Origin of the sequence: [Flexibacter] sp. ATCC 35208, from assembly GCF_001975825.1 — a bacterium.
GTDB lineage: Bacteria > Bacteroidota > Bacteroidia > Chitinophagales > Chitinophagaceae > Chitinophaga.
In genome coordinates, this window is record NZ_MTKN01000002.1 from 1 (window position 1) to 230,686 (window position 230,686).

Annotated in this window: 169 protein-coding genes and 1 other RNA gene (1 of these 170 cut by a window edge); 59 read left to right on the forward strand and 111 right to left on the reverse strand. The window is 44.5% G+C overall.

What is annotated here, in order from left to right:
• Positions 1 to 56: 56 nt before the first annotated feature.
• From murC to BW716_RS01575, 4 genes are all read left to right on the forward strand, one after another.
• Complete coding sequence (gene murC / locus BW716_RS01560) at positions 57 to 1,409, forward strand: UDP-N-acetylmuramate--L-alanine ligase (protein WP_083720350.1); 1,353 nt, start codon at positions 57 to 59, stop codon at positions 1,407 to 1,409.
• A 9-nt stretch (positions 1,410 to 1,418) separates the two neighbouring features.
• Positions 1,419 to 2,192, forward strand: coding sequence for a 3'-5' exonuclease (locus tag BW716_RS01565; protein ID WP_083720351.1), 774 nt, complete (start codon positions 1,419 to 1,421; stop codon positions 2,190 to 2,192).
• 69 nt (positions 2,193 to 2,261) lie between these two features.
• Positions 2,262 to 3,026 (forward strand): polyprenol monophosphomannose synthase, encoded by a 765-nt coding sequence (locus BW716_RS01570; protein ID WP_083720352.1) that lies wholly within the window; start codon positions 2,262 to 2,264, stop codon positions 3,024 to 3,026.
• Positions 3,027 to 3,076: 50 nt separating this feature from the next.
• Complete coding sequence (locus BW716_RS01575) at positions 3,077 to 3,940, forward strand: DMT family transporter (RefSeq protein ID WP_083720353.1); 864 nt, start codon at positions 3,077 to 3,079, stop codon at positions 3,938 to 3,940.
• Between the two features lie 34 nt (positions 3,941 to 3,974).
• On the opposite strand, the gene BW716_RS01580 is transcribed toward BW716_RS01575, so the two are convergent.
• From BW716_RS01580 to BW716_RS01590, 3 genes are read right to left on the reverse strand one after another with little or no spacing between them, the layout of a single operon-like run.
• The gene (locus BW716_RS01580; RefSeq protein ID WP_179090962.1) at positions 3,975 to 4,736 is read right to left on the reverse strand and encodes a DUF4397 domain-containing protein; all 762 of its coding nucleotides are present in this window, start codon (positions 4,734 to 4,736) and stop codon (positions 3,975 to 3,977) included.
• A gap of 11 nt (positions 4,737 to 4,747) precedes the next feature.
• Entirely contained in the window at positions 4,748 to 6,376 is a 1,629-nt protein-coding gene (locus BW716_RS01585) for a SusD/RagB family nutrient-binding outer membrane lipoprotein (RefSeq protein ID WP_083720355.1), read from the reverse strand.
• Positions 6,377 to 6,392: 16 nt separating this feature from the next.
• Positions 6,393 to 9,479 (reverse strand): SusC/RagA family TonB-linked outer membrane protein, encoded by a 3,087-nt coding sequence (locus BW716_RS01590; RefSeq protein WP_179090963.1) that lies wholly within the window; start codon positions 9,477 to 9,479, stop codon positions 6,393 to 6,395.
• A 426-nt stretch (positions 9,480 to 9,905) separates the two neighbouring features.
• Here BW716_RS01590 and BW716_RS01595 point away from each other — a divergent pair, with 426 nt between their 5' ends.
• The 4 genes from BW716_RS01595 (at position 9,906) to BW716_RS01610 (ending at position 15,119) form a co-directional block, all read left to right on the forward strand.
• On the forward strand, positions 9,906 to 12,656 hold the full coding sequence (locus BW716_RS01595) for a S9 family peptidase (protein ID WP_143708684.1): 2,751 nt from the start codon (positions 9,906 to 9,908) through the stop codon (positions 12,654 to 12,656).
• A 243-nt stretch (positions 12,657 to 12,899) separates the two neighbouring features.
• Complete coding sequence (locus BW716_RS01600) at positions 12,900 to 13,706, forward strand: DUF6597 domain-containing transcriptional factor (protein ID WP_083720357.1); 807 nt, start codon at positions 12,900 to 12,902, stop codon at positions 13,704 to 13,706.
• 128 nt (positions 13,707 to 13,834) lie between these two features.
• On the forward strand, positions 13,835 to 14,350 hold the full coding sequence (locus tag BW716_RS01605) for a cupin domain-containing protein (protein ID WP_083720358.1): 516 nt from the start codon (positions 13,835 to 13,837) through the stop codon (positions 14,348 to 14,350).
• A 154-nt stretch (positions 14,351 to 14,504) separates the two neighbouring features.
• Positions 14,505 to 15,119, forward strand: coding sequence for a DUF4230 domain-containing protein (locus BW716_RS01610; protein ID WP_083720794.1), 615 nt, complete (start codon positions 14,505 to 14,507; stop codon positions 15,117 to 15,119).
• A gap of 98 nt (positions 15,120 to 15,217) precedes the next feature.
• Here BW716_RS01610 and BW716_RS01615 read toward each other — a convergent pair whose 3' ends face one another.
• Positions 15,218 to 15,937 carry a hypothetical protein gene (locus BW716_RS01615; RefSeq protein ID WP_083720359.1) on the reverse strand — a complete coding sequence of 240 codons (720 nt, stop codon included), beginning with the start codon at positions 15,935 to 15,937 and terminating at the stop codon, positions 15,218 to 15,220.
• A gap of 206 nt (positions 15,938 to 16,143) precedes the next feature.
• Here BW716_RS01615 and BW716_RS01620 point away from each other — a divergent pair, with 206 nt between their 5' ends.
• Positions 16,144 to 16,473 carry an RNA-binding protein gene (locus tag BW716_RS01620; RefSeq protein WP_072361796.1) on the forward strand — a complete coding sequence of 110 codons (330 nt, stop codon included), beginning with the start codon at positions 16,144 to 16,146 and terminating at the stop codon, positions 16,471 to 16,473.
• A gap of 478 nt (positions 16,474 to 16,951) precedes the next feature.
• Here BW716_RS01620 and BW716_RS01625 read toward each other — a convergent pair whose 3' ends face one another.
• From BW716_RS01625 to BW716_RS01640, 4 genes are all read right to left on the reverse strand, one after another.
• On the reverse strand, positions 16,952 to 18,361 hold the full coding sequence (locus BW716_RS01625) for a dihydrolipoamide acetyltransferase family protein (RefSeq protein ID WP_083720360.1): 1,410 nt from the start codon (positions 18,359 to 18,361) through the stop codon (positions 16,952 to 16,954).
• A 213-nt stretch (positions 18,362 to 18,574) separates the two neighbouring features.
• Positions 18,575 to 19,825, reverse strand: coding sequence for a CinA family nicotinamide mononucleotide deamidase-related protein (locus BW716_RS01630; RefSeq protein ID WP_083720361.1), 1,251 nt, complete (start codon positions 19,823 to 19,825; stop codon positions 18,575 to 18,577).
• Positions 19,826 to 19,847: 22 nt separating this feature from the next.
• On the reverse strand, positions 19,848 to 20,258 hold the full coding sequence (locus tag BW716_RS01635; protein ID WP_083720362.1) for a thioesterase family protein: 411 nt from the start codon (positions 20,256 to 20,258) through the stop codon (positions 19,848 to 19,850).
• Positions 20,259 to 20,289: 31 nt separating this feature from the next.
• Positions 20,290 to 20,700, reverse strand: a complete 411-nt coding sequence (locus BW716_RS01640; protein ID WP_083720363.1) for a DoxX family protein — start codon at positions 20,698 to 20,700, stop codon at positions 20,290 to 20,292.
• Positions 20,701 to 21,168: 468 nt separating this feature from the next.
• Here BW716_RS01640 and BW716_RS01645 point away from each other — a divergent pair, with 468 nt between their 5' ends.
• From BW716_RS01645 to BW716_RS01655, 3 genes are all read left to right on the forward strand, one after another.
• Entirely contained in the window at positions 21,169 to 24,240 is a 3,072-nt protein-coding gene (locus BW716_RS01645) for a tetratricopeptide repeat protein (RefSeq protein ID WP_083720364.1), read from the forward strand.
• 20 nt (positions 24,241 to 24,260) lie between these two features.
• The gene (locus BW716_RS01650) at positions 24,261 to 25,895 is read left to right on the forward strand and encodes a hypothetical protein (protein ID WP_083720365.1); all 1,635 of its coding nucleotides are present in this window, start codon (positions 24,261 to 24,263) and stop codon (positions 25,893 to 25,895) included.
• A gap of 111 nt (positions 25,896 to 26,006) precedes the next feature.
• The gene (locus tag BW716_RS01655) at positions 26,007 to 27,008 is read left to right on the forward strand and encodes a hypothetical protein (RefSeq protein ID WP_083720366.1); all 1,002 of its coding nucleotides are present in this window, start codon (positions 26,007 to 26,009) and stop codon (positions 27,006 to 27,008) included.
• A 4-nt stretch (positions 27,009 to 27,012) separates the two neighbouring features.
• On the opposite strand, the gene BW716_RS01660 is transcribed toward BW716_RS01655, so the two are convergent.
• Both BW716_RS01660 and BW716_RS01665 read right to left on the reverse strand, forming a co-directional pair.
• The gene (locus BW716_RS01660; protein ID WP_083720796.1) at positions 27,013 to 27,906 is read right to left on the reverse strand and encodes an SDR family oxidoreductase; all 894 of its coding nucleotides are present in this window, start codon (positions 27,904 to 27,906) and stop codon (positions 27,013 to 27,015) included.
• Positions 27,907 to 28,008: 102 nt separating this feature from the next.
• On the reverse strand, positions 28,009 to 30,093 hold the full coding sequence (locus BW716_RS01665) for a prolyl oligopeptidase family protein (RefSeq protein WP_220388700.1): 2,085 nt from the start codon (positions 30,091 to 30,093) through the stop codon (positions 28,009 to 28,011).
• A 386-nt stretch (positions 30,094 to 30,479) separates the two neighbouring features.
• On the opposite strand from BW716_RS01665, the gene pfkA reads away from it, so the two are divergent.
• Positions 30,480 to 31,460: a 6-phosphofructokinase gene (gene pfkA / locus BW716_RS01670; RefSeq protein WP_083720367.1), complete on the forward strand. Its 981-nt coding sequence runs from the start codon at positions 30,480 to 30,482 to the stop codon at positions 31,458 to 31,460.
• Between the two features lie 10 nt (positions 31,461 to 31,470).
• Complete coding sequence (pyk, locus tag BW716_RS01675) at positions 31,471 to 32,910, forward strand: pyruvate kinase (protein WP_083720368.1); 1,440 nt, start codon at positions 31,471 to 31,473, stop codon at positions 32,908 to 32,910.
• Positions 32,911 to 33,035: 125 nt separating this feature from the next.
• Here pyk and BW716_RS01680 read toward each other — a convergent pair whose 3' ends face one another.
• Positions 33,036 to 35,810: a TonB-dependent receptor gene (locus tag BW716_RS01680; RefSeq protein WP_083720369.1), complete on the reverse strand. Its 2,775-nt coding sequence runs from the start codon at positions 35,808 to 35,810 to the stop codon at positions 33,036 to 33,038.
• 118 nt (positions 35,811 to 35,928) lie between these two features.
• Between BW716_RS01680 and BW716_RS01685 the strand changes: the two genes are divergently transcribed.
• The 4 genes from BW716_RS01685 to BW716_RS01700 all read left to right on the forward strand — a co-directional run bounded on the left by BW716_RS01685 (position 35,929) and on the right by BW716_RS01700 (position 39,977).
• Positions 35,929 to 36,915 carry an AraC family transcriptional regulator gene (locus tag BW716_RS01685; protein ID WP_083720370.1) on the forward strand — a complete coding sequence of 329 codons (987 nt, stop codon included), beginning with the start codon at positions 35,929 to 35,931 and terminating at the stop codon, positions 36,913 to 36,915.
• A 28-nt stretch (positions 36,916 to 36,943) separates the two neighbouring features.
• Positions 36,944 to 38,302, forward strand: a complete 1,359-nt coding sequence (locus BW716_RS01690; protein ID WP_083720371.1) for an NAD-dependent succinate-semialdehyde dehydrogenase — start codon at positions 36,944 to 36,946, stop codon at positions 38,300 to 38,302.
• 47 nt (positions 38,303 to 38,349) lie between these two features.
• On the forward strand, positions 38,350 to 39,294 hold the full coding sequence (gene coaA, locus BW716_RS01695; protein WP_083720372.1) for a type I pantothenate kinase: 945 nt from the start codon (positions 38,350 to 38,352) through the stop codon (positions 39,292 to 39,294).
• Positions 39,295 to 39,446: 152 nt separating this feature from the next.
• Entirely contained in the window at positions 39,447 to 39,977 is a 531-nt protein-coding gene (locus tag BW716_RS01700) for a YceI family protein (RefSeq protein ID WP_083720373.1), read from the forward strand.
• A gap of 285 nt (positions 39,978 to 40,262) precedes the next feature.
• On the opposite strand, the gene BW716_RS01705 is transcribed toward BW716_RS01700, so the two are convergent.
• Positions 40,263 to 41,534: a hypothetical protein gene (locus tag BW716_RS01705; RefSeq protein WP_083720374.1), complete on the reverse strand. Its 1,272-nt coding sequence runs from the start codon at positions 41,532 to 41,534 to the stop codon at positions 40,263 to 40,265.
• 41 nt (positions 41,535 to 41,575) lie between these two features.
• On the opposite strand from BW716_RS01705, the gene BW716_RS01710 reads away from it, so the two are divergent.
• The gene (locus BW716_RS01710; RefSeq protein ID WP_083720375.1) at positions 41,576 to 42,310 is read left to right on the forward strand and encodes a GntR family transcriptional regulator; all 735 of its coding nucleotides are present in this window, start codon (positions 41,576 to 41,578) and stop codon (positions 42,308 to 42,310) included.
• 169 nt (positions 42,311 to 42,479) lie between these two features.
• Here BW716_RS01710 and tssD (BW716_RS01715) read toward each other — a convergent pair whose 3' ends face one another.
• The 5 genes from tssD (BW716_RS01715) to BW716_RS01735 all read right to left on the reverse strand — a co-directional run bounded on the left by tssD (BW716_RS01715) (position 42,480) and on the right by BW716_RS01735 (position 46,725).
• On the reverse strand, positions 42,480 to 42,869 hold the full coding sequence (gene tssD / locus BW716_RS01715; RefSeq protein WP_083720376.1) for a type VI secretion system tube protein TssD: 390 nt from the start codon (positions 42,867 to 42,869) through the stop codon (positions 42,480 to 42,482).
• Positions 42,870 to 43,051: 182 nt separating this feature from the next.
• Entirely contained in the window at positions 43,052 to 43,564 is a 513-nt protein-coding gene (tssO, locus tag BW716_RS01720) for a type VI secretion system TssO (protein WP_083720377.1), read from the reverse strand.
• A gap of 29 nt (positions 43,565 to 43,593) precedes the next feature.
• Entirely contained in the window at positions 43,594 to 44,769 is a 1,176-nt protein-coding gene (locus BW716_RS01725; protein WP_083720378.1) for a hypothetical protein, read from the reverse strand.
• A gap of 25 nt (positions 44,770 to 44,794) precedes the next feature.
• Entirely contained in the window at positions 44,795 to 45,649 is an 855-nt protein-coding gene (locus tag BW716_RS01730) for a TssN family type VI secretion system protein (RefSeq protein ID WP_083720379.1), read from the reverse strand.
• 119 nt (positions 45,650 to 45,768) lie between these two features.
• On the reverse strand, positions 45,769 to 46,725 hold the full coding sequence (locus BW716_RS01735; RefSeq protein WP_083720380.1) for a type VI secretion system baseplate subunit TssG: 957 nt from the start codon (positions 46,723 to 46,725) through the stop codon (positions 45,769 to 45,771).
• Between the two features lie 245 nt (positions 46,726 to 46,970).
• Between BW716_RS01735 and BW716_RS01740 the strand changes: the two genes are divergently transcribed.
• The 3 genes from BW716_RS01740 (at position 46,971) to BW716_RS01750 (ending at position 50,321) form a co-directional block, all read left to right on the forward strand.
• The gene (locus BW716_RS01740) at positions 46,971 to 47,954 is read left to right on the forward strand and encodes a PKD domain-containing protein (RefSeq protein ID WP_179090964.1); all 984 of its coding nucleotides are present in this window, start codon (positions 46,971 to 46,973) and stop codon (positions 47,952 to 47,954) included.
• A gap of 29 nt (positions 47,955 to 47,983) precedes the next feature.
• A complete protein-coding gene (locus BW716_RS01745; RefSeq protein ID WP_083720382.1) occupies positions 47,984 to 48,415 on the forward strand; it encodes a GPW/gp25 family protein in 432 nt (143 codons plus the stop codon).
• A 73-nt stretch (positions 48,416 to 48,488) separates the two neighbouring features.
• Positions 48,489 to 50,321 (forward strand): type VI secretion system baseplate subunit TssF, encoded by a 1,833-nt coding sequence (locus tag BW716_RS01750; RefSeq protein ID WP_083720383.1) that lies wholly within the window; start codon positions 48,489 to 48,491, stop codon positions 50,319 to 50,321.
• A 22-nt stretch (positions 50,322 to 50,343) separates the two neighbouring features.
• On the opposite strand, the gene BW716_RS01755 is transcribed toward BW716_RS01750, so the two are convergent.
• The 6 genes from BW716_RS01755 to BW716_RS01780 all read right to left on the reverse strand — a co-directional run bounded on the left by BW716_RS01755 (position 50,344) and on the right by BW716_RS01780 (position 58,733).
• Positions 50,344 to 52,116: an RDD family protein gene (locus BW716_RS01755; protein ID WP_143708686.1), complete on the reverse strand. Its 1,773-nt coding sequence runs from the start codon at positions 52,114 to 52,116 to the stop codon at positions 50,344 to 50,346.
• A gap of 249 nt (positions 52,117 to 52,365) precedes the next feature.
• Positions 52,366 to 53,352 carry a lytic transglycosylase domain-containing protein gene (locus tag BW716_RS01760; RefSeq protein ID WP_179090965.1) on the reverse strand — a complete coding sequence of 329 codons (987 nt, stop codon included), beginning with the start codon at positions 53,350 to 53,352 and terminating at the stop codon, positions 52,366 to 52,368.
• Between the two features lie 41 nt (positions 53,353 to 53,393).
• A complete protein-coding gene (locus tag BW716_RS01765; protein WP_143708687.1) occupies positions 53,394 to 54,263 on the reverse strand; it encodes a hypothetical protein in 870 nt (289 codons plus the stop codon).
• Positions 54,264 to 54,392: 129 nt separating this feature from the next.
• A complete protein-coding gene (locus BW716_RS01770) occupies positions 54,393 to 55,775 on the reverse strand; it encodes a DUF5458 family protein (RefSeq protein WP_083720387.1) in 1,383 nt (460 codons plus the stop codon).
• A gap of 23 nt (positions 55,776 to 55,798) precedes the next feature.
• Complete coding sequence (locus BW716_RS01775; protein ID WP_083720388.1) at positions 55,799 to 56,242, reverse strand: hypothetical protein; 444 nt, start codon at positions 56,240 to 56,242, stop codon at positions 55,799 to 55,801.
• Positions 56,243 to 56,291: 49 nt separating this feature from the next.
• Positions 56,292 to 58,733, reverse strand: a complete 2,442-nt coding sequence (locus tag BW716_RS01780) for an AAA family ATPase (protein WP_083720389.1) — start codon at positions 58,731 to 58,733, stop codon at positions 56,292 to 56,294.
• Between the two features lie 588 nt (positions 58,734 to 59,321).
• Between BW716_RS01780 and tssD (BW716_RS01790) the strand changes: the two genes are divergently transcribed.
• From tssD (BW716_RS01790) to BW716_RS01810, 5 genes are all read left to right on the forward strand, one after another.
• Complete coding sequence (tssD, locus tag BW716_RS01790) at positions 59,322 to 59,714, forward strand: type VI secretion system tube protein TssD (protein ID WP_083720391.1); 393 nt, start codon at positions 59,322 to 59,324, stop codon at positions 59,712 to 59,714.
• Between the two features lie 669 nt (positions 59,715 to 60,383).
• Entirely contained in the window at positions 60,384 to 60,635 is a 252-nt protein-coding gene (locus BW716_RS01795) for a hypothetical protein (protein WP_083720392.1), read from the forward strand.
• 29 nt (positions 60,636 to 60,664) lie between these two features.
• Positions 60,665 to 61,132: a hypothetical protein gene (locus BW716_RS01800; RefSeq protein WP_083720393.1), complete on the forward strand. Its 468-nt coding sequence runs from the start codon at positions 60,665 to 60,667 to the stop codon at positions 61,130 to 61,132.
• Positions 61,133 to 61,386: 254 nt separating this feature from the next.
• A complete protein-coding gene (locus BW716_RS01805; protein WP_179090966.1) occupies positions 61,387 to 62,034 on the forward strand; it encodes a redoxin domain-containing protein in 648 nt (215 codons plus the stop codon).
• Positions 62,035 to 62,181: 147 nt separating this feature from the next.
• Positions 62,182 to 62,454, forward strand: a complete 273-nt coding sequence (locus tag BW716_RS01810) for a hypothetical protein (protein WP_143708689.1) — start codon at positions 62,182 to 62,184, stop codon at positions 62,452 to 62,454.
• Here the strand turns inward: BW716_RS01810 and BW716_RS01815 are convergent.
• The 3 genes from BW716_RS01815 to dnaK form a co-directional block, all read right to left on the reverse strand.
• Entirely contained in the window at positions 62,423 to 63,655 is a 1,233-nt protein-coding gene (locus BW716_RS01815; protein ID WP_083720396.1) for a PmoA family protein, read from the reverse strand. The genes BW716_RS01810 and BW716_RS01815 overlap by 32 nt on opposite strands.
• Positions 63,656 to 63,661: 6 nt before the next feature.
• Positions 63,662 to 64,672, reverse strand: coding sequence for a dipeptide epimerase (locus BW716_RS01820; RefSeq protein ID WP_083720397.1), 1,011 nt, complete (start codon positions 64,670 to 64,672; stop codon positions 63,662 to 63,664).
• 123 nt (positions 64,673 to 64,795) lie between these two features.
• The gene (gene dnaK, locus BW716_RS01825) at positions 64,796 to 66,697 is read right to left on the reverse strand and encodes a molecular chaperone DnaK (protein WP_083720398.1); all 1,902 of its coding nucleotides are present in this window, start codon (positions 66,695 to 66,697) and stop codon (positions 64,796 to 64,798) included.
• A 185-nt stretch (positions 66,698 to 66,882) separates the two neighbouring features.
• On the opposite strand from dnaK, the gene BW716_RS01830 reads away from it, so the two are divergent.
• Positions 66,883 to 67,467 carry a porin family protein gene (locus BW716_RS01830; RefSeq protein ID WP_083720399.1) on the forward strand — a complete coding sequence of 195 codons (585 nt, stop codon included), beginning with the start codon at positions 66,883 to 66,885 and terminating at the stop codon, positions 67,465 to 67,467.
• Positions 67,468 to 67,648: 181 nt separating this feature from the next.
• Positions 67,649 to 69,577, forward strand: a complete 1,929-nt coding sequence (gene argS / locus BW716_RS01835; protein ID WP_083720400.1) for an arginine--tRNA ligase — start codon at positions 67,649 to 67,651, stop codon at positions 69,575 to 69,577.
• Between the two features lie 135 nt (positions 69,578 to 69,712).
• Here the strand turns inward: argS and BW716_RS01840 are convergent, their stop codons facing one another.
• The 6 genes from BW716_RS01840 to BW716_RS01865 form a co-directional block, all read right to left on the reverse strand.
• A complete protein-coding gene (locus BW716_RS01840) occupies positions 69,713 to 70,327 on the reverse strand; it encodes a tetratricopeptide repeat protein (protein ID WP_083720401.1) in 615 nt (204 codons plus the stop codon).
• A gap of 36 nt (positions 70,328 to 70,363) precedes the next feature.
• The gene (gene cdd, locus BW716_RS01845) at positions 70,364 to 70,852 is read right to left on the reverse strand and encodes a cytidine deaminase (RefSeq protein ID WP_083720402.1); all 489 of its coding nucleotides are present in this window, start codon (positions 70,850 to 70,852) and stop codon (positions 70,364 to 70,366) included.
• Positions 70,853 to 70,894: 42 nt separating this feature from the next.
• Positions 70,895 to 71,380 (reverse strand): nuclear transport factor 2 family protein, encoded by a 486-nt coding sequence (locus BW716_RS01850; protein WP_083720403.1) that lies wholly within the window; start codon positions 71,378 to 71,380, stop codon positions 70,895 to 70,897.
• A gap of 242 nt (positions 71,381 to 71,622) precedes the next feature.
• Positions 71,623 to 72,804, reverse strand: a complete 1,182-nt coding sequence (lepB, locus tag BW716_RS01855) for a signal peptidase I (protein ID WP_083720404.1) — start codon at positions 72,802 to 72,804, stop codon at positions 71,623 to 71,625.
• Positions 72,805 to 72,906: 102 nt separating this feature from the next.
• Complete coding sequence (locus BW716_RS01860) at positions 72,907 to 73,569, reverse strand: alpha/beta hydrolase (protein ID WP_083720405.1); 663 nt, start codon at positions 73,567 to 73,569, stop codon at positions 72,907 to 72,909.
• Between the two features lie 57 nt (positions 73,570 to 73,626).
• The gene (locus tag BW716_RS01865) at positions 73,627 to 74,811 is read right to left on the reverse strand and encodes a sigma-54 dependent transcriptional regulator (RefSeq protein ID WP_083720406.1); all 1,185 of its coding nucleotides are present in this window, start codon (positions 74,809 to 74,811) and stop codon (positions 73,627 to 73,629) included.
• 160 nt (positions 74,812 to 74,971) lie between these two features.
• Here BW716_RS01865 and BW716_RS01870 point away from each other — a divergent pair, with 160 nt between their 5' ends.
• Both BW716_RS01870 and cysM read left to right on the forward strand, forming a co-directional pair.
• Complete coding sequence (locus BW716_RS01870; RefSeq protein ID WP_083720407.1) at positions 74,972 to 75,781, forward strand: serine O-acetyltransferase; 810 nt, start codon at positions 74,972 to 74,974, stop codon at positions 75,779 to 75,781.
• A 16-nt stretch (positions 75,782 to 75,797) separates the two neighbouring features.
• Complete coding sequence (cysM, locus tag BW716_RS01875) at positions 75,798 to 76,685, forward strand: cysteine synthase CysM (RefSeq protein WP_083720408.1); 888 nt, start codon at positions 75,798 to 75,800, stop codon at positions 76,683 to 76,685.
• A gap of 118 nt (positions 76,686 to 76,803) precedes the next feature.
• Here the strand turns inward: cysM and BW716_RS01880 are convergent, their stop codons facing one another.
• Positions 76,804 to 77,787: a pyruvate dehydrogenase complex E1 component subunit beta gene (locus BW716_RS01880; protein WP_083720800.1), complete on the reverse strand. Its 984-nt coding sequence runs from the start codon at positions 77,785 to 77,787 to the stop codon at positions 76,804 to 76,806.
• Positions 77,788 to 77,971: 184 nt separating this feature from the next.
• Here BW716_RS01880 and BW716_RS01885 point away from each other — a divergent pair, with 184 nt between their 5' ends.
• Positions 77,972 to 78,610, forward strand: coding sequence for a hypothetical protein (locus tag BW716_RS01885; RefSeq protein WP_083720409.1), 639 nt, complete (start codon positions 77,972 to 77,974; stop codon positions 78,608 to 78,610).
• Between the two features lie 32 nt (positions 78,611 to 78,642).
• On the opposite strand, the gene BW716_RS01890 is transcribed toward BW716_RS01885, so the two are convergent.
• From BW716_RS01890 to BW716_RS01925, 8 genes are all read right to left on the reverse strand, one after another.
• Positions 78,643 to 79,815, reverse strand: a complete 1,173-nt coding sequence (locus BW716_RS01890; protein WP_083720410.1) for an acetyl-CoA C-acyltransferase — start codon at positions 79,813 to 79,815, stop codon at positions 78,643 to 78,645.
• A gap of 222 nt (positions 79,816 to 80,037) precedes the next feature.
• Positions 80,038 to 80,679, reverse strand: a complete 642-nt coding sequence (locus BW716_RS01895) for a DUF3575 domain-containing protein (RefSeq protein ID WP_083720411.1) — start codon at positions 80,677 to 80,679, stop codon at positions 80,038 to 80,040.
• Positions 80,680 to 80,686: 7 nt separating this feature from the next.
• Positions 80,687 to 81,430 (reverse strand): hypothetical protein, encoded by a 744-nt coding sequence (locus tag BW716_RS01900; protein ID WP_083720412.1) that lies wholly within the window; start codon positions 81,428 to 81,430, stop codon positions 80,687 to 80,689.
• Positions 81,430 to 81,966 carry a hypothetical protein gene (locus tag BW716_RS01905; RefSeq protein ID WP_083720413.1) on the reverse strand — a complete coding sequence of 179 codons (537 nt, stop codon included), beginning with the start codon at positions 81,964 to 81,966 and terminating at the stop codon, positions 81,430 to 81,432. The genes BW716_RS01900 and BW716_RS01905 overlap by 1 nt, the downstream gene beginning before the upstream one ends.
• Before the next feature lie 221 nt (positions 81,967 to 82,187).
• Positions 82,188 to 83,762 carry a RagB/SusD family nutrient uptake outer membrane protein gene (locus BW716_RS01910; RefSeq protein WP_083720414.1) on the reverse strand — a complete coding sequence of 525 codons (1,575 nt, stop codon included), beginning with the start codon at positions 83,760 to 83,762 and terminating at the stop codon, positions 82,188 to 82,190.
• Between the two features lie 12 nt (positions 83,763 to 83,774).
• Positions 83,775 to 87,188 (reverse strand): TonB-dependent receptor, encoded by a 3,414-nt coding sequence (locus BW716_RS01915; protein ID WP_083720415.1) that lies wholly within the window; start codon positions 87,186 to 87,188, stop codon positions 83,775 to 83,777.
• A gap of 161 nt (positions 87,189 to 87,349) precedes the next feature.
• Positions 87,350 to 88,312 (reverse strand): FecR family protein, encoded by a 963-nt coding sequence (locus tag BW716_RS01920; RefSeq protein ID WP_083720416.1) that lies wholly within the window; start codon positions 88,310 to 88,312, stop codon positions 87,350 to 87,352.
• A gap of 34 nt (positions 88,313 to 88,346) precedes the next feature.
• Positions 88,347 to 88,940, reverse strand: a complete 594-nt coding sequence (locus tag BW716_RS01925; protein WP_083720417.1) for an RNA polymerase sigma factor — start codon at positions 88,938 to 88,940, stop codon at positions 88,347 to 88,349.
• A gap of 267 nt (positions 88,941 to 89,207) precedes the next feature.
• On the opposite strand from BW716_RS01925, the gene dnaG reads away from it, so the two are divergent.
• Positions 89,208 to 91,187: a DNA primase gene (gene dnaG / locus BW716_RS01930; protein WP_083720418.1), complete on the forward strand. Its 1,980-nt coding sequence runs from the start codon at positions 89,208 to 89,210 to the stop codon at positions 91,185 to 91,187.
• A 95-nt stretch (positions 91,188 to 91,282) separates the two neighbouring features.
• Here dnaG and BW716_RS01935 read toward each other — a convergent pair whose 3' ends face one another.
• From BW716_RS01935 to BW716_RS01950, 4 genes are all read right to left on the reverse strand, one after another.
• Positions 91,283 to 91,774 (reverse strand): dihydrofolate reductase, encoded by a 492-nt coding sequence (locus BW716_RS01935; protein WP_083720419.1) that lies wholly within the window; start codon positions 91,772 to 91,774, stop codon positions 91,283 to 91,285.
• 29 nt (positions 91,775 to 91,803) lie between these two features.
• Positions 91,804 to 92,598, reverse strand: a complete 795-nt coding sequence (locus BW716_RS01940) for a thymidylate synthase (protein ID WP_083720420.1) — start codon at positions 92,596 to 92,598, stop codon at positions 91,804 to 91,806.
• Between the two features lie 295 nt (positions 92,599 to 92,893).
• On the reverse strand, positions 92,894 to 93,148 hold the full coding sequence (locus BW716_RS01945) for a hypothetical protein (protein ID WP_083720421.1): 255 nt from the start codon (positions 93,146 to 93,148) through the stop codon (positions 92,894 to 92,896).
• A gap of 11 nt (positions 93,149 to 93,159) precedes the next feature.
• The gene (locus BW716_RS01950; RefSeq protein WP_083720422.1) at positions 93,160 to 94,338 is read right to left on the reverse strand and encodes a proline dehydrogenase family protein; all 1,179 of its coding nucleotides are present in this window, start codon (positions 94,336 to 94,338) and stop codon (positions 93,160 to 93,162) included.
• A 201-nt stretch (positions 94,339 to 94,539) separates the two neighbouring features.
• Between BW716_RS01950 and BW716_RS01955 the strand changes: the two genes are divergently transcribed.
• On the forward strand, positions 94,540 to 95,319 hold the full coding sequence (locus BW716_RS01955; RefSeq protein ID WP_143708690.1) for a FecR family protein: 780 nt from the start codon (positions 94,540 to 94,542) through the stop codon (positions 95,317 to 95,319).
• A 27-nt stretch (positions 95,320 to 95,346) separates the two neighbouring features.
• The gene (locus BW716_RS01960) at positions 95,347 to 96,624 is read left to right on the forward strand and encodes a DUF4010 domain-containing protein (RefSeq protein WP_083720424.1); all 1,278 of its coding nucleotides are present in this window, start codon (positions 95,347 to 95,349) and stop codon (positions 96,622 to 96,624) included.
• Position 96,625: 1 nt separating this feature from the next.
• On the opposite strand, the gene BW716_RS01965 is transcribed toward BW716_RS01960, so the two are convergent.
• From BW716_RS01965 to BW716_RS02025, 13 genes are all read right to left on the reverse strand, one after another.
• Positions 96,626 to 97,123: a hypothetical protein gene (locus BW716_RS01965; RefSeq protein WP_083720425.1), complete on the reverse strand. Its 498-nt coding sequence runs from the start codon at positions 97,121 to 97,123 to the stop codon at positions 96,626 to 96,628.
• A gap of 161 nt (positions 97,124 to 97,284) precedes the next feature.
• Positions 97,285 to 98,322, reverse strand: coding sequence for a sugar phosphate isomerase/epimerase (locus BW716_RS01970; protein WP_083720426.1), 1,038 nt, complete (start codon positions 98,320 to 98,322; stop codon positions 97,285 to 97,287).
• Positions 98,323 to 98,594: 272 nt separating this feature from the next.
• A complete protein-coding gene (locus BW716_RS01975) occupies positions 98,595 to 99,590 on the reverse strand; it encodes a bile acid:sodium symporter family protein (RefSeq protein WP_083720427.1) in 996 nt (331 codons plus the stop codon).
• A 16-nt stretch (positions 99,591 to 99,606) separates the two neighbouring features.
• Positions 99,607 to 100,521 (reverse strand): RraA family protein, encoded by a 915-nt coding sequence (locus BW716_RS01980; RefSeq protein ID WP_083720428.1) that lies wholly within the window; start codon positions 100,519 to 100,521, stop codon positions 99,607 to 99,609.
• 3 nt (positions 100,522 to 100,524) lie between these two features.
• Positions 100,525 to 101,760 carry an amidohydrolase/deacetylase family metallohydrolase gene (locus tag BW716_RS01985; protein WP_083720429.1) on the reverse strand — a complete coding sequence of 412 codons (1,236 nt, stop codon included), beginning with the start codon at positions 101,758 to 101,760 and terminating at the stop codon, positions 100,525 to 100,527.
• An 89-nt stretch (positions 101,761 to 101,849) separates the two neighbouring features.
• The gene (locus tag BW716_RS01990) at positions 101,850 to 103,088 is read right to left on the reverse strand and encodes an aminotransferase class V-fold PLP-dependent enzyme (RefSeq protein WP_083720430.1); all 1,239 of its coding nucleotides are present in this window, start codon (positions 103,086 to 103,088) and stop codon (positions 101,850 to 101,852) included.
• Positions 103,089 to 103,165: 77 nt separating this feature from the next.
• Positions 103,166 to 103,627 carry a RidA family protein gene (locus tag BW716_RS01995; RefSeq protein ID WP_083720431.1) on the reverse strand — a complete coding sequence of 154 codons (462 nt, stop codon included), beginning with the start codon at positions 103,625 to 103,627 and terminating at the stop codon, positions 103,166 to 103,168.
• Between the two features lie 20 nt (positions 103,628 to 103,647).
• Entirely contained in the window at positions 103,648 to 105,168 is a 1,521-nt protein-coding gene (locus tag BW716_RS02000; RefSeq protein ID WP_083720432.1) for a SusD/RagB family nutrient-binding outer membrane lipoprotein, read from the reverse strand.
• Positions 105,169 to 105,192: 24 nt separating this feature from the next.
• The gene (locus BW716_RS02005; RefSeq protein WP_083720433.1) at positions 105,193 to 108,639 is read right to left on the reverse strand and encodes a SusC/RagA family TonB-linked outer membrane protein; all 3,447 of its coding nucleotides are present in this window, start codon (positions 108,637 to 108,639) and stop codon (positions 105,193 to 105,195) included.
• Between the two features lie 52 nt (positions 108,640 to 108,691).
• On the reverse strand, positions 108,692 to 109,720 hold the full coding sequence (locus tag BW716_RS02010; protein ID WP_083720434.1) for a FecR family protein: 1,029 nt from the start codon (positions 109,718 to 109,720) through the stop codon (positions 108,692 to 108,694).
• Between the two features lie 45 nt (positions 109,721 to 109,765).
• Positions 109,766 to 110,380, reverse strand: coding sequence for an RNA polymerase sigma factor (locus tag BW716_RS02015; RefSeq protein WP_083720435.1), 615 nt, complete (start codon positions 110,378 to 110,380; stop codon positions 109,766 to 109,768).
• Between the two features lie 43 nt (positions 110,381 to 110,423).
• Positions 110,424 to 111,488 carry an acyltransferase family protein gene (locus BW716_RS02020; RefSeq protein ID WP_083720436.1) on the reverse strand — a complete coding sequence of 355 codons (1,065 nt, stop codon included), beginning with the start codon at positions 111,486 to 111,488 and terminating at the stop codon, positions 110,424 to 110,426.
• Positions 111,489 to 111,541: 53 nt separating this feature from the next.
• Positions 111,542 to 111,979, reverse strand: a complete 438-nt coding sequence (locus BW716_RS02025; protein WP_083720437.1) for a hypothetical protein — start codon at positions 111,977 to 111,979, stop codon at positions 111,542 to 111,544.
• 264 nt (positions 111,980 to 112,243) lie between these two features.
• Between BW716_RS02025 and BW716_RS02030 the strand changes: the two genes are divergently transcribed.
• Positions 112,244 to 112,816, forward strand: coding sequence for an RNA polymerase sigma-70 factor (locus BW716_RS02030; RefSeq protein ID WP_179090967.1), 573 nt, complete (start codon positions 112,244 to 112,246; stop codon positions 112,814 to 112,816).
• A 2-nt stretch (positions 112,817 to 112,818) separates the two neighbouring features.
• Positions 112,819 to 113,697 (forward strand): FecR family protein, encoded by an 879-nt coding sequence (locus tag BW716_RS02035; RefSeq protein ID WP_083720439.1) that lies wholly within the window; start codon positions 112,819 to 112,821, stop codon positions 113,695 to 113,697.
• Positions 113,698 to 113,885: 188 nt separating this feature from the next.
• On the opposite strand, the gene BW716_RS02040 is transcribed toward BW716_RS02035, so the two are convergent.
• The 3 genes from BW716_RS02040 to BW716_RS02050 all read right to left on the reverse strand — a co-directional run bounded on the left by BW716_RS02040 (position 113,886) and on the right by BW716_RS02050 (position 120,306).
• Entirely contained in the window at positions 113,886 to 115,352 is a 1,467-nt protein-coding gene (locus tag BW716_RS02040) for a RagB/SusD family nutrient uptake outer membrane protein (RefSeq protein ID WP_083720802.1), read from the reverse strand.
• Between the two features lie 16 nt (positions 115,353 to 115,368).
• Positions 115,369 to 118,587: a TonB-dependent receptor gene (locus BW716_RS02045; RefSeq protein WP_143708692.1), complete on the reverse strand. Its 3,219-nt coding sequence runs from the start codon at positions 118,585 to 118,587 to the stop codon at positions 115,369 to 115,371.
• 327 nt (positions 118,588 to 118,914) lie between these two features.
• Positions 118,915 to 120,306: an alpha-L-fucosidase gene (locus BW716_RS02050; protein WP_083720441.1), complete on the reverse strand. Its 1,392-nt coding sequence runs from the start codon at positions 120,304 to 120,306 to the stop codon at positions 118,915 to 118,917.
• A 225-nt stretch (positions 120,307 to 120,531) separates the two neighbouring features.
• On the opposite strand from BW716_RS02050, the gene BW716_RS02055 reads away from it, so the two are divergent.
• Entirely contained in the window at positions 120,532 to 121,389 is an 858-nt protein-coding gene (locus tag BW716_RS02055) for an OmpA family protein (protein WP_083720443.1), read from the forward strand.
• 302 nt (positions 121,390 to 121,691) lie between these two features.
• Complete coding sequence (locus BW716_RS02060; protein ID WP_220388701.1) at positions 121,692 to 123,770, forward strand: tetratricopeptide repeat-containing sensor histidine kinase; 2,079 nt, start codon at positions 121,692 to 121,694, stop codon at positions 123,768 to 123,770.
• Between the two features lie 6 nt (positions 123,771 to 123,776).
• Here BW716_RS02060 and BW716_RS02065 read toward each other — a convergent pair whose 3' ends face one another.
• The 21 genes from BW716_RS02065 to BW716_RS02165 all read right to left on the reverse strand — a co-directional run bounded on the left by BW716_RS02065 (position 123,777) and on the right by BW716_RS02165 (position 168,786).
• The gene (locus BW716_RS02065) at positions 123,777 to 124,364 is read right to left on the reverse strand and encodes a sigma-70 family RNA polymerase sigma factor (RefSeq protein WP_083720448.1); all 588 of its coding nucleotides are present in this window, start codon (positions 124,362 to 124,364) and stop codon (positions 123,777 to 123,779) included.
• Positions 124,365 to 124,453: 89 nt separating this feature from the next.
• Positions 124,454 to 124,987, reverse strand: a complete 534-nt coding sequence (locus BW716_RS02070; RefSeq protein ID WP_083720450.1) for a collagen-like protein — start codon at positions 124,985 to 124,987, stop codon at positions 124,454 to 124,456.
• Between the two features lie 102 nt (positions 124,988 to 125,089).
• On the reverse strand, positions 125,090 to 126,115 hold the full coding sequence (locus BW716_RS02075) for a type IX secretion system membrane protein PorP/SprF (RefSeq protein ID WP_083720452.1): 1,026 nt from the start codon (positions 126,113 to 126,115) through the stop codon (positions 125,090 to 125,092).
• A 6-nt stretch (positions 126,116 to 126,121) separates the two neighbouring features.
• A complete protein-coding gene (locus BW716_RS02080) occupies positions 126,122 to 127,888 on the reverse strand; it encodes an OmpA family protein (RefSeq protein ID WP_083720455.1) in 1,767 nt (588 codons plus the stop codon).
• 16 nt (positions 127,889 to 127,904) lie between these two features.
• Entirely contained in the window at positions 127,905 to 128,912 is a 1,008-nt protein-coding gene (locus tag BW716_RS02085; RefSeq protein ID WP_083720457.1) for a PorP/SprF family type IX secretion system membrane protein, read from the reverse strand.
• A 17-nt stretch (positions 128,913 to 128,929) separates the two neighbouring features.
• Complete coding sequence (locus BW716_RS02090; protein WP_083720459.1) at positions 128,930 to 133,087, reverse strand: PKD domain-containing protein; 4,158 nt, start codon at positions 133,085 to 133,087, stop codon at positions 128,930 to 128,932.
• A 21-nt stretch (positions 133,088 to 133,108) separates the two neighbouring features.
• Entirely contained in the window at positions 133,109 to 142,033 is an 8,925-nt protein-coding gene (locus BW716_RS02095) for a gliding motility-associated C-terminal domain-containing protein (RefSeq protein ID WP_083720460.1), read from the reverse strand.
• 37 nt (positions 142,034 to 142,070) lie between these two features.
• Positions 142,071 to 143,351 (reverse strand): DUF4302 domain-containing protein, encoded by a 1,281-nt coding sequence (locus tag BW716_RS02100; protein ID WP_083720462.1) that lies wholly within the window; start codon positions 143,349 to 143,351, stop codon positions 142,071 to 142,073.
• Positions 143,352 to 143,357: 6 nt separating this feature from the next.
• Positions 143,358 to 144,269, reverse strand: coding sequence for a putative zinc-binding metallopeptidase (locus BW716_RS02105; protein WP_083720464.1), 912 nt, complete (start codon positions 144,267 to 144,269; stop codon positions 143,358 to 143,360).
• 22 nt (positions 144,270 to 144,291) lie between these two features.
• Positions 144,292 to 145,743 carry a RagB/SusD family nutrient uptake outer membrane protein gene (locus BW716_RS02110; protein ID WP_083720465.1) on the reverse strand — a complete coding sequence of 484 codons (1,452 nt, stop codon included), beginning with the start codon at positions 145,741 to 145,743 and terminating at the stop codon, positions 144,292 to 144,294.
• 16 nt (positions 145,744 to 145,759) lie between these two features.
• On the reverse strand, positions 145,760 to 149,395 hold the full coding sequence (locus BW716_RS02115; RefSeq protein ID WP_083720467.1) for a SusC/RagA family TonB-linked outer membrane protein: 3,636 nt from the start codon (positions 149,393 to 149,395) through the stop codon (positions 145,760 to 145,762).
• A 413-nt stretch (positions 149,396 to 149,808) separates the two neighbouring features.
• On the reverse strand, positions 149,809 to 150,807 hold the full coding sequence (locus BW716_RS02120) for a FecR family protein (protein WP_083720469.1): 999 nt from the start codon (positions 150,805 to 150,807) through the stop codon (positions 149,809 to 149,811).
• Positions 150,808 to 151,033: 226 nt separating this feature from the next.
• The gene (locus tag BW716_RS02125; protein WP_083720471.1) at positions 151,034 to 151,624 is read right to left on the reverse strand and encodes an RNA polymerase sigma factor; all 591 of its coding nucleotides are present in this window, start codon (positions 151,622 to 151,624) and stop codon (positions 151,034 to 151,036) included.
• 331 nt (positions 151,625 to 151,955) lie between these two features.
• Positions 151,956 to 154,037 (reverse strand): T9SS type A sorting domain-containing protein, encoded by a 2,082-nt coding sequence (locus BW716_RS02130; RefSeq protein WP_083720473.1) that lies wholly within the window; start codon positions 154,035 to 154,037, stop codon positions 151,956 to 151,958.
• A 36-nt stretch (positions 154,038 to 154,073) separates the two neighbouring features.
• Positions 154,074 to 155,231, reverse strand: coding sequence for a carbohydrate-binding protein (locus tag BW716_RS02135; protein WP_083720475.1), 1,158 nt, complete (start codon positions 155,229 to 155,231; stop codon positions 154,074 to 154,076).
• A 58-nt stretch (positions 155,232 to 155,289) separates the two neighbouring features.
• Positions 155,290 to 156,891 carry a glycosyl hydrolase family 18 protein gene (locus BW716_RS02140; RefSeq protein ID WP_083720476.1) on the reverse strand — a complete coding sequence of 534 codons (1,602 nt, stop codon included), beginning with the start codon at positions 156,889 to 156,891 and terminating at the stop codon, positions 155,290 to 155,292.
• Positions 156,892 to 156,919: 28 nt separating this feature from the next.
• A complete protein-coding gene (locus BW716_RS02145; protein ID WP_083720478.1) occupies positions 156,920 to 158,716 on the reverse strand; it encodes a carbohydrate-binding protein in 1,797 nt (598 codons plus the stop codon).
• Between the two features lie 276 nt (positions 158,717 to 158,992).
• Entirely contained in the window at positions 158,993 to 163,102 is a 4,110-nt protein-coding gene (locus tag BW716_RS02150) for a glycosyl hydrolase family 18 protein (RefSeq protein ID WP_083720479.1), read from the reverse strand.
• Between the two features lie 565 nt (positions 163,103 to 163,667).
• Entirely contained in the window at positions 163,668 to 165,995 is a 2,328-nt protein-coding gene (locus BW716_RS02155) for an OmpA family protein (RefSeq protein WP_083720481.1), read from the reverse strand.
• A 21-nt stretch (positions 165,996 to 166,016) separates the two neighbouring features.
• The gene (locus tag BW716_RS02160) at positions 166,017 to 167,027 is read right to left on the reverse strand and encodes a type IX secretion system membrane protein PorP/SprF (RefSeq protein WP_179090968.1); all 1,011 of its coding nucleotides are present in this window, start codon (positions 167,025 to 167,027) and stop codon (positions 166,017 to 166,019) included.
• Positions 167,028 to 167,058: 31 nt separating this feature from the next.
• Positions 167,059 to 168,786: a gliding motility-associated C-terminal domain-containing protein gene (locus tag BW716_RS02165; protein WP_179090969.1), complete on the reverse strand. Its 1,728-nt coding sequence runs from the start codon at positions 168,784 to 168,786 to the stop codon at positions 167,059 to 167,061.
• Between the two features lie 1,350 nt (positions 168,787 to 170,136).
• On the opposite strand from BW716_RS02165, the gene BW716_RS02170 reads away from it, so the two are divergent.
• Positions 170,137 to 170,802 carry a response regulator transcription factor gene (locus tag BW716_RS02170; RefSeq protein WP_083720487.1) on the forward strand — a complete coding sequence of 222 codons (666 nt, stop codon included), beginning with the start codon at positions 170,137 to 170,139 and terminating at the stop codon, positions 170,800 to 170,802.
• A gap of 153 nt (positions 170,803 to 170,955) precedes the next feature.
• On the forward strand, positions 170,956 to 173,046 hold the full coding sequence (locus BW716_RS02175) for a prolyl oligopeptidase family serine peptidase (protein ID WP_083720489.1): 2,091 nt from the start codon (positions 170,956 to 170,958) through the stop codon (positions 173,044 to 173,046).
• A 13-nt stretch (positions 173,047 to 173,059) separates the two neighbouring features.
• Here the strand turns inward: BW716_RS02175 and BW716_RS02180 are convergent, their stop codons facing one another.
• The 6 genes from BW716_RS02180 to BW716_RS02210 all read right to left on the reverse strand — a co-directional run bounded on the left by BW716_RS02180 (position 173,060) and on the right by BW716_RS02210 (position 180,385).
• The gene (locus tag BW716_RS02180) at positions 173,060 to 173,422 is read right to left on the reverse strand and encodes a DUF4260 domain-containing protein (protein ID WP_083720492.1); all 363 of its coding nucleotides are present in this window, start codon (positions 173,420 to 173,422) and stop codon (positions 173,060 to 173,062) included.
• Between the two features lie 53 nt (positions 173,423 to 173,475).
• On the reverse strand, positions 173,476 to 173,913 hold the full coding sequence (locus tag BW716_RS02185; protein ID WP_083720495.1) for a carboxymuconolactone decarboxylase family protein: 438 nt from the start codon (positions 173,911 to 173,913) through the stop codon (positions 173,476 to 173,478).
• Positions 173,914 to 173,978: 65 nt separating this feature from the next.
• Complete coding sequence (locus BW716_RS02190; protein ID WP_083720497.1) at positions 173,979 to 174,548, reverse strand: Crp/Fnr family transcriptional regulator; 570 nt, start codon at positions 174,546 to 174,548, stop codon at positions 173,979 to 173,981.
• A gap of 102 nt (positions 174,549 to 174,650) precedes the next feature.
• Positions 174,651 to 176,171 (reverse strand): S10 family peptidase, encoded by a 1,521-nt coding sequence (locus BW716_RS02195; protein ID WP_083720499.1) that lies wholly within the window; start codon positions 176,169 to 176,171, stop codon positions 174,651 to 174,653.
• A 240-nt stretch (positions 176,172 to 176,411) separates the two neighbouring features.
• Positions 176,412 to 177,899: an alpha-amylase gene (locus tag BW716_RS02205; protein WP_235643415.1), complete on the reverse strand. Its 1,488-nt coding sequence runs from the start codon at positions 177,897 to 177,899 to the stop codon at positions 176,412 to 176,414.
• A 233-nt stretch (positions 177,900 to 178,132) separates the two neighbouring features.
• Positions 178,133 to 180,385 carry a DUF5703 domain-containing protein gene (locus tag BW716_RS02210; protein WP_235643417.1) on the reverse strand — a complete coding sequence of 751 codons (2,253 nt, stop codon included), beginning with the start codon at positions 180,383 to 180,385 and terminating at the stop codon, positions 178,133 to 178,135.
• A gap of 348 nt (positions 180,386 to 180,733) precedes the next feature.
• On the opposite strand from BW716_RS02210, the gene BW716_RS02215 reads away from it, so the two are divergent.
• Complete coding sequence (locus BW716_RS02215; protein ID WP_083720503.1) at positions 180,734 to 181,165, forward strand: Rrf2 family transcriptional regulator; 432 nt, start codon at positions 180,734 to 180,736, stop codon at positions 181,163 to 181,165.
• Between the two features lie 41 nt (positions 181,166 to 181,206).
• Positions 181,207 to 181,569: a group III truncated hemoglobin gene (locus BW716_RS02220; protein WP_083720505.1), complete on the forward strand. Its 363-nt coding sequence runs from the start codon at positions 181,207 to 181,209 to the stop codon at positions 181,567 to 181,569.
• Between the two features lie 233 nt (positions 181,570 to 181,802).
• On the opposite strand, the gene BW716_RS02225 is transcribed toward BW716_RS02220, so the two are convergent.
• Positions 181,803 to 182,564 (reverse strand): class I SAM-dependent methyltransferase, encoded by a 762-nt coding sequence (locus BW716_RS02225; RefSeq protein ID WP_083720507.1) that lies wholly within the window; start codon positions 182,562 to 182,564, stop codon positions 181,803 to 181,805.
• Positions 182,552 to 183,508: an ABC transporter ATP-binding protein gene (locus BW716_RS02230; RefSeq protein WP_083720509.1), complete on the reverse strand. Its 957-nt coding sequence runs from the start codon at positions 183,506 to 183,508 to the stop codon at positions 182,552 to 182,554. The genes BW716_RS02225 and BW716_RS02230 overlap by 13 nt, the downstream gene beginning before the upstream one ends.
• Positions 183,509 to 183,607: 99 nt before the next feature.
• Here BW716_RS02230 and BW716_RS02235 point away from each other — a divergent pair, with 99 nt between their 5' ends.
• Positions 183,608 to 184,555, forward strand: a complete 948-nt coding sequence (locus BW716_RS02235; protein WP_083720511.1) for an aldo/keto reductase — start codon at positions 183,608 to 183,610, stop codon at positions 184,553 to 184,555.
• A gap of 193 nt (positions 184,556 to 184,748) precedes the next feature.
• Positions 184,749 to 185,450, forward strand: a complete 702-nt coding sequence (locus BW716_RS02240; RefSeq protein ID WP_179090970.1) for a DUF1361 domain-containing protein — start codon at positions 184,749 to 184,751, stop codon at positions 185,448 to 185,450.
• Here BW716_RS02240 and BW716_RS02245 read toward each other — a convergent pair.
• Positions 185,439 to 186,848, reverse strand: coding sequence for a sugar MFS transporter (locus BW716_RS02245; RefSeq protein WP_083720515.1), 1,410 nt, complete (start codon positions 186,846 to 186,848; stop codon positions 185,439 to 185,441). The two genes, BW716_RS02240 and BW716_RS02245, sit on opposite strands and share 12 nt — an antisense overlap.
• Positions 186,849 to 187,033: 185 nt before the next feature.
• On the opposite strand from BW716_RS02245, the gene BW716_RS02250 reads away from it, so the two are divergent.
• The gene (locus tag BW716_RS02250) at positions 187,034 to 187,747 is read left to right on the forward strand and encodes an NUDIX domain-containing protein (protein WP_083720517.1); all 714 of its coding nucleotides are present in this window, start codon (positions 187,034 to 187,036) and stop codon (positions 187,745 to 187,747) included.
• A 303-nt stretch (positions 187,748 to 188,050) separates the two neighbouring features.
• Positions 188,051 to 189,421, forward strand: a complete 1,371-nt coding sequence (gene malQ / locus BW716_RS02255; protein WP_083720519.1) for a 4-alpha-glucanotransferase — start codon at positions 188,051 to 188,053, stop codon at positions 189,419 to 189,421.
• A gap of 131 nt (positions 189,422 to 189,552) precedes the next feature.
• Here malQ and BW716_RS02260 read toward each other — a convergent pair whose 3' ends face one another.
• Complete coding sequence (locus BW716_RS02260) at positions 189,553 to 191,019, reverse strand: RICIN domain-containing protein (protein ID WP_083720521.1); 1,467 nt, start codon at positions 191,017 to 191,019, stop codon at positions 189,553 to 189,555.
• A 304-nt stretch (positions 191,020 to 191,323) separates the two neighbouring features.
• On the opposite strand from BW716_RS02260, the gene BW716_RS02265 reads away from it, so the two are divergent.
• Positions 191,324 to 191,656 (forward strand): MGMT family protein, encoded by a 333-nt coding sequence (locus BW716_RS02265; RefSeq protein ID WP_083720523.1) that lies wholly within the window; start codon positions 191,324 to 191,326, stop codon positions 191,654 to 191,656.
• Positions 191,657 to 192,109: 453 nt separating this feature from the next.
• Here BW716_RS02265 and BW716_RS02270 read toward each other — a convergent pair whose 3' ends face one another.
• From BW716_RS02270 to BW716_RS02280, 3 genes are all read right to left on the reverse strand, one after another.
• Positions 192,110 to 195,478, reverse strand: a complete 3,369-nt coding sequence (locus tag BW716_RS02270) for a gliding motility-associated C-terminal domain-containing protein (protein WP_083720525.1) — start codon at positions 195,476 to 195,478, stop codon at positions 192,110 to 192,112.
• Between the two features lie 393 nt (positions 195,479 to 195,871).
• Positions 195,872 to 197,329, reverse strand: coding sequence for a serine hydrolase (locus tag BW716_RS02275; RefSeq protein WP_083720527.1), 1,458 nt, complete (start codon positions 197,327 to 197,329; stop codon positions 195,872 to 195,874).
• A gap of 25 nt (positions 197,330 to 197,354) precedes the next feature.
• Positions 197,355 to 198,158: an AraC family transcriptional regulator gene (locus BW716_RS02280; RefSeq protein ID WP_083720529.1), complete on the reverse strand. Its 804-nt coding sequence runs from the start codon at positions 198,156 to 198,158 to the stop codon at positions 197,355 to 197,357.
• A gap of 244 nt (positions 198,159 to 198,402) precedes the next feature.
• Between BW716_RS02280 and BW716_RS02285 the strand changes: the two genes are divergently transcribed.
• Positions 198,403 to 198,948 (forward strand): hypothetical protein, encoded by a 546-nt coding sequence (locus BW716_RS02285; RefSeq protein WP_083720531.1) that lies wholly within the window; start codon positions 198,403 to 198,405, stop codon positions 198,946 to 198,948.
• A 123-nt stretch (positions 198,949 to 199,071) separates the two neighbouring features.
• On the opposite strand, the gene BW716_RS02290 is transcribed toward BW716_RS02285, so the two are convergent.
• The 4 genes from BW716_RS02290 to BW716_RS02305 form a co-directional block, all read right to left on the reverse strand.
• A complete protein-coding gene (locus tag BW716_RS02290; protein ID WP_083720533.1) occupies positions 199,072 to 200,505 on the reverse strand; it encodes a TolC family protein in 1,434 nt (477 codons plus the stop codon).
• Positions 200,498 to 203,665: an efflux RND transporter permease subunit gene (locus tag BW716_RS02295; protein ID WP_083720536.1), complete on the reverse strand. Its 3,168-nt coding sequence runs from the start codon at positions 203,663 to 203,665 to the stop codon at positions 200,498 to 200,500. Before BW716_RS02295 ends, BW716_RS02290 begins: the two co-directional genes overlap by 8 nt.
• 24 nt (positions 203,666 to 203,689) lie before the next feature.
• A complete protein-coding gene (locus tag BW716_RS02300; protein ID WP_083720538.1) occupies positions 203,690 to 204,784 on the reverse strand; it encodes an efflux RND transporter periplasmic adaptor subunit in 1,095 nt (364 codons plus the stop codon).
• Positions 204,785 to 204,901: 117 nt separating this feature from the next.
• Positions 204,902 to 205,291: a hypothetical protein gene (locus tag BW716_RS02305; RefSeq protein WP_083720541.1), complete on the reverse strand. Its 390-nt coding sequence runs from the start codon at positions 205,289 to 205,291 to the stop codon at positions 204,902 to 204,904.
• A gap of 283 nt (positions 205,292 to 205,574) precedes the next feature.
• On the opposite strand from BW716_RS02305, the gene BW716_RS02310 reads away from it, so the two are divergent.
• Positions 205,575 to 208,007 (forward strand): TonB-dependent receptor, encoded by a 2,433-nt coding sequence (locus BW716_RS02310; RefSeq protein ID WP_083720543.1) that lies wholly within the window; start codon positions 205,575 to 205,577, stop codon positions 208,005 to 208,007.
• Positions 208,008 to 208,219: 212 nt separating this feature from the next.
• On the opposite strand, the gene BW716_RS02315 is transcribed toward BW716_RS02310, so the two are convergent.
• The 5 genes from BW716_RS02315 to BW716_RS02335 form a co-directional block, all read right to left on the reverse strand.
• Positions 208,220 to 208,600, reverse strand: coding sequence for a YidH family protein (locus BW716_RS02315; RefSeq protein WP_083720545.1), 381 nt, complete (start codon positions 208,598 to 208,600; stop codon positions 208,220 to 208,222).
• Between the two features lie 74 nt (positions 208,601 to 208,674).
• Positions 208,675 to 209,067, reverse strand: a complete 393-nt coding sequence (locus BW716_RS02320) for a hypothetical protein (RefSeq protein ID WP_083720547.1) — start codon at positions 209,065 to 209,067, stop codon at positions 208,675 to 208,677.
• Between the two features lie 76 nt (positions 209,068 to 209,143).
• Positions 209,144 to 211,279, reverse strand: coding sequence for a S9 family peptidase (locus tag BW716_RS02325; protein ID WP_083720549.1), 2,136 nt, complete (start codon positions 211,277 to 211,279; stop codon positions 209,144 to 209,146).
• 156 nt (positions 211,280 to 211,435) lie between these two features.
• On the reverse strand, positions 211,436 to 211,933 hold the full coding sequence (locus BW716_RS02330) for a hypothetical protein (protein ID WP_143708693.1): 498 nt from the start codon (positions 211,931 to 211,933) through the stop codon (positions 211,436 to 211,438).
• Between the two features lies 1 nt (position 211,934).
• Positions 211,935 to 212,915, reverse strand: coding sequence for a DUF3761 domain-containing protein (locus tag BW716_RS02335; protein WP_083720553.1), 981 nt, complete (start codon positions 212,913 to 212,915; stop codon positions 211,935 to 211,937).
• Positions 212,916 to 213,071: 156 nt separating this feature from the next.
• Between BW716_RS02335 and BW716_RS38415 the strand changes: the two genes are divergently transcribed.
• Positions 213,072 to 213,203 carry a hypothetical protein gene (locus BW716_RS38415; protein ID WP_255373853.1) on the forward strand — a complete coding sequence of 44 codons (132 nt, stop codon included), beginning with the start codon at positions 213,072 to 213,074 and terminating at the stop codon, positions 213,201 to 213,203.
• 136 nt (positions 213,204 to 213,339) lie between these two features.
• Here BW716_RS38415 and BW716_RS02340 read toward each other — a convergent pair whose 3' ends face one another.
• On the reverse strand, positions 213,340 to 216,438 hold the full coding sequence (locus BW716_RS02340; RefSeq protein ID WP_083720555.1) for a glycoside hydrolase family 2 TIM barrel-domain containing protein: 3,099 nt from the start codon (positions 216,436 to 216,438) through the stop codon (positions 213,340 to 213,342).
• A 137-nt stretch (positions 216,439 to 216,575) separates the two neighbouring features.
• On the opposite strand from BW716_RS02340, the gene BW716_RS02345 reads away from it, so the two are divergent.
• Positions 216,576 to 216,908, forward strand: coding sequence for a HopJ type III effector protein (locus tag BW716_RS02345; protein WP_083720557.1), 333 nt, complete (start codon positions 216,576 to 216,578; stop codon positions 216,906 to 216,908).
• A 33-nt stretch (positions 216,909 to 216,941) separates the two neighbouring features.
• Here BW716_RS02345 and BW716_RS02350 read toward each other — a convergent pair whose 3' ends face one another.
• The 5 genes from BW716_RS02350 to BW716_RS02370 form a co-directional block, all read right to left on the reverse strand.
• Positions 216,942 to 217,427, reverse strand: coding sequence for a DUF2004 domain-containing protein (locus BW716_RS02350; RefSeq protein ID WP_083720559.1), 486 nt, complete (start codon positions 217,425 to 217,427; stop codon positions 216,942 to 216,944).
• 126 nt (positions 217,428 to 217,553) lie between these two features.
• The gene (locus BW716_RS02355) at positions 217,554 to 220,109 is read right to left on the reverse strand and encodes a glycoside hydrolase family 31 protein (protein ID WP_179090971.1); all 2,556 of its coding nucleotides are present in this window, start codon (positions 220,107 to 220,109) and stop codon (positions 217,554 to 217,556) included.
• Positions 220,110 to 220,227: 118 nt separating this feature from the next.
• Positions 220,228 to 222,351, reverse strand: a complete 2,124-nt coding sequence (locus BW716_RS02360) for a DEAD/DEAH box helicase (protein ID WP_220388702.1) — start codon at positions 222,349 to 222,351, stop codon at positions 220,228 to 220,230.
• A 2-nt stretch (positions 222,352 to 222,353) separates the two neighbouring features.
• On the reverse strand, positions 222,354 to 223,667 hold the full coding sequence (locus BW716_RS02365; RefSeq protein ID WP_083720566.1) for an ATP-binding protein: 1,314 nt from the start codon (positions 223,665 to 223,667) through the stop codon (positions 222,354 to 222,356).
• Positions 223,668 to 225,044 (reverse strand): tellurite resistance TerB C-terminal domain-containing protein, encoded by a 1,377-nt coding sequence (locus tag BW716_RS02370; protein ID WP_083720568.1) that lies wholly within the window; start codon positions 225,042 to 225,044, stop codon positions 223,668 to 223,670.
• Between the two features lie 179 nt (positions 225,045 to 225,223).
• Here BW716_RS02370 and BW716_RS02375 point away from each other — a divergent pair, with 179 nt between their 5' ends.
• From BW716_RS02375 to BW716_RS02405, 7 genes are all read left to right on the forward strand, one after another.
• The gene (locus BW716_RS02375; protein ID WP_083720570.1) at positions 225,224 to 225,703 is read left to right on the forward strand and encodes a hypothetical protein; all 480 of its coding nucleotides are present in this window, start codon (positions 225,224 to 225,226) and stop codon (positions 225,701 to 225,703) included.
• Between the two features lie 773 nt (positions 225,704 to 226,476).
• A complete protein-coding gene (locus BW716_RS02380; RefSeq protein ID WP_179090972.1) occupies positions 226,477 to 227,016 on the forward strand; it encodes an RNA polymerase sigma factor in 540 nt (179 codons plus the stop codon).
• 28 nt (positions 227,017 to 227,044) lie between these two features.
• Positions 227,045 to 227,320, forward strand: coding sequence for a hypothetical protein (locus BW716_RS36615; RefSeq protein WP_083720574.1), 276 nt, complete (start codon positions 227,045 to 227,047; stop codon positions 227,318 to 227,320).
• Positions 227,313 to 227,795 carry a periplasmic heavy metal sensor gene (locus BW716_RS02390; RefSeq protein WP_083720576.1) on the forward strand — a complete coding sequence of 161 codons (483 nt, stop codon included), beginning with the start codon at positions 227,313 to 227,315 and terminating at the stop codon, positions 227,793 to 227,795. The genes BW716_RS36615 and BW716_RS02390 overlap by 8 nt, the downstream gene beginning before the upstream one ends.
• 157 nt (positions 227,796 to 227,952) lie before the next feature.
• Entirely contained in the window at positions 227,953 to 228,600 is a 648-nt protein-coding gene (locus BW716_RS02395; RefSeq protein WP_220388703.1) for a YHYH protein, read from the forward strand.
• On the forward strand, positions 228,572 to 229,165 hold the full coding sequence (locus BW716_RS02400; RefSeq protein WP_220388704.1) for a toxin-antitoxin system YwqK family antitoxin: 594 nt from the start codon (positions 228,572 to 228,574) through the stop codon (positions 229,163 to 229,165). The genes BW716_RS02395 and BW716_RS02400 overlap by 29 nt, the downstream gene beginning before the upstream one ends.
• On the forward strand, positions 229,137 to 229,802 hold the full coding sequence (locus BW716_RS02405; protein ID WP_083720581.1) for an SCO family protein: 666 nt from the start codon (positions 229,137 to 229,139) through the stop codon (positions 229,800 to 229,802). Before BW716_RS02400 ends, BW716_RS02405 begins: the two co-directional genes overlap by 29 nt.
• Positions 229,803 to 230,435: 633 nt before the next feature.
• On the opposite strand, the gene ssrA is transcribed toward BW716_RS02405, so the two are convergent.
• Positions 230,436 to 230,686: a transfer-messenger RNA gene (gene ssrA / locus BW716_RS02410) on the reverse strand (it continues 123 nt past the right edge of the window).

Below are 230,686 nucleotides of genomic sequence, written 5' to 3' on the forward strand. Positions count from 1 at the left end.
TAAAGACTAAACAACTTCAAATATAACGCAAAATACCGGCAACTGTTTTATTGCATATGACAAAAGTACATTTTATTGCGATAGGTGGTAGCGTGATGCACCAGCTGGCAATAGCACTGAAGATAAAGGGTTACCAGGTGACCGGGAGCGACGACGAAATATTCGAGCCTGCTCTCAGCAACCTGCGCCAAGCAGGTATTCTGCCTGCTACCATGGGATGGGATGATTCCCGCATTACCCATGACCTGGATGCTGTCATTCTTGGTATGCACGCCCGTGGCGACAACCCTGAACTCCTGAAAGCCAAAGAGCTGAACCTCAGGATCTACTCGTTCCCCGAATATATCTACCAGGAAAGTCTGCAAAAGAAACGTGTGGCAGTCGGTGGCAGTCATGGTAAAACGACCACTACTGCTATGATTATGCATGTGTTACAACAGGCAGGCAAGGACTTCGATTACCTTGTAGGTGCCCGTCTGGCCGGTTTTGCACAATCCGTGAACATCACCAGTGCACCCACCATCGTGATGGAAGCAGATGAATACCCTGCCTCTGTAATCGAAAAGCGCCCGAAGTTCCATTTCCTCCACCCGCATATCGCTGTTTTGACCGGTATTGCCTGGGACCACATCAATGTGTTCCCTACATATGAGATCTACCTGGAGCAGTTCTCCATTTTTATCAAAACCATGGAAGAGGGTGCCACCCTGATCTATAACGATACTGATCCTGAGCTGGTGAAGCTCGTGAATGCCGAAGGCGGTCATTTGAAACTGGTCCCTTATGGCGTACCTCCTCACCAGATCAACAATGGCGTGACCAGCGTTACCTTTGGTGGTCAAACCAAAGAAATGGAGGTATTCGGCGACCATAACCTGCTGAATATGCACGCTGCCAGACTGGTTTGCAACGAACTGGGCGTAGATGATACTACGTTTCTATCCGCCATCGCTACCTTCAAAGGGGCAGCGAAGCGACTGGAACTGGTAGGCAAAAATGATCATTGCGCTATTTACCGCGACTTTGCCCATGCACCGTCCAAAGTGAAGGCCACGATCGAAGCGCTAAAGGAACAATACCCATCCCGTCAGCTGATCGCTGTACTGGAATTACATACTTATAGCAGCCTGAATGCTGCCTTTATGGTGCAGTACCAGGGTGCTATGGACAAGGCAGATGTGCCTGCCGTATTTTATAGCCGTCATGCCCTGGAAATCAAGCGTATGCCAGATCTGCAGCCGGAAGGCATTGCACAGGGATTTGGCAGAAACGACCTCCAGGTATTCAATAACCGAGAGCATCTGCAGGCGTTTCTGGACGCACAAAATTATCAGAATGCAAACCTCCTGCTGATGAGTTCAGGAGATTATGAAGGAATGAACGTACCTTCGCTCACAAAGTATTTATAAAAATCAGTCATGCCATCACTGCAACTTACAAGGCCCCTGGCCGTTATTGACCTTGAGACAACCGGTACCAATGTGGCCACAGACCGTATCATCGAGATTGCGATCGTTAAAGTAATGCCCGACAAGAGCATTCAGAAAAAAACCAGACGCATCAACCCAGGCATGCCGATCCCTCCAGCTACCACTGCCATTCATGGAATCAGTGATGAAGATGTGAAGGATTGTCCTACATTTAAACAGGCTGCGAATGAACTGAGACAGTTCATGGACAATTGCGATATAGCCGGATATAACTCAAACCGTTTTGACATACCGCTGCTGGTAGAAGAATTCCTCCGTACCGGACTGGAATTCGATGTGAAAGGACGTAAATTCATCGATGTACAGAAGATCTTCCATCTGATGGAAAAGCGTACCCTCAGCGCGGCCTACAAATTCTACTGCGATAAGAATCTAGAGAATGCACATAGCGCGGAAGCCGATGCACTCGCTACTTACGAGATCCTGGAAGCCCAGCTCGACCGTTACGAACAGTTACAATCAGAGGTGGACCCCCTGGCTGAATTTACCAAAGAAGAAGAATATGTTGACTTTGCCCGCCGCATGATCATGCAGAACGGCACAGAAGTTTTCAACTTCGGAAAGTACAAAGGCCGGGCGGTAAGAGATGTGTTGAAGATTGAGCCTCAATATTATGACTGGATGATGAAGGCCGATTTCCCTTTGAATACCAAGCAAAAACTCACAGACATCTACCACAGTATGATGTTAAAAAAGATTTAATGTTTATAAAATAGGGAACATATTTCCCGATTATTATAATTTCGCAGTCCTAAAACAACACTTAGCTGATTGGAAAAGCTTGTCATCATTCCGACCTACAACGAGAAGGATAATATCAGGAAGATCATTGATGCAGTATTCTCACTGCAGGAAGACTTTCACATTCTGATCGTTGACGATGGGTCGCCGGATGGAACCGGGAATATAGTAAAGTCCTTACAGCAGCAACATCCGGGGGAACTCTTCCTTTCGGAAAGAAGCGGCAAACAAGGTTTGGGTACTGCTTATATTCATGGGTTCAAGTGGGCGCTGGCCAAGGGATACCAGTACATCTTCGAGATGGACGCGGACTTCTCCCATAACCCGAAAGACCTGCCAAGGCTTTATAATGCATGTGCAGTTGAAGGTGGGGATGTAGCCGTTGGCTCCCGCTATGTAAAAGGTGGCAGAACAGAAAACTGGCCATGGGATAGGGCTGTGCTCTCCTACGGCGCTTCTGTATATGTACGGTTCGTGACCTGGATGCGTGTAAAAGATGCGACCGCCGGATTCGTATGTTACAAGAGACAGGTACTGGAATCAATCAACCTGGATGCTATCCGGTTCGTTGGATATGCATTCCAGATCGAAATGAAGTTTACTGCCTGGAAACTGGGCTTTAAGGTGAAGGAAGTGCCTATCACCTTTATAGATCGTAAGGAAGGATATTCCAAGATGAGCAAGGGGATTGTGAAAGAAGGAATATTGGGGGTGCTCAAGATTCAATGGGAGAGCCTGTTTAGGAAGTATGAGAGAAGAGTGCGGAATGAACAGTTACAGGAGCAGGAACAATAGAGAATGCTGATATTGCTGCCTCAGCCTATTGGCAGCGGACTGATACAAAAATGAAAAAACCTTTGCTGCAATTACACCTGTCAGTCTTCCTGGCAGGTTTTACGGGCATCCTTGGGAAGCTGATTTCCCTGAATGAAGGATTGCTTGTTTGGTACCGACTATTATTCACTGTCATTTCTCTGTTTATTATATTTCGCTGGAAGGGAATGTTGTCGCGACTGTCGTGGAGACAATTAGTTCCTATTGGATTGAATGGGGTGGTGATTGCTATGCACTGGCTGTTCTTTTATGGGAGTATTAAGTACTCGAATGTAAGTATCGGCGTCGTTTGTTTTTCATTGACAAGTTTGTTTACGGCGGTGTTAGATCCGATTATCAGCCGGCGAAGATTTGATGTGAGAGAGTTGATGTTGAGTGGGATTACGCTGGCGGGTATTGTGATGATTTTCCATTTTGATTCGCAGTATCATACAGGGATTATAATGGGGATCGTGTCATCTGTTTTTGCTGCGCTGTTTACGATTGTGAATAAGAAGTTGCTTACACATTATGATTCACCTTCGATTACGTTTTATGAGTTGTTAGTAGGGTTTGTGGTGTTGTCGTTATTTATGCCGATGTATTTAGGTGTGGTGAATCAACATTTCTTACTGCCGTCTACGACGGATCTGATCTATTTGCTGATATTGAGCTGGGCGTGTACGGTGTGTATGTATATGTTGCTGATGGCGGCGTTGAAGAAGGTGAGTTCGTTTACGACTAATCTGACTTTTAATTTAGAACCTGTTTATAGTATTATTATAGCGTTTGTATTGTTTCAGGAGAATAAGCAGTTGAGTTGGGCGTTTTATGCGGGGTTGGGGTGTATTATTCTTTCGGTGTTTTTGCAGATGCGAAGAGTGATAGCAAAATAAAAGAAGCCGCCTTTATAAGGCGGCTTCTTTTATTTTAATAATGTACATACCCGATCAAACCACGGGCTTTAGTACCAGATGTCACAGATATGCTTCCTTTGAAAATAACGGTGTAACTGCGTTGTACAGTAAGGTTCGCGATATTCCCTGTCGTCAATGCCATGGTAGCAAATACAGCCCTTCCTGACAACGGTGTTGCTGACGAAGCAGAACGGGTCACATAGAGCGTATCCTTTATGTTTACATTGTAAGCAACGGGGATGTAATCACTCAATTCACCGGGACTGAGTCCGGCCGCTACCACACCATGTTTGGCGGAGTAGAGATCAACGGTTTTACCGGTGGTATCATTTAAGACCGTGTGAATAAAACGGATATCGATCATGCCGGTATCAGGTGTAGGGAATGCATCCTGTGTAAAGATCTGCCCTGCACTGGTGAGAATAAAAGTATAGTATTTACCAGCTTCGAAAGTGTCACTGAAGCTTTGTAAACTGATGCTATCACCAACTAAGGTACCGGGTTTAAACAGCTCTACTGTTTGTGTACCCGGGTCAATGGTGAGATAAGAATTGACACCGGATACAGGATAGATACCATTGTAAGTGATGGCCGCACCATTCACTTTTGTACCTCCCACATAGATATTGAATGTATCCAGGTTTGTTGATGCATGTACTACTTTCAAATACGCTTTCCCGCTTGTTCCTTCTTCCGTAGCATGAATCGTGAATTCCTTTTTACAGGCTGTGATCCCCATCAATAAGGCCATACCTGCTAATATGAATCTACGCATATCGAATATTTTTATTGTTGTGAAAACCAGCATTCCTTCGTATGATAATCCAGTTCCAAAGCACCCAATGCTGTCAGTGCAGGAATGTTGTACAGGTATTCTGAGTTGTACCTTGGACGACAACGGTAAACCAGTTTCTGGTTGTTATTGATATACAGATCAGCAGCGCTGAGTGGCGTCCATCCTGCATATACCTGCGCACCTGTAACAGGGTCGAGGTCTGTGTAGTGGAAACGACGCATATCTACCCATACTTCATTTACACCAAAGCAATACATAGCAATGTACTTTTGCAGCATGATATGTGTGAGGGTCAGGTTCGCTGCACTTGTAGGTACCACACTGGCATTGGCCATGTAAGTGGCTTTTGCAGTAGCCGTCATTTCCTTGCCCGCCGGAATGTTTGTAGGATAATCCAACATCATATCCATGCTGAGAGAGATTGCGTTTGTATAGGCAGTCAAAGCAGTGGCTTTATCACCTTTGCGATAAGCCGCTTCTGCTTTCATGAATTGCATTTCTGTAGCTGTCATTACCGGCCATGGAGAATCATCTGCATAGAGGTAGCGTGGATTCAGAGATTTGGAAGAACTATACTGACCACCCCAATAGTTGCGTGGCAGGTCGGCAGTATCTAAACCTGTGCTACCAGTAGCGCCATAGTTAGGGCGGATACCTTTGAAGGTGCCATTGAAGTTTTCACGAATCAGGTAGTAAGCACGGGGATCAGCTACCGGGAAGACGGTGTTGTTGCCACTTTCAAGGTTGGCGATATACTCGCCCTGTACGAGAGAACCGATGTTTGCACGGAAAGGACCAAAGTAGTTTTTAGTCGCGCTGGTTGATGCATTCGCTACTCTGTAAATGGCATTGTCTTCATTGCTGCTCATGGCCAGATCTGCATACTTGATCACAGAATCCGGCTGGTAAGTAGATTTATTGGAGAGATGGTTGTAAGAACGGGCAAGCACACCATATACAAACTTCTTCCACTTATTCACATCACCATTGTAGAGGTAAGCATCGCCTTTGGCAAGGTTGGTAGCGCTTACACTATCACCAGTCATGTTCAGGTAAGTCAGTGCACGAAAAGCAACAGCTCTGGCAGTATCATATACATCGGCCTGTGAGTCGTAGTCAAACTGATCCTGGCTGGTGTTGAACGCTTCTTTCAACACTACTTCACCATATTGATCCGTGAGACTGAGCCATCCCCAGGCACGCAGTGCATAGGCTACACCTACGTAATCCCATTTTTTTTGTTCAATCCCCCACTCTACTACCTTGTTCAGGTTTTGTCCCATGCCATAATAGTGGGCAGCCCACAGGTTCCCCATAATATCGCTGGAACCCGTAGCGCCTCCCATTTTGTCGTATTGATTGCCATTGGCATTTGCACACCAATATTGTATATAACGCCCGGTGTAATAGTTATCTACTACGGTTCCATAGTTCGTACCATTGGCCGTATAACTGTTAACCAGGTTAGAGATCAGGTTGGGCAATAATGTTTCGATCGGTTGTTCCACATCCGCATTGGGATTGGTGTAGGCATCATCAATCAGCTTCTTACACCCCGTACCCAGCATACCTATGATAGCGCCCAAGCAGGCATATTTCAACAATTTATTCTTAGTCATACCTGTAGTTTTTTAATTAAAATGAAACCCTTAAACCAAAGTTGGCACTCACCGGAGCAGGCAGGTTGCCATAGTCAAATCCGAATCCACCTACGCCTCTGTTGGCAGAAGTATTTCCATTGCTCACCGGGTCTGCACCTTTGTAGTTGGTGATCAGCACCAGGTCATTGAAGGTGGCAAATGCACCGATGTTGCTGATACCTTTCCACTTGCCAAAGTTGTAGCTGATGGTCAGATCGCGGAGGCGGAACCAGTTCACATCTTTCTGGATGAATTCTTCTTCAGGCATATTGGTGTAGTAAGCCTGCTGGCGATAAGGGAGTACTACGATATTGTTTTCTGTAGGTTTGTCTGTGTTCTGCAATCCATCGTTCAGCACACCTTTGATGATACGGGAAGTTTCTCTGTCGGCAGTCTTGATGCCTTTACCTTGTACGGTCAGGTACATGTCGGTGGCGTCAAATATATCGCCGCCTACTTTCAGGTCCCAGAGGAAACTCAATGTCCATTTTTTATAACGGAGGGTATTGTTGATACCCAGGGTGAAGTCTGGATTACGATCACCGATCACGCCGAAGGTAGCATCGATAACAGGGAGGCCTGTCAAAGGATTGATGAGGATATCACCTTTGTTGCTGCGGGAATAGTGATAACCTGTGATAGTAGTCGTTGCGCCGCCTTTCTTGAGGCCACCTCTGGCATTGCCGTACACCCAGGTATCAGCGATATAATATTCAGTGAGGGTGCTTGGGATGGCAAGTACCTTGTTGTACATCTTGTTAAAGTTCAGGGTCAGGTCCCATCCAAAATCCTTTTTGCGCACGGGTGTAGCAGAGATCATGGCTTCGATACCTTTATTGCGGGTAGAGGCCGCGTTCATGGTATTCAGGATAAAACCGGTAGCATAGCTGGCGCGGAAATTTTCAGCGATCTGGTCCTTCACCAGTGTATTGTAGTAAGAAACTTCTGCATTGATTCTACCATCGAACATTCTGAACTCTGTACCTATTTCAAAGGTCTTTTGTCTTTCCGGTTTCAGGTTAGGATTCGCATTTGTATACCCATATGAATAACCACCACCACTAGCCAGGTTATTCACAAATACAGACTGGTTGGCATAGGGTGAAGAGAGACGTGCGGTACTCGCCATGGAAGCGCGGACTTTCCAGTAGCTCAGTACCTTGCTGGTTTTCATACCTGGAATCACTTCACTTGGAATGAAGCTGGCGCTGATGCCAGGGTAGTTATAATTGCGGGAGGCAACTGGCATGATGCTCGTTGTTTCGAAACGCTGTGTGAAGCTCACGAATGCGAGATCGCTGTAGCCGATGGCTGCTTCGCCGAAGTAAGCGATATTCCTGTTGATGCTCATGTTGTACAGGCCTTTTGCATTTCTGAGCAGGCGGGTACGGGTGGTGGGATCTGTATTGCTGCTGTCTGTACCCATAGGGTCAGTGAGGTTGGTACCTCTTACGGCATACATACCTGTTTCATTATCCTGCCACATGGTACCGATCATTACGCGACCATTGAACTTCTTGTAACTCTTGGTAGCAGTTGCAGTGATGGTGTGGTTATAACTCCAATATTTCAGGTAGTAATTTTCCAGTGCACCATTCTGTGCGGCAGTAACATTGTAGGAATCAGGGTTGTATAACATATAGCCGTCGGTGTGATAGGCATCGTAACCGAAGCGACCTGCTACTGCCAGCCATGGGAATGGATTGATGTTGATACCCAAAGTAGCGATGTAACGGTTATTTTTATCCTGGCTCAGGTTACGTTCTACACTGAATACGGGATTGTCTACTTCTGCATTCGGAGAGTTGCCCGCTACGAGTGTAGCTTTGCCCCCTGTAGAATCCTGCCAGTCATGGATATCATGATCGGTAGGCCAGAGGTATAAATCCAGCAGGTAACCGCCGGCACCTCTCAGGGGTTTGTTGTTCACACTGTTGATAACAGAGAAGCTGGGTGTGATTTCAACATGCTTACCGATTTTGGTAGTATTGCTTAAGCGCAGGTTGAGTTTCTTGTAATTATTGTTAGGGATCACACCATCCTGGTTGATGTAAGATGCAGAGAAACGGAAGCCGGAATTCTTCACACCAAAGTCAACACCGAGGTTATGGCTTTGGGTAAAACCGGTTCTGAAAAAGTTGTGTACGTTATCATACAGTTTGGTGGTATCGCTGTATTTAGGACCAAAGAAAGTACCGCTGCCTGACTGGAAGATGGAGCTGTACACACCGTCTGTACCAGTGTTGTAAGCATTGGTCACTTTATTGAAGCGGGTGATCTTTTGTGTACGGAAGCTATTGTCATAGCTCATGTGAATGCCTTTTCCTTTGCTTCTTTTGGTAGTGATCACGATGGCGCCGGAGCTGGCCTGGCTACCGTACAATGCAGTGGCTTCTGGGCCTTTTAGTACGGTGATGCTGGCGATATCAGCGGGGTTGATGTCGGCAGCGCGGTTGGTGTAATCACTGTTTTTGTTTGCCATGTCGGATACGAGACCGATACCTGCACCGCCATTGGAGCTTTGGTTCAGGGTCTGGTTGTCCACGATGATACCATCTACGACGAATAGTGGTTGATTGCTCAGGGAGAGGGAGTTAAAACCTCTGAGTACGATAGAGGAACCGGAGCCTGCCTGTCCGGTGGTAGGTGTGATGGTCACACCGGCTACCCTGCCTTGTAAAGCATTGACAAAGTTTTCACGTTGTGTGGCGGCGATTTCATCACCACTTACACGCTGTACGGAGTAACCGAGTTCACGGGCATTACGCTTGATGTCCATGGCAGTGACTACAACTTCGCCGAGTTCACCATTGCTGGGTTTCATCACGACTTTGGCGGCATCGCTGGCATTGATTCTTACTATGCCATAGCCGATGTACGAAAAGATGAGTTGTTGTCCTTTTTCAGCGGGGATGGTATAGTGGCCGCTGGCATCGGTTTGGGTCCCTTTTTTGGTTGTAGTGTTGACTACAGTTACACCAATCAAAGGGGTTTTCCCGTCTTCTGCCAATACGGTACCTGTTACCGGCGCCGTCTGACCAAATGAATGTAATAATGAGGATAGTAGAAGGACTATCATCATTCCGGCAAATTTTCGCATAGCATTGATTTTATGAATAAATAGGCAAAAGTATCCCTGCTGCGCAGATTGCGCAGTTTCAACAAACCAGAATAAACTGAGTGGTAACTGGTGTACCTCAGTAAATGAATACCCTGTAGCTACATAGTGCTATTGTTTACGATCAAATGTGACTACGGCTCAGATGAATGAAAAAGTTCAATAGTTAAAGCTGGTTGATAAAAATTCTTACATACTGGTATACTTACCCTTCACCATAAAACAAATAAAAAAACCGCATATTCCCGCATTTATTTGGCCAATTTATGCAAATATGTTTGTTGATTCATGCATAAAGCGGCATTGGGGAGAAAATACTATTATTTTTATTTAACCTTTCATACTTTTTACGGGATTTGCGAAGTGTATTTTTTTTAATTTGGTAGTCATATGAAAAAAATGATGGTTACAGCCGTTCTATCCGGCATATCTCTTCTCACCTATGCGCAACAACCAGCAAAAAAACCACTCGATCAAAGTGTGTATGACAGCTGGCAAAGCATTGGCACCAAAGTCATCAGCAACAATGGACAATTGGTTGTTTACACCATTACACCACAGGAAGGTGATGCTTCTCTGGTGATCTACGACACAAAATCAAAGAAACAAATTTCGGTGCCCCGTGGTAGTACACCGGTTATTACGGAAGATAACCGATATGTGGTGTTTGCCATTAAACCCACTTTTGCGGCTGTAAGACAGGCAAAAATTAAAAAGAAAAAAACGGCAGAAATGCCGAAAGACTCACTGGGGATCTTATATCCGGGTGCAGATACTGTATACAAAACTGGTACCATCCGCAGTTTCAAAACGCCTGAAAAAGGCAGCGGTGTACTCGCTTACCTGCTGGAAAAAACACAGGTGGATACGAGTAGCGGCAACCTGGTGATTGTATCGCTCAATAAACAACAACAGGATACCATAAAAAACGTACAGGATTATGTGATCAGTAAAACTGGTAACTACCTGCTCGTAGAACTGGTAGCAGATAAAAAAGATTCTACTACGCATGATGCCCTGCTTCGCTGGGATGTAAGCGCGAGAAAAGCAGATACACTGAGCAGAGGTTTTGGTAACAGAACACAACTTTCATTTGATGATGCAGGTAAACAAGCAGCCTGGGTAAATACCCGCGATAGCGTAAAAGCACTACAACAGTTCTATGAATTGTATTACTATACTGCTGGTCAGGATACTGGTGCAATTGTGGCAGACAGGAACACCAAAGCGTTTCCGGCAGGTTGGTCTGTGAGTCAAAATGGTAAAGTATGGTTCAGCAAAAACGGTGAAAGATTATTCTTTGGTTCTGCACCTGTTCCGGCGGCGAAGGATACGAATATCGTAGACTTTGAAGTGGCGAAAGTAGATATCTGGAATTACCTGGATGATTACCTGCAACCGATGCAGTTGAAAAACCTGGAAAAAGATCAGCAGAAGAATTTCCTCGCTCTTTATTTTCCTAATAATAAAAAAGTATTGCAACTCGCAGATAAAGATGTGGATAATGTGACGGTTGCTGATGAAGGGAATAGTGATTATGCAATTGCCTATACAGATAAAGGTCAGAGAGTGGCAGTACAGTGGACAGGCGGTACGTTGAAAACATCTTACCTGCTGCGTATTACAGATGCTTCACGTAAACTCATCATCAAAGATCTGGATAGTGCATCTTATATTTCTCCTGATGGAAAATATGTGATCTGGTATGACCTGAATCAAAAACATTATTTCACATACGAAACTGCTACAGGTACTACGCGTAATATCACCTCCAACATTCCTGTTCAGGTATATGATGAAGAAGATGATCAGCCGGAAACACCGGGTAGCTATGGTATCGCAGCATGGCTGGAAAAGGATGCAGCTGTGTATATCTATGACAGGTATGACATCTGGAAAGTAGATCCTTCCGGAAAGCAGGCGCCAGTAATGATTACAGGTGGTACGGGCAGACAACAGCAGCTGGTGTTCCGCTATGTGAAACTGACTAAAGATGAACGCTTCCTGAAAGCAGGTCAGCAGCTGGTGTTAGTCACTTACAATGATATCACAAAAGAAAACGGTTATTACACGACAGAAAGTACAAAGAGTAATTTGAAACCAGTAGTAATGGGGCCTTACAACTATACAAAACTGGTGAAGGCAGATAATGCGAATTACTATTTGTATTCCAGAGAAAATTATCAGCAATCGCCAGATGTATATGGTGGTAGCGATATTGCACATGCTGTACAACTGAGTCATCTCAATCCACAGCAGGCGGAATACAACTGGGGTACAGCTTCTCTCTTTAAATGGACGGCTTATAATGGTCAGCCGGCTGAAGGTATTTTGTACAAACCGGAAGACTTTGATAGTACGAAGTCTTATCCGGTGCTAATGTATTTTTATGAGAAATTGTCTGAGCAATTATACTGGTATATTCCACCAGCACCAACACCTTCCAGACTGAATATTTCTTTCTTTGTGAGCAGAGGTTACCTGGTACTGGTGCCTGATATACATTATGAAAAAGGGCATCCGGGCAAGAGTGCGTATGACTATGTAGTGAGTGGAGCACGTGCATTGGCAGCACATTCATGGGCAGATAGTACCAGGATGGGTATACAGGGGCAGAGTTGGGGTGGTTATCAGGTGGCATACCTGATCACAGCTACTAAGTTGTTCAGTGCAGCATGGGCGGGTGCGCCAGTGGCAAATATGACAAGTGCTTATGGTGGTATCAGGTGGGAAAGTGGCATGAACAGGCAGTTCCAGTATGAGCGGTCTCAGAGCCGTATTGGTGCTACGCTGTGGGAGAAACCGGAGTTGTATATTGAGAATTCTCCCCTCTTCTACCTGCCAAATGTATCTACTCCATTGGCTATCATGGCAAATGATGCGGACGGTGCAGTGCCCTGGTATCAGGGGATAGAGCTGTTTACAGGTATGCGCAGACTGGGAAAACCGGTGTGGATGCTGAATTACAACAATGAAGCACATAATTTGATACAGCGGCAGAATAGGAAGGATATTTCCCGTAGGGAGCAACAGTTCTTTGATCATTTTCTGAAGGGGGCACCTGCGCCTGAGTGGATTTCGAAAGGGGTTCCTGCGTTGGATAAGGGGAGAAACTGGGGTTGGGATGTAGAGAAAAACTAATGTCCGATGCCGGGCAAAACTGCTGATAACTAACTGATTTCAGGGATATAAATCAAAAGCACTAAGGGCCGCAAATTGCGGCCCTTAGTGCTTTTAGCCCGATTTATCCGTTATAAATTATTGTGTCTCAGTCCAATCAAATTAATTTTTTTTATATACAATCTAAGTTCTATGTTTGTATGAGAAATGAGACCCTGATTGGATTGTGATTTTAACCGACTAACCACCTAACGTGCTGATCCTATGAACTTCCGTATCTACTCCCCGGCAGCATCGCTTGCCCCTTATGTAAAGCATTACTATCATTTACACAATGACAATGATGGCTTGCTACATCTTCCTCAGAACCTGTTTTCTTTGGGTGATCTGTATATGGTTTTCTTACAGGAAGGTGAAGTAACTTTTCAGCCTGAACAACATCCTTCTTTTACACTACCTAAAGCAGCTGTGGTAGGACATTTTACCTGTCATCATACGATCAGGGTACAAGGACCGGTGAAGATGACGGTTGTACAGCTGAATGCGTATGGTTGTTATAAACTGGCCGGACTGAACATGTCTGCTTTCAACAATTATTATCGTGATTTGCTGAAGCAGGATAGTGGGCAGTGGCAGCAATTGGTAGAAGCGATACAGCAAACCACTGATTTTATGCAGTTGGATGTTGTGCTGGATAAGGTGTTTATTGATATGATGGCCACACAGGAGCATTCACTGAAGCAGATGGATGAAGTGGCTGATTATATGTTGCGTCATCAGGGGCATGTGAATATAGAAAGGTTGGTGAGGAAGTTTAAGATTTCCCGTCCTACATTGGAGAGGAAGTTTATGGAGGTGATTGGAATTACGCCACAGTTGTATGCCAGGATGTTGCGATTCAGAGATGCGATGAGGCATATGCAGCAGATGAATGTAGAGCAGTGGCAGTCATTTATTACGAAGAGTGAGTCTTATGATCAGGATTTGTTTAATCAGGATTTTCAGTTTTTTAAGGGTTCTGAGAGTACGATAGCGAGGATGCCGGTATCACAGACGATGGCGGTAGCATAACGATAGGAATAATACTTCTATTTCCCTGCCTGAATTTTTGCATGCGCAGATAATTTTTACTATACAATGAAAAAGGTGTCTTGTTCGAGGCACCTTTTTTGCTTTCTTTGTAGCTCATACTGATCTCTATGATGCTCAACCATAACCACAACGCCGAGTACTGGCGTGAACATTTGCAATTGGAATCTCATGTGGAAGGCGGGTCTTTCCGGGAAACTTACCGGGCGGCTTTGAAAGTACCGACGTCGGTATTGCCGTCTACCTTTAAGGGGGAGCGGAATGCATCGACGGGGATTTATTTTTTGCTGGAATTTGGAGATTTTTCTGCTTTTCATAGAATAGCGGCGGATGAGATGTGGCATTTTTATGATGGGTATACACTCACGATATATGAGATTAAGCCGGAGGGGGCACTCGTGGTGCATCAGCTGGGGAAGCATGTGCATTTGGGAGAAATGCCACAGTTGGTGATATCGGCGGGTAGTTGGTTTGCTTCGAGGGTAGAGGTGGAAGATGGATATACATTGGTAGGGTGTACAGTGGCGCCGGGGTTTGATTTTGCGGATTTTGAGTTGGGGGATCGGGCGGAATTGCAGAAGGCGTACCCGGCCCATGCGGGGATTGTGGAGGAATTAACGAGGTAGCTGAAGCTTTAGGGCTGAGTCAATCAGATAGCTGATAGTGATGACTGAATTTATCAAATAACTGTTAGCTGGTGGATGAGCTAACCTGATAGTGATGACTGAATTTATCAGCTCAATGATGGTTAAATTAACCAGATAATTTATGATTGCCAATATGAAAAAGTTTTTACGGTTTTTGATAATTGTAGGGTTTGCATTATTACTCTTTTGGCAGGGAAAACAGTTTGGGAGTAAGAATGTGAACCAGGAGATATTATCAAACAGCATGATTGTGAGGGAGATTGCGGAGCTGGCAAGTTTGGAAGTGCAGGGGAATGCGACGATCAAGAGGAGCAATGTGGCGAATGATGGGAGTTGGATGAGTAATATGAAAAAAGCATTTGTAGAGAATACAATTTGGGTGACGGTGCCTTATGTGGCGAAGTATGGAGTGGATGTGGATTCCCTGAATTTTAAGGTGGAGATTACTGATAAAAAGATTGTGGTGAAGTTGCCAGAGCCGAAGTTGTTGAGTTATGAGTTAAGGGTAGACAGGATGGAGACGGCGAATAGGAAAGGTTGGTTGTTGTTTTCGGATGACGAGACGTATACGGATGTGCAGAAGAAATTATATACTGAATCGAGGGGGCAAATGGAGGGGAATAAGTTGTATGTGAATCAGAGTAAGGAGAAGGTGGTGAAGATTATCAAAGAATATTATAAACCGTGGTTAAAGGATCACGAGTTAATAGTGGAATTTGATGGCGAAAAGGCCCCCACCCTCAATTAGCGAAAATTTCAGGTTGGGCTTCACCCGACCTGAAATTTTTGTGTACGTGCGATTGAAGGAGCTGCCTGAGGCAGCTCCTTCAATCGCACGTAATGTTTTTAGGCGGCATTATTGGCTATGTATTTTACGAGACTTCGTTTTGCGATCGGTAACAATGTTTCATTTACAGGAAAGGTCAGCTTCGTTTCCACGCGGTACACCGCAGGATTCGGGAGTTTCTTCCGTTTCTTAATAAGCGTAGTTTTGATATGTTCGCAGGAATGAACAAGATCTTTAGCAAATGACTCAAGGTACTCTGTATGAATCCCCCTATACTTCTCATCATGCCGCTCAAAAATGCTTAGCCTGTACTCATATACCAAAGTCTCCTGTTGCCGGCCATCACACAAAAAGAAATACCCCTCCTGAGAATCCAGGGGAATCAGCCCTACGGGGGAAATCCGCAGACTGTCCTCTACAAATTCATAGATTTCAGTACCATCTTTGATGGCAGTATTCATCCGGAACATAGCGAACTGAATAATATTCTCCAGCTCCTTCATCAGCTCATCATCCGCGATGATCTGTTCATACAATAACTGTAGACGTTCAATATTCACAGCAGTCAGTCTCTTGGGAAATTGTTGTTGGAGGTACTGTTTGTTGTCCCTGAAAGATACCAGATTGTTAAAGTGAAAAATGAGGTCTCCCAGCTGCGGATACAGCTTGTTTTCATTAAAATAACGGTTGATTTGTTGAAGATAAGCCAGTAAAGAGTACTTTTTTGACTCAAAATCAATATAACCGTCTGCAAACCAAGTTTCGCTCAGACTCTTCATATTAAAGATAAATTAATGGATTATCACACTTAATTTACAAAAAAAAACGCATATTCCACCCCCCATTTTGGTGGTATCCATGGGGATTTCAGGGTCAAAATGACCCCCAAAAATTCCTATCAGGAAATAATTTTGAGGGCTGATGCATTTATTGAACTTATTTCTTTAACTTCAGTATTATTTTTCATTTTTTTAATTTTTTAGTCATGAACATTTACGTAGCCAACCTGCACTACAGGTTGAACGATGCGGACCTTCACCAGATATTCAGCGAATTTGGCGAGGTAACTTCTGCAAAAATTATCAAGGACCATGAGACTGGCCGTTCACGCGGTTTTGGTTTTGTGGAAATGCCAAACCAGGAAGAAGGTAGCAAGGCTATGGATAGTTTGAACGGTACTGAAATCGAAGGCAAACAACTAATGGTAAACGAAGCAAGACCTAAACAACCGAATAATAATTCAAGAGGTGGTGGATTTGGTGGAAACCGCGGTGGCGGCGGATATGGTGGCGGCGGTGGCCGTGGCCGTTACTAATTATTCTGTTGGCCCAAAGCTTATTTCGGTCAAGAAATTAAAGGCTCCCAATTCCGATTGGGAGCTTTTTTTATGCCCTGATGGCAACAAAATGACCCTTCAATTCCTAGTGAATTTCCTGGATGCTATTCGGGAAAAAACAAAATAGCACTCCTAATCATTGAAGGCTTTTTATATCCTGAACCCTGAAAGAAAAGGCTTACTCCCTCTCCCCAAAAGGTCTTCCTCCCTCCTTCTTATTTCCTACCTCTTCCAATAAAAAAAGTACTCCTACCACAAGTAAAAAGTGGTCTACTTACAAGTAAAAAAATGCGCTTACCACTAGTCCAGCGTAGCATCACCACAAGTAAAAAAAGCACTTACCATTAGTCTAAAGTGCCCTCATTACAAGTAAAAAAGCGCTCCCACCACAAGGTGAAAGCGCTCTTCGCTAAAAAGGTTCGCCATCAGCGGGCAATTGAAGCCGAGGCAAAGCCCATTAATATTCCCGATGTGTATCGAAGTTCTCTAACTCATGTACTACCGCACTTAAGAAGGTAGAACCCAATGCCCCATCAATAATTCTATGATCATAAGACATTGACAGATACATCATATGTCGGATCGCAATCGTATCCCCATGTTCTGTCTCTATCACCACCGGACGCTTCTTTATTGTACCCACTGCCAATATCGCTACCTGCGGCTGGTTAATAATAGGCGTACCCGCCAGGCTACCAAAATTACCCACATTCGTGAGGGTGATGGTACCATTCTGGGTATCATCCGGCTTTAATTTATTATTACGTGCAGCGTTCGCCAGCAGGTTTACCTGCCGGGTCAATCCCACCAGGTTTAGTTGATCTGCATTGCGGATCACCGGTACAATCAGGTTACCGGTAGGCAGTGCTGCCGCCATACCCACATTGATATCTTTCTTGATGATGATCTTATCACCTTCCAGAGAGCTATTTAATAATGGGAAGCGTTTGATACATTTTACCAATGCTTCTATGAAAAGCGGTGTGAAAGTGATCTTCTCTCCTTCTCTCTTTTCAAAGTTCTTCTTCTCCTGCTCTCTCCACCTAACAATATTTGTTACATCTGCTTCTGCGAAGCTGGTCACGTGCGGGCTTGTCTGCACGCTTCTCACCATGTGATCAGCGATCAGTTTGCGCATACGATCCATTTCGATGATCTCTGCAGTACCATTGTAAGATACGGAGTGACCATTGGAATTAGCTTGTGATTGTGGTTGTACCTGCACCTGCTGTACCTGAGGTACCTGTGATTGTGGTTGAGGCTCTGATTGTTTTTGTGTCTGTGGTTGAGCCTGAGCTTGTTCCTGTGCTGGCGCTTCTGCGGCCCTGGCCGGCATTGGCGTAGCGGTAGGCACAAAACCTTTCGCCTTGGATTCAACGTAGTTGAGTATATCTTTCTTAGTCACACGACCCTCAGTGCCTGTACCCGGAATCTTCTCCAGTTCGGCAAAACCGATACCCTCCTGCTGTGCGATCGTCAGCACCAGCGGAGAATAAAAACGAGGGCCAGCAGCAGTTGTAAACTGAGGCTCATGTACTTCCTCCTGTGGCGTTACCACCTCCACTTCGGCCTGTTGCTGTACAGGCGCTTCAGGAGTGGTCGCAGGCGCAGTGGCTGCGGCTTCCACATTCGTGTTGATACGTGCTATCACAGCACCTACCGGAACGACATCATTTTCTGCGTAGAGTATCTCGGTAATTTCGCCATCGGCGATAGAAGGTACTTCGCTGTCTACCTTATCAGTGGCAATTTCCAGGATAGTCTCATCAGCTTTTACCTGATCTCCCGGTTTTTTGTGCCAGCGTAATATGGTGGCTTCCATTATACTTTCTCCCATCTTGGGCATTACCAGTTCTACAATGGCCATAAGATTGCGTTTAACTATTTGATAGAAAACAAAAGTATGAATTAAATACTAATAATCAGGAATGGGGAAGATGCATGCAGCCTTTCTGATGAACATCATTTTATAGAATGATCTTCCGCAGCTCATTCTATAAATAGGCTGCTGACATCTGAATCATTTACTGAAAGATCTTCCATGGCTCACTCATTGCATACGCCGCTGCCAAATACATATTTACTGTATGATCTTCCGCAGCTCATTCATTGCATAAGCCGCTGTCATCTGAATATTCAAATACCGATCATATCTTAACTGAAACTTCGCAGCTACTGTTTCATGCGCACTACCTACTCCTACCCATACCGTACCCACAGGCTTCTCCGGTGTTCCACCATCAGGCCCCATGATGCCGGATACGGCTATCACATAGTCAGTTTGTAAATGAGCCAGTGCTCCACGTACCATCTCCTTTACCACCGCTTCACTCACCGCTCCATTTGCCGCCAGTGTTTCAGGTTTTACTCCCAGAATACGGGTTTTGATTTCATTCGCATAGCTGATCACACTGCCTTTGTACCATGCGGAACTACCCGGCACCAGTGTCATACTATGTGCTATAAAGCCACCAGTACAGCTTTCAGCCGTACCTACGGTTTTACCTTTTTCCTTGAGCAACTGACCAACCACCTCTGCCATCGGTTGATCCTGATCTGCCACCACGATGTCTGACAAAATATCTTTCAGCTGGTGAAACTGCATTGACAATGAAGCAGCTGTCGATAATTTATCTTGTCCATGGGCCGTGAGGCGCAGTTTGATGGTACCATACGAAGGCAGATACGCCAGTTTGATATTGGCTGGCAGCTGTGCTTCGAAATCCACCAAACGCTCTGCTACAAAGGACTCTCCCATTCCAGCAATGATCAATGTCTGGTGCACGACCACCGGTGTCTGAAAATATTCCTTTAATCGTGGCAACACATGATCTTCCATCAGACCTTTCATCTCAAATGGAACACCCGGCATGGATACGAACACTTTACCATCCTTCTCAAACCACATACCCGGTGCGGTTCCCCGCTTATTATGCAATACGGTACATACATCCGGCACCAGTGCCTGATCCATATTACGTTGTAATGGAGGCAGTCCACGGCTTTCGAAGAACTCCATCACCTGTTTATAAGTGGCTTCATCCCTCACCATTGTGCCGCCAAAATATTCTGCCAGCGTAGGTTTGGTGATATCATCTGCAGTAGGCCCCAGGCCTCCTGTGATCAATATGATGGGCGACAGCGCGCTCTCATCGTCCAATGCCTTTACGATGGCTTCCTTCACATCGCCAATCGCCACCCGGCGATGCACCCATATACCCATGGCATTGAGTTGCTGCGCCATCCACGCCGAATTCGTATCTATCGTCTGTCCGATCAGTAATTCATCGCCAATTGTGATGATACTGGCTACTACCTTTTGCCCTTCCATAGTATTGTTATTATATTACAGGCTATTCAAAAAAAGGCGCTAAAGCTTCCCGCATTACCGGAGGCAGGCCATATTTCGTTTTGGTATCTGCATGTAAAAATACGAGTGTGGTCACCCCTACATTCAGCAACTCGCCCTTTTCGTTGTACAATTCTGAATGGAACCGGATCTTGTGATCTACTGGCATCTCCTTCAGTATAGTCTTCACGGTTATCAGGTCATCATAGTATGCCGGCCGTATGTACTTTACATTCAGCTCTGCCACTGGCATGATTACGCCTTCTTTTTCCAGCTGGGCGTATGTAAAGCCCAGTTTACGGATGGCTTCTGCACGTCCTACTTCATAATATAAGCCATAATTCCCGTAATAAAGGTACCCCATCTGGTCTGTCTCTCCATATCGTACCCTGATTTGTGTCGTCTCTATAAACATATCTTTGCTTTAACTTTCTCATTTACAGCACTTATTTACCGATTGCATTGTCCAGGCTGAACTTTCCAGGACCACTGAACAGGATCACAAGGAAAGGAACAAGGTACAATATAGCTGGTTCCTGATCTTTCAGTGACTGATGACCATGGATCATAAACAATGCCACACCCATCGTAACTATCACAGGCACAGTGGCTAAGCGGGTCAGAAGACCTATTACTACCAGTCCTGCACAGAACACCTCTGCAAATACTGCTAAGCCCAGGGAAACAGCGTGACCTATATGCAATGGATCAGGAAAGGTATCCTTCATCCCCGAAAATCCTTTTAATTTAGAGAGACCATGGTTCCACAGCAACAGGGCGCCAAAGCCCACGCGCAGTAACAAAAGAGAGAAATTGATTGCACCGTTGGATGCTTTAGAGGAAAACAGTTTGCTCATATGTCAAAAATGGTTTGATCTTTGCACAAATATAAATCTTTGATTTTTTGATAGTGTATGAAATTGGTGAAGTTGCATCTGCCTCCGGCAGAAGATGTTGAATAGAGGGAGGGATAGAAAGCGGGATTTGCATTCCACTTCGGCAAAAGATATTGCATGCAACGACAGATCGGGAAGATCCAATTTGCATTCCCCTTTGTCAGAAGGTATTGAATGTAAGAGGGAATAACGCAATTCAAATTGTAATTCCTTTTCTAACACCCTATCAAATAAGGGCTTTGAATCTGACAGCACATCATTCCATGTTGTAATCTGCAAAGCTTGCGCAGTTTATTAATTAAAAGCAATAACTATATTTGTCCCTGTTTTAGTTTCCCTGAAAGCATTATTTATTGATCCTTAACAGAAAATAATAACTGTAAGGGATTCGTTTAAAACGCATATTAAAGTTTATAACAGGTTAAAAGCATGCAATTCATAAAAAAGTTTCTTGTTCCCGGACATTTGTTTCTCTATCTGGCTACCTGCTGTATCCTGGCTACTTCGGTCGCCAACGCCCAGCAAACCCGCATCTACACGGAGCCGGATAAAGTCTTCAAAGACGCCCAACAACTTTTCCAACAGGAAAAATATGCGGTGGCCATGCAATTGTTCAAGCAAACACTTGATAATATCGGTTATTTCCAGGAGACCAGCCGTAGCCTGGTAAAAACTGACGCCCAATATTATTATACCGTCTGCGCCCTTAAACTGGGCAACGCCAACGCTGAAAAAGCAGCCCTGGAATACATTGCCACCTACAATAACAATGCAAGGGAACAACTCGTCAGCTATCAGCTGGCTAAATACTACTTCCACCAGAACAAACTGAAGGAAGCCATTCCCCTCTACGAAAAAGCAAACATCGAGAACCTCTCCAACAACGAAATAGCTGAAGCAAAGTTCGAACTCGCCTATTGCTACTTCAATGTGAAAGACTTCAAAAAGGCACAGCCACTGTTCCAGTCGATTAAAGAGCTTCCTGGTAAATACTATATTCCGGCTAACTACTACTACGGTTTCATTGCCTACTACAATCACCAGTATGCTGAAGCCCTTACCAGCTTCCAACGTGTAGTGAAAGAACCTAAATACAGCACTGTCGTACCTTACTATATTGCCGAAATTTATTACTTCCAGCGTAAACCTGACCAGGTGATCGCTTATGCTGAACCACTCGTAAATGCAGGCGGTCAGTACTACGAAGCGGAACTGAAACAGTTACTGGGACAGACTTACTTCGAAAAAGGTAACTATGCAAAAGCACTGCCTTACCTGCAGGAATACCAGGACAATGCAGAAGAAGTACGTAAAGAAGATATCTACCAGCTGTCTTTCAGCTACTACCAGACTGGTAACTACGCAAAAGCTATCAATGGTTTCAAACAACTGAGCAGCGAAAAAGACTCACTGGGTCAGAACTCTATGTACCTGCTGGGTGACTGTTACCTGAAAACAGGTCAGAAAGCCAACGCACGTAATGCCTTCGCCTTCTGTGCGCGCAACAGCGCTAACCCTGGCCAGCAGGAGATCTCCCGTTTCAACTACGGTAAACTCTCTTACGAACTGGGTTATGGCGACGTAGCTATCTCTGAACTCACCAGTTTCCTGAGCACGTATCCCAATTCTGCTTACAAAAACGAAGCAAGAGAAGTACTGGTCAGCGCATTCCTCAACACCAATAACTACAAGGATGCGATGGCGGTCATTGACCAGATCCCTGACAAGAACCCTACTGTGCTGAAAGCGTATCAGAAAATCGCTTACGGCCGTGCAGTAGAACTGATCAACGACCAGCAATTGCAGGATGCTGACAAACTGCTGGACATTGCCATCAAGAATTCTTACGATAATAATGTCGTTCAACTGGCTCACTTCTGGAAAGCAGAAATTGCCATGCGTCAAAACAATACAGATGGCGCTATCACTCACCTGAATGCTTATCTGACCAGCAACGCACCTTCATCTGGTGAAGCGAATCCTCAGACTGCAAGCTACAACATGGGTTATGCGCTCCTGAAAAAAGAAGATTATACCCGTGCCCTTCAACACTTCGAAGCTGCGCAACGTACTACCGGCCCTAATGCGGCCCGTATCACCAACGATGCTGCGCTGCGTGCTGCTGACTGTTACTACATGCTGAAAGATTATTCCAAAGCACTGACGCTGTATGATCGTATCATTTCAGGCAACCAGCCTGGTTCTGACTACGCTACTTATCAGAAAAGTATCATCCTCGGTATTCAGGGTAAATCAAATGAAAAAGTGGCCCTGCTGAAGCAATTGGGTGATAAATATCCTACCTCAGGTTTTGGTAACGATGCTGATCTGGAAATCGCCAATACTTATCTGGCAGATGAGAAATATACTGAAGCTATTCCTTACCTGGAGAATGTGCTGAACAAGCAGCCAAACGGCCCGAATGCACCAAGAGCATTGCTGAAACTGGGTCTCTGCTACTTCAACAGGGATGATGAGACCAAGGCACTCTCCTATTACCGTCAGGTGGTAGAGAAGTACCCTAACTCTCCTGAAGCAAACACCGCACTGGCCAGCATCAAAGACATCTATGTAGGTCAGGGTAAAACAGATGCTTACGTAGCGTTGCTGAAATCTACCGGTCACTCCGTATCTACCAGTGTTGAAGACTCCCTGTCTTATGCTGCTGCTGAAGCTAAGTTCAGCACCGGCGATTGCACAGGTGCTACAGCAGCTTTCACCAGTTACATCCAGCGATTCCCTGACGGTCAGTTCATACTGCCTGCTCAGTTCTACAAATCAGAATGCGCTTATAATAATAAAGATTACACCGGTGCATTGCCTGGTTATGAGTTTGTATTGTCTAAAAACGCCAGCCTCTATGCAGAACGTGCTGCATTGCAAGCTGCCAATATCAACTATTACCAGAATAAAAATTATGAGAAAGCACGTACTTACTACCTGCAGTTACAAGACCTCTCTACCAGCAAGGAAAATACCTTCACTGCTACAAGAGGCCTGATCCGCACCAACTACCAGCTGAAACACTGGGATGAAGTAGGTAACTATAGCGAATTACTATTGTCCAGCTCCAATATCAGTACTGACGACCAGATCATTGGTCACTTCTACCTGGGTAGATCTCAGCAGGAACAAGGTCAGTACGACGAAGCGATGAAGGAACTGAAAATAGCTGCTGGTCTGACAAAATCAGAAACCGGTGCTGAAGCAAGATATAATATTGCGGTTTGCCTGTTGGCTAAAAACGACCTGCCTGCTGCTGAAAAAGCAGGCTTTGATGTGATAAAAAATACGCCGGGTTATGAGATGTGGGTTGCAAAATCCTACATCCTGCTTGGCGATATCTACGCCCGTCAGAAAGACTATTTCAATGCCAAGGCGACTTACCAGAGTATTGCTGAAAATAGCTCTATCGCTGAGCTGAAAGCGGAAGCAAAAGATAAACTGGCGAAGACAGAGGCTGAAGAAAAAGCCGCATCAAAGATCAAATCCAATAAATAATTACGAACTACGACCATAGCATGAACTCATATATCAAACATATTCAACGGGTTTTAACAGTTGCAGGCGCAGTAATGCTGGCACAGCAGGGTACTGCCCAGGACAAAAACCTGAAACAGGAAACGATTGATATCATCTCAAATTACCGCCCGAAACTGCGGGATGCGGCTAAACTGAACCTGACAGCTTCCCTGCCGGCTTCTGATACCACGCGTCCTAAATATCAGTACCAGGTACCTGCGCTGAACCTTTCCTTCCTTTATCAGCCAGTACCCCTGAAACCACTGGCTTTGGGTAAGGATACACTGGCCAACCTGCAGAACAACTTTATCAAAGCCGGTTATGGTAACCTGAGCACACCGCTCATCCAGGCTGGTTTTGGTAGTGGCAGACAGGATAAGTACAACTTCGGGATCTATGGTAACTATACGTCTTCCAAAGGGAGTATCAAGAACCAGGATTATAGTACACTCAATGTACTGGCATCCGGTACTTACTTCTCCCCTCTACTCGAGATCAATGGTAGTGTAGGTTATGATCGCAACCAGTTACATTATTATGGATATGACCATGCGGCATACGACTATAGCAAGAGCGATGTAAAGCAGGCCTTCAACCAGTTCACCGCACAGGTGGGTGTGAAGAACAGGCCACAGAATGACTGGGCATTTATGTTCCAGCCTTCTGCAAAGTTCATTTACTATAGCGATGCTTACAACCGCAAGGAGCCAACTGTAATACTGAAAGCACCTGTGAGCAAACAATTGTTCGAAGATATCTTCCTGCGTGTGGAAGGTGTGTTTGACCTGTCTTCTTTCAAAGCAAAAGACAGTGCACAGTTTAATAACAATGTTGTAGCGATTCATCCTGCACTGGAAATCATCAAACCAAGGTTTGTATTGCATGCAGGTGTGAACCCTACCTGGACGAACAGTAAGTTTTACCTGTTGCCAGACATCGTGAACGAGTCACACATCATTTACAAGAAAGTGATCCTGAGCAGTGGCTGGATTTCTTATATCAATAAGAACAGCTTCCGCAACATGACCAATACGAATCCGTTCTTCACCAGCTATGGCAGCGGTATCCTGAATACCCGTGTGGAAGAGAAGTACACAGGTATCAAAGGTACCCTGGGTAGCCACTTCAACTACAACACCAAGTTTGCAGCAGTGACCTGGTACAACATGCCGCTGTTTGTAAATGACAGCCTGGATGGTAAGACTTTCTACACCAGGAACGAAGCTGAACTGCGTGCATTCAACCTGCATGGTGAAGTAGGTTATATCCAGGAAGAGAAGTTCCAGCTGCGTTTTACTGTAGACTGGTTCAATTATACCAAACAGAAGACAGAGGTGAAACCATGGGGACTGGTGCCATTCCAGACCGAAGCGTTTGCACAATATACTTTTGCCAGAAAACTGCACCTGAATGCAAATGCATTCTTCCTGGGCAGCAGTTACTACCTGGCAAACGGCGATTTCCAGAAGACCAAAAGCGGTTGGGACCTGAATGCAGGTGCCAGCTATGACATAGGCAAGAACTTCAACCTGTGGGTGAACGCTAATAACGTGTTCAATACCCGCTACCAGCGCTGGTATGGTTACAACACCTACGGTTTCAACATAGTAGGTGGTGTAATGGTTAAATTTTAAAATCGTACCATTGCAGTCTGTGAGGCTATCTTTCTCTCACGGGAAGGATAGCAAACACAGGCATATTTATTGATAGAGAGTTATTTTACAAAGGAATATCTTTTATAAAAATTGGTACTACAGCAATACATACAGGACACTTTGTTCCGGAAGGAACCTTGTATTCTCCCCAAAACAGGCATCTTTTCGGTGCAACATATTCCAGCACGTTATAATGTGACAACCAAGACACTGGAACCACCGCAAGAGGTGATCCGGTTCGAGGATACCTGGGGAGATGAAGAGCAACTGGTGAAATGGATTTCCCAGAGAGAGCATCTGGTCGATAATATTGCCCGGATGAAAATGGAGAAATATGTGGAAGAGGTACAGACCATGCTCAAATCGGGTCAGACCTTCGCTATTCCGGGCGTAGGACAGTTGAAAGCCGATATGGCGGGGCAGGTGATCTTTATTGCAGAGTACCTGCCGATAGAGCTGGAAACCCTGATGGTACAACCCGTGATCAGGACAGACGTGAGTCATCGTGTAACGATCGGTGACAAGGAGTTTGTAAACAACCAGGTAGTGAACCACTTATCTGCTTCTTCAGAAAATGCAAAACCTAATCCGGGATATACCACAAATTCAGATTATCCTCCTTATCCGGAGCCGGCGCAATCTTCTTTCCGCTGGTGGTGGGTGGCTGTACCTGTAGCCGTTGTACTGGCCGCAGGCCTGGTATGGTGGCTCATAGCAAAGCAACCCCTGGAAAGTCAGGAGCCCGTGATCTCTGCAGACAGGAGTACTCCTGCTACAGTAGATACCACACTTGTGCAGGATTCTACTACCCGTACAGACAGCAGTCAGCAACAGGCAGCGTCATCTGCTACGGCTACCAATAAAACCTATTATGTGGTGGTGGAAGAATTTCACGACCTCAAGAAGGCCACCAAAAAGCTAAATTTTCATCATAAAAACGACCGGGGTTACGTAACGCTGCAAGCTGATTCCAATGATACCAGTTTTTACAGACTGTTAGTTCCTTTCAACACCCCATTGGCTGATACAACGAAGTCAAAAGATTCTATCCAGAAATTCTTTGGGGTACCTAAACGTCCTATTGTTTACTAGGACTTTAAATCTCTTTTGCTACTATCTGTAATCCCTCTTCAAAACTGTGTGGCTGATAGCCCAGTTCCTGTACGGCCTTATCAATCACGAAACCTGTCCTGGCAGGGCGTTTAGCTGGTTGTGTAAAGGTTTTTGCATCTACTTTTTCCAACAATTGTGAGTTTAACTGGAAGTAACCAGCTGTTTGCACAGCCATCTGGTAAGGAGTGAGTGTTTCACCACCAGAGATGTGGAAGATACCACCCGCCTTTTTATCGGCTACCAGTTTACAACCAGCTGCGAGATCCTGTACCAGCGTAGGTGTACGCCATTGATCATCTACCACTTTCAATTTTTTCCCCTGTTCCAGATTCGTTTTTACCCAGGTAATAATGTTACTACGCTTAGGATCTGCGGCTACACCGTATACCAGTACTGTACGCACGATAGACCATGCCAGATGACTATTATGGACAAGCCTTTCTGCGGCTACTTTGGTAGCGCCATAGTAACTGAGGGGGTTTACAGCATCTTCTTCTGCATAAGGGCCTTGTAAGCCATCGAATACAAAGTCAGTGGAGAGAAAGATAAAAAAGCTTTTGGTTTTTTCTGCGGCCTGGATGAGGTAGCGGGTCGCATTGACATTACAGTCCCAACAGGCATCTTTGTTTCTTTCGCAATCGTCTACCTGGGTCATGGCAGCCGCGTGGATAACGATATCTGGCTGATGCTTCTGTAGTAACTGATTAACACTGGAGGACTCTCTCAGGTTAACCGGCTCGTAAAGGTAACCTGCCTGTTTAGGGAGACGATTAGCGCCCCTACCGGTGGCGATGACTTCGTAGCGGGAGTCCTGTAAAAAGAGGGGGATGAGGTGCTGGCCCAATAATCCGTTACTGCCTGTGATTAATACCTTCATATTTATGCCTTTTGCTAAAATTACGAAGAAAAGAGTTTGGTTAAAAAAAAACGCTGATGTCTGGGACATCAGCGTTTTTTTGAAAGAGGCGCAGGCCTTCATTTAATTTTTAAAATGCATTCCCAAATTATACATTATAAAAGCCCATATATCCGCAGATTCCTCTATCAGCTTGCCCGTTGGCTTACCAGCTCCATGGCCGGCCTGCGTGTCTATACGTATAAGCGTTGGGTTAGGCCCTGCATTGTCCGCCTGCAGCGTAGCTGCGAATTTGAATGAGTGTGCAGGCACCACCCTGTCGTCATGATCCCCTGTAGTAACCATGGTAGCAGGGTAAGACGTACCTGGTTTCAGGTTGTGCAGTGGTGAGTATTTGATCAGGTATTTAAACTGGTCTTCCTTATCACTGGTGCCATACTCTACACCCCATGCCCATCCGATGGTAAAGTGCTGGTAACGCAACATATCCAGCACTCCTACTGTAGGTATCGCTACCTTGAACAGATCCGGGCGTTGTGTCATCACCGCACCAATCAGCAAACCGCCATTAGAACGGCCATGTACCGCCAGTTTGGAGGTATTGGTATATTTTTCTTTGATCAGGAACTCTGCAGCCCCGATAAAATCGTCAAATACATTCTGTTTCTTTTCGAGCATACCTGCTTTGTGCCATTCTTCGCCGTACTCCGCACCACCACGCAGGGTTACCTGTGCATAGATACCGCCCTGCTCCATAAAGAACAGATTAGATACACTGAAGCCTGGGGTGATCGGGATATTGAAACCACCATAACCATACAGCAATACAGGATTGTTGCCATCCAGTTTGATCCCCTTCTTATAAGAAAGGAACATAGGGATACGGGTACCATCTTTACTATTAAAGAATACCTGTTTGGTTTCGTACTGGGAAGGATCGAATTTCAGTTCAGGTTTAAAATAAGTAGTAGACTTACCGGAAGCTATATCATACTTATATACCAGGGCCGGTGTCACATATGAATTAAAGGTGTAATAGAATTCCTTGTCTTCTTTTTTACCACCGAATCCACCTGCGGTACCGATACCCGGGAGTTTGATCTCCCTTTCCAGGTGACCGGCATAGTTTAACTGGTATACACGGTTGGCAGCATCCTGCAGGTAGGTAGCAAAGAGTTTTCCACCACCGGTACCCACATGCATGAGGGTTTCCTTGCGTTCAGGAATGATTAGTGTACGGGGACCCTCTGGATTTTTGGTATCGATCAGCTCTACCTTATAATTAGGAGCGCCTTCGTTAGTGATCACAAATAGCTTATCGCCGTCATTGTCTATTACATTTGGCTCATGATCGAAGCCTTTGATCAATAATTTGAACGTCTTTTGGTCAGGATTTTTCATGTCCCAGAACCATATCTCATTGCCGGAAGTCCCTTCTGACGCGTTTAGGAGCACGAATCGCTCATCCTCGGTAACGGTTGCCTGAAAATTGCGAAGTGGGTGATCTGAATCAGCGTGGATCAGTACATCCTTATCCTGAGAAGTGCCTACCTTGTGATAGTAAACTTTATGGAATTCGTTCTTTTTGGAGAGTTTGCTGGCTTCGGTAGGTTCGTCATAGCGGCTATAGTAAAAACCATCTCCTCTCCATGAAAGACCACTGAACTTGAGCCAGTTCAGGCTATCCGGGAGCAAAGTTTTGCTAGCTACGTCCATAATACGGGCCTGCTGCCAGTCAGAACCAGCCTTTGCAATTAAATAGGCGGCATATTTTCCATCTTTGGAAAACTGTACGGAGCCTAAAGCTGTTGTACCATCGGCAGAGAGTTTATTAGGGTCGATGAAGACTTCGGGAGTAGCGCCCGGGGTGGTAGACTGCCTGTAAAGTACTGACTGGTTCTGCAAACCATCATTTTTATAGAAGTACAAATAATTGCCTCTATGATCTGGTGCACCAGTTTTTGGATAATTCCATAACACTTCCAGACGATTTTTTATCGAGTCGCGGAACGGTATCTTTGCAAGATAATTCTGGGTGACAGCGTTTTGTTCTTTCACCCATGCTTTGGTTTCCGGGCTGTTATCGTCCTCGAGCCAGCGGTATGGGTCGGCAATAGTGGTACCATGGTAGTTATCTGTCACTTCGGTCTTCCGGGTTTGCGGATAAACGAGGCCGGGCTGTTGAGATTGGGCTTGAGCTGTTGTCATAGTCGTAAGCAGCAATGAGGAATTAATAAAAGTGAAAATAAAAGCATGAAGACGTTGCATTATTGCATTTAAATTATACATATGTATATTTTTTTAAAAAAATACTCTATTGGTTAACTGAAATTGAAAATTTTCTTTAATTCATCAGAATACTATTAGAAAGAATATCCAAAATGTTATTTTTGTGCGCCAATTAAATATTTTTCCGGCAATTTAACCATAAGGAATGTGATAATCAGGAAAAGAAGAGGACTTGCGGAAAGAGATTGTTAGAATATTCGGGATATACCACTATGACACATTTGGGGTATAAACTGGGTGAGAACAGGTTCAACGTCGGGGAATTCCCACATAAAACAACGTAGAGAGGGAAATATAACATAACTATGAAAAAAGTTAACAACATTGCGGTCCTTACATCAGGCGGAGACGCGCCGGGCATGAATGCTGCCGTTCGTGCGGTTGTAAGAACGGGAATTTACAATCAGCTGAATGTTTTTGGTGTCATGTATGGTTACAGGGGAATGTTGAAGAACGAAATCTTTCCTTTGGAGTCTAAATCTGTTGCCAACATTATACAGCGCGGTGGTACAATCCTAAAAACGGCCCGTTGTAAAGAGTTTTACGAGGCCGAAGGCCGTAAAAAAGCATACGAAAATTTAAAGAAGCACAACATCGACGGTATAGTAGTGATCGGTGGCGATGGTTCTTTCAATGGTGCGTACAAGTTGAGCCAGGAATTTGACATTCCATGCATTGGCCTGCCAGGCACAATTGACAAAGACATTGCCGGTTCTGATTTTACCATCGGATTTGATACTGCGGTGAATACTGCGGTAGATGCGATTGATAAGATCCGTGATACAGCAGATGCGCACGACCGTTTATTTATTATAGAAGTGATGGGGCGTGATGCTGGTTATATTGCCCTTCACAGTGGTATTTCCACTGGTGCTGAGCACATTATGACTCCTGAGCACATTATTGATGTACAGGACATTATCTTAGAACTGCAGGCTAACGAACGCCGCAAGAAATTAGTTAACATCATCGTAGTAGCAGAAGGTTCTGCTGCTGGTGGTGCAGAAGCGGTAGCACGCCAGATTAAGGAGCAATGTCCTCAACTGGATACCCGCGTAACCATCCTCGGACATATACAACGTGGTGGTAGCCCAACCTGTCAGGATCGTATCCTGGCCAGCCGTATGGGTTATGCAGCTGTTGAGGCGCTGTTGAATGGCACTTCCAATGTTATGGTAGGAATTGTAAACAACAAAATCCAATATACACCTCTGGAACAGGCCATCAAAGCCAAAGAGCATATCGATCCGGAATGGTTTAAAATTGTAAAAATACTTGCGAGTTAAAATAAGAGCTATGAGTACACAAGATATATCTAAACACAAAACGAAGATAGTTGCCACAGTAGGACCGGCATGCGACACTTACGAAAAATTACTGGCACTGGTAAAGGCTGGCGTAAACGTGTTCCGTCTGAACTTTTCACATGGCTCTCACGAGGACAAGCTGCGCATCATTGGTTACATTCGCCAGATTAACGAAGTTGAATCTTACAATGTAGCCATCCTGGCAGACTTGCAAGGTCCTAAACTGCGTGTAGGTGAAATCGCTAACAATGCACTGCCACTGACTCCGGGTATGATCCTGACTTTCGTAAACGAGAAGGTAGTTGGTACCGCTGAAAGAATATACGTATCTTATGCAGACCTGCATAAAGATGTAAAACCAGGCCAGAAAATCCTGCTGGATGACGGTAAGATCGAAACTGTAGTAAAAGAAATCACTGCTGCAGGTGAAATCAAAGCTGAAGTGACCCTGCCAGGCGTTCTGTCTTCCAAAAAAGGTTTCAACCTGCCAGATACCAAAGTATCTCTGCCAGCGCTGACGCCAAAAGATGTGGAAGATCTGGAATTCATCATCGACCACGACTGTGACTGGGTTGCCCTGTCATTTGTAAGAGATGCTGCTGACCTGCAACTGATCCGCAAACGTCTGAAAGAACGTAACTCTAAGATCAAGGTTATCTCTAAGATCGAAAAGCCTGAGGCTATCGAAAATCTGAAAGAGATCATCTGGGAAAGCGACGGCGTAATGATCGCTCGTGGTGACCTGGGTGTGGAACTGCCTGTTGAGCAGATCCCGATGATCCAGAAAGATATTATCCGTAAATGTATTCACCGTGCTAAGCCGGTAATCGTGGCTACCCAGATGATGGAATCCATGATCGACCGTACCCGCCCTAACCGTAGCGAAATCACTGACGTAGCTAACGCGGTACTGGAAGGTGCTGATGCCGTAATGCTGAGTGGTGAAACTGCAACTGGTCAGTTCCCGGAACTGGTAATCCAGACTATGCGTAAGATTATCGGTGAAGTAGAGAAAGAAGAAATCATCTACAACCGTAACCTGATCCCTCACCGTCACTCTCCTACCTTCATCAGCGATGCACTGTGCTACAATGCATGTAAAATGGCTGAAGACCTGGAAGCAAATGCACTGGTTGGTATGACCCAGAGTGGTTACACCGGCTTTATGCTCAGCAGCTACCGTCCACGCTCTCCACTGTTCGTATTTACTAAAGAGAAATCTTTGGTGAATCAGCTGAGCCTGAGCTGGGGTGTACGCGCGTTCTATTATAAGGAAGAAATCGGTCTGGATAACATTATCAATGATCAGATCAGCATCCTAAAAAATAAAGGGTATCTGAAAACTGATGATATTGTGGTAAATACCGGTTCTACTCCAGTAGCAGAACATTTGCCTACAAATACGATTAAGGTATCTAAAGTACAATAAGCTATTTTGTATAATAAACAGGAACGGCTCCCTTCCGGAGCCGTTCCTGTTTTAGGGAAAAGGCATCGGAAACCGATGTATTTTCTGGTTTAGATATCATTCCTCGTTTAGATGCCTTTTACATTTTAAAAGTCCAATACTATTCTCGTAAATAACCGCATTCCATTCACCCCCATCTGCACCGGATCCCAGGCACCACCTGCTTCGCCATCAAAAGCTGACAGCTTCGCGCCTTTCACATAGCCTAAATCAGGATGTACATTAAATACGTTATCCACACCTACAAACCAGTTGATATGCCTGTTGAATTTATAACCCGCATATACATCTGTCACTACCTTTCCTCTGTACACAAATAACTCTGGCACTGTCTTTCCACCTTCATCCAGTTCTACGATCGGGTTGATACCTGTACCAGCCAGGTCGCCGGAATAACCGTAACCATACAATTCTACCTTACCATAATAAGTGAGGTGTGAACCAAAGCTGATCTTATTAACACCATATTCCAGGTTCAGGCCCATTTTTACCGGTGGTGCAGAAGCTTTTACAAAGCGTTGCTCACGGTCGCTGAAGAAGGATTGACGGTGTACATACGTGTCATTTAATTTAGCAGGTACATTGATCTTGTCGATTGTCATGTGCTGGATATTGCCTGTGAATAATCCACGGAAATGGTGATTGCTCCAGCGTTTGTTATAATCAACGACGAGGTCTACCCCATAGTTGGAAGTGTTTACAGCATTCGCAAAGAACTGTGCGTTGTCGATGTGTAACTCATTTAAAGTATTGTATACTTCTGCATCCAGCGTGGTATCGCTGGCGCTGAACTGACCGGAGAGTACGATACGGTCTTTTACTTTTACATAGTATCCATCCAGGGTTAAAGTTAGTATTGGCAATGGTTTCCAGGTAAAACCAAGACTGGCATTGATTGACTTTTCCTGTTTCAGATCAGGGATGCCTGCAGCTCTTGTAATCGCGTTGTAGTTAGGCGCAATCTTCACTTCGGTGATCGTGCCACCCTGTACGTTGGTGTATTGGGAACTGTAGTTGATTTGCTGTAAGGAAGGCGCTCTGAAACCAGTACTTACTGATGCACGGATGTTGAAATCGTTTGTGATTTTGTAACGGGTAGCCAGTTTGTAATTGGTGGTGAAGCCGAAGTCAGAGTAATTTTCTGCCCTGACAGCAGCACCTACCAGCCATTTACTGGTCACATCCAGTTCTGCATCTACATAGGCTGCGATATTGCCACGATTGGCCACGACCTCATCGCTGGGGCGATAGCCAGGGAAACCCTGGGAACCGGTGGCTTTATAAAAAGTGGGATCGTAATTGGTGTAAGAGGCTTCTTCGCCTGCGTAGATGCTATACCTTTCGTAACGGTATTCTGCACCAAAAGCGAGGTTCAAATTTGAGATTGCTTTGGTGAAAGTTACATTCGCCGTGTTTTGTAAAAAGGAGAACCCGCCATCGTCGAAGTGGGTAGGAGAGTTTGCACCCAAAGAGGCATTGAAAGTCTTATCTCCATAAAAGTGGAAATTGTTTCTGCCCAGGGTATTGCTCACATCCCAGGTCCAGCCTTCTCCAAATTCACCTTTTACCCCTACAGCAGCAGAGATGTCACTGACATGGGTCTGGATGTGTGGATCAAAAATGGTGTCGCCTGGTACAGCGTACATAATGTCTTTGTGGAAGATCAGGTTTCCGTTATCATCAGTAGGAAAACGATCCGGATGCCCGCTGAATGAACGGGAATAGGCAAAGGCATCGGAGCTCTTATAGTTATATCCACCAAAAGCATAGAGGGTGGTGCTGCCTGTACCAAAAGGCACTTCCAGGTTGATCATGCCACCTCCATTTACACGGGAGCCATCGCCGGCACCTCTTCTCACACTGTTCACAGGCAGTCCATCTTTATGACTCAGGTTTGTATCGAGGTTTTGTCTGTAGGTTTTACCCTGGATGAGGAAGTTGCCCGAAAAGTTGAGGAACCCGCCATTTTTACCCAAAGGAAGGCCATAGCTGAGGCCCAGGGTACCGGTATTTCCATCGATAGGTACACCGTACTGGTATTGGGATTGTTTACGCCCAAACCAGGTATTGTACTTATGGTCATAATAACCGGCATAACCTGCGGTCACATTGAGGTGGTTCACGTCTTTTTTGAGGATGAGGTTGATTACTCCTGCAATGGCATCGGAGCCATATTGGGCAGAGGCACCGTCGCGAAGGATTTCGACCCTGTCGATGGCAGCTTCGGGGATGGCATTGAGATCAGTGCCTGAATTACCACGGCCACGGGTACCGTATACGGCTACGAAGGCTGTCTGGTGGCGTCTTTTACCATTTACAAGCACTAAGGTCTGATCAGGTCCAAGGCCCCTGAGGGTGGCGAGGTCGATCATATCTGCACCATCACTTCCACTTTGTTTGTTGTAGTTCAGGGAGGGAGCGGCCATGTTCAGGACGGCAGTGAGATCAGTTTTGGCAGTAGACTGGGATGCCTGGGCAATGGGTATGACATCGACGGGAACGGGCGTTTCCGTTCTGGCACGACCCGTACCCCGGCTACCTACGAGTACGATCTGGTTGAGTTCCGAGACGGCGGAGACCAGTTTTACATCGACCACAGAGCGGCCATTGACGGAAAGGGCCTGTGGGGTGAAGCCGATGGCACTTACTTCCAGTACATCATTGGCTTTGGCCTCGATGGTGTATTCACCGGACTTGTTGGTTAAACTGCCGGAGCTACTGAGTCTGACCCTTACGGTAATTCCTTCTAATGGCACGCCGGTTGTGGCATCTGTTACTTTTCCGGTTATTTTCTGTTGGGCACTTGCTACAGTCAGGCAGAGGCATAGTATTGCCATACAGTACACGATCTTGGTTGACATATTTACAGGTTTGGGTGATTAAACTAAATATACCCAATTTGTTGCATACTATTACTACTCACATAATTATGAGTACTTTTGAGTACCAATCGCTTTAGTCAATCGACTTATATCTGATATGAATTTAATCAGACAGGCAGAACAACAAATTTTCGCCGACTTCGTCCAGGTAGAGAATGTCCCCGAAATTATGCATTCCTATATCGTTCCCCATGCAAGAAGAACGGTATACGGCAATGCCCGCGTATTTGTATTTAAGCAATTGCTGGAAGCAACACCTTTTCGGGTCTGGCAACACCACGTGATCACTTCACAGGTTATAGATATTCATCCTCATGTAGATCATCCGGGTTTGCATCTGGCTGTTACGCTTTCTTCGCTCAATGTACATTCTGGCATGCGTGGCGGAATACCAGAGCATGTACGACAGGGAGATCTGAATTTATTTTATGTAACGTATGAAGAAAAAGCAGTGTCTATACATCCGGGTACGCATTGTTTTTTAAACATTGAATTCGGTGAAGCACAACTACCATTATTTGCGGAGCGTGCATTTATTGAACAAGCCATCCTACCTGCTAAAGCTGCGAATCCACTTGGTGGTGTAATTAATGCAGCACCTGTAGCGCTGGATGCATATGCTTCGATGCTCCTTGAACAGATACGCAATCCACTGGGGTGTAATGAATATGCACGTAGCAGGTATATCAGCAAACAATGTGAATTATTGTTAGTGCATTTCTTTGCACAGTTACAATATCCTCCATTGGAATATCAGCCATTGACGAATGAAGATATCAATAGTATTGATAGTGCGAAAGCATATATCAAAGCGAATACAATTGGTGTGCAAATTTCAGAATTGTGTGAGTTGTTTGATATCTCTGCGGAGAAATTACAATATGGATTCAAACATTTATATGGCACCAGTGTAGATGCATTCGTCATCTTATGGCGACTGGAAAAAGCAGCGGTATTATTAACATTGCCGGAGATCGATTTGCAGCTGGTAGCAGATGAAACAGGGTATAGTCATGTAGCTGCATTTGTGAATAGTTTTACACGGTATTATAATTGCGCTCCTGATCAGTTCAAGCAATTATAATCCTTACTTTTATCAAAACTTCATTCACATGAGTACCTTTAAGAGTATTAACCCATATACACAGGAAACCATTGCTGAATATACAGCGCACACACCATCAGAACTGGAAGAAAAACTTGTTAAAGGTCATCAGGCATACCAGGCTATGAAGCAGACTTCGCTGGAGCAGCGTTGTGCATGGATGCAAAAGCTCGCGGATCTGTTGAAAGAGAAAGCCGATGAACACGCTGCGATCATCACCCGGGAAATGGGGAAAACACTAAAAGAAGCAAAAGCTGAAGTATTGAAATGCGCTACATCTGCTGAATATTATGTGCAAAATATTGGTAGCATGCTGGCCTCAAAAATCATCAAATCTGATGGGCAGCAGAGCTATGTGGCATATGAGCCGAAAGGAATAATTCTCGCTATTATGCCGTGGAATTTCCCTTACTGGCAGGTGTTCCGCTTTGCCATTCCTAATATTCTTGCCGGCAATGCAGGTATACTCAAGCATGCCAGCAATGTAAGCGGTTGTGCACTGGCCATGGAGCAGGTATTTTTAGAAGCTGGCTTCCGGGAAGGCGTATTTCAAACCGTGCTGGTGAATTCTAAACATATAGAACCGCTGATTGCCGATGATCGTGTACAGGGTGTGACCCTCACCGGTAGTACTGCTGCTGGTCAGAGCGTAGCAGGGCTGGCAGGAAAATATATTAAAAAGACGGTGTTGGAACTGGGGGGCAGCGATCCCTTCATCGTGTTGAAAGATGCGAATCTGGAAGAGGCAGCACGTACAGCTGTAAAAGCCCGTTTTCAGAACGCTGGTCAGTCCTGCATCGCGGCAAAGCGCTGGATTGTAGACCAGGCAATAGTTGAGGCATTTACAGAACAGGTGACCACACTCATACAGCAAATGAGCCAGGGAGATCCTACCTTGCAGAAAATTGACATGGGGCCAATGGCCCGTCCGGATCTGGCAACGGAGTTAGGACATCAGTTACATCAGAGCATAGAACAGGGTGCGAAACTGATTACAGGTGGGCAGCGTTCGGGTGCGAACTTCGCTCCTACCCTGCTCAGCGGTGTAAAACCAGGCATGACAGCTTTTGACGAAGAAACATTCGGCCCACTGGCTGTTATTATTCAGGCTGATAATGAGCAACATGCTGTTGCGCTGGCGAACCAGACGCCCTATGGGCTGGGGTCTTCTCTCTGGACCAGCGATCTTGATAAAGCGAGAAAACTGGCTGTACAGATCGATAGCGGCAATGTATTTATTAATGCCATGGTGCGTTCAGATGCCCGTCTGCCCTTTGGGGGCGTAAAACAGTCGGGATATGGCAGGGAACTTTCCCTGGAAGGCACACATGAATTTTTGAATGTTAAAACGGTTTACATAGCTTAGCACCCTGAAACAACGGAATCGATAAACAGGCAACAGATCTAAACTAAATGACACGGAATAACTACGCTCCCTATATCACGATTGCCCGTGAAGAATGGGCAAATAAAAGTGATGAACTCATGGAACACCTGATCAAAGATCTGGATAAGCTACATGGGTTAAATGAGCCGCTGACAAAGGAAGAGGTTACACAAATCTACGTGCCGCTGTCACGATTGTTAAATCTGTTCGTAACAGCTGCGCAGGAACTGCATGCAACAACGAATACCTTTTTGGGAAGGAAGGTGACTAAAGTGCCTTATATTATTGGGATTGCAGGAAGTGTGGCGGTTGGAAAGAGTACGACAGCGCGTGTATTGCAATGGTTGTTGGCTGCGTTTCCCAATCATCCGAGAGTAGCGTTGGTAACGACAGATGGGTTTCTATATCCGAACAGGGTATTGGAACAGAGAGGAATTATGAATAGAAAGGGGTTTCCGGAGAGTTATGATATAAGGAGGCTTGTACAGTTTCTGGCGAATCTGAAATCGGGGAAAGAGAAGGTGGCTGCGCCGCTGTATAGTCATTTGGAGTATGATGTGCTGGCGAATGAAATGCAGTGGGTAGAATCGCCGGATATTGTGATTGTAGAGGGAGTGAATGTGTTGCAGGTGAGGCCGAGGCCATTGGGGTCACCGGAGCCGAGTATATTCGTATCGGACTTTTTTGACTTTTCTATTTTTGTAGATGCGGAGGATAAGGATTTGGAGCAGTGGTATATAGAGCGGTTTAAGTCATTGAGGACGACGGCGTTTGCGAATCCTGAGTCTTATTTTCACAGATATGCACATTTGACAGATGCGGAGTCAGAGGAGATAGCGAGGAAGATATGGAATGAGATCAATAAGCCGAATCTGGTGCAGAATATATTACCGACAAGGTTTAGGGCGAGTTTGATATTGGAGAAGGGAAATCATCATTTTGTGCAGTCGTTGAAGTTAAGAAAGACTTAAAATTTGCAGGCTGTTTTTTAATTGTTGGGGATGCTTTTCGCAGCAGTATTGAAAATTGTCTTAAAAGAATATTTTGAACGGCTTTGCCTGATGGCAAAGCCATTTTTGTTGGAGCCTTTTTTGCATACTTTTAGGGTAAATATTCAAGCACAATGAAAAAAATCCTCCTTCCTGTTACTGCCCTGATTATTTTGGTAGCATCAGCGTTTACGGTTCTCTCCGGACCAGATTATAAGATCGCTGCTGGTTATGCTGTAAAGTTTTCTGCTGCTGGCGCCAATGGTATTTTTAAAGATTTGAAAGGAAAGGTTGTATTTGACGAGCAACATCTGAATACTTCTAAATTTGATGTGACTATTGATGTGTCTAGTATCAATACCGGTAATGGTTTGAAGAATACACATGCGAAGGGTGATAAGTGGTTGGATGCGAAAAAATATCCGACCATTACATTCACTTCTACAGAGATTACGAAATCAGGTAGTGGGTATGTAGCGAAAGGTGAGTTGACCATGCATGGTGTAAAGAAGCCGTTTTCTATTCCATTTACTTTTGTGAAAGCGGGTAGTGGTGGAACTTTCGCAGGGAAGTTTGATGTGAACAGGAGTGATTTTGGAGTGGGTACACCGGGTGGTAAGGTGGATGACATTATTAAGATGGAGGTGAATGTTCCGGTGAATTAATTTTTTTCAAAACAGCTGGGGCGCTTTAGTGATTTCTCCAGTTGGTAATGGTAGTTCGAAAAAAGAGATACCGGCCGTATAAGGGTGGTATCTCTTTTTTGATTGAATTAGTATATCGAGGTGAATTCTTTTTTCTGAGCAGGTAGATTGCTACAAGCCAGCAGCGAGGAGGAAAAATCCGATATGCATAAAGCCTCGTCAATATGTATAAACATATAGACATATAAACAAGAAAGCAAATTATTTTTGATGGTTGGGCAGGCCTTTAGCAGCGTAGCCACCAGATTACTTTTGCTGCTTTGCCCAATTCTTAAGGATAGTAATTGCATCATATAATACCCCTGCCTCTCCCCTGAAATCCCCCGAACCTTTTGGCTCGCCAGTCTGTACATCATACCATTCATAGAAGCCATGGTGGCTAAGGGCACGGTCCAGCATCGGGCTGAGTTCATCGTAAGCTTCCTTGGCAAAACCATGCTCAATGAGGGCTTGTACCATTCTACCACCAAACCAGGTCCAGTCGCCAGCATTCTGATACACATAAGGTTTCATATTTGGAAACTCCTTTTCAGGATAAGGCGGGTAGACGGTGATGCCAATGGTGGCATATTTCTCTTTAGTAGCAGCCACGAGCATTTGCTCATTAATGCCGGCGATCTCTTTCGGAGAGTGGAAACCAGCGAGGATTGCGCAGGCAGAACCACCCGTATAGATGATTTCATCTTCTTTGAAATCAGGAGAGAAAGGGCTACCATTGAGGTAGAGATGTGGCAGATACTTACCAGCACCAGATTGCCAGAGGTATTTGCGAACGTTGGTTTTGAGTTGGTTGTATTGGGTGAGGTAGGATCTGTTTTTTGATAACTCCGCGTATTCTTTGAGTGCAATAGCGTACATCGCATTGTCATAGATATCAATAGACCACTTTGTATGGTCATTGATCACCACACCCCATCCTTTTTCAGGTTGTACATCTCCCCAGTCAATAGTAGTAGCACCGGTGACAAGGTTATATTTAGCTGACCAGCGGGCTTTGTGTACATATTGCAATGCCGCATCCAGGCGCTGTAGCACGGTTTGGTGATCGATGACGATGTGCAGGATGCTTGTATCATTGGTATGTTTGATGTATTTGTATACTGCCTGTACCAAAGACGATTCCTGATCTGTTTCCACGGTATTTTTGTGGGCGGCCCATTCCGGGGCGAGGTCAGAATAGATATAATCATAGCCTGCCTGTGCTTTTTGTTTGGAGATCATGCCGTCTACGATATTGCCATCTTTGCCCTGCATGCTGAAGAAGAGGAGGAGCATTTCTTTCACCTTTTCTTTGCCATGAACGGCGAGAGAGCCGTTGATAAAGGTGTTGAAATCCCTGATCCAGACTTCGCCATAGGAGGTGCCGGCGGTGAAACCTGTGAGTAGTCGTAAAGCCCGTGCCTGAATAGTATCGAGGCGGTGATCTGCCAGTATTTTAGTGGCCAGTTGTTTGTTTTGAGCGCCGGATGATAGCACGGCAAGCATGATAAGAGCGAAGAAGAAGACCTTTTTTCTCATAGTATGTATATACATACAAACATAATGATTAATTTTGGCAGATGGAAATAAGTATTGATCATCAGAATCCAGTTCCTTTACACTTACAGGCGGAGCAGTTATTGCGCAATATGATCAGGGACCCGAAGTATGCGGGCGGGCAGTTTTTGCCGAATGAGGTAGAGTTGGCGAAGCAATTGGCGATATCGAGGTCTACGTTGCGGCAGGCGTTAAATAAACTGGTGTACGAGGGATTGCTGGTGAGAAAGAAAGGTGTAGGTACTAAAGTGGCGGATTTGGAGAAGATCAGCTCTAAGGCGAAGAACTGGATCAGCTTTACGCAGGAGATGCAGGCAAGGGGCTTAAAGGTGCGGAATTTTGAATTGCATGTAACGTGGGTGTTGCCAGATAATGATGCGGTGGCATTTTTTGGTATTCCTGCTAATCAGAAGATCCTGAAATTAGAGCGATTGAGAGGAACGCCGGAGGGGCCGTTTGTTTATTTTATTTCATGGTTTCATCCAGGGATAGGGTTGACAGGAGAAGAGGATTTTAAGAGGCAGTTGTATGATATCCTGGATAAGGATTATGGCGTAGTGGCAACATTGTCAAAAGAGGAAGTGAGTGCAAGAGCAGCGGATAAATTTGTGGCAGCGAAATTAGAGATTGATGCGGGAAGTCCGGTTTTGTTTAGAAGGAGATTTGTGTATGATAAGGATGATTTACCGATTGAATATAATGTAGGTTATTATAGACCGGATAGTTTTGTATATACTGTTGAAAGCCGGCGGGAGTAGGTTGGACTGCGGCAGCAAGGGAAATAGCATTTTTTACTGATGGAAAGTTCTTTTTTGTTGAAGAGGAAATTGTTTAAGCTAACTGCAATTTCAATAAAAATATAAAGCCCCTCTGCTGGCGCAGGGGGGCTCATTAAAAGGCATAATTTTCATTTAGCAAATCATACCACTACTTTACCCATTCATTAATATGGGATGCGTTACCCATGGCAATTTCACGGGCTGAGATAGTGAATGCAACCGTCATCGGGTTTTGATTATCTGAATCAAAAGTTTCTTCAAACTTTACCAGATAACCTTCCTTGAAGTTTAGCGATTTCAACTTTGCATCTGAATCTCTCTTGTAGAAAGTGATAGTACCATCCTTCCTTTCGAAGTTGTTCACCATCCACTCGAACAGATCAGTGTCGCCATTAGATTCAACGATTAAACGGATGCGGCCACCACGGGTAATTGCTGAAGGGCGACCAGTTGCATCTACTTCTTGGGTGAGGTCGTAGCTACAGTGTTTAACAACCAACTGTTTTCCTGCTACTTCAAACACGGATTTGAATGACATGGGTTAAATGTTTAAGGTTTACAATAAAGAATTAACAATTAAGGGCTATTTATTTATTTATATAATTATGATGCTTAAAATTAAAAATAATTCCCCGTATAGCCAAGCCAAACAGTCCCTAAAACACCACTTTAACAAATTATATTTTTAATCATTTATCAGTAATGATATGTATAAAACCATTACCTGCTTCTCATTAACTGCCTATTGTAATCCAGCTCGCTTCTTGCATTTTCCAACTCTTTGTTCAGATCATTGATCTTCTCTTTCAGCTCCGCAATACTCTGTTGTGCATTCGATAATCCACGCAATTGCTGCTTACTTTGTTGCAACAAAAGACAGTTCTGTATGATGTTTGCATACAAGCCATAATGCGTTACCGCATCCTTAGGTATAGAGTTACGCATGCTTACCAGATCCTGTGCAATGACCTGATCCATATAATTTGCATTCTGGTTTGGCAGATTGATGGAGTCTAAATTGTTCCTTACTCTCTCGAGCTTACCCAGAAATTCTCCCTGAAATGCCTGCTCCTGGCGGAATGTAGCCAGCTCTTTGCGCAGCTCTGCATTCTCACGGCTTGGCACCTGGAAGTTGAAAAATATGGCCAGGACAAACAGACCTACTGTAACGATAAAAAATAACAGGAACCATAAAAAAGCGGATAATCTTTCCTGCTTGTTCAGTACACGCATGTGATATTAAATTGAGTTGAAAATTATGATCAATCTGTAAAAAACCATTTCCTGGTTTTATGCTTACGTAAATATTCTGCATCCTCTGCTGACTCTTCTTTTACGAAGATGCCACTGTCCATCTTACGACCAATGTAATCCAGTCTGCTCAGGCTCTCGAACAACTTATTGATCGCACGTACAAAAGGGATCATAGGTTGCAGACATTCTCTTACATCTATGTGTTTGTAACGAATGTTTGCACAATTTACCATCAGCGTTTCCAACTCACCCTGCTTCAGTTCACACCATTCTGAAAAGTAATTCAGCAATTCTTCTTTACCTGCACTTGCACGCTGATCGATCGCATTCTTCATGGTACGTGCCAGTCCAGCTATCACTTCCAGCATTGCTGCAGGTGTTTGATAAATACCTAACCAACGGAACTGTGAGATACGTGTGCCCAGGTATTGTACTAATCTTTCAGTGATGTACAATACTACCTGCGCCAGATCATTGTTCTGATTACGTGCATATACTTTCTGTACGATGTGCACACCATATAGTTCCAGCTGACCGAGGAACTGATCCAGCTCCTGGTGCAGGTCTGCCAGTGCAGGATGCGCATACACCATAGTACATGGTGGTATATAATCATCATCTATCTGCGGCCGTCCATCTACGATGTTGATACGACCCAGTACCATCTGATAACTGCCTAACTGTCCTTGTGGTAACTGAGATGCAGGTGTTACATACAAATGATATTCTGGTGTGGCATACGGTAACCGTGGTGGGTCTTCGTGCAGCAAGGGCTCTCCGCTTGGCTGACGATTGAAGGGGTTTACCTGAATGAGAATATAGTAAGCATTTTCTGTATGCTGTGGATCCCAGTTAAATGTAGCTTCAGGAAAAGTAGTAGCGTATTTCAGCGAGTGTACAGTGTGTTCAGGAATTTCAATTCTCGCGCCACCTGGGGTAACGGCACGACATTCGGTGAGTTTCACTCTCCATTGTTGTTGGTTATCGGTTACAAACCAGCAACGTAATGATTCTTTACTTTCTGCTTTTGCAGGCAGCAATCCGTAGTTCTGCGCATGCAAGCCGCTGGAAATAGCATCCCTTATCTGATCCAGCATTGCGTTTTCTGTTTCAACGAAATGCTGCTTCTTTATCTTCATACCATCAACCCAGTTGACGGGAAAATATTTAAGCGGTTCTGCCATGGATGAATAATTTAAAATGCAGGGATTAATTGATAATAATTCTGTTACAAATAATGACACTGTTTTCACGCATGCCATTCATGAATACAGCTTTGTCAGGATCGAGGGTTTTAGCTGTACCCAGCCAACCTGATTTGAGGTGAAATACCCAGCCATATGGTTGTCCGTTTGCATCCACTACGTCAATCGGCGTATTGGGATAACGGTCATTATAGTCATTGATGAAATGATAGAAGAGATCGCCCAGGTCCATTTTGATAGGTGTACGTGCACGGAAGTAGGTGCGGTCATGATCTGTTACTTTCTTCTCCAGTTCGAAACCAATTACGATCAGGTCGCGCATATCATCTTCATTTACTTCGGGCAATTCCTGGTAAGCAGGATATTGCCACCACTTGAAAATTTTGGCAGGAATGGCCATCATCTTTTCGAATGTCTTGTACACAAATGTAGGCAGTGCGAATGCGAACATACAGGTAAGCAGCGGGTAGAAAGAAAACTCTCCTTTCGCAAAAAGATGCTGAATGAGAATGAACCCGATCCCACCAAATAACCAGATAGCCACGATGAATGCCAGCTCTGAACCAAACGCATCTTCACTACCCCAGAAACGGGTATACATGAGGTTACAATGTACTACGCCTAAACCCAGGAACCATACTTCGTAGAAGACATACTGGCTCATAGAATTCTGGTGTGTAAAGAGGAACGGAATAGAGCTGATGACAGCAAATACCAATACCATGATAGCCAGGTACCAGAGTGCCTTTTTCTTATATAGGGAAAAGTTTTTAATATAACGGCTTAGCAGGCCCACTATCAGGGAGCCGATAGCCATGAATGCCGCCAGTACAATGTAGATCTTAGCTTTTAGTATCATAGTCTTATTTCCTCGGAAAGGGTTAAACCTGTTGGATGAATCTGGGGCTGGAATACTCCGCTGGGCCCGGAATCAAACCATAAGGGTATATTACATGCAAAAATAGTTCCATTTAATGCCTACAGGTAAAAATTGTATCCTCCCAAACCCTCTTTTTCCTGAGTATCAGCCATAAAGACTTTCTTCTCATCGGGGTGAGGTTCCAGGATGGTCTCAACATCTACATCAGCTGGCACCAGGAAACTAAAACAGGTCTCCAGCAGACGGCCATAAGGCTGCCACGGGAGGAAGTCGTGTACCCTGTGCTGTTGAAGGGGGCCAATGGTAATTTTCCATACAGGCATATCTGTATAAAAGAGATCGCCTGTCATCGCATCCAATCCTAATCTTGAATCACCTAATGGTACCTGACTACCTGTCTCTACAGCAGTTGGCGTATCTTCCTGTATAATTTTTACAGGCTCATCCAGAATGGCCTGCAAGTACAATTGTACCAAAGGCAGATTACCTGCTATGCGGTAGATATATGGCAACAATTTTACCAATTTTTTCAGGGCCGGTTTTGGCAAATCAGACCGTATGCCCCAAAAGGAAAGAAACAGTTCATCTGCATCTTTTCCAAACGCATCGAAGAGTAAATGCTTTTCTTTCTGTTCAAGAAAAACTCTTTGCAGGAAGAATTCATTTTCAAGGGGACGAAAAAACTTTCTGGCTTCCTGTTGTTCTTTTTGCTGACGCTTGTAGTTAAGCACCATTTCTCTCACAGAGCGCTGTTGCTGCTGCGGCGTGAACTGGTGGAAGATACCCTCTGGCAAACGATCGTACAGTCCATCACGGGAGAGGGTAAGCGAAATGAATGGATGATAAGGTTGCGAATCATCCAGTTGAGCATTTAAGATATCTTTATTGAAAGACCGTACAAAAACGTTTTGATTCTGTACAGCAATTTCTTCGGCACGCACATGATTATCCAGTAACTCTCCCACTATTACTTCGGCACGTACATCATAATGCAATTTGCTGATATGGTCGATCACTTCTTCCAGCACCGCGGCTTTTTGGGCATTATTTACCATACGGGTTAATTTAGGTTTTTCTTGATCTCTTATTTTTCAGGGTTACATACTAACAAATATCATCAGATTTCACGGATTCAAATGTTAAAATTTCAACTACGAATGTAGTTAGTTTATTAATTTATCTAAAAAAATATTTAAAATTGCAGAAATACGAGAAACCTATGACCCCAAGAAAGTCCGCTAATGAGCGAAAAGTTACTACGTATAGACCATTCAGCAAGATAACAAACCATATCGACCCAATGGTACTGTACACATTCCTTGCATTACTGGGCATCAGTATCATTATACTGGCCTTCCAGGCTACCGGCCGTGAAGATTGCAGCCAGATAAGTATTGAGCTTGCAAGCCGGAACAATGCAGGGAAACACACTTCTTTTAGTACCGGAGAAGTGATCACCTTTAAAGCTGCTACAAACGGAGGCAGCAACAGCGGGCTCACCTGGGATTTTGGTGATTCTACAGCCACTACCAGTGGCTTGCAGGTATACCATGCATTTACAAAAGCCGGCACTTATATGGTGACCCTCACACATAGCAAGTGTACCTGGCACCAGGAAGTAATTATTATCAATGCTTTAGCAGATAATACCCCTGCACCGGCGGCCGACCTCTATCCCACTATCGATGGTCCGGAAGAAGTGCTGGCAGGCCGTCCTGCTACGTTTACAAATAGTACAGGCAATGCCCGCACATGGCAGTGGCAACTGTTGCAAAGAGGTGCTGAAGTGCATAACGGCCGCGCTGTTACTTATACATTCTCCTCTCCCGGCGAACGCATTTTGTCTCTCATTATCAATGGCGATAGCAGCAAGATGGTGACCAAACATATCATGGTGTTCCCTGCTCAAAGCAATCACAAGGTGGAAGACTTTAAACCCATGCCGTTCCCTGAAGATAACAAGGTGCCAGAGCCTACTCCGCAACCAGCGGTACCTGAAAAACCTAAGGTGCCTTCCGTATCAGACGATGAATTTAAGTTCATGCTGAGCCAGGTGGTGGATAAACAAAAGAGTGCCAGTGACTTCTCTCCATACCTCTGCGATAATCTGAATGCAAGGGTATTGCTGAATGATAAGGATACTGATGCTTTCAGTCATTTCTGCTCACGTATCCGTGGTAAGAAACGATTTAAGATTGAACTCGTGAACCTGATCAAAGATCAAAACGGTTGTGTGAAGGAAATACGTGTACGATATGACAGGAAATTCTTAGGCATTTTTTAATGATTGATTTTCTCTTTAATGATTGAAAAATGAAACAGCAGTATTATAAACTACCAATGGATTTTTCCAGAATTTTGCAAAAGCAGGATCTGCCCGATGTGAATCTCGAAGAATCGGTAGCACAGCATATTCAGTTGTTAATCACAACCGTACTGGGGGAGAACAAAGACGATCCCCAGTATGGTTGTCAGTTGTGGGACAACGATTTCGATATCAGGGCTTCGAACAATGAAGTGAAGGAACAGGTGGAACTGTCAATAAGAGCTTCTATCAACAGATATGAAAAACGATTGACACAGACGAGAGTAGTGGCGCAAATCAGTCAGGAGGAAGTGATGGGGATGACTTCTAAAAAAGTGAAGAAGAAGATACGGGTGACAGTAACGGGGGTGCTGGCAAGGAACAAGACTGATTTCAATTATAGTAGTTTCTTTTACGTAAGTCCATTGTCATATGATTAAAAAAAATTCAGGGGGTGCGCCTCCGGCGTGGAGGCAGATTGCTTCGGAATTAAATCACTTAAACCCTTAACCCTTGGCTAAAGAGCAAAAAGAACGAATCAAAGACCGGATGCTGAAAACGGCCGCCAGGCTGTGGGGATACCCTGATGCAGAGGTAGAAACCTCCTTTGATCCCATTGTACAGTTATTGCTGGAAGCCTGTGCCAGTGAACTGGAAAAAATATCAGGTGACGCAGAAGTATCTCATGCCCGATTGGTAGAACGACTGGCCCAGATCATGATGCCGGAACCGATCACCAGCAGCCAACCTGCTTATGGTATTCTGCATGCCAGCTGCAATGAGCGGACGGCAGCGCTCACACCAGATCACCAGTTTTTCTATTCCCTGAGGAACGGCTTTAACAGCCAGGACCTCTTTTTTATGCCCCTGGCACATCATCGCCTGTTCCGTGGACAGGTAAAATATAGCGTGATTGGCGGTAAACTGTTTGAGACCAGGGACCATTGGTTCAAAGAACAGGTCCTTCAAGGCAATTTACAGGCCGATACGCCGCCTAATCATCTTTGGTTGGGTCTGAGTATGGAAGGAGCCGTAACCTCGGCAGAAGGGCTCTCTTTTTTCTTTGATCTGCGAAACGTACACCTGCAGGAAATGTTTTATCATTACCTGCCACTGGCCAAATTTTATATAGGTGAAACGCCTTTGCAGGTAAAAAGCGGCTATTTTCATAGCAAAAGCGCCGCTCAGGAAGACCTGGAAGCCATTATGGAACCTGCCTTCGATACCAATACCAGGTATAGTCAACAGGTATTACAACGATTCAAACAGCATTTTCAGACGGTCACCAGCACTGAACCATTACCGGCAGCCATGCCTTTCCCTCCTGCCCTGCATCATGTGTTTGGCCAGGGTAGCAGCAGATTGCAACAGGAGATCGTGTGGATCAGGATTGAATTCCCTGAAACCATTCGTCATTCCCTGCTGGAAGACCTGTTTTGTAGTATCAACAGCTTCCCGGTCATTAACAAAAAGCTGAATGAACAATCACAGCGACTGAACAAGTACCTGAATATTATGCCGCTGCATACCAACGATATTTACTTTGATGTGAAACGTGTGTATGATGTGGCAGGCACCGATTACCATGTGCGTAACTTTACGACCAGCGGTGAGATGCAGGAAGGCGAACTGGTTATCAGGAGCAGTGGTATTGGCCGGTTCGATTCCCGTGAGGCAAAAGAGATCATTGCTTACCTGATTGAAGTGATCAGGGATGAAAGTTCGCTCTTTGAAGAAGTGCGGAATGACTATGTGGCAAGTAGAATGCGGGAACTGCATCAGTTGATCGCATCTCTGGAAGAACAATTACAGCCTACCAGCAACAGGGGGAATATTCCTTACCTGATGATCAAGCCAAAGGAGAATGCGGATTATTTGTTTTTAGAGTTTTACACGACTAATGGTAGTACCGCGAATAATATCCGTATGGGTAGCAAGTTGCAGGAATATGGTAGTGTGCAGTTACAGCCGAATTCTATCAGTATGCTGTCGAATACGCAGGGTGGGAAAGATCGCCTGAGTATTGATGAAAAGATTAACCTGTATCGCTATCATTTGCTTACAAGGAATAGGATTGTGACACCTGAAGATATCAAAGCACTGGTCAGGTATGTGATGGGGAAAGAGCTGAGAGAGGTGAGCATTGTGAAGGGGGTGTCTGTAAAACCCGGTGCTTCAGAAGGATATAGCAGAACGCTGGATATAAAAATCACTTTATCTAAACCAGCGAATTTATATGCAGAAGGAAGTTTGTTGTATATGAAAGATGAGATGTTGCAGCAATTGAAAGAGAATGGGACGAATAATTATCCGTATAGAATTTTCATGAATGACGTTTTGATGTAATTACAAAATCCGGCTGTCTCATTTACTTTTGAGGCAGCCGTATAAAAAATATCACCCCAATTAACAGACATATCAGTAAAAGTATTGGCGTTACTATCACATTCACAATATTGTATAAGATGGCATATTTTGCCGGCCCGATATCAACCGGATCTTGGGGATCCTGTTGATATCGGGCAATTCTGCGCCTGATCATCTCTGTATGTGCTTCACTGACATAGCCTGCCCGCTTAATAATAGTATCTTCAAAGTTGTTAAACATATAAGGAAAGCCATCCTTTGTAATATGGTTTTCCAGTGGTTTGTAAAAAATAAACCCGGTGAACACGTCTGAGTAATTAATGGAACGTGGCTGGATGAAACCTGCATCAAAATTATCATTTCCCAAAGGGCTGCCTGCAAAATCGAAACCTACATCCGGATTTCCTGCCGCTTCAAAAGCCTTGTCCCACTTGCCATTCTGTATTGGCGACAACAAAGAAGCATATTTGAGAGATACCGTATTGATCATCACATTGGCCACCTGCTTTGGCAGATTTTGCATAAGAAAACCAGTAGTACCAAGGTATACGCTGGAGAACTTTTCCTTCCTCTTGCCCACTGGCAGGCCGTAGCCGTGACGGCTATTCATAATTATCAGTGCCTTATGTCTCTTATGCCCTGCGATAGTCGTTTTATACCTGCTGATAATATTTCCTGCCATTATACTGTCATACAGCAGATTGTTGTATCCCCTGAGATATTTCTCATGTGTCATTGTTTGCCAATCCACCGGAGGGCCCGTAAAGTACCAGTTGATCTTTGCGCTGTCTGGCAACCTAACGTTCAATTTGTTCACCGTTTTGAAAAAGTCGAACAGGTTACTGTTACTCCAGATGGGCCATATTGCATTGCTGTTCCGCTGTAGCAAAGCTGTGCTGCTGTCCAGCTCATCTTCAGTTCTAAAAGATGTATGCAGGTAGGAGGTCAATGTATCCTGAAAACTCACCGATCCACATTCGGTAAAGATATTTCCTACTTCCTTTGCAAACCGCTCGTCATTCACAATCCGGAAGATCAGGTCATACTGGGTATACTCCGGATGTAAACGTTCAGATATAACAACAATATCGTTTTTTTCGAAAAGGTGAAAGATGTAATCAACTGGATCCTCCCCGTTTGATTTTATGAAACTCGCATACCTCTCTGTTTCTTTGGTTACAGGATATCTGGAAGAGAAACTATTCATCAGCTTCTCTTTTCCTGAGAATAACGGATAGGTCATCACTGCGATGGCACTGATGGTCACCAGCGTCATCGCATACAGGAATGGTCTGGATTTGCGGCGGCCCCTGTTTAACTGTATGGTAAGCGTGCCTGACAACAGTTCCCACCATGTTCTTTTAAACAGCACAATAGTCATCACTGTTACAAACAAAACAATGAAAGAGACGCCTGCTGTGTAGAAAACAGACCAGCAAGGAACGAATTGTTTCACCAGGAATAATGGGATCAATAGTCCACAGATACCTTTTAAAAGCACTTCTCTTACTAGAATAATTCTCAGGGTCAGCCCTCTCCTATCTTTTTGCTTTACCTGCAATCCTGTAAGTAACTTAGCAGGTGTCTGCCCTGCAAATAAAATATAGGAAACTGTATAGTAAATTGCAAAAACCACAGCAAGCATATCGCTGAAGGCAATAAAAGTAAATTTCCAGATAACAGGCTGCAGTAGAATGCTCAGGCAATAAATAAAGGCCATATCCATTATGAACGAAGCGAATCGTAGCCATAACAGCGTCTTTAAAGGGTGCATATCATTTAGTATATGTGGACAGGGGAAGCTCCTTGCCGGCCTGTAATTATCTGATTTTATTTCCCGGCATTTTACAATCTTAATCATTGGCAGGCATGATTTAAAATTGCATTCTAATAAACGGGGATGCATTATAAATAACAGGAAGGCCATGAGAATTGCATGTACAAAAATTCTCTCCATTAGGTACCCCAATAAAAAGGGTGGCGTCTCGAAGTTTTGAGACGCCACCTTTTTTATTGAAGCAAATTATATTTTCTGTAGGCGGACTTCTCCTCCTGCTTTAAGCGTTTCGGGTGAAACACCTTTCTTCCCTCCTGCATCGCACAATACCACCACATTACCAAAACCAAGATCTACATAGATACGGTTACTCACCAGCCAGCCCCTCCCCGACAGTTTTGTTTGCTTTCGGATATAAACGCCATTCGCCTGCAGGTCATCCAACAACAATATACTTACCAGCTGCCCATCTTCAAAGCTTGTACTGCTCTGCATCTTAGCAGCCAGTGTCGTGATAGCTGCTTTTTCTGACTTACCGCCGATATTGATTTTGATACTTCTGAATCGTTTATCTGACTCTACCGAAGGTCCTGAATTAAAAACAGAGGCATTCACCGTTGTTTTGTTGAATACATTGTATCCAAATTCAGGGATGTACACTTCAGGATATTCGAACAGTTGCTTGATCGCAATGATCTTATAAATGTACTGTGCCGTTTCGCTGTTCAGCATTAGCTGATAATAATCGTTGCTACCCTGCTTGCGGATATTGCGCGAGATATTGCCCGCGCCACAGTTGTAAGCAGCAGCGGCCAGTGTCCAGGAGTGTAACTGATTGTATAATTGTACGAGGTATTTACAGGCTGCATGTGTTGATTTCAGCAGCTCATTCCGCTCATCATTTGAATTACTTACGTCCAGTCCCAAAGTAGTAGCGGTAGCCGGCATCAGCTGCCAGATACCCTGTGCACCTACGACGGAGGTAGCATTGGTAAAGCCACTTTCCACCACAGGTAAATATTTAAAATCTTCCGGTATATGGTATTGCTGTAAGATGGGTACAATGAGCGGAAAATACTGTTCTGACCGGGCTTTCAGCGCTGGCAGAAAATTACGGTGACGGAGGTGCCCCTTTATCACATCCATCAGTCTGTAATTTACAAAATCCCGCTCCATAGGCACAGACTCGCCACAAAAGGCTACCTGCTGTGCAGACAGTACTTTTGTGATCATACAAAAGGTACAAACAAGGATTATATGGAGATAACGTCGGATCATTTAGTGATCATATATTTTGGCAAACCGCTCATCGGTACATACAAAACGATCTGGTTCTTTGTCGCTGCATTGTACATGATGAAGATGAGTTCATCGGACCTCTTCAGCACAGGTGCAGGTGTTACAAACACCACGTTTTCTTCATCTCTGCCCCCAAAAAAGGAAGGACCTTTTCTGTAGGCGACTGGCAAATGATGTAGGGTGGTCGTGTCGGTATGCACTTTATGCATGATCGTTACTTTCTCTACCTGGTAAGGTGTACCACCCTGGTTCTTAATTCTGAAACACAAATACATCAGGTTGTTCAGACTCATCGCCTGCGAAAACGTGACAGTAATATCTTCCGAAGTGGTTTCATACTGACGCTGCACCTTTCGTTGTTTCATAAAGTCTGCTGCGATGTTGCCCACTGTTACGGTATCGACATCCGGCAGTGGTGTGTTATTATCAGCTGCGGATTCCGCAGTGGTAGCGACTGTTGAAGTACCTCCTCCGGCGCCTGCCCCACCCGTAGGTGTCTTTGCCGAAGCACCGCCTGACAGGTTGTACTTCAGTTTAGACAGTTCTACCTTTTCCCGGTAGGCCAGGATCATATAAAAAATATTGTCTCCCTCCCTGATCACCAGATTGGTCGGGCGTGGGTTTGCCACTACCGGCCGGATAAATACGACATTTCCATCTACGATGCGATAGTCGTAATCTGAATTTTTTCCATCTCCGATTTGAAAGGTACTGATGGAAGATCCACAGGTAATAAGGGTGACGGCGCCTTTCGTCGTGATAATACTGTCTGGCTGCGCTTGCCCTGAAGCATTGCTCCATGACAAAAAGCAACAACAGAAAACGCCTAATAGCAAATGCTTCATCTGACTTTTTCCTTGCTTTTGATTTTATGTTTACACAAAACTGCTCCCGGCTTAAAAAACAGGCTCCCCCTCCAGGAGGGGGAACTACAGTTTGTTTATCATCAATAAGTTGAATTGCGGGTGGCCATTTTATGCTTTGTCCTGCTCATATTCAGTATTCCATTCATTCGCATCTTCCCCTTTGTGACCATCCATTTTGATCAGGAAGTTCTTGGCAGGGAAGTATGGTTTCAGGTGTATATCGAGGTGAATACGGTCTTTTTGTAAAGGATCCTGTTCGAAACGGCGGATGTTGAAATCTTCGATCAGTTTATCCGGACCTGTGATGCTATCCAGGAAGCGGATGATCTGTTTCATCAGGTCTTTGCGGGTATTGGCATTGAAGTTTTCAAATGCACGACGGTTCAGGAAGTCCATCAGTACTTTGGTTACGTAGTCAAATACACGAACGACGGAGTAGGTTTGTAAACCGATATTATCTCCATTGAACAATGTCTTTGCACTGAAGGCCATGACCTTGCCGTATTCCTTTACCATTGGGATGAGGCCCATTTTTTCAAGGCTGGCAATTTCACTTTTCTTCAGTTCGAACTTCACACCATCTACTTCGTTGATACCGCCGAATTTCTTACCGGCAGTGACCTGCGACATGAGGGTTTTATATATTTTACCGGCCAGTGCGCCGGAAGGGGGAACGTATAGGTTGTCCTGCTCATTGATCTCGTCGAATTTACCACGGCCTACGAGCCAGTTGGCAGTCATGATCACATTGGAACGATGGATTTCGCCACCGGTCAGGTTAGCCAGTTCAAACATTTCCATTACGTCATCCGGAGCATCCAGGTGAGAGAAGTCTGTGACCAGCATGGCTTTGTTTTCATAGGCGATCTTCGCCCATTTTTCCAGCACCTTGTTGGAACCCAGGTAACCAGGCAGGATCAGTAAACTGTAGTTATCACGCAGATCGAGACGATCGTAGTTAGCAATCAGTTCCTGCTGAATGGCGTCAATGAAGCGGGTATTATCTAAGTCTTTTATCTGATCGGCCTCCACGTTGATAAAGGAGATGTTTTTCACTTTGTCAGACTCAGTATTTTTAAAGAACAGGGCGACGTTGCGGTAAGAAGTTTCCAGTTCTTTGGTCGCTTCTACAGCTTCGGCCAGGTTATGGGTCAGTACGTTGCCTGCCTGTTCGGAATGTTCAGTACAGTAAGTTACCATATCCGGGAGGTCCTGAGCTTCGGTGAGCACTTTTCCCCAGAGTTCCAGTGTTTTTTTCAGGTAGTCTCTTTCTCCTTTTTTGGAGCTTTCGGTCAGGAAGATATTGCGGCGGGCTTTACGTTCGGGATTGAGGTTTTGTACGCCTTCGATGGTGCCTTCCAGCAGATCAAATCCGCCGTACTTGGCCAGTATATCGAGATTTTCCTGTAGTGATGCGGATTGTTTTTGTCCGGGCGCGGTTTGCAGTTTTTCTTCCTGCTGTCCCCCCTGTTGTTTTTGTAATTCTGTCATGGGTAAGAATTAATTGGTACGAACTACTTTTTCAGATCTGCCAGCAGCTCTCTGATGGAACCCAGCAGGGCTTCTCTGGCTGCAGGATCTGCCAGTGCAGCTTTCAGGATCTTGTTTGTTTTCAGGTGTTTCATGATCCTGAGGTACTGTTCTTTTTCAGTAGAGAGGTCGTTCAGGAATTTGCTCTGGGCAGTAATACCTTTCACGCCAAAGTCACCCAGGTTATGGAATTCCAGGTTTTCGGGGATGGTACGGCCGTCGGCATCATGATAGAGCATGTTGACAGTAGGTTTATAATGCTCAAACACATCTTCTACAGAAGTTAATCCCTGTACTATCTCCGGTTTAACAGGGGTTTGCTGGGTCAACTTTTCAGCAAACAGGGTCCGGTTATGGGAGATTTCAACAATGGCCTCATTGGCGTCGAGCTTCACCTCGGTGCCGCCAATTCCGTAATTATCATTCATAATAAATGGTTTTTACTACAATAAATGCGCTATGGTTCTACATTGTAAGTTAACGAATATCCCAGACTAACCCGCCATTTCCATCCACGTCCAGTGCTACTTTCTGGTGTGGTTGCAAGCTTCCTTCTATGATCATTTTTGAAAGCGGTTTCCGCAGTTTGGCACGGATCACTTCTTTCAATGGTCTTGCTCCGTACTGTGGAGAGTATCCTTCTACGGCCAGCTGTTCCTTTGCAGCAACAGATACTTCGAGTTCAATTTGTTGTTGCCTGAGCAATTGCAACAGGTGTTGCAAATGGATGTCAAATATCCTGACTACATTTTCGGCTTGTATGGGTCCAAACGGCACTATTTCGGTCAGACGACCCAGGAATTCAGGGCGGAAATTTTTTGCCATTATTTCCATCAATTGTTGTGATGGCGGGATTACGCCCTGACGGAAAGAATGAGCAATGATTTCACTGCCTATATTGGAAGTGAACAGAACGAGGGCATTGGAGAAATCGCCTGTTTTACCGAGGCGGTCATGCAATTTACCTTCATCCATGATCTGTAAAAAAATATCGAATACAGAAGGGTGGGCCTTTTCAATTTCATCAAACAGTACAACAGCATAGGGTTGCTGACGGATCTTATTTACCAGCAGACCACCTTCTTCATAACCAACATAACCCGGAGGGGCTCCATACAACAATGCGGCTGAATGTTCTTCTTTGAATTCAGACATATCAAACCGGATCATGCTTCTCTCATCCTGAAACAAAAAATTTGCCAAAGATTTGGCCAGTTCTGTCTTCCCGGTACCTGTAGGGCCAAGGAAGAAGAAGGAGCCGATGGGTTGCCCGGGCCGGCTCAGGCCTGAACGGGATTCCAGGATGGCCTCAGATACGGTTTTCAGGGCGTGATCCTGCCCTACCACACGTTTGCGCAACTCCACATCCATGTTCACCAACCGCTCTCTTTCACTGGATTGGATCTTTCCGAGGGGGATACCGGTATTTTCTGCAATCATGGTAGCCAAATCCACGGTTTTAACCGCATTGTGGACTTCCATGACCTGATGATCCAGTTGGGTCAGCATATCGCCTAAAACAGCCTTTAAAGCCGCAATATCTTCGATCTTAGAGACTTCCTGATCAATATGCAGCCTTGTGGTGAGCAAAGCACTTAAGCGCTGCATACATTGCTGGTAGCACCAAAGTAATTCCGTACGATCGTCTTCGATAGCTTCAAATTGCTTACGCAGATCGTCAACTACCTGCTTACCTGTATCTGCTGTAGTACGAATAGCCGCCAGCGTACGGTCTAATAAATTAATCGCACTATCCGGCAAACTACGTTCTTTGAGATAACGGCGTGACAGGCGGATGGCTTCTGTGATCACTTCGTTATCCACAGTGAGGTTGTAATAACTTTCATAATCAGGCATCACTGCTTTGATCATTCTTGCGGCCAGGGCTTCGTCTGGTTCCGGCAGGTTCATGGTTTCAAAACAATGACGGAGCAGGCTATCCGGTTCTATCATTTTGCGGAAACCTTCAGGGGTGCAGGAACCGATCACGATGAGTTCTCCCTTGCCAATAGCAGCTTTGAGCACATTGCCCATCCCACCGGCAGAGCCGGGTTGCTTGTCCAGCAAGGTGTGGAGGTTGTCGATGAACAATACATGACGCCCCCTCTCCTGCAAATGGGAGATGATCTGCTGAAGCCTGTCTTCCAGTTCGTTTTTATACGCAGCACCGGCTATGAATGCACCATAGTCGAGTGCATACATATCAGTTTGTAGTAACTGTGCAGGGGCTTGTTTTTGCACGATGGCTCTTGCGAGTGCTTCGGCCATACTTGTTTTGCCCACACCTCCTTCACCTATCAGGAGAATGCTGGAACGCCCTTTACGGGAGAGGATTTCCAGCATGGTACGTACTTCTGCATCTCTGCCTGCCAGTGCATGCTTCATTTGCAGGTACTGAGGGTCAGTGAGGCGATAAATGTATTTCAGTTTTCCTGCGGCAGCGGGTTGTTTGGGAATGCCATTCAAATTTGGTTGCGGCACATCTTTGATAAAATGTGTGAGCAACTGTGTACGCTGTACAGGAAATGATTTGAGTTGTTCGAAAGTAAAACCTACACCCGGGGTACTAATCGCTACCAGCAAACACCAGGCATCTGCCATATCCATATCGTATTCCAGACGGATAGAATCGGCTTCCTGTAGTACATTGCTGGCATTGTCATCGGCCTCAGGCTCATCCGGAATACGGGCACCTTTGGGTAAACCATCCAGTCTTACTTCGGCCCATTCTTCGAGGTAATATATATCGATCCCCATTGCCTGTAAAGCGGCAGTGAGATTCAATTCTTTATGCAAACATGCCAGTAAAAGGTGTGCAGGAGTATATTGCACATGCTGATGTTCCTTGGCGAGGGCCTGGGCAATACGTATGGCAGCCTGCACCTCCGGAGCTTGAATTGTATAAGTAGCCAGGGTCATTTGGATGATTCAAGGTTTTTCTAAAAATATTATCCTATCAAGGGTTAATACTATTTTGGGTCATTATTACGGGGTAAAGATACGCGAAAATGTATATAAATTATTTATTAAGCGGTTTATCATTGCCCTTTTCCTCATAGCTGTTGAAACGATAAAAGTTTTACCACTCCCCTGTTTTTATTACGGTAATAGTTAAACGACTACAATTCAATCAGATTTAATCACAATGTAATTCTTATACACATACGTTTAAATCTTCACTTAATGATTAATCATTAAGCGAAAACCATTAATTTTTTATTTTATTAACAGGGGTAGCGGATGTAATTTTAATCGAAGAAACGTCGAACTAGCATCGAACAAGCGTCGAAGAACAGTCGAACAACACTCGAAGAACACTCGAACAACACTCGAAGAAAGCTTAAACAACATTCGAAGAAACGCCGGACAAAAAAAATTTCCAATATCTCACAGAATAAATATCTTCGTGGTGACCATATTTCTCGTTAATCCGGCAATTGAAATTGATATAACCCCAATTCATTGCCTACACCATAAATTTATTGTTAAAAACAAAACCTTCAAGGTATGTCATTCAAAGCTGTAATGCGATTAGACGGTGAAGAAATCAATGTACTGGACTGTCAGTTTTCTTTTACCCAACACACAGATCATAATGGTAAGCCCGCCGCCCGCCCCATCGGAGGCTCATTGACCGTTCTGCTTGAGTCAGACGGCGACACCAATCTGTTTGATTGGATGATCTCTAATACGCAGACAAAGAGTGGCAGTATCATCTTCTATCGCCGCGATGCGATGTCCAAAATGAAGGAGCTCAAATTTACCGATGCTTATTGTGTAGAATATTTTGAGCATTTTCAGGCCAGCGGCGAAATTCCTATGCAGGTAAAGCTGGTACTCTCTGCCAGGGAAGTACAGCTTGGTAGCTCTACCTTCCAGAATCCATGGCCACAGGCTTAACATAATTGCGTATGGCACAGTGATTTTTTCAGCACTGTGCCATCTGTTTTTTTGGCCCAAAAATGGTATCAAAGTTTGACAGATTTGGTTTTGGAAAGTAAACTAATACTGTATGAGAAGATTTATGATACTTTCGGGACTGCCATCAGGAATATCCGTTCACGTTATAGCTCAGAAAACGATTTGATGTGTATGATCATCAGCCGCATTGTTGTATAGTAATGTAACCACAACCAAGGATGGTAATGTGAATGAATTACCGGGATTTAATGAATGGAATGTACTTTCAGGCAATACCCTGCAACTGACTGTAAATACAGATGACTAAGTCACCAATTATACGATCACTTTCTCTGGTGAAAGTGTGGCACTGAAACCTGTACAGGGCAGTGGTATTTCTGAGATTTTGAACCAGCCATTAGTACTGAAAAAGAGACAATAACTGCATGAATAAACATCTTCCAATCGCCCACACAGTACTGAAATAGAAACAATAACTGAATGAATAAACATCTTCCAATCACCCACACAGTACTGAAGTAAAAACAATAACGGAATGAATAAACATCTTCCAATCGCCCACACAGTACTGAAGTAAAAACAATAACGGAATGAATAAACATCTTCCAATCGCCCACACAGTACTGAAATAGAAACAATAACTGTAGCATGAATGAACATAATCCGATTGCCCAACTGGTGCTGAAAATCCAGCAGGCCTGGATGGACAAAGTCGCTAATAAACCTACATTCAAATTTGTACGTGTGCTGATCAAGCCTGAGGAATCGCGGGTGTATGAAGGATTTTGTAAACTGGAATCGACTGCGAACGGTCGGTTACCAGAGGTATTTGTAACACAGCTGACAGCATTCACAGATACAGATACTTTCAGTGGTGCATTGAGATCCCACAATTATTAGAAAGAGGATTACGGATTGCCAAACAAGGGATGTTGCAAAAAGATCCTGCCTGCTTACCACTGGTTATACAATTTTACGGTTACCAGGCAGCCTATGCACAAATCAGGAGACGATTCTCTGAAGCAATCCCTTTATATATACAACAGGCAGAATTTGCAGAACAGCAAAATTTGCCAACTTCGGCACTGAATGCCTGGTACCAGGCAGCAGAGTTGTGCAGGCGTAAAGATACAGGCAGACATTATGATGTGTTAGAAAAAGGATACAAAGCAGGCGTCCATTTATCGGATGATGAAATCAGCGCCTCTATATATATTTATATACTACGTGACTACTACGGGTATGCATTTGCAAATAAGCTGTCTGCTATAATAGAAGATATAGATGCCAAAATGAACCGTTTATTCGGTCCGGAATGGAAGGCGGATGTAGATAAAATCAGGAAAAACCGCGCCCCAATGTTACTCCCAACCGAAATTTCCAATACAATTAATTGAAAATCAATCATAAAAAATATTACCCTACAAAGTTGGTGGAGTAATAGAAATTCCCTTATCTTTGTGTTGTTAATAACAGGCAATCATCTAAAAATTTAATCACATGCCTAACAGAACAACATCAGAAAAATTCAATGGCCAATTTTGTTCTACAACCCCAAATGCCTGCTGTTGTATGTGCATGTGACATTAGCCTATTATACCGTTTCTTAAAAATCGAACTACCATTAACAAATCAAATCAACCTTACTACCATGGCCACTATCAATAACAATTTATACAGATACGCTGACATCGCTCCTGAATTCGAAGTTGAATTTTTTCCTAAAAGAAGCCAGGACAGAACTCCGATCCAACCATTACAGGCAGGTGAGACTTTACCTTCCTTCCATATACATAAAAAGAACATCATTGCTACTTCTGATACGCTCAAAACACTGAATGGTTCTCTACCTGTAACACAGGTAATTGACGGTCCACTGGTGCTGGCGTTCCATTCTATTCACTGGAATAACTATGGTAATACACTGCTGGAAAAACTGCAGGAAGTATATGCTGATATCCGTGTATTAGGTGGTCAGCTGGTAGTAGCAACCACTGATGATAAACAAACTTTTGAAAACGCTACTGCACAGTATCAGCTGCCATTTGCTACGATCTTTGATCAGTACAATGGTATCGCTAAGAAGGCAGGCTTATATGCTACGACTGACCCTATCTGGGATAGAGTAGCAGGTATCGAAGCAGATGTACCGGTTCCGGGTATTTATGTGCTGACACCTTCTCTGAAAGTTGTGTATGCGAGTGTGGACAAATGGTTTGACCAGCCATTTGCAAAAGAAGCCCTGCTGGAAGCTTTGGAAGCAGCTAGTCAGGAGCAGGAACATGCAATTGCTATATAAGACTATACATATTTTGAGCAGTGAGGCTGACCAAAAAGCAAAATGAAGGTCCTGACAATTGCTTAAACGATGACAGGGCTCCATCAGGTACCCGAATAAAATGAGGCTGACCATTACTTTTTGGTCAGCCTCATGTATATTACTTTCATGTCTACTAAACGTCATGATGAAGATGCCTCCACCTGGACCACCGTTGTCTGGACGACGTTGCTGACTATCATTGGTTTTGGTTTTGCCTTGCTGCGGTATATGCAGTTTTACCACAGCTTCGACGCAGGTAGTTTTACCCGGTTATCCAGGGTAGAACTTTTCATTTACCGGGCTACCGGTCAGTGGGGCCTCATTGCTATTATGCTCCTCATGGGTTTTGTGGGCCTGTTTAACGCGATTATTGCTTTTCGTGAAGTAAGACGCAGGTAACCTGTGGAGGATGGGCAAATGCCTGCCAGGCCGCTTCTGATTCTGCTACTGATAAATCATTGTTGAATACCACTATGCGATAACGCTGCCTGTACTCCCTGCCATATTCCAATCGCCACTGCTTCATTTTCGTCGGACTGTAATTCAACATCAGTTCCCCATGTTGTGCTTTATCATCCCATATACGCAAAGGTTGCGGTGCGTCAAAATTGTCAGGTGCACAGAGGATTAACATGCCAGAAAGACCTTTGGCAGTATTGCCTGTTATTTTTACCCAGCGGGCGCGGGTGCTGTCTGTATTATTGCGGGTGGTACCGGCATCGGTGATCAAAGTGGTGTTCCCTGCTTTCCAGTCGGCAGTGGCCCTTAAACCAAATCCGCCACCGTAGCGGTATTGCAGCAGGGTAATGCCATCTGTTACAGCGCAATTCAGTGTTGAGGTGTAATCCCATATATAACGGCTGGTATCCTTACCACTGGAATAGACTTTTACATCCAGCAATTCATCTATGGCTGGCTCCTCCCCTGCTACATGGCGTTGCAGTGCTTTGAACCCTCCCCATACGTTGCCCATGGTTTTGCTTACAAAACTTACAAATTCTACCCGGCCTTCTTTCTTTTGCAGGTTCCAGAAGTCAACTTCTTTTCCTTTGAAGGAAGTATGTGTCCAGGGGTTCCAGATGCCATAGTGATGATAATGATCCTTGGGCTGTATATTGGTCAGTATCTGGCCATTGGGGGCATATAAAGGGTGGATAAACCCACTGCGCTGATAAATACTATCTACCCCGGGAGGTGCTTTCATCACGGATGCATGATATTGTAAACGCACCTTGTCCAGGTCTGTGAGTGTCAACACCCCTGTGCTATCAACAACAGACCAGATAGTATTTGGAATTAGTTTTGATTGGTGCGGCTTCTCTTCCAGCTCAAATACACGTGTTTCTCCGGGTTGGGTATTACCCCTCAGTAATATCCAGATCCTGCCGGGTTCGACCTGGAATGGGGTTTGAATGCGTTCTTTCCCTTTGATCTCTACCAGCTGCATCTGTTCTCCATCCACCAAATTATCGAAAGCTGTACTAACGGGTAAATTCGCACAGGAATACCCTCCTGCTTTTACAGTAAACCGGGCTACCTGCTGTGCCTGCAAATGGATAGTGCAACACAGCAACAACAAAATAAGGGTACTATTTTTCATAACCGACTATTTCAGGATTGCACCTGTACCCGGCCTGTCGGCATAGTAGATCTTCCCGTCTATGATCTTCACACCATCCGCCACATCTTCTGCCAGTAACAACGGACCATCCATATCTACATAATCCAGGTAAGGCAACAGGTGGGCCACTGCCGATGTGCCGACTGTACTCTCATTCATACTACCGGTCATCACTTTCAGGCCCAGTTCCCGTGCTTCGGCAATCATCCTGCGGGCAGGCGTGATTCCCCCACACTTGGTGAGCTTGATATTGATGCCATGGAACAACCCTTTGCAGGCAGCTACATCTGACTCAGTGATACAACTCTCATCGGCGATCAATGGCAGTGCAGATTTCGCAAATACTTCTTTCATACCTTCCCTGTTTTCAGCAGGCATAGGTTGTTCGATGAACTCTACGCCCAGTTCTGCAAAAGCAGCGGCATTGCGCAGGGTTTCTTCCACGCCCCAGGCACAGTTCGCATCGACTCTGAAGGTGGCATTTGTATGCTTGCGTAATTCTTTTATGATAGCAATATCATCTTTTGTACCCAACTTGATCTTGTAGATGGGCCAGGGAAATTCTTCCAGCTTTTTCACCATGTTCTCTACGGTATCGATGCCGATGGTATAATCCGTCATCGGGTTATGAGCGATATCCAGTCCCCACACTTCATACAGTTTCTTCCCTTGTATTTTCGCATACAGGTCATGAGCTGCCAGGTCCAATGCACAGAGTGCAAAGAGGTTATCTTTCAGCAGAGGGTACATGGTTTCCCAGAATGCTTCAGGTGTTGTAAGCTGATAGTTTTCGATGAGGGCACGGTGGGCATTGATATCTTCCATGAGCCGGGGTACGGTCATGTGATAATAAGCATTATCAGCAGTTTCTCCCAGGCCACTAAATCCATCCTGTTCCAGGGCTACGACCAGTAATGGCTGTACATCTTTGGACTTACGTGAGATCGTAAATGTATATCTAAACTTTAATTCGAATGGATGTAGTGTCAATTGCATAGGATATAAATATAATAAAACATTCAGGAAAGCGAATATTCACCCACGGGAATGATACCCATTTTCAAAAAAAAGGGCAGTATCTGGTGATACTGCCCTTTTCAAACTATTTACACTAAAAGCTTATTTCACTTCTTCGAATTCTGCATCGGTTACACCTTCATTGCCAGCTGTGCTGCCATGAGGTTGTTCCTGACCGCCCTGTGGTTGTGCACCACCTTCCTGTGTAGCTTTGTACATTTCTTCAGAAGCTGCGGTCCATGCGTTGTTCAGTTCAGCTACAGCTGCATCTACAGCTGCTACTTCCTGTGTTTTGTGCGCTTCTTTCAGCTTGCCCAGGGCAGCTTCAATCGGTGCTTTTTTATCTGCGGAGATCTTGTCACCATATTCCTTCAGTTGTTTTTCTGTCTGGAATATCAGGCTATCTGCCTGGTTCAGTTTCTCGATCTTTTCACGTGCTTCTTTATCGGTAGATTCGTTCGCTTTTGCTTCAGCTTTCATCTTTTCGATCTCTTCCTTGCTCAAGCCGCTACCTGCTTCGATACGGATGTTCTGGCTCTTACCAGTTCCTTTATCTTTTGCAGTTACGTGCAGGATACCGTTCGCATCGATATCGAAGATCACTTCGATCTGAGGAACGCCACGTGGTGCCGGAGGAATATCGTTCAGGATGAAACGGCCCAGTGTACGGTTCTGAGCAGCCATTGGACGCTCACCCTGCAGTACATGGATCTCAACGCTAGGCTGGTTGTCAGCTGCGGTAGAGAAGGTTTCAGATTTCTTACTGGGAATAGTTGTGTTAGACTCGATGAGACGGGTCATTACACCACCCATAGTTTCGATACCGAGAGACAGTGGGGTTACGTCCAGCAGCAGTACATCTTTTACTTCACCGGTCAGTACACCACCCTGGATCGCAGCACCAATCGCTACTACTTCATCAGGGTTTACACCTCTGTTTGGTTTTTTACCAAAGAATTTCTCTACTACTTCCTGAATTTTAGGAATACGGGTAGAACCACCTACCAGGATCACTTCATCAATTTCGGAAGCACCCATGTTCGCATCTTTCAGTGCTTTACGGCAAGGCTCCAGTGTTCTTTCCACCAGGCTGTCGCTCAGCTGTTCGAATTTAGCGCGGGTCAGTTTTCTCACCATGTGCTTAGGTACGCCGTCTACAGCGGTGATATAAGGCAGGTTGATTTCAGTTTCCTGAGAAGAAGACAGTTCGATCTTTGCTTTCTCTGCTGCTTCTTTCAGACGCTGCCATGCCATTGGATCTTTGTGCAGGTCAACCGCTTCGTCCTTTTTGAACTCTTCAGCCAGCCAGTCCATGATCACTTTATCGAAGTCATCACCACCTAAGTGAGTATCACCATTGGTAGATTTTACTTCAAATACGCCATCGCCCAGTTCCAGTACGGATACGTCGAAGGTACCACCACCTAAGTCAAATACTGCGATCTTGCTATCCTGGTGTTTCTTGTCCATACCATAAGCCAGTGCAGCTGCGGTAGGTTCGTTGATGATACGGCGTACATTCAGACCAGCGATTTCACCAGCCTCTTTTGTAGCCTGACGCTGAGCGTCGTTGAAGTAAGCAGGAACAGTGATAACTGCTTCGTTTACTTCCTGACCCAGGTAGTCTTCTGCTGTTTTCTTCATTTTCTGAAGGATCATTGCAGAGATCTCCTGTGGTGTATATAATCTACCGTCGATGTCAATACGGGTCGTATTGTTTTCACCTCTGGCTACTTTATAGCTCCAGTGAGGAATTTCATTAGACACCTCGTCAAAATGGCGCCCCATAAAACGCTTCACTGACATAATGGTGTTAATTGGGTTTGTGATAGCCTGACGTTTTGCTGGGTCACCCACTTTTCTCTCCCCGTTCTTCAAAAACGCTACCACGGAAGGGGTCGTCCTGCGCCCTTCATCATTTGCAATTACTACCGGCTCGTTACCTTCCATTACGGCAACGCAAGAGTTGGTAGTTCCTAAGTCGATACCTATTATCTTTCCCATAGTTTATATAATTCTCGATTGTAGTTGTAGATAGATTTGTCTTCTTCGGGCTATAAGTCAATCTTTATGCCAACGGGATATGACATGTAATTATGTCAGTCGAGGTTGTCAGTATCGTAGAGGTGCCTACCCATAACGGTTCGGCATAGTATTTGACCCGATTGCCAAAATTTTGACCTTATATTATGAAAAAATCTATTCTTGCTGTACTGCTGGTAGCTTGCGCTGTAGCAGGTGCCAAAGCACAAACCCTCACTTTCGGCGTTAAAGGCGGTTTAAATGTAGCCAAACTGACAAACGTTGATAATTCACATACAAGAGCTTCTATTTACGCAGGTGGTTTTGCCAATTTTGCGCTGAATGACATGTTTGCCGTGCAGCCAGAACTGCTGTATTCCGGTCAGGGGTTCTATTACAGGGATGCTTTAAATAATAAATACACGACCAAACTGGGTTACATTAATATCCCCGTGATGTTTCAGGTTCATCTGGTAGAAGAGTTCTTCCTCGAAGCGGGCCCCCAGGTAGGTTTGCTGGCATCTTCCAAAGTAAAGGCTGGTAAAGTGACCGTTGATACCAAAGATGACATGACAACAGCTGATTTTGGATTAGGCTTTGGCCTGGGCTACCAGTTCCCTATCGGTGTAGGTGTTACTGCACGCTATATGTTTGGGCTGACGGATGCATATAAAAATGCCACAGAAACACATAAAAACAGTGTTGCGAGCATTGGTTTGTCTTATACTTTCAATAAGAAGTTTAAGTTATAATAGTTAATATACACTGCTTTAAAAACGCTTTTACCTGCGGGTAGAAGCGTTTTTTTTTAAGAGGAGGCCCTGCGGCAGCAAGGAAAAGGTCGATTTTTTTCTTTCCTGATGAGACGCACTTACTGAGAGGGGAAATCTGGAACCGATCCGTTACCTTTGCCGTTCGCAACAATGTTTCAGCATGAGTGTAGTATTAAATATAAGAACGGCTGCGGCCAAGGCCATCAAGGCCATTTTTGATCAGGAAGTTCCTGCTCAGGGTATTGCCATCAATTCTACCAAACCTGAGTTTGAAGGTGAATACACCATCCTTGTTTTCCCTTTTACCAAATTCAGCCGACTGAAACCAGAAGAAACCGCTGATAAACTGGGTGCTTACCTGGTAGCTAACTTCCCTGACCTCATTGCTGGCTATAATGTCATCAAAGGGTTCCTGAACCTTTCCATTGCTGAAAAGTACTGGGTACAGGACCTGCAACAACGCTTTAATACCAGAAATATTGGCAGAAAACCAGCCAATGGTAAGAAGGTAATGGTGGAATACTCTTCTCCTAACACCAACAAACCACTGCACCTGGGTCACCTGCGTAATAACTTCCTTGGCTATGCAGTATCCGAAATTCTGAAAGCCAATGGTTATGAAGTCATCAAAGCAAACCTCGTCAATGACAGGGGTATTCATATCTGTAAATCCATGCTGGCATGGCAGATCTTTGCCCATGGCGATACCCCGCAAAGTACCGGTATCAAAGGTGATCACCTGGTAGGCGACTACTATGTGAAGTTCGAAAGTATCCTGAAAGAACAGACCGAGCCGATCATGATCAGAGCACTGGAAAATGATTTCAGAGACTTTAGTGGTGAAGACCTGGACAAAGTACAGAAGCTGGTCACTGCCGCTCAGAAGCCTGAAGTAAAGGCTGATGCAGAAAAAATCAAAAAGATCAACGACGATATCAAGGAACTGGCAAGGAAACAAACAGAGATCATGCAGCAGGCAAAGATCATGCTGCAACAGTGGGAAGCTGGTAACCCTGAAGTACGTGCCCTGTGGAGTACTATGAATGGCTGGGTGTACGAAGGTTTTGATAAAACTTACAAACGACTGGGCATCAACTTCGACAAGATGTATTATGAGAGCAATACCTACCTGCTTGGTAAAGACCTCGTAGAAGATGGTCTGAAAAAAGGTGTGCTGTTCAAAAAAGAAGATAACTCTGTATGGATTGATCTCACTGCGGATGGGCTGGATGAAAAACTCCTGCTGCGTGGCGATGGTACCTCTGTATATATCACGCAGGACCTGGGTACTGCCCGCCTCAAGTACGAAGACTTCCACATGGATCGTAGTGTGTACGTGGTGGCAGATGAACAGAACTATCATTTCAAAGTACTACAGCTGATCCTGCAAAAAATGCAGGAACCAGGTGCGGATGGCATCTTCCACCTGTCTTATGGCATGGTTGAACTGCCACATGGCCGTATGAAGAGCCGTGAAGGTACCGTGGTAGATGCTGATGACCTGATCGATGAAATGATTACGACTGCAAAGGAAAATACCAAAATAGAGAAACTGAAAGACCTGAGTGATGACCAACTGGATGGTCTGTATGAAATGATTGGTTTGGGTGGTCTGAAGTTCTTCCTGCTGCGTGTGGATCCTAAAAAGAAAATGGTATTCGATCCAAGAGAATCTATCAGTCTTCAGGGCTTCACCAGTGCATATGTGCAATATGGCCATGCACGTATCAAATCAATTCTCCGTGATGTAAATCCTGATGTCACTAAGCTGGAAGGCTACTGTCATAAGGGCAGCTTGTTGCCATTGGAGAAGGAGCTGATCCTGCTGAATGAGCAATATGAGAATGTGCTGGAAGAAGCAGCGAATGAAATGAGTCCGTCTGTCATTGCAAATTATGTGTATAATCTGACGCAGACTTTTAATAGTTTCTATACTGCTGAGAATGAAGAAGGAGGATACACTTATCCTGTTAGGAATGCAGAAACGCCTGAAAAGCAGAAGCTGCGTACACAAATCATTATGCTGACTGCCAATACAATCAAGTCCGCGATGAAACTGTTGGGTATTGATGTACCTGAGAAAATGTAAATATTTCTAAAAAAAGCTTTTAAATATTTCTAAAAAAGGCATCCGGATCGGATGCCTTTTTTTCTGAAAATGGTTTTCATTCCCCATTGGTGAATTCCCTCTTTCATGAATGCTTTTATTATAAGCTTGCAGTGATTATAAGCTAGTAGTCGCCTGGTCACACAACTCCTCTCCTTTCTTTGTATCACCGTGACCGATATATGATTTTCCCAGCATAAACCTTGCAAAGGCATTTTCTGGTTGAATGTTTAATAATTGCTGCCAGTAAGTGATCGCCTGCTGATAATCCCCATTTACATAACTATTCTGCGCAATCGCCTGAATAGCTGCTGTATCCTTTGGACGTAGGTCCAGACAGCGATGCAGGTGGCGAATACCTTTAATATATTGTTTGGATTGCAGACAGGCAGTACCTATGTGAAGATAATAATCTGCATCGCGTTTGTACCCATTGTCTGCTGCTGCTTCAAATGCCGATACGGCTTCGGCAAACTGCCGGTTATTAAAATAGATCACACCTAAAGCATAGTAGAAAAGTGGTTCCTTCGGTTCCTTTTCTATGGCTGCTTTGATGGTATGCAGGTAAGAGCTGTCGCCACCTGGACCTTCACTATGATAATATGTGATAGCTGGACATAAAGGTGGAAATTCCGTTTTGCATGGAATCAGAGAATAACGCGTGCGGCTGTAAGTAGTGTGCACAGTGAGCAATGCCAGCACAAGCATACATAGGATACGGATATACAACATAGGTTCGAGTAGTCCGTAAAGATAATCAAATTCTCTCTACTCCATATCTTCAGCAGTGAATCCGAATGGCAGCAGGTGTTGGGCTGTCTGCAGGATGTACACTTTTCCGCTCTGTCCACTCATGATGATACGGATAGGTTTATGTTGCCTGTTTTCGTATTCAGAAATGGTCTGGCGGCAGATGCCACAGGGAGAAATGGGGGCGTCATTCTTACCACCGTTCTTGTTGTTATAACTAACAGCGATGGTATCGATGCCTACGCCGGGATATAAGGAAGACGCAGTTGACAAGGCCGTTCTTTCTGCACAGATGCCTACAGGGTAACTCGCGTTTTCCTGGTTGGTACCGGGTACGGTTGCTCCATTTTCTAATTGAATGATGGCGCCTACGTAAAAATTAGAGTACGGTGCATAGGCGTTTTCCGTGACTTTGCGGGCTTCGTTGAGCAGTTTTTCATCTGCCTGAGAGAGCTCGCTACTATCATTGTAAGAGGTGTATTCGAATGTAAATTTTTGATTGTCCATACCTGAAATTACGAAAAAAATGGATGAAAGGCCTGTAGCCAGCTACTTTGCACGATGATCATAGCTCAATGCTTCGGTCGCTTTCCACTTTCCATCGACCAATAGCCAGACGATTGTGAATCTCGCCACACCTGTCTGGTAACGGGGCTTTCCTTTCTCTGTGATATAAAATGCATGGTCACCATTTTCAATAGCACCATAGAGTACGCCATCTTTTGCCAATGGAAAGACCTGTAGTGTACCGGGAACTAAAAACCTTTCTAACTTATTCTCCTGTTTGCAAATACCGGTTTGCATGCTTTCGATAAAGGCTGCTTTGCCAAAGGTGATACCCCCTTTATCATGATAAAAACGGAAATCATCTGCGAAGATGTCATTGTAGGGTTCGAGGTTACAAGTGTTGAAACCGATATCGAAGATCAGGCTGTCACCAGTTTTGATGGCTTTATAAAGGGTGCTGGTATCGGCTACCTGGGCGAACAGATGACTACTGATCAAACAAAAACTACAAAGGAAGAAGGCTTTCATGTGTTATTGATTTTATAACACAAAGAACGGGAAGTGGGATAGGGAGACGAAAAAGAACTGACGAATTGAAGGAATACACTGACAAAAAACTCTTTTGAAGAAGTAATTCACCAACGGGAATAAAACCTATTCCCAACAAAACATTCTTGAAAAAGGGAATTTACCAATGGGGAATGAAAACCATTTTCAACACAAAAGCCATTGCCTGCGGCAATGGCTTTTGTATAAGAATTTTAATTGGACTACTTAATTGTTCTGAACAGACGGCTCCAGCGAATACTGCCTTTACCATAGCTCATCCAGATCAACCACGCTTTACCTACCACATGATCTTCCGGCACAAAACCCCAGTAGCGGGAATCCAATGAGTTATCGCGGTTATCCCCCATCATCCAGTAATAGTTCATTTTGAATGTATAGGAGGTAGCAGGTTGGTCATTGATAAAGATCTGACCGTTCCTGTTTTCCAGCTTATTGCCTTCGTACACGCTGATAATGCGATCATAGAAAGCAATAGTAGTGGCATCGATCTTTACGGTTGCATCTTTCTTAGGAATGTACAGCGGGCCGAAATTATGTTCTGTCCAGTGGTAGTGTGCAGTATCATGTGGGAACACTGCCACTTCTTCAGGATTTGGATTTACAAATGGTACGAGGTTCGTTACCACCGGCCAGGACTTCAGGGTCGCTGCTGCTGCTGATGTCAGGTTGTACCTGTACTTAACAGAATCGTAAGGACCATCCGTACCTGCGTCGATATCCATTTCATCCAGACGGGAAGGGTTCAGGGCATCACCTGTAGTGGTTACCCAGTAACGGCGCTCACTTTCTGATGGAATAGGCGCCTGCTGCCCGTTGATGTATACAACACCTTCTTTTATAGTGAGGGTATCGCCTGCAACAGCCATACATCTCTTAATATAGTTTTCTCTTTTATCCACAGGGCGGGAAATCACGTGATTCTGCTCCCACACTGTTTCGCGGCCATAAGCACGCACCATCTGGTAGTAGCTCTGGTCCTGGTTTTCCAGGGCCACTGTATCACCTTCAGGGAAGTTGAACACCACTACATCATAGCGTTTTACATCAGAGAATCCAGGTAAACGTCTGTATTTCCAGTGTACTGCTTCAGAATAGGCTTTGGAATACTTTGTAAACGGCAGGGTGTGATGGGTAAATGGTACTGCCAGTGGCGTCATTGGGATACGTGGGCCGTAACTGATCTTGCTTACGAACAGGAAGTCGTTCACAAGCAAAGTTTTTTCCATAGACGGGGTAGGAATTGTATATGCCTCAAAAATAAAAGTGCGGATCAGGGTAGCAGCGATGATAGCGAATATGGCTGCATCAAACCACTCTCTTATTGCAGATTTTTTCTTCTTTGGCTGACCCTCGTTATTCTTCTTCCAAAAAGCCAGGTTCATTCAGATGGTGTTTAAGATAGTTAATTTTACAAATATAATATTCTGTTGTTTGCAAGCTACTGAATAACAGATAAAAGTTTTCTTAAAATATTTTAATACTGTTTAGTTCAGCTCGTTTTTTAGTATGTCGGTAATTTCCTTTGCCCGGTTATATACCATAAAGTGACCGCCATCGGGGATCACGTAATCCGCTTTGACAGTACTGATCGGTAAAGTTAGGTCTTTACCGCCATGGATGTGCACCAGAGAGGAAGGTATCACTTCATTTTCCCAACCGATGAGGATCTTTATGGCCCAACGGAGGTACACAAAGTCCGTATTTCTCGCATAATCCAGGAGTAATTCCTTCTCTGCCGGTGATTCTGCATTCAAAAAGAAGGGGATCATCAGGTCCCGGTGCTTTCCAAAAAGGATGGCATCCGGCAAAGCAAGTAACGTAAGCAGGCGGGTACGACGTACCAGGTTGAAATAGGCAGGGCGCTCTGCGGTGGTCTTGATACTGCTGATCAGGATTACTTTGCGCACAGGGCGCTGGCGGGCTATTTCGACTGATAGCATACCTCCCAGGGATACACCCACCAGGGTAATATCTTCATCGGCAGGAATATGTGCTGTCATGCGGGAAGCGTAGCCGGCAAGGGTTTCGTCCGGCAGTGGGGTGAGCCAGGGAATGAAATGGACGATATACTGATCCGGAAAAGTAATGTTCTGAAACACCCGTTCATCGGAGCCCATACCACTTAACAAGTATAGGTGTTTGGCCATGGTGATTAACAAATTGGAAAAAACGCTTCTGCTGTTCAGCAGAAGCGTTTTTTAATATTATGCATTCACTTTCTTCTTTTCTCTGTTAGGCACTACATAGTCCACTACATCTTCAGAAGTGATGGTCTTGCCGGAAAGAATGACCAATCTCGCTACCACGTTGCCCAGTTCACGGATATTACCGGACCAGTTGTGGTTTTGGAGCGCTTTCATGGCATCCTTCTCAATACCTTTCTTTGCCATACCATATTCCTGACAGGCACTTTCCAGGAAGTGTTCTACCAGGGCAGGGATGTCGTCACGACGATCGTTCAGAGAAGGTACGTGAATCAGGATCACGGAGAGACGGTGATATAGGTCCAGACGGAAGTTCTTGTCTTCCACTTCTTTCAGCAGGTCTTTGTTGGTAGCGGCTACCACACGAACATCTACGCTGATCTCCTTATCGCCACCTACGCGGGTGATCTTACCTTCCTGCAAGGCACGGAGTACCTTGGCCTGTGCGCTGAGGCTCATATCGCCAATTTCGTCAAGGAAGAGGGTACCACCGCTGGCCTGTTCGAATTTACCGATACGTTGCTTTACGGCAGAGGTGAAGGAACCTTTTTCATGACCAAAGAGCTCACTTTCTATCAGTTCGCTTGGAATAGCAGCGCAGTTTACTTCTATGATAGGGCCGGAAGCACGGTGGCTACGCTCATGGAGCCAGCGGGCTACCAGTTCCTTACCTACCCCGTTTTCACCGGTTACCAGTACACGGGCATCAGTAGGCGCCACCTTTTCGATGGTTTCCCTGATCTTCAGGATAGGAGCTGACTGGCCGATCATTTCCTGGGTTCTGTTCACTTTGCGGCGGAGTACTTTGGTTTCTGCCACCAGGGTACTTTTGTCCATCGCGTTGCGCAGGGTGACTAACAACCTGTTCAGATCCGGAGGTTTGGAGATATAATCATAGGCTCCTTTTTTCACGGCATCCACCGCTGTATCGATATTGCCATGGCCTGACACCATCACAATGGGAACATCCGGATTTGCTTCTTTTGCTTTTTCCAGAAATTCCAGCCCATCCATTTTAGGCATTTTAATATCGCAAAGGACCGCATCATACTGCTTTTCTTTGAACATCTTAAAGCCTTCGGCGCCGTCAGCAGCTTCGTCTACCTTGTAACCTTCGTAGCTTAAGATCTCCGACAGTGTTTTGCGGATACTTTTTTCGTCATCTATTATCAGAATGTTGGCCATATCTTGGTTTTGGTGAACAACAGGCAAAAATAATATAAAAAAGGATTGGGTAGCAAATCGGGTTTCATCGATCAATTTGATATTTATCTACTACTTTTATGGACTTTTACGTAATTTCAGGTATAGGAAGATTCACTATAGGCCTGTAATTCACTTGCATATGCAACAACTTTTAGAAGAATTAAGGAGAAGGCATCAGCAAGCTGCTGCAACCGCCTATCCCTCGACTAGCGCTGTAAACGAGTTTGCGAATAATTTTATCAACTGGTTATTTCCCGAATATCAGGGGAAAGTAATGCCAGATGTGGTGTTGTTAGAAGAATACGCGCATATGTTGCAATCCTCATTGCAACACCTTTTACAACCCATGCAACCACAATTGCCTGCGGATGCTGCTAAGTTGAGCCAGCAATTTATGGCGCAGGCGCCAGATATTTATGATTCATTGAATAAAGATGCAGAAGCATTGTTGCAGGGTGACCCTGCCGCTACCTGCCTTTATGAGGTAATCAGGGCATATCCCGGGTTTTATGCGATAGCATTTTACCGCATAGCCCATGCTTTACAAAAACTGCACGTCCCCCTCCTGCCCCGTATGATCACGGAACAGGCACATAGCCGTACTGGTATCGACATTCACCCTGCTGCGGTCATCGCTCCTTACTTCTGCATGGACCATGGCACTGGCATCGTGATTGGTGAAACCACCGAAATTGGTGCGCATGTAAAACTGTATCAAGGCGTTACATTGGGCGCCCTGAGTGTGGACAAGGATATGGCGAGGAGCAAAAGACACCCGACGATCGAAGATCATGTTGTAATTTATGCCGGCGCCACCATTTTGGGTGGAGATACCGTGGTAGGTCACCACAGCATTATCGGTGGTAATGTATGGCTGATCAAGAGCACGGACCCTTTCAGCAGGATCTATTATAGGGCGGACGGAAGTATGAACACAGTGAACGTGTGATAAAATTATATAACTGATGCAAGGAAAAGGAATATTGGATTTGGTAGGCAATACGCCTTTGGTAACGCTGAAGAACATTAGCGCCAATCCGAATGTGACCATTCTGGCCAAGCTGGAAGGCAACAATCCGGGAGGTAGTGTGAAAGACAGGGCGGCCTATGGCATGATCAAAGGCGCACTGGACAGAGGGGAACTGAAGCCCGGTATTAAACTGATAGAAGCGACCAGCGGCAATACAGGTATTGCACTGGCTATGATCGCCAGCCTGTTTGGCGTAGAGATAGAACTGGTAATGCCGGAAGATGCTACCCGCGAAAGAGTATTGACCATGGAAGCCTTTGGGGCCAAAGTGATCCTCACGCCCAAGGAGCAATCTATGGAAGGGTCTATTGATTATGCCAATGCCCAGGTGGCCAAAGGCGGTTATCATATGCTGAACCAGTTCGGCAACCCTGACAACTATAACATGCACTATAAAACCACAGGACCTGAGATATGGAGAGATACCGAAGGTACGGTGACACATTTTGTAAGTGCCATGGGTACTACGGGTACCATTATGGGAGTGTCCAAATACCTGAAGGAGGTGAGTGAAGCGGTGCAGATCGTAGGTTGTCAGCCAACGGATGGGTCTAAGATACCTGGTATCCGGAAATGGCCGGAGGCTTACCTGCCAAAGATCTTTGATCGGCAGCGGGTAGACAGGATCATGGATATAGCGGAGGACGAGGCAAGAGCCATGACAAGGAGATTGGCGAAGGAAGAAGGGGTATTTTGTGGTATGAGTAGTGGTGGTGCGGTGTCTGCGGCGGAGCGGTTATCGAAGGAGCTGGATAAAGGCGTGATTGTATGTATTATTTGTGACAGGGGAGATCGGTATTTGTCTTCAGATTTATTTGGTTGAGAAATTTTTAGAAATTAAATTGATTTCGCTGGATGAAATTAATCTGACTTATTTTATTTGGTTTAAAATAAAAAAGCCGCCTCAATTGAGACGGCTTTTTCTATTTCCCTGAAATAAATTACTTCTTCATGTACATTACTTCCTTCACCAGTTTCACTGTTCTTTCGATATCCGGCAGGTACAGTTTCACCAGGTTTGGTGCGTAGTGCATAGGTGCATCCACTGCTGTGATACGACGGATAGGCGCATCCAGGTAGTCAAAGCCTTCTTTCTGGATCCTGTAGGAGATCTCAGAAGAAATGCTGGCGAATGGCCACTGTTCTTCAACGATCACCAGGCGGTTGGTCTTTTTAACAGACTCCAGGATGGTGAACCAGTCCAGCGGACGGATGGTACGGAGGTCGATCACTTCAGCTTCGATACCTTCTTTAGCCAGTTCTTCAGCTGCACCCAGTGCAACTTTCATCATTTTATTGAAAGAAACGATGGTAACGTCTCTACCAGCGCGTTTGATATCAGCTTTCCCGATAGGGATGATGTATTCTTCTTCAGGCACTTCACCCATATCACCGTACATCTGCTCACTTTCCATGAACACAACCGGGTCGTTGTCGCGGATAGCCGCTTTCAGCAGACCTTTAGCATCGTATGGGTTGGAAACAGATATCACCTTTAAACCTGGGATATTTGCATAGTAACTTTCAAAAGCAGTGGAGTGCTGAGCACCCAGCTGACCAGCGGAACCGTTAGGGCCACGGAATACGATCGGGCAACCTACCTGTCCACCACTCATAGCGAGCATTTTAGAAGCAGTATTCAGGATCTGGTCCAGGGCCAGTACGGCGAAGTTCCAGGTCATGAATTCCAGAACAGGACGAAGTCCGTTCTGAGCAGCACCTACACCGATTGCTGTGAAACCCAGCTCGGCGATAGGGGTATCAATCACTCTTTTTTCCCCAAATTCATCCAGCATTCCCTGGCTAACTTTGTAGGCTCCGTTATATTCGGCTACTTCCTCTCCCATCAGGAAAACCCGCTCGTCACGGCGCATTTCTTCCTGTAAGGCTTCTCGTAAGGCTTGTCTGAAAGCTATCTGACGCATGCTGTTACTCTTAAAGTTTGAAAGATAAATGCCTTTGGCTTTTCCCAAAGGCAGGGGCAAAATTATTGTTTAATGGTGAAAAAAGCAAAGATTAATTACCTCCTCCCCGACGTACCGTCGGGGAGGAGGTAATTAACTAAATAATATAAATTATATATATATTAGTGCCGAATTATCCTTACCTATGTTTACCATTACCGTCCTGGCTATCTGCTTCCTCGCAGCCATTTCCTGCAAAATTAAGAAGGTGAAAGCCCCTGTGATCACCCAACTGATGTGGTATTTCCATCTCACCATGCTATTTTTTGCTGTCCTGTCCGTGATCTTACTGATTAGCGGGTACGGTTTTAAAGGTACCTATACGGAACGGATATTTTTCACTCTTTATGCAGGTTCGGCCATTATATTATATGGTCTGACCCAACCTGAGGTATCCGGAAAGCGGGTATACCTGGCGGCATTTTATGGTTTTCCCTTTGTCATGGCAGTCGGGTTACTCCTGCCGCCGCTGCGTACACTGGCGGTAATTGCCGGTTTGGGGTTATTGTCTGACTCCCGGATGGAAAGGTACCAGATCGATGAAGATTTTGCCCTGCAAACCAAGTCAATAGACATTATAGACCGGCACCCGACATTTAGCCTCGTGCAGGATAAGTTCTTTTTATTTGAAAAGATCACCAGCGATGTGATTATGCCTGAGAAGAATGTGCTGGCGGTAAAGATGGAAAAAAGAGGACAGGATAGCGTGTGGTTGCACCTGAATATGGTGGAAGATGCAGGGAAGCTGGCGAAACTGGATACGACTTTAAGTTTATATAGATAAAAGGATCTGCCATGAGGCAGATCCTTCTTTTTTTATACTCTTTCGATGATGATAGCACTCGCTCCTCCTCCCCCATTACAAATCCCGGCTACACCATACTTCGCATTATTCTGATGCAAAATGGAATTCAGGGTTACCACGATCCTCGCTCCACTACACCCGACCGGGTGCCCTAAAGCCACCGCTCCACCCCATACATTTACTTTGTTCATATCCAGGCCCAGATCCCGCTGGTTCGCAATCGGCACACAGGAAAATGCTTCATTAATCTCAGCAAAATCCATCTGGTCAATTGTCATACCTGCTTTCTTCAGTGCATTATTCACCGCCTTTACCGGGGTAGTGGTGAACCATTCCGGTGCCTGCGAGGCATCTGCAAAACTGATAATCTTTGCCAATGGCTTCAGACCAAGTTCTTGCAGCTTCTCTCCGCTTACCAATACGACGGCGGCAGCTCCATCATTAATATTGGAAGCATTTGCAGCTGTAATGGTACCGTCTTTCTGGAATGTGGGTTTTAGTGTTGGGATCTTTTCGAAGTTAACCTTTTTATAATCTTCATCTTCGGCGACTGTAACGACTGTTTTTCCGGGGATTTCTACTGGTACGATCTCGTCTTTAAAATATCCTTTCTCAAATGCTGCTGCTGCCAGTTTGTAACTACGCGAGGCATATTCGTCCTGTTCCTCCCGCGATATCCTGTATTCAGTAGCACAGATCTCGGCGGCATTGCCCATGTGAAAATCTTTGTAAGGATCCCACAGCCCATCGCGGATGATGCCATCCGACAAGGTGCCATGGCCTAACTTATACCCGTTCCTCCCCTTATCCAGGTAGTAAGGTACTGCACTCATATTCTCCATTCCACCAGCTACCACCACATCATTATCACCCAGCATAATACTCTGGGCGCCCAGCATGATGGATTTCATGCCGGAAGCACATACCTTATTTACCGTAGTACAAGGTACTGTATTTGGTAAACCGGCATAAATACTTGCCTGATTGGCAGGTGCCTGTCCCAGGTTGGCACTGAGTACATTGCCCATAAATAATTCATTGACAGCACTTGCTGCCACACCGGCTTTTTCCAAAGCGGCTTTGATTACAATTGCTCCCATCCGGGTAGCTGGCAGGGTCGACAAGGCGCCATTAAACGAGCCTATGGGGGTACGCACAGCGGCGACTATAAATACGTCTTTCATTCCGTGAATTCTTTAAGATTGATTTGGTGACTATCAATCAAATATAACGGAATCAGAAACGGTATCCAAACTTCAGGCAGATTGGGATGTATGCATATTGCTTAGGTTCCAGAAAATCGAATTTATCAAAGAAACCAAAATCTGTTGCACTGTGGTTCCAGTTGTTCCTGTTGAGCCATTACCCGCAGTGCAAGCAAAAGGGATGTACAAGTTCTATTCATATTAAAAACGATATCCGAATCTTACTTTAAATGGAATGTCTGGTAATGCGCCACCGCCGTCATCGACATGAAACCAGTCATTGCCTTCTTTATAAGCTGTTTCCGGCGGCGGTCCCTGTGTGTAGTGTTTCCACTTCCATTTCAGGCCTACGCCAACAGATGCTTCGAAGAAAAACTTTTCATTCTTGCCACCAAAGTTTGACTGAAATCCAAAGCGACCTCCCAGTGCAAACACCTGTTTCTGCTGTTCGTATTTTACCAGTTCTTCATACACCTGGCTACCATCTTCAATATGGGGTACGATATAATTCTCGTAATTATTTACCTGCTTATATAATGCCTGTGCAGCAAAGAACCACTTATAATGTTGATGCCTGCCAGGGAAAAAAAACTTTACATCCGGCGTGATGCGAAAGCCATAATTTTCTCTGTCGTATTTATTCATGTTGTATAAAATCCACTGCCCTTCCAGCGCTGCACTGATATTATTTTTGATACGGTATTCAAAACCCAGGGCAGGTCCACCATCGGGTTCTGTAAAGGAGACTACATTGACGAATACGCGTAACCCCGTTAATTTTTGTTGTGCTTTCACTGTTGTCATACAGCATAGCAGCAATATGAGAAAGTAAATTTGTTTCATAGATACATCAGTTTGAAAGCTGTGAAATCAATTTCGGGCTTTGAGGATTGGAGATGTCATAACAATCCAGTGAGGTCTTACTCCTGCCATACAGCTTTGTACCGCCGATCTGCAGGGAATAATACACCTTATCAGGAAAGGTGGTTTTCACCAGGTTGGTGGCCAGATCTATTACGCCCAAACCTTGGCTCTCCATGGAGGCATATACCGTATTTTCAGTCACAGCAAATGCATTTACATTCTGAGCGGCCAATGCCGTGGGGGTACTAGTGGTATTGTTGCCAGTAAGGGTGTACATCCTTACATGGTCATCCGGATTATCGCCGGTACAGGAGTAGCCTGGTTTATCTACAACGAATGCTTTATCGCCATATAAGGTCACCTTATTGCAGGTGCTCCATTGCCAGTAAAAGCCGGATGAATTGAACCCTCCGGAAGAGACATCATACACCACTGTACCATAATAATTATCACGGCATACGACGAGGTTATTATTGTACAGGTACATGGTGTCTGCCGTCATGCTCAGGTTCTCACGACCTGTTTCCACAGGTGTGGCAGGCTGAGAAAGGTCATAATTCACAACAGCATCATTGTCTGCAATGTACAGGTGATTGCCATTAACGACAATACCTGCCTGGGCTACCGATTTGGAGGATGCGATGTAACTCAGGTTGGCGGGTGCAGGATCTACGGCCATCAAAACGGGTACTATCAGTATGAATATATAGAGTATGTAAATTTTCTTCATTATCGACGACATTTTGCGGAGGTTCCTGTAAGATCTTCACTCAGTTTCCAGGACACGATCGTGCCTTTGGTAGAATCGGCGCAAATAAATAATACGCCTGTAAAGGGTGGATAATCGTTCAGGTGCCAGGCTTTGGAAATGCGGTTTGTTTCCTGCAGATTATTAAAGCTATTCAGGCGAATGGTGACAAGGTCATCGTAGTTACTGACGTACAGGTAATCACCTTTGATAGCGGCTGCGCGGAAGCCGGGGATGCTGATGAAAGCCAGTTTTTTAGGATGGACGGGGTCCTGGTAGGAAATAACATGTAAGCCTGCGTCTTTTTCTTCTTCCAGTACATAGTCGCCGGAAGTATAGAGGTTTCCACCATTGATAGTGGACTGAGGTGATAGAAAGCGAACAAGCTTTGCGTTAGGGTCTGCATTATAAACGGGCTCGTAGGGGGTTTTACTGGTGTCCCACTCATTGTCCGAGCCACAGGCATTTAAGAGCAACAGTACCCCGAACAGCGTACAGAATAACAGTCGGGTAGGCATAAAGATTTTTTAAATAAAGCGGATCATTGGGGGTAGATGTTACTATTTATTTAAGATATTAACATGTCTTTAACTGAATTGGCTTGCGGCAGCAAGGAAGATCGCAATTATTCCGGCTGGCGCCAGTGGAAAAGAGGCTTTGCCGTCATCCTTTCATTCAAAAAAAATGCTCCTGCCTTTCGGCAGAAGCACTCTTTAGTTTGGCGGGAGATTTGACTAAATCACCATCCTGTGTTGTTCGGCAATGCTGCCGTATTCACAGAAATTTCGGACTGTGGTACCGGCCAGAGATAATCGCGGGGATTGGTAAATTTCCTTGTTTCAATCACCACATTGCTACCATAATCAGAACGGGTAGCATCATAATTATTCAGGATACCATGCGCGACTCCCGGCATCACTGTCTCAGCTATTTTCCAGCGACGGATGTCGAAAATGCGGTTGTCTTCCATTGGGAACTCCACATGTCTTTCACGACGTACCACTTCTCTCAGTGCTGCCTGTGTAGGAGCAGTCGTTGCCGTTACTGCAGGCATACCTACACCCGGACGTTGTCTTACCAGATTGATCGCATCATATACAGACTGGTCGATCTGGTTCAGTTCGATCTTTGACTCTGCATAGGTGAGCAGTACTTCTGCATAGCGTATCAGCACCATGTCATTGTAAGAGTTACTATCCCAGTTACCATCAATATCGGTAGGTACATATTTCTTATAATAATAACCAGTGAATGAAGCATTGTTTTTACCTAATGCATCCAGGCCATTCTTATTTGTTACATCAATCACCACACCATTCAGGGTATCACCCGGTGTTACCACTACTTTTCTCAAACGTGGGTCACGATTTTTGAAAGGGTTCGCTGCATCATACAGCGGTGACTGATCGATCGGCAAACCGTCTGTACATTCATACGCATCTACCAGTGACTGCAATGGAACTACCTGTGACCATCCACCCATTGAAGGACCACCTACCCAGGTAGCCATTGCACTTGGATGTGTTGTCTTTACATAACCAGCAGTTAAAATGAGTTCCAAACTGTTCTTGTTTGAACCATTAAACAGACTGTTGTAGTTCGCATCGATCTGGTAATACCCCAGGTCCATCACTGCCTTTGCAGCAGTAGCCGCATTGGTATAATCACCTTCATACAGCAGTGTACGTGCTTTCAGTGCTAACGCTGCACCACGGGTAATTCTACCCTGATCAGCAGTACCGTAGGATATAGGCAGATCTGGTGCAATGGCATCCACTTCGTCTACAATCCACTTGGCAACAGTAGCGCGTGGTGTACGTGCAATAGAAAATTCAGCTGTAGTAGGCGTATGATCTCTGAACACCACATCACCATACAATCCTATCAGCTGCTGATAAGCATATGCACGGATAAAACGGGTTTCACCTTTCAGACGTGCTTTCAGGTCAGCATCCATAGTCACCCTGTCTATATTATCCATCACATCATTGCAGGTGGCAATCATATGATATAGATTACTCCAAAAATTTGCGAAGGTACCTGTACTGATAGAAGCACTTCCGTTACCTACCAGCCTCACATCACTTGGCCAGTCGCTCCAGCTGTAGCTATCATCTGTAGCACAGGAAATGAAGATACGGTTATCCACATCACCGAGACGGGTATAACAATTGTTCACAGCATTGGTGGCATCTGTAGCAGTAGCCCAGTAAGTTGCCTGGCTGGTACTGGATTGTGGCTGATCGTCCAGTTGTTTATTACAACCGGCAAATGCGATTCCACCCAGCATGATTAATATCGATAATTTCTTCATGGCTTACTAAATTTAGAATGACACATTTAATCCGAAAGTGAAGGTCTTTACCTGTGGGTAATACCTGCTATCGTTTGGAGACTCCGGATCTATATCATTAGGCAGTGAAGAGAAGGTAAGCAGGTTAGCACCACTTACATACACACGGCATCTGTCAAATCCTGATTTACCCAAAATATTGGATGGCAGAGAATAACCCAGCTGTACTGTTTTCAGACGCAGATACGCACCACTCTTTACCCAGTAGGAAGAAGCCTGGTAGTTCTGTGTAGTCGTGAGCAGTCTTGGGAAAGCAGCACCTGTATTGGTAGAAGTCCAGCTATCCAGGTGTTCTTCTCTAAAGTTACCATCATTGCTGATAGGCGCTTTTTCTATGGGCATGGTCATGATATCTACTTTACCTACACCCTGGAAGAATGCAGAGAAATCGAAGTGCTTGTAAGATGCACCCAGGTTGAAACCGTATGTAAAGCGAGGCATGGTGTTACCGAGATACACCATATCACCACCTTTTCTATCCAGCGACTGAGTGATGGTACCATCACCATTGATGTCTTTGTAGATCAGGTCACCAGGGCCTGTTGTACCAACGGTTTGTTTGGCATGACCAGCTACCTGTTCTGCTGTCTGGAAGATACCTTCTGATTTATAACCATACAGCGCATTGATTGGCTGACCGGTTACAGTGCCTGTGTAAATGTAGTTGGTGTTTGCACTGATCTGGTCAGAACCTTTTACATCCAGGATCTTGTTGTGTACATCAGAGATGTTGAAACCAACGTTGTATTTAAATCCTTTTTCACCGATTGAGTTATGGTAGTTCATACCCAGTTCCCAACCAATGTTCTGTACTTTGGCTGCATTCATAGCAGAAGGGCTCAGACCTACAGAAGATGGGATAGGCAGTGTCATGAGAATGTTATCAGTCGTTTTGTTATACCAGTCGAAAGTAACATCCAGTTTTTTCAGGATCGTCGCATCCAGACCGATATCTGTCATGGTGCTGGTTTCCCAGGTCAGACCACTGTTTGGATAGATACTGATACCCGCAGTTGGGTTCAGCACACCACCGAAAGGATAGCTACCATAGCTATAAGTAGTCTGGTAAGGATAGTTGTAAGAAGTAGGATCATCACTTACAACCACCTTATCATTACCTAACTTACCCCATGAACCACGTAATTTCAGGTCATTCAGCCAGCTTATATCCTGCATAAATGATTCCTGTGACACTCTCCAACCCAGTGAGAAGGAAGGGAATGTACCCCACTTCTGACCGTCCGGGAAGCGGGAAGAACCATCACGACGAATGTTTGCTTCGAACAGGTATTTCTCATCGTAGTTATAGTTCAATCTGCCAAAGAAGGATACCAGGTTATATTCCATGGCATAACCTTCTGTGCTTTGGCCGGATTGTTCACCACCATTGAGCTGGGAGGTACCAGTTGCGAGATTCTTTCTGAAACCGTTCAGGTAATCGGTGGTTTCATTCAGTTGTGAAGCACCGCCTAACAGTTTGAAATAATGTTTACCGATTTGTTTGGTGTATTCTGCCAATGCCTGGAAGTTTTTGAACCAGTAGCCCTGTGCTTCCTTGGTCAGGTCGTTCTGGCCTAATTGCAGAATAGTGGAATTAGTAGGATGATCTGTATAATAGTTCAGCGTTTTGTCGCGGAGGGAGTTGTAATCAGACTGGTAGTTCACGGCTGCGGTACCTGTCAGTTTTAATCCTTTAGCAAGGTCGTAAACGCCTTTGAAGTTGCCGGAGAAGAGGTTACTCTTGTAGTTGTACAATCCACCTTCCTGCTGTAAGCGGATGGGGTTCTGGCCACCTCTTACAATAGCCCAGGTACCATCTTTATACTTGTTCGCCGTAAGTGGGTTGATCACTGCACCCTGGCCAAACTGGTACCATGCGGAACCAGATACGCCCTGTGGTTCATTTCTGTCATTCATACGTGCAGAGATATCTGCACTGAATGTTAGTCTTTTCGTCACATTGATATCTGTGTTCAGGCGAACGGTAATTCTGTTGAAGTCCATGTTGGTGATCAGGCCTTTCTGATCGAAATAGTTAGCAGAGAAATGGTATTTCACATTTTCAGAACCCCCTGCTATACCCAGGCTATGCTCCTGTTGAAACCCGCTACCGGTCAGGATTTTCTTAAGCCAGTAGTTGTCGGGATAAAGATCGGTATCACGGTTAGGGTCGTCGTAGGCAGAGATCTGCGAATCAGAATAAACCGCAGCGCCACCCGTGTTGATGGCGGTCTGATTCACCAGTTTCATAAAATCCTTTGCACCTACATATTTTGCAAGACGGGCAGGATTCTGCCAGCCAAAATAATTGGAATAGCTCACTTTCGCTTTGCCGGTGGTACCTCTTTTAGTGGTGATGAGGATCACACCATTAGCAGCTCTCACACCATAGATAGCAGCGGCAGCAGCATCTTTCAGTACAGAATAGGTAGCGATATCATTGGCGTCGACATCATTCATACTCATCTGAATACCATCTACCAGCACCAGCGGATCAGTGTTGTTCAGTGTACCGACACCACGGATCCTGATCGTACCCTGGTCAACACCAGGCTGACCGGAAGCAGTGGTAACGGTTACGCCCGGAGCAACCCCTTGCAGTGCTGTAGACACCTGGCCCACAGGTTTGGCACTGATCTCCTTTCCATCGATGGCGGTTACCGCACCTGTGAGGTTTACTTTTTTCTGTGTACCATAACCTACTACAACGACTTCGGACATGCTTGTTACATCCGACATCAGTTTTACATTGAAGGTCGTGGTACCATTTACAGGTACTTCCTGTTTTACATAACCGATAAAGGAGAATTCCAATACAGCGGTCGCATCAGGAACATTCAGTTTCCATGCACCGGTAGCATCTGTAGTAGTACCAATGGTGGTACCTTTTACCAGTACCGTTACACCTGGAATGGGTTGACCTTTATCATCGGTCACCACACCTGTAACGGGTATGGCTCTCAGCGAGGTAGCAGTGATGGTTTCGGGAGTAATGGATGAAGAAGCGACTGTGTTTAAATCGCCATTGGAAGTAGTTGGCGTAGCAGGTTCATCATCCTGTGCAAAGATGATATAGAAACCTTCTCCGAGTTTTTTATAACGCAGTTTGTTAGGAACGGTAATAGTTTTCAGCTCATCTTCGAGGGAAGCTGTGCTTTCTTCTACGTTCGACAACTGCAATTTGGCCAGCTTGCTTTTGTACATGAAGTGTACATTGTACTTGAGCTCCAGCTTGTCAAGAACTGTTTTCAGCGATTTAGTCTGCGTTCTTTCGAAAGGAGCAGTGCCGGATTTCCCCAGCATAGCCAGGTCCTGGGCACTGGCAGGCATGTTATTTAAACATACCATGCCCATAGCCGCCATAAAGGCACTAACGAACTTGTTCATGTGAGTGTGGTTTGTGTTACTGTACTTAAAAGTCATAGGAAGTCCTGCTCCGCTATTGAGCGAATGAGCTACGACCTTTAAGCATGAATGAAATAAAAGCGCTGTTACTGTTGCATGCTGTTGTACACCAGCATACATCTCTTACGCATTGGTTGTTTTTCTTACTTTTTTTCTATTATTACTCTGTTGTTTTCCTTTTTGATCTTTACATGAAATAGTTCAGATAAACCTTCCAGCAACATATCCATTTGCTGACCGGGTACAGTGCCGGTGAACTGCTGATGTAACAAAGAGGAGTCCCTTATCTCTACAGTTACGCCATAGGTATCTTCCAGTTGCTGTGCCAGCTGGGCGAAGGTGGCATTTTCAAAATGAAGATTGCGCTTAGTCCAGGAAGTATAGGTCAGTGTATCTGTTTGCTTCCTTTGTACAATCTTCTGTTGCTGTTTGAATTCTACCAGGTCACCTGGCTGCATAACGATTGCTTTTTCTGGTTCTTTACTGCTATGCAGGCGGACTTTGCCTGAACTAAGCACTACCTGCATACGACCATGTCTGTCGATGAGATTAAAGGTGGTACCTAATACTTCTACCTGCATCCGGCTGGCAGTATTGACCAAAAAAGGCCGTGGAACGGGAGATTTCTGAACGGAGAACCAGGCTTCTCCTTCTATCCAGACTTCCCTGTTTTTCGATTGATCCCAATTATCATAATAGCGTAATGTACTATTGGCATTCAGGGTGATCACTGATTGATCTGGTAATACGACGGTACGTAGTTCTCCATAAGCTGTATGAATTACTTTAAGCTGTTGATGTTGATAAAAGGATACTCCAGCATAGGTCATCACTATCAACCCTGCGGTGACAGCAGCTACTTTTAGCATAGTGTAGATGCGGCGGCGTGGCTTGTAGGCGATGGTATTCATCACCGTTTCGTACAGTGCCGGCGATGCGGTGACATCACTTCCTTTTCCTTCTTCCAGGTCCTGCATGATCGATTCTTCCAGGTACTTTTTACCTTCATCCGTAGAGAACCAATCCAGAACAATTTTATATTCTTCTGGTGTACATTGATCCTGTCTGAACTTTTGTAAAAGATGCTGGTCGATAAGCGGCTTCATATATATAGTACTACACCTGAAGTTTAAGAAAGTATTATGTCCAGGAAAAAAAAAGTTTGTAAACGATTACAGAGAGGAGAAAAAGAAGTTTTAAAACTGACTTCAGTGCCTTGCTGGCCTGTGAATACTGGAACTTTACTGTATTGATACTCAGTCCTAAGCGCTGGGCGACTTCTTCGTTGGTGAGTCCCTGTTCGGATCTCATTTTAAAGATATGCTTCTTTTGGGCAGACAGGCTGTTAATGGCAGTATCTACCGCTTTTTTATAATCGTTGAATATGACGGCAGATTCGGTTTCCTGGTGAATTTCGCCTGCGTTGTAGGTGATCTCATAGTTTTTGACAAGCATACGCTTGTTGTTCCTGATGAGGTTCAGAATATAGAATTTGAGGGTTTTGAACAGGTAGTTGCGTACCCCCTGCAACGGATCGAGTGCGTCTCTGTGAGTCCACAGTCTGACGAACGTTTCGTGCACAGCATCTTCAGCAGCAGCTGCGCTTTTCAGGTATTTGAATGCTACACTGTACAGTAACTGGTGATAAGTAGCATACAAGTCCTCAAATGCGGAGTGGTCGCCGTTCTTCAGACGCGTGGCCAGAATTTGATCGTTGTTGATTTTTGATTCCATTCCGAGATAGATAAAATTAGGCTGGTTATGGAACTTTATTAAATGTAAAATTACCCATTACAGGTATTTTTTTATCAGATAGAGGGGTTTGGGGTTGATTATAAAGGCATTAATCCATTTTTGGGTGGAGAATTTCCTTTAATTTTAATGCAAAGCATGACAAACAATAATAAAATTCTTCTCATTTATATATAGAGATTATTAACGGTATATGAGTCAAATATACAATATAGTATCGCACCCGGCCAAAAATGCCTAATTTGCGGTGTGATATCGCAAGCAACCATACAACAGATTCTCGCCCGCATTGACATTGTAGAGATCGTCGGCAATTTCGTGAAGTTGAAAAAGAGAGGTGCCAACTACCTTGGCCTCTGTCCTTTTCACAATGAAAAAAGCCCGTCTTTTACCGTCACACCCAGCAAGGAAATCTACAAATGCTTTGGTTGCGGCGTCAGCGGAAATGCCATCAAATTCCTCATGGAGCATGAAAAATACTCTTATGTGGAAGCCCTCCGATGGCTGGCTCAACGCTACGACGTTACCGTAGAAGAGACGGAAGTCAGCGCAGAAGTCAAGCAACAGCAGCAACTGGCTGACAGTCTGTTTATTATTAACAACTTCGCCAGAGAATACTTTTCTAATACACTTTTTAATACCGACGAAGGTCAGAATGTAGGTCTCAGCTACTTTGAGGAAAGAGGTTTCACGCAGGAAACCATCCGCAAATTCCAGCTTGGATACAGCCTCAATGTATGGGATGCTTTTACCAAGGCCGCCATAGCCAAAGGTTATAACCTGGAATACCTGCAAAAAACAGGTCTGGTCACCGTCAGGAATGAACAACCCGGCGATAACTACCGTGGCAGGGTGATCTTCCCCATCCATAACCAGAGTGGTAAAGTATTAGGTTTTGGTGCGCGTATCCTCGTAAAGAACGACCGTGCCCCTAAATACGTCAACTCCCCGGAGAATGAGATCTATGTCAAAAACCGGGTGTTGTATGGTACTTACTTTGCCCGACATTCTATCGACAAACTGAATGAATGTTTGCTGGTGGAAGGTTATACCGACGTCATTTCCCTGCATCAGGCAGGGATTGAAAACGTGGTGGCTTCCAGTGGTACCTCCCTCACACAACACCAGCTGCGCCTTATTAAGAAATATACTAACAACCTCACTATCCTTTTCGATGGTGACAATGCCGGTGTAAAAGCGGCATTGCGTGGTTTGGATATGGCGATTGAGGAAGGGTTGAATGTGAAACTGGTATTGATACCTGATAAGGAAGATCCGGATAGTTATGTACAGAAAATAGGCGCAGACGCCTTCCGGCAATTTATTGCAGACAATAAGCAGGACTTCATCCTGTTTAAACTGCAAATTTCCATGCAGGATGCAGGTACTGATACGACCAAGAAATCCCAGCTGGTAAATGAAATTGCGGAGACCATCGCCAAGATCGATAAGACCGAAGACTTTACAAAACAACAGGATTATATCCGCCAGTGTAGCCAGGTACTGAAGATTGATGAACAAGGTCTGATCAACCTGGTGAATAAATTCATCAGAGAAAAATTCCAGAAAAAGGAACAGCAATTTGCCAGAGACCAGGAGAAAAATACCCCTCCATCCGACGATGATCTCTCGCCGGAAGCTATTGCTGCCATGGAAGCCATGGAGAATGGTGGTGTGGTGTCGGATAACTTCTTTAACCCTGATGAAAGACAGGAAAGAGAACTGGTGAAAATACTGCTCCGTTTTGGAGATAAGCCATTTAGTGAAGAAGATAAGAATAGTGTTGCAGACTATATTTTCCACCTGCCTTATGATTTTGAATCACTGGCAGATAATGAGATTGTAAAACGCATTCTGAGAGAGTATAAACAGATGTATGATGAGGATAACCTGCCGGATAAGAAATGGTTCCTGTATCATGCCGATCACGATGTAACGGCTATGGTAGTACAGATCATGGAAGATAAAGAGGCAGAGCTGAGTCCGAAATGGAAAGAAGAATTTGAGATTGAAACTGTGTATGGAGATAATGCTTACCTCAAGGATACGATCTCTACTACGAATTATCTTATGCTACGAAAGATACGGAAGATGATCATGGAGAACCAGCAGGAGCTGGAGCGGGCTACGGATTTTGAGGCGCAGATCAATTGTATGAAAATGCATCAACACCTGAAGCAGTTAGAGAATGAGTTGACGAATGGATTGGGGACGGTGATATTCAGGTAATTTAAAAAGTGACATTCTGATAATCAAAAGAGCGCTTATACCTTCGGTACAAGCGCTCTTTTTGGAATTGGCCTGCGGCCAGCCAAAAGTTAGTTCTATTTTTCGCGTTCCCACACCTGGAAGGTCAGCGCATGTGCATGTCTCTCATCCTTCTCATGCCTTTCATTCTTCACCAGTTTCCACCCTGTCGGATCAAATGCAGGGAAATAAGTATCCCCATCTACCTCCGCATGCACCCTTGTCAGGTACAATCTATCTACAATTGGCAAAGCCATTTTGAAGATCTCCCCTCCTCCTGTTATGAAAATCTCTTCTGTACCAAAGGTCTTCGCCTTTTCAATACCCGCTTCCAGTGAAGGCACCACAATCAAACCAGGGCTGTTATAATCCTGCTGACGGGTGATCATGATATTCGGTCTGCCTGGCAATACCCTTCCTAATTCTTCAAATGATTTACGCCCCATGACAATTGGTTTTCCCATTGTCGTGTCTTTGAAATATTTCATATCCACAGGCAGGTGCCATGGCAAATGATTATGAATACCGATTACATTATTTTCTGAAGCAGCAACGATAATAGAGAGCATGTAGATAATTTAATGGGAGGAATAATGACTTATACTGCTACCGGCGCTTTGATATGAGGATGGAACTGGTAGTTTTCCAGCTCGAAATCTTCAAACTCAAAGGAGAAGATATCCTTTTTGTCAGGATTGATCTTCATTTGTGGCAGTGGATAAGGAGTACGGCTCAGCTGCAGCTTTGCCTGTTCTATATGATTGCTGTACAGGTGTACGTCGCCAAAAGTATGTACAAAATCACCTGGTTCCAGGTCACATACCTGTGCGATCATCATGGTGAGGAGCGCATAGGAAGCGATGTTGAAAGGAACACCCAGGAACACATCTGCACTACGCTGGTAGAGCTGGCAGCTGAGGCGGCCATCTGCTACATAAAACTGGAACAGGCAGTGGCAAGGGCTGAGTGCCATCTCTGGCAGGTCTGCCGGATTCCATGCTGTTACAATAATACGACGGGAGTCAGGGTTCTTTTTGATGGTGTTGATCGCGTCGCTGATCTGGTCGATGACTTTACCATCTTTTGTTTCCCAGCTACGCCATTGTTTACCATAAACAGGTCCGAGGTCACCGTTTTCATTGGCCCATTCATCCCAGATCCTTACGCCATTGTCTTTCAGGTATTTAATATTGGTATCGCCCTTTAAGAACCAGAGCAGTTCGTAGATAATGGATTTCAGGTGCAGCTTTTTGGTGGTAACCAACGGAAAGCCTTCCTGGAGATTAAAACGTAACTGAGCTCCAAAGCAGCTGACGGTTCCTGTACCAGTACGGTCGGTTTTTACGGAACCGTGGTCCAGGATATGTTGGAGTAAGTTGAGGTATTGTTCCATTCGGCAAAAATAAGAAAAAAAGAATCGCTTCCCGTGGAGGTAGCTCCAATCGTTTTTCGATACAAAATGCCTTACGGCCAGACGATTAAGTAATACCATAGCTTCGATACAGCTATAGTATAGCTTCGTTATTAAAAGAGCATCAAAAGGGCACCTCAATATCCCAGGGATAATGAGGTGCCCTTTTGGTGCCCTTATAGTGTACTTATAGCACACTTATAGCACTATAGGTGTACCGAAGATATACCGAAGGCAAAATAGGGGTGATTACATAATTTGGGCGTTTATTGGGGATCTATTTATTATATGTTCTGTTATACTTCCAGCTACATTGTTCTGTGCATAACCCGTTTACCACGACAACGCTATCAAATACAGCTATATCTACAATGGCGGTATCAGTTTTCCCTTTTGTATAGTATTTCATCATCGCCAGGGTGTCTGCCGGTTGTTTTTCCTGCATGAGAGGGCTAGTGCTGTTACAGTCAGTAACAACAACATGGTCGTCATTATAGGTTTCATAAATGGGATTTCTACAGAAACGACCCATTTATGAAAATGTTACAATCCCCTTCTCTTCATTTCCTTGCGCAGTAACCCCAACTCGCGGCCCATTTGTCCGGAGATGGAAGTATTTTCCTGTGCACGGCGAATGAGATAGGGCATCACATCCTTTACAGGACCATAAGGCAGGTACTTAGACACCCGATAACCGGCATGTGCCAGGTTGAAGGTAATGTTGTCGCTCATTCCGTACAATTGGGAAAAGCTGACATGTGGGTGTTGGTGAGGTAGATCTTGTTGTTCCAGCAGCCGGGCTCCCAGCATACTGCTATCTTCATTGTGTGTGCCAATGAAAACGGCGAGTTTATCCAGGTGTTGCATGCAGAAGTCTACCGCGGCGTTGTAATCCATATCGGTAGCTGCTTTGTTCGGTTGTATGGGTGAAGGATATCCCATATCCTGCGCACGTTTGCGCTCTTTTTCCATATAGGCGCCTCTTACCAGTTTTGCACCAAACAGGTACCCCTGTTGTTGTGCCTTGTGGAAGGAGGCTTTTAAAAACTCCAGGCGATCGTGACGATACAGCTGGAAAGTATTGTAAATGATTACTTTTTCTTTGTTGAACTGTGCCATCAGCATATCGGCCATGTCATCTACCGGTTGCTGTATCCAGCTTTCTTCCGCATCAATGAGTAGTCCTTTGTTGTATTTAGCAGCAGTCGCAGCAATAGTCTGGATTCGTTTTGTCACCCTGTCAAACTCGGCTTTTTCCTCGTTGGAGAGCGTTTCGCCGGCATGCATTTTTTCCAGCAAAGAGATACGGGCAAAGCCGGTTACCTTGATGGCGATGAATGGAATGCTGGATTTGTCGCCGGCATATTCGATAGCCCGGATAAATTCCGGTACCGCATGGTCATAGTTCTCTTCCCCTTCCATGGCTTCTACGCCATAGTCAAGTGCCACGCCTACGTGGTATTTATCCAGAGATTCAGCAGTACGGGCAGCTTCTTCCAGGTTTTCACCTCCGCAGAACTGATCGAAGATGGTGGTTTTGATGATTCCCTTTACGGGTAAATGCATCTTAAAGGCTAATGGCGTAAGGGCTGCTCCCAGCTTTACCAGCCAGGGTTTGCCTATGTTACTAAACAGAAAGTCAGCTTTTTTCAATGCTCTATCCGTTCTGGATTCAAAGGCGATGGCGGTATTCTCGAATGACAAAGGTTGCTGCTTTTCCATGGGGCGCAAAGTTAAGGTGCCGCCCAACATCCACAACGGTAGGGGTCCCCTGCTTTTGGTCAGGTTTAGATAATATCAAAACAAGTGAAGTTTTAATTAAATAAATTGATAATAAAGGATCATTTTTTATTTGATCCCAATGGGGATACGGCCTATAATTTTTTCTTTATTTTTATACCTTCATCAAAATCAATATTCCCAGTGCCTTTAAATTCAAAGTCCAGCAAGTGGCTGTATATCATTATCGTTCTTATCTTATGTGGGGCCGCCATCGGTATGTGGTATTTCAAACAGGGAAAGAAGCCTGCCCTGGCATCGTTCAGGGAGGCGCAGGTCAATTATACCGCTCATGAGGGGATCATGGGTACCCGTACCACCCTTACATTGCCAGATAGCACTGAGATATTGCTGAATGGGAATTCGACCCTGCTGGTACCTGACAACTATGCACAAACACATGTTTTATTACTGGATGGAGAAGCCTGGATCAGCACTAAACATGCTATTAAGCTGGTTACCAATATTCTCACTATCACCAATACCGCTCCTGTCAGTTTCAGAATTCGCTGCTTTGAGGCACAACAGGGTGCAACCGCCTACCTGGGTAGCGGTACAATACAGGTAGCCAAATCCTACCATTCAACTACTGATAACCAGGCAGAAACGTTAGGTATAGGCAATATGGTGCTGGCGAATAAAGAAATAGACCTGATGGAAAAAGAGACTTACCAGCCTGCAGAACTGGATCATTGGTTAAAAGGTGAGTTGGCCTTTTCCAAAGTACCGTTTATGAATGCAATGCATACACTGGAAGAATGGTATGGTACGGAAATTTATGTAGATGGTGATGTGTCGGGACTGCCTGTTGTAGATGGAAGTTTCCCTAATCAATCACTGGAAAAGGTATTACAGTCAATGCAAAAATCAATGTCTTTTTCCTATCATTTCAAAGGAGACAGGGTGAAATTGAAGGTAAAGTAATTATTCATTAAAAACTGTTTTTAACCCATGGATGAATTCATGCACTTGGATGCGGCGCCCATCGCTTTGAAAATGGCAGTTTCCACTGGCATAGGCATGCTGGTGGGCATGGAAAGAAAATGGTCTCAAAAAGAGGCGGGTATCCGTACATTCTCTATAGTAGCCTTACTGGGTATGCTAAGTGCCGTGATCAGCGAGCAGTTTATCATTATCTCCATGATTGGTGTATTTCTGCTGGTCATTGCTATTAATGCACGGAGTCTGCTGGCGGAAAGACAGGTAGAAATCACGACTTCTGCCGCCCTTATCGTCAATTGTGTATTAGGGATCCTCGTGGGATTAGGCCATATATTCACACCTGTGGCCGGTGCGATTGTAATGACGATGCTGCTGGCCTGGAAATCAGAACTGAATAAATTTGCCGGAGGATTGCTGCCATCAGAAATCAGAAGCGCCATTTTGCTGGGATTGATCGGCTTTGTCATTTATCCTATCCTGCCTGATAAATATATTGATCGCTGGGAACTTTTTAATCCCAGTGATGCCTGGATCAGCATCATTGCCATTGCGGGTATTGGCTTTGTGAACTATGTATTTCTGCGGATCTTCAGTACGGGTGGATTGTACCTGGGTGCTGTATTCGGAGGATTGGTGAACAGTAGCGCCACCGTGGCTGAAATGAGCTCGCGGGTGCAAACATCAGGTCTTACGTCGAAAATGACGACACTCTGCATGCTGACCACCATTGCCATGTTTGCCCGTAACCTGGTGATTGCCACCTTATTTTCACCGGCTTCTTTATCGTCTACCCTGATTCCATTGCTGGCCATGTCCATTGTGGCCGCTCTTTTTATATGGAGAGATAAAATCCATGAAACCAAAATTACGGAGGATACCGGTACGCTAAAACTCGCCTCCCCTATTTCATTGCCTAAGGTATTATGGTTCGGCTTATTGTTCATCCTGATCCAGGTAGGCGGCACCTTGCTGACAAGGGTATTTGGCTCTTATGGTTTACTGGCTACCGGTGTATTTGGGGGATTGGTAAGTAGCGCCAGTACGACGGCCGCAGCTGCTACCATGGCCATGCACAACAGAATCAGTCCGGCGCTGGCAGGGAACGTAGCGATACTATCCTCACTGGCAAGTGCAGTGGTGAATCTGCCACTTGTCTGGAAAAATATTCAGGATAAAGGAGTAGTGAGAAAGCTTACGATTGAGTTGATGGTTGTGCTGGGTGTAGGTATTATATTAGTGATACTGGACAGGATTTTCCAGCTCTCAGAAATGCTTTTGAAATTATAGGTTAGTTTTCCTGCATCCAATCCTGCTGGAAGATATCAGCGAGATCATTTACCAGCGAAGGTGCGAAATCAACCACCACCGTGATTTTATTGCTCACACGGTCCTGGGTATCATAAGCCGCATATTGTAGGGTAAATCCTTTCCCCTGTAGTTTTTCAGGTATGCCGATGATGATCGCCTCTTCTCCGTAATTACCTATTTTGTACAGGATCCGGGTCCCTACTACCTGTACAAAGTACCCCGCCAGGAAGCGATCCTGTGGATTAGGATAGATGTATACATACTGGTTATCCACCACACTGTGGATACCGGTCAATAGTACAGGAGCCTCCCGACTAGCCGAAGAAACTGGAAATCCTCCTCTGGAACAGGTACCATAACCCACATCCAACAACTCATTTTCGTCTACGTTCTCAAAAAAGGATATCAGCTTATCAATATAAAAGGCAAGGATCATTAATATACTTGCCAGTGCGCCGAACATAATTAATTTATCCATTGAGGAAGGTTGTACTACAAACTTAATGTTGCTGACAATGTTTTTGGGGACGAACTACTAAATGGCGGACGAAAGAAGTATTTAAAAACTGACTACTAAGATATTATAAAATTATCAAGTTAAAAGATGCTTGATAAATGGTAACATAAGAGAGGAGGAACTTAGCTAAGTTCCTCTCCCACTTTCTTAAGGAGTGCTAATGTTTTTCTCACCCCTTCATCTTCGGACAATTGGTTGCCCTCGTATTCTATACCGATATGACCTGTATAACCGGCCTCTTTCACGATCTTCAGCATTTTATGATAGTCTGTTTCTACACAGTTACCATTTGCATCGAAATCATAGGTTTTGGCACTGGCGCCCTTCGCAAAGGGCATGAGCTCTGTGACCCCTTCGTAGCGGTCATATTCTTCCAGGCATTTTGTTTTTGCCCATGCTTCAGGCGTATTGGCTTCGGGTTTTGTTCTGTTCAGGCAGAAGTTGCCAAAATCAGGGAGGGTGCCGCAGTTAGGGCGGTTGATTGTTTTCATAACACCAGACAGCCATTTACCATTAGATGAGATGCCGCCATGGTTTTCTACAATTACGTTGATATTATGGGTACTTGCGAATTCCGATAATTTAGAGAGGGATTCTATCACTGCTTTGGCTACATCCTCCGGCTTACCTTCGCCGGCAGCGTTGACGCGGATGGCGTGACACCCCAGGTATTCTGCGGCTTCCACCCATTTATAATGATTCTCCACCGCCTGGTGCCTCTTCTTTGCATCCTGATCGCCCATTTCTCCTTCGCCATCACACATGATCAATACACTCCTTACACCATTGTCACTACAGCGTTTTTTCAGATCAGCCAGGTAGCCTTTATCTTTTGCTTTGTCCTTAAAGAACTGGTTTACATATTCTACTGCCTCAATGCCGAAATCTTTTTTGGCTTTCACCGGGAAGTCAAGGTGGCTCATCTGGTTCGCAAATAATGCCTTGTGGAAGGACCATTCTGCCAGGGAAATTTTGAAGAACAAAGACCTGGCTGTACCCAGCGCTTCCGCTTTGGTGGCGGCTGTGGAATCCTTTGTATCTGATTCTTTTGTTGATTGCCCATTATTACAGGCGGCCAGAATAGTTGGAACCATGCCGGCGCCCATTGTGTACAATGCCAGTTGACGAAGGAAATCCCGACGATGAGAGTGAGAGTTCATATACGTGGTTTTGATTGATGAAAGTGGATTCCGGGCCCGTTTTTGAGACCTGCTTATTCACTAACAATTTATCAAATTAACAGGACAAAAGAAAGATGACCAAAGATTATTTGTAAAAATTTCGCCGAAAGGCATACTTTTTTCGCTTTAAGTTATTATCTTTTGCCTCTCATTCCCGTTTGTCTTTATTATAGATTCCACCACGTGACACCGAAAGGTGGCTTATATGATAAAACTAGCGCCGTACTACTTACGGTAGTACGGCCTCCACGTTATTCTTCAGGGGGATGCCTATGCCACCAGCTGGCCAGCAAAGACCCCGTTACATTCATCAACGGGCCGAACACGGCCGGCGCCAACCCTACCGTCGCTATCTTACCCATACTTTTCGCTATCGCAGATGCCAGCCCTCCATTTTGCATTCCTACTTCTATTGCTATGGTACGGCAATCCTGCTCCTTCATCCGGATCAGCTTACACAACCAGTATCCCAGTCCATAACCTGATAAATTGTGTATCAGGGAACTGAGAATCAATAATAAACCTACATCCAGCAAGCTATCCCGCCCATGGGCAGTAATGATCACAATGATAAATCCAATGGCAGCCATGGAGATCTTAGGCATCACATTGTCCAGCCATTTCGCCCTGCCACTCAAAAAATGATTGAAGACCAGACCCGCTGCCACCGGCAGGATCACCATTTTAAAAATGTCCCACATCATATGAGTGACACTGATATCGATATAACTGCCTGCCAGCCAGCGCATGAGCAATGGTGTCACGAAAGGTGCCAGCATCGTGGAAATAGCCGTGAGCGTTACTGACAATGCGAGGTTCGCTTTTGCCAGATAAGAGATAACGTTCGACGCCATGCCACAAGGCACGGTGCCTATCAATACCACGCCGGCAGCGATCTCCGGGGGAAACTTAAAGAGATGCGCCAGCCCCCAGCCAATAAAAGGCATGATCGTGAAATGACAAAGTACACCTGTCAGCACACCCATAGGCATTTTGATCACACCATAAAAATCACGGAGACTCATGGCTGTTCCCATGCCGAACATGATGATCTGTAATAAAGGTGTGATTAGTTTTGCAAGGTCGTAATCCCCAATCCGGGTAAAATATTGCGGATAGTATAGCGAAGTTGTCACAGCGGCAAAGATCATTAACGTATACACGTAGCCGCGGGTCTGTGGTTTTCTGGAAAATAATATTGCTAAAAGTACCCAAAAACCAATAATATAAGGGCCGAGATGATTCATAAGTGGATATTTATTTTTACCAGGTTCGTTTTTCTAACATTTTGTCCAGCTCCTGTCTGGTCATAGGTGCCTTACCCGCCTGCTTATGCTGCCATTCCAGAAAAGCCAGTCTGATAGCGTCTGTCCAGTTGTTGTCCAGTTCTCCGGGCGTATATTTTCCAGTCTTCAGCATCTCAAAACTAAATGCATCTTTAACCTGTATAAAGGCAGCGATACCAATTACTTTTTCTGCGAGATGAGCGGGCACGAAAATAACGCCTTCTTTGGAGGTTAATACTAAGTCACCCGGCAGTACGACTGCCTTTCCTATACGAATGGGTACATTCATACCAGACAACATTACGTTTTTCAAGAAGGATGGATCCCAGTCTCTCACCAGCGCATTAAAACCCGGAATGTCTTCCAGCCCTTCCAGATCACGCGCCGATGCATTGAAGACTACACCATTGCCGGAGCGGGCATAGATGGCATTCCCTAATGTAGAACCGATCAGTGTACCATCTGCAATTTTACCAAATCCATCAGCCACATATACATCACCTTTCGTCAATTGCTGTATGGGCCATGAATTACTATTGCCTTTCCAGCCTTTTTGTTGTCCGCGTTCTTTCAGATGTGCTTCTATATCCGGTCTGGCTGGAATAAACATGGCTGTCAGTGCTCTACCTGCAATCACGCTATCCGGATGGATCATTTTAAATCCACCTTCAAACTGGCAATGGTATCCTTCTCCTTCCAATATTGTCCATACATCATCCAGCCCTACTTCTTTTGCCTGTGCAATCACAGCATCAGGAATACGGGGACGGCCGTCCGGAAAGCGTTCTCCTTTCCAGTCGGCCGTTAAAAATATCAGTTCCTCTTTGGATATTGTCTGCGCTGCTACACGATTCATCAGCAGACAGAGTGGAATCAAAAAAAACAGTTTCATATTTTAATTTTCGGTTTGTACTGAGATACTATCCGCCAGGCCATTCAGGTCATACACGACCTTACCCGCACGAATGGTGACTTCGCAGGCGATCCTTTCTTTCCCTTCCAGTTTTACACCCATAGGATCTGCATAGCCAAACTGCCCTTTCTCTAATCTTAAAATAGCAATGTCTGCCACGGTATTTTCTGAAAGTGCACCCAGTTCTTCGTGACGAATGGCTTTTGCAGCATCATCCGTCGTTGCTTTGATCAGCGCATTAAAACTCATACCCATTGCCATGGTTTTCGACATCACATTCAGCAGGTCTTTCATGGCAGCATTCATACTGCCTGTGTGAATATCCGTGCTGATCGTATTGGGTAGGAAACCTGCTTTCATAGCAGGCATCGCGATCTTGTAGGAAAAGCTGGTGCCACCATGTCCCACATCGAAGAGGATACCTTTTTTACGTGCTGCCCAGATGTAATCAGGCACTTTTCCATTTTCATCTACGATAGGCATACGTCCTTTTACATTGGCATATACATGGGTAAAGATATCGCCGGGGCGCAGGTGCTTTTCAAACAATTCATTGAGTGGCAAAGGCGGATTACTACCCCCAAAGTCAATCATTACCGGTGTTCCCGTCATCTCTCCTGCCTGTACCGCTCTATCCACGGGTGTCCATTCCGCACCTTCAAAGTGTGCCACCTTGATCCCTACTAAGTATTTCTTATACTGGCGAATGGTCAGTGCCGTCATCTTTGCATCCATATCATTCGTATCCTGTTCATAAGGACCACCCCGCATACCACCACCTACAATATTAAGAAAGGCCAATACCCTCGTTTGCGAATGACGGATGGTCTGATCCAAAAACGTTTCAAAGCTGCGCCATCCGGAGCTACCGGCATCTACTACTGTCGTTACACCACAACGGAATGTAAAACCATCTGGTGCTACGGCACTGTAACTGTTATTTAAATACCTGTTAGGCGTGGTGCCAATGAAATTATGTGTATGAATATCAATAAGGCCCGGCGTCACGTACAATCCTTTTGCATCAATGACGGTGGCGGCTTTCGTAGCATCGATGTGTGGTGCTACCCTGGCAATGGTATCTTCTCTGAGTGCAATATCCATGACTGCATCAATATGATTGCGCGGGTCAATGACGTGCCCGTTTTTTATGAGGAGGCTGTATTGTTGTGCATGCAAAGCACTCCCAGCCAGCATGAGAAATATTAAAAACCTCATTTCTGTTACTTTAATGTTAAGACCTGTGGGGTAAAAATTAACAGGGAGCCTCAAGGCTCCCTGTGGGTGACTAAACACACTCCAATTTATCAACCATGCGTTTCCGACAAAGCTTTCTCTGTGAGCGCTTTTTTCAGCGCTGCGGCTACTATTTTTTCCTGTCCGGGTACCAGCATCCAGGTAGTAATGGCTACGGCATGCTGGGTTTCCCCATCAGCTATTTCTATGGATGGAGAACCGCTTCTTAGTTTCTCTTTTAATTCTGCTGCGGTAGCAGGAATCTTTTTGGCATCCCAGCTTACATGCAGGGTAGGCACGTGATTGGCGATAGCCGGTACTTTCACGGTAGTAGTTACACCACCTACAGAAGTTGCTGCATCGCCAATCAACTTAATCTGTGCTTCCCACATTTTCCATTCTTTGTCATGATCGGTAGCCAGATAAGTTTCCAGCGCTATCAGCATACCGAGTATTTCTTCTTTGTTTACTTTCAGACCACGGCCAATGGTATTCCCTCTTGGAGGAGCACTGAGGCGCGCTGCCTGAATGTATTTCTTTCTGCCCAGCAGCAAACCGGCACTTTGTGGGCCACGAATACCTTTACCACCTGAGAAACAAACCAGGTCATACCCCATGTTTGTATACTTCCACAGGTTTTCCACAGGAGGCACGTCTGCCGCACAATCTATCATGGTAGGGATGTTGTGCGCCTGTGCTATTTTCAGGAACTCTTCTACCTGTACCGGTCCATCAAAGTTGTTCGCATTCAGGAAATACATCAGCGCAGTCTTGTCGGTGATAGCGCTGATCAGTTCTTCTTTGGTATCTACATAAACGATCTTCAACCCTGTATTTTTCAAGGCATGTGCATAAGCGATATCATGCTTGCGCTGGATGATCACTTCTGTCTTCATACCAGTGCCTTCCAGGTGTGGCAGCTGTGCTACTTTCTTTTCATCCATGCCAGTGAGCACACCCGCAGCTCCCAGGGTCATGGCAGATGCACAACCAGAAGTGACGGTAGCATATTCACATTTCAGCAGCTCTGCAATGCGGGCACCTACTTTATCCTGTAGCTCATCGAGCAATACGAAATCTTTCGAAGCATAGTTGATGGCATTCATCACTTCAGGACGCATGAGCGATCCTGTCATAGCGGTATACGTGCCGGCCGCATTGATAAAAGTGCGGATACCTAAATCTTTGAAATAATCTTTTGCGACAGCAGGTGCTGCGGCGTCAGTTAATGGCAATATATTAGCACTGCCTGCGAAAGCCCCGAATACAGGGATCACAGACATGTTTTTCAATAAGTCTCTGCGGTTCATGAGTAGTAAAATAAAAACGTGAGGAAGAAAGGGGGATCGCTTCAATAAGCGATCCCGTAGAGAAGGGGGAACTATTTTTATAGAGATGCAATGCAGTCCATTTCTACAAGAGAGTCTCCCGGCACTCCTCCATATACAGCTACGGTAGTGCGTACCGGAGGGTTAGCGCCAAAACGGCCTCTATACACCTCATTCATGGCCTTGTAATCGTTCAGGTCATGTAGGAATACGCTTACCTTCAATACCTTGTCCATCGAAGAACCTGCCTTTTTCAACTGTGCTTCCATTTCTTTCAGCACATGATCTGTATGTGCCTTGATGTCTCCATCAAAGTGGGCGCCGATACCTGCAACGTATACGGTGTTGCCATGCACTTTGAAGCTGGAAAATAAAGGCACTTCCTGGTCATAAACTACATTTCCATTTTCTGTTGTGGCAGGCAGTGTCGCCCCGGCAGCCTTTGCTACGGCACTGATGCCGGTCATGCCAGCTGCGGCGGCAAACATTTTTTTCAATACGGATCTTCTTTGGTTTTGCATGATTTCAAAAGTTGAGAGGATTATTCTTTATCCCACCATATGCGGGTTGTCATCAGGTTTGCGCCTTGTCTGTCTATCGCTTCCTGCAGGCTTGCTGCGTTCACGCTTTCTTCTGAAGGTGGATACAGGAGACGGCGGGGAATGGTACCACCAGTAATATTGCCGGAGATATTCACTGGCGTGAGTGCAGGATATCCCAAACGGCGCCAGTTGGCATGAATCTCCTGTTCATCGAGGAACATGGATACATAGTATTCATTGCCGATCATTTCCAGCTGTTGAGCTGTGGTACCAGTAAGAGTATGTGCTGCCTGGTAAGCTGTGATTTTACTTTCAGCAATCACCCCTGCAGTGCCAAATTCTGCCCAGTTGCGCATAGAAGCACCAATGGCGGCAGAGAAAGTAGTCGCTGCATCACCGGAATACCAGCCTCTTACAGCCGCTTCTGCCAGGTAAAGATTTACTTCTGCAGCACTCATCACAATGATAGGTGCAGTATATTGTAAGATTGTTGAAGGATTTGGTTCTGAATAATACACGAAGCTATCTGGTTTCAGCAGCAAGCCATTGGGCATACCGAATTGCAATGCGGTGCTGGTATCTGCCTTTCCATCCTTCCATACGATGGCGATTACATTCAGGCGCGGATCATTATTATCTTTCAGCAAATTGATAAATGTCCGGGCCAGTTTACCACCTTCTGTATTGCTCGTACCATCTGCCACCGCGTAGTCGTTGGAAAGCAGGGCTGCCGCTCTTGGATTCCTGTTCAGCGATGTACCATCTGTGTATTTCATGGTAGCAATATCTGCATCATCCGTAATAACACCACCTGCAATTGCCTTCTGTACCCAGGTCTGTGCAGATGTTGCATCGATTTTTGACATGCGCATACCCAAGCGCAGCATCAGGGAGTAAGCAAATTTTTTCCACTTGGTTACATCTCCTTCATAGATATAATCACCTGCACCAAAAGTTGTTTTGGAGGCATCGAGCGCCTGAGCAGCTTCATCCAGTTCATTCAGCATATCGGCATAGATGTCCTTTTGTGCATCGTAACTAGGTGTAAAGTTGTTAGTCGTATATCCCTGTGCAGCTTCAGAATAAGGAATGTCGCCATAGAGATCTGTTATGCGGTGCATAATGAATACGCGCCAGATGCGAGAGATGGACAATTCATTGACTTCTGATGAGTCCAGTGCATTGATAACGGTCGCTATTTCATTTACAGCTCCGGGAAATCCAGTCGTAAAGTAATCGTAGGGATAGGTACCTTGTTGAAAATAATATTTGTCTCCTATACCCGGTACGTCTTTGTATGTAGCAAATTGCTGCATAGATCCACCGCATGCCAGTGCATCTGTGGCAAACCAGCTGTTGTTCAGCGCGTCCAGCAGAGCTTTGCTGAACATATATTCCGGTACTGCGCTGCTAGAGGCATCCGGATTCACATTCATTTCTTCAAAGCCTTTGTCACATGACTGAATCAGTAATGTAGCTGCTATTGCTGTATATATAAGAAAGTTAAATCGCATTTTCATAATTCGAGTGTGTAACATGAACAATTAGAATTTAGCCATCAGGTTCAGACCAAAACTTCTGGTGCGTGGTATACCAAACGCTTCAAAGCCCTGGGCATTACTGTTCGTGTAGCTGGATTCCGGATCAAAGTTGTCCGTATTCTTGTACAGGATGAGCAGGTTACGTGCTACGAAAGACAGGGAAGCGCTCTGTACGATCTTCAGCTTTTGCACAGGTATCTGGTAGCTCAGTACTACCTGGCGCAGTTTTACGAAGCTACCGTCGTATATGAACTGATCTGTATAATTCTTGGTATTGTCGTAGTAAAGACGCAGATTAGATACCGGGATGGTGTTGGTATAAGCATTGCCATTCTGATCAACGCCACTCAGTTCCAATCCGTTTTCACGGCCTTTCAATGTCTTTTTGTGCAGACCAAAACGGGTAGCGTATACATTCATTACAGAGAATACCTTGTTGCCGAATTTACCGTCTACCAGTACATCCAGTGACAGGCGTTTATAATTGAAGGTATTGCTGAAACCCATCGTCAACGGAGGTACACCATTACCTAAATTTTTCAACGCACTCTTTTGCTCGTAGCCGGTAGCGCTATTGTAAATAGTTTCACCTTTCTCATTTTTCGCTGCGGAATACCCTTTGATCACACCATAGGGGCTACCTACGGAATTGTGTATAAATGCCCAGCTACCCACGCTGGTAGCCATCTGCAAGGTAGTGAGACCTGCTGCCAGTTGTTCTACTTTGCTCTGGTTATAAGCCACATTGTAGCTCACATTCCAGGTGAAGTTTTTAGATTTTACAGGTGTACCGGTTAACAGTACTTCAATACCCTTGTTGGATAATTTACCCACATTCAGCAGTGCATTATTATAGCCGGAAGTGGTAGAGATGGCCGTAGTTACGATGTCGTTCGTCGTATGCTTGTTGTAGTAAGTGATATCAAAACCTATACGGTTATTCAGGAGCTGTGCTTCAACACCTACTTCGTAAGTAGTAGACGTGAGTGGTTTCAGGTTCGAATTGGTGACCAGGTTTGCACCGTTTGACTGTGTGATTGTTTGTACAGGTTGGCCTTCATGTCCACCCTGTACCATACTATAACTCTGGTTCAGGATGTATGGATCAGGCGTTGCACCACCCACCTGCGCCCATGAGGCGCGTACTTTAGCAAAGCTGATAGCTTTAGGCAGCTGTACCGCATCAGAAAGAATGAAGCTGCTACCTACAGCAGGATAAAAGATGTGATTATTCTGAGGACTTAATGTAGAAAACCAGTCTTCACGGCCGCTGAAGTTCAGGAACAGGACAGATTTATAATCCAGGTCTACCGCACCGAAAATAGAGTTAGTCGCTACATTATTTCTTGTGGGCGTAGTTGTGACTGTACTCAGGTTGGTATAGCTGTAGAAGAATGGAATAATGAACTGTGTACCTGTAATAGCTGTTTGATTTGATTTGTATCTGCGTGAATTTCCACCTGCAAGTACGTTCAGCCCGATTGTACCGGCGAGTTTGGTATTGTAGTTCGCCGTCAGCATAGAGTTGGTTTCTGATACTGCATTTCTTATGCCGCTGTATTCACCTGCAGCACCTGTAGTATATACTGTACCGGTTGGAATGATACCTACATAGTCATAGTTAAAGAAATCGCGGCTGATATTTCCTTTTACATACAGGTTCTTGAGGATGTCGTATTTCACACTTGCCTGACCAATGAAACGGTTTTTGGTATCATTGTTTTTGAAGCGGTTCACTACGAAATAAGGGTTGGAAGCGTACGCAGTTTCATTCCATTGTATTTCACGACCATTTGCATCATAACCGGGATCCAGGGAGCGGATGTCCACAGTATTCGCGATCATATACACGCCCCAGTTGGGGTTGCCGGTAGCATCCCCGGAACTGGAGCGGTTTGTGGCATTCTCAACATTATATTGCGCTATTGCTTCGATGCTGATCTTTTTACCCAGGACAGCGTTCAGGTTCAGGTTCGCAATTTTCTTGTCGAACTTTGAATTGGGAACGATGCTTTTGCTGTTGGTATTGGAGAGCGAGAAGCGGAAGTTCAGTGCTTCATTACCACCGTTAAAAGCCACGGTGTTTGTATAGGTAGAACCTGTACGGTAGAAATTCTTGATATTGTTCTTTTGTGGAGAGTATGGATGTTCTTTACCATCGAATGCGATATAATTCTGACCATCCATCTTAGCCCCCCAGCTGCGACGGCCCCAGGTTACTGCCTGTGACTGTGAAGAAGGTTTTACACCACCATCACCCTGGCCATATTCATATTGCCAGTCAGTAAATACAACAGGTGTTTCTGCGGTGAAGGTAGAATTGTAATCTACCCCAACCCCCTTTCGGGCACGTCCTTTTTTGGTAGTGATGAGAATTACACCATTTGCTGCGCGGGAGCCATAGAGTGCAGCAGCAGTACCACCCTTCAATACGCTAATAGTTTCGATATCATCAGGGTTGATACCACCAATACCATCACCACGGTCTACGTTCTGACCACCACCACCGGTAGTAGGGCTTCCGCCTGGTGTAGTGTTATCGATTGGCATACCGTTTACAACATAGAGTGGTTGGTTATCCCCATTCAATGAGGTGTTACCACGAATGATCACACGGCTGGAACCGCCGGGGCCACTGGCCAGGCTAGTAGCGTTCACACCTGCAATTTTACCGGTAAGTGCATTGGCAACGTTCACCTCGCGGGCCTGTGTGAAGTCACTACCCTTTACTTCGGTCACTGCATATGCCAGTGCTTTTTTATCTTTTTTGATACCCAATGCAGTCACTACTACTTCGGAGAGTGCTTTGTTGGATTCAGCGAGTGTTACACTTACCAGGTCAGCAGCGCTGTTGACAGTGATCTCCTGTTTATCAAAACCAATGGATGACACTACCAATACTACAGGAAGTGTAGCATCTTTTAAATTAAGTTCGAAATCTCCTTTATCGTTGGCAACAGTTACGAGAGCGGAATTACCTTTTACAGAGATGGTAGCACCTGGTACCGGCGCACCATCGGGGCCGGTAATTTTCCCTTTCAGTTTATCAGCAAAAAGTGCGTTGTAGTTGAGAATAGTCGTATTTACGTCCCTTGTATAAATAGAATACTGTGTTTTGTTGACACGGCTATAGGCAAGCGCGAAATCAGACAGTAACAGTTTTAAGGCAGCTTCTGCCTCCATTGTTTCTGCTTTGTCTACGACATCAGCGGGCACCATTTTACCATCCAGCAGTCCTTCTCTGTATGCGAAACGGATATTTTGCAGCTTTTTCAGCCTTATCAGTGCATCCTTCAGTGACATTGTTCCTGCCTTGTGGTATGGGATATTGTCTGTCTGCCTCATGGAAGCATACATCGCGGGCGTCTGTGCGCTGACAGGTGCAGCAATACCTGGTAGCAGGGCACAGGAAAGCAGCCCCAAAATTAGATTTTGGTTTAAAATGTTCATTAGTTTTTTTTTACGTGTACTGTTTATACGCGCTTCCTCCGCGTACTCCCTTTTACTTTCCTGATGTGATGACCAGTTCCTTTTTGGATGGCTGATCGATTGTTACGTTTAGCGTAGTGGTAATTACGGTTAAGAGTTCTTCAACATTCGTTACGTTAATATCTCCTTCAATCTTTAACTTCCTGAGTGAGGCATCAGCTACTTTCACGGTATAGCCATAGTTATCCTGCAGTGTTTCTATGATCTCACCTAAAGTGGCGTCTGTAAACGTAAGCTGTATCTCGGTCCAGCGCTTTATCTTCTCGGGCTTATCTAACTTTCTTGTTACTAGTAATTTATTGTCTGCGTATTCCACATAGTCTCCAGGCAACATGACGAGCGAGCGATCCTTATTATAATCTACTTTGATCTTACCTGTGATCAATCCAACTTTGGTTTTACCATGACGGCTTCTGACATTGAACGATGTACCCAGTACTTCTATACTAATGCCATTGCTATGTACTATAAATTGCTGGCCGGGGCCTGTCCTGTTGATATGTTTTACATCAAAATAGGCTTCCCCATCAATCCATACTTCTCTTGGTTTAGTGTCACTCCATTCTTCATTGAATGATATAGCAGAAGATGCATTGAGTGTTACGGTACTATGGTCTGGCAATGTCACTGTTCTCATTTCTCCATAACCAGTTGCTATCTGCTCCATATGCGTCCGGAAGTAATGGTTCACCATCATATACCCCCCGGCAGTCACTACCAGGGCTACTGCTGCTGCACGCACCCAGTTGTTTAACCAACGCAGGCGGGCAGGGCGGGCACCCTGACGTTCTATAGTCGCAGTGATCCTTTCGAGTACACGGGCTTTGCTATCTTTATTGTCCCAGAACTCCTGTGACCGGTAGGAACGAATCACATTTACAGCAAACTCAAAGTTGGCTGCTGCTGCAGGATATTGTACAGGGAATTCGCTCCAGAATTGTGCTGCTACAGGGTCTTGTTCTTTGCCTGAAACCCATTTGATAAAAGCATCATCGTCCAAAAAATCCTGTAGTGAATACGCTAAATATTTATCATTGTTCATCACGCTATCCCCTGTTTATTGGTATTATACATGACATATTGAAAATTATCCCTCCAAAACCGGATTTTTTTTTGAAATATTTTTCAGCAGGAAGAAAAGGCCGCATAAAAGCAGCCAGGTTTGTTTGTTGGAGGCCTTTTGCAGGTTATCGAGGGCTTTATATAATAATTTATAGGTAGAACTCATATTGATGTCCATGATCGTGGAGATTTCTTCGTAGGACATGCCTTCATAAAATCGCAGGAAGATGATCTCCTGTTGTCTGGCAGGGAGGGTATTAACCAGGTCTATCACCTGCTTACGCAGTTCCTGCTCCTCCTGCCGGAAAGATGCATCAGGAATAAAGTTGACAGTAAAGCCAGTCCCTTCCCCATCCAGTTCCACGAATTTAGAAAGGGACTGGATCTTACGGAATAAGGTAGAACGGAATGCTTTGTACAGGTAATTTTTTACAGATACAGGTTGACCCAGTCGCTGGCGGGTAGTCCATATTCTCACAAAGAGATCGTGCACTACATCGTGGATGAGGTCTTCATCCCGCGTAAACTTACGGCCATAGTTGTTCAATAGTTCGTAAAACTCTCCATAAAGAGCGGTGAAGGCATCCCAGTCCCCCTGTTTAAACGCATTCCACCATAACACATGACTCTCCGATTGCATAGACAGTTGATTTTGGAAGACGCCTAATAATACAAAAAACTGGTCAAATCTTCACGATAATATTTCGCTTGTACATGATCCAAACGGGTATGAGCATGAGTAGTACCAATGTGATAGCTGCTGCCAGTGAGGCATTGAGCGGCGATAAGAATGGCATGAACAGGGAGGATGGTATACTGTGTATTCTTGGTACCAGTCCGGACAGTACATATGCCGTAATGGCGTTCCGGCCAAATGCTACAAATGGCGGTGTAATGCTTTTATATCCCTGTACATCTATGAGCCAATAGCAAAGCGCCAATCCCATACTAGCCAGCCCTGCTGTAAATAATACGAATGAACTGGTCCACAATTGTTTGTTGATCGGGAAAAAGCCATCCCATACCAGCCCTGCCAATACTGACAGGAAACCTGCTGTAAATAACCAGGCGACCTTATCTGCTTCAGGCTTATCTTTTCTTCTGACCCAATCACCCACCATAATCCCCAATAAACCAGTACCAATCGCAGGTAATGTGCTTAAGAGTCCTTCTGGGTCCCAGGTGCGGGATTGCTTCCAGAGATGATCAGGGGTGAGGATCAATCTGTCCAGCCAGGCACCTAAGTTAGTTTCCGGTTCCAGATTGGGATACCCCACACCCGGTACAGGCACAAGGGTCATAAGCAGGTAATAGCCTACCAACAGCCCGCCACAGACCCAGATCCTGGTTTTGCTGCTGGTTTTCAGATATAATAATGATATGATGAGGTAAACTACCGCAATCCTGGCCAATACACCCGGTATACGGACGTGTGCGAAGTCGAACTTAGGGATCAATCCAAAAGCCAGTCCAATGCCAAATATGATGGCCGCACGGCGAAATATGTGGAGGATGAGTGATTTATGTAGGGTAGGGTCTTCTCTCCTGCTGCTCAGGGCAAACGATACTGCTACGCCCACCATAAAGAGGAAGAACGGGAATACCAGGTCTGTAGGCGTGCAGCCATTCCATTTTGAGTGCTCCAGAGGGGCGTAGATGTGGGCCCAGTCACCGGGATTGTTTACGAGGATCATTCCGGCTACGGTAACGCCGCGAAAAAAGTCTAGGGAAAGTAAGCGCTGTTTCATTGAATGAAAAATATAAAAAAAAAGGGAATCATTATAATGATTCCCTTTCTCATTTATTCTTTCTGTGCTATTTGCATTTTGACGAGGGTCGCCCTGTCATAAAACACCAGCTTAGTTATTTTCAATGATTTTTCGTCTTCAAATTGAATATCCACCTGGTAATAATCCGGGAATTTATCCTTCGGCGCGTAATACCGGCACCTGAAAAACACCGTACTATCTGTCTTCATGGCCGTTACAGCAGGTATGGTCATTTCTGCCACATCCCGGATACTTTCTGCCGCACCTTTCATGTTCGACTTTAGGAGATTGTCGTATTTTACTTTGGTCTGGTCCAGTAATTTTGCCGCTTTATCGGGTTTTCCATCCTGGACATACTCCATAAAGTTTATAGCAACTTCCCGCTGGTCTAAATTCCCTATGTTCTGGGCTAAAGCGGGTTGCAATGCCAACAGGCATAGCACCATAACGAGTAAATAGTTGTTTTGCATACGAAGGGGGAATAAAATGATGGTTGAATTTGAATACGACTCTCTGGATTAGACAGCCCTTGCTCTGACAGGTTTAAATTTATCCGCACTTTTGTTATCCCTAATTTAACGAATTAACCCCATAAAATGAACGAGCGGGAAATACGAGCAACTCAGACAAAGGACCATGGCGATGCTACCAGAAGAAAAATTATATAAATAGGGGTATTTGTTCTATTCAGTTGTCTACCTTTAGACGCAAATGACCATTGGGTAATAGAATTTGTGAAAGAAAAATTATCAGATAGCCATACAATTGAGCAATACTTCTTCGAGTATTTCGAGGATCTGCATCGGTATGCCTATACCTTGCTGAAGGATAATGAGGAAGCGAGAGACGTGGTACAACAGGTATTCATGCACCTATGGGAGAAAAAGGAAACGTTATCTATTAAGCAGTCAGCACGGGCTTACCTCTATACCGCTACGCACAATCACTGCCTGAACAGGATTAAAAGCCTTCAAACCCGGCAGCGGCATTATAAAAGCTTTGCCACCGGGCAGGAACATGCTACCTGGAACAATGAAGAGCAGGTATCCGTCCGGGCCCTTAAAAAAGAAGTTTTGTCAGCTATGGAATCATTGCCGGATAAGTGCAGGGAAGTATTCTATAAAAGCAGATTTGAGGAGAAAACTTACCCAGAGATCGCGAAAGAGCTTGATATCTCCGTTAAAACAGTTGAAGCTCACATGGGTAAGGCCCTCTATACTTTACGTACAAAATTATCAGACAAAACGTATTTCTGGCTATTGATCTCGTTTCGTTTATTGACTGAAATTCAAAAATTCTTCCACTGATTATGGCAAATATTCAAATCACCGACGAGCTCCTGTCCAGGTACTTCGCTGGGGAAGCCCTCCCTGAGGAAGCAATGGCGATTGACGATTGGAAGAGGAGCCTTTCGGACAACGCCAGCCTTTTCCAGGCCAGCTGGGATGCGTGGCACATAACCGGTGAACATCCCTACTCACTTCCAGATTTACAGAAGGTATGGCAGCAAACGAAGCCCCGCACCAAAATACGTGTACTTCCATGGGTGGCAGTAGCCGCAACTTTGCTGACTGCGGTTTCATTGCTATGGTTACAACTACGTAAACCTGCTACCATGGAGATCGCTGCTACCCAACAAACAGTAACGCAAACACTACCGGATGGCTCTGTGGCAAAGGTAGCTCCAGGTGGCAATATCCACTATATCAACCGTACTATTCAATTGAAAGGGAGTGGTGAATTTGATGTGAAGTATGACCCCTCACATCCATTTATAGTGAAAGCAGGTCCTGTGCAGGTGACGGTATTGGGCACCACCTTTCATGTAGCAGAAAGTGATTCACTGATCATGGTAAAGGTAAGTTCAGGCAAAGTAAAAATGCAAAAGGACAATAAAGCTGTAGTGGTTACGGACGGTCAGATGGCATATTACAAGGCCGGGGCTTTAGTGCTTGAAAACTATCATTTTACTTTCGACAACAACACACTGGGCAGTATTACCGAAAGGCTGTCTATGGCATATAATAAAAAAATTGTGCTGCAAAATCCTGCCATGGCAGCGTTAAGACTATCCAGCATATTTGAAGACAAAACCCTTGACTATATGCTGGAAGTGATCACCTCTACGCTAAATCTAAAATACACTTATCGTAACGCTGATGAAATCCTTATTGAAGAAGAACAGTAAAATAGCAGCTTGTTCTGTTAGCATGGTATAAAGGTAAAAAGGGGATGTATAATAAGTAACAGGAAGTCCATGAGAATGGCATGTACGAAAATTCTCTCCATCTGGTACCCGAATAAAAGGGGGCTGTCTCGAAGTTTTGAGACGGGCCTTTTTATTCGGGTTCCTGATATAGTCAGGTAGGATTATTCTTAATAGCCTGTGTTTTGCTCATACAATCCTCCACTCGCAGAAATCTCCGCCGATGGTACAGGATAAAGCACATAAGCCGGCACTACTGTTTCTACATTCGTCACCGCATCAGCCGCAATCCATGCATTCATCGTAGTCACCGCCATACCTTCACGCACCAGGTCATTCCATCTCAGGCCTTCACCTAAGAATTCTTTTCTGCGCTCTTCCATCAATTGCTCAATTGTTACATTTGACAAGTCACTCAGCCCCGCTCTTTCTCTTACCTTATTCACAATTGCATCTACATCTGCCTGTGAGCCGGAAGCACCATGTAAGATACATTCCGCCTTCATCATCAACACATCTGTATAACGCAATACGATAAAGTTAATAGGCCAGTCTGTACCACTGGTTCCCTTGTAAGCCGTATTGATATACTTCCTGATAAACGGACCTGCTGAATAGGTCGTTGCGATATTGAAGGTTTTGCGTGTATCAGTATCGCCATAAGAAGTTTTGAGATTGCTGGTCACTGCAAAGTTGCTGGCCCCATATCCATTCCCGTAAGTATTGGACAACCCTAAACTGGTCCAGTAAGCAACCGGTACGAGGTAACTTGGGAAACCCGCGCCATTGGAGCTACTCATAAACTGTACATCAAAGATCACTTCTGCATTATTCTCGTTGGTATAAGAGAAGATATCGGAGTAGCTACTCAAAAATGAATAAGCACCACTATTGATGATTTCATTGAACAATGCCAGCGCCTTATCATATTCACCACTGTTTAAACCAGGTCCGTTGATACCATAGTCAGGACCTGAACGGGTGAGATATACCTGTCCCAGTAAACCTTTGGCAGCATAGGAGGTCGCTCTGCCCACATTTGAACTGGTATAGCTGGTAGGTAGATGCGCCCCTGCATAAGTCAGGTCAGCGATAATGGTATCGTATACCTGTGATACATCTGTTCTGGGTACAGTAGCCGCTTCTGAAGAAGTCATGGCTGTGGTGATCAAAGGTACTTTGCCAAATAACTTCACCAGTTCGAAGTAGTAGAATGCTCTCAGGTAATGGCACTCAGCAATCAGTCGTGCACGCAGCGTCGTATCTGTTACTACACTGCCTTTTGTTTCGAATGCAGCCAGTGTACTGTTTGCATTGTAGATGGCATTGTAATTATTCTGCCAAGCATTCGTGATGAATGTAACCGCTGTAATATCAGGTGACATATCATTGATTCCCTGCCAGTCACGGTTACCATCAGAGATAGCGTTTATATTATCACTACGCATCTCACCCAGCCACAGGGCCATAGATGGATAGTTCTTTAACCCTGAATACACACCATTCACTGCCTGCACAAAATCGTTCTGTGTTGAATAAAAATTAGTCGTTGTTGTACTGGATACCGGTGTCTGATCCAGCTGCTTAGAGCAGGAAGCGAATAGCAGACCCAATAGAAACATATATCCTGATCTCATTGTTTTACTTTTTAAATTAGAAGGTGACATTCAAACCAATAACCGCAGATTTGCTCAAAGGCACTGCGCCATAATCTCCTGGCAGTGAATAGCTGGTATTACCACTGGTATTGGTATTCTGTGCTTCAGGGTTTGCACCACCTTTGTATTTATCATGGCCAAACCAGTTCTGTAAAGAAGCGGTGATACGCGCACTGCTGATGGCACTTGTTCTGAGAATGTGTTTCAGGTTATATCCTAAAGTGATGTTCTGAATACGCCAGAAGTCAGTGCTGTAGATCCAGTCTGATGTTACGTTAGGTACGGTATAAGTAGATGCTGCTTTACCACGTGGTGCGCTGAAGTTTTGGTTATCATCTGTATACCGGTCTCTCCATACACCCAAAGTATTCGCTGTTGTACTACCTGAAAAATCGATTGCCCTACCCAGGTAAGAAAGGATTGAACCACCATGCTGACCATAGATCGTTACACCCAGATCAAAATCTTTGTACTTGAATGTATTGGTGAGTCCCCAAGTATATTTAGGATTTGGCTGGCCATATACCACCCTGTCAGCAGAAGTGATAGCACCATCGCCATTCGCATCATAATACTTCGCATCTCCTACTCTCTCTTTGGATACCCTTGCTACACTTGAATTATCGATATCCGCCTGTGTGAGCAGACCATTTACTTTCGTTACATAATAGCTGAACAGTGGTAAACCTTTTTTCAACAGGTATGGTGCATTACTACCACTGTAAGCAGAAGATATTTCAATTGGTTCACCATCAGCACCCAGTTCCAATACTTTGTTCTGGTTGAATGCGATGTTTGCATTGGTAGACCATTCAAAGTTTTTCAGCCGAACGTTCACACTGTTCATACCAATTTCAAGACCCTGGTTTTGCACGGCGCCAATGTTCTGCAGACTGGTTGTAAAGCCACTCGCACCTACTACAGGAAGGTTCAGCAGCAGATCCGTATTTTTCTTTCTGTATACATCCACGATCACATTCAAACGGCTGCGCAGGAAACTACCATCAATACCTGCGTTCCAGGTAGAAGAAGTTTCCCATTTCAGGTTAGGATTTGCCAGACCTGATACGACCTGTCCGGTAGCGGCTGTAGCGCTGTTACCGCCAAAGCTGTAAGTGGCACTGGTGAGCGTTGGAATAGAACCATAATCACCAATGTTGTTATTACCAGATTTACCCCAGCTTACACGCACTTTCAGGTCATTGATAAAGCTCACGCTTTTCAGGAAAGGCTCTTCAGACAAACGCCATCCGATGCTGGCAGAAGGGAATGTACCCCAACGGCTATCAGCACCAAAACGGGAAGAAGCATCTTTTCTCAAACTGGCTGTCACCAGGTATTTACCTGCGTAGTCATATTGTACCCTGCCAAACCATGAGTACAGCACGTTGTTGGTTTCGGTAGTAGAGCCGGTAGTCGTCACACCTGAACTATTGGGAATGGCATTGTTCAGTGTTTGTATAATATCGTTGGCAAAGCCACCTGCTGTGGCAATGGTAAAGGTTTCGTAGTGTACCTTATTGTATGATTCACCCAATACTGCAGAGATATTGTGTTTACCTGCGATGGTTTTGGAATAAGTCAGGGTATTTTCATTGATGAAGTTCTGTTTAAGGTAACCACCGTAGGAACCAGAAGCATTCTTACCCGGATTGGTTACCAGTTCTGTGGCAGCACCTACCACTACATCATCAGGAATATATCTTTTGGTAGTAAGATTCATCTGGTCCAGGTTGATGGTAGACTTCAGTACCAAACCGGGGATGATTTCATACTGGCCATACATAGATCCCAGCAGACGGGTTGTCTTTACAAGACTGGTCACTTCTTTCAGGTAAGCATATGGGCTGATCAGTTTTGCACTTGCCCAGGTGTAGGTAGAAAGGCCACTGGCGCCCGTCATATTACCAGCAGTAGATTCTACAACCGGTACCATTTGCAGGGCTTTCATTACCTGATTGTCCTTACCTTCTGCATCAGGTGCATGGTTTTCTGAATAGCTTGGCGCGAGGTTCAGCCCTACTTTTACATGCTTGCCTACGTTTGCTTCCACATTCGCTCTGGCACCGTAATTCTTGAAAGAAGAATTGATCACGGTACCATCCTGATCCAGGTAATTACCGGAGATAAAGTAATGCACATTGTCAGTACCACCACTGGCAGATACTTCGTAATTGCCAAAAGGCGCCGTTCTGAATATCTCATCCTGCCAGTCAATATATGTCAAACCGGGATGACCAGGTTCTGCCCAACGATCATCTGTCATATACGAAGTGTTCACGACACCACTTGCCAGACCTAAGATAGAAGCACGTTCTGCATTTGTCTGTGTCGCACTTCTGCCGGAGCCGGATGCTACCCAGTTGGTATTCGCTACTTCTGTCGCCATCTTCACCCACTCATCAGCACTCAGTACATCTGTCTTACGATTTATTTTACTTAAACCGGTTGTTGCATTGAAAGCGATCTTTGCTTTACCTGACTGCCCTCTTTTAGTGGTGATGATCACAACACCATTGGCTGCGCGGGAACCATAAATAGCACCGGCAGCAGCGTCTTTCAACACCTGTATACTTTCAATATCATTTGGATTCAGGTTATTGAGCGGACTGGCGGTAAAACCACCGGAGCCATTATTGCTTACTACATCCAGCGGGAACCCATCTACTACATAGAGTGGTTCAGTACCGGCAGTTACAGATCCGCTACCACGTACCGTGATGCTCAGACCCTGACCGGGCATACCAGTCTGTTGTTTTACCTGTACACCGGGCATTTGTCCGATCAGTGCCTGTTCTGCTCTACCCAAGGGTTTTTCGATCAGGTTGCCCACTGGCATGGTCGTCACTGCACCTAAGATGTTTCCTTTTTGCTGGGTACCATAACCTACTACCACTACTTCGCTCAATGCACTTTCTGAAGAAGCAAGTTTTACGGTAAGATGTTTCTGACCACCTACAGGTACTTCCTGTTTGCCATAGCCTACATAGGAGAATACCAGTACTGCATACTGGTCAGGTACATTGATAGAGAAAGTACCGTCCGTACCGGTAGAAACCCCTGTGCCGGTGCCTTTGAGCTGCACGCTTACACCTGGTAGTGGTTGTCCTTTTTCATCTGTCACTTTACCTGTAATAGGGATCGTTGCTGCAAAGGATAGTAAGCAGCTAAGCAGGATTAATACACAGCACATGAATGGCAATAGCAGAGCCATTCCGCGCCTTCCTTGTTTTTCCATTCTCGAAGTCGGTTTAATTAAGTAAAAAGCATGGTGACTGCTATAGTTGGCGATAGCAGCAGTTAAATTGTAAGAATAAAAGGGAGTACTACTATTGGTGGTAGCAGCGGGTACATAGTACTACAGTTGGTGGCAGTAGCGAATCGGGGCAAATATACAAAGTCTACTAAATTAGTAGGTAATTATTTTTATGTTTTTTTTAACGGGAGGTGGAGATAATCGAAATCCTCCAAATTAAAAAGCTTTTCCCTTCGGCAAAAGCTTTTTAGTTTGGAGGATTTTTATTTTAAAAGAAAGAATTATTTATTTCCTTTCATCATACACACCCAATTCTGCTATTGCAGGGGGCGCGCTACTTTCTTCAATTTTTATTCTGACTTTTCCACCTCTTACAGCATCAAATCTGTGTATTCTCACACGACCCTGTTGCACACCTGCTGGTAAGGGTTTCCATACACCACCATCGTTATATTCCAACTGGTACTTCTTAATATGGTCGCCATCTTCTACAATCGTCACCATATTAAAATCCTTCTCTCTGTCAAAATCCACTTCATACCAGGGTTGTTTCACCTCAGCATTTGACTGCCAGCTGGTACGGAAGTTATCATCATTTGCAAAGTCCATGATATTCATATCATCACTCCAGCTGGAATTACTGTACTGGAACTTCGCAAAGTTTTGTGCAGTAATGGGTGCTGCACCTTTTGGCAAAGCAGGTAACGGACCTGCCGGTTTCCACATCTTTCCCATCTGTGTCAATGCAGCAACTGCATTATCATCAATCAACCCTTCACGGTTAGGCGCTACATTCAGGATGAAGTTACACCATGCTTTATTCAATTGAACCAGGTTATCATTGACCAATTTTACAGGATCTTTCACGGGTGTAGTTGGGAAACTTTTTTTCCAGAACCAGTTCTGATTAATTGGCAAACAGGACAATGCAGGCAGTTGATTACTTTCTTTTGAGATGTGCTGACCGGCACCCTGCTCATAAGATTTGATATCTGTGTAGAACAGTGCATCTGTTGGATATTTCGCTGCATTCAGGTCCATGAGCAAACAGTTTGGTTGCAATGTCTTTACCAGATGGTAGATGTCATCAAACGGTACATCTTCGTAAGATATACGTGACCACGGTGCATCCCATCCATCTATAATCAGAGCTGTGATCTCTCCGTAATTGGTGAGTAACTCAGTGAGTTGCGCTTTGATCATTTCAATATCCTGACGCGTAATGCCGTGGGGACGCAATTTATGATGTGTATCTAAAATGGAATAGTACAACATCACTTTCAATCCTTTTGCTCTGAATGCGGTTACATATTCCTTTACGACGTCACGCTTCAGCGGACTATTCATAACATTGTAATCCGTTGTCTTTGTATCCCATATACAGAAACCACTATGGTGTTTTGTAGTCAGGCAACCATAAGACATATTCGCGGCTTTGGCAGTTGTAGCCCACTGGTTACAATCCAGTTTAGTCGGATTGAAAGCAGTAGCAGGCGTTTCAGGGTCAGGCCAGTCCTGATCCATGAAAGTAGGAATGTTGAAGTGGATGAACATACCGAACCGCAGATCAACAAATTGTTGCTGTAGTGTGGATAACGATTTTGATTGTGCGCTTAAAATGGCTGGTGACAAACACAGTACCCCTGCCAGTAAGCGGGAAAAGAATTGTTGCTTCATATGAGACCTATACGTGGTTAAGAAGACCAATATAATATAAGCATTGCGCACTGTACCTACCCTGATAAACTAATACCATGATTGGTGAAATTGCCATCAATCTCATCATTTTAACAAATTTACAGGTATAGTTCACCCCGCCAAAAAGGATTGTGGCAAGGTTTTGGAATATTACCAGTGTGCAGGTACCAAACTTGAGAGTCATTTAATTAAAATAAAATTTATATGAAACTAAGGATCATATTGTTGGCAGTATCGTTGCCTGTATTATTGTTTTCCTGTGTAGGTACAAAGAAGTACAAGGCTTCGGAGGCCCGCTATGTTTCTCTGAGTGAGAAATATACTGCACTGCAGGGACAATTACAGGATTGCCAGCGTAGTCTTCGTGATTCCACTGCTGCTTTTGAACATCGCAGGAATATCACAGACGAACGTACAGAAGGGCTGAAAAAGAACAACAACGAACTGCTTGATCAGCTGAAAAACCTGTCTGTGATCAGTAATTCACAGGCTGAAAGCATCAAGAAATCATTGGATAATATTGGCGCAAAAGATGCCTACATCCAGGACCTGCAGTCAGCGATTGCTAAGAAGGACTCCCTCAACATGGCATTGGTTATGAACCTGAAAGGGGCTATCGGCGATCTGAATGACCAGGACATCAACATTAAAGTTGATAAGGGTGTGGTTTACATAGACATCTCTGACAAACTGCTGTTTGAAAGTGGTAGCTATGACATCACTGCACGTGCAAAAGAAGTATTGGGTAAAGTGGCCAAAGTGCTGAATAATCAGCCAAACATCGAGTTCCTCGTAGAAGGTCATACTGATACCAACCCATACAAGAAAGGCGTATTGCTGGACAACTGGGATCTGAGTGTGAAGAGAGCGACTGCTGTAACCCGTGTTTTACAAAACGATTACGCAATCAATCCAGCACGTATCACTGCTGCCGGACGTAGTGAATATGTTCCAGTAGCTAATAATGATACACCGGAAGGACGAGCTGCCAACCGTAGAACAAGGATTGTGATCCTGCCGCAACTGGATCAGTTCTTCAAGTTGTTAGAAAAGAAGCAATAAATTGATGGCTGAGGATCACGAAAGTGGTCCTCAGTTTTTCTACTCCAATAACATTGATCGCCTGAAATCTAATCGCATTAAAAATCCCTATTACTTGAAAAAGTATCCTTATATTACTATACCACTTACATGTAATTTTTCACCCCCCGTTATACATCCTGCAAAAAACACTTTACCTTACACTACGGTGGGCAATAACCATTACCTGTTACAAAATGTTTTGCTAAAAAATAGTTTAGCTATTATTAACGTTATAAGATGTAATGTTTATTTTTAGTACAAAAGAATTATCCCTTTGGCGAGTGTTCTGGTATGTGTTGTTTGTGTACATGCTTTCAGCGTGTATTGCCTGTAACCCCGGTCAACAGGACAATGTTGATCACCCTAAATTTTTCGAAGCTGTCATCCGCCATGCCGACAGCTTGGGTACAGATCCGGACAGGGAAAAAGAATTGCGCTACCTGGATTCTGTATACGCACGTTTTCAACATGCGGGTCCGGGCGATTTATACCGTAAATACCTGTTCAAAAGAGGCTACTATTACGACAAAGACTACTCAAAAAGCCTGATCTATTGCGACAGTATGCTGTACGTAATGAAAGATCTCAAGGACAATAAAAAGTATACAAAGTCATATGTCAACGCACTTTTGAATAAAGGGGATGTGCTGGTAGCACAAAAACGGCTGACCGAAGCTTTCGAATACTATTACAAGGCAAAACAAATAGGTGAAACCACTCATGACACTGCTTTCCTGGCTGACTATTACAATCAGCTAGGCATGATCTGCTACAGGCAGGAGAAATATTCAGAAGCTGCTAAGTATTTCAAAACCGCCACACACCTTCGCCTCATTTGTGGTGAGCAGGATTTCCCAGCCTTTTCCTTTATCCAGGAGAATATCGACAATACCGCGCTTTCCTTTGACCGTGCCGGCAACTATGACAGTGCCAGTCTATATTTCCAGAAAGCCCTCAGTTATATCAGTGAAAACGAAGGCAGGTTCAGTATTGGCGCCAATGAGAAGCGCTATATCGCGACGGCAAAAGGTATTATATACGGTAACCAGTCTTTCATGTACCTAAAGAAAGGAGACACCGCCAGTGTTGAACCCCTGCTTCTTGAAAGCATCTGCATCAACAATCAGCCTGGTTATGCCAATGACGACGCTTACTACACACTGCTTCGCCTCGCGAATCTCTACATCAATACTAACCGGATGCCGGAGGCATATAAGGTGTTGAGTAAGATAAAATCGGCAATGGATACTATCGCACTACCTGACAGAGAACTGCGCCTCAGGTGGCTCAAAGCGGAAGAAACCTGGTTTGCAAAAACTAATCAACCTGACAAGGCATACGCTTTCCTGAAAGAATATACCTACATCAAAGACTCGCTGGATAACCGTAACCGGAAAATTCACGAAGCAGACATCAGCAGAGAGTTTGACAACGTAGCCCGTCAGCAGGAAATTATTTCACTCAAAAATGACGACCGGCTTAAGACCATCCTGTTAGTCATCACCACACTCTTCCTCGCATCAGTGATTGCCATCGCCTTCCTGATCTGGAAAATGTGGCTTCGATCCAAGCAAAATCTGCAACTAGTGGGTATTCAGAATGCCAGACTTACCACTGCCCTGCGTAACCTGGAAAGCAGGGATCAGGAAAATGCCGCACTGCTCAAAGTCATTATTCATGACCTGAAAAACCCTGTGGGCAATATCGGCGCTATCGCCGGCCTGCTATTGGATGGCGAGGAGTTCGATCCGGCACAGCGCAAAGCCATGTATCAGATGATCGCCCAAGCAGGCAACCAGGCATTTGAAATCATCAATCAACTACTCGAAAATAAAAACAAAGGACAACTGGCTGATCTGAGATCAGAACTGACAGACCTCCCCGTCGTCCTGATGGAATGTATCGATCTGCTACAGTTCAAAGCACAGCAGAAAAGACAACGCATCAGGGTAGGCCGCGTGCCCGCAGGCATGGCCTATCTTGACAGGGATAAGATCTGGCAGCTCTTCACCAACCTGATCGACAATGCCATCAAGTTCAGTAATGAAAGATCCGTGATCAGTATCAGTGCTACCCGGACAGACAATACCTTTACCATTATGATCAAGGATAAAGGCATTGGTATTCCGCCGGAATTAAAGGAAAAGATCTTTGAGATGCACACTTCTGCGGGAAGACCGGGTACAGCCGGTGAACAGTCCTTTGGACTGGGGTTATCCATCTCCAGAAAAATTGCAGAAATGCACAATGGCCGCCTGTGGTTTGAGAGTATACCAGGTAAGGAAACAACCTTTTATGTAGAGCTCCCCTGTGAGCCTAGTAAGCAACCTGCTGTCAAAGGTGCGCGTCTGAACGTATAATGTTGGTTATAATACTGCTTCCAGTGCCTCACGCTCCATCAGTTTCCGCATGTTGATGATGGCATACCGAACCCTGCCCAGGGCGGTGTTGATCCCCACGTTGACGGTTTGCGCAATCTCTTTAAAACTCAGATCTGCATAGTATCGCAGTATCAGTGCTTCCCGCTGTGTTTCTGGCAGGCGATCCATTAATGCCTGCACGGCGGTATTGGTTTCTTTGATGATAATGCATTGCTCCTGGCTGATGTCTATACGGCTATCGCCACTGGTAATGTCATCATTGTAGATAAGTGCAAAGGCCGGCCGCGCATTCTTCTTCCGGAAATGGCTGATACAACAGTTGTGGGCGATTCTCACTGCCCAGGCTATAAAACGACTATTGTCCAGATAATGCCCTTCGTTGAGTGCATTAATGATTTTGATAAACACATCCTGGAAGATATCTTCCGCCAGGTGCCGGTCCTTTACTAACAGCATGATGGTTGTAAAGATCCTGTTTTTGTGTCTGTACACCAGTACCGAGAAAGCACTATCGTCTCCCGATCTGTAGAGTTTTATTAATTCTTCATCTGTCAATTCACTATATCTTTTCATGGTATGATTATTAGATGTTGAAAAAATTGGCCGCTCTCGATAAAGCAGCCCTGTTACTTGTGGTTTTGATGGAGATGGTCATTAGTAAACTAGTTCTTCAGATGCAGGTATGCTTTTACCTGTTCGTAATTATTCCAGTCGATGCCTGCTTTACGCGCAGCAGCTTCGCCACCTGGAATGATCACATATCTGTATTGGAAAGCCTTGTTTCCACTATCGTCGGTATAAGTGCTGAAATCAGAATTGCTGTAGATTTCAAAGCCACCTGTAAAGATTGATACGTTGATAATATAGCTGCCATCGAAGTAAGGCAATGGCATTACCACCAGCTGACTGCTGCTTGTATAGTATTGAGTATATACTTTTACATCACCACTATTCAGTATGTCTGCTGTGATTTTTGGAGCATCTACATCTACAAAGTAAGTGGCATCGTCAGATGCCAAAGTGAATGTTGCATCCTCCCAGTCAGAGTAAATGATACCAGCATTACCAGCCACACCTGAATCGCCTTTTTCACCCTGTGGACCTGCAGGACCCGCATCACCTTTTTTACAAGAAGTCATTCCAAGGGTAAGGGAGAACATACATGCCACGAATAAATAACCGAAAACCTTTTTCATAAATTAAATTTTGATTGTTTGTTTTTGATAGAATTGATTTTAATCTTTTTTATCTCCATCTTGTATATTGACGTTCGCTTTGCAAACGTGGGTTATAATGAACTAGAAGTTACGCGGGCATAGATCACCATATCTATTGCCTATTAAGAAACCAATCAATATCTCATGCGATCCCTTACTCACGGTATTCAATGATGAGGTGGTATAATCATAGGAGTACCCTATATTGATTGTCGAATTGATATTCACACCAAACATGGCTGCAAACCCATCAGAAATGCGGTAAGAAGCTCCTAACCACATCCTGTCGCGATACTGAAACTTAGTATTCAGATCAAAGCTGACAGGTGCTGCCGTAATCATCCTCACCATCACGGAAGGCAATACACTGATATCCTCATTGATAAATGCACGATACCCTCCTGAGAAAAATAAATGCGGTACCAGTTTACCTCTGTACAAAGAATCACCCACTACTTTTCCATTGTCATATGCGATCTGCTGCGGAATGATGTTCTGTACCGCTGCACTGATATAATAGCTACTGCTGTAGAGCATCAATCCTGCATTCACTTCGGGCCGCCACTTGTTCAACTGTGTGCTCGCTGCCACCACCGGATCTCCCGCCTGCTCAAAATCCAGCTTCGATGCATCCAGCGACATCTGCTGCACTCCCACTGAAATCCCTGCACTCACACTCGTACGTGGTGAAATAGGAATATGATGTGCATAAGTACCTGTGATGGAAAACCGGTTCAGCGGACCCGTTTTATCATTCAGGATCGTCATCCCTACACCTGCATGCGCAGGCGGTGTAGTATACTGTTGCCAGTAAGCTCTGCCCCTTGGATTCTCGCCGGGAGGCGTCAACCCTGTGATACTCGCTTCAGAATAATCACTCTTACGTAATGGTCCATGCACAGTGAGATAAGAAGTAACCGGGGCACCGTTCAATCCTGCCCACTGATGGCGATGGCTCGCCTTTACATCCCAGTAGTTCTCAATCCCTGCCATAGCAGGGTTGATGATAAACGTGTTGAGAATGTACTGGGTGTAGTGCGGTTGTTGCTGTGCATAGCTGCTGGCGGACCAGGCCAGCAGCAACAACAGCAGGGGTAATCTTTTCATAGTTTACTATTTAATCACATTGAATTCCGTCCTTCTGTTCCTGGCCCTTCCTTCAGGATTATCCGATCCATCTGTATTGGTATTAGGCGCTATCGGCATGGTAGCCGCATATCCCTTCCAGGTAAGACGTTCTGCTGACACACCTTTGCTCACGAGGTAATCCACACAACTCTTTGCACGTGCTTCAGACAGTTTCTCATTCAGTTCATTGGAACCTTTGCTATCTGTATGCGCACTCAGTTCTATCTTCACTTCAGGATGCGCCTGTAGCATGGCAACCAGTTTATCCAATGAAGGGAAAGATGCAGGTTGCAGATATGATTGATTGAAATCGTAGTATACATTGTCCAGTACAACAGGTACCTCAGCTGGCGGAGGCGCTACAGCTACAGGTGTTTCAGTTATTGGTGGTGGTGGCGGTGGTAGTGGCGGTACGTTCTTCTTCAACGTAAACAACTCTAAGCAACAGCTGGCAGAACGATCAGATGACATCCAAACTGATTCCAGGATATTGTCTTTACTACCCTTGCTGGTAAAGTAGATATCATCCTTCACCGAGTTTACAGGATAACCGAAATTCACCGGTGTGGTATAACCACCTGCACTATCCTTTGTATAGAAGAAATCATATCCTCCCATACCTATTCTTCCATCTGTAGAGAAGACCAATAAACCGGAAGGACTATGGTAATAAGGAGCCTGTTCATTGGAGGCGGTATTCACCACAGGGCCTAAGTTCTTTGTAAAGAAGGGGGTACCGTCTCCATTCAGTTGCGCTTCCCATATATCCAATCCTCCTTCACCCCCCGGTCTGTCACTGGCATATAATAAGCGCTTTCCATCGGCAGTGACAAATGGTTGTTGTGCACTAAAACCTGTGGCATTCACGATAGAATCCAGCAATACGGGTTCTGCCCAGGTATCACCATTTTTATGACTGCTATAGATCGCTGCTTTCTTATTTTTCACCCAGCGGGTCAGAAACATGGTATTGCCATCAGGTGTAATAGTGATCACGCCCTGCTCTTCACTTTTGGGTTGAGCCAATGCCAGTTTGGAAATACTGTCTGGTACTTCGCCACTGAACTTTGCACCATATACCCTGTTGGTAAACACGTGATTCTTTGGAGCACCATTATCAGGTCTGGTAGATGTGAATAACAGCAATGTATCACCCATCCATACAGGGGCATAGTTGGCACCTTCAGGATTCAGGTTGGTATTGCCCTTCTCTACAGTGTATAGAGAAAGATCAGGACGCGCGAGTTGTATAATGATGAAGTGAAGGTTCTGTTGTTCACGCTTTGCATCATCACGGTATTTATCATCTGTCTGATAAGTATCGAGGAAATAAGCGAATGCTTTTTCTGCCAGATCATACCGGCTCAGTGCACGCAGTGATACGGCATAATAATACGGCGCTAATGGATATTCTGTTTTTTCAAACTCCAATGCCTCTGCATACCAGGGCACTGCTTTGCTATAATCATGCAGTAAGCGATAGCTCTCTGCCAGCTTATAGATGGCCTGGTGTTCAGAGCTTACAGATACCTGCTTTTTGCTGGCTACCTGTTGAGTATTGTAGGGTTTATAAACGGCATTGCTGACGATGGAACGGTTGCCTGCCAGATATTTTTCATAATACTGTGCAGCAGAATTGTAGTCCGCGTTCCTGAAATAATAGTCAGCAGCCTTGAGGTAATTGTAAGCAAACTGGGCTTTGCCTGCCATTACTGCACCTAACAGTGCTGCTGTGAAGAAGATCTTTTTCATGGTTCTTTATTAGATTTTAGAGACGTGGGCACACAAATTCTACTTCAGGTGTTTTAAAGAGTTTTCTGCCTATCCAGGTCAGCGAGAGCTCGAAGCTGTTAGAACCTCTGGCTATCTTGCCCAGATCGGAATTGTTGATATCATAGCTAACGCCAAGGGTAAAGCCGCCATAGGTAAAGCCTGCATGAGGAGCAATGGCATCTTTGAAACGGTAGTTCACACCTAACAGGAAATCAACAGTCGGTGTTACATACATCTGACCGTATGCACCTATCATCTTTTCTTCTGCATTACCCTGATGGAGGTATAATAAATTCGGCGTGATACTAAAGGTTTCATTGACCGCTATTTTCACACCGGCATGGCCTGTAAAGCGCATGGGGAAACGCGCATCACCACTGGCACTAAACTGATCGGTAGGACGAGTAAGATGACTCACTCCGAAACCACCGAAGATGTTATACTTTTTGCCTGGCTCCGCATCGTAATACAATACACCAGCACCGGCATCGAATGAGGTAGCAGATGTTCTGCCTAATACCTCTGCACTTGGAGTGCCCGGGTTATAACCAGTCACAGGGTTCCACTGGTCGCCAAAGGTGAGTTTGGAAGCATCAAAGCGGCGTTGGATCAAACCGGCCTGTATACCGAATACCAATCTGTGTGTTTGATTAGCACCCAGCTTTACACCGGTATAAGAAGCACTGGCATAACCGGTCGTATAGTTATATCCACCATCACCAGCGGATTGATTCAATACACTGACGCCAACATTGAATTGCTTATTGGTAGTAATGTCGGCGGCTACACCATAGGTAGCAAACGGACTGCTGATGTTTCCCCACTGGGTACGGTAAATAGCCGACACACGGTAATCGCCGTCAAAAGCACCGGTCAGTGCGGGGTTCAGCCATGAGGGATACACATAATACTGGGAGAAATGCGGATCAGATTGTGCATTTGCCTTATCAGCCATTACAAACAATAGCGGGCAAAGCAGGATGAAGGTGATGATATTTTTCATTGCGAGTTAATATTTGCTTATTGAAGTATCGTAACGTACCCGGTGAGAGGTGCGAACCCGTTTTTCAGTTTGATGATGTAGTAATAGGTCGCCAGCGGCAACAGCTTGCCATTCCACATACCATCCCATGGCGTATCGTAGCCAACGGAATAGTATACTCTTTGTCCATACCTGTTGAATACTTCGATAGTAGCACCTGGATAATCAGCGAGGTTGGTAATCACCCAGCGATCATTGATCCCATCTCCGTTTGGAGAGAACGCATTCGGTATTTTTACAGGCTTCAGCACTTTTACTTTCATCTGGTCCTGTGCACCACAGCTCCCTTTGCCGATAGCGGTGAGTGTGTACACCTGATCTGCCATTGCTACCAGCCAGGGGTTCAGCACATTGGCAGACGAGAGCCCATCACCAGGTGACCAGCGGAATACCAGTTGGGTGCTGTCGTTGGCCGTTGCATTAAATTGTATGAGGGTACCCTGTGGTACGACGAAGTCATCGCCGGCATCGATCACGGGTTGCAGGTATACCACTACCTGACTGCTTACAGGGCTGGATATACAACCTGCACCGTTAGTAACAGTGAGCTGTACGGTGTATTCACCTGGCGTGGTGTATTCTTTCACCGGGTTACGGCTGGTAGAACTACTGCCATCCCCAAAGGTCCAGCTCCACGACGTGATGTTATCACTGGCATCTGTACTCTGATCAGTGAATATGCTTTCGGTGCCCTGACACAGCGTATCAGGCGATACGGAGAATTGGGCCACCGGTTGGGTAAAGAAGGCACTTAACACTTTGTCTTTACTACTGCTGCAACCATATTTAGTAGTAGCGGTCAGTGTCACCGTATAGCTGCCTGCCTGCTGATAAACATGCGTTGGCGAAGCAGTCGTACTGGTGGCTGTGCCATCACCAAAGTTCCACTGATAGCTCATAGCTGATTTATCAGGCGTGGAAGTGCTATTAGTGAATTCAGCAATCCCTTCCGGCATACAAATATGCTGAGGTAGCGCAAAGTCAGTAGTCGGATTAGGATGTACAGCCACTGTGTGGATAGCGGTATCACTGACGCAACCATTGTCACTGACCGCTACCAGTTTCACAGTGTAGGTCTTCCAGACATTGTATGTTTTGTTGAAGGTTGTATTATCAGTATGACTCTCGCTGTTACCATCACCAAAGTTCCAGTTCCAGGAAGCGATGTTACCTGTTGAGATAGTGGATTGATCACTGATCACCACCGGTGCTCCCAGACATACATCTTCCGCCGTAAACGCAGCAGCTGGTTTTGGATTCACTTTGATAGTGGTAGAGATAGAATCTATACAACCACTGCTGGTAGTAAATACATACCAGATGGTGTGTGTTCCTGCACCTGCGGTCGTTGGATTAAAAGCCCCCGCAGTGCTTGTACCCGGGCCTTTGTACACACCTGTACCAGTTACCCCATTGGTTACAGCAGCTTTTGCTACATCAATTGTTCCTTTCAGATTGACGCATACAGAATCCAGCCTGGTGTAAGTGAGTTTTGGTTTCAGTTTAAAGACGGCTGTTACGGTCGTATCTTTCGTACAACCATTGGCTGTAGTCGCACTGTATTTGATCGTATAAGTACCAAATGAAGTGTATGTATGTTGTGGGTTTGCATCTGTGCTGGTGTTTGGATTGGCAGGAGTAGCCGCTGCATCACCAAAGTCCCATGTATAGGAGCTCAGTGTTTGTGCATCAGGTACAGTGGTCGTACTGGTGAACTGTACGATGCCATCTACTGCCAGACAGTTGTCAGGGTAGGTAAAGGATGGAACTGGTTTGGCGTATACAGTGACTGATTTTGTAACCGTATCGCTCACACAGAGGTCGCTTACCTTTACAATATGCCTGATATTGTAAGTGCCGTATGTATCATAATGTTCAGGCTGCGCAGCGGCAGTCGGGTTGTTATTGACAGTGCCATTGCCACCATCCCAGTACCAGCCTACTATAGGTGCGCTACCAGCAAAGGATGACTGATCGGTAAGCGTTACATCACTGCCTTCACATACATTTTGTACACTGGTATTGAAATCAGCAGTAGGTCTTGGATAGATGGTGATAGATGCAGTGGTATCGGCAATACAACCTTCTTCTGTAATTACACTCAGTTGTACACTCTGCGTACCCGCTGCAAAAGCATGTGTCACATGCTGGCCACTATCTGATACTGGTCCGGCAAATGTCCATTTCCAGCGATTGACATCGTATCCATTTCCGCTTGTGTCTCCTGCAAAGTAGACGGAGTCTTTTGTACAACCGGTATGTGTATAAGAGAACTTCGCGGAAGGTTTTTTCTTCACTGTCACAGAGATCTTCACCTGTTCGGTGTGATCACATTTTTCAATCTCAGGGTTGGTGTTTGTAATCGTAATATCGTAAGTGCCGGTATTACTGAACTGGTAAGTACCCGGCAGGGGGTATTTGTAATAAGGTACGCCATTCACTATTTCCTGACCAGCGCTAACCGGATTAGTGATCACCACATCGTTATTAGGTGTGATCGCACTACCCAACTGACTGATTTGCCACACCATCTTTGTAGGATGGTAAGCCAGTAATACAGACAGTTCTACAGGTGTATTAGTACAGGTAAAATCGTTCTTTACATTGGCAGTATCATATTGGTTGTGGATCGTACCCACTGCATTCAGGTTATTGATCATGGTACCCGCATTGTAGCCATAGCTTTCCACAGAGCCTAAACCATATGTTACTGCAGTAAAGGCAGAATCGCTGGAAACAAGACATTGTGCCTGAGCAGCTGACCACCGTTTAATGACTATAGAATAACCGGGAAGATTAGGATGTGCATAGGTATAATTCCACGCATTATTTAAACCGTCTATTTTCAATGTTTGCGTACCTGCCGTAGGAATGATCAGGGTGAGGTAATTTGTGGTAATATTCTCCCTGGTATTGCGGTAGAAGCCAATATTTTTGATGGCCTGTTCTATCGGACTGAGGTACACCATTTCCGGATCTCCATCTCCGGAGGTGTTTGGGCATGCTCCCTCTGATGACATAAACTGCGCGACCATGACTGGTTTATCGGCTTCTATATAATCTGCCGTACCACTCGTAAAACGGTAAAAACTATTTCCATTCAAACCAGTCAATACCACACCATTCCTTTTCACCACCGTAGTAGGATCCTTCACCAATACTTTATAAATGTTGGTCATAAAAGAGGAAGGACTTGAAGATGTACTGGTGGGTGCCAGCAGATAACGCTTACCCCATGCCTGCGAAGGGAAAACCTGCTGCATGTTGTTGTCGCCACTGCCTCCGGTACCTACTGTACAACCAATGGCTGTACGGCTACTGCCAGAAAATACAGCAATGGGATAACAGGTATCACCCGGATTTGCAATAGAGCGTACTTTGGTTCCCGTTAATTCAACTCCTGAGCTGCCATTTGTACTGCCTACTACCTGATAAATCTGTCCCTTATTCAAGGTCACTGTAAAAGGTACATTGGCCAGATTGCCGTTGCGGGTCAGTGCAGAAGGTGTGATTTCCACCACCGTACTATCATGGCTCGCGATCACATACATCCAGGAGAAACAGTCTGGCAGATAATTCTGCTCGCTATTCAGGGATACATAATAATACCCCCAGGTATTCACAGGCAACAATGTAGTGGCGCCGGAAGATGCAGAACCAAATATGTGTCCATATGCAACAATGGGTACATTGCTCACGATATGAATACCCTTGTACCTGAAGATACCTTCGCCACCTGTACCTCCAAAACTGGGTGGTACTGAATACAAACGCGCATCGTAGGTCCCGCCTTTCGGTATAAAATCAGTCGCAATCACCGTATTGGCGGGTATAGAATAAGTACGACTCCAGCCAAGACTATCTACGGACACAGTGACTACAGCAGGTTGCTCCGCACTCAGGTACAACACCATCTCCTGCGAGTTCGTCCAACCGGGTTCCATAAACTCATGGTGACCATACGCCGTCCAGAACTCTGTTCCTTTATTGGAAAGGTTTTGTGCATGACCTGATAATACTATGAAGAACAGCGAGACCAGTGTGAGCCACAAGGAGCGCTGTATGCTGCGGCTGTTGCCCCCACCCGTAGGTGGAGAGCAATAGCAAGCAGTATAATTTAAAAAAGGATACTTCATGGGATAACTATTTTATTAGGCCTACCTGATCAGGTTCACTGAACCTTTTCTATCTACCGCACTACCATCTATCAGTTTCAGTTTTACCACATAGATGTATACTCCTGAAGGCTGCGCCTTACTCTTGTAGAAACCATCCCAGCCTACTGACTGGTCATTTGATTCAAAGACCTTCTCACCCCACTGGTTGAACACCATAAAGTGTACTTCACTGATCACAGCACCATATACTTTCAGCACATCATTCAGACCGTCACCATTTGGAGAGAACGCATTTGGAATATAGATACCATCTGTAAGTGTAACTGCTGATACCGGATCGGAGAGCTTGTCTTCACAACCTTTTACTTTCACGATCAGCGTTACTTCCTGCACCGGTTTCAGACCTGTTACTATATGTTCTGTACCCTGTGCACCAGATGAAGGTGTGGTCCAGGTATTACCACCATCGATACTTACTTCGTAACCAGTTGCACCAGGTATCGCATTCCATTTGAAGCGGATGGTGTTTACACCGATGCTATCCACTTCTACTACAGGTACTGTAAGCTGTGGCAGTACAGTGACGGAGGCTGGTGTGCGTGAGGTGCTTACACAACCATTCTTCATTGCTTCTACATAGTAGATACCAGGCGTTGTTACCGGATTGATGGTAAATGTATTACCAGTATCCAGCAGGGCACCACCCGTCTTCGCATTGAACCAGCTATAGGTCACACCGGTTTCAGGATCTTTCACTGTGAAGGTCACAGATGAGTTGTAACAAACGGTGAAGCTATCGGTCACCAGTTTCGCTGCAGTTGGTTCATTCGCTACTACTTCTTTTGTCGTATCACCGATACAACCTTCGGAAGTAATGATGTGCAGTTCTTCAACATAGGTACCTGCAGCAGGATACTGTCTGGTTACTTTTTGTGTAGAAGCTGTCGTACCATCTGCGAAATTCCATTTCCAGGTATTGATGGCTGCATTGTTTTCTGTGATTACACTACCTGTCAGCTCGGCGATATCAGCTACGCAACCGGAGTAATCCACACTATAATCCACTACTGGTTTCCTGATCACCTTGATAGTGAGGATCACCTCTGAAGTGTTGTCACAGCTTTCGATCTCAGGATGCTGCATCTTCATCGGGATGTAGTAGGTACCTGGTGCAGTGAACATGTAATCACCTGTCAGGTCATATTTATAATAAGTCTTTCCATTTGCAACAATGCTATCCAGTGCTACAGGGTTTGTTTGTGTCACATCGCCTGCAGGCAACAGATTGCTTACCTGGCTCAGTTCCCATGTGATGGAGACTGGCTTGATTGGCAGCATCGCTGTGAAGTGGAATGGCGTACCGGCGCAGGTATAATTAGAACTGCTGCTGGAGCCATAATTATTGTTAAAGGAGGTAGTGGCATTCAGATTTCTCACCAGTGTACCGGCATTGAAGCCATAGCTTTCTACGCTACCCATACCATAGGTTACTGCGGTAAAGGCAGAGTCGCTGGTTACTATACACTGTGCAGAAGCAGCTGACCATCTTTTCACCACTACTGAATATCCCGGTTTATTAGGATGTGCATAAGTATAGTCGAAGAGGTTACTGTTATCAATCAGGAGAGATGATAAAGCACCTGTAGGAATAATCACGGTGAGGTAGTTGACATCTATCGCCTCCAATACATTGCGATACAAACCTACAGCATTGATACCCTGTTCCAGCGGACTGATATAGAACATTTCAGGATCACCCATTGAACCGGTATTCGGACAAGCACCTTCTGATGCCATGTACTGAGCTACCATAATTGGTTGATTAGCTTCCAGGTAATCAGCGGTATTGCTTTGGTATTGATAGTAGCGTCCATTGATCAAACCTGTCAGCGGCACATTATTCAGTTTCACAACGGTAGCAGAGTCTTTCACCATTACACGGAAGATATTCGTAGAGAGTGTAGCAGGATCATCAGAACTGCTGGTAGGCGCTGTGAGATAGTGCATACCCCATGCCTGTGACGGGAAGTTTTGCTGGATCGCATTATCACCGGAGCTACCGATTGAACCATCACAACCCAAGGACGTACGGCTATTGCCGGAGAAGACAGCTACCGGATAACATTTACCTGCTGCGTTGGTGATTGATCTCACCTTACTACCAGACAGATCATATCCTTCTGATCCACTCATGATCGCACCCAGTACCTGGTACACCTGACCTTTATTTAGTGTCACGGTGAATGGAACCTTGGCTGGTTTACCTGCCAGTGTAGGTACGGATGGCGTAATTTCAACTACCGTATTATCATTGTCTGCGATGATATAGAACCAGGAATAAGAAGTAGAACTATAGTTCTGACGGGATGTGAGCGCATAATATTCATATCCGTAAGTTCCTACAGGCAACAGCATGGTTGCACCGGAAGAGGCAGAACTATAGATGTGTGCATAAGCTACGATAGGCACGTCACTTTCTATGCTGATACCTTGTTCATACAATCCTTCGCCAAGCAGACGTGCATCGCTCAAACCTGCTTTAGGGATGATATCTGATGCCAGTACGGAGTTGGCTGGTACTGTATATTCTTTTCTGTAGCTGGTACCATGGATCTTCACTACTACATGTGCAGGTTGTTGTGCACTCAGGTACAACACCATGTTCTGTGAGTTATCCACATTCATGTAGTACTGGTGACCATAGCCTACCCAGAAACGGGTACCTCTGTTAGAACTATCCGGCAGAGCTGGGAAGCTTGGCACATCGGGTTCGCTGCCTTTCAGACCGGTATACCTGTCGAGGTATGATAACTGATTTTCAGAGATCGTCTTAAAGTCAGTATCGACCTTACTACTGTCATTCACCACCCATGCAGAGTCATTATTCGTTCTACCCAGGTGGATTGTTTTTTCATCTGTGAATGTACCCTGCCATGAAGGCACATAGTATTGTTTGAAGTCAAAGTTGCTGTACTGTCCACTTGCATCTACGTCGGTATAGAAGTACATAAATTCCTGTGTAGGCGTCAGGTTTGGCGGCTTGATACCTGAGTAGCGTTTCAGCGTCAGGGATGTAGGCACTGCACCTGAAGCAGCCCAGGTAACTTTCGCTACAGTATCTGTACCGAACATGAATGTCTGGGTAATGCCCGGAGATGGAGCAGCCGGTACCGGTGTTAACAACACGGGTTCTACAGCTGGCAGGAACTCATACGCCCCCATGTCTGGTACACCTTCTGCCAGTGTTTGTGGACGGTATGCACCGCTGAAATCATGTGCATTACCTCTCACCTGTACACCACGGCCATGAATCGCCCATACTTCAGGGTTATTCAGATCTGGCAGCAGGTTATTATTACCCGCTTCGAATGCAGGTTTGTAAACGATAGAATGTACATCCTGATCAGCAGCTGTCACGAAATCATTCAGTGTCGTATAGTTCGCACCTATATTCGTGTTTCTGATCAGGTTCGTACCAGATGTATACAGTGTATTGTAATCACTGTTGTGATACCCCACACTGGTTGTATACATGGCATAACCACCACCTGTATGCGAGAATATATTATTTCTGTAGAAGACATTGCTGTATCCGGCAGAAGCGTGACCCAGGTAAGCAGCGATATTGTTGGCAGATGAAGTAGCGGCACTCTGAACAGTATTGTTATAGTACACACTATTTGCATCACTACTGCTATACAGGCCATAAGAACTGCTCCCTGATGTGGCGATGTTGATCACATTGTTTACGTTATTCACGTAAGTAGAATACTGGTGGGCCAGACCATACATGGTACCGGTATTTCCTGTTGTGGCAATCACCCTGTTACCATCCATCTGCGCAGTATCCGCCTGCGATGCATCACAACTATAGGTGTATATACCATAGGTTGTAGTGCTGGCATTGCTGATGTTTACGATATTATGATTTGTCTTGAACGCACCGTCATCGTAGTAGTTATAGATACCGTAAGCTGTGCTGGCCAGCGGTGTAGTCAGGTTCACATTGTTACGGGTGATAACGATATGATCTACATAAGATGAATAGATACCATTCACATAGGCACCGGCTATAAAGTTGCTGTCAATCACGATGGGCGTTGCCAATTCACCCGTACCTGTACCTGAGAAGTAAATACCACTGGCACCATTCTGGATGGTATTCCCAACGATGGCATTATTGTTTCCTTTAAAGCTGGTTGCATAGACACCTACCATATTCGTACTGTTGGTAGTTGTAGACGGCATACTCAGGATGTTGGTCAATAAGCTATCGTAGGCTGCATTACCGGCCAGTTCAACCACTCTTGCATAAGTAGAGCCAGTCGCTTTAATGGTAATGTTTTTATAAGTCACATAGCTGGCGCTATCCAGTTTCAACACATAGTTCGCAGCCGAAGTTGGTGGGGTAGTCAATGTAACGGATATAGGATCGCCTGTCTGACTACGGAAAGTGACACGGCTGGTATCTGAAGCACCTGGTATTTTACGCATGCGGATCTTCTCATTGTAAGTGCCAGGTACTACATCGAAGATCACCCAACCGGCTATACCACATTCCAATGCTGTCACAGCCTGTTGGAAGGAAGTGAAGTTACGGCTGCCTGTACCTGTAGGATTGATGGTGTATAATCCTTTCACCAGTGGAGCATTCATCGCTACTGTAGCGATTGTGGAGAATGCGCTGTCGGTGCCACTACATACGATCTTACAACGGAAGTAATTGAGCATACCCAGCTCCATTTTGTACTGAGATACATAGAGTGTATCGGATACATTGATCCATGGACCAGTAGCTGTATAAGAAGCCTGCCACTGATAAGTCATACGGCCACCCGGTGTATTGTTTGTCAGATCAAGAGTGATCTGGGTACCCATACAGATATTGCTGTTTGGCGTTACCACCGCAGTACCCGGATTCAGCGGAGACATGCATGGTACGATGTCTATTTCATAGGCTCCGATATCAGGTGTAGTCGTGCTCCTGGTTTTGTGTAAGATATCGTTGGTGATACCTAATGGGATACCTGTATTATCCAGCGGATAGATAACCGGTGTCAGGTTGCCATTTGGCGCATCCGCATAAACAGGGTCTATACTGATGGTAGCTGCATCCTGACCGGTAGAACCTCTCCAGTCTGCCAGCGTAGCCTGGTTACCGTTATTGTAACCGATAAATTTATTGTTGCCACCACCGGCTACATAGTAGTCATTGTGGTCAGCGAAGAACTCTGTACCGGTCGATGACAGGTAAACTGCATATTTATAGTTGGCACCAGAGTTATTGATAGTAATAATGTTATTCTTGAAATTAATACCTGTGGTTGTACTGGACTGATAGTAGCCTCTTGAATAGTAAGAAGAGCTACCACCTGTATTATCCAATGAAATTGTATTGTGGTAGTAATTGATATTTGGAGAATTGTAGTTGTAGAAACCATACTGGTATCCTGCACCCGTAGTTTTGTACATGATATTGTTAGCTACCAGTATAGGCGTATTTGAATTGGAAGACACACTACTGAAGTAAATACCATAGAAGTAATTAGTAGAGGTCAGTGAACCGCCAAAAGGATTGGTGAACCTGTTCTCCAATACACTCAGGTTCGTGTTTTCACCATAAGCATACAATCCATAGTAGTAACTCACATTTGTACGGGTAGGTCGTTGTATGGTATTGCCTTTCAACAGTGTACCGGAAGTATATTCTAAGTACAGGCCATAGTAGTAGAATTCCTGCAGAATATTGTTTCTGATGGTTGTTCCATACACAGGATCACTGCTGCCACCTACAATTGTCACGCTATACAAACCACCTGTCACAGTATTGCTGTCAATCACGTTGCCAGTACAACGGGTAGCACCTGTAGTAGCCGGATCAGAGTCAGAAGCATTGATCACGATACCAGCGTAGTTTGAATTATAACCATCCGTAGTATTCGTAACGATGTTACTATGTCTTACCACATTGCTATCAGCATGATCGATGAACTGTACACCATAACCGTAGGTACCTGTACCGGTTGCATCGATGTTCAGGCTATCGAAGATGATATGGTCTGTATGCTTCAGTTTGATAACTGCGCGCTCATCGGTGGTATTGGAGCTATAGTGGATCGTGTTGCCATTACCCAGGAAGGTGATGGTATTGATGGCGGAAGTACCTCTTACAGAGTCGAGCGAGAACTGTTCTTCATAAGGTGTACGCCCTGCTACAACATTGAATACTACAGGGCCAGTAATACCACATTCCAGCGCGGTTTTCACAGCTGCAAAGCTGGTATAGTTGGTAGCGCTGGCCGGTGAATTCTTATCTACCGTATAGGTATTTGGTGGCAATGCAGGGTTCACAGTCAGCAACACAGGTGTGGAATAAGCGGTATTACCACTACAGGTCACTGCTGTACGATAGTACAAGGTGGCCGTAGACACAATCACCGTATCAGGATAATTGATAGGCGTACCGAGGTTTGTCCATGGTCCTGTAGCAGTAGTAGCGTACTGCCATTGATAGGTTTGTGTTAAACCATTGCTATTGCCGTTCAAACCTAAACCTACATTCGTACCCACACATACCGGATTCTTGTTCACAGTCGATGTACCAGGCACTGGTGGTGCGGTACATGGATCAGGTGTAAATTCATAGGCGCCCATATCCGGTGTAGATGTACTACGGGTAGTGCTGTTGATATCTGCTGCGATACCTACAGGGAAGCCTCTGTCATTTACTGTCTGACTGCTTGGGGCATAGTTACCATTCGTGCTGTCCTTATAGATAGGATTCGCTGCCAGTGAATTGGCATCCTGAGTTGCAGCGGTTTGCCAGTCAGTCAATGTCGCCCTGTTAGCGGAATAATAACCGGTGTAAGCATTGGCAACTGTCGCCGCCAGATAGATATTGTTATAATTGGATACGATGTCGCTTGATGTGGTACCAAAGTAAATACCATGCTTGATATTCTGTCCACCACGATTGATGGTGATCATGTTATCCCTCAGATAAACACCTGCTGCCTGTGTAGTCTGGTAGAACCCTCTGGTTACATAAGAGGTACCTGGTGTAGCAGATCCATCCAGTGAGAGGGTATTATGATAATAGAATACGTTGTCTGAAGAACTGTTGTAAAATCCATAAACAGAACCACTACCTGTGAGGTTGTAGATCAGGTTATTGCTCACCACGTTCTCCAGTGTATTCAGCGCATCTACGCTGGTAAAATAAATAGCGTAGAAGGTACTGGTACTGGTGGGGTTGCCACCAAATGGGTTAGTAATCCTGTTTGCATTGATGTTTAATTTCGTACTCAGGTTCGTCACATAGATACCATAGAAGTTATCCACAGAAGTACGTGAAGGACGGCTGATCGTATTTTTCTCAAATGTGAGGTTATATGCTCCATAGATATACATACCATAATAGTAGAAATCCAGGAACTTGTTGTTGATCACCTTATTGCTGGCATTTGAGGCCGTCGAGCTGGCTACCAGCGTCATGCTATAGTAACCACCCGTCACAGCATTATTGCTAAAAGTATTGTTGTCACAGCTGGTGGAGCCTGTTCCGGTAGCTGATGTAGCAGATGCACTTACGACGATACCTGCAAAATCTGAGGAGGTAGAAGTCGTATTAATAAGGATCTTACAATTGTTGATGGTATTGTAATCTGCATCATTCAGCAATTGTACACCAAAGCCATATTGGCCGGAAGAACTGCCTTTGGCCTGAATTATCAGGTCATTGAAGGTGATATAATCTGCACCATTCAGTTTGATCACAGCTCTTTCTGCGCTCGATGTACTGAGGTAAGCGATCGTATCATTGTTACCATTGAAGGTAACTGTATTCGTTGCTGATGCCCCCGGTACCGGTGTCATAATCAGCTGCTCATTATATGCAGAAGCCGCATTGGCCACTACATTAAATACCACTGCTCCGTCAATACCGCACTTGATATAATTGTATGCGTCATTGAAGGATGCAAAGTTACCTGCACCTGTAGGCAACGCTTTATTGATAGTGAAAGTACCATGTACTAACGATGGACTAGTGACCTGTACACTCGTAGAGTTCGCCGCATTACTGCTGGCAGTACAGGTAACCACGCAGCGGTAATATGAAGACACAGTCTGCGTGGTAGTAAGTGATGACAATGTATCATTGGGAATGTTTGTCCATGTGCTATTGTCTGTAGAAGATTGCCACTGGTATTTCAGACCGGAAGCAACCGTCACACCGGTGAGTGAAAGTGTAAAGCTTTCATTCAGACATACGGCTGAAGCACTGCTGGCTGCAGTACCGGCAGTGGGAGTACCGGTACATGCAGCGGCAGGAGTCCAGTTAAAAATAATGTCAGGACGGGTCGTCGATGCTGAGTTCACCTGTGAGGTGCCACAAAGACTGGTACCCGCATCCTGGTAATATGTATGGGACCCATTGAACGCAAGACCTGTCGTGTAAGGGAATACGGGGTTATGGGTATAGGAAGCCGCGCCGCCACATACCTCTACCAGGATATTGTCCGTACCATTCCAGAAGAAACCTGAAGGAATGGTAAAGGAGTTCAATCCCACCACCGGCATATAATTCAGTGGTCCGTAAAAGTTATTACCTACGGGTTCATAATATGAATCAGACAATGAACTCACCGTAGTGCCGACTATTTTAATAGCATAATTTTCGGCACCGTCCACATCGCTTCCTACAGATGTGGCGTTGAATTTCAAGGCATTGATCATACCAGGGCCCATGCCTTTGGCAGTCAATTCAGAGGCTCGATAAAGATATTGGGCCCGGGTAGCTTGATACCAGTCTTGTATAGGACATGGATAAGATGTCGTAGAGTTGCTACCGTTGCCCAGACCGATGGTAATATCAGTCTGTGCACGCAGACCAATGGCCGGCAGCAACAACAATAACAGGTATAAGACAGCCCCGAGGCGTACAGAAACAGGCTTGGTTCTCATATGGGTTCTCTTTTTCTATTATTTAGGGGTTAATGCATTAGAATAATTGCCAGCTGATCCAGCTACGGGCATCCTTTACATTCACCATGTCATAGGTATTGTAGTCACTGGTTTGTACAAAGTAGTAACCAGTGCTTTCTGTGAACTTGGTGACGATATTCGATATGGTGGTGCTACTGTAATCAGGGATGGTATACCATGTGCCGCCATAGGTGAATGTGGTAATGCCGCTGGTGCTGAATTTTGCTTTAAAGGCCGGTCCGTAGTAACTGTTTTCCATGATTCCATTAAAGTCATATCCACTACTCTGGAAATTGGGATAGTATAACAGGTACTCAAAACCGGATATAGATTTGAAGTTGTAATAGTCATCCTGACCATCTACATGAATTCCTGCATCTGAGTAGTAATAGTCAGCCGCGTTTATAGCTGCATTGTACCAGCGGGAACCGGCGGTGCTGTCTACGATATAGGGTTTTTTATCACTGTTGATAGTAACAACTCTGCCATTGACCTTCAGGGTCATAAGCTGATTGTCTTCTGACCAGGAGACATCCTCAAATCCATTAATGGTTTCCCCGGCATCGGTAAATGGTTTGTCAAAGGCGACGCCAGTGGGTGTGAAGTAATAACCGGCACTGAATTTTACGTTGGCATTTACGATTTTGATGCTCTTGTACTGCTGGTTGATATAGATGTCGTAGTCACCTTTACCAGTATGAAGCTTTTTAAAATAAGTAAGAAACCGGGAAGAATAATCAAAATCCCAGTTCCGTTTTCTATCGTAATAATCCTGTGCCTCTTTGGAGGTAGCTTTGACGAGTACGGCCTTGCTGCCATGCAAACGTCCTGTAAGTTTAATTGTATCACCGTCGGTGCTCATGCCATCCAATATGAACTCAAAATCGGATAGCAACCCGCCGCCATAATAACCGCCGTTAATACCGGCGTCGGGATCGCAGAGTATATGAATATAATTGTAGGTATCAAATAATAAACAAGGTTGCTGCAGGGCTTTCAACCTGTAACTGCTCTCCTGCATAACGGAGAGTGTGGATGAATCCCAGTCAGAATACATCTGTACACGATTTGCTGTATCGAATTTGAAATAAAAACTAAAAGGTACCGCGGATATAGCCGAGGGATACACAAGCCCCTTCCATCCATATTCGGCACTGGTAAGCGTAGTACTGTAGGTACTGAGCACTTCATTAATTCTTTCATCGGGCGATTGTTTAAATACATTATCATCCTCCTTTTTACAGGCGGCAAAGCATAATGCAGTCAAAAAAATATAGAGGTAAAAATTTGTTCTCATAAAGCATCAATAAAAAAGTGCGTTAATACTGTCTCTGGTTGCTTTCTGCAAAGCGTAGAAGTCTACATCGTAAGCGGACTTGTAATAATTCACCACCATCGCTTCTTTCTGCCGCAGGGCAGCTACGGCCTGTGCCTGTGTAGTGCCGTTGTCGCTGGTCTTATCCTGTACGCTGTTTACAATCCTGTCAAATCCTTCTTTTCCTTCTATCAGCATAGTGGCGATCATCTCTACGAAATCCTCATTCTCACTGCTCATGGCATACGGCGTCACAAAACCATCCTGGTGTGCGTCGGAATCGTAGATATTGTTCCAGTTAGCCGTATAGAGCCCTACACTGATCTTTTTAAACTCGGTTGGGTACATTATATTCTGGTGGAGAATATGCCCGAATTCGTGCTCTATTACGTGAAAGATCTGCTTCACATTGGCAGTATCACCTAATTGGTAGCCATCCATTTCTTTGGTACGAAATTCATTCAGTAGGTACATCACTACCTTACGACCACCTTCGGCAGTACCCAGGGTGATAGTACCGTTGTCATTCCAGCTGGCGCTGCCAGAGAGAATGAAAAATTTGGGAGAATACTTCTTGAAGAAAAGTTCTCCGGCATACTTTATATAATTATCTATCCATACTTTCATAATTGCCTGCATGGCAGGGATCACCACCTCTTCTTTAGGTGGTACCAGTGTTTTGGTCACATCAAATTCAAACTGGTCCCATTTGTACTTCACCTCTATGTTGTAAGGAACAGTGAGTGAATCATACAGCCATTTGTCTAAAGAATCCTCGACCCAGGTGTCGCCACCCAGGCCGGGGATGTCTTGCACACCACTTAGATCATCGTTTTCTTTTGAACAGGCTGCCAGTGCGATCACCAGCAGGAAGAAAAAGAGTGCGTTTAACGGTTTCATATATGCGAAATATTTTTGGTTGTTATCTGGGATTCAAAGCGAGACCTGCTGTTTGGGCCGACAATGGCAATTGCAATACGCGGCGGTTATCACCGGCAATTATCGAAGTCTTGGCGCCATTGATATCATAGTGATTCACAGTGATACCGTACCTTTGTATATCAAACCAGCGATGTCCTTCCTGTATAAACTCCGCTCTCTTGAAACTAAGGATGGTGTTCAGCAGAGCATTACTACTGCTGGAAGTACTATAGAAGGTCTCTGCCTTAGCAATGGTCACCGCATGCGTCGTAGCATCATAGTTCACAATGCGCTTGCTGGCGAAGAGGTTCAGATCATCCAGCACATCGTTCGTATTGCCTAAATAAAGATTGGCCTCTGCCCTGTTGAACAATACTTCTTCTGTTGTAAACAGCGGCACCATCACATAAGGATCACCAATAGTCGCATTCACAGATGCCTTCACGAAGTATTCTGTCAGCTTTGGTACAAAGTAGTCGCGTGTACCATAGTAATATATTGGATATGTATAGCTACCACCTGTTACATTGCGCCCCAGCGCTACGGACTCTATGGCGTAGTCCATACCAAAGCGATACTGCGCTACATACCGGCCATACAGTGACTGCGTTTCTACAAGTAGCAGGTTGCATTTTTCAGTAGCCCGGGAATATGTTTCCCACAGCACGGATGGCGTCATCGTTCTGTAGGTGGTATTCCATGGACGCATGTAACTGGCCAGGTCATTGTTAGGGAAAGTCTTGTTGGCAAACTCCACCACCTTTGCATAATCTTTCTTAAACAGGTAGAACCTGGTTGCAAAGGCGTAAGCTGCTGATTTATTGAAATGGTAATGAGGAACGTCGTATTTTTCGTCGTTGATCAGCGGAATGCCAGCCAGTAAATCACGCTCAATCTTATCATACACATCGGCAACCGTGCCACGGTCATATTGTTTGAATACCACCGTTTCAGGCTCCGTTACATACGGGATACCCGGATCAGTAGCTGCTGTGGCAGCATTATAGAATCTGGAGAAGAATGTCACCAGCATAAAGTGTGCATATGCTCTTGCTACCAGCGCCTCTCCTTTTTGCGCCTGGTACTGGGTGGTGTCAGTAGCGTTTTCACATGCCTTGAGTGCGTTGTTGCAGGCAGCAATAGCTTTGTAGCAGGCTGTCCAGTACCACTCAGGAGAATCTTGATTGATGTCGTTGACATCATTGAAGAAATATGGATCTTCATTTGTCCTTTCTATCACCCCGGCCCCTTTGTCTGTTGCATTGTCAGACATCGCTTCACAAAACACGATATAGTTGGCCTGCGGATACGCAGTGCCTAATAACTGAGATACCTTTTGCGGTGTATTTAACTCTGTCCAGGTACTATCAGGAGATTGGTCCAGATATTTACTGCAGCTACTCATAGCAAGCAGGCCCAGACTGATCAATGATACCCGTGTAAAATTTTTCATGTTAGTCTTCTTCTTTTTAGAGTCCTACTTTTAATGAAAGTGTGAATTGCTTTTGGATAGGTTGTGCTACACCACCCGTGTTGAAGAATTCAGGATCCTGTCCTCTCAGCTTACTGTCTGAATAAATCAGCCATGGATTGATGGCAGCACCTGTCACTGACAGGTTTTTCAGCCCGGTCTTTCTGATCAGGTACTGTGGCAGCTGATACGTGAGGGATACTGTCTTCAGACGGATCATATCGCCTTTGGCCACTCTATCGGTCGAATAGTTATAGTTGTTATAAGGATAAGTGCCGTAAATCACATTTTGCTCCAGTGCATCGAGTATAGAAGGTGTTCTTGTCACCGTCTCATCGCCCGGCATTACCCAACGGTCGTAAAACTCTTTAGGCATAGCATCCAGGTCAGAGTAGTTTGTCTTGAATGCAGGGTACAGACGGATCTTGTTGCCCCACTGGTAAGTGACAAATACATTCAGGGATAAATTCTTATAATGGAAAGTATTGGACAGACCACCGTTCGCCGGAGGATCTACCGGTCCCTCATATACGAGGTGGGAAGTATTCAGGTCCTGCAGGTATACATCCGCACTGATTTCACCGTTCTGGTTCAGAAAGCGGGGATAACCATTCTTTGGATCCAGCCCTTCGTATTTAATAGAGAACAATCCTCTTACAGGGTATCCTTCTTTATTACCTCCTTCAGGCACCACCAGGTCAAAGATGGATGGGATGTTCTTTGCATTCGTGATCCTGTTGGTATTGTAGCCAAAGGTCACATTCGCTTTCCAGCCCCAGTCCTTTCTGCGGATCACATCACCTCCCACCATTATTTCAATACCTTTTGAATCCATATCTGCATAGTTGGCTGCTTTGTACAACTCACCACCGATACCGGATGTCTTGATCAGACTGATCAGGTCAAAGCTCTTTTTCCTGTATGCATCGATAGAGAAGTTGAGTCGTCTGGCGAAGAAGGTACCATCCAGACCAATGTTCGTTGTGTACATCTTTTCCCAGGTCAGGTCGTCATTCTGCAGGTGTGCAATCTTAATGACAGATTCGACTTCATCGAGGTGGCCACGGTTGCTATTTACTGTCTGGTATACAATGTTGGAGTTGGTAGCAGGTCCCATACTGGCAGTGAGTCCATAACTTGCGCGTAGTGCGAGGTAATCTACCCAAGTAGCTGGTTTCATAAATGCTTCTTTATCGATGTTCCAGCTACCCGATATACTCCAGGTAGGTAACCAGCGGGCATTTTTAGAACGACCCAGTTTATTCGACCCATCGTAACGGGTAGTACCGGTCAGGTTATATTTCTCTTTGAAAGCATAGGTAGCAGTTGCATAAAATGCTGCAAAGCGATCGTAGTCCTGGCTCATACCATAGTAAGGGAAATTGCTTTCGATCGTTTGCTTCAGAATGCGCGGGTCTGTGAACGCCACACCACCGTTATCATACTGGTAACCATAACCGGTGTTGGATGAGTTTTGTCTGTCAGCATACTTTACCTGCTGCCCTACCAGTACATTCAGGTTATGCCTGTCAGCCACATTGAGGGAGTAGTTTAAGCTGTTACGGAAATCATAGTTTACCAGCAGGTCTTCTGTACGGTTGTAAAAACCACCATAAGGCAGTACCACTTGTGGCAATGCATCAGGGTTGTCCGGGTCGCGATAGAGGAACTTGTTGTTCTCAGCAATGGTCGAGTTGCCATTTGCGCGATATGCATTCGCCATGTTACTGTTCTCAGTGATCTGGTGTTCACGTGAAGACTTTACATAGCGCAGTGCGCCTACGAGTTCATAGCGAAGGTTCTTCGTGAGCTTCCAGGAAAAGTCGCCCTGAAGGCGCAAGTCCATCATGTTTATTTTGAGATAGTTGTTTTCAACCTCAGTCAGAATGTTGAACGGTGCAAAGTTTCTTCTGAAGTATTCTCTGTTACCGCTTTCATCAAAGGCTGTCAGCGTACGGCTGGTGTTCAGTGCATAGCTGAATGGGTTGATATCAAAGTCGCGGTCATACTGTCCTTCTACAGGGTTGCTGGTACGGCTCAGTGCACCGGGTGCTTTTTGCTGACGTACAGAGCCTAAGACAGAGAAGCCGGCCGTAACCTTGTCGGACAACTTATAGTTGTTCCTGAAGTTGAGTGTGTACCGGCTTACTCTGTCGGCTACTGTCCAGCCGTTATCGTGATAATAGCTGGTGGAGAAATAGGACTGAGACTTATCTGTACCGGAGGAGATACTGAGGGAGTGTTCCTGAATAAAGCTGGTACGGAACAGGATGTTGAACCAGTCAGTATTGGCAGAAGCATATCTCAGCAGGAACTGCCTTTTCGCCTCCGGGGTGTTTTCTAATGGGAAGTTGCCATTATCATCCGCATTCAATTCCTCATACATCTTTCCATAGACCCCGTTATCACCACGGGAAAGAATATCTGAAGTCAGTGCGCCTTTGCGTTCCAGTTCTGCCAGTACCGACATTTGCTGGGCTGAGTTCATGATATTATAATTACCATAATTTGGTTTCAGCTGAGTACTGTAGTTACCGCTGTACATGATAGATGGTGTACCTATCTTCCCTTTTTTGGTAGTAATTACCACTACCCCGTTCATAGCGCGGGCGCCATAGAGTGCGGTGGCGGCGGCATCTTTCAGGATGTCGAAGCTCTCGATATCGTTGGGGTTCAGACCAGCGACAGAAGAACCCATCAGCGTAGTAGGGTCGCCACTGGAGAGCTGATCGTTGGAGATATTGACCACATCTTCCAGTACCACACCGTCTACCACCCACAGTGGTTTGTTGTCACCATTGATAGAGGTTGCACCACGTACACGGATCTTTGGTGCAGACCCGAATGTGCTGGATACGTTTTGAATAGACACACCGGCAACGCGGCCTTCCAGCATACGGCTCACATCGGGCATACCATCTATCCTGGCGTCGTCCATTTTAATACGGGTAGCAGCACCGGAAAACTTGCTCTTATCAATGTTCTGAAACCCTGTTACGACTACCTCCTGTAGTTTTGTTGTTTTCTCTTTCAGGAGCACCGTCAGCAAATCACCACTAAAGGTGGCCATCGGGATCTCCTGTGGTTCATAGCCAGTGAGGTTGATAACCAGAACGGCATTTGCCGGAATACTTTTCAGCTCGAACACACCTTTGTCATTTGTAGTAGTCCCCCTGGTTGTCCCTTTGATCATCACTGCTACACCTGGCAGTGGTTCTCTGTTTGCGGTGAGCACCACACCTTTAATGTCCTGTGTGCGGAAGGCCACAGAATGACCTGTGCTGGTTACGCTTGAATTAATCTTTTTGTCTGCCTGACGGATGATGATTCGATCATACAATACGGTATACGACAGTGAATAAGGTTTTAATAATCTATTGAGGAGCGTTCCTACCTTTTCGTTATGAGCATTCACATCGACCTTGTCGATGGCTGTGACAGAGTTGCCTGCGTATATAAAAGATACGTCGGCGAGATTCCCGATCTTGTCCAATGCTTCTTTTAACAGTACATCTTTTAACTCAAGGGATATTTTCTTTTCCAGTGCATCCTGTATACCAAAACCGGCAGCGTGTATAGATAACAGTAACGCCAACACGGTTAGTTGAAGGAATAGGGTCGCCTTTTTAAACATTGATCATAAATTGTTTTGTGCGTTTCAGGAAATAAAGTGCCCATTCCGGCTCTTGTGAAGCCAGGGCAATAGCGCACCTGCTGCGGTGCAGTCATAGTTTTTTATGGATTAACCGATTTTTCGAAAATGGTTACCCGGACGGCGTGCGTTTAGATTTCGTCATGTTTTTGCGATTCATTTTGGTTGTTGCAATGTTTGCTTTTCACAGTAAAATGGCTAACCTTGGTTGGGTATCACAGCGATTACAACAGGCCGATTGTAATCATGCAGTACAGGGTCCGGATGCCTTCCTGTAGCGGGATTGCGTACTAAACCCCGGTCAGGCATTCCTTCACAGTACAAAATGCTAGTCCTATCCTCTCATAAGGTTGTCTCGGTTAACTGCTTGTGTCTTTTTTTCCTACTTCTTTTTACTACTGGCAGCTACCTCCACTGATGTTGAATCCGTTTCCGGCGCTGTCTTTATTGATTCTGGCGTTCAACGATAAAGCTATTACGTTTAGGGCTTTCTCAGGTTCATCAATAGTATTGAAATCACCATAAAAGGCGCAATGCTGTAAGCGTTTGTCTACTGTAACATTAATATTGTAATACCTTTGCAGGTCGTTTACCACTTTTATGAGCTCAGTGCCGTCATATACGAATCGGCCCTGTTGCTTCTGTAAATAAAATCTCGCATCATCGGAAGCATCTGACATTTGCAGTTGGTCGGTAGTTTTGTTGTATACGGCCCTTTTATTGGCGGTGAGGATCACTTCCTGACCATCATTACGATTTCCATCTATAGCCTGTACCTGTACCATTCCTGTCAAAACCACCACTTTTGCTTCCCGGGCATCCCGGGCTTCAATATTAAAGGAAGTACCCAGTACCCGTGTATTTATTAATGAAGACGCGACGATGAAAGGATGTGCATTGTCGTGCTGTACATCGAACAGCGCCTCTCCTGACAATGCTACTTCGCGCTCCGCTTTACCATAATCTCCTTTATATTTCAATGAGGACCGGGGTTCCAGGAGCACCTTTGATCCATCTGGCAACGTCACTTTCTTTCGTTGCTCTCCTGATAATACAATCAACTCCTTTACAGGCGGATGTGATACCTTGTAGTATCCTATTCCTGCCGCCAGTATCAACATGGCCGCTGCCGCTGCCCTCCACCATAGTCTTCTCACTATTGGTTGTGGCTTTACTGCGATCCGCTGATGGATATTTTTCAATATCCTCTCAGAGTCCTCCCTGGCCAGTATTGGCTCGGCGGTAAACAGGTCCGCATTGTATTCCGCTGCGGCAAACTCCTGTAATTCCGTAAGATCTTTTTCATTCAAATATTGCAGAAACCACACTCTGTCTTCCTGTGTCCAGTTCTTATTATGCAACAGATGTTTGAAGTATTCCTTCCTGTTCTGCACTATTTTGATTGCTTATTTACACTAAATACGTGGAGGTGGTAAATGTGGGTGGGTGGTTTTTGAAAAAAATTTACATATTCTTAATACTAATATGTTGGACACAAAGAATTGTGAAAAGATACAGTTGTAAATTGCAGATATTACGGTGTATTTTTATGCAGGTATATACGAAAAAAAACAGACCCTCCTGTAGAGAGGGCCTGATCAAGATAGCTTAAAGGTTCTCCTAGTCGTGGTAATTCAGGAAAAGGAGGAATAACACTATGTATTTATGTTCTTTGTTTTTTTGAATATAATCATTGAGTTTAGCCATTGCTACCGACAGATGTTCCTTCACCGTATTCCGGGAAATATTCATCTCTGCTGCTACTTCATCATATGTCTTCCCTTCCAGTTTACACATCGTCACAATTTTTCGCTTTTTGGGAGATAACTGTGCAATTGCTTCTTCGAGCAACTGATATTGCTCTTCATATACATTTTTATTATCCAGTCCCAGATCTTCTTCCGGATTTATATTATATAGTTCCTTGTGAATGGTTTGCTCGCGCAGCTTGCGCCTTACATAGTCTACCGATAAATTAAAACTGATTACAAATAACCATCCGGCCACCGACTGGGTAGCATTAATTTCCTTTCTCTTCTCCCACAACTTGGTAAACACCTCCTGGAGAATATCCTCGGTACCAATTGGTTCCTTTACAAACTTGAAAATGTTACGGTACACCGCCTGGTGATATTTCCAGTACAGTGAATCAAATGCACTTACATCGTCCTGTTGTAACAATACTACTAACTCGGCATCTTGTGTATTCATATCACGACATTTATATAACCCGTATTTGTCTAATACAAGCTATATGGCTGTTTAAATGGGTCCGGGTTTCAATACAATGGCTCCATCAATCCGAGAGATAAAATAGTAACATTTCTTTTTATTGTGCACTATTTTATAATAAAAAAATAAATTAAAACTAATTGAAATGTATTTACCCTTGTAATATCGATGCAAAGTAATGTACGTATTAAAAAGCAAAACCACCAGTTAACAAATGTAACCGGTGGTTTTGCTATTGGCAGGGTTTGCTCGTCACAACGCAGCCACGCTGCAACTGCATCCTATACCTTTCTTGCTTAGCAATTCATCATCAATATTTTACAATCTTTCTTGTTTCTGTTTCCACACCATTGAATACTCTTACCAGATAAACTCCAGGAGCTGCTTTGGACAGATCTACCTTTTCGCCACTTACAATCCGTTTTGGCGCCAGGATAGTCTTGCCATCCAGGGTGTAGATGCTTACATAGAGGTAGCCATCCTTAGTTGGCGCTTTCACCTGTACTTCGTTAGCAGTTGGGTTAGGCGTTACAGTGAGTGATGTAGAAAGTTTAGTCTCTTCCGTTACACCCTCCTGTACTTTTTCTGCAGTTGCAGCAGCAGGAGCAGCAGTACGGGCAGCAGATGCTGTAGAAGCACGTACTACCAGGGAAGTAGTCCAGTCATTCAGGTTCACGGTAGAACCGTCAGACAAACCTACTGATACCAGGCAGGACCAGTCACCTCTGAACAGGTAAGCATCGCCTGCGAAATTGATATCCTTGTAAAGGATCACTTCGTAACCGCTTGCAATCTTCATAGATGAAACATCATCGTTCGCTGCACCCAGCGCAATCAAATCCGCCATGTTGTAGCTACCAACACCCAGCGAAATTGCATAGCCACCATAGCTACAATCCTTATAGATAGTAGCTGCAGCAGATGAAGGCGCAGGAACTGTACCTGTAATCTGGTAGCTACCCAGTGAAGCATAGTTGGAATAACCGGTAGTAGCAGGATCCAGGTAACCTGTACCTGTAATAGAAACATAATATGTACCTGCAGCAAGGGTCGCACTCAGGGTAGCAGGCAGACCAGAAGGATTACCTGTTGCTACTACAGTACCACTACTGCTGTACAACGTAGCCAGGATATCCAGATTTGGCTGGCGGGTAGGTGTAGCAATGCTAAGAGAAAGTGCACCACCACCTGTTGTGAATGAGAAGAAGTCCAGGTCGCCTGTACGCTCAATCACACCACTTTTATTAACAGCACCGGTAGTGCTTACACCCAATGAAGATGCAGTAGCAATAGTACCACCATAATCATCTGTTCTGTAACCTACACCATAAGTAGCGCTGGAAATTTTAGCGAGATCATCTTCAGTGTTGTTTGCATACTGGTATTCACCTTTACTCCATTGTACAACTGGAACATAATAACCTGCACCCATGATAGGCGCCCAGGTACCATTACCCAGGTAGTAACCTTCAGAAGGAGAAGTACGGCCATCATGACCCAGACCAAAGGTATGGCCTATTTCATGTGAAGCTGCATCACCTGCACCCTTTACGCCACCATTGAAAACCCAGCAAGGTGTTTCGTTACCCCAGTTGAAAGAACCGATGTAAGCTACACCACCACTGCCAGGCGCGGCTGTGTTGGTTGGGGTGAAGATGCAACGCATTCTTCTGTTAGCAGGATATGAATTATACACTGCCTCATCATTGGTGATGTTCAGTTGGAATGGGCGGTAGTCTTCACTTACCAGTTCCCATACTTCCAGCTGTTCAGCATCACTCAGGTTAGCAGCTGCTGCATTGATGGTCACACCACTGTTCCAGTAAGAACTGGTTACAACCTGGCCATCGAAATCCAGCAATACCACACCATTAGCGTTTGGCAGACTTTGCAGGGAGCCCAGTGCAGCTACACTGCTGGTAGCAGTAGCAGATGCCACCTTAGCTCCACCCTGTGGAGCAGGTGCTGGTGTATAATCGATACAAAGGATAGAATCCAGTGGTACCTGTTTCACATAGGCAGTACCGTTTTCAGTATAATATTTATACCCAGTTTTGGTTTTACGGAGAATCACGAAACCACGTACATCTTCTCCTTTTACTTCCAGGTAGAAAGATGAACCAGCTACACCATCAATCTCACCGGCCATAAACTCCTCTGTTTTATTGTCTGTACGACGGGAGTTTACTTTACCAGTCAATACAGTATTTGGACCTACTTTTAATTCTGCAGCGCTGGTCAGACGTGCATTAGAAGATTTTGCCTGTGCTCTGATATCGTCGCGAAGGCCCGCAGGAGAACCTAAGCGATAAGGTTGTTGTTGCCCGAAAGCAAATGCCGCCGACATCAGCAGCATAGTTGCGCCAGATAGAAATTTTACAATTGTGCTCATAAGGGTTTACGTTGATAGATTAAAACAAATGCTCTTTTACAGTTTTGTAATCTTGAACCAGTTCAGGTTCCAGCCTCCGGCCTGGGCGTAGATACCGAAGTTGTACGTACCGGCATTGATGGTTACGGTATGGGAAACCGTCGTCCAGTTCTGCCAGCCACCTGTAGATGGTATATCCAGGTAACCCAGGACAGTAGAACCTGCATTCAGGTCAAGAGAGAGACGACCACCACCACTCAATGAAGCTACACGGTATTCAATTTTGTAAGTACCGGTAGTAGGAATGGTAATGCTGTTGTAAGCCATCCAGTCGCCAGTGTCGATGTAACCAACGTCTGATCCACCATTGGTATCAGTAGTAGTTTCAGTTTGTACACCAGACATAGAGCTGTAAGATTCTGCTTCTACCTGTTTGGTAAATGCACTGGTACCACCATCCTGGTATACTCTTACATAATCCACATACATTTTAGCAGGGAATGCAGCGTTATTGATGGTGAAACCAGGCCAGTTACCGCCAATCGCGAAGTTCAGGATGATGAAGAATGCCTTCTGGAATTCTTCAGTACTGCCTACGTTGTTAGCGATATTGATTTCGTTGTACTGTGCACCATCTACAAACCACCTGATATAGGTAGAGGTCCATTCGATGGAATAAACGTGGTAACCAGTCACGGACACAGGTGTGTTACTGCCGTAATCGGCCTGACCACCATTGGTACCTACCCAATGTACAGTACCGTACACGTTGGATTCGGTGTTAATGTGTTCCATGATATCGATTTCGCCGCAGGCTGGCCAGCCTACAGAACCGATGTTGTCGCCCAGCATCCAGAATGCAGGCCATGAACCAGAAAAAGAGGGCATTGCAATACGGGCTTCAATCTTGCCGTATGTCCATGATTTTTTGCCCTGAGTCTTCATACGGGTGGAAGTATAGCTGGCACCGCCGTAGCTCTCATTTTTTGCAGTAATTACCAGCTGACCATTTTCGATACTGGCATTCTCTGCCCGGTAGTATTCCAGCTCGTTATTGCCCCAGCCACCGGCGCCGGTCTCGAATACCCAGTCAGAGCCAATGCTGCTGGTGAATTCGTCTGCCCACACCAGTTGCCAGTTTTGTGCCATGGCAGCGCTACCTGTCAGTGCTAACATAGCGGTTAACAATAGAGGGAATTTCAAGGATCGAATCATAATTGAGGGTTTTGGTTTTAAATGGTTAATAAAAAATCGATATGGTATATCTCTAGCCTTATTGTTTTACAAACTTCTTCGTGATTCGTTTTTCACCTTTTGTATAGATCAACAGGTATGTACCTGCTGGTAAACCTGATACCGCGATCTGCTGTACCCCACTCTTTACATTTAATACCTGCTTGCCATTCAGGTCGTAAACAGTGAGGTAACCGCCTGGTTGGGTGTAATCACCTTTCAGGTGCAGATCGGTTGCTACAGGATTAGGGTATATAATCACACTGCTCTCATGCGTATCGGCAGTGGTTATAGTCGTAGTAGTTTCAGCTGCTGTGGTCTTTGCTGATGATTGTTTGGTGATCTTAATCCAGTTCAGATTCCAGCCACCTGCCTGTGCATAAATACCCAGTGCATAAGTTCCAGCTGTTACACTTACTGTATGAGAAATCGTGGTCCATGTTTGCCAGCCACCAGTTACCGGAACATTTAAATATCCCAATACAGTAGCACCTGCATTCAGATCGAGGGACAACTGTCCGCCAGTACTTTCGCTGGCAACACGATATTCAATTTTATAGGTACCTGTTGATGGGAAGTTGATATTGGTATAAGCCATCCAATCACCGGTATCGATATAACCTACATTCAAACCACCATCAGTATCTGTTGTTGTTTCTGTCTGCACACCTGACATAGATGTATAATTCTCTGCCTGTATCAGTGTAGAAGTGCCACCGGTGCCACCCTGTAATACACCCAGTTCAGTATTGATAGCGGATACCAGTGAATAGGTACCTGTTGCATCGCCAGAAAGTTCCCAGATCATGATACCACCACCAGAATTGTAAGCCAGGTCAGTTTTAGCTTTGATGGTAGTGATACCATTGTAGCCTACACCACTATAAGTATCGCTATATGGATCAGCACCTCTGGCGATCAGCGCAGCATAAGTTTCCCAGGAAGGACGTCCGTAAAAAGGTACACCCAGGATAGCCTTTGAGGCTGCCAGGCCTCTACCCTTCCAGTAAGTGATAGCTTGTGATGCATAAGTATAAGTAGAGTGATCGTAGTTGTTATAATCGTACGCCATGATGTTCAGGAAATCTACCTGTGCGAATACACTGCTCAGAATGCTTTCACCACCTGTACCTACTACAGCAGCAGTCAGCAGTTTGCCCTGATTGTGCAGAGCAGTAGCCAGCTGTGTCATGAGGGATACATAGTTGTTGGCAGATGCACCTGCATCAGGATATTCCCAGTCTATATCCACACCATCCAATCCATACTGACTCACAAAACTGAGCAGGTTGTTCACAAATGTGGTGCGATAAGTACTGTTGGCTGCAATGGATTCAAAACCGCTATCATCACCATTATTCCATCCACCTACAGCAATCAGCACTTTCTTTCCGTTCGCATGTGCGAGAGAAACCAGACTGTAAAGTTTGGAAGAATTTTCAATGGCCTGCAAACCACCAGTAGCTGTAGGCAGCAGGAAGGCATAGTTGATGTGGGTCAATTTGCTATACTGAATAGCATTCACATCACCTGACCATGAAGGCATATATCCCACTACTTTGAATTGCGAGAATACCTGAGAAGAAGAAATAAGGGTTGCAATGCTGAGGAATGCAGCCCTTATCCATTTGTTTGTTTGCATATGGTTTATTTTGAGGGAGTGAAAAAAATTAATGTTTGATGAACTGGCGGGTGGTACGATTACCATCTTTGATGATGACCAGTGTATACATTCCCGGTATTAGCCGGGATATATTGATAATATTAGAATTTGGTTTTAAATTAATCACCTGATTACCTGTTACATCATAAACCTGTATCAATGCACCTATCAGATCTGCATTGATCTTTAATTCATTTTGTGCAGGATTGGGAGATATATTAAACACAGTCGCTTTGGGAGTAGCTGCCACTCTAGCACCTGATACTGGTGTAATACTCCACCAGTTCAGGTTCCAGCCACCAGATTGTGCATAGATACCAAAGGCATATGTACCGGCTGTAATATTCACAGTCTGTGATACAGTCTGCCAGGTTTGCCAGCCACCGGTTACAGGAATTGTTTGATATCCCAGCACAGTAGCACCTGCATTCAGATCCAATGATAACTGACCACCTGTTGATTCACTGGCCACCCGGTAATCTATTTGATACGTACCGGTCGTTGGAATAGTAATATTTGAATACGCCAGCCAATCGCCGGTATCTATATAACCTACGCTCAAACCACCATCTGTATCCGTAGTTGTTTCAGTCTGTACACCTGACATAGAGTTATAACTTTCTGCCTGAATTTTAGTAGTAGATGCGGATGTACTTGCAGCTACTTTGAGTGAACTGATGATATCATTAAAGCTGTTATTCACCAGACAGGAATTATTTGCATTTACCAGCAAGGAACTGCCACCATAATTATCGTCTGCATACACCGTGGTCTGGTAGCCACTGGCCAGCTGAATAGAAGAAATATCATCATTCAGTATACCATGTGATTTGAGTTGTGTCAGCGTATAATTACCTGTTGGTAAACTAATCCCTAAACCACTATAATTACAATCTTTATAAAAAGTAGCCGCAGCCGTATTCAGGCCACCACCACCAAATACACTATTCACAGCAGACGCATAACCGGCGGTTGAACTTGAGTTGTCAATATCATCATATAACCAGATAAAACCACCGCCCAGTTTACTGCTACAACTACTCTTCCATGAATTCAATGTACTTGTCACCTGAGTAGTAGATTTTTCTGAATCCCACAAACCTGCGTAAATAGGAATAGACCCAAAGCTCCAGCTGCTACTGCAGGGACTATTGCCAGCGCCACCTGAATAACATTGCAGATCTACACGGGTAACTGTACCTGCCAGCTGACTATTCGTATTCGTCGCTACGCTGGTCCAGTAACTGGTATTGTTATAAGGCACCAGTGTCACCTTATAACCCAGATTACCCAGCATCACTGCCAGGGCAGTAGAAGAGCTTACATCATACGTGCTTTCATCATCAAAAGCAATCGCATCTACAGCAGGGATAGCATTTTTCAATGCCTGGAAATTTTTATACAGGATACTTGTGCTACCTGTACCCTGTGCCGCAATCAAACTTTTAATATTTGCGAAGGTACTGGAGCCCCATGCGCTGATGCAAAACTCAACCCTATTGATAGTGGTAGGGGCAGACTTGAGCAGGGCTATATCATTTGCAAAATTTGGATAGGTGCTGGCACCCACATAAGATCCATTTTGCACTAACGGGAATTCGGCATTGAAGTTAAAGTTGCCACTGGCATCGATATGTATGGTCCATACTACTACATATGTAAAGCCTGAATTTTTGAGTTCACTGATGGAGTAGCTTCTGTTTTTATATACAGGTCCACCAGCATAAATACCTGATTGAGCAAAGAGCGCAGTATGAGTCAAAAGCGCCATAAGCAGCAGTATGATACAGTTCTTAGCATTCATAAAGAATGATTTTAGCCTGTTAATAAATGAGGATTAACGTGGAAAGAAATGAAGAATAAATTGGTAGGAGTGTAAAGGTTTAGTTCATGCAGGTTCAGTTTTAAAGAGTGAATAAAGCCGCATCGGAGACCGCCCCGCTTTGAGGGCGGTTCCTGCGGTGAGGGAAAAGTAAAAAATCTTACTGCAACAGTTTTTCAGAAATTAGAATTAGGAACTACGGGATTTTTTAATCTCCCGTAGTTCCTAAGGATAGATGGAGCGTGTCTGCTCAGTCAATTACATTTTAATCACCTTCGCAGCACCATTGCGACCGGTTTTTGCATTGGATGTTTTCAGTATCCATGTACCCTGAGGTAAACGGCTTACATCCAGTGTAATCACCTGTGCACCTTTGGCGCCAGCTACATATTCTTTTCTGATCACAGGATTGCTACCATTGATGCTCCACAGTTCTACCCAGATCTTTTCACCAGCAGCAGCGGTTAAGCTTACCTGCAGATTGTTGCCCGTAACAGGGTTAGGGAACACGAGGATCTGATCTTTGGCAGTTGTTTCGGCAGCAACTACAGTTGTATTGGTAGTTCTTGCAGCAGAAGCGGTACAAGCACCCAGTGGTTGCCACCAATAGTCAGCAGTACCAGGCGTTACATTGTACAGGCCATTTGCAAGGCTTACATACAGATAACCGTTGTATACTACTTTATCACCTGCGTTGTACACAGAAGGATATGGCTGGTAAGTAGCCACACCTGCACAGTTTCCGGTGCTGGTAGATCCGCTTACGGTGATGCTTACAGCAGTGCTGGTAGTAGTGTTACCACTGTTGTCAGTAGCTTTTGCTGTGAGGGAATAAGTACCTGCGGCTACGCTGGTCCAGCTGTAAGTGTAAGGTGAAGCAGTCACAGTACCCAACAGTGTAGAGCCATTGTAGAAGGCTACGCTCGCGATAGTGCCATCAGCATCAGATGCAGCAGCGGTGATAGATACAGTAGCAGGGGCAGTATAAGAAGCACCTGCAGATGGAGAAGAGATGCTTACAGTTGGTGCAGAACCTGTACCGGTTCCACCACCAGAGCAATCACCTGTATATGTCCAAACCTGGCTGTCGCCGGAGTGCGTATCAGGTTGTTCACCCTGTGTCCACCATTTAGCAGTATAGATCTTACTGTTATACACCACCTTGGTGCCACCGGTGTAGATACCGGTAGCAGTCCAGGCAGCGATACCGTCGCAAGTACCGCTACCTGTGCTACTTGTTACTACAATTGCAACAGCTGCAGAAGTTGTTACCGCGCCGGCGTTGTCTGTCGCCTTCGCAGTCAGTGAGTAGCTGCCTGCTGCTACACTACTCCAGGTATAGGTATAGGGACTGGTAGTAGAGGTACCCAACAGTGTAGAACCGTTGTAGAATTCTACCTTGGCAATAGAACCATCGGAATCTGTAGCAGTAGCTGTAATAGTCACAGAAGCTGGTGCTGTAAATGAAGCATTGGCAGCTGGTGAAGTGATGCTTACAGATGGGGACTGATTACCACCGGTAGTACCAAAGAAGAACGGATAATAGTTGCTGGCGAATTCTTTGTTATTCACCGCATCCCAGTTGATAGACCAGGTCATAATACCACGCAGACCGGAATAACCAGCGCTGTTACGTAAGGTATATGTACCACCATAGGACTGACCCTTTACTAAATAATTCAAAGCATTCAATACAGCTGAAGGAGCAGTGTATCCGCTACCTGCTGCACCTGGAGCTGCTGGCAGACCGAAGGCTACCTGGTCAGGACGCAATGCAGGGAATGTCTGGCTGGTACCGGAAACAGTGAAACCTGTCAACAGCATTTCTGTCATAGATACGATAAAGTCAGCTGTAGCAGAGCTGTATACTTTATTATCCAGGGCTGTTACTGAACCTGTGTTGTACAGCTGTGGCTGAATCCAGGACAACTGATCTTTCAGACCATAAATGATAGGCAGATAAGCACCTACCAGTGGAGAATAAGTAGCACCGTAAGCAGTCTGTACATAATATGTTTCAGGCGCCATGGTCAGCAAGCAGTTTTTACCCTGTGCTGTACGGTAAGAGATGATTTCTTTACATGCAGCGATCAGGTTTACCACTTTCGCGGTAGTAGGCGCTGTAAAGTTTTTATCTCCGTTATCCAGTTGGAGGGAAGTACCGCCTTCGATATCCAGATCAAAACCATCGAAGTTGTAGTTGTCTAACACAGCTTTCATGCTGGTGATGAAGCTGGCTTTAGCTGTAGCAGAAGACAGCAACAGGGTTCCGTTTTCACCGCCGATAGACAGTAAAACTTTTCTACCCTGCGCCTGTAATGTAGCAATATCAGATTTAATTTCACTTTCAGAAGTAAGGCTTGCATCAGGAGTGAAGCTTACTGTAGCATAGTCAGTTCCGGTAGTAGCAAATGCAACTTCAATTACATTATACCTTGAATCTACATCTTTCAGACGTATGTAAGGAGCAGAAGCCAGGTTCCAGTCATGCCAGTAACCTACCAGTACCTTACCGGAAGTATTGTCAGAAGTAGAAGACTTAACGGTAACGGCTACTGCGGAAGAAGTGGTAGTAGCACCAGCATTGTCGGTAGCAACGGCAGTGATGGAGTAGCTACCTGCACTTACATTGCTCCATGAATAAGTAAATGGAGCAGCAGTAACAGTTGCGAGCAGTGTAGCACCGTTATAGAACGCCACTTTGCTGATAGAACCATCGCTGTCAGCAGCTGTAGCTGTGATAGAGATAGCACCACCGGCAGTGTAAGAAGCACCACCAGCAGGAGAAGTGATGCTCACGGTTGGTGACTGGTTGGTAGTGCCTGTACCATTTGCAAATACAGCATTCAGCTTATTTACCAGCGGAGAGGTAGTAGCAGGGCAATAAATCAGTTTACCTTTTGCAGTCGTGCTGCTGGTCATGTTCAGCATATCGCCGAATACCTGCCATACAATCACACCCGCCAGGCCATTGTCATTGATGTATTGTGCTTTAAGACCAATAGATTTTTCGTTGTCATAGCTCAGGAAGTAGTTGCCTTTTGTCATGTAAGGCACCTTCGCATTATCATCCCAATGATCAGTCCAGCCAGAACCGGAGCCTGTCTGCTGCAGGATGTAGCTATAGTTTGGTGTACCATCCCACAGGTTCAATGCCCAGTTGGTATAGTCGGCACAGGTAGAAACAGGACCATCCGGCTGTACGGTTTCACTACGTTTGGTAGTTGCACCATTCAGCGCGGCAGTACTTGTACATACTACACCACGACCATAGAAAGGCGCACCGATGTTCACCTTAGACATGTTCACACCCAGTGCTTTCACACCTTTTACAGTAGCGTCGATAGAGAACCCGGAATATTCAGCACCTGGGTAATCATACAGTGGAGCATTGTGTCCTGCAATGTTTGACCAGCCACCATTATAGTCATAGGTCATCAGGTTGAAGTAGTCCATGGATTTATTCAGGCGAGTCCAGTCAAAACCTGAAAGTTTGGAAGGAACAGCGGAGAAAGCAGCAGTGATCAGTTTACTTGAACCGATAGCAGCTCTCACAGCTTCTACGAGGGTAGCGAAGTTCGCATAGTCAGCCTGGCTGTAGTTTTCGATGTTCATACCAGGTCCGTTGGGATATTCCCAGTCGAAGTCGATACCATCAAAACCCATGTTGATCAGATCCACGCAATTAGCTACAAATTTAGCACGCATAGTAGCGTTAGCGGCAGTAGAAGGATAGTGCTTACACATACTCCAGCCACCGATAGAGGCCATACATTTGATACCTTTCTGGTGACACAGGTCGATCAGACCTGGTGCGCCACCCTGTTTAGGAACGCTTAACGGAAAACTACCGGAGAGACCTGTATTCACATTAGTCCAGCCACTGCCTGAATTACGGTATCCCAGTGTGTAGGCATAGCTGCCATCTGAGATATAGTAAAGAGGAGCGTCCAGTTCTCCTTTGAGGAGGTACAGGTCCCAGCTGCTGTAAATATCCTCATTTATCAGAGCGGCTGGTTCCTGAACGGCACCTACCTGATAAATGTTTTTGTTTCGGAAGTCACCACTGTGTAGGGAACCATCTTTGGCTACGCCAAAAAAGGAGAAGTTGAGGATGGTGTACTGGGAGTAGTCCACGTTCAGCTGGTTGTAGCCACCTTTGGGAACAATACCCGATACGTCTTTCCAGGCATCCCATTGGGTGATATAGCCTATCACCTGTTTTTTGTGGTTTGCTGTGGTCGCGGTTACAGAAGGGCTTACCTGTGCCCTGGCCTTACCGAGGCCGGTTATTAGCAGAAGGAAAAGAATTGCATGTCTTGCATAGGTGCATAGCCATGCATTACGAAAGGTAAAGTTTACTTTCATTATCGCTGGATTTTTGTAGACGATATGGACAGGACTGCGCCACACACATTATCTACCCTGCTGGCTGTCTGGTGGGAGGGTTCCACCAGGCTGAAATGGCAGTAGCGGGTATAGGCACACGTCTGACTCTCTGACGGTTATGCTTTATTGTAATTACAGAACCGGGTTTTCAAGGTTTTTCGGGAGCTGTAATAGGACGGCAATAAAGCCAGTGTTTCACAGAATAGAATAATTGTTTATTAATAATGATATCAGGCTTGGTAGGTGAAGCGGTCTACCTTGGTCTGATATGTTATGTTCTTTTAATGCATATGGTTATGAAGTCACTATATAGGAGTCGGGTGATGCGGGAAATGGTACTATTGCGAATTTCTATTTTTTAAAAAAAAGGGAGATTCAGGTTTTGGCGGATGCTTTCGGCCTTCGGCATCCGCCAAAACCTGAAAAGGGAATTCCTGGCCGGCAGTCGCCGGCCAGGAATTCCCTGACAAAAAAAACCGGTTGACTGATAAAAAAAATCCCGGCCGGCGGGCGCCGACCGGGATTTCTCTCCTTTATGTCTATCTTAATTCTTACGTAATATTTTCAACATGGTACGTCTGCTAAACTTATACTGTTCTTCCGTACAATTTACTCCCCCTTTACAAGGATCGTTCGGATCTTTACCAATGTTTTCATAATACAACCTGCTGCTAGCCACACCTTTCTTAATCAGGTAATCAATCACCGCATAACATCTCATTGCAGACAGATCCTTATTATAAGCATCAGAACCACGGCTATCTGTATAAGAGGTGATCTTCAGTTTCCAGTTAGGGAACTGGTTCAACACCACTGCTACCCTATCCAGCATATCCCTTGACTTAGTAGTCAGAATCGCACTGTTATAATCGTAGAAGAACATCAGTTTTTCCATCTTATCGATGATGGCGTTATCCATTTCGCTGAACTGGTCTTCTGAATAATCTGACTTAGGTTCAGGAGCTGGTTCCTTCACTGGTTCTGCCACTGGTGTGACTGGTTCTGCAACCGGCTCTGGCAATGTCGCTTTCGGCTCTGGTCTAACCGGACGCTTAGGCGATGATTGCTTCGCAGCTGGCTTCTTCGGATCTGCTTTTTTCACTGGTTCCGGAGCAGGCTCCTTTACTGGTGCTGCCGGTTCTGGTGCCGGTGCAGAAGGTGTTACACTTGGTTCAGTATACGGAACAGTTACCTGTTGCATTGGACTGGTCACCACAGGTTCTTCCTTCCTGGCAGGCGCAGGTGCCGGAGGTATTGGTGCCGCTGGCACAGGCACAGGAACAGGCACTGGTACTACTGGTGCTGTTTTCCCTCCTTTATGGTGTTTGGAAGATTTCTCCTCTTTTTCCTTCTCTTTTTCTTTTTCCTTCTCTTTTTCCTTTTCAGATTTAGACGAACCTTTTTTAGTTTCTGTTGTCTTTACCTCATCAGGCTTTACCACTGGTTCTGCTGCTGCAAGCACCACCGGAGCTGGTTCATTAGTTACAGGTGGGGCCTGGTAAGGCGCCATACCACCATCGCCATTAAAACGTTCAGCAAAGTGAGTATCCATGAAACGATAGATATCATCACTACCACCACCACCAGGACGGTTAGAGGCGAAGTAACCTTCATACATATTCGCTTTCATGATGAAACCCAGGTCATCTCCACCGGAGTTAAACGGCCAGCGCAGGTTCTGCAGCTTGGTCCAGTTACTACTGATACCGGTTGCACGGTAAATATCGAAACCACCCATACCCGGATGTCCTTTACTGGAGAAGTACAACATACCCGCTTCGTTAAAAGTAGGGAATGCTTCGTCAAACGGTGTATTGATAATAGGACCACAGTTTTTAGGCTTGCCCCATTTACCATTCTTTTGTTTCTCACTATACCAGATATCCATTCCACCCACACTACCTTTTCTGTCAGAAGTGAAATACATCAGCTGACCATCACGACTCAGGGCTACGTGGCCAGAAGAAAAGCCTGCTGCATTGATTTCTTTCAGCGGTTCCAGCGGTGCCCAGGAGTCACCTGTTTTATAAGACCAGAACACGACCATAACACGCTCACCGTTTACAGGACCACGCTTTGTTTTATTCGCAATATCCTGCTGCCAGGAGTTCAGTGTTACGTAGACAGTATCTTCTCTTGGATTAAAACATACAGGGCCGACGTGATAAGGTATCTTGCCCAGTAGCTCTGGTAATATCTCTTCTACATATGTATTAGCAACACCCTGTGCATACTGCTTAAAGAGGTATGCTTTAAAATAGGGTTGCCCTGTGCGCGTATCAATCTGTGGTGTTTTTTCCGGAGCATTGGAAATTGCCATTTTCCGGTAACCGTTTGATACGAGCAAAAGCCCCTGCCTGGTTACCCCACTTACGTAGTCGGAACCGGAGGAACTCAATTCTTTAATATCTTCCATCGCCATATCGACACGATCTGCTTTCCACATAATGGCGCTATCACATCCTGCGCTCATTACATTTTTTAATCGTAAGCTATCCGGCTTGGTGGTGACAAATTTTGCTATCTGTACTTTTGCCTGCTCATATTTCTGCAGGTTCTTTAGTGTCTCTCCATAAACCAGATGTGCAACGTTAGGACAGTTAGGTAAGGCATCAAGTTTTTTGAACCAGTTAGCAGCTTCTTCATAGTAGCCAACTTCGCGATAACACATTGCTATTTTTTGCAGCAACTCGATGTTAGTCTTATTACGGTTCTTGTTTGCCAGTTTCGAATATAAGGAGCCGGCTGTGGCAAATTCCTGCCTGTCGTAAGCCTCGTCAGCCAATTCACGTACACTCTTAGATTCCTGTCCAAAGAGTGTGACAGGGACGACTAAAAGTGCACATAATAAAATTGCGTAACAACGTAGCATATTAATTCGATGATCTTAAGATTAAAAATACCGGGGATTGGAAGTACTGTATTGCTTAGAATTAAATAGGATGCCGATTGAAATTTCATGGCTGCCGCTTTGCATGCCAGCCAATTTATTTAAAGTCATATCATAGGAATAGCCGATACGGTATTTGCTCGTAATGTAGTACTCTAATATAGCACTTGCTGCGTTAGATGATTCCACTGCAGTAGCAGCGGTAATCGCTTTGTTTGTAAATACGTCTACGTTAGTTCTGTAAGATCCACCGATCCAAAGCAGATTATCGATGTACATCATCAGGTTCAGATCTAAACCTGCAGGACCTGCGAAATCACTCTTAAACATCACAGAAGGTTTCAGTGAAACCTGTTCCGACAGGCTGTACATATAACCTGCAGTCAGGTAAACAGATTGTCTTCTACGAATACTTTCATATGTATATCCTCTCCATTTATAACCACTGCTGGTAAATTTTGAAAAGAGGTCCAGTGCAGATACACCGAAATAAAAGGTAGGAGAATAATAGTAAACACCTACACGAGCATCAGGAGTTGTTTCCTTTGCAGTACCATCAGGGATGATACGGTCACCGGAATCAAGGTATTCGAGCGTAGTTCCATCCAGACTATACTGAGTAGCACCCACACCGATACCGAAGCAGATACGTTTAGTATCTTCATCATCCAGGCGGATACGGTAAGAATAAGATCCATAGATGGAGATAGCGCTCTGTGGGCCCAGTTTATCCACCATGGCCTGCACACCCAAACCAACGTTTGCATCTCTGTTCGGGCGCTTCAGCGGACCATCCAGTGATACCATACCTGTTTTAGGTGCACCAGGATATCCAGTCCACTGATCGCGGAAGGTTGCATTCAGGTACATTACATCTTTATAACCGGCATACGCAGGGTTTACGGACAGGCCATTAAAGATATACTGGCTGAACTGAACACTTTGTTGTGCCTTGGCGCCTGCTCCCAGACAAAGTAATAATACTACAGTAAACCAATTTTTTCTTGTGTACATATTTGCACTTTTAGAAATACAGTTCATTCAATTATCTAATAATCATGACCCACCCCTTGTAGGTTGTATAAGTGTCAACACCGCCGGTGGTATTGTGTAATTCAATTCTATAGAAATAAGTTCCTTCTGCTAGACCTGTTCCTTTCCAGTCGTTCTGATAGTTATTGGAGTAATAAATCTGCGCACCCCAGCGGTTGAAGATATACAGCTTGGAGTCCGGATATTCATCAAGGTTTCTGATGTAGAAGTAATCATTCTTACCGTCACCGTTTGGCGTTACCACATTACTTACAAACAGACCCGGCTTACCACCCTGAACAGTTATACTTGTAACTGTTTTGCCTTCACAACCACTTTCATTCGGGTCACAGTTCATTGTATTCTTGATAGTATCACCGTTATTAACAGTTGCAGTACTTGTAATCGCTGAATACGCTGTCAGATCTTCGTCAGCAGTTACGGTATAGCGTACATAACTGATGGCACCTGCTACCAGGTTACTCACTGTCCAGTAGACAGTTTGAGTTTCAGTATTCAATGGGTGGGTAGCACCATCATAACCTTGTGTATAGGTAGTACCTGATGGAACAACCACGTTGATCTGTACCTGTGAGATAGTTACACTACCGGTGTTGCGTGTGTATATATAATATGTCAGTACATCACCGGAGCTTACGTATGTGCTGGCGTTTTCATTCAGTACGATCATCCATGTATCGAAACTGGATGATTTGGAAATGGTATTGGAAGTAGAGGCGTTTGAGTTGGAAGCAGTATTCGGATTGCTGGCGTCGCCTGTTGCAGCGGGATAAGTTGCAATCTTACCTTTACCATTGCCATTGTCAACATAAGCAGTGTTGGAAATGGCAGAGGCACCGGTGAGGTCAGTAGAAACTTTTACCCGATATGCTTTCGTTACATCTGCACTATTTGCGGGCAGACTTGCAATGATCCAGGTAATCAGGCCATTCGCATCAGCAGTAACAGAATTGTCTGCATCTACGAAAGTGGTATAAGCAGGCACATATGCATAGATAACCACATTACTCAGGTCTATAGACCCCTTGTTGCGTACGTGTACAGTATAAGTAAGCACGTCGCCGGCAGTAACAGTTGAGGTAGGAGATACACTGAGCCATGAAACAGAGTTAGCCCCATTATCTACAGGCGTAGAGAGTGCAGGCCAGGTAGTGTAAGTACCACCCATAGTACCTGGAGTTGGCAACAGACCATTTCCATCTCCTGCATCTACATAGGCAGTATTTTTAATGTACGCGACACCTGTCAGATTGGAACCTACAGTCACCGTCAAATTTACGTAGGAGGAACTACCTGCTGCGATACTGGCGATTGTCCAGGTAATCTTGCCATTAGCATCTGGTGTTACACTGCTGGTGGCACCATAAAATGAAGTGTTGGCAGGCAGGGTATCTACTATGGTCACATTCGTGAGGGCGGTAGTACCATTGTTCTGTACATAAATAGAATAGGTGATGTTGTCACCACTGGCATATGAGTCATCTGCTCCAGTTGGGGAACCAGCGGCGGTTATCCATGTAGAAACAGTACCTGCTGTGGGGCGGCCGCTATGGGAAGCTACATTCGTAGCGCTGGCTGGAGTCCAGGCCAGACCTGCAATAAGCAGCATCAGGGCCAGAAAATAATCTGAGATTTTTTTGGCGCCAGTGTGAATCAGGCCTACTCGCTGCTGCCTGAAAAATGGCAGGGTAAAACGAGCTGAATTGTAATGTTTGCGCATAGGCATAGGATTACTATAAACTAGTGGTAAGTTTCGAATATTTGTCCCAATGATTTGCTGAGTTACATGAACCTACTTTGCTCCCTCTCCTTATTATATATATAATGTATCCGCACAGGTCTGAGGCGGTAAGTTGGCGCCCTCAGCAACTCGTTCAGAGCGGTCCAGATCTGATATAATGCAGCGTTTATCATTGGTTATGGTTTTGTGACTATAAATTCCCGATTGTCAAGGATATAGTTAATTCGAATATAAAAATATCTATATTTATTGATAAAACAATATTTTTTAGAAAATTAATACCCCACAAATACTACCATTTGGTTATTATAAATCAAACTATTACAAATTTAATCACTCTTCATACCTGGCAGTTCCCACCCAAAAATCAGGTCTTCATTTCCAATTAATGAGTAGTACTCACTCTCCCCCTTTGGCCTCATATGTACTCTCCACAAAGGATTTATGGAAATCTTAATATGTTCTTCTCTATAGTTTTTCAGATAGCCATAAGAGTAAGTTTGATTCGGTTTTCAGATAGGGTTTATACATAATTTGCCTCCTTAGAAAATGCGTACAATGTGGATAACTTTTTTTAAGCCCGGTAGAATTTAAAAGAACGCTCCTTTTTAATATGATATTATTTTAACATGTTTTTATAATTACAGATCATCTACTGAGAACTTTAAAAATTAGTATATTTACTAATGCATTTGTGGCCCGCTTATTCGTTAATGAACTGGTTTATAAGCAAATGGTCCAATTTCTGTACAGTAGATGACAGCTGTGTTCCCATAGCAACATGAAGAAGAGGAAGGTTACATATAAATTAAAGCCCGGCGTACCTATGGTAAACCAGGCCAGTAAGTGGTTATAAGGATATTGGTGTGTTTAATCTGATAGCCCGTCAAAGTTGGCAAATCAAGCTGGAAGCGGGATTGCTTTTCATTTTTCCGTCGTTTAAAATGAGTACCAGCACATCTATTTTTGAGTACTAGCGCTTATTTTACAGGTATGCGATAGTATTCCTTGAAGTCACACCCGTTATTTCATACATATTTACGCAGAAGAAAGACCACTCCCATATCTTTTTCGAAAGAAACCTGACTATATCAACTGATGGAGGCAGATCCGAAAGGCGCTAAAAAAAGCCCGTTTCTATCTGCATATCACCGGAGGTAAAAACTTAATATTAACCAAGTAAAGATGTACACGATTACACCGTTTTTTTCGGGCGTTATGCGCTATCAAGACTCAGTTTCTGTCCCCATTTATTTACCCAGGCATGAGCAGGCAAACCTTTGAAGTTTCGCCTGTTAAATTTTTCATACCTGTATATCAACTTTTCTAATGAACACTGCAGTCTATAAAATATTACTTGTAGATGAAGACCAGGTATTTGTAAGGCAAACGCGGCAGTTACTTGTATCACAATCATATGACACATACACAGCCGCGTCAGAGGAAGAAGGGATCATCATCTGTCAGAACCATCAACCAGACCTTATCATTTGTGGTGCCCACTTACGCGGTACCGGAGGCCACCATTTTATTATGGCCCTCAGAAATGATCCGGCTTATGATCACATCCCACTCATATTCATCAGCTTGCGGGATAACCGACAGGAGATGCGTATGGCCATGAACCTCGGCGCCGACGATTACCTGGCCAGACCCTTCAGGAAACGGGACCTGCTCCTCAGCATCCGCTCCCGCCTGGGTCGCTTCGCCAAATTTAACCACGTCAGACCTCCTGAAGAAACCAGCACCGTCTCTCTGGCCAATCCCAACACTGCTCAGCAAACTTTGTATCACAGATTGGGTAAGGCAGAAAACAGGATCATTAAAATGATCGCTGAAGGTAAAAGTACCAGGCAAATGGCTGACGAACTAGGCGTGTCTATCCGCACAATCGAGAATCATCGCTACAGAATTGCCGGAAAACTAGGTGTTTCCGGTCGTAACGCACTCACCGAATTCGTGATCAGGAACATTATTCAGCAACAAAAATCTTAATTCCAGTGTAATTGGTTTTTGCTTAAAACATTGCAGTTCCGACTAAACATCGCTGATGTATGATGCTTCAGCGATGTTTAGCTGCATTTTTTAAAAATTGACATTATCTTAGCCCCACCACCATCCTACCCACCATTGTAAACCAGATAATGCATGCACAAACCATCTTTACTAACAGCTTTTTATTTTTGCTTCGCATCCATGGCCTATGGCCAACATTATACCATGGAAGCCGTTACTGCTTACCCCTTTCCTTCTGAACTCACTGCTTCGGCACAGGGTTCTAAAGTGGCATGGGCTGTAAATGAACAGGGAAAAAGAAATGTATATGTGGCCACCGGGCCTGACTTTTCTCCCCGCAAACTTAGCAACTATACACAGGATGATGGACAGGAAATAACCAGCCTCTCCATATCTGACAATGGTAAATGGGTCGTGTATAGCCGGGGCGGCGATCATAGCGGCAGAGACGGTTTCAACCCTGTCAATCCTGCACATGATCCTATACCTCCAAAAACTGAGATCTGGTCTGTCCCATTTGATGGCGGTCCTGCCAAAGTATTGTCTGATGGGGATTTTCCGGCCCTGTCACCGCACAGTGACAGCGTTGCCTTCGTAAAAGGAGGACTGGTATACATCGTAGCCGTCGATGGCTCTGCACCTGCAAAGGTTTTATTCAGTATCAAAGGTACCAGTAGCTCGCTGGAATGGTCGCCCGATGGTAGCAAACTCGCTTTTGTATCTGATCGTAGTGGTCATAGTTTTATTGGTGTTTATACAAATCCTACCACTCCTATTCAATGGATCTCACCCGGGTTTTCACAGGATAATTCCCCCCGCTGGTCGCCGGATGGGCAGCAGATTGCCTTTGTCCGGACACCGGGTACAGGCGGTGCAACAGATTCTATCCTGCCCCGCCGTCATAAACCGTGGGAAATAAGGACGGCCAATATCAGTGATGGGAATTCAACATTACTGTGGAAAGCACCTACTACATTAAGTGGTTCTGTTCCCACTACCGATGGCGCGACCAACCTGCATTGGGGAGCGAATAACCGGGTGACTTTCCTGTCTTATCATGATGGATGGCCTCATCTCTATTCGATTCCAGGTACTGGTGGTACACCGCTTTTACTCACACCCGGCAACTTTATGTGCGAACAGATCTCGCTGACGGCCGATAAAAAATGGCTGGTGTTTAGTGCGAACAATGGCCCCTCTCCACAGGATATAGACCGGCGCCACATAGCCCGGGTACCTGTTGATAAAGCAGCGATGGAAATGCTCACTACTGGTGATGGCATTGAAACTTATCCTGTAGTAACAGGCGATGCACAAACTGTGATCTTATTTACTTCCAATGCACAGCAACCCCTGCTCGCCGCAAAGATGCCTTTTGGAAAGGGGAAACCTGCATTGATAGGCGCCTCTCTTCTTCCTACAGATTTCCCATCTGTAAAACTGGTTACACCTACACAGGTGATCTTCAAAGCACCTGATGGAACACCTGTTCATGCACAATTATATCAACCTGCAGGTGGTCCTGCCAGGAAGCCTGCCATTGTATATGTACATGGCGGACCTCAACGCCAGATGGTATTAGGTTGGCACTGGATGGATTATTATTCTATTGATTATGCTTTAAATCAATACCTCGTAGATAATGGGTTCATTGTTTTAGCCATCAATTACAGGTTGGGGATAGGTTATGGCTATGAGTTTCATAAACCCGCCAGTGCAGGGGTATTAGGTGCTTCCGAATACCAGGATGTGAAAGCTGCGGGAGAATGGCTGGCGGCACAATCACAGGTAGATGCTAAAAGGATTGGTATTTATGGAGGTTCTTATGGTGGCTTCCTCACTGCTCACGCATTAGGCAGGGATTCAAAATTATTTGCAGCTGGCGTAGATATTCATGGGGTGCATAACCGGATGCAATTCTCCGCACCTCCTACTGCTACCCCTGCACCAGATGCTGATACTGCGGAGAAAGTAGCGTGGCAATCATCGCCTGTTGCACATGTTGACACATGGACATCACCTGTGTTATTGATTCATGCAGATGATGACAGAAATGTAAACTTTAATCAAAGTATCGATCTCATTAACAGGTTGGAGCAAAAAGGTGTGTATTACGAAATCCTGAGTATTCCGGATGATACGCATCACTGGATGAAATACAGCAATGAAGTCAAGGTCAATAAAGCAGCGGCTGAATTCTTAATAAGGCAGCTTGGTAAATAATAGAAAACGCCCCTTACAAGGGGCGTTTTCCTATCTTTCCTAAATGTGTATCTGTAAATCCTGTTACATACTTTAACCCATACCCAAACACCCTATCCATCGAAGAATGCGCAAACAGTATAATTCCTACAAACAACCACAACTCACTATGCGACATCCATCCTAAACAATAGATCACAAATGCTACTGCCCGGTGATGTACGAAGTTATATACATATGCACCTGCTTTTGGCCCTGCCAGGTATGCGACCATCGATAAGTCAGGCAACAGCAGACAAGCGGGGAATAGCCACCATACGTAGGCTGACTGTAGATGGAATGATACAAGCGCAATGAAAAAGAATGCGACTTCTTCGAGGGTGATGAGTGTTTTCATCTATAAATTTAAGCCAATTCCGTTTGGATATTCGTTGGAATTTCGGCGTTTTATCACTCAGGCTGCATATTAGTCGCTATTCCTATCCTGTTCCAACTATTAATCACTATCGTCGCCATGATCACCTGCGCAATCGTCTGGTCATCCAACACCTTTGCTGCCGCTGCATAAGTTTCATCCTTTACATGCCCTTTACTAATTTCCGTTACTTCCTCTACCAGCGCCAGTATCGCTCTTTCTTCTGCTGTAAAAAAAGGAGTTTCCCTCCACGCTGATAATGTATAAATCCTTTGCTCTGTCTCGCCTAACTTTCTTGCATCTTTCGTATGCATATCCAGACAATACGCGCAACCATTAATTTGTGATGCTCTTATCTTTATCAACTCGCGTTGAATAGGTGTCAACTTTGTACCATGTACATATTTCTCAAAAGCCATCATCACTTTGTAAGCTTCGGGTTCTACTTTACTAATGTCAATTCTGTTTTGCATATCAATTTGTTTTTGTTGTTGACACAAAGTTGGGGTAGAATTGCCCTTGAAAATCTTGAACTAGTTCAAGATCGCTTAGCCCTGATCTTACTTAGGAACTCTGCACTAAACCCGAGGTAAGAAGCTAACATATATTGGGGAATACGCTGTATAAACTCCGGGAACAAACTATTAAAATGATTATATCTTTCCTCTCCACTCGTGGTAAAAATATACTTAATCCGCATCATAGAAGCCGCATAAGATCGCTGTAAGACCAATCTGAAATACCGCTCCATTTTAGGTACCTGCCTAAACAATTCATCTTCCTTTTCCTTATCCAGCACCAGTAATTCAGTAAGCTCTACAGCCTGTATACAAAACTCCGAAGGCTGTCGCCTTTCCAAACTATCATAATCCGCTATCCACCAGTTTTCCAGTGCAAAATGCGTAATCTGCTCTGCGTCGTTTTCTCCGACGATGTATTGCCGCAACAATCCTTTTATCACAAAATATCTCCCTGTGCAGATCTTGCCCTGTTTGAGCAAATATGTTTTCTTGCTCACTTCTTCATATCTCATGCAGGATAATAACAGCTCCTGTTCCTCGCTGTTTAATTCTACAAAGCGTTGTACATGTTGTAGCAGTCTTTCCATAGTGATTCAAAAAGAAGGGTGTATTAATGGTCTGGCTGTTTCCATCAGGTACCGAATAAAAACAGACTGTATCGTAATGATGATACAGTCTGTTTAAAAAAGTTATTCATATTTCGCAGGCGTACCCTTTGCTGGTGTCGCCTCTTTAATAAATTTCCTGAGGTTCTCTGTAGCAGTAGCCAGATCGTCCTTGCGCAGGTACATCATATGTCCACTTCTGTAACCTTCCCATTTGATACGGCTTTTCAGTTTACCCCCTGGATCCAGTTGCCAGATGCTATACTTTGCATTGAAATAATCACAGGCTCCGTCATAGTAACCAGATTGTACCAACAGGTGCAGGAAAGGATTCTGTGCAATTGCCTGACGCAGGTTTTCGCCAGTCTTATTATTCTGGTTATCCCATGGCCATACCTGTCCGAACATGTTATATTTCAGATCAGTTTTATATTCCAGTTCATCACGCAGGTAAATGTTGATAGCAGGGGTAAAAGCCTGTAACCATGCAGTCAGTTCTGCATTGTAATCAGGTCTGCTACCCCCATTTTGCTTATCCAGACCTTTGTATCTTGAATCGAGGCGGCCAATGGTATAACCCTGGTCACGCAGTAATTCTTTCCAGAATAAGTTATAGGAAACGATGAGGTTATTTTCCAGGAACACCTGTGCAGATAATCCGCTGTAGCGGCTCATACGTTGTGCCAGTGCTTTACGTTGTGCATCATCCAGAGAGCCGCCTTTTGAAATAGCAGGCACCAGTTCGTTGATGGTAAAGTTTTCTACTTCCGGCAATACATCATTAAGATCTTTGGATTGCAGGTCTGCAGGGAGTTTTTTGTGATACCATGCAGTAGCGGCATAATAAGGAAGGCTCAGTGCCTGATCCAGCGGACCACTGCGTTCAATGCCTAAATCGGTTGGTGATACGAGCACGACACCATTCAGGTACATCCATTGTTCATCCTGCAGTTCCAGTGCTAAACCAGATACACGGGTAGTACCATAGCTTTCGCCGATCAGGAATTTAGGAGAAGCCCAACGGCCTTTGCGGGTTACGAAAGTGTTGATCCATTCTGCCAGGTATTTGATATCTGCATTTACGCCGTAGAAGCGGGAACCAGGAACATCTTTGCTCACAGGACGGGAATAACCTGTATTCACAGGGTCTACGTATACGATATCTGCCACATCCAGTATGGAATTTGGGTTTTCGCGCATACCGAATGGCTGCACAGGATAACCTTCATCATCGATGTTGAGGAGACGGGGACCGGTATAACCAATTTCCATCCAGACAGAAGGGGTGCCGGGGCCCCCATTGAAAGAGATGACCAGTGGGCGGTTTGATTTATCCTTGATGTCTTCCCTTTCGTAATAAGTGTAGAACACCCCTGCCAGTGGGCGCCCATCTTCATCCCAGATAGGCATGCTGCCTGCCTGTGCTGAGTAAGGAACCCGTTGGCCTTTGATAGTGACTTCATGATGGGTCACTACAGCGGAGTCGATTTTCAGTATCCTGCTGGGTGAAATGGGTGCGTCGTTTTTAAATTCTTTATTTTGTGCGTTTACATGGCTGAGTATGCTGCATGACAGCGCCAGTGAGAGACAAAGGATTTTGGTCATAATTCAGGTTTAGAGAGCGTAAAGATAAAAAGTTTTAGCCCTTGGGGGTTACCTTCCATATAATTGGCTGGGGTTACAGGGGCTTTAATTTGTTTACGTCTTATTAACTGATTATGATTCAGTTTCCCATTTATCCATTTTTGCTTCAGTTTACTTCCATTTACCTGAGCGTAATTCCGTTTTCTATTTACTTCTTTTTGCTTCAGTATACCTTTTAATTCATCGCCGCTTCCTCCGTTCCTATCTGGCTTCCGCCCACACAGCCACCGATCCGGCTCCACAGGTAAATTCAGCCCAACCATCCTCTCCCACAGTAATCTCCTCTTCCCTGCTACCCGTTATATCCCTGAATTTTTTCCCTGCATGCCGTTGACCTATTTCCATATGCTTATTCCCCTCTTCTCCATTCGACATGACCACCGCACAACCAGCGCCTGCATGCTCCTCATCTCCCTCTCTCGTCCAACCAATACAATTCGGATGGTCAAAATAATCCCGCTGCATACCATATGCATATTGATCCCTTGCCTTTATCAATTTATCCAACCCTAATACCGGTGCGATCAAAATATGGCAATCATTCCCCTCCCCATCCTTATCGGTATACTCCGCTCCATACAAATCCGCATAAAATACACATGGATACCCATGCTCTCTCAACAAGATCAATGCATACGCAAGTGGTTTAAACCAATCATCCAGGGGGGCCTCCAGCGCCTGCAAAGGTTGCGTATCATGATTTCCTGCTACAGTCACCGCCAGAAAAGGTTTGGTGGCCACCAGCGAATCATCCAGTATTTTACTCAGGTCATAATCTTTTCCACACTTTGATGCATGATGCAAATTTTGATGCAGGGAAGAATCAAACAATGACATCCTACCTTCTGTAGCATCTATATATTTCAATAATAAATCCAGGTGCCCAGGTGCCCAATACTCCCCTACTGTAAACATTTCCCGCCCTGCATGCTGCCGCATCTGCTCCAGCCATCCCTTGAAAAAATCAGGGGTAATGTGCTTCACAGCATCCAATCTGAATCCATCGAATTTCACAGTATTATAATACCATTCTCCCCATCTTCTAAACTCTTCCCTCACCTCGGGATTCCGGAATTCCACATCTGCACCCATCAGGTAATCGAAGTTGCCTTTTTCATCATCCACCATATCTTCCCAACCTTCTCCATATTCGTTCTGGATGGTAAAGATCCCGCTCTCCTGCGTATCTGCAGCATAGTCGATCCCCGTAAAACAGCGGTGATCCCATATAAACTGTGAATATTGTCCTTTCCTGCCCGGAAAGGTGAATTTAGTGTAGGCTTCTATTTCATAAGGCTCAGAAATGAATTCATTCCTGTTTTCCAAATCTACCTTCCGCACTGTCACTCTCTCGGTTTCATCTGCACCTATCATATGATTGGCCACTATATCCACATACAGTTGCATCCCTGCATCATGTATAGCTTTTGCGGCGGCAATATATTCTTCTTTGGTACCGAATCTGGTACGTACAGATCCTTTCTGATCAAACTCGCCCAGGTCGTACTTATCGTAAGTGTCATATCCATGGCTGTTAGCCCCATCTGCTCCTTTATAAGCAGGAGGAAGCCATACAGCGTTGATGCCCATCGCAGCTAAGGCTTTGGCATTTTTGTTTACTTCTTTCCATAAACTGCCATCTGCGGAAGTATACCAGTGGAAATACTGGATCATCGTACCGTTTTGCATATCTTTTGCTATCCATTTGGGGATAAATAATATAAATCAAATCATATGCCACCCCAGTTTGGATAGACCAGGTCCTTATCGCCAGGAACACCCTCAGAGATCAATCACCACCCCATTCCGGGTAAATAACATCTTTATCTCTTGCCAACGGAGTTACTTTCACAGATCAATCACAACCCCCTGTCCGGGTAAACAACATGCTTCTCCCTTGCCGCCGCAGTTACCTTCACAGATCAATCATACCCCCTGCCTGGATAAATAACATCTTTCTCCCTTTCCTTCGGGGTTACTTTCAATGACACGACCTTCCCCCCTTTCACCACTGCCTCCACAGTCGTTTGATAAGGCGCATGCAATTTGAAAGATACATCCCACTCTCCCGGCCATGCGGGTAATAAATAAATCTTCCTGTCATCCGTTTGTAGCAGCATTTCCTGCACCCCTATCATGGCAGATCCTCCCCAATTATGATCCGGTGTCCAGTCAAAACCCGGGCCCCAGAATGTAGGAAAACGATGTGGCCCATCTTTAAATTTCAATACACTTAATTTCGCTGCATCTGCTGTCATGCCCAATCTGGCAGCAAAGATGGAATACTGTTTCCACCCTGCGTAATCCCATTGCGCTACTGCTTGTGGATCGTATTTATAAGTATTAATAGCAGTATCCAATCCTGGTTTTCCAATGCCATAAATCCCCCAGGGAAATACAGGATAAAGTTGTGGCGTTTCCCTGTTCTGAATTCTTTCCCATTTCTCTGCTGGCAAAATAGTGGTATGACCTTCATATTCACCAAAAGGAATGGGTGGCAAATGTGCTAACATCGTATCCCATTTTGGATCAGGTGCAACCACTATCAATCTTTGTAAAATCGTCTGCATCGCTGCTATCACAGTAGTGGAATTATAAGTTAGCTTATACGTCTCAGCAGCAGAAGTAGGATAAAATATATAATGCCCCTGTGCATCGAATTTGTGATAATGTGCATCATAAAAAGACAAACAACTATCTATAAACGGCAGGTATTTTTGTAAGTTCACACCATCATATCGCTGCTCATCCAGCATCATCAGACAAAACTCAAACACCGTTTCCCATTCATACTCCAACCACTTATTATATTCTACACCAGGGTCAGTACCAGCCGGTCTTTTCGGGTGATACTCCGTTACATTCGGCAGACCAAAATTTTCTATCTGCTCTGTAAAGCATGCCCCGACATGGTTCCAATACACCCTGCTACGCAAAGATGCATTGTGCAACATGCGCATGTAAAAATCAAATTGTGCTTTTAACATTTCTCCATCTCCGTTTTTCAACATGGGGAAATAAACCAGTCGTTGATTTTGCGCGGTCATAGTACCACCACCCCATGCCCTGAAGTCAGGAGAAAAATGTTTACTGCTATCTACATAACAGGGATCAAATGTGAATAACCCGCCGTTGAATTTTGTAGGCCATTCACCAAATGCATTGCAGGCTAACTGATAACGGAATAATTCATAATTACGGTCTATTGTACGAACAGCAGCATCTTTACTATCAATATGAATATAGCTACGATTCCAGAATTGTTTCCACCATTTGATGCTGCGTCTCCGCCCTAAAGACGGCTCAATGGATATCTTTATCGATACAGGGTTCGATAGAGATTTCGATGTAGATTTCGATACAGGTTTGGATTCCTTTATCAATGCCCACAGCCCCTCTTCCCAATCCTTCGATGTATTCGTCTGTGCTACATGCAGTCCGATCGTTATTTCCTGCGACTTGACCTGCTTAGATGTTCTCAATTCCCACCCACGATATTTTGTATCTGCATACTGGCCATCCGTATTTCCCCCTGCTATCATCCCTTTCCCCTGCATAATTCCTCCAAAAGTATTATGCCGGATAGGATTATATAACTGATCCTTCACCGCAGACATTCCTTCCATCCTCACTGTATAATCAAAAATATCCTCCTTATCATCCCTGTTGCGATGATAAAACTGTACCCTATTTCCCACAAAAGAAACAGTATCCTTATAAGTCGTAATCGGAAAAGCTTGTAATTCTTTATATGAATTCGCCCTGCACTCTACCGCATCTGTAATAACATGATCCTCATATCTCCATGATTCATAAACAGCACTCATCCGCACTGCTGTTTTACTTTCCATACTCACATGCACAACCGGATGAAATACATCTACCCACAATACTATGCGTACCCCACCTCCACTTACAATCACACTCCCATCCTCCAAGTGCAACTCCTGCCTGAAATCCCCCTTGTCAAATGGCCTGCCTTCTATGCGTACTCTTACCCTCCCCAACTTGAGCATTGCATTATTCTCATCAAATGTACCGCTGCGCGATAAATAAAATAGGAGATCCCCCTTTTCTACCCACACATTCAACCCAATATCTCCACCTCCACAAGGCATAGATTCTCCTGCATGCCGGCTTTGGGTATTCCATACCAGCTGCGCATTCGTTTTCAAACAAAAAATCAATAAACAGGATAACAAAAGTCGATATAACATGGAATTGGTTGTAAATGCTACACTTAAAAATACAGCATACGCTTTCAAAAATAAAATCACCCTTTTATATTGTTATTGTCTGCCCTCAATTTGTCCATCCATCCAATTTAGCCCCCTTCTAATAAAATAGTAGTGTATCAATTTCAATTTTCTTTAAAAAATCACCCGAATCTTCCACGCAGTTGTCGTAGGCAACTGCGTGGAAGATTCGGAATGGGCCTGCGGCCGGCTTGACTAAATTCAAAATGACACACTACCAATAAAATACTTTTTTATCTTTTATTAATTCCACCCTATCTTTGCCATATGTTCTCAAAAACCTGCGAATACGGCATCAGGGCAATGATCTATATTGCACAGCAATCCAAAAATAACGTCAAAGTCGGCGTTAAGGACATTGCTGCAGGTATCGACTCCCCTGAATACTTCATCGCCAAAATCCTGCAGGAACTTACAAGGAAAGGCTTACTCCTCTCCTTCAAAGGCCCCACCGGCGGCTTTTACCTGGATGACAAAGCCCTCCAATGCTCTATCGCCAACATCGTCAAAGCCATTGACGGCGACAAGATCTTCTCCGGCTGCGGACTCGGCCTGGATTATTGCTCAGAAAGCAAACCCTGTCCCATCCACCACGAGTTCAAGAGAATCAGAGAAGATATGGCTAATATGTTGAACAACACCAGACTGGACGAGTTTCACGAAAAACTCACTAAAGACATTGGGTTCCTGAAACGCTGACATTTTTTTTATACTAATAAAAGACAAAAAGGTATTAAATTATGCTGACCGATATTACAACTGAAGAAGACATACAACTCATGGTGCATACCTTCTATGCCCGGGTAAGAGAGGACAACACCATAGGTCCCATCTTCAACGCCCGCATCAAAGACTGGGATACCCACCTGCAGAAACTATGTAACTTCTGGAGTACACTCCTCCTCTGTACCAGAAAGTACGAGGGCGATCCAATGAGTGTACACCGCGGAATGGCTATCGACACTGTGCATTTCAACACCTGGCTCTCCATCTTTCAGCAAACCATAGATGAACTGTTCGCCGGCGAAACCGCACAGGCAGCTAAAAACAGGGCACAAAAAATATCGGCCGTCATGCAACATGTAGTGACCCGCCCGGCATAGGAGATCCTGGTTTCGCAAAACTCCGCTGGTTAAGAGTACCAGGCGATATATTGCTGGCAGTGGGTGAATTCCTGCTGGTGATTTTTGTAATTGGATTAAAGACCGGGTGGTCTTTAAAAGAAGAGCGTTAAAAAGATGTAATGCCTGCTGCGGGTTCTCCTGCGGCAGGCGCTATCGTTTTCTGAGAATTAGTGAATTCCCCCATTTATGCATATTTTATTGCGGATGTACAGCTATTTATTGATGTACAACTTCGTATCATAAGTAATCGTCACTTCACCATCCCGCTGATTCACCTCAAACAACTCTGTCAGCGCTTCCATCATCTCCTCATAATTTTTCTGCCCTGGTTGCGGCATATAAGAAGAACTTAACACCTGCCCTTTCAATCCCTCAAAGTCCAGCTGCTGGCTATGCCTGAAGTAGTGTACATCCATCGTGGCAGGTGCAAAAAACGCCGTCAGCTCCGGCTCATGTGCCTTCCGGATCTCATGATAATCCGTTCCATACTTCGCCTTAATATCTTCATACCCTTTGTCAAACGGAGAATCCAGCGTACGCAAATTCCACAGCAACGCTATATGCCCATCAGGTAATAAGATACGATCAAACTCTTTCCGCGCCAACACAGGATCTATCCAGTGAAAAGCCTGCGCCACTGTAATCAGTTGTACTGACTGATCTGGTAACCCAGTCGCCTCCCCTGAACCAGTGAGAGAAGAAAAATTGGGATAGTCATTCAACTGTGCTTCTGCCGCCTCACGCATCTTTGCATTCGGCTCTATCGCATACACCGTCCAACCTTTTTTTAATAATAATTCCGTCAGAATACCTGTACCGGAACCAATATCTGCCACTGTTGCATCACTGGTAAGCCCACCTTTTGCCTGCAAAAAATCAAGTAACGAATCCGGATAGGTAGGACGGTATTTTTTGTAGTTGTCTACCCTGTCAGAAAATCTTTCTTTGGAGTTAAACTTGTCTAAAGACGCCATATACTATCAGGTTTAATAGTGAGATATACAGTGCTCCCCTTTTTAGTCAGTACATCAGTAGGTGTTCTGACCAACAGGGAACCTCCCGGAACCTTTACACGCACCTCATACGCACTCCCCATATAATCTACTGCTTCTACAATGCCTTTGATCCCGGATTTATATGCAAACTGCAAATTCTCGGGGCGAATAAATGCTTGCTCTTCGCCTGTCAGCTCCAGCACCTTCGCATCAACCAGATTATAAGGACCAAACAACGCTGCCGTATATTCATCCACAGGATGATTGTATACATCAATCGGCGTGCCTTTCTGCACAATCAAACCATCTTTCACCACCAGTATTTCATCTGCCCATGACAGTGTATCCTGTGGATCATGTGATACAAGCAGACAGGTCAGGTCCAGCTTTTCTCCGATTTCCCTGATCACCGTTTTCAGGATCTCTTTATGTGAATAATCCAGGTTGGAGAAAGGCTCATCCAACAGGAATAATGTAGGATTACCAATTAACAACCGGGCCATAGCCACTCGTTGTTTTTCCCCACCTGAGAGCTGATCGGTTCTTCTCTTCATCAGGTGATTGATCCTGCATATGCTATAGAGTTCGTCTGCTTCGTCATCCGTCATCTTATTGGCATATTCCAGCACCTGCTCTACCCTGTAGTTCAATCTCAGTTCATAATGCTGACTCAGGTAAGCAATACCAGGTTCGCCGGGAAGCAGTCTTTCGTGTGGGCCTTTTACCCGCGTACCTTCAAATCGTACTTCACCTTCATCTGTCTGCATCAATCCGGCTACAATCTTCAGTAAGGTACTTTTCCCGGAACCGGAGGCCCCTACAATAGCAATCTGCTGGTGCTTCTCCTGCGAAAAATTAATACCCTTTAATACCCATTCGCCATTCTCCTGTTTACGGATCCCTGTTGCTGTTAAAAAACTCATAATAAACAAAAGTAAAAGAAATATACAATTAATTGCCCCCATTTTACAAACCCTGCGGTCGCTATTAGGGGTATTTTTATCCTCTCAAATTGATGACAGATGAAAAAGATAACTATTGGGAAAACAGATTTACAGATAGCTCCAATCAACTTTGGTGGTAACGTATTTGGCTGGACTTTAGACGAAAAACAATCATTTGAAATATTAGATGCTTTTGTCAATGCCGGCTTTAATTTCATTGATACTGCGGATACTTATTCCTGGTGGGTAGAAGGCAATAAAGGTGGTGAATCAGAAGCCATCATTGGTAAATGGATGAAGGCGCGCAACAACCGCGATAAGGTTGTCATCGCTACCAAAGTAGGTTCTCAGAACAAAGAACATAAAGAAGATGTGAGCAGGGCACACATCCTGAAATCAGTTGATGAGTCATTGCAACGTTTACAAACAGATCATATTGATTTGTACTATACACACTTTGATGATAATGTGACTCCTTTAGAAGAGACATTGTCTGCCTACGATGAAATTATCAAAGCTGGTAAAGTAAAGTACATTGCGGCTTCCAACCTGACACCGGAGCGCCTGACAGCGTCCCTGAAACTGGCAGAAGAAAAGGGTTTACCCCGTTACCAGGCTTTACAGCCACATTACAACCTGGTAGAGCGTGCAAATTTTGAAACAAAATACCAACCTATTGCACAGCAGTATGGTTTGAGTGTAATGCCTTACTGGTCACTGGCAGCAGGTTTCCTGACAGGTAAATACCGTTCTGAGGAAGATTTTAAGAAAAGTGTGCGTGGTGAAGGAGTGAGGAAATACCTGGATGCAAAAGGTATTGGGGTATTACATGCACTGGACAAAGTAGCGGCTAAACATAATTCTAAACCTGCAACTGTTGCACTGGCATGGTTGCTGGCGCAACCAACCATTGCAGCTCCGATCGTGAGTGCTACAAGCCAACATCAGCTGGAAACTCTGGTGGCGGCACCGGCTTTACAGCTGGATGCGGAAGATCTGGGATTGCTGGATAATGCCAGTAAATAATTGCTACCTGCTTAGGAGGTTGGTTGCGGTCAACGAATGCCAGTAAACACCTTACTGAACTTATGGTAGAGCGACCCGGACAGGCAGTGTACCTACCCTTCAAAGAATCCGCTCCCATCCCGCATCCCTGCTATGCCTATGTACTATCACTGCAGCCAAAAACAGTAAATTGAGCATGAATAACCTGACCATTATGTTGAAAAGAATCTCCCCACTCGAAAAAATGCTGGGTATTGCCATTGCTTTTACGATGGCACTCCTCGTCGCACGCGTTCTCCGCTATCATGAATATTTCTATTTATTCTATATCTGGAACACATTTTTGGGTGTATTACCCCTGATATTCAGTCGTAAATTGGCCAGATTGTCCGGTATCAATCTCCGTACTGTCGGTGTGCTGGCTTGCTGGCTGGTATTTTTCCCCAATGCACCGTACATGATCACGGATCTCTTTCACTTTCAGGAAAGACCGCCTGTTCCACAGTGGTTCGATCTCCTCATCGTCTCTTCAGCAGCCTGGAACGGCTTGTTGCTGGGAATCATTTCTCTAATGCAGGTAGAACATTTTTTGTCTCTTCATGTGAAAGGGCTGTGGGTAAAAGTGATCGTGGTTGTCAGCTTCATTCTATGTGGATATGGAGTGTATATTGGCAGGTTTTTGCGGTTCAACAGCTGGGATGCTGTGACCAATCCGGAAGCATTGTTATTCACCATAGCGGATCATTTGTTCAACCCATATGATCATATGGGTGCATGGGCATTCAGTATAGGTTTTGGGGGGATGTTCGGTATTATTTATTACACTTTGCAACAACTGCATCATCATAAAAAAAGCGCCCCTCAAAACGAGGGACGCTTATCTATATCCTGCAGTCAGTCTACCTTAGTGTCCTGACTTCACTGATGTCATTTCCAGATTCTTAAACCGCCTCATACAATACACACCAAAACTCAGCACTACTCCATAACAAACAAGCGGCACTACCAATGCATATTGTACCCCAATCGCATCTGCCAGTGCACCCTGTATCACAGGCATAATCGCACCACCCAGAATAGCCATCACTAACAGAGATGAACCCTGACTGGTATAAGTACCCAGCTTGGCAATCGCCAGTGTGTAAATATTGGAGAACATGATGGAGTTGAAGATACCGATACCTACAATGCTGAACATCGCAATCTCTCCCTTGTTAATGATGGCAGATGCCAGCAGGAACATATTGACCAGAGAGAAAATAACCAATGTACGGGCAGGAGCAGAACGGCCCACCAGGAATCCTACAAAGTTGAGTGCAATAAAGATGAGGAAGAACGCGATCTGGTCAAATGGCATACCTACCAACAGGTAAATCACCACAAATACCGCCAGTGCTGTTACCAGCATATACGCTGCTTTCCTTGCCTGGCTCATGGTATGGCTCAGGGAAATAGCACCTACGAAACGGCCTATCATTGCACCACCCCAATACAAAGCCAGGTATTTCTTCGCTTCAGTTTCCGGCAGACCAGCGATATCCTGCAGACCCAGGAAACTGATCATAAAACTACCCACGGCTACTTCACCACCTACATAACAGAAGATGGAAAGCACACCTCTTTTCAGCTGCGGAAACTGTAATACACCCAATCCTTTCGGTTGGTTTTCTTCATCTACTGCAAATGCAGGCAGTTTTACACGCCAGATCAGCAGCGCTACAAGCAAGAGGATACCTGCAAAGATCAGGTAAGGAATTCTCGTTGCTGCGGCACTGAAACCACCATTGGGATCCTTGAACAGTTCAAATATCAGGTGACCACCTAATATTGGCGCTATCGTAGTACCGAATGAGTTAAACGCCTGTGTGAGGTTCAACCGGCTGGAAGCACTATCTTCCGGCCCCAGCAGTGATACATAGGCATTCGCGGTAATCTGCAATACAGTGAAGCCCAAACCAAGCACAAACAATGCGCTCAGGAACAGACCATATACACCATATGTAGCAGCTGGCAGGAATAATACGCAGCCCAGCGCTGACAGGATAATACCAAAGATTATCCCCTTCTTGTACCCCACTTTATTTACAGGGTCCCCGTTGTAATAGGAAATAATGAAATAGATCAGCGAACCGATAAAATATGCGCCAAAGAACGCAAACTGAACCAGCATCGATTTAAAGAATGTGAGCTGGAACAACTCTTTCAGGTAAGGGATCAAAATATCGTTCATACACGTGATAAATCCCCACATAAAAAACAATAACGTGATCGTGATCAGTGGAATTGCATTGTTTCCTTTCTTATGATTGTTCATAACCCGGACTTACGTTTCATTGTTAAAGTTGGCAAAACACAAACATACACCTATCTGAATCATTTTTTGTCAAAAAAAGGGCAAAAACTTTCAAAATCATATAAGTTTCCTTGCCATGGAAACGAGAATCAGGCATTTCCCCGGGTAAGATCATCACTAATGTTAAATCTATTTATCTTTGTCATATGCGGAATACTGAGATTGAAAAAGCCAGCGAGGCGTTATGGAAAAATGCCCTACCTCACCTATCTGTCGACTGCGTGGTTTTTGGCTATCACCAGGGCAGTTTCAATGTACTGTTGGCAAAAATGAAAGGAGATAACAGCTGGATCCTCCCCGGCGGTTATATTCAAAAAACGGAATCGATTGATGATGCAGCGAAGCGGATCCTCTTCGAACGAAGTGGTGCAGAGAAGGTGTTTCTGGAAGTATTTGGGGTATTCGGAGAACCTAACCGCTCCGAAGATTATTTTGCAGCGTACGATGATAACCTGTGGCATAAGATGCGTTTTATTACCATTGGTTATTATGCGGTAATAGACCAGTCACAGGTCACACCAGTTCCTGATATGTTTAGTGATGCCTGCGAATGGATGCCGGTTTACGAATTGCCCGAAATGGTCATGGACCATCGCCAGATCATCGATAAGGCCCTTGAGAAACTGCGGGATCAGCTGTATCACAAACCGATTGGGTACAACCTGCTGCCTGAGATCTTTACCTTGCCACAACTGCAAGCCCTGTATGAGAAGATTATGAATCAGAAGTTTAACAGGGGGAATTTTTACAGGAAGATTATGAAGGAGAATATCCTGATTAAACAAGGGGAGGCAAAGACAGGGGGGGCGCACAAGGCGCCACATCTGTATAAGTTTGATCCGTCGATTTATACTAAATAAAAATAGGGTTCACGTGCTCAGGGAGATGACAGGCTTTTGATTAGCCATGTCACGGAGATGCACATGCCTTTAATCACGATCTGATTGCAGTTCCTACACGTCAAATAAGTGGATTCGTACCAATAATTTAATTTCCTCATTCCGCAGATTCACCAAAACAGGTTACTTCAAATCAAGAATAATTTAATTTCCTCATCATAGATATCCGCGGATAGGTAGATGTATGCCTACTCCTTTTAATACAAATACACGTAGTAATATCTCCATAACCGGACTGGCACAGAAGTAGCTGTACATTTGCATATGACAACTATTTCACAACGTAGTGCCGGTATACTTCTACATATTACTTCTCTACCCGGGCCTTTTGGCGCCGGCGATTTAGGCCCATCCGCTTATCACTTTGCAGATCAGCTACACCTGGCCAGGCAACGTTATTGGCAGGTACTGCCTGTCAATCCTTTGCATCCGGAACATTTGTCTCCCTACAGCCCAATCAGCAGTATGGCAGGCGAACCATTATTGATAAGCCCGGAATTGCTGGCCAAAGAAGGTTTACTCACCCCTGCCCAACTCAGCAAGTGTCACTTGTCTGTTTCGGACCAGGTTGATTTTGCAAAAGCTATTCCTGTCAAAGGAGCGTTACTGGAAATCGCTTACCTGAATTTCGTACAGACACAAGATCAATCGGCCTTCGAAAATTATTGCAGGGAACAGGCACATTGGCTCGATGAGTTTACAGATATTCAACGTGAGAAATGGTATCAATTTAAATTTGACCAGCAATGGGTAGCGCTCAAATCCTATTGCAATGACAAAGGAATTCTACTCTTTGGGGACCTTCCCTTTTATATGCATGGCAATGCCTGCGATGTAAAAGCCCATCCTGCGTACTTTAATCTCAATGGTGTAGGTGGGGTGCCACCGGATTATTTTAGTGAGACAGGGCAATGCTGGAATGTACCTGTGTACGACTGGGATGCGCTCAAAGCAGATAATTACAGTTGGTGGATACGTAGAATAAAACGCAATCTGGAAAGATTTGATATTATTCGTCTTGATCACTTCCGTGCCTTTTCTGCTTATTGGGAAATTCCTGCTGGTGAACCCACGGCTGTGAATGGGCAATGGAAACCGGGTCCGGGAGCGGATTTGTTTGAAAAATTTAAAGCACTGTTTCCTACCATGCCTTTTATTGCAGAAGATTTGGGTACTATCGATGCACCTGTGAGGGCCTTGCAGGAACAATTCAATTTGAAAGGTATGCGGGTGTTGCAGTTTGGTTTTGGGAAGGATATGCCGGAAAGTGATCATGCACCGCATCATTTTATTTCGAATGTGGTGGCAGTAACGGGTACGCATGATAATAATACTTCCCGTGGATGGTATGAGGAAGATGCGGATCGCAAAACAAGATTAAACTTCCGGGAATATACAGGGTTGAAAATAGCGCCTAAAAAAGTGGCGCGTATTTTATCAAGGATGGCTTATTCTTCTATAGCAGATATTGTGATTTTGCCTATGCAGGATGTGTTGGAGCTGTCTGGTGATGCGAGGATGAATCATCCTTCGGGGAGTAATAAAAACTGGAAATGGAGGATGATGCCGGGGCAGTTTAAAAAGAAGAAAATAAAGCGATTGAAGAAATGGGTGAAGGTCTATGGCCGGAGATAACTATGACGGTTTCTGGGAGGTACGAGTGATTAAAATACACTGCAATTTTTCGGGAAACTACTTTTCTGAAAACACAAGAGGCACGTAAAACTTACATCTTACGCACCTCTTGTTATTATTTAATGACCACCTTATAACGCCGTTATCTGCCACTGCTGATTCGCTCCGCTATTCCAGTTCCACTGTATAATACCCGCGCCATTCGTCGTAGACGCCGCATTTACATCCACTGCAAACCCACTATTCCTATTTAGTATTTTATAATACCCAAACCCAATATCAATTACCTGCCACTGCTGGTTCGTACCACCTGAATAATCATACTGAATAATTCCTGTACCCGCAGTCGTAGAAGCGCCATTTACATCCAGCGCCTTTGCACTATTCTTATTGATGATAGACTGATAATTACTACCCAGTGCATTGAATGTCCACTGCTGATTCGCACCACCCCAATAATCCCACTGGTCAATAGCAGCGCTATTAGCAGTAGATTGATTGTATACTTCCAATGCTTTACTACTATTCTTGTTAATAACTTTGTAATAAGTACCGGAAGTAAATGATGCATACGGAGGAGTAATGGTTCCTGTACCCCATGCGTATTTCAGGCGGGTCAGACCAGAAGTATTGTTAGTCGTCAATGCAGAACCAGTGGAAGTAAACATGCTGTAAGTATCCCCTGTTCTTAATCCTGGCCAGTATACACAACCTACACCCAGATCATGAAGTGAATTGGTCATACCTTGCAGGTAAGTGTTGTTTACATTGGAACCCGGCGCTCCGGTGTAATTCGTACCATCTGTCATGACCGTACCAAATTCAGTAACGATCGTTCTTGTTGGATAAGACAATGATTTCACCGGTTGTTCCCAATCAGCAGTGGTAGTTTTGCTGGATTCAAACCAGGTGTAGTCGTGAAAAGAGAGCAAACAACTGTCAAAGCGGGTATCTGCGCCAATGGTATTCACATCGGAAGAATACCCTACCCCATCCAATACAAACCTGTTTTTAGGTACGCCAGGGTACCTGGTTACAAATGTATTGTAGAGCGTCTTCAAATCACTCGCACTATACCCATGCGGTTCATTGAAGCACTCAAAATACACCAGTGTGTTAGATCTGTAATTAGCGACAATCGTGTCCCACATTTGCCAAAATGTGGTGGTGTTGTCAATTAGGCCATCACGGGAGGAAGATCCTTCCCAATAGCCTAATAGAACTTTCATGTTTTTGGAGGTCGCTTTGTCGATAGCGCCTTTGTAAGTAGACCAGAAAGAACTCACTACTGTAGAAGGATTGACCGGTAGCCGCACGGTGTTCGCGCCGGCGGAAACAAAGCCGTTGAGAATGTAATCGGCCTTTGTTTGCATACTGGCGTAGGTATCAGTAGAGACAGTGCCGGAAAGGATCAGTGCATCATCTGCAAAGTTGTCCCTGCTATCCGCCCAGTTGACGCCTTTGAAATCACTGGAGGCAACGGCTACAGCTACTACAGCAGTGGAGTTGTTCAATTTGAGTGACGACAGATCTGCCTGCTCTTTATTGCAGGCGAAGGCAAGCATGGCGCTTGCAATAAGGGTTAATTTGGTTTTCATAAACGTGAGAATTAATTGTATAATTTACAATTAAAAAATTGTTTTGAAAAATCATTTTATTAATGGTAACCCGGATGAATTATTAATGCTTTCTATTTGTAGAGGTATATGGGTAACTATTTCTTATCTATTTGAGAAATTATTTTTTATCTATTTGAGAAATCAAAATCAGCAACATTATTCTTTTTGAATGACTAAATGAATTTGCTTTTGAACCGGTGGGTAAATTATCTTAGGTTGCTGATTAAGAATTTTTACAATCCCTAAGCTGGGTGAATTACCCCAGGTTTCCTACATTTGAAAAATGCAAAACGATCCGGACTTCAACAAACTCGTCTTCGACATCGCCCGCGCCATTCCCAAAGGCCGTGTTACCTCTTATGGCGCCATCGCCAAAGCCCTTGGTAAAGGCAACCTTTCCCGCATGGTAGGACGTGCTATGGGACTTGTAAATGAAGAAAAAAAGCCTGTGCCTTTTCAGAGAGTGGTCAATAGCCAGGGATATCTGACCGGTGACCCAAGGCATGTTGCTGTTCGCCGAAAACTTTTGGAAAAAGAAGGCGTGGAAATAAAGAATGATAAAGTGGTGAATTTTAGAAACATCTTCTGGGATCCTTCTGAAGAAATTGACTTGTAGAGCCGATAGTAACAGGTCGCTAAAGAAATCGACTTTTAACAACCAGGGAAAGAAACAGACTTTAATTCTCCAATAATTATGATCTTTTACCCTTTACCCCCGACTTTTAAACAAACCAATTACGCCTTTTAAACAAACCAACCCCTACCCTATAGCGAACTTCTTATTCATTACGGCACTCAGGAGAAAGTGTATACCAGCGGTGATACAGTCCTCATTCCCCGCAATCACCTGTGCAGACTAACCAAGTACCCTGTGGATGAAAAGCCGTTCAAATCCATCTCTGATTTGTCACATTTTTCTTTTGCTTTTAAAAAGCAATATGGGTATAATCCAACAACTTCTAAATAGTCAAAGAGCGCTTTTACCTTTGGTAAAAACGCTCTTTAGCTATCCATGGCCTGCGGCCGGCTTATTAATGTCAGCTTATTAAAAATACCAATATCTTAAATATTACCTCGTTAACACCACACTACCTGATTGCTCTATATGCTTCCCCTCCGATGTTACCGCACTAATCATATACACATACGCTCCTAACGCCGCCTGCTGCCCCTTCTGCATACCAGCCCATCCGGTATTTACATCATGCGATTCAAACACCAACTGTCCTACTCTATTATACACCCTCATCACAAACACCACCGGCAAATCGGAAGTCTTCGCCCTAAACACATCATTCTTCCCATCCCCATTCGGCGAAAACGCCGTAGGCAGCATGTAATATATCTTACAATCAGGACTCAGATTCAAATGTACTTCTGCCGTACCCACACAACCACCGGCATCCGTACCCGTTACTGTATAAGTTGCATCTCCCCTGAAAGTAGCGAGAATACCAGCACCGGTAACAGCAGATAAATTCGTGGCCGGACTCCACTCATACGTCGATGCACCACTTGCTCTTAATGTCACCGTATCATTGATGCAATACATCCCCGCGGATGGTGTCACCTGAATTTCCGGTGCCACTCCTACCGATACCACTTTTTCTACCTTCGTTTCACACTGACCATCATACGCCATCAATAAAACTGTATACGCTCCCGGATCATGCCACAACACCTGATATGGCCCCGGATCATCTCCACTTACACTCACTGCATTATAAAAATTCCAGGTATAAAAAGCTGTCTTCGACTCCGCAGGTACCAGTGTCACTGTCATCGGTGTACCTGCACAACCACCGCTCGTCGTAAAATCAGCGATCGGACTTTGCTTCACTGTCACCGTCATTGGTGCCCGCGCACTTTCACATCCATCCGTCTGACTCACATAATACGTTGTCGAACCAGTTACCAGTGTTGAAGGTATGGGTGCTGTTGAAGAACCCGTACCACCGGTAGCAGCCGTATACCACAGTAAATTAGTACCTTCTGCTGTAAGCGATGTTGCTGATGAATACTGACATAGAGTCAATGGCGTTACTACTGGTGATGTAGACGTAGTTACCGTCACTGTCAGTGCAGCACGATCACTTTCACAACCTGTAGTCTGCGATACATAATAGGTAGTAGACCCTACTGATAATGTAACTGGTATCGGTGCTGTTGAAGACCCCGTACCACCTGTAGCAACTGTATACCATTTCAAATTTGTACCCGTTGCTGTCAGTTGCGGCACTGACTGGTTCAGACAATAATCCAGGTTACTCACCACTGGTGGTTGTGCCTGTGCCAGAATGGTTACTGACAGTTCTGATCGTTCACTCTCACAACCACCCGCATCCTGCTGTGTGACCCAATAGTAAGTCGTACCTAAAGTACCTGTATTCACCGCAGGTGCAACAGACGTACCTGTACCACCTGTAGCAGATGTGTACCACAATAAGTTTGTACCTGATGCTGTCAACGCTGGCGCTGCCACATTCTGACAATAAGTAAAGTCATTCACAATCGGTGGTGTCGCCTGACTACCTATGGTCACTGTCAGTGCAGAACGGCTACTTTCACATCCGGGATTCTGTGTCACATAATAGGTAGTGGTACCATTTACAGCTGTAGATGGAGTAGGTGCTGTTGCAGATCCTGTACCACCTGTTGATGTCGTATACCATAGCAGGTTACTACCAGTAGCTGTCAATGGTGCGGCTGTTGAACCGATACAATAGGTCACATCTGATACTGCTGGTCCCGCAGGAATTCCGTTTACAAGTACCTGCAACGGCGCACGATCACTTTCACAACCCACCGTCTGCGATACGTAATAATAAGATACACCGATCACTGTTGTAGCCGGAACTGGTGCGGTGCTGAGTGCCGTACCACCTGTTTCCGCTGTATACCATTTTAAATCCGTACCTGTCGCTGTCAGTGCCGATGCTGTTGCATACCTACAGTAAGCTACATCAGTTACCACCGGTGCCGCAGGTTGCGCTCTTACATAGGCTGTCACCATCGTACGGTCACTCTCACAAGCCCCGGCCGTGGTTTGTGTTACATAGTAATACAAATATCCTGAAGCGGTTGTAACCGGTGTAGGTGCGGTTGAAGACCCCGTACCACCTGTTGCGGCAGTATACCATAGCAGGTTATCGCCCGTAGCTACAAGGGGCGTAGCATCCATATTCTGGCAAAAGTATTGCAGACTGGCCGTAGGCGCAGTGGAGATCGTCTTTGTAGATTCATAGATACCCATATCTACAGTATTCACTACACGTGGGTTACCACCATAATCCGTCGTGCTGCTACCCACAGCAGTCAGGATAGTTGCATCTATGACAGGTGAACAAGGCGCCACATGAAAATCATAATTCGATGCATCTACAAATTGTGGATCACTGTTGATATTGTTGGCAGGCAGACCCGCATCATCCACATAAATGTCACTGTCATGCCAGGTGATATTCGCATCACTAAAGTTGGAAGCTCCATACTTAGCACCGTTTCTCCACACGATGGCAAATTCTATGTAAGGTCCGCCAGTCGCTCCATTAGCGAGAGAGTTGTAGGCCAGGTTTTCACCATTTGCCCAAAACACGACATTGTCCATCCAGGGCCTGTGTGCAGTAGTGGTACCATCCAGTATATTGGCAATCACTGAACCTTGTCCGGAAGTAACCGTATTCCCAATGAAGATACTGTTGTCAGTATAATCATTTCCCCAGCAGGCACCCTCATAAGTAACAGAGATAGCCCCACCCGCTGTATTGGCGGTATTCCCTATGAATATACACTTTGACACCTTGGTAGCCAGATAAGGTTGGGCGCTACCCGAAGTAATGCCTAACACACCTAACCCTGCTCCATATATCGCATAGTTATTTGTAAACGTGCAATTTGCGACAATCGCCGCCACAGCCGATGCCGATGCATCTGCATACAGACTCACGCCCGCCCCTGTATTATATTGATTCGCCGTCAGGGCAGGAAAACCATAATCTCCCTGACCATCCCTGATCGTAACACCATCGACAGTAGCGTTGATGATACGCACTACATTGTACGAGTTGTCCGACGCGATACCGGACGTTCCAATATCCCCACTTAGAATGGTGACATTCGTCTTCCAGTTTCGCTGCGAGAGCAACACCTCGGTGCCGATAAACCCTCCATAGATCACCTGAGAAGGTTTCGGAGAAAAAGCAATCGTTCTATCCGTAGTAGCCGTAGGCAGGTAAGTACCCTGCGCCACCCAGAATGTATCTGCCTGATTTCCTGCGGCTATTGCTGCCGACAGGTCATTGTAGGCGGTCGCCCAACTTGTACCGGTACCGGGTGTAGGATTGTTTACGTTGACGTAAATGCGATTGAAAGAAAATGCCGATTGCACAGGAAACAATGCAATTATCACCCACGGGCACAGGCTTAGTAGTTTAGACATTTGTTATCTGATTAAGATTCAGGGTTGTGGTAATGCTTCTAAAAAGCTGGCGTTCCCCTCCAGACAAAAGTATAATAATATTTAGATTAATTCATATTTAATATACCCCCTTTTGCCTGATCAAACCGAGAATATTTGCTCCTCCAAAAGGTCAATTTCCCTCATTGATATTGGTAAGTTTTGTACAATTTTCTCCGCCTTACTGCCGGATAAATGGCGATGGGTCGGGCAATGTGGTGAGTACAGTAATTGGATTGGAAGCAGCGGATAATATTACTTAATTGAAGTAAGGATGGATTTGAGATAGGTTGAGGTAGGGATGGATTTGAGATAGGTTGAAGTTGCGCTTTGATGAATGAACGCTTCTGCAAAACTGCAGAAGCGTTCATGTCTTTAATAGATTGCCGGAAGGATAAATTCTTCCATCATTTTATCCACCTGTCCATGTGCATAAGGCATATTATAAGCGGTAGCTGTGATCACAATCACCATATCGTTGAAGATATAAATCTTATTTCCTCCATTGCCGGAACAATAGTAAGTCTCATATTTACCATATTTCTTATTCCAGAACAGGTACCCATAAAATTCATTCTCTCTGCCAGTGATGGGCAATTGATGAGAAAGGCTTTTCTCCACCCAACTGGCAGGGATGATTTTTTTATTCGCATATACTAATCCAAACTTCGCAAAGTCAAGACTGTTCATACGAATACCACCGGCAGTGCTGGGAGCATGTTGCGGGGTGTATTGCCATTTGTAATTGGTGATATGTAATGGCGCGAAGAGTACTTTATCCGCATATTTTTCTAATCCTCCCGGAATGATTTTATCAAGCGTACTTCCTAATAGCATCACACCGGCGGTGAAGTAATGCCATTGGCCATGGTATTTAATAGTATCTACCGGAAGGTTCAACGTAAATTGTAACCAGTTCTCCGTAGGGTACATATTTTCTTCATTACCGGGTGAGTTATCATCACTGTCATCACCATCAAAAGGGGAGCTCATGGTGAGGAGTTCCTTTAAAGTGATTTTTGCTTTTTCATTTGGAAGGGAATAGAACTCTCCCAGGGTCTGATTTTCTGATTTTAAATATCCATCACGGATAGCTAAACCTGTTAATGCTGCTGCAAAGGTCTTGCCTACAGAACGTACATCATGCAGGCTATCCCGGGTATTGCCATCGAAATATTCTTCGAATAAGATCTTGTTATTTTTGATAGCGACTACGCTGGTGATGTGGCGGAATACACCCGCTTCTATAGCACCTTTTAACAACTTAATCTTGTTAGTATCAAATTTTTCTTTTGACACAGGAAGGTCTTTATAAGGGTGCACTTTGGCAAGTGGTAATGGTTTTACAGCAATGCGTTTCACATTCAGCGCGAACTTTCCTTCGGCAATGATCTCTCCTATTTTCAGATCAGGTGCCTTTACATAGGGGCGTAATTCAATTTTTAAGGTATGTGGTCCTTCTGACAATGCTTTTTCACCTCCATTATTCATGAAACGATACCAGGCAAACTGGCTCCAGTAAGCCCCTTCATGTTGGTAATCGATGAGTGGCTTTGTCCATTTCTGATCGTTGGGATCAGGGAATCCCGGCCATAATTCAGTATGATAAATGAGATGATTATCCACATAAAATGAAAACTGGTAGTTGCCTGTTTTCCATAAAGAATCTGTGGGGGCTAATTCTTTCAAATAATCAATCAGGGGTTGCTTAAGCGCCACTGAAATCGACAGATTAGATTTATTCGAAAATATCGAATCGCCTGAAAATATAATAGTCTGGGCATGGATTGCGCCCGTCAGGAATAAACAAATAATGAGTAGGTGTCTTTTCATGCTCAAATTTATAACCGGGAATTTTCTAAAAATAGAATCCTGTTAACATTTTGCGGTACGCCAGTGGGGTCATTTTCTGCACCTGTTTAAACTGTCGGATAAAATGGCTTTGATCAGCAAATCCGCAGGAGGCGGCAATGGAACTCAGCGTTTGATCTCTATCTCCCAATAAATTAAGGGCTTTCGACAATTTCAGTTGCCGCTGGTAATCACTGAGCCGGGTCTTAAAATATACCGGGAATGTTCTTGATAAATGCACGGGATGCACATCTACTTTGGATGCCAATTCTTTTAAGGAATATAAATGACTTTCCCTGTCATCATGCAATAGGGCATCGAGTCTTTTTACCCATGCGGGGTAGCTTTCGGGCTTTACTATTGCATTATTAAATAACTCTATTAACAAGGCGTCAATAGCTGCTTTACAATCCAGTTCCTTACTCTCTCTGAAAATACGGTACATCTGCAATTTCAGGCGCGGGTCTTTGAGTCGCACGCTACCCTCAATGAGATTATCTGGCAGGTCATACTGTTCAAACCACCCTGGGTTAATTTCAATATGAAACCCACGGGTAAAACCTGGAGGTTTGATATTATAGTGGGCATCCTGCCAGTGATGAAAGAGCAGGTCGCCGGGTCCACAATGGTAGGTTTCTTTCTTATTTCCTTCTATCACATGGCCTTGCAGGATAAAGGTGAAGTAGGCATTTTCATGGTAATGCCAGTCTACCTCCGGCAGGGTGTATTCTGTGTCGGTCAGGGTGAGTCCGTTTTGCTGTAAGCATTGGTTAGTCTGACCGTAAAATTGTCCTGTCTGGCGGGAGATCATGGTAGTAAGATAAGAAACTTAATTCAGGGGTTAGATCCCTTATGTTGAAATTAACCTTTATTCAGTTACTCAAGCTTCGGTAAGATCCTATCATTCTATGGTCATTATCAGGTTACCAATTAGGCATCTCATTATCCAATCGATAATGAGGTGCCTAATTGATGACTTTATTTTACCGAATTGGCAGTCTCTTCATATAAAAGTCGTAAATTCAGTGTATTGTTTTAACCTCAAATTTTAACCTATGGCCATTGTAAAAGACAGCAACCTGCTCCTGCAAAATGTGCAGGGCACACTGGGCAAACAGTTTACTATCTACAAGCGAAACGGCCAGATTATCATTGCCGTAAAGCGCGGAAAATCCAAAAAGAAACCGACTCAGAAGCAACTCGATGTGAGATGGAAAATGAAGGTAGCGAGTGCGTATGCGGTAGCAATTATCAAGGATCCTGAGGTAAAGGCTTATTATCAGTCATTGGCTGGTCCGGGGCAGAATGCGTATAATATGGCGGTGAAGGATGCTTTTCATTCGCCGGTGATACAGGATATTAAAGTGGAAGCTACAGATACAGTGGTGGTGACGGCGAAGAATGAGTTCCGGTTAGCGACAGTGAGGGTGAGGGTGCAGGATGAGAGTGGGAAGGTGATAGAAGAGGGCAAGGCAGTACCGGAAAAGAATGGGGTGGATTGGAGTTATAAGGTAGCGCAGATGCCGAAGAAAGGGAGGATAAGGGTGTTTGTGGAGGATTTGCCGGGGAATGTGAGTGAGAGGGGGTTGCTGTTGGGGTAGAGATTATATCTAAGTTGCTTAATGGTGAATGACAACAACTTTTGATCGTATTTTATTTACCCTACAAAAAAGGCCGGAGAAATACTCCCCCGGCCCTTCACCTCGTAAAAATTAAAACCGCGATCAATTCCAGCCGCCTCCTAATGCCTGGTAAATATTCACCACCGCATTCATCTGCTTCTTCTTAGTCTCGATCAGCTCAAACTTTGACTCCAGTGCATCACGCTGGGTCATCAAAACCTCTAAATATTCCGCTCTGGACGACTTAAACAGATCATTAGAAATCTCTATACTCTGTGTCAGCGCATCGACCTCTTTCGACTTCAAATCATAACTCTTCTCCAGATTCCCAATCTTAGACAACTGATTCGTCACCTCCCTATAGGCATTCAACACCGTCCTCTCATAATTATACACCGCCTGTATCTGCTTGCTACTCGCCGTCATATAAGAAGCCTTTATCGCATTCTTATTTACCAACGGCGCCGCCAGATCTCCAGCCAGCGAATACATGAGCGAAGCAGGCGTAGAGAACAAATAAGACGGACTATACGCCTCATATCCAATACCACCACTCAATCCCAATGAAGGATAGAACCTCGCCTTCGCCACTTTGATATCAAGTCTTGCAGCCGCTAATTCCAACTCCGCCTTCCGGATATCAGGACGATTAGACAACAGATCTGCCGGTATACCTGCATGTACGATCGCCGGTACCTGCACACTAAAGGCCTGTGTATTTCTGGCAATCGGCTGTGGATAACGACCTAACAGGAAGTTGATCTTATTCTCCGTCTCTGTGATCTGCTGCTTAATATCATATTGCAAACTCTGTGTATTCAACACCTCTGCCTCAAATTTACGTACTGCCAACTCTGTTGCCTTCGCCGCTTCTTTCTGCAGTTTTACGATCCCGAGTGCATTGGTTTGAATTTCGATATTCTTCTGCACAATCTCCAATTGGTTATCCAGCGCCAGTAACTCATAATATGAATTCGCGATTTCGGCAATCAGGTTGGTCACTACAAAGTTTTTACCTTCTACACTGGCCAGATAACGCACTACCGCTGCTTTCTTCTGGTTGTGCAGCTTGTGCCAGATATCTAATTCCCAGTTAGCGTATAAACCTACCAATAAATTAGGCACCGGATCAGGCATTGAATGCCCTTCCCGGATCTCCGTATTTTCTTCCATCGCACCGATGTTGGTATAGCGCCCTACTTTATCCACATCTGCACCCACCTTCACGCCTACTGATGGTAAGTATTCACCTTTGCTGGCCCTCACCTCATTGTTCGCGATCTGAATTTCCTGCAAGGTGATATTCAACTCCTGATTGTTCTGCAATGCAGTATCAATCAACGCCGCCAGATAAGGATCGGTGAAATACTCTTTCCACTTCACCTTGCCGGTGTTCGTAGAATCCTGCGGGTTACTGAAACTCGCAGGCAGGTTTTTGTTTTCCTGTTTATCAACAATAGCCGGGATTTTACACGCTGAATACGTCAGCGAGAGACAGGCGATCCCTAAGCAATGGTATATCTTTCTCTTAAACATTATGGTCAAATTCTTCAGTTAATGGATTCTCGTCTTCATTCTTCAACAGCTTCCGTTTCTCTGCAATTTTGCCGAAAATGAGGTACAGCCCTGGTACTACTATTACACCGAATACAGTACCGAACAACATACCACCCGCAGCTGCCGTACCAATCGTACGGTTACCGATCGCACCCGGACCTGTCGCATACACCAGCGGGATCAAACCTGCGATGAAAGCGAAGGAGGTCATCAGGATCGGACGGAAACGCGTTTTCGCACCTTCGATCGCCGCATTAAATACGGTATCGCCCGCCCGATGTCGCTGCACTGCAAACTCCACAATCAACACCGCATTCTTACCTAACAGACCAATCAACATCACCAGACCTACCTGTGCATAAATGTTGTTTTCCAGCCCCATTAATTTCACCAACAAGAAGGAACCAAACACACCTGCAGGCAGTGACAGAATTACTGCAAAAGGCAACATGAAGCTTTCGTACTGCGCTGCCAGGATCATGTATACGAACACCAGGCAGATAAGGAAGATATAGATTGCTTCATTACCACGTCCTACCTCATCCTTCGTCATACCACCCCAGTCAATACCATAACCTCTTGGCAATGTCTGCTCCGCTACTTCCTGTATCGCCTTGATCGCGTCTCCACTACTATAACCAGGTGCTGGCGCGCCCTTGATGGCAGATGATGTAAACATGTTATAGCGGGTGATCTCATTCAGGCCATAGAACTTATCCATCCTCATGAATGCAGACATCGGCACCATTTCTTCCTTGTCATTCTTCACATATAGTTTCAGGATGTCTTCAGGCAAAGCTCTGTACTGTGGCGCCGCCTGCACCATTACCTTGTACAAACGACCGTAACGGATAAAGCTGGTTTCGTAGTTACTACCTACCAGTGTAGAAATAGTGTTCATCGCATTCTCGATGGTCACACCTTTCTGCTGTGCTACATCGTTGTCGATCTTCAGCATGTACTGAGGATAGCTTGCAGAGTAGAAAGAGAAGATAGATGTCAGTTCCTTACGTTTCATCAACGCATCTACAAAATCCCTGTTCACCTTTTCAAACTTTTTATAATCAGCAGTACCGGTTTTATCGAGCAGACGTAAGTCCAAACCGCCCGCAGCACCATAACCAGGTACGGCTGGTGGCTGGAAGAACTCGATGGTAGCACCCGGAATGTCTTTGGATTTTTCTTCCAGTTCACGGATGATATCTTCTGCCGATTCCTTACGCTCTGTCCAGTCTTTCAGGTTGATCAGACAGGTACCTGCGTTGGAACCAGTACCTTCCGTGAGGATCTCATAACCTGCCAGTGCTGATACGGAACTGATACCGTCGATCTTCTCGGCGATCTTCTGTAAGCGCTCTGCGATTTCATTTGTTCGTTCCAGTGATGAACCCGGAGGCGCCTGGATAATACCATATATCATACCCTGGTCTTCCGCAGGAATAAAGCCTGAAGGTAAGGTAGTACTGATACCCCAGGTGAGCAGACAGAAGCCGATCAGCATACCCCAGGTTACGGTACGTACGTTTACGATCTTCTTTAGCAAACCAGTATAGCGGCCAGTCAGTTTTTCGAAGCTTCTGTTGAAGGCATCGAGCCCTTTGGTCAACAGGTTCTTTTTCTTCGGTACACCATGGTTGTTCTTCAGGATCATCGCACACAATGCCGGTGTCAGTGTCAACGCCACCACACCAGAGAGTACGATTGATACCGCCATCGTAATTGCGAACTGTCTGTAGAACACACCCACAGGACCTGTCATGAAGGCTACCGGCACGAACACCGCCACCATCAGGAAGGTGATCGCGATTACCGCACCCGCAATTTCATGCACCACTTTTTTCGTAGCCATATATGGTGAGAGGTGTTCTTCTTCCATCTTTGCGTGTACGGCCTCCATTACCACAATCGCGTTATCCACCACGATACCGATAGCCAATACGAGTGCGAAGAGCGTGATCATGTTCATCGTCAGACCAAACATGCCCATGAAGATAAAGGTACCTACCAGCGATACAGGCACCGCCAGTGTAGGGATCAATGTAGAACGCCAGTCGCCCAGGAAGATGAATACCACAATACCTACCAGCACGAAAGCTTCTACCAGTGTGTGTATTACTTTCTCAATAGAGGCGTCGAGGAACTTAGATACGTCATAACTGATGGCGTAATCCATACCAGCAGGGAAAGTCGTTTTCTTCAGTTCCTGCAGTTTCGCTTTCACTTCTTCGATCACCTTACTCGCATTACTACCATACAACTGTTTCACAACGATCGCAGCAGAAGGTCTGCCATTCAGGTTGGAATAGATATCGTAGAACAAGCTACCGAATTCAATGTCTGCCACATCTTTCAGACGCAGCAATTCGCCGTTTGGATTAGCACGAAGAACGATGTTTTCATATTCTTCTTTGGTACTGAAACGACCAGAGTATTTCATTACATACTCAAATGCCTGAGATCTTTTACCAGAGCTTTCGCCGGTCTTACCAGGAGAAGCTTCGAGCGATTGGTTACCCAGTGCTTTCAATACTTCTTCGGAAGAGATCTTGTATGCCAGCATACGGTCAGGCTTCAGCCAGATACGCATGGAGTATTCGCGTGTACCGAGAATACGGGCACTACCCACACCCTGCAGACGGGTTAACTCAGGCATGATGTTGATATCGGCAAAGTTGTACAGGAACCTTTCATCAGTCTTTGGATCTTTTGAATACAGGTTCAGGTACATCAGCATCGCAGGTTGCTCGAGGGAGGTGAGCAGACCTTCACGGATCACCAATGGTGGCAGTTTGTTCAACACCTTGGCAATACGGTTCTGTACGTTCAGGGATGCCGTGTTTGGATCGGTACCCAGGTTGAATATAATCTGGATGTTCGCTTCACCGGTGTTGGTCGCGTCAGAAGTCATGTACTTCATGCCGGGTACCCCGTTGATCGCTCTTTCCAGCGGGATGATTACAGTTTTTACCAACAGCTCACCGTTTGCACCCGGATACTCTGCGGAGACCTTTACGGTCACCGGCGAGATAGCGGGGAACTGCGTGATGGGGAGCTGGGTGATACCCAATATTCCTAAAAAGACGATTAGGACGGATATGATAATTGAAAGGACGGGCCTTTTAAGAATATTACTGAACATTTAAATACTTTTTGGATACTTAGACTATTCAGCCTTCAGTCTCAGATGCGAGATTACTTTAGCTGGTTCCTCAAACTCGTAGGTGATCTTGTCGTTGTCTCTCACCTTCTGCACACCTTCGAGCAGTATTTTGTCAGTTTCAGACAGTCCGTCTCCTACTACAAACAGGTCAGGCATTTCAGCTGCTACAGTGATTTCCTGTGATTTTACTTTGCTATCCTTGCCAACGATGAATACATAGTGTTTGTCCTGTATTTCGAATGTTGCTTTCTGCGGAATTACAACGGCATTTTTCAGCGGAACAACCATCTGTACTTTACCGGTTTCTCCGTGTCTGAGCAGACCTTCAGGATTAGGGAAAGTAGCACGGAAAGCGATGTTACCGGTTTCATTGTTGAATTCACTTTCGATGGTTTCAACATTGCCGGTGTGTTTGAACACTTCGCTGTTTGCCATGAGCAGGTTCACAGGCATCTTACCTTTTTTCTCTTTCACGCCTTCTTCATAGTTCAGGTATTCAGGTTCAGATACGTTGAAGTACACATACATCTGGCGGTTGTCAGAGAGGCTGGTGAGCAGTTCACCTTCATCAACCAGACTACCAAGTTTCAGTGGCAGGCGGTCGATGATCCCATCAAAAGGAGCTTTGATGTCGGTAAAAGCCAGGTGTACTTTGGCCAGTGACAGTTCTGCTTTTGCTTTGGCCAGGTTAGCCTGCGCCATTGCCAGTTCTGCTTTTGATACGACATTTTTGTCAGCAAGGGATTTGGTATTCTGCAGTTCTATTTCGGCTGCCTGGGCTTCTGCCTGGGCTTTTTCCAGTTCTGCTTCATACACTTTGGGCATAATTTTGAACAGGAGCTGGCCTTCTTTTACAAACTGACCTTCATCTACGAAGATGTTTTGTAAGTAGCCTTTTTCCTGGGCCCTGAGTTCGATGTTACGGAAAGAGCGTATCTGAGATACGTATTCCTTTACAACGGAAGTATCCATTTTTACTGGAGTGGTGACGAGGTATTTGGTTTCCCCTTCCTTTTCTTCCTCTTTCTTTGATGATTTACAGCTTGCAAAGCACAACAGTGCATACAAGCCCACGACGAGCATTGAAGTTCTCTTCATAATAAGGATGCGATTCTATGTTTTTAAGTGGTGTGCGAATGACAATACACTTCCGTATCCTGTGGACGTGGAAGTGTTCAGCAATAAATGGTCTGGTTACTGGTTGGCAATAATATATCAGATGCGTAGCACGCCGTGTCTTATATAAAGACTTTGGGCAGTACTCGATAAAGGATATGAATTGGAAAGAAAATACGGGTGGAGTGTGTCAGTAGCGGGTGGGGAGAAAACAGTGGTAAAGTTATTACCGATGGCAAGGTGCTTTTTGAAAGCTGTCATTTCATCGGTATCATCCTCATTATTAGTCTCGGTGAACTTTAAATTTAACCGCTCAAAACTGTGTGGGTGATTGCGGATATTCAACATTTCATCTCCCTGCTCAATGAATATGAGCATCCTGTCCGACGACGTCGAGACATGGTCCCGTGGCGTAGTGGCCTTCAGGTGACTATACCCGGTGAGCAGGATACAGAGCGAGAATAAAAATCTTATGAATAGCTTCATCATCTAAACCAAAAATAGAGAAGTTATATAATACATGCAAAGCTGGCTGGGATGAGTGGTAAGTGAGAAATGAAGGTTTGGATCAGGGAACACAGTACCGCAGGTGGTTACACGGTGTTTATTAAAAAGTCCTTAAAAGATTCTGAACGGGTCCAAAAATAGGTGTTTTCTGTTTTTTCTGGATGGGTTTAGGGCGAATTTTTCCGGATAGCGTAAACATAATTCCCAAATGTTAAAATTAGGTTAGCAATTAATTGTCACCTTTGCGGCGCAAACTTATATAGCGATGAGATCTATTCGATTACTTATTTCAGCATTTCTTATATTATGTACCGGCGTATTGTCCGCCAATGATTTAGATGGGAATGGTACCATTAAAGGGAAAATTGTTACCACCGACGGTAAGCCAGCAGGTTTGGTGACGGTAGTGTTAAAAGGCACCAAAAAATCTACTATTACTGAAGATGACGGTACTTTTGTACTGAACAATGTAAAGCCGGGTACTTATACCCTGCAGGTAAGACTGGTAGGTTACAGTACAAAGGAGGAAACGGTGACCGTATCTCCTGATGCAACTGCACAGGTAACAATGACCCTGGAGGTTTCTGATACCCAGCTGCAGGAGGTAGAAATTGCTACCGGCCGTGCGAAGTTTGGTAAAAAGGAGTCTGAGCAGGTAGCGCGGCTGCCGATAAAGAATCTGGAAAATCCACAGGTATATAGTTCTATTTCTAAAGAATTGTTGAAAGAGCAGGTGATCACCAACTTCGACGATGCGTTGAAGAACACGCCGGGTCTGACTAAATTATGGTCATCTACCGGTCGTCCGAGTGATGGCGCGGGTTACTTCTCAATCAGAGGTTTTGCTGTACAGCCTACGATGATCAATGGTGTACCGGGGTTGACCAATGGTGGTATTGATCCTGCGAATGTGGAAAGAATTGAAGTGATCAAAGGCCCAAGCAGTACTTTGTTTGGTAGCAGCTATATTTCTTTTGGTGGTTTGTTGAATATTGTGACAAAGCGTCCTTATGATCATTTTGGTGGTGAGGTTGGTTATACCATTGGTGGTTTTGGCCTGAGCCGTTTTACTGCTGATGTAAATGCGCCGCTGAATGATGATAAATCTGCCATATTGCGTTTGAATGCTGCTTATCATACAGAAGGTAGTTTCCAGGATGCGGGTTTTAAGAAGTCTTTCTTTATCGCGCCAAGTCTGGCATTTAAAGCGAATGACCGTTTGTCATTCCTGATCAATGCGGAAATTTATAATAGTGAGGCGACAAATACCATGATGTTGTTCCTGAACCGTAGCCGTCAGCTGATTGCGAGAACGCCGGAGCAACTGCATATGAATTTCAATAAATCTTATACCAGTAATGATCTGACTTATAAGAACCCTACTGTAAATTTTTATGGTCAGGCGAATTATAAGATCTCTAATAGCTGGACTTCACAGACGAATTTGTCAAGAAGTTCCCGTAAAAGTGATGGGTATTATTCTTACGTAATGTTCCTGGATGCGGGTGTTGTTGCACCAAGTGATTCATTGGCCAGCCGTTATGCTTACTACCAGAACTCTACTACGTTGACGACTGATATTCAGCAGAACTTTATTGGTGATTTCAAGATTGGTAAAATGCGTAATCGTGTGGTATTGGGTCTGGACTTTAATGATCAGAGTACGACTAATAATAACAGTGCATCTCCAAGATTTGATATCGTAGATGTTACCAATCCGAAAGATGCAAGTTATGGTACGCTGAACAGGGCAGCAGTGGATGCAAAGATTGCAGGTAGTACCGGTTCAAAAAATGGTAACAGTTCACAGGTGTATAGTGCATATGTGTCTGATGTGTTCAACATCACAGATGCGTTGCTGGTAATGGCGAGTGTACGTGTAGACCGTTTTGAAAGCAAAGGAAGCACAAACTATTTAACCAGTACAACTACCGGTAAATATGGTCAGACAGCGGTATCTCCTAAATTTGGTATCGTGTATCAGGTAGTGAAAGAGCAGGTGAGTGTATTTGCTAACTATATGAATGGTTTCAAAAACGTAGCATCAGTTAATAACTATGGTATTCCGGGTTATTCTGATGTGTTGAAACCACAGCAGGCGAATCAGTGGGAAGGTGGTGTGAAACTGGATGTGCTGGATCACAAACTTGGTTTTACAGCGAGCTACTATGATATTAAGGTAAGCAATACGAGTCTTTCACAGACAGTGACTTATCAGGACTCCGCTTATAATGTAACTGTACAAAATGGTACACAGGTAAGTAAGGGTGTAGAGCTGGAACTGGCGGCGAATCCGGTACCGGGGTTGAACATCATTGCAGGTTATAGCTATAACGATAGTAAGATGACGAAAGCGTATTATTATCAGGAGGGAAGAAGACCGGTATCTGCGGGTCCGAATACACTGGTGAATCTGTGGGCGAGTTATACTTTTGTGAAGGGAGATCTGAAAGGATTAGGAGCTGGTTTTGGAGGTAACTATGCGAGTGATAATGTGATTACGAATGATAGCAGGACCGGTAGATTTACGCTGCCTGCTTATACTGTGCTGAATGCAACAGTGTTTTATAATGCGGCGAAGTATCGGCTGGCATTGAAGGTGGATAATGTGGCGAATAAAGAGTATTTCTCAGGATGGACTACTTTGGAGAAGCAGATGCCGAGAAGATTGGCAGCAAGTTTTGCGTATAAGTTTTAAGTGTTTAGATATTTTCGATAGGAAAGGCTGCCGGTTTTGGCGGCCTTTTTTATTGAGGGGGGTAGGGATTTGAGTGCAGGTAGATTTGATTTGAGGATGGCTGGTGGAATTTGAATACAGGAGGGTTTGATTTGAGTGCAGGCAGCTTTCAGTGCGGCTCATGCTGGGTTTATGTATTTACCAGATAAGGTGTTTTTACCAGACAATAAATATCACGTGCTTTCTACCAAATAAGCTATCAGGAAGATGCTGGCGATCATCAATGTCAAAACCAGAACGTATAAAAATGCAGATGAATGTTGATAACTGTTGGTGCTGATCTGTCTTTCTGTTCTTTTGTACCTGAGTAAGGATAATAATAAACTGAGCGCCCCGGTGATGACCATTAATATACCTATGGGGGCAGAATAGCCATACTGATGTACGGTGTTTGGTTTGCCTAAGGCCAGACTGATCTGTTTTACGAACAGGGAGAATTTTACCACGACAAATCCGAATGCCATGATGCCGATGCCTGTTCGTACCCAGGCGAGTAAGGTACGTTCATTGGCGAGATGGTCTGTGGGGCTGCCTTTTCTAGGTTCGTTATTCATGACTGGTTAGATTTTCAGGTTAAAGTTAATGAATGCGTGTTTTTCCGGTTGAGATGAGTGGATGGCTTTTCTGGTTAAGATGTCTTTGTTTGTTGCTGCATAGTTTTTCGTGTTAAGAGGATAGCTAAGATATAACAATCTGCTACAAGCAAATGGGTTAAGATGGCGATCCACTTATCCTGGAAGAGCCAATGGTGTTGGGTAAAATAGATGATGGTATTCAACAATAATAAGACTACAATGAAGTGAGTGGTAAGTAGTAGGGGCTTGTTTTGGTTAAAGCGGGTTTGGAGAGCTGCCCAGGCGATGTAGTTGAGAATGCCACCTATGGGGAGGTAGAGGAGGTTAAAGTGAAAGGAGGCTGCGAAAAATGATGTTTTATAACCGGCTATTGCGGTTACTAAAATCATGGATTCAAGGAAAAGGATGAGGTGGTAAGCGAGTACGAGGTAGAGTTTTTTGTTCATGAGGGAATTGCAGCAAAATATGTGCTATATATAAATATGAATTGCGTCTGCAGTGCGGACGCAATTCATATTATGATTATAAAAATCTACTAAAGAACTCATACGTCCTTAACATCTGATCTATCCTTTGCCGGTTATCCCCACTCCTCACCAGCTCATGACTTGCCCCCGGATGCCGTACATACTCCACCTGCTTACCCAATGTATTCAGACTCTTAAACAACATCTCACTCTGCGATACCCCTGTTCTCAAATCATTTTCCCCATGAAAGATGAGCAAAGGCGTTGTAATATCCTTCACATAGTTGATAGGCGATTGCTCTTCCAGCACCGCTTTCACACTATCCATATACGGAAACCCGCCAAAGTAATTATCTAACATCTTCCCCGCATTTCCCTCTCCAAAAAAGGTTTTAAAATCATACACTCCACGTTGACAACTCGCTGCTCTGAACCGGTGATCATGCCCTACTATCCACGCAGTGAGATACCCTGCATAAGACCCGCCACTGAGAAAACGTTTTGTCGTATCAATCCATCCCTGTGCCTCTGCTTTTGTAAGCGCCGTCAGCACATCACTGGATGGCCCTACCCCCCAATCACGATAATTTGCTCTCATAAACTCATTGCCATAGCCGCCCGAACCTCTGGGATTACAATAGACTATGCCAAAGCCTTTTCCACAGAAAAACTGGAACTCATGCCACATACTCGCTTCACCAGGTCCCCACATAGCAGAAGGCCCTCCATGCATATCTAATAGTACCGGGTATTTCTTTTGAGGATCAAAATTCACAGGCTTCATCACCCAGTATTCCACAGTCAAACCAAGATTGTTGGTAAAGGTGAATTTTTGAGGAATAGACAATTCCCGCTCACTCAGCCAACCTGTATTGAGTTGGGTGATCGCTTTCTGAGATTTCCCATTCAGATCGGAGATGAAAACTTCTGAAGGGTCCATGATCCATGTCTTTGAGAAGATCAGTTGATTGCTACTGATATCAAATTCAAGGATCCCTTCATCTTCTGTAGTGAGCTTCCCGACTTTCCCGGTTTTTACATCTGCTTTGTATAAACTGGTTCCACCATTATTGAGAGCCGTAAAGTAGATCGTCTTCTCATCTGCAGAGAACTTCGTCTTTCCTTTTAAACGATCCAACGGAATACGAACAGGAGCTGCTAATGTAGCTAATGGGCAAATCCACATCTCCCCTACATCTACTTTCTTTTCTGTAGTGCGCTGAAACACCAGCCATTTTCCGGATGGAGATACTGTTTCTAAAAAATAGGAAGAATCCTGTGCATGTAATAACTGTGTCAGGTTATTGCCATCTGTACCTACTGAATAGATCTGCACCTCCTTTGTATCATCCGGATGTTGATGGGTTTGCATATTAGCAGATACCACTATCTTGTTATTCCCCGCAAAAGCAGGATTTTCGAAAGAGAAGAATCCATGCGTCAGTTCTCTCGGTGTAGCACCGGCAGTCGTATCTATGATAAAAACATGCGACAGATGCACTTCCGGATCCACAGCGGTCTCACCCTGAAATTTAGAATGGGTGATGACTTTCGCTTTTTTATCTTTGGCATTATCATACAGATACGCCCTGACTGCACGAAGGTCGCCATCGGGGTTAGGGTTGGTGGAATCTGTTAGTAAATCTTCGTTATGAGCAAAACCAGGTGCGCCATCATTCCAGGAAGGCACCATTCTGCCTGGGTTTAAGACTTTATCATTTACTAATTCCTGCAGGGAGATTTCTGTTGTGAATACAAGCTGCCTGCCATCAGGGCTCCAAACCGGGCCACCGGCACCATATACAAAATCAGTCAACTGGCGTATCTTTCCGCTGGTAGTGCTGTAAAGAAAAATTTGTGGTTTACCTTTGACTACTTTTACAAAGGCAATCGCATTGCCCGAAGGGTTGTAGGCCGGGGAAGAAGTAGCCCCTGTATCCAGCAACTGTGCCTGGCCGGCAAGGTCGGAAATGTACACCTGCTTCAGGTAGGTGTAATCCTTTTTCTTTGCTGTATCGGGGATAATGCTGGTCACAGTGTAAACAGCATGTTTTCCATCGGGACTTAACTTCACCTCCGATGCTCTTTTTATCTTGAGCATGTCTGTGACTGCGATGGGTTTCTTTTGGGCAAAACCTGCATGGATGGCAGTCAAACAAAGGATCGTTTGGATGGCCGTTTTAATGTTCATAAGCGATTTTGGTTGTGTGTTGTGCTTATGAAAAATAGGCAATAAATATAATAAAACAAAGGAAGGCCCATTTAAGGGTATGAAATAATTATTCAACGAACCAGGTATTTACCTTCCGCTATCAGTAGTATCAATAAAGTCTTAACCATATCTTTATTAAACCCCTACCTCCGCACGCAGTGTACTCGTAATCTTTTCAGGTAATCTTAAATTCCGTGCATAGTTAGCCATCGCCTTTTCTTCTCCATGAGAAAACACCCCATTCTTCACACATTTCTTCAACGCCTTCTCATACCATATCTTCCCCACCCGTTCATGCAATTCCTGCACTTTTTCATTGCTCAATCCTAATATCCCCTGCAAATGCTGTAAGCTATTATCGTCCTCATACCCTACCTGATGTTTCCTCAAAATGAAATTCAGATATGCGGCATAAAACTCCTGCATATTCAATGGAAACATTTTGTTGATATCTACCTTATACTCCACCCCAATTTTCAAAATCATCGCTCTATTGATCTGCTCCATCGGTGTAGTCGCCAGTAAATTATTCACCGCTATGATAGCATTCTCATCCGGCTCCTGCTTAAACAGGCTTTGCAGAAAACTTTTATTTACTAACGGTACTATCTGATAAGGAGGTTGTGTCGTCATGCTATTCATATTTTCTGGATGTTTCATATTCAGGTTCCCTTCCACATACACCACCGTGGTGCGAACAGGTGCCCCGTCCTGTAGAATAAGAGATACTGCCATCACAACACCTCGTCACATATCCGGTTACTTTCTTTATTTCAGGATTGATCTTTTCATGTAGCGTATTGGCTTCTGCACTGCCCAATTCCATTGCTTTTCTTAAATCTTTTACCGCCTCCTCATCATCTCCGAGCTTGTCATAACACAAAGCACGCTGATACAGCATGGATACATCGTTAGGATGGTCTATCATGAGCACTGTCAGAATATTCAGTGCATCATTATACTTTTTAGATTTCATGAGCCTGGACACACTTGCTGTTCTGGCTTGCTCAACAGCACGGTCTACCTGGGCTTTTTCTTCCGGTGAAGTGGCGAGTGCGATGGCATGATCATATCGTTTGTCAATTTCATCGAATGAGATATTGGCTATCTTCTCCGGATTATTCAACAGCACCAGGTCTTTACTTAAACTGTCTTTACGAATGCTATCCTGCACCATGAGCAGATGCTGCGCCTGCGCCTGAGCAGGGTCCTTTTGGGGATCCGCCTGTTTTTCTGCCGGTTGCTTTTCCGACGCTTCAACTACTGCAGGTTTACCTCCTGCTTTTATATCATCAGCACTATTTACGATGAGTATAAAAGAAGGTATCAGCAACAAGCTATATACTGCCGCTTTTATAATAGATGTAAAAGTGAAATGTAATTTCCGCTCTAACCACCGGTGTACCGGCAATAACAGCCCTGTAGACATGATAAAGAACAATATGGCCAATGGTGGGTGAGGAATACTACCTAATGCCAGCATATACAGGAATACCACACCAGCTGTAGTGAGAAACTTTTTTGCAAAAGATGTTTGATCTGTCGTGTGTCCGCTTACGAAATATTCAGGTATTACTTTCGCATTTTCAGGGATCAGGTTGGGAATATATTTCATAACGCGTTAAATTTAAATCTTAATTCTAATAAATATGTTAATAAGTGGTTAACGACCAAAATTGATCTGGCACGTGAATGGTAACCAGTTTATTATGAAAGCAATAATCTTACTGGGCACGCTCAAGCATTGCGGACTCTCGAATACGGAGGTATTATGTCTGTGTTGTGGGAAGGGCAGGCAAAAGGGAAGGATACATCAAGAGATGAGTTGTGGAAAAAATATGAAGATGAGTATACTTCTCTGACTGATAAAATGATCACGCAATTAAAAAGGTATACATCTTAAATCAACTAAGCAATAAAATAAAAGAGCGTGTATCAAAAGTTACACGCTCTTTTCATTCGGATACCTTGATAGAGCGAGGTTCCTATTATGAGGTTCTAAGGAGTTTCATTTATTTATGACAACCACCTTTTAAATTTTAAAAGCCATTCTTAATTGGCGTGATCATAAATGTAAAGTGATAATCCTGGTAATGCAGGAGGTACTTTTCGAGCGGCAGCCTTCCCCAGCTGTCGATACCTCCTAATCCCATCTGTGCTTTATCAATACATATATTCGTGATTGGTTCTGGTTGTAGTAATTCACTATGACGCTGATGTTTTTTATCTCCATCGTCCAATGCATCTATTGAATAATTTAATGCAGATATAGAGAATGTCGTATCACTGGAAAAACGTAACCCGTTTCCTCCCACCGTTATTTGATTCCACCAGCGTACATCTGTTTTGGTACCTGTCTCCTGTGGACGGATGTAAGGATAGAACTGTTGATCTACGGTTTGTGAATATACACCCAGCTGCGCTGCACTGTTTCTATCGCTATAATTTTCGCCCGGACCACGGCCATAATATTTTATGTGATCAGCATCTTTAGGCATTTGCAGTTTCATACCGAAGCGGAACATATCTGATACTTTCGCACTCTTATCTGCTGTCAGGTCTTGTGTTACCTTTATAGCCCCTTCATTAGAGATCTCATAAGTAAGTGACAATTTTCCGGATACAGCCGGCATATCGTAGCTGGCCTGAATGGTAATAATTCCATCTTTACGTTGACTATTAAAAGAGGTCAGTTTCAATTCAGGGTTTTTCCACACACGGAATCGATGCTGCAGCCCTGCTCCGAAGTCATTATCTGTCGGTGCACGCCAGAAATTAGGAGACAGGTATGTACCTTCTTTCAACATAGACTGGCCTGCGATCACATATTGATTCAGAAAGCCATTGTGCCTGTCGAATTCAATGTGTATTTTATTGTTTTTAACAATCAGGTAATTTTCATCATTATCCTGCACATGCAGTGAATCTGCACGATCATTCCCTGCTAATGCGTAATTGAAATTATAACCAGCAATATTCAATTGGTTTTTCGCCACTATAAATCCTGCCGGAAGCAGGGTTTCTGCTTTTTTCAATTTGAAGCTGATATTCAATAGTACTTCTTTCCCTGAAGGAAGATCATAATCCAGGTTGAATACTTTTTTCTGGTGAGGGGGTACATCGAGATTCAAAAGAACGCCTGACTGTAATTTTTCTCCATCTGCCAGCAACTCCCATTCAGCATAATAGTTATCCAGATTACGGAAGAAATTTTCATTGTAAATCGTTACCTGTCCTTTTGACAAGTCTGCCGCAGATGCCCAGATATTCTGGTAAAAGTAACCTACTTCATATGCATGCGGATTAGGTCTTCTGTCAGGAGAGATGAGACCATTATCCAGGAAGTTGTTATCAGAAGGATCATATTTATTGAAGTCGCCACCATAGGCGTAAAAGGTATGACCCTGAGCATTTTTTATATGTAGGGACTGATCTACCCAATCCCATATAAAGCCACCCTGGTACTTAGGATATTTACGCACCAGTTCCCAGTATTCCTTGAAATTACCTTCTGAGTTACCCATTGCGTGTGCATATTCACATTGGATGAGCGGTTTATTGATATTACCCTGGCTGTATTTTTCAGATGCTGCCGGAGATAAGTACATCGGGCAGTAGATATCTGTAAAATCGTTCGTGCCGGCTTGTTCAAATTGTACAGGACGGGTTTTGTCATCTTCTTTGATCCATTTGTAGCAGGCTTCGAAGTTTGGACCGAAACCGGCTTCATTCCCCAACGACCATATGATCACAGCAGGATGATTATAGTTGCGCTGTACATTACGCTCATTCCGTTCCAGGTGTGCTTTGGCATAAGCAGGATTTTTGGCAAGGGTCTTCTCGCCATATCCCATACCATGGGATTCAAGATTTGCTTCTGCCACCAGGTAAATACCATATTGATCACAGAGGTCATACCAAAGATTATCGTCAGGGTAATGACAGGTACGGACTGCATTTACATTTAACTCTTTCATCAAACGAATGTCTTCCATCATACGCTGTGGAGATACCGCATAGCCAAAGTCAGGATCCATTTCGTGACGATTCACGCCCTTTATCAATACTGGCTGACCATTGACAAGCAGCTGCGCATTTTTGATTTCAACCTTACGGAAGCCTACCTGCTGGCGGATCACTTCCGTTACTTTATCTTTTGTTTTCACTGTTACTAAAACCTGGTACAGATAAGGATTTTCGGCTGACCACTTCTCGGGGTCATTCACTTTCAATGAAAGCTTTTGCAAACCTGTACCTTTAGATTGTGTACTGGTCACCAGGTTTCCTTTTCTATCAAATAACTGTACTTCGGTCGCTGCATCTCCTTTAAGTTGCAGGTTTACGAGCAGGCTGGCATCTTTGTACTGATCATCTAATTCAGGTGTAATCCTGAGATCTTCTACATGTACATTACCTCTTGCAAAGAGATAACAATCCCGGCCTACACCGGTGAGTCGCCAGAAATCCTGGTCTTCCAGATAGCTACCATCACACCAGCGGAATACCTGGAAAGCGATCAGGTTAGGTTGGCCAGGCCTGAGATATTTAGTCAGGTCAAACTCCGCTTCGAGCTTGCTGTCTTCACTATAGCCTACATATTGACCATTTACCCATAAGTACATATTGGAAGTAACAGAACCGAAATGAGCGATAATCTGTTTTCCAGACCAGGATGCCGGCACTGTGATTTCTTTGCGATAAGAGCCAACATGGTTCTTTTCTGCAGGAACGACAGGTGGATTCAGAGGCGCCTGCAAATGCCATGGATATTCGATGTTGGTATACATCGGATCACCATAGCCGTTCAATTCCCATATACCGGGAACTTGCATTTCTTTCCATCCCTTATCATTAAACCCTTGTTTGAAAAAGTCCGTCGGACGTGCATCGGCGTCAGGTACCCAGTTGAATTTCCAGTAACCATTCATGGTAAGGAAGTTCGCCGAGTGCTCTTTCACGCCTTGTCTGGCGAGGCTTTCATTTTCATAAGGAAAAAAGTTTGTATGCATTGGCAGGCGGTTTACCGCATTGACATTTGGGTCCAGCCATTCATTAGATTGCGCATACAGATTGTGAGGTTGTAGAGAGCAGCAAAGCAGGGTTGCAATGATGGCTACTCCGTTGAGACCGTTTTTCATATTTAGTATTATTATATTGGCATGGCGATAAATATAATAAAAGTATTGGTTAGGCCATAGTCGAAAGCGATACTTTTAGTTATTTATTAAATTACCGATGGGATTGAGTTATTGGAGAAATTTATATTTTTGAGGGTATGAAAGAGCAATTGTTAAATAAATTAAAGGAGAATTCAATTTCATTTAAAGATGTGATTGAGTTTATTGAAGCGGGGTATACACATCAGGCTACGGCTTTTAAGAATGGAGATGCGTATAATGAAGCGACACAGAATCAGGGGAGTGCAAAGGTGTTTGCGTTTGCGCAATTGAATGGCTGGAGTAAGGAGGATACGCTGTTATTGTTTGCAGAACATTATCAGGCGGTATTAGGACATCCGGAAGCTACGGATCATCAGAATATCAGGCAGTTTATGAAGCATGGCTGGGATGGGATAGGATTTGAAGGGACGGCGCTGATAGCGAAATAAATCAGGGAGGGTGTCTGGCAGACACCCTTTTTTTTAACTTTCTACGGTGATGTATGAAAGGTCACCGTCTTCGTCGGTCGTGATGACTAGGATGTAATTTGTAAAGTCTTCGCCGAAGGTATAATTATATACAGCAAACTGATGACTATCCGGGTAAAGGACTATCCGGATTGGATGGATCTTCTTTAATAATTGCTCGTCCAGGTCATCTGTTGCGTTGACGCCCAGTTCCTCGATTTCTGACTCTTCTTTGTGAAATTCAAAATAGAAACGGACTCCATCTTCAGCGTCTTCATCTGAATAATTTTCATCGATGAATTCTTTGGTTTTTAATAAGTGATCATCAATATTATCGAGATATTTCTTCAGAATTTGTAAACTGGAGAGTTCGATACGCTTATCTGCAAAGTTCAGCTCTAGTTCAATATCGTGGCCAGCTAACCTAATTTCTGTATCATAACTATTTTCCAGCACGTCGGAGTCAATGGATCCAAAGTAGGGTAAGGTGAATTGAGGCATTTGACAATCTTATTTTTTGAAAAGATAGTCAATCTATTTTAAAAAATAAAAAGGGTTCATGAACGAGATCATGAACCCTTTTTATTTCTAATATCTGTTTTCTTTTAGCTTTACATATATATCTTTTTATTTACCTGCTTCCAGTGGCGCTGTTATTTTTCTAAGTGTGTTTGCATCCACCCCGGGATAAGCTTTCATTGTTTGTATACAAGGGAGAATTTCTTTATTCAATTTCTCAACCAATGCTACTGTTTGCTCAGGATGATAATTGATCATACCTGGAATAGCAGACAGCGCCAGGATACAATCTGAAGTATTTGCTACCCAGTCTATCCTGGCAGTTTCATACTTCATATCTTCTGTAGATTGTGATAAGCGGGATAATATCAACGCTGCTTTGTAGAGCAGGTCTTCTTTTCCTTTGCCTGCAGCATCAGGTATTACTTTTACTTCGATCTGTTCTGCACAGGAAGTAGCAGGGATACTTATAGTAGCCATCAGTCTGTCAGCTGAATATGTATAGGTGGCAGGCTGGCCATTGATAGATATACTGGCAGGTGGATAGATAGAAGGATATTTTATTTCGTAACTTCTACTTGCAGACATTCCTTTATAACTTCCTTCGCGGGGAGAGATCGTCAATACCATCGCACCATCCGCAGCCACTACATTTCTGATAGCAGTAAAGCTGTAACCTTTGTCTTTGTATTCTTCAGAGTTTCCATCATCTTCATACAACTTCGTAGCACCGCTACCACCAGGGATTACAGTCAATACCAGCGTGTCAGATTGCTTTTGCAGGTTTTTAATATTTCCATACATCGGAATAATACTTCCTGCTTTGATAAATACTGGTACCTGGTCCAGCGTATATTTATTTTCTACAAATTTGTTTCCTGTAGTCAGGCCACCGGAGAAATAATCGAACCATTGACCGGCAGGTAACCAAACCTTTTTGCCTGCAAGGTGTGTGATGCTATCTGCTTTTGCAGTAATTGGCGCCACGATCATATCACCGCCGAACATGTACTGCTCTTTGGCTGTATAAGCTTCCGGTGATTCAGGATAATCATAGTACATAGGACGGCAGATGGATACACCTGAATCAAAGGCTTCGTGTGAAGCCGTATAGATATATGGATTTAGTGCATACCTGAGCTCGTAAGCTTTCAGCATCATTTTATAGTGTTCAGGGAACTTCCAGATCCTACGTTCGTTGAAAGCACTCTTTGAACAGTGTGTTCTGAATATCGGGCTAAATGTACCAAACTGTATCCAGCGGAGGTACAATTCAGGATCAGGATTATCGGCTACGTGACCACCGATGTCATGACTCCAATAGCCATACCCTACGTTGCTTGCAGTGGCTGTAAAGTATGGCTGGTAAGCCAGTGACGCCCAGGTACTGCGGCTATCGCCAGAGAAACCGATCTGATAACGATGGTTACCTAAACCACCCCAGCGATGGAATAAGAGTGGTCTGCCACCTTCTCTTTGCTTGTCGGTGAAGAAGGTATAGTTTAACCACCATGTATTGCTCAGGCCTTTCAGGTTGCGGTTTTCCAGCCATTGCTGCCAGTCGAGCCACCAGAAATCAATCCCTTGTTTTTCGATAGGATGCAGCACGCTGTCAAAGTAAATTTGCGCCCATTTTTTATCTTCTATTTTGAAAGGGATATTTTTCTTGCCGGTGGTATCAAAGTCATAAGCTTTTGCGAAGCAATTATACTGTGCTTCCATTGGAGCGATACCGGAAGCCGGGTGCAGGTTCAGAGCGGTTTTCACACCACGCTGATGTGCCCAGGTTAAAAATTCTTCCGGTTCAGGGAAGAGGTTTTTATTCCAGGTATAACCTGTCCATCCTGTAGGTTCGCCCATCATATCTCTTTTCCAGTCTTTGTTAAGTCCCCAGGTATAGTGCCAATCCATATCGATAATCAGTACATCGATGGGGATATTGTAGGTGGTGAAGTCGTTGAGGAGACCTCTGAGTTCAGTGTCAGAATATGTCCAGTACCGTGACCACCAGTAGCCGAATGCATATTTAGGTGGCATGGGGATCTTTCCAGCTATACGGGTATAATCGTATAAGGCTTTCTTGTATTCATGCCCATAGCCGAAGAAGTACCAGTCTTGTTTGTCACCTTCATTTCTTGTGGTGGCCCAGTTCCAGTCTTTGTCACCGTCGAAGAGGAGTTGATTGGAATCGTCGATCAGGGTCCAGCCACTTTTAGAGAGAAGGCCATCTTCCAGTTTTGCATCACCGTCAGTTTGATCGAGGGTGCGTGTGGTGCCTTTTAGATTTAAAGAATCTTTGAGACCGGGTACCCAGTCAACTTTACGACCGTTGAGGGTGAAAGTAATCTTCAGGTTGTCTTTGGAAAACTTGCCTGCGTTCTTTTTGTAGCGCAGGGTAAGATGGGTCGTTTTTATTTCGAGAAATTCGCCTGCTTCCTTTTTTTGGAAAGGGGTGACAGGGAGGTTTCTGTTGATAAAAACGAGAGAGGCTTTGTCCTCGAAGGCGGCTTTTTCATTCCATTCCATGCGGATGAGGCTGGGTGTGAGAATGGTAAAGCGGGCGGAGCCGATGGTCACTTGTGAAGCCGGGTTGGCGACAGGATTTTGAGACCGGGCGGAGAGGGAAAGCAGTAATAGGAAAATTGAGATGAGTCTGTAATTCATATTCATGACTGACGCGGAAATAATAGTAAGGCGAGAAGATAGGGAGATTATTTTGGGAGGGGAATGATGGTAGTCAGCGGGTTGGGAGATAGTTGTCCTAACCCGCTGGAGGAGGGTGTCAGGAGTGAGTTTGTGAAATGTGAACAGCGCTTAAGAAATCCATGGCGGATTCGAAGTTGAAGCGTTTATCTCTTACTAATTGCACCTGGTATTTGAGTGGGAGATAGCTACCGAATTTTGAAAATGCAAGCATGAGGGGCTCATTCTGAACAGCGCTCTCCAAAACAGATGCAAGTTGGTCATAAGCCTTCATTGCTTTTTGAATGATTAATTCAAAGTCACCGGCCTTAAATTCGAACATGCTTTCATCTTCCCTCAAATTGTTTTTAATATTAGCAGCGTCAAACAGAAAAGCCAGGCTACGATTGGTTTTGGTGCCCTGAAAAGAATACCAGTACATCTCCTTGATCTGTACTTTCAAAGGGCGATCCGTTTCCAGATTTTCAATTGTATATAATTCAAAATCCAATTTTAATTGACGAATTGCTTCTTTTGCATCGTCACTAAGGTTTGGCATCTTTTCTTCCCTCACCAGCAAGCGCAGCATCTGTTCGCGGATTTTGGGATGAATATCAGCACCAGAACCGGAGAATAAAGGCTTCTTACCATCCATCGCAGGAACCACGGTTATTCTCTTTGTGGGCAGATCTACATCTACTATTTTCCAGATTCTGGCTGCCAACAGCATATTGTTATTAACTACGATCTGGGGAGAAAAGGGGACTTCTCCTATAGGCTTATCCTGACACCGGACTTTCAACAAAGTATCAGTTTGGAATACGCTATAAAAGTCTTTAGTATTGACGATCTTCTCCCCTTCTATCCCTATGATCAGCTTACCGCCTATAAATTCAAGCAGATCTGTTTGGATCAGATGGAGTAATATTTCCTTGATCTCATCGACTGTTATGTATTTAAATGCTGTATTGATGGATAATCTATGCACCAGTTCTTCCTGTGTACACTCCGAAAGCTGACGAACTAAAGCCAATGCCTGATGTAGTAAGATATCATAAGGCTTTTCAGTATATTCAATTGGTTCTACAAACCCTTCCCCTTCAAATAAAGTCATGCAGGCAACTGACTGTAACAGGCTCCACGGATCAGTGGCATACAATGACAATTTACTTGTTTCATTTCCTCTTCTACCACTTCGTCCGATTCGTTGAATCAGGCTGGCGATTGAATGCGTAGCATCTATTTGTACTACTTTATCTACAGAGCCAATGTCGATACCTAATTCCAGGGTAGAGGTACAGGCTATAGTAAATGGAAAACGAACATTGTTCCTGGCGAATTCTTCGATGTATTCGCGCAACTCTTTATGAACGGAGGAATGATGCGAAAAGTAATAAGGGTGCCCTCCTACTTTTTGTGATATCTTATGCAGTTTTACAGCGACTTCTTCTGCCAGACCTCTCGCATTGGGGAATATGAGCACTTTATTATTGCATACATTCAGATACAGATCTTTGATTAAAGCGAGTGGTAATTCTGCTCCTTCCTGTTCGAAATATCTGAATTCTGTTTCTATTTCCTTACTTGTGGTATCACGTAAGATCTTCGTTGTATTTTCAGGACCTGCCATCTCCTTTGCCTGTTCATAGCTGCCAATGGTAGCGGACAAGCCAATTACACGGACATTGCCGGCATTTAATTCACGTATCCGAAAAAGCAGTGACTGCAATTGTTTTCCCCGATCCGTTCCTAAGAAAGCATGTATCTCATCAATCACAATGAACTTCAGATTACTGAATAACGCCTTGGCCTTATAAGCCGCATTCACCAACATCGCCTCTATCGACTCAGGAGTTATTAACACAATTCCCCCCGGATCATTTACCAGCTTTTCTTTCAATGTGCGATTTGCTTCTCCATGCCACTTGGTCACTGGTACATCGAGATGTTTGCATAGCTCTTCTACACGGAAAAACTGATCGTTTATCAACGCAATTAAAGGAGAAATATACAATACCTGCACTCCCCGTTCATTAAAATTCACCTTGGAAAGAATAGGCAAAAAAGCAGCTTCAGTTTTTCCGGAAGCGGTACGGGAAGCAAGAATCAGGTTATCTTCAGATTGTAATACTTTCTGAATAGAAGCGGATTGAATGGGACGTAAACTCTCCCACCCCTGCTCTCTTACATACCGCCGAATCGGTTCTGATAATAGTTCGTACACGATTATAATTCTTCTATATCAGCTAATAAGGTTTCATTTGGTCTTTCATCCTTCACCTGTATATCTCCAAACAACTGTTGCTTGTTAATATTCGGATTCTGACGGATAATGCTCAATACATTCAGAAAATCGCGAATCACTTCACGTGGTGTCAGGAACTCATTCGCACCCGGCTTATTATATAACTCTTCCATAAACAACCGAACATCCTCATCACTCACATCCATCGTAATGTTATAATTCAATTCAAAGACCGCCTTCAACTTCTTGAGCAATACAAAGATTTCATTATTATTCAGTGGCATCAACCTGATTACCGGCTGCGCAAAATCGCGCACCAACTGGTTTTCGAATTTATTGGTTTCCAGTCTTGATTTTAACGCCTGATAACTGAACAACCCTCTTCTTGGATTCTCCAGGAACTCAGCCGTACCGGCAAAGTTGATAAACAGGTTACTCACCTTACCCTGGAAACAATCATTATAGATAGAGAGGATTTTTTCATAATTCTTTTCACGCATCGCAGAGGTGGATATCTTGTACAAATTGATCGCCTCATCCAGATTGATCATAAAACCACTATACCCGATACTTACAAACAGCTTCGTGAAATTCTTCAGCATATCATAATAGTTCAGGTCATTGATAATCTCCCGAACACCTAATTCCTGCCTTGCTTCAACCTTTGTTTTATATTCTCCTTTCAGCCATTTCAATGCATTTCTTCTCAGCTGCTCATCATGCCTGATAAAGCCCTCATAGTATTTCATGATCACATGCGCAAAATCAAATCCACCTACTTCTGTGACTTCATTCACCGTCTTCAGAATATTCCGCTGAATCAGTTCTATATATTGTTCATTGCGGATTTCAGTAGGAGATATTCCATTTTCCTGCGCAGTATTGATCATGATCTGCTCGATCCATTTATCCAATAAGGTAGGCAATGCACCGCCTTCAGGCTTCGTCTGGATAGCGATGTTATCCATGATAGCTGAATACAATACGACTGCTTTTCCATCATTTGCATATAGACGGTTATCAGGTGTAAAGTCCGCATTTGTCACTACGAATTTCTGTTTCAGGGCAACGGTATTCAGCAGGTGCATCATAAAAGACTTACCCGATCCAAAATCACCTATCCAGAATTTCACAATGCTGTGGCCATTTTTCACATCTTCCAGCGCATGCAGGAAAGCATCTACTTCTGCTGAACGACCTACGGTGATATGTTGTACACCAATCTTTGGGACTACACCACCTAATAAGGAATTAATGATTGCAGTTACTTCTTTGGGCTTAATATTCAATGACATTTAGGAGAGTATTTGTGTATAATAATTAACATTGATAGTATATTGATCGTCATCTTCTTCGATGAGCACATCATCCAGTACTTCGTAGCAGGTTTCGTTGATACTGTCGAGCAACTGGTTTTTGAACAGCCCTTTGCCCAGTGCAAATGCTTCTACATCACTTGCGCTCACCTGGTAGTCATCAGGAAAGAGTTTTAAGAACTCGACCTGTAGCGGGCTTAAAGGGGTTGCTGACTCGGGTAAGGGTTCCTTCTCCGGTTCGGGAATGAAGATGACCTCTTCCTCCTGCAGGTAGCCATTTAAAGTTTCGACAGTAATACTGTGGGCTTCGGTGACCATCTGGATCTGCTCGTGATCCAGCTCAATTCTGCGTCGTTTGGGCTGGCAGATCTTGTCTACCTGGATCAATGCCCTTACCAGGTTCTGGTCTTTGATCAAACCATTGACGATGGTCAGGAATTCGGCCAATTGGGATTCATCTGTAAAGAGCTTTTTCTGGATGGATTTATTTAGCTCTTTCTGATCAAATTTGGGCGACTTGAGGTCGTGGTAAATATAATGGAGGTAAAATTTAAGCGTTTCTGGTTTGTCGTATGGGGCCAGGAACCGGGCAGCTTCGTAGTAGATGTTTTCCCTGGCGGGATTGCGCAGGTTCTGTGTTCCCAGGCGGTAGAGTTCTTCTACTGTTTTATCCTTTGAATAAGCAGCGGTGATCTCATTCATTCTGTCTTTCCAACGGGTGGTGGTGGCGGCGTTTAGCTCCAGTTCTATCTGCTCGTCCGTTTTCCCGATAGTAGGCTGCAGGTAGGCCACGATTTCGTCTACCAGAGGACCTAATTTACTGTTAAACTGGTCTTTGGCTGGGGTGCTGTAGCTGGTATACTCAGAGGAGATTTTACGTTTATGTCCCCAGGCGGTTCTTACAATGGCTTCTGCCTTTTTATAGATGGTATAAAACGCTTCTGCCTCGGCTGCCTGCTGGATATACATATTATCGTATCCGATGAAGTATTCGGGAGATTGTAACGATTTTTCCCGGATACGGGTGATTTCCTGTTCCAGGCTGCTTTCTTCCTTTTTCAGGCGTTTATTGAGTGCCTTTACGGTGAGCAGGAAAAGCTTGACGATGGCGATTTCACAGCCTTCAATGCTGTTAAAGGCGTTGCGAAAGCAATAGAATGTATTGAGCCATTTAATTTCGTCCGGGCTGAGGTTCAGTCGTGTTTCGTATTTTTTGCCCAGCTTGATGTCTTCCAGGTATTCCGGTTCTTGTTCCGGTCCGGGTAGGTTGCTCTGGGTCGGGATTCGAAGATCCGCGGGATTGACCATGTTTGATACATCGATCACATCCTTATCGGGATTTTGATAGTTCGCCATAGAGGAACAGATATATGGGATTATAACATGACAATTAATTGTCGTCAGTACGAATGTGCATTTCAAGTTAAGAAAAAAGCTGTGTATTTTAGGACTGATTCCTGTTTTTTTGTTCAAAATAGTACAGCCCGGTAAATTTTGTATTGTATTTTCACAGATATTAAAACCCACATTTTGTAATGAAAACGACCCTTTCGATTTTATTGATTTTTATTTGTTCGCTGAATGGTTTTGCACAGAAAAAATGGATGTCAGAGGTTCCCAAGCAGATCATTATTGTAAGAAGCACTAAAAGCTATGAGGAGGCATTGACGGCGGCGAAAGATGCGGCAAAGAAGCTAGGGAAGAAATTGGATTTGCGGGAGTTGAGTCCGAATGCGAAGACAGGATTAACGCTGAGTGAAGCAGCGTGTAAGACGGGAGGAAGTGATGAGAAAGATTTCCCTTATTATCCGGCGAGGGGAGATGGGAATGCCGACAATGATGATTATATATCAGTGGAATATTCAAATGCGTATAAGCATCTTTCAGGCGGATATTATATAGTGGTGGCAGGAATACAGGATGTGGAAGCGAAGAAGTTATTGGCAGAGGTGAAAGCGGTGTTTAAGGATGCATATGGGAAGCGGACGGTGGTGTGGTATGGCCCGATGGATTAAATGATTTTTAAGGAATACAGTTGAAAAATATTATAAATGGAACATTGAAATTACCCAGAAACCACCATCCGTAAAGGGTTTTATTACCCAAAAAGGTAGGTGGCAGGTCGAATAATCCTTTTCCTGGCTAAATTTTTTCTGAAGGCTAGGTAAGATCATGAGAGGCTACCTGAATCTTCTGCAGCGTTCATTCAGGTAGCATTCATAAATATTCTTCTAAAATGAGTCGTTCAGAAATTTAAACATGTTCTTAGGGTACAAAACAAAGGGTTGTCCAAAATAAATTAATAAGCTGGTTAAATATCTCGGCTATCAATGAAGGCGGTTTTAATTGAGCTTTATACTTATAAATATACACAATAGCATTTTAAAACTACGAATGTGAATGGTTTATCTATAAGGTGATCAAAAGGTCGTTTATTGGCATTAATAGTAAGTATAAGTTTTCGGGGTTTAACCTAATTCTTAAAGTAGCGTTTGAAATATTATAAATCTGGTACTCACTCAATATTGATCTTACGCCTTCGGCGGTTGATCTTTTCCCGCCCACCATTGCTGGTGGTGGTTCTGAGGCAGGCTAAGTAAAAATGAAAATGAGTCAGTACCATCAATTCATGTTTTTAAATTATTTGTGTAAACACCTTGATTATAATGCCAAAATACATTAAAGTTCCAGCTGAATTTTACCTTCGATACATATTGGCGACCATGAAACATGCGCCGGTCCGGGCATTGGGGGACTATAACTTCAAACAGGTTTAATGGTTCCTACAATGGATAACAGTACTTTCAGCCGGATATATAATGAATATATTAGCATGGTTTACAACCTGGTTCTTCATTATGTATCCTGTCATGAAGATGCACAGGATATTACACAGGATGTTTTTATTAAGATCTACAAAAATTATCAGTCGCATAACCCGGAGATTGCCAGCCTGAAAACATGGATATACCGCATCACCGTTAACCAGTGTCTTGATTTTCTCCGCAGCCGTAAAGCCAAAAAACGATTGGGATTTATCATTTCTCTTGTAGGCAACGAATCAGCTAAACCATTGAATGAGGCGATCCATTCCGTACATCCAGGCATAGCAGCGGAAGACAAAGATGAATTGCAACAACTTTTAAGCCTGGTGAACAAACTGCCCGACAAACAGAAGACTGCATTGATCCTTGCCCGTATTGAGGACAAGCCGCAGCAGGAAGTGGCCGAAATTATGAATATAAGTGTAAAAGCCGTGGAGTCGCTGCTTCAACGTGCCAGGCAAAACCTTGAAAAAAAGTTGAAGAAGGGAGAAGGATCAAAATGATTTTGTCGTATCATTTAATTAACTAACCATGAATATTGAAAACAAACTGGACAAACTGAAAAAAATAAGGCAGGTGGAGGCCCCGCCTTTCTTATACAACCGCATCCTCCATAAAATGGAGCAGGGGACAGAAATGGTTGCTCCAATAAAGTGGCGATTAACGTTTGCGCTGTTATCCGTCTTAATCATTCTGCTGAATATTACTATACTTATAAGATCAAAGGGACAGAACAATAGGAGTAGTATGGAACAAGTGGCAAGCAGTATGAAATTATCCACTACAAATGAATTTTACGATGAGTAAAATAAAATTACTAAGCATTGGGGTAGTTGGCCTGCTGGTATTAAACCTAGGAACGCTTGCTTTTCTTTTTTTTACCAGACCCTACCCGATGGATGAACCAGAAAGAAACTTCCACCGGGATGGTCCCAAAAGGATCATTATCGAACGGCTGCATTTCGACAATGGGCAGGTGGCTCAGTATGAAATGCTGATAGCGGCCCATAGAAAACGGATCGGCGAGTTGGACGATCAGATCAGGCAAGCAAAGAATTACCTGTATTCTTCCCTTGCAGAAGTATCAATATGGCAAAGGGATTCCCTGATGGTAAGGCTGGGAGAACTTCAGCAACAGGTTGAATCAACACACTATGAACATCTTGTTGAAATAAAAAAACTATGCCGGCCCGAACAACTACCCTATTTCAAACTACTTTCAAGAGATTTTGCAAAATTGTTCCGGCCTGGAAAAATAATTCCGCCACCGCCGAAGGATTGATAAAGGAATGACGTATAAGGATGTATTGTAATAATAAGCCTGAAATATGAAATCAACAAGCACATTTGCACTTATTGGTGCATTCTTTTTATTTATGTCATTTGCCTGTTCCAAAAAAGATAGCGACAGCAGTAGCGACAGCAATACTGTTCCTGACGTGTATAAAAACATTTATGGTGCCACCAGTATCACTTCTGACGGTACATATATTATCATTAAAACCACCGGTACTCCCGATCATAAAAGTATTTATTACCCTATCACTAGCAGCCTGTATGAAAATTTTTCTGGAACCACCTGGAGTGATTATTCATTTGAAAAAAATCCCAATAGCATAATTTCCCAAAATTATACATTTAAAATTCCAGTTAATCCGAAAGAAGCCTCTTCCCATTCAGCAACACCGTTGGGACCGATAGGAGTTTCAGTAAATGGTGTTCCGTTTTACAATCAATATGCGGGGCCCAGTGAGCCGCTTACCCAGACAGAAGCAAAAAGTTTTGACCAGTATTGGGGACATCCTGCACAGAGTGGTGATTATCATTATCATGTTGAACCAAAATATTTAACGCAGGTAAAATTATCCCGCTCCTCGTTATTAGGCTTTTTACTTGACGGTTTTCCGGTTTATGGCCCCGAAGAAAACGGAAGCGCCGTTTCAGAATCGTCGTTAGATGCCTATCATGGACATACAGCGGCTACGGCTGAATACCCCAATGGAATTTATCATTATCACGTAACCAATACAGATCCTTATATAAATGGCAGTGGATTTTATGGCACACCCGGCACGGCTTCAAAATAAATTGTTATGGCTGGTCCTTCTTTATCATTTTGCTCATTGTACACAACAGTCGCAAAAGGAAATAGTAAAACGAATTATCAACGCCAAGGATGTTAGGTTTGTCATGAGAAATGGAGTTGCCTGGTGGGGGAATGAACCTTTTTCCGGAACGGTTTATATGCTTTATCCCGGCACAGGTGATACGGCATGGATTGAAAGTTTTATCAATGGAAAAGAAGAGGGTGTCTGGAAAAAAATTTTCCCAAACGGGAGATTAAATGAGCAAAGGGGATTTATTGATGGGAAAAAGAGCGGCGAGTTTATTGCTTATTGGGAGTCTGGGAAAAAACAGCTTCAATATTTTTTTAAAGACGGCGAATACGAAGGAACCTGCCGGGAATGGAATCGTGACGGATTGTTAGTCCGGGAGATGAATTACCACAACGGCTACGAGGAAGGCGCGCAGAAACAATTTTATGATAACGGTAAAATAAGAAGCAATTACATTGTACATAACGGAAAAAGATATGGATTGTTGGGGACTAAAAGCTGCGTCAATGTTTCGGATAGTGTTTTTAAAAGGTAGCCTGTTGCTTTTGCTGACAATTATTTCGTCTTGCAGCCGCAGGAATGAATCAGCTGGGGTGCCTTATTACAATACACCTGACTTTACACCCCAGTTCTTTTCTTTAGCAAGCGAAGCGGACCAAAAGATCAATCACAGCATTGCTCCGTTCGCCTTCACCGACCAACATGGGAAAAAGATAACTGAAAAGGATATTGAAGGAAAGATCCATATAGCCAATTTTATTTTTACAAGCTGTGGCAGCATCTGCCCGTTAATGACCAGGCATCTGAAACTTGTTCAGTCAGCCTTCCTGGACAATCCGGATGTTGTTATTTTATCCTACAGTGTAACCCCCTGGATAGACAGTATAGGCCGGTTAAAAGAATTTGCAGACAACCAGGGGATACATTCAAACAATTGGCACCTTCTAACCGGTGATAAAGGAGAAATATACACCTTAGCAAGGAAGTCTTACTTTGCCGAAGAAGACCTTGGATTTACTAGAGACAGCACTGAGTTTTTACACACTGAACATATCATACTGGTTGACAAAAAAAAGCGGATAAGAGGTATTTACAATGGTACCCTTCAATTAGATATAGAGCAGATGATTAAAGACATAAACTGCTTATTAAAAAGCGGACCACAAAAATAAAATACTAGGGCGGACCAAAAAGGTTGGCCCTTTTCTTTGCATATAAAGGGCCGATGAGTAATTTGAGTCAATATAACTTCTTCCTTGAAGGTAGCATCATATTTCCTACGACTCTTTTTGTATTTTCCCGTTGTCTTTGCTTGGTAAAGCTAAGCAAATTAACTGTCCGGTTTTACTTGTGCACCTCAAATCAAAAGGTGCTAAAATACCAGACAGCAACTGTTAGACGAAATCAAATACTTAACTGACAAAATAGCAAAAGCAAGAGATTTATTAATCGAGGGGGCACTTAGAGACAGAAGATTTTAAGGCAATAAAAGACGATTGAAGTAAAAAAAATTACTCTGTTGGAAGGTCACTTTACAGAAGTCCAAACATCCCATACAGGAATTGACAAAATGTTAGATTCTTTACTTAATAACATGACGAATTTGTACTTTTTATACAAACATGGGACAATTGCGACTAAAAGGAGGATTATTGTTTCGACATACCCTGAAAAGTTCATTTTTAATGGGAGCAGTTGTCCAAACACGAAAACTAATGAGGTGCTAACGCTGATAAGCAGTCTACAAGCAGATTCCAGTGAAAATAAAAACGGTACATTCGATCAAAAAAATCAAATGTACCGTGAGGTGGAGCTGGCGGGAGTCGAACCCGCGTCCAAACACATCCCCCAAAAGGCTTCTACATGTTTATTTATGCATTGTTTTTTCGAGACACGGCAGGGGCATAACTAACCAACCTTGTCCTTATCCGTTGTTGTTTCAGCACTCACTCACAGAAACCATGAGTACCTATTCTACATGTTTATGATTCGGCGGCGGCAGCTGGAGTAGACGGCCAGCTCGCGGCGGCTATAATGGGTGTCTAATCTCTGATTA

Bases quoted from the DNA above. Each gene is read 5' to 3' on its own strand.
- BW716_RS01640 (WP_083720363.1), bottom strand. From the start codon at position 20,700: ATGAGCAAACTGTTTTCCTCTAAAGCATCCAACGGTGCAATCAATTTC.
- BW716_RS02270 (WP_083720525.1), bottom strand. From the start codon at position 195,478: ATGTCTAAACTACTAAGCCTGTGCCCGTGGGTGATAATTGCATTGTTT.
- BW716_RS02180 (WP_083720492.1), bottom strand. From the start codon at position 173,422: ATGAAAACACTCATCACCCTCGAAGAAGTCGCATTCTTTTTCATTGCG.
- BW716_RS02325 (WP_083720549.1), bottom strand. From the start codon at position 211,279: ATGAACATTAAAACGGCCATCCAAACGATCCTTTGTTTGACTGCCATC.
- BW716_RS01740 (WP_179090964.1), top strand. From the start codon at position 46,971: ATGGTACTGTACACATTCCTTGCATTACTGGGCATCAGTATCATTATA.
- BW716_RS01910 (WP_083720414.1), bottom strand. From the start codon at position 83,762: ATGAAGAAATTATCGATATTAATCATGCTGGGTGGAATCGCATTTGCC.
- BW716_RS02370 (WP_083720568.1), bottom strand. From the start codon at position 225,044: ATGGCGAACTATCAAAATCCCGATAAGGATGTGATCGATGTATCAAAC.
- BW716_RS02400 (WP_220388704.1), top strand. From the start codon at position 228,572: ATGGCACACCCGGCACGGCTTCAAAATAAATTGTTATGGCTGGTCCTT.
- BW716_RS02145 (WP_083720478.1), bottom strand. From the start codon at position 158,716: ATGAATGCTAAGAACTGTATCATACTGCTGCTTATGGCGCTTTTGACT.
- BW716_RS02320 (WP_083720547.1), bottom strand. From the start codon at position 209,067: ATGAACAAAAAACTCTACCTCGTACTCGCTTACCACCTCATCCTTTTC.
- BW716_RS02015 (WP_083720435.1), bottom strand. From the start codon at position 110,380: ATGCAATCGGAGAGTCATGTGTTATGGTGGAATGCGTTTAAACAGGGG.
- BW716_RS02355 (WP_179090971.1), bottom strand. From the start codon at position 220,109: ATGAATTACAGACTCATCTCAATTTTCCTATTACTGCTTTCCCTCTCC.
- BW716_RS01870 (WP_083720407.1), top strand. From the start codon at position 74,972: ATGCAACAACTTTTAGAAGAATTAAGGAGAAGGCATCAGCAAGCTGCT.
- BW716_RS01800 (WP_083720393.1), top strand. From the start codon at position 60,665: ATGTTGCAAAAAGATCCTGCCTGCTTACCACTGGTTATACAATTTTAC.
- BW716_RS01960 (WP_083720424.1), top strand. From the start codon at position 95,347: ATGGATGAATTCATGCACTTGGATGCGGCGCCCATCGCTTTGAAAATG.
- BW716_RS01755 (WP_143708686.1), bottom strand. From the start codon at position 52,116: ATGCACCCTTTAAAGACGCTGTTATGGCTACGATTCGCTTCGTTCATA.
- BW716_RS01850 (WP_083720403.1), bottom strand. From the start codon at position 71,380: ATGAAAGCCTTCTTCCTTTGTAGTTTTTGTTTGATCAGTAGTCATCTG.
- BW716_RS01965 (WP_083720425.1), bottom strand. From the start codon at position 97,123: ATGGATAAATTAATTATGTTCGGCGCACTGGCAAGTATATTAATGATC.
- BW716_RS01730 (WP_083720379.1), bottom strand. From the start codon at position 45,649: ATGATACTAAAAGCTAAGATCTACATTGTACTGGCGGCATTCATGGCT.
- dnaK (WP_083720398.1), bottom strand. From the start codon at position 66,697: ATGGGAAAGATAATAGGTATCGACTTAGGAACTACCAACTCTTGCGTT.
- BW716_RS02185 (WP_083720495.1), bottom strand. From the start codon at position 173,913: ATGCAAAACAGAATTGACATTAGTAAAGTAGAACCCGAAGCTTACAAA.
- BW716_RS02075 (WP_083720452.1), bottom strand. From the start codon at position 126,115: ATGAAAAGATTACCCCTGCTGTTGTTGCTGCTGGCCTGGTCCGCCAGC.
- BW716_RS02100 (WP_083720462.1), bottom strand. From the start codon at position 143,351: ATGAGAACAAATTTTTACCTCTATATTTTTTTGACTGCATTATGCTTT.
- BW716_RS02045 (WP_143708692.1), bottom strand. From the start codon at position 118,587: ATGGCTCTGCTATTGCCATTCATGTGCTGTGTATTAATCCTGCTTAGC.
- cdd (WP_083720402.1), bottom strand. From the start codon at position 70,852: ATGGACAATCAAAAATTTACATTCGAATACACCTCTTACAATGATAGT.
- BW716_RS01565 (WP_083720351.1), top strand. From the start codon at position 1,419: ATGCCATCACTGCAACTTACAAGGCCCCTGGCCGTTATTGACCTTGAG.
- BW716_RS02090 (WP_083720459.1), bottom strand. From the start codon at position 133,087: ATGAAGTATCCTTTTTTAAATTATACTGCTTGCTATTGCTCTCCACCT.
- BW716_RS01770 (WP_083720387.1), bottom strand. From the start codon at position 55,775: ATGACAGAATTACAAAAACAACAGGGGGGACAGCAGGAAGAAAAACTG.
- BW716_RS02080 (WP_083720455.1), bottom strand. From the start codon at position 127,888: ATGAAAAAGATCTTCTTCACAGCAGCACTGTTAGGTGCAGTAATGGCA.
- cysM (WP_083720408.1), top strand. From the start codon at position 75,798: ATGCAAGGAAAAGGAATATTGGATTTGGTAGGCAATACGCCTTTGGTA.
- BW716_RS02000 (WP_083720432.1), bottom strand. From the start codon at position 105,168: ATGAAAATGCGATTTAACTTTCTTATATATACAGCAATAGCAGCTACA.
- BW716_RS01620 (WP_072361796.1), top strand. From the start codon at position 16,144: ATGAACATTTACGTAGCCAACCTGCACTACAGGTTGAACGATGCGGAC.
- BW716_RS02405 (WP_083720581.1), top strand. From the start codon at position 229,137: ATGTTTCGGATAGTGTTTTTAAAAGGTAGCCTGTTGCTTTTGCTGACA.
- BW716_RS01650 (WP_083720365.1), top strand. From the start codon at position 24,261: ATGAACTCATATATCAAACATATTCAACGGGTTTTAACAGTTGCAGGC.
- BW716_RS02280 (WP_083720529.1), bottom strand. From the start codon at position 198,158: ATGATCTCCCGCCAGACAGGACAATTTTACGGTCAGACTAACCAATGC.
- BW716_RS01935 (WP_083720419.1), bottom strand. From the start codon at position 91,774: ATGCTCTCTATTATCGTTGCTGCTTCAGAAAATAATGTAATCGGTATT.
- BW716_RS01880 (WP_083720800.1), bottom strand. From the start codon at position 77,787: ATGCGTCAGATAGCTTTCAGACAAGCCTTACGAGAAGCCTTACAGGAA.
- BW716_RS01945 (WP_083720421.1), bottom strand. From the start codon at position 93,148: ATGGGTCGTTTCTGTAGAAATCCCATTTATGAAACCTATAATGACGAC.
- BW716_RS01840 (WP_083720401.1), bottom strand. From the start codon at position 70,327: ATGTTGTATATCCGTATCCTATGTATGCTTGTGCTGGCATTGCTCACT.
- BW716_RS02005 (WP_083720433.1), bottom strand. From the start codon at position 108,639: ATGAACATTTTAAACCAAAATCTAATTTTGGGGCTGCTTTCCTGTGCC.
- tssD (WP_083720376.1), bottom strand. From the start codon at position 42,869: ATGTCATTCAAATCCGTGTTTGAAGTAGCAGGAAAACAGTTGGTTGTT.
- BW716_RS01625 (WP_083720360.1), bottom strand. From the start codon at position 18,361: ATGGCCATTGTAGAACTGGTAATGCCCAAGATGGGAGAAAGTATAATG.
- BW716_RS01865 (WP_083720406.1), bottom strand. From the start codon at position 74,811: ATGGCCAACATTCTGATAATAGATGACGAAAAAAGTATCCGCAAAACA.
- BW716_RS02220 (WP_083720505.1), top strand. From the start codon at position 181,207: ATGCTGACCGATATTACAACTGAAGAAGACATACAACTCATGGTGCAT.
- BW716_RS02065 (WP_083720448.1), bottom strand. From the start codon at position 124,364: ATGAAAAGATATAGTGAATTGACAGATGAAGAATTAATAAAACTCTAC.
- BW716_RS02055 (WP_083720443.1), top strand. From the start codon at position 120,532: ATGAAACTAAGGATCATATTGTTGGCAGTATCGTTGCCTGTATTATTG.
- BW716_RS01690 (WP_083720371.1), top strand. From the start codon at position 36,944: ATGAGTACCTTTAAGAGTATTAACCCATATACACAGGAAACCATTGCT.
- BW716_RS01920 (WP_083720416.1), bottom strand. From the start codon at position 88,312: ATGAAGCCGCTTATCGACCAGCATCTTTTACAAAAGTTCAGACAGGAT.
- BW716_RS01795 (WP_083720392.1), top strand. From the start codon at position 60,384: ATGAATGAACATAATCCGATTGCCCAACTGGTGCTGAAAATCCAGCAG.
- BW716_RS01635 (WP_083720362.1), bottom strand. From the start codon at position 20,258: ATGTTTATAGAGACGACACAAATCAGGGTACGATATGGAGAGACAGAC.
- BW716_RS01610 (WP_083720794.1), top strand. From the start codon at position 14,505: ATGAAAAAGTTTTTACGGTTTTTGATAATTGTAGGGTTTGCATTATTA.
- BW716_RS02235 (WP_083720511.1), top strand. From the start codon at position 183,608: ATGAAAAAGATAACTATTGGGAAAACAGATTTACAGATAGCTCCAATC.
- BW716_RS02290 (WP_083720533.1), bottom strand. From the start codon at position 200,505: ATGTTTAAGAGAAAGATATACCATTGCTTAGGGATCGCCTGTCTCTCG.
- BW716_RS02165 (WP_179090969.1), bottom strand. From the start codon at position 168,786: ATGCGCAAACATTACAATTCAGCTCGTTTTACCCTGCCATTTTTCAGG.
- BW716_RS01680 (WP_083720369.1), bottom strand. From the start codon at position 35,810: ATGTCAACCAAGATCGTGTACTGTATGGCAATACTATGCCTCTGCCTG.
- BW716_RS01950 (WP_083720422.1), bottom strand. From the start codon at position 94,338: ATGGAAAAGCAGCAACCTTTGTCATTCGAGAATACCGCCATCGCCTTT.
- BW716_RS01775 (WP_083720388.1), bottom strand. From the start codon at position 56,242: ATGAATGATAATTACGGAATTGGCGGCACCGAGGTGAAGCTCGACGCC.
- BW716_RS02160 (WP_179090968.1), bottom strand. From the start codon at position 167,027: ATGTACACAAGAAAAAATTGGTTTACTGTAGTATTATTACTTTGTCTG.
- BW716_RS02245 (WP_083720515.1), bottom strand. From the start codon at position 186,848: ATGAACAATCATAAGAAAGGAAACAATGCAATTCCACTGATCACGATC.
- BW716_RS01980 (WP_083720428.1), bottom strand. From the start codon at position 100,521: ATGAAACTGTTTTTTTTGATTCCACTCTGTCTGCTGATGAATCGTGTA.
- BW716_RS02205 (WP_235643415.1), bottom strand. From the start codon at position 177,899: ATGCAAAACGGTACGATGATCCAGTATTTCCACTGGTATACTTCCGCA.
- BW716_RS02110 (WP_083720465.1), bottom strand. From the start codon at position 145,743: ATGAAAAATTTTACACGGGTATCATTGATCAGTCTGGGCCTGCTTGCT.
- BW716_RS01745 (WP_083720382.1), top strand. From the start codon at position 47,984: ATGAAACAGCAGTATTATAAACTACCAATGGATTTTTCCAGAATTTTG.
- lepB (WP_083720404.1), bottom strand. From the start codon at position 72,804: ATGAACCTGGCTTTTTGGAAGAAGAATAACGAGGGTCAGCCAAAGAAG.
- BW716_RS01665 (WP_220388700.1), bottom strand. From the start codon at position 30,093: ATGACAACAGCTCAAGCCCAATCTCAACAGCCCGGCCTCGTTTATCCG.
- BW716_RS01575 (WP_083720353.1), top strand. From the start codon at position 3,077: ATGAAAAAACCTTTGCTGCAATTACACCTGTCAGTCTTCCTGGCAGGT.
- pfkA (WP_083720367.1), top strand. From the start codon at position 30,480: ATGAAAAAAGTTAACAACATTGCGGTCCTTACATCAGGCGGAGACGCG.
- murC (WP_083720350.1), top strand. From the start codon at position 57: ATGACAAAAGTACATTTTATTGCGATAGGTGGTAGCGTGATGCACCAG.
- BW716_RS01810 (WP_143708689.1), top strand. From the start codon at position 62,182: ATGTCTACTAAACGTCATGATGAAGATGCCTCCACCTGGACCACCGTT.
- BW716_RS02240 (WP_179090970.1), top strand. From the start codon at position 184,749: ATGTTGAAAAGAATCTCCCCACTCGAAAAAATGCTGGGTATTGCCATT.
- BW716_RS01735 (WP_083720380.1), bottom strand. From the start codon at position 46,725: ATGGTAAATAATGCCCAAAAAGCCGCGGTGCTGGAAGAAGTGATCGAC.
- BW716_RS02375 (WP_083720570.1), top strand. From the start codon at position 225,224: ATGAAAACGACCCTTTCGATTTTATTGATTTTTATTTGTTCGCTGAAT.
- BW716_RS01595 (WP_143708684.1), top strand. From the start codon at position 9,906: ATGAAAAAAATGATGGTTACAGCCGTTCTATCCGGCATATCTCTTCTC.
- BW716_RS01905 (WP_083720413.1), bottom strand. From the start codon at position 81,966: ATGCCTACCCGACTGTTATTCTGTACGCTGTTCGGGGTACTGTTGCTC.
- BW716_RS01580 (WP_179090962.1), bottom strand. From the start codon at position 4,736: ATGCGTAGATTCATATTAGCAGGTATGGCCTTATTGATGGGGATCACA.
- argS (WP_083720400.1), top strand. From the start codon at position 67,649: ATGAGTGTAGTATTAAATATAAGAACGGCTGCGGCCAAGGCCATCAAG.
- BW716_RS02350 (WP_083720559.1), bottom strand. From the start codon at position 217,427: ATGCCTCAATTCACCTTACCCTACTTTGGATCCATTGACTCCGACGTG.
- BW716_RS01820 (WP_083720397.1), bottom strand. From the start codon at position 64,672: ATGCAATTGACACTACATCCATTCGAATTAAAGTTTAGATATACATTT.
- BW716_RS02170 (WP_083720487.1), top strand. From the start codon at position 170,137: ATGAACACTGCAGTCTATAAAATATTACTTGTAGATGAAGACCAGGTA.
- BW716_RS02310 (WP_083720543.1), top strand. From the start codon at position 205,575: ATGAGATCTATTCGATTACTTATTTCAGCATTTCTTATATTATGTACC.
- BW716_RS02010 (WP_083720434.1), bottom strand. From the start codon at position 109,720: ATGAACAATGATAAATATTTAGCGTATTCACTACAGGATTTTTTGGAC.
- BW716_RS01900 (WP_083720412.1), bottom strand. From the start codon at position 81,430: ATGAAGAAAATTTACATACTCTATATATTCATACTGATAGTACCCGTT.
- malQ (WP_083720519.1), top strand. From the start codon at position 188,051: ATGACAACTATTTCACAACGTAGTGCCGGTATACTTCTACATATTACT.
- BW716_RS02250 (WP_083720517.1), top strand. From the start codon at position 187,034: ATGCGGAATACTGAGATTGAAAAAGCCAGCGAGGCGTTATGGAAAAAT.
- BW716_RS02380 (WP_179090972.1), top strand. From the start codon at position 226,477: ATGGATAACAGTACTTTCAGCCGGATATATAATGAATATATTAGCATG.
- BW716_RS01700 (WP_083720373.1), top strand. From the start codon at position 39,447: ATGAAAAAAATCCTCCTTCCTGTTACTGCCCTGATTATTTTGGTAGCA.
- BW716_RS01645 (WP_083720364.1), top strand. From the start codon at position 21,169: ATGCAATTCATAAAAAAGTTTCTTGTTCCCGGACATTTGTTTCTCTAT.
- BW716_RS02305 (WP_083720541.1), bottom strand. From the start codon at position 205,291: ATGATGAAGCTATTCATAAGATTTTTATTCTCGCTCTGTATCCTGCTC.
- BW716_RS01710 (WP_083720375.1), top strand. From the start codon at position 41,576: ATGGAAATAAGTATTGATCATCAGAATCCAGTTCCTTTACACTTACAG.
- BW716_RS02230 (WP_083720509.1), bottom strand. From the start codon at position 183,508: ATGAGTTTTTTAACAGCAACAGGGATCCGTAAACAGGAGAATGGCGAA.
- BW716_RS02275 (WP_083720527.1), bottom strand. From the start codon at position 197,329: ATGAAAAGACACCTACTCATTATTTGTTTATTCCTGACGGGCGCAATC.
- BW716_RS02225 (WP_083720507.1), bottom strand. From the start codon at position 182,564: ATGGCGTCTTTAGACAAGTTTAACTCCAAAGAAAGATTTTCTGACAGG.
- BW716_RS02335 (WP_083720553.1), bottom strand. From the start codon at position 212,915: ATGAAATATATTCCCAACCTGATCCCTGAAAATGCGAAAGTAATACCT.
- BW716_RS02390 (WP_083720576.1), top strand. From the start codon at position 227,313: ATGAGTAAAATAAAATTACTAAGCATTGGGGTAGTTGGCCTGCTGGTA.
- BW716_RS02105 (WP_083720464.1), bottom strand. From the start codon at position 144,269: ATGAAACCGTTAAACGCACTCTTTTTCTTCCTGCTGGTGATCGCACTG.
- BW716_RS02190 (WP_083720497.1), bottom strand. From the start codon at position 174,548: ATGGAAAGACTGCTACAACATGTACAACGCTTTGTAGAATTAAACAGC.
- BW716_RS01805 (WP_179090966.1), top strand. From the start codon at position 61,387: ATGGCCACTATCAATAACAATTTATACAGATACGCTGACATCGCTCCT.
- BW716_RS01925 (WP_083720417.1), bottom strand. From the start codon at position 88,940: ATGGAATCAAAAATCAACAACGATCAAATTCTGGCCACGCGTCTGAAG.
- tssO (WP_083720377.1), bottom strand. From the start codon at position 43,564: ATGCGTGTACTGAACAAGCAGGAAAGATTATCCGCTTTTTTATGGTTC.
- BW716_RS01815 (WP_083720396.1), bottom strand. From the start codon at position 63,655: ATGAAAAATAGTACCCTTATTTTGTTGTTGCTGTGTTGCACTATCCAT.
- BW716_RS02035 (WP_083720439.1), top strand. From the start codon at position 112,819: ATGGCAAATATTCAAATCACCGACGAGCTCCTGTCCAGGTACTTCGCT.
- BW716_RS01615 (WP_083720359.1), bottom strand. From the start codon at position 15,937: ATGAAGAGTCTGAGCGAAACTTGGTTTGCAGACGGTTATATTGATTTT.
- BW716_RS01895 (WP_083720411.1), bottom strand. From the start codon at position 80,679: ATGAAACAAATTTACTTTCTCATATTGCTGCTATGCTGTATGACAACA.
- BW716_RS02095 (WP_083720460.1), bottom strand. From the start codon at position 142,033: ATGAGAACCAAGCCTGTTTCTGTACGCCTCGGGGCTGTCTTATACCTG.
- BW716_RS01630 (WP_083720361.1), bottom strand. From the start codon at position 19,825: ATGGAAGGGCAAAAGGTAGTAGCCAGTATCATCACAATTGGCGATGAA.
- BW716_RS02295 (WP_083720536.1), bottom strand. From the start codon at position 203,665: ATGTTCAGTAATATTCTTAAAAGGCCCGTCCTTTCAATTATCATATCC.
- BW716_RS02315 (WP_083720545.1), bottom strand. From the start codon at position 208,600: ATGAATAACGAACCTAGAAAAGGCAGCCCCACAGACCATCTCGCCAAT.
- BW716_RS01725 (WP_083720378.1), bottom strand. From the start codon at position 44,769: ATGGCAGAACCGCTTAAATATTTTCCCGTCAACTGGGTTGATGGTATG.
- BW716_RS02260 (WP_083720521.1), bottom strand. From the start codon at position 191,019: ATGAAAACCAAATTAACCCTTATTGCAAGCGCCATGCTTGCCTTCGCC.
- BW716_RS02345 (WP_083720557.1), top strand. From the start codon at position 216,576: ATGAAAGAGCAATTGTTAAATAAATTAAAGGAGAATTCAATTTCATTT.
- BW716_RS01885 (WP_083720409.1), top strand. From the start codon at position 77,972: ATGTTTACCATTACCGTCCTGGCTATCTGCTTCCTCGCAGCCATTTCC.
- BW716_RS02070 (WP_083720450.1), bottom strand. From the start codon at position 124,987: ATGAAAAAGGTTTTCGGTTATTTATTCGTGGCATGTATGTTCTCCCTT.
- BW716_RS02040 (WP_083720802.1), bottom strand. From the start codon at position 115,352: ATGAGATCAGGATATATGTTTCTATTGGGTCTGCTATTCGCTTCCTGC.
- BW716_RS01995 (WP_083720431.1), bottom strand. From the start codon at position 103,627: ATGCAAAACCAAAGAAGATCCGTATTGAAAAAAATGTTTGCCGCCGCA.
- BW716_RS02300 (WP_083720538.1), bottom strand. From the start codon at position 204,784: ATGAAGAGAACTTCAATGCTCGTCGTGGGCTTGTATGCACTGTTGTGC.
- BW716_RS01705 (WP_083720374.1), bottom strand. From the start codon at position 41,534: ATGAGAAAAAAGGTCTTCTTCTTCGCTCTTATCATGCTTGCCGTGCTA.
- BW716_RS01685 (WP_083720370.1), top strand. From the start codon at position 35,929: ATGAATTTAATCAGACAGGCAGAACAACAAATTTTCGCCGACTTCGTC.
- BW716_RS02265 (WP_083720523.1), top strand. From the start codon at position 191,324: ATGCAAAACGATCCGGACTTCAACAAACTCGTCTTCGACATCGCCCGC.
- BW716_RS38415 (WP_255373853.1), top strand. From the start codon at position 213,072: ATGTCTGTGTTGTGGGAAGGGCAGGCAAAAGGGAAGGATACATCAAGA.
- BW716_RS02020 (WP_083720436.1), bottom strand. From the start codon at position 111,488: ATGAAACAGCGCTTACTTTCCCTAGACTTTTTTCGCGGCGTTACCGTA.
- BW716_RS01940 (WP_083720420.1), bottom strand. From the start codon at position 92,598: ATGGAACAATACCTCAACTTACTCCAACATATCCTGGACCACGGTTCC.
- pyk (WP_083720368.1), top strand. From the start codon at position 31,471: ATGAGTACACAAGATATATCTAAACACAAAACGAAGATAGTTGCCACA.
- BW716_RS02330 (WP_143708693.1), bottom strand. From the start codon at position 211,933: ATGACGACACAACCTCCTTATCAGATAGTACCGTTAGTAAATAAAAGT.
- BW716_RS01830 (WP_083720399.1), top strand. From the start codon at position 66,883: ATGAAAAAATCTATTCTTGCTGTACTGCTGGTAGCTTGCGCTGTAGCA.
- BW716_RS01660 (WP_083720796.1), bottom strand. From the start codon at position 27,906: ATGAAGGTATTAATCACAGGCAGTAACGGATTATTGGGCCAGCACCTC.
- BW716_RS02285 (WP_083720531.1), top strand. From the start codon at position 198,403: ATGGCCATTGTAAAAGACAGCAACCTGCTCCTGCAAAATGTGCAGGGC.
- BW716_RS02365 (WP_083720566.1), bottom strand. From the start codon at position 223,667: ATGTCATTGAATATTAAGCCCAAAGAAGTAACTGCAATCATTAATTCC.
- BW716_RS02135 (WP_083720475.1), bottom strand. From the start codon at position 155,231: ATGATTCGATCCTTGAAATTCCCTCTATTGTTAACCGCTATGTTAGCA.
- BW716_RS02215 (WP_083720503.1), top strand. From the start codon at position 180,734: ATGTTCTCAAAAACCTGCGAATACGGCATCAGGGCAATGATCTATATT.
- tssD (WP_083720391.1), top strand. From the start codon at position 59,322: ATGTCATTCAAAGCTGTAATGCGATTAGACGGTGAAGAAATCAATGTA.
- BW716_RS01975 (WP_083720427.1), bottom strand. From the start codon at position 99,590: ATGAATCATCTCGGCCCTTATATTATTGGTTTTTGGGTACTTTTAGCA.
- BW716_RS01970 (WP_083720426.1), bottom strand. From the start codon at position 98,322: ATGAACTCTCACTCTCATCGTCGGGATTTCCTTCGTCAACTGGCATTG.
- BW716_RS02025 (WP_083720437.1), bottom strand. From the start codon at position 111,979: ATGCAAAACAACTATTTACTCGTTATGGTGCTATGCCTGTTGGCATTG.
- BW716_RS02175 (WP_083720489.1), top strand. From the start codon at position 170,956: ATGCACAAACCATCTTTACTAACAGCTTTTTATTTTTGCTTCGCATCC.
- BW716_RS02125 (WP_083720471.1), bottom strand. From the start codon at position 151,624: ATGAATACACAAGATGCCGAGTTAGTAGTATTGTTACAACAGGACGAT.
- coaA (WP_083720372.1), top strand. From the start codon at position 38,350: ATGACACGGAATAACTACGCTCCCTATATCACGATTGCCCGTGAAGAA.
- BW716_RS01985 (WP_083720429.1), bottom strand. From the start codon at position 101,760: ATGAGGTTTTTAATATTTCTCATGCTGGCTGGGAGTGCTTTGCATGCA.
- BW716_RS02150 (WP_083720479.1), bottom strand. From the start codon at position 163,102: ATGAAAGTAAACTTTACCTTTCGTAATGCATGGCTATGCACCTATGCA.
- BW716_RS01915 (WP_083720415.1), bottom strand. From the start codon at position 87,188: ATGAACAAGTTCGTTAGTGCCTTTATGGCGGCTATGGGCATGGTATGT.
- BW716_RS02130 (WP_083720473.1), bottom strand. From the start codon at position 154,037: ATGAGCACAATTGTAAAATTTCTATCTGGCGCAACTATGCTGCTGATG.
- BW716_RS02050 (WP_083720441.1), bottom strand. From the start codon at position 120,306: ATGAAGCAACAATTCTTTTCCCGCTTACTGGCAGGGGTACTGTGTTTG.
- BW716_RS02340 (WP_083720555.1), bottom strand. From the start codon at position 216,438: ATGAAAAACGGTCTCAACGGAGTAGCCATCATTGCAACCCTGCTTTGC.
- BW716_RS01605 (WP_083720358.1), top strand. From the start codon at position 13,835: ATGATGCTCAACCATAACCACAACGCCGAGTACTGGCGTGAACATTTG.
- BW716_RS01780 (WP_083720389.1), bottom strand. From the start codon at position 58,733: ATGACCCTGGCTACTTATACAATTCAAGCTCCGGAGGTGCAGGCTGCC.
- BW716_RS02085 (WP_083720457.1), bottom strand. From the start codon at position 128,912: ATGAAAAATATCATCACCTTCATCCTGCTTTGCCCGCTATTGTTTGTA.
- BW716_RS01585 (WP_083720355.1), bottom strand. From the start codon at position 6,376: ATGACTAAGAATAAATTGTTGAAATATGCCTGCTTGGGCGCTATCATA.
- BW716_RS02115 (WP_083720467.1), bottom strand. From the start codon at position 149,395: ATGTTTAAAAAGGCGACCCTATTCCTTCAACTAACCGTGTTGGCGTTA.
- BW716_RS01600 (WP_083720357.1), top strand. From the start codon at position 12,900: ATGAACTTCCGTATCTACTCCCCGGCAGCATCGCTTGCCCCTTATGTA.
- BW716_RS02140 (WP_083720476.1), bottom strand. From the start codon at position 156,891: ATGCAAACAAACAAATGGATAAGGGCTGCATTCCTCAGCATTGCAACC.
- BW716_RS01990 (WP_083720430.1), bottom strand. From the start codon at position 103,088: ATGAACCGCAGAGACTTATTGAAAAACATGTCTGTGATCCCTGTATTC.
- BW716_RS01765 (WP_143708687.1), bottom strand. From the start codon at position 54,263: ATGAAGCATTTGCTATTAGGCGTTTTCTGTTGTTGCTTTTTGTCATGG.
- BW716_RS36615 (WP_083720574.1), top strand. From the start codon at position 227,045: ATGAATATTGAAAACAAACTGGACAAACTGAAAAAAATAAGGCAGGTG.
- BW716_RS02195 (WP_083720499.1), bottom strand. From the start codon at position 176,171: ATGACCAAAATCCTTTGTCTCTCACTGGCGCTGTCATGCAGCATACTC.
- BW716_RS02155 (WP_083720481.1), bottom strand. From the start codon at position 165,995: ATGCTACGTTGTTACGCAATTTTATTATGTGCACTTTTAGTCGTCCCT.
- BW716_RS01760 (WP_179090965.1), bottom strand. From the start codon at position 53,352: ATGATCACAAAAGTACTGTCTGCACAGCAGGTAGCCTTTTGTGGCGAG.
- BW716_RS01860 (WP_083720405.1), bottom strand. From the start codon at position 73,569: ATGGCCAAACACCTATACTTGTTAAGTGGTATGGGCTCCGATGAACGG.
- BW716_RS01590 (WP_179090963.1), bottom strand. From the start codon at position 9,479: ATGATGATAGTCCTTCTACTATCCTCATTATTACATTCATTTGGTCAG.
- BW716_RS01890 (WP_083720410.1), bottom strand. From the start codon at position 79,815: ATGAAAGACGTATTTATAGTCGCCGCTGTGCGTACCCCCATAGGCTCG.